The following is a 223979-nucleotide window of genomic DNA, read 5'->3' on the forward strand; positions in this document are numbered from 1 at the left end:
CGAGGTTCATGATCAACACTGAACTCCGTAATTTCTCGTCCATCATATTCCCAGCTTTCATCAGCTTCGCAATAAGACAAGTATAACTCCTTGAGATCATCAAAAAGTGTCCCTTCTGAGATGGTTCCCCATTCTTTAACGCTTTCCCTGTGAACCATGAAGTGTCGTATAGCCGCTTTTTTAGATGGGTATTCTTGCCTGCCAAACTTCACCTGAACTGCTCTTCCCATGATGACTACCTAATTCAGTTAACCCTAGTTTTAATGAGTGTATCAGGAATCAAATGAAGCAAAAAATTGAAGATGCCTTCGTCAGCTGAAAGGGTGGGGTGATACTGGTTCCACGGCACGCAGCACCGCCACGCAATCCATCAATAATTTATGCGCCACCAGCGCGATAAGGATCAGCCATGAAAAACGAACTTTTGGAAGTTGTCATCGCAATGCGCGACTACATCGATGCGTTGCCGTCTGATGTTGTGTCGTGTTTGCCTGCTATGCCAGGGTTCGACCGCGATTGGGCTGATGAAGTGATTGACTCGGCGCAGCGCGCTGAAAAGAATCAAACCACTCCAGTTCCCGGCGCTAAAGCATTTCGTGAACAGATCGTGAAATATGTCGGCGGTCTGGGTAGCTCGGTGATTGCACCGTCCGTGGTGGAAACCATTTTGAAAGCGGCACGGCTTTCTGAAGCCAGAGATGCAAACGTATGAAAGCCTTATCCATCCGTCAGCCGTGGGCATGGCTAATCACCAATGGTCACAAGGATATCGAAAACCGCAGCTGGAACACCCACCAGCGCGGGCCGGTTCTCATTCATGCGAGCGCTAAGCTGGCTAGCAAGGACGACATGGAAGCGGCAAGGGCTATTCTGCGCGCCAAATACGGTAACGCCACCATGCTACCTGAGCGCAAACACTTGTCCTACGGGGCTGTTGTCGGTACTGCCACCATCACAGGCTGCGTTGATGAGAGTTCTTCACCGTGGTTCTTCGGGCCTAAAGGCTTCACGCTGGTGGATGCTAAACCGCTGAAGCCGGTACCTTTGCGGGGCCGCCTGAGCTTCTTTGAGACGGGTCTTCGTGTTCATCGGGTGTTTAATCTATTGGTGCCTGAAGGTCATACAGATGACACCGAAACAAAGGCGGTGAGCTAATGAGTCGCTTTTTGACCGTCACACTCCTGGAAGATGCCAACGAAGAGCATGTTTATCTCCCTGCGGGTGAATTAGACGCTGGTGGATACACAACCTTGTGTGGCCTTGATGGCGGCCTGAGTGACACGGCGATGGAAACCAAGCCCACACCTCGTGGCGCAAAAGTTAACTGTCCGAATTGCTGGGCGATATTCAAGACTTGCCGTTCGTATCGGGCAACCGACTTCGACCCGGCTGTAAAACAGGAGTAATACCCGATGCGGGAAAAAGACATCGTTCATGAAAACGGTAAATTCTGGGTGTTGCGCGATAAAGACGCTTACTGCGTGATGAAGTCCGGTGTAACCCACTCGGTGGGGGATAGTGCTTATGCCCTGACTAAAGACGGTTTGAGCATTGCGATCGCGCGCTGCGACTATCTGGCGGGTCGCGCTGAATCCACTGAACTGGAGGGTTTCGCCAAAAATCTTCATTTCTACATGACTGAGGCCTCAGCCTGGCTGTTGAAAGAGCGCCGCGAATACATCCAGCGCGTGATCGTTAAAAAGCTGGTGGTCGGTCTGGCCGACATGGCGAAGTGGTCGCCTGAGTGCGCCGAAGAGCCGGATTCGGTCGAACTGAAGCAGATGTATACCGAAGGTCTGGCCTTCTTCACTGAAAAAGGGTTTACCGCTCATGGGCAGAATTGACAAATACCGGCTGGAAGAGCTGCGTCGTCTTCAGGACGAAAAAGGTGAGCTCGCGCGTTGGGTTATCCAGCTTCAGGCAGATCTGGACACTTCACGCCGTGAAAAGGCCTCTGTAGAGGCGAAGCTGTACCGGGCAACCGCTCCATCAGTACTGGCTATTCCTGTAGGGATGACGCTGGTGCCGAAAAAACCAACTGATGAACAGCTGCGGGCTATTTTGGCTGTCCAATGGCCTGTAACTTACCGCGAATGCCTGCGCCACCCGGATAATGGGCCTAATGCGGCGATGAAAACGGAGAAGGAAATTGATGTCGCCACCCGTCAGTACTCTGCCGCGATAAGTGCAGCGCCGGAAGTTGCTGGTGCTGTACCAGAAGGGGGGCGGAAGTGAAAAAGCTTCGCTACTGCGCCAAGAAATGGCGTGATCTGCAACCCGGTGATGTTGTGGTGCTCTATAGCTTTAAAGTGCCGTTTCATTACGTCATTCTGGGCCCCCCCCGCAAACATGCCTATGTGTGTGACAACATCGTCTACGACACACGCAAGGCGGAAGATGTCGTGATTGAGCGGGAAGTTGATGCTCATCCGGACGATGATGTCTTCGTCTTAGATCCGGCGCACCATGCTGGGATTGTTTCGAACATGACCAAAGAAGCGCGCTGGGCAGAAATTCATGCCGAGTACGAACAGGAAAGCCAGGCGGAGAATACCGACGATGAAATTAACTGAAACCAAGGTGCTGAGCCTCGAAATCAGCGAACTGCGAGACTTTGACCCAATCCGTGTCATGACTGAAAACTACGGGCCGGGGCGAGGTCGCATTACGGTTACCTGCGAGGGCAAGGCGTGGACCTCTGCCTGGTACGCCATGAGTGATCGCTCCGTGGAGCAGTTTTTTTGTGACTGTGGTAACGACTACCTGATCAGCAACATGGCCGGTAACGTGAGCAGTGAAATCGACAGTGACAATGAAGCGAACATGCGCTTCATGTTCAGCGAAGTGTTGCGCCTGCGCCGGGAAGGGGAATTATCCAAAGACCAAGCCCGTATGTGCTGGGAGGAAATCGACGGTTCTGACGATATCAAAAGCACGGTCTGTGGTTATGCTTCAGTGATCAGTGAGGTGCCATACTTCAGCACCGAGCCGTGGTACCTGCCGTGGCCGTCCGTACCGAACCCAGCCTTTATCCGTCTGAACAACATGTTTGATATTGTTCGGGCTGCACTGCAACAACACCTGGCTTCTGCCAGCCCAAAAGAGGAAGCGGTAGCATGACTGAGCGTGAACAGTTCGCGCAAGAAAATGGCATGTCGATGGACTTTGTGAATTGGTTCTTCGACCACAAGAAAGAGGGGTGTGGGAATGTTTGGTTCATGATGGCTGCGGCGATGTGGGAAGGGTGGAAGGGTTTGGCGAGCCAGGAACCGAAACCACTACAAGTCACGGACGGGATGGCACTCGATTTTCACCACGCGCTGACTGACGGCAGTATTGGCAACGACGAGCTGGAAGAAATCAAAGTGGGTCTGCGAGCCGCCCTGTGCAACATAACTACCTCTCCAGAACAAACCGTGCAAGAAGATGGAAAACAACTCGGCCCCAAGGCCTGGGAACAGCTGACGGAACTTATCAACGCTCCTGCTGCACCATCGGATACACTCAAGCAGCTAATGAGCAGGCCGCGCCACTCCAGCTGATCTGAATCGAGAGCCCGGCTTATGTCGGGTTTTTTTGTCCCCCACAACATCTACCGCATAATAAAAACACCTTTTTTATCTGCGAGACACTTCAATGACTACCTTCACTTGGAAGCCCAGCGACAGTAAGTGGAACCAAGGCGAGCAACTGTACCTCGGGAAATTCAAAGTTGCTTCGGTTTACTACGATGCAACTCAGGGCCGTGGCAAGGATCCCTATGCTACTCGTTGCAGTTTGCCGGGCATTAAAGGCAATCTCGGGCACTATCCGGATATGGTTTCTGCCAAGGACGCTGTGAGCAATGCCGTGAACTACTGGCTTAATCGGGCGGGATTGCAGGTAACCCAAGCAGAAGGCGCTAAGCCATAAAACATAGGCAGTGTATTGCTGCCAAAGCGGGAGTTTACAATGACCTCGAAATTATGCGCTAAGCCTCCCAAGGGGTTTGGCCTGGCAGTGTTGGTGTTGATCACCTGCATCACGATTTTCCTAACCATCGCATTTGGGTGGCTTATCATCGAAATGTTCGACTGGTTCAACATGTTTCCATATCAGCATCGCGGAATCGACTGTGTATGGATACCTGAGCCTGGCTGTTTAACGATTTTCAGTAAGCCTACAGCACTCATCCCATTATTCGTATTTGGGGTTCTGGGCTATCTGGCTTTGGTGCTCATAACCGGAATTATTTTTGCTGCGTTCGAATCAATGACCGCTCTATCAAAAACCATCTGTGGTCTGGCCGAAAAGCTGGACGAAGCAGGCGCACGCTTGCTGTCAACGTGGTTTAAAAAGTAGGTTCACAAACAATAATCAAGCCCGGCGATGTCCGGGCTTTTTTTTGTCAGCGGTCAAGCGGGGGGATAATAAGCGCAAGACCTATCATCACTGATATTTTCAGCCCCAGAGTAAGGAGCTCATTATGAACCAAGAACTTATCGAAAAGCTGAAGCGCCTGGCGGAGGCCTGCCCGGTTAAATCATTCCAAGCATCCTGGAGCAATAAGCCGTTTCCGGAAACTAGCTATCAAATGCTATTCAGCGGCGATGACGAAGATGACCGCTGCCTGATTGATGATCCCGGCTTTGAAAATACAGTGCTGAACCGCCACGAACGAAGCGCACTAATCCAATATCTGGGTGCGGTGGGGCCAAGCGTTATTCTTCAGCTTCTCCAGCTGGTGGAAGAGTCCGCCATTTCTCGTAATGATGACCTCTCTGAAATGGAGGGTCTGGCACGACAAGCGACCGAAGGGCCGTGGCGCTATGACCCGCGTGTAACCACAATCGAATTCGGCGAGCCGGATCGGGTTGACGACTATGACGCGGAAGATGCCGGAATCATCACCTGCATGGTGAGCGGGGAAATTAAAGGTGATGTTGAAGGCGTTCAGCGTAACAAAAATGGCAAGTATATCGCTGCCGTACACCCGCAAGCCGTTATTGGTCTCATCCAGCGAGTGCGCAAAGCTGAGGGCCGGAAATGACCACTCTCAATAGTGTCGAGCAGCTAATCACTGAAGCTGAAGCCTCTGTTTTATGTGAGGTCTATAACTTCCTGGAGAACCACCAGCGGTATCCGCTCGTTTCGGAACTGTCTGGTCAAAGCAACGATACGCAACCATCGGCTGAAATCCTGAAGTTAGAGCAGCGGGGGATCTTGTCGCTTTCGTACTCCCGCCGAGTACTCACCAAGAATAATCAGCGGTTTGTGTGCATCGCCAAGAATAACGGTTGCGCCCATTTGCGCTTCCCGTCACTGAAGTTCAAAAGCCGGAATCACTACAAGCCTCTTACTAAGAAGCAGGCAGAGCTACTCCAGTACGTCTACAACTACATCACGAAGTACGGCCACAGCCCATCACAACGCGAAATGTACAAGTCTTCTGGGGAATGGGCATTCGGTATCCTGCTCGATAAGGGGATTATCTACCAGACTGATACAAGCCTATATCAGTCCGATGTTTCTCGGCGGGGTATCCGCGTATCGCCAGGGTTCGGTATGGACCAGTTGTCCGGGCAACCGGATATTCTTCCACGCACCCTGATGCTGTACGAAGCGATTTGCGCAGAGCTAAAGACAACGACGCTGGGCTACGTTACCAAGAACAGTATGCTTAAGCTGGTGCTCCAAAAAGACATTTGGCGATCATTGAATGAGCTGCAAAGTATTGGGTATATCCGCATGGTCAAAAAATCTGGTCGTAGCGGCTACAGCCACATCTATCTGGGTCCGCAGAAACCTGAGTTAATCAGCGACCCTGAACATGCGCCGCTCATGACGCGCTGCGTGAACTGAAATTTCTTTACCCATTTTTTAAGGCAAAAATCATGCAAAAAGAGAACGCGGTTTCGAAATTGAAAGAAGCTATCGAGCTGGCACTCCCGATTTATCGCGCTGGTGGGACTACGCGAGCCTGGGCGAGCACTGCCACCCCTATGCAGGTAGCTGAAGCCTTAGCAGAATTGGAAGCAAAGGCGGAACGTTACAACGCCATGTTGACTGAGGCGCTGGAATCACTCAGAGGCGCAGAATCTCGGGCTGCGGTTATGGATGCAGGAGCTGCCACGCCGTTTATGTGGGGATTGATGACCGCTGAGGGCCTGCCGTTCTATGACGAATGCTGTGTCGGTGAAGAAGCTGTGGTGCAGGAAGTGGCAACAACCTACAACAGCATGGCCGATGACGCTGATCACGTCACGCCTGTGAAGTTGTTCCTCCGCCAAGCCGAACCAACTGCATTCATTTCCGAAAGCGGACTCAAACTTCTTGGGGCTGGTATAGGAGTGACAATCTACCCTGAGCCACAGTTAGCCGCTGAAGAACACCAGGAAACGTTGCCATTATTCCTCGGCCAGCCAGAGTAAATTCGTCCCCTGTCTCAACCGCTTGATAATTTATATTCCGATTACTGACAACAGAAGAGGGCAAGATGAATGTCAGCATACCCATGTTAAACCAGGTGATTGCCGAATATGGCAAAAGCCACGTAGCGCATCAGATGGCTACCCAGTTACTGGATATCCTTTGCGCTGAACCGTCCATGTTTAGTATTACCTGCAACGGCAAAGTCGAAGAGATCGGCGGGAACACTCAGGCCTTTACAGCTGAAGAGTGTGAGCGTGAGCTTAAACGCTGGTCTGAAGGCGTTGACGAAACGATGGACGATTACGCCGTCACTCCGCTTTTCGCTATCTGTGATAGCTCTGAGGCTGTATTTGGCGCTCTGCATAAGCAATTGCAAGAAGCGCTGACCAGTAGTGGCAACTGGAAACGGAATTACGAGAGCTCCCAGGCGCAGGTAAGCCAGTTACTTCAGCATGAAAGTGAAAAGGAAAACACGCTGGCAGAACGCGCCAAAGAGCTGGAGCGCCGGGAAAAAGCCGTTGAGCTCCAGGAGAAGTCCCTCTATCACGAGCGGGAGCTCATCCGAAACGAACGGAAAACCCATGAAAACACGATCCGCGACCTTCAAAATCGACTCGCCAAACAAGGTGGTGAAAATGCAGGAAATTAAGCCGGGGCAAATCTGGGAAGAGGTTGACCCTCGTTATACGCCGTTGCGCCAGATCGAGGTGCTGGAAGTCGTGTCTGTAACTGGGCCGAAAGGCATTCGCATCCGGAGCCCAAGCGGTAGGGTTGTTTGGGCAAGCGCCGAACGCTTCAGCGGTAAGCGCGGTGGTTATCGTCTGGCTGCGGACCAGCCTGCCAGTGAACTTCAATAGGGGACAAAAGAGCATGTCATCGAACGAGCTTAAAAAAGAAAAGCATATCTGGTTCGGCGTTATGGTGATCTGTGCAGTTTTCACTGTGCTGGAGACGGTCAGTGCGGTGCTTCACGACAGATCGGTTCTGGAGTATGTCCTATGCGGTGTGCCCGCTGGCGTCCTCTGTTTTTCAACCTATAAAAGACTGATGAAATTCGCCGTGGTCAGGCAATATCAAGGCATCGTTTTGCTTACCACGGTTCTCGCGAGCTTACCTATCGTTTTTATCTATTCCTATGTAGGGGAGCCAGTATCTTACTCCAACCGTTCTTACTTCCCGCTGATCATCTTCATCGCCGGGTTTGTCATGTGTGGCATATCGTCGCTCTATGTCAGTACCGGCAAGTCGATTCTCAATCCTGAATCGAACTAACCAGCCCACCAGCCCGATCGCTATTGTCGGGCTGGCTCAATCAACACGGCTTCCCTGTCTATCTGGCCGGGTTCGCACCTCGCTAAAACCACCAGCAAACTCTGGGGCTGAAATGCCCCTTTTTTTTCGCCCAAATTCTTCGTCAGTCGAAAGGGTAGGGTGATACTGAAAGTCCTGAGTAACACCTTCTCCAAAGACAATAACCACTGAGGATCTGTATATGCTAAAAAAAATGCTCGTTGGCTCTATCTTCATGCTCGCTGCAACTTCGGCAACTGCGTATGACGGCGTGATCCGTTTCGTGGGCGAAATCGTTGAACCGGCTCACCTGGTAACGGCAAAGGGCAAACCTGTCGAAAACGTGGCCGAACGACTGCAAAGTGTTGAAGAAGAGACCACCTACTCCAAGGTGGATAAAACGCAGGTCGTCGGTAAGACCATCATCTACACCTGGCGCTGATAATCTCAGCGAAAAAAACCGTTAAAGGCTCGACATTGTCGGGCTTTTTTTTCGTCACGGAAATGACCTGCCAGATAATGAAGACTCAATCCATCCATAGGGGGTAACAGTGGCAAGCGAAGAAATCCGAGAGGTTACACGCATTGGTCGCGCTGATGGGCAATGGGGCTGTAAGTGCCCTCATTGTGACCGGTCTATGTTTTTTTCTGAGGACACCATCGAAGAGGTGAGAGGGAGCCAGTACCAACATACTGCACGCTTATCCATCATCTCTGAGCAGCGTTGCAACGGCTGGCTGGAGGTTTCAACCACAGCCAAATATTCACGCATCATGTTTGATCAAGGGGAAGAGTGATGCTTTCAGTAGAACGCATGGATGAGATTGCCCGCCTGGCTATCCACCTCAATCAAATCAAAGGCTGTGCTGCTGTTACCAGTAGCGGTGAGACCATCATGCACCATACGCTGGTGGAACAAATCACCTCGGCCTTACACGACCTGACGTCTCAATTGCAGAATGCCACTGTGTATGCGCCTGGCCCAACTGACGAACGTAAAGCTTTCGAAGATTGGCTGGCTGTTGACTATTCCGCAGACCAAAGTGGAGCTATCTCTGATGAAGAAGAGAAGGCCTACATTGCTGGTATATGGCACGTATGGCAGGCGCGAGCCGCACTATCGAAAATCAGACCATCTTCACCTGTTTTGCATCCTGCGATCCCGGCGTTCGCAGTGCCGGAAGGTTTCTTGCTTGCCCCTAAGCAACTGACTGAAGAGATTGGGTTTGCCGTGATGGCAGGCGTCCATCCTGACGATTACGCGGCGATGATGGCGCAGGCTCCTCGTATTAACGTGGAATGTGAACACGTTGGCTATGTCACGAATGACCGACGTATGCTCATCTTCAAAGACAGCCCGAATATGCTGCCGGAAGATACCTCTGGCCTGGATAAGCTGGTGGTATTAAAAGCGGCTTTGCCTGCGCCACAATACAAAGCCATGCCCCGCGAAATGACAGACGATATCGGCGAAGCTATCGCGAAGGAAGCGCGTTGCTGCGGTGGGATCGCGTTATGCATCTACGAAGCTGCCCTGGGGGCGGAACCAGAAGGTAAACCCGATGAATCATGAAGTGATGGGTGAAGAACAGCTGATCGACATCTGTAAATACGAACCGGAAAACTCTCCGCTGCGTATCATTGCCGAAGAGGTGCTGGCTCGCCGCAAGGACGACAGAGAAACTTCGCCGGAAAGCGTCGTGTTGCTTTGGGACCGTGTCAATGACATGGATAAAGAGCAGGTGCTGGAAATGCTGAGTATGGTCTGTCGCAAATACACCAAACTGCATGGCCGGTATTGTGATGCTCTTCAGCGTGCTGGCGAACTGTCCGTTAAGCTGGTAGCTCTACAGGGGGAAACCGATGAGTGAAGCCAGTGATAAGGCCGAACTGCACCGGCAGCTAGTCCGTCTGGGTGACATGATGGGGGATGGTCTCCATCATGAGCCTGACGGTAAGTGGATCAGTAAGGAGTATCGCCGCGTAGCCAAAGCGCTAGGGTACAACATGCCAGCGGTGAAGCGACAACCTGCCCCTGCGCGTGAGCAGCGAGCAGAGGCTATTAACCAGCGAATGCAGGAACGAATCAGGGATGTACCATGCCAAAAATGCGGGGGACCACTGAAACAGGTTCGTTCCGGCTCAATGAAAGCTAATTGTGAGCCGTGTGGTTTGCGATACACATTGCTTACAATGCAGCGCAAGAAAAGGGCTTAAATCATGTGGGTAGTCTATACGCTATTTTGGGCTTTGCTGGGTATCGGCCTGGAGCGTGAGGGCTTCATCAGTGGCATCCGAGACAATATCTGGAGCTGGAAGCGCGTATTCTTGGGATCGGCATCGACAAGTGCTTACTTATTAGTGATGTTCAACTTCAATGATGACGTTGCCATACTGGAGCAGATTGGCATCTTCGCGGGTTGCTGTTTGTTTGGTGTGCTGCCTTGTGCGCTCGTCTTCAAGGTGTTTTTGTCAAAGAAAAAATAATAGAAGTTTTCATGCAGCCCCGAAATCCGGGGCTTTTATCTTCCATTTCGTCAATTCAAGGATCCGTCAGTTAGATGATTCCCCACTTACGAGTTAGCGCGTTGTAAGCTTCAGCGGTGGATTTAACTAATTTTGCATCTTTTTGTTCGTTCGCCTGCGCGTGTTCCTCTCGCAACCGGTCTGTCTCTCGCATAAACAGAACAAATTCAGCGGGTGTCTTTTTCCGGTTTTGTATCCATATCTTAGCTAACCGCAATATGTTATTTGGACGGCAGCACAGGCGTGCTTCCTCTTCAGTCATCTTCAAAATTAACTCGGAGCATATTACCTCTGCCCATTTAACTTGCTTGTGAGTACCGCTTATCCATATTTCGTCACCGCCGATAGAGCCTCTACAATCAAGGTATTCATTCCTGTCAAAATGGCATCAATATGCTTTTTCCCTTTTCATAAATGGCGTATCAGGCTTTATTTGCATGTGGATGTTCGCCATCTTGTTCATCATCTGGACCTGTCTATAAGGAACTACTATGCATGAAGCTATCAAGCAAGGTGCCGGAACCATAACGACCAGGGACCTGTACTTTCGCTATACCGCCTATACCGGACGTCGTCATACAGTCAAAGTGGCCGCATTCAACTTTGACGGTGGCGCATACGTTCAGGATTTCCCCAGCGTGACGATCCCCGCCGGGAAGATAAGAGTGCTCCGGTGTACATGCGGTGCCAATAACTGGACTGACGACGGTCGCTACGTCAATGACTACTGCTGCGGTTCGTGCGGGGCATACGTGACGATTTGCGTTGGGAAATGAGGCGCTTTCGGAGCCCTACATTGTTTTTGAAAATACCCAGCCGCTGAGCCTTCGTCAGCCGTTAGGAGCGATGGAAACTAGTTGTACAAGTTATGAAAACTAACACGCAATTAGGAGTCATCATGAAAGCTCAAGCTATTCGTAACCGTTCATTTGATGCCATTAAAGCCCGCGCAGCAAGCGTCATCAATGCAGTAATTATGCATGAGGCCACCAGCGCTGTTCTCTTCGCCCTGATGGTGTTCGGTCTCGTGTATTGTGGCGTGCTGTTCGGTATCCAGCCACTGAAGTAATCCAAATCCCAAGGGGTCGCTGATAATCACCCGACCATTACCGCCAGCATAGAGCACTGGCGGTGTTTAGCTCCCACTCAGGGGGCTTTTTTTTTGCGTTTAATTCCACCCTCAGGGTTAGGGTCAGGCTTGCGCAAAAATCGTACATGTGATTTCATTCGCTAACTATCCTTTTCGAATGACTGGCGCGATGACAGATACCACGTTTAAAAAAGCCCTCGCAGCCCTAGAAGAAAAGGGACTCATATTGAGCGAGAGTACTAACCGGATATTCCTCATCCTTCCTGGATATGGCCGCGTGAATGTTGCCGTGCGAAACGCCAAAGGGAAACCCGACACAGCCACGCTCACCGTCAGGTTTGATGGAAGCGTTAGCTGCCGCCTTTCCAATGAACTCCGAGATAACACACCACCTCGCAAGGAATGGTGATCGTACTTCGTTAAGCAGAAACTCCGGGGGATAATGAGTTCTCTATCTACAGGAGGTCATTATGCACAGCGAAGAATTCAAAGATCACGTTCGTAGCTCTCCCGACCCATGCGCCACAATTCAGGCGAATTGTCATCATCGCGTCACCTACAGAAACGCTAGCCAAACCGACGTTATGCATCAGGTTAATGCAGGGTTGGTACGATCGGCTCTGGGAGTTGGGGAAGGGGAGCCATTGACAGTAAAAGCTAACCCAATGGCAACAAAGCGCACCCACAAATAACCCTCAATACCATTCAATAGAACTAAGAGCTCTAACTCGATTGGAGCTCTTTTTATTAGTCAAAAAAGATGTTTTTCTGTTCATTTTGCTTCGTCAGATCTGCGGGTGTGAGATAATTAACTTAGTTAAAAAACACACTCAATCACAGATTTGGAGGGCACAAAATGGCAATCAGCATCAAAAACCTATTCGGTCGTAATCGCAAGGCAAAGGCACATTCAACTAGTTTTGTGTCCGATATCCAGGTCGATTTTGAAGAGGAACAACCGGAGTTCTTCACTCAGGAAGAGCTGGAAGAAATGGAATACGAGCGCCTGGGTATTCGTTTCACAGAGGAAGAAGACATCAGCGCCATTGCTCATCTAGCCGTTACAAACTACTACTACGATGAAGAAGAAGACGACTTCGAGACCGCTCCAGTGCGCCGCTATGGTTGCAGCAGCGAAGTCCAGAAGATGAATGACACTATGTTCCAAATGGTCTATGACCACACGGTAGGTGGTCAGTTGTCAGCTGGTGGCGTTTTCGGTTACGGCTCCATGTAATAACCGATTGTGAAATAAATCAGAGGGGAGCTCAGGCTCTCCTTTTTGTTTTCCTTTGAATCCTTTTCCTGCCAAGCCGCCTTTTCGAATATGCTCCCCAGCCATTGATGAGCGCCTCCGGCGCGATCTCAGCTGGTTACAGAAACCAGCCTATAGGGATGCCACAGCACCCAGGGGAGAGCGCACCGCGAAACCCACGCGTTCGCCGGATAAAATAGGGACTATTATCAGGCGACCAATAACGCCCAAGAAATGGGCTCTGAATAACAGAGGGAAGGGGTTTTAACACCCCATCCCTATGTGCGTTCGAAAATCACCCCCTCGGTATTTTTGGGGGGATTCGGGATAACGGAGCCGCGACCGCCACCAAACATGCCATCTATACGGGCAGAAAAGGCCTTCTGTTTGCTTGCCTTTTTCCTTTTAGTTGAGCCATGAATGAGTGGATATGCTTACGCCAAACTGGTATCCCCCTCAAGCTCGTCACTCACCAAAGAGACTCAAGTCAGCGATTGCTGGCTTTTTTTTGCCTTAAATTTGTTACCGGAAACGAGCCCGTTTTGCGGGGGTTTTTACTGTAATTGCATCCCCCTGATTTTTTATAATTCTCTAAGCGCAATATCGTGCTCAACAAAGGCTGAGAGGCCTTTTTACGTTAACTCTGTGGAGTAGATACATGTCAATCAGGTCTTGGTTGAAAGAGAATAGCAAAAGCAATGGTGCCATTAAAAGCCGCTCAAATCCGGGACGGTCTCATTCATCAAAGCTGGAGAATAAAGTCCTGGTTAATTAACAGCGTTTTTCGTAAGCCTACTTTAGGCCAGCATTCGTTGCTGGCCTTTTTATTGACTGAAATTTCGTCAACTGTTGCTCATGGGACAAACTAGATCTGTGCGGTGAATCCCGCTATGCGCAGGGGTCTTGTATCAAACAGTGATTAACGACAACTCGGTTGTCCCTTTTCAGCATGAAAAGCACTGGGGTTCGGTGAAGGCGAGTCGGCTTGATACACCGATTCACCGGGAGGCACCCGGCACCGCACATCACATTTCAATAACGATGAGGGCAATATGAGCCAGAAAGAATTTGCTGTTGGTGATGAAGTTATCTGGACAAGCCAGGCGCAAGGCTATGAGCGTGAAAAGACTGGAACGGTTGTTGCCGTACTCAAACCTCATGCGCGTTTCACCAACAAACATCAGGAAAGCTTCCCTGATCTGTTCAAGAGCTCTGGCGTGGGTTATCCCCGCGACGAAGTGAGTTATGTTGTCCGCGTCCCTCAAGGGAAAACGGGTAAGGCCAAACCAAAACATTACTGGCCGCGCACATCTGCACTAAAAGCAGCGAAATAAGCAACCATCATCTCTAAAGCAAAGGCCGGATTCACGGCCTTTTTTGTTCCTAATCATACCGGGTATGAATTGAGGGGAAGTATATGCGCCACAAAATTTCACTCAACAGAACCAACAAGGTAATCCTTGGCTTGTTTGTTTTGCTGTTAACAATAATAAATTCTGTTTTTATATATAATTACGCGTTCAAGCAGGTGCTGAAATTAGAGGGCAATGAACGCGAATTTAAGTCCCTGCACGGGGACCGTCTGGATAAAAAACCAGAGCGCGAAATTTGATATTAAATTGCTTTCTCATCGGCTGATTGGTTTAGACCGAGAGTTTACGGCCACCGATGAACGCACGGCAGGGCAGGCGATAGTCAACGTGAATGCCTACCTGTCTGCTGTTAAGGAGACATGTGTTACCAACGGAAGCGATGAGGGAAACGCCGAGTATGTGGCCTGTGCTGGGAACCTGATCGGCCAGCATTTTTATTATTTTTCCGGTGCAGAAACTGCCAGCAATTATGCGCGGCATCGTTCAGGAAGTGAAACCAGCACCTATCTGATGATCGACGCTACAAATCACCTCCCCATATCTGCCTCCGTCGTATTCTCGCCCGGCCATGCCTTCTTTGCCTGGAAAGACAGCTTCGGCGAGTACCAATATTGGGAAACCACGACCAATGATAACTTAGGGAAGTTTGCTGATCTGCGAGACCTCCTGTACGTGAAAAGTCCAGACAGGACCTATTACACGCTGCTTCAGGGGGCGACAATTGAGGACGTATATCAAGCAGAGATTTTTGAGTCCGCCGTCAATAAGCCCGACATTGAGCGACTGTATCAACAGAACTTTGAAAATATGCGCATAGCTGACGTTTACTTCGACCACAAGTCTCGGAATTTTGCGGTGCCGGGTAGCGATGTCAAAATGACGGAGCACGATGCTCGGTACCTACGTTCGCTACTTCAAACCGATATCTCAAGCGTAAATAAGCGTATTGCGTTGGCACGATATTACCTGCATGCCGGAGACCCAAAGGAGGCGCTGTCCATCGTGGGCAACATTAACCCATACGCTTGCTTAAGCGATTGTTATGCTATCTCGGTCGATGCGGGAAAAGCCGCCTATGTCGCGTTAGGGCCGCTGTATCGGTGGTTCGACAGGTATAACCAGGCGCGCGGGTACGCTCCCAGTGCTGGGGACTTACAAAGCACCGTTTTTCTCTCCATCATATTTGTCGTCATGCTTGTCGGTGGCACATTTATCTTGCAATACGCAATTAGAAAATAACGAATGCATGCCCCTAAAGCCTGCCCCGTGCGGGTTTTTCCTTGTGAGGGTATCAATATTTCGCATGCGAAATAGTTTCTATCCCTAGATAAAAATAGTCATAAAAAGATACTTTTTTTTGCGTTTGCCTATTTGTCAGCGGTTGGAGTGGGGTGATACTGGATTCACAAGCGGTAAACAAAACGAATAACACAAACGGAGATCCACCATGTCCCAGCAAATCAGCCAGTCCCGCATCACTCTGACTTCTTTGAAAGTTGCCGCGTTCGCAAGTGAAGAAACTTGGTGCTTTGAAGCTAAAGTTTGTCTTGATGGAAAAGTTATCGCTAATGCCCATAACAGCGGCACGGGTGGTTGTACCTTCATCCTCGCAATGGATGGTCAAGATAAGTTGTTAGAAGAGGCTGAAACCTTCGCTAAATCCTTACCTGATCTGGTGTCCGACTTTAACGACCCGCAAACAGGTACCAACATGCTGTTGAGCGTTGATCTGGAAATGCTGGTGGATTGCATCGTTTCTGATATGCAGGCTGAGAAAAAGCTGCGCACTCGCTTCAAACGTGAGTTCCCAAAAAAGTTGCTGTATGTACAAGGTGACGCCTTATATTCCGTGAAAGGTTTTGATTTAAGCAAAACCAAAGATAAGGCCGTGCTGTTCAAGTCTTGTCGCGATCACAACGGTAAAGACATCGTCATTCTGGCTGAATTGACTGAAGCCAAAGCATGGGAGTTGTATAAGAAAACCATGAGCGGCGAATAAAGCCTTCACAGCCCGCTTCGGCGGGCTTTCTTCGTTAGCTGACCTTTGCCCCAGATAATACCTAGACAACCATCCTCAGGAGCTTTCATGGCTATTACTATCACCTATGGCATTCTGCGTAACGCCACACACGAAGAGTTACTCAACAAGGCCTACTCGAACGCAAGCAACGCTCAGGAAGTTGATATCGACGTAGACAAACTGAGTGAAGAAGCTGTCAGCGACCTTCGACAAACCTGCGACCAAATGGGGCAAAAGAAAATTGTTCGCGTCATTGACTCGATCGTCGCAGCAAAGAAGGGGGATTTTTCTAAGCCTGTTGCGAGTTTTCAAGCTTTTGATAGCGTCTTGATTGAATACCTACGGCGTGATGCAAAAGACGGTTGGATCTACCGTCGTGGCAGTGATGGTAATCTGTATGCCGCGCTAGTGACATCCGTTAAACACAATACCAGTGGCAGCTATCGTAACCAGCCACCGTCTGTCGATATCAATATTTCATGGTATGGCTTCGGCGATAATTCGAATCGTGATAAGCCTTATGCCGTCCATACTGGCAGCATTAAGTTTTATGCCCAAGAAGTGGCTCGCCGTCATGTTTCAAAAATCCTGGCCGAGCAAAGTCTTTTCAAAGAAACACCGGAGCTGCGCGCAGAATACGATGAGCAATTAGAACGCTATCACGAGCTGGTTCAAGGCCAGTTCCCACACCAGTTCCGTGCTATCGGTGCGGCAAACAAAATGGATGGGTATGGTAGTTACGACCGTAATTTAAATATAGCGGGTCACAAACTGATCCACGATCTGCCCACCAGCGAGTGCGGGCCTATAAGTGAGGTGGTTGAAACCGACCTCTTGGGTACTGATGAGGTTGATGGTTTTGGTGTGTTGCCCGAAGCTACCGCAGTTCGCTTCTTCGACCTGTCACTCCATCAATATGTCTGGGTGCATTCGAATAATGTCGAGCCATATCTGTACGACAAAAATCTGCGTAACAAGATGATTCTGCCAGAGTCGCATAGCGATTTGCTGGATGTCCTGACCACCGATATTACCGCTTTTACCAGCGACATTATCGAAGGAAAAAGTGCGGGGAATATCATCATGTGCGTTGGCAAGCCGGGGCTTGGAAAAACACTGACCGCTGAAGTCTATTCAGAGCTCACTGAAAGGGCACTGTACTCCATTCATGCTGGCACTTTGGGCATTAACGCTGAAGAGATCGATAAGCACCTAAAAACCATACTAATGCGCGCGCGCCGTTGGGATTGTGTTCTGCTTCTGGACGAAGCCGACGTGTTCGTGATGGCTCGTGGTCTGGATATGGTACATAACGCCGTTGTGGCCGAATTCCTGCGCACGATGGAGTATTTCGACGGCCTGATGTTCATGACATCGAACCGTGAAAACGACCTGGATGAAGCCATCATCCCTCGTTGCGCGGCGATTATTCGCTATGACGTGCCTACGATTGATGACGCCAAGAAGATTTGGCAAGTGATGGCAGACAACTTTGGTGTCGAACTGAGCGCTGATCTGCTAAATCAGCTGGTGGACAGATTCCCAACTATGCCTCCACGCGATATCAAGATGCTGCTGCGCCTGACATTGCGTATGTGTCGAGCCAAACACGGTGATGGGGCTATCCCAGACATTGAGATGTTCCGCCGTTGTGCGATGTTCCGGGGGGTACAAATCCGCTCTAAAAACGAAAGGCAACAAGATGATGCAGCGTGATGAACAAAGCCCTGAGCAGATCAGGGCCGCTGAAATTTGTGATCAATTCGATGCACAGGTGTTTACTGGTGACGCCTTCCTGGGTAAGGAAGAGGCTGCAATCCTGCTGGAACATGCCATGCGATGGCAAAAAGCAGCGTTGGACTCGTTAAAAAGTAATGCCCGATGAAAGATAAAAGCCCCTGATTTAGGGGCTTTATTTGAACCTTAGACCACTAAAACTTCTGGGCCTTTGCTTTCAAGAATACGTAGCATCCTCAATGCAGGGCCGCTTGGTTTCTTTTCTCCTCGCTCCCATTTGGATATGCTCTCTTTCGACATTCCCAATGCACGAGCGAGCACAGATTGAGACATACAATATTTAGTCCGCAACATCTTGATCTCAGAGCCGCTCATCGCTGAAACTTCTTTTATTTTATCGTTAATTTCACGAGCACGGATGGTGCTTTCAATATCTTTAACCAGGCTTTCAGGTGATGCACCAGCTGCATTTAACTCTTTAGCCAATTCAAGCATGTTATTAAGTTTATTGTTCATCAGTAATTTCCTCCAGAATTCCTTTAGAAATTAAATTGTTAATGATTTCTCCATCAAAGTTCAGAAACTCAGCGGCTAATTTTTTATAGGTTTCCAACTCATCATCTTCAATCTCTTTTGTACCTTTGGCATTGACCGTGTTTTTGGTCCATCCATCTGCAAAAAAAAGATGATTGTTTATCTTAAAAAAGATAATAACCCTAACACTTCCACTTTTGCCTTGCCCTTTCATTGCAAGGCGTTTTTTTATCACTCCACCGCCTAAATCAGCTTCAAATTGTCCTTGTTGAACTTCATGAGCAGCATCAAGTAACTGTTTGTCTGTTATAGGTATTTTTTTGGTGCTTCGGACAAAAGATGAGATTTTATAGAACGCCACATTATCTCCTTAAATGGTACTGGTTACTATGGTAACGGGTACTACTTAAATGTGCAATATTTATTAGCCTGCTAACATTAAAAACTTCGTGGGTGTGAAGCATTAGTGAATAATTAGTGCTTTTACGAAAAAGGTAGTTTTCATGCATAACAACACAGAACTGAAAACGAGTTTCGTTATCAATCTACCTACAGACCTGCATAAGGACAGCCAGGCTCTGGTTTTGAAAACGGCTGAAGTTGTGGCTGAAAAAATGCGAGCTACCGAACTGAAGCGCGGGCTCTCGAATGAATGGACAAAACCCGATTGGGGATCGGCTTGCATCAACGATTTTCTCCGGCATGTCGATAAGGGTGACCCGAGAGACCTCGCAGTCTACGCCAGCATGATGATTCACCACGGCTGGACGACGAAAGACGTTGTAAAGAACGCTATCGGCCAAGTTTTCGAACAAGCCAGCCAGGAACTGCGTGAAGAGCTGGAAGCCTTAACACAGCTGCTTCGCGTTGTTTTTGTTGATGCAGGACTGAGTAAGCCTGAATTGCCTATGAATGGGGCTCAAATGTTGTTGCAAGCCGACGACCTCAACGCTGTACTGCGCCAGTCTGCTGTTCTGCCTGAGATGAATTTAGACCATGTTCAGGTGTTCCATCATGCATTTAATAACTTCAGCGACGAGCCGCTTGGGCCGGAAGAAGCGGATAATATTTTGACAGGCTTAAAAGCCGTCGTAAATTCGCTGCAACGCTAAAATAACCTCCGTCTCGGCTGGCAGAGGCCATGTAACTGGTGAAGGAATAAACTATGAGCCAAATCGTGACCGACGAACTACATTTGATGTTCAATGATCTAGGCATCAAAGATAACTTACGCAAAATTCTCCGTGCCATTGACGGTATTCCCAGCGTTCAATACCTTGTGAAAGACGGTAAGGTGTTTGTGTTTGAAAAGCTGGTTTCACTGATGGTCAGCGAAAAATCGACTGAACCGCAAAAAGCGTTAGAACTTCTCGCTCAGGCCTACATCACTCCGATGCAGGCGGTTACCGACTGGAAAATCGTACCGTATCCCTTTGAGGCGATCGGTAATGGCAATTACTGGGTGTTGCACCACACCAAATTCGATGCAGTGATCCCGAAAAAATTCGACACCATCGGCCAGGTACAAGAAGCAATGACAGAATTGCTTTTGGGCCGCTCTATCACACCAGACGCCTCAGAGTTGATGGAGCCGAATCTGTTTTATTTTGAAAGGCAGATTTACAAAAGCATCGTCAGCCTGGCTGATATCCCTTCCGACCCGCTGGCTGAATGGGATGACATGACGACGGACAGTGTCGAAATGTTGAGCGTTGAGCAATACATTCCCGGTCACCCTCTACTGACAGAAATCGTGTTTACGGGGATCGGGGAAGTTTCAGGTAAATGGCAAGGTAAACTTGACTGGATGAACTGTGCTGCTGAACACGACGATGAAGCCATCTCCAGCATCTCATTCCTGCCGCTTGAACGGCTCAACGCCGATTACGCAACGACCTGGGTGCCTGAAGAGGATGACAAACAAGTTATCGCTGCCTTGCAGGAGTATTACCCTGAACTGTCTGGTATTAGTGATGCCGCGCTCTATTTCCTGTACGACGAATTCCAGATGGTCTGTAACCAGGTTTCCGGGGAAGAGCCTATCCGCGATACCGATTTTCTGTTCTATGCGACGGGTACCGCACTGGGTGTCGATGATGACGGTCCGGCTGTTCGTGACGCTGGGAAGATCGCAGTGTATCTGCTCTCCGAAAATACGCCAGCTGAAGCACTGGCTAAAAAAATTCAAGATTACGTTACCCGCGACAAATCCATCCAGCAGTTGATGCTCTGGCGCTGGAATGTGTCGAAGTTTCTGGAGTCCTTTTCAGTAACTGAAAAAGGCGCTGGACAGCCTATTGCTGTATTTTCCGATCTGATGGAAGCCAGCCGAAAATATGGGCATACCTTTGTAACTGTAACGCAGTCCCAGTCTGACTTCGCCTAATTTCGTCGCCCGTTTGGGCTGTGTAACACTATCTCTGTGTTGATGAGCCTACACCTTCGGGTGCGGGTATTTTTAATAACAGAGGACTGCCAATGTCTCAGATTAAACCTTTCTCCTGGCTCATTCGTCTTGACGTCGCCCCGTTGTGGGTCGCTGACGGGTTCTGCATGAACAACCAAACCGCTCTGGATATGCTCGCCAACCAACTGCCATACGCCGATATGAGCTTTGAGCTCGGTGCGGCGGTCATTGCCGGTCCGGATCCGCGTCGCATCGTCAATGAAAACGGCTGGGAAAGTAATCAGGCGGAAGAGGTGAAAATTCGTGCCGAGTCTCCATTCGCCTACCCTGAAAACGAAAATCAAGGTACCGACCTCGTTTCTACGCTGACAGACGCCATTGCCTACATTGATAGTGTTGAGGCAGGTTCTGCTGGTCACACTGATAAATCTGCGGTCATTGCCCGCCTGCGCAGCGCACTGGCGCTGGTGGACAGCTCGGAGTCCATTGTCAATTTCGAATGGCAACCGGCTGAATAAGCCAATTCGCACCCTTCGGGGTGCGACTCTCCCGAGGTGGCACCATGAAACGTGAATCCGAACTTTTCGTTATCCACTACGACAGCCCGTTACTGTCTATCGAATTTCTGAGCAATTTAACATCCCAAGGTTGGACTGATATTCAGCTGGATGCGGATAAACGCCAAGTCGTTGTGTCCCGTTAATCTCGCCCGGCTAAATCAAAAACAGAGGTGATACATGCAATCTGAAAAATTCCTATGGGAAATCTGTGGCTGTTGCGAAGGGCACGGGAAAGTGGATAACCCAGCGTTCTCAGAAGGGTTCACTGGCAGTGAATGGAACGAGCTCGACGATGAGTTTCGCGAAGAGTACCGCAAGGGTACCTACGACGTGCAGTGCCGCAACTGCAAGGGTTCAGGGAAGGTAAAAGTGCCTGATGTCAGTCGCATGACTTTTGCTGAAAAGCGTGTTTTGGTGGCACAGCGAAGGGAAGCTCGTGAAGATGCCGAGTATCGTCGTCAGGCAGCTCATGAATTACGTATGGGGTATTGAACCATGACGCCACGCCAGACGATTGCAGCATATGTGCGTCAGAATCGCACGATTCCGCCAGGTTCAATACTCTGGCTCTATGCTTCAGGGATGGACGATCTCGTCAGTACCGACGAGGTGGATGGTTCTCTGGATGCTTGGCTTGAAAAGATTGGAGCTCCATCCGAACTGACCGTTTATCTGGACACCCCAGAAGGGGATTTTGAAGACGAATGGTGCATTGATACTTCCATACTGAGCCAACCCGTTCCGATAAGAAAGGCCACCGTTCCGGCCAAAGTCATTGCACGCCGCGAGCGAGTCGAGGCTTTCGGAGAAAAAGTGATTTCAACAGCTGAGCAGATCACGCAACTGTATACGGATTACCTTACAAACATGTATCGTCGCGATTTTGGCTATGTAGGGGGAAGTCCTTTAGTGCGTGTAAACTGGGCTGCTAAGCACTCCTGGGGCGGCCATCGGAATATTACGATCAGCCCTGGTTACCTTTATGAGCCTGATTTGGTCGAAATATACGGCCTGCACATGTTTGCATGCCACTTTCATGAATACGCGCATGTTTGCATGGATAAAGAGATTGGATCGTTCTACTCCAGCAACCGGCTTGACCACCTTAAGGCGCTTGTGGCGCATGAACTGGCTCATTTTCTGCAATCCAATACACACTCTCGAAACTTCACACAAGCAGCCACGCAACATCTTCCTCGCCTGGATTACAGAACACCACACGGGGAAGGGTGGCAATTTTTGTATCGCTATCTGAAAAAGCCCCTCAATTTGCGGTTGAATTAATTACAGTTTTAATCTCTAACATTATACCATTGCATCAAAGTATGAATTCCTGATTTTTGGAGAAAAAATGTATTTAATAATGACGATTCTATTTATGATCGCAGCAATATTTTCCTTCGCAAAAACAATGAAAGTTGTGCTAGAAGAGGCGAGCCATGACAAGGAAAAACGTATGGCGGCTATCAGACAAGTAAAATTTACTTGGCTATTTTATGTTCCGGCTTTCTTTCTGCTCCTTGCTCCATTCATCAAATCATTCATGGATGCAGGTTCCGAACAGATGGATCAATCTAGCTCCAATTTACCTGTTTGGCTTTACCTGGCTGGTGGCCTGTACTTGCTGTTTGGTGCCGCACTTTTATTACGCAACGCCGTGAAAGAAAAAACACTCGGACAGATAGGTACTATCCTTAATATCCAGATCCTTCTGTGGGTCGGCCTTTACAGCATATTTGCGGCCTATGACCACTTGAAGTTTGCAGATGAACACTTTGGGATAATGAGCACCCGCCTGATAGAGATCGGAGGTGTGAAAGATGTCACTTGTGAGCAAGACCTGATGTTGGTTAACTTCACAGAAGGTCAAGCCACCCCAATGCAATGGCGCTGCCCGACAGGTTTCTCTTTGCTGAACAAAACGAATCGACCTTTCGTTCCTTGGCCGAACTACTCGGAAGGGAAAAGTGAACAGCTTGCCGCAGCAATGAACAAAATCATGACTGAGGCGAAAGCCAACTCACAGTAACTTTCTCTATAGGCCAGCATTGCTGGCCTTTTTTATACTTTTCCCCTGCCCATAAAAAGTAATCTAAAAAAGATTATTTTTTTCCGCTTTTGCTATTCGTCACCGGTTCACCCCGTGTTTAACTGGATTCAGAAGTAAGCATAAACACGTAAACAACCAATAACAAATGCGGAGTAACTATCATGACTATCAACGTACAACAAATCTTCCAAGCTTCTCGCAACAGCCAACTGATGGGTGATCTGGGTGCTATTATGCGCCAGATGGACAAAGCTCCATCTACCCTGCGCGGTCTGAGTGACTTCGTTTCCAAAGAGCGCAAGTCAGCAACGAACAGCGCCCTGTTTGAAGAGCTGAATGTTGGCCGTAACAACGTGTACGCCGTCAGCGTGTCTTGGTTGTACGTTGAAGAGGGTCTGAACCTACGCGAGGTTGATGTAGAGCGCGCTGAGATGTTCAAGAACGCCTACCTGAACCATCCAAGCAGTGTGCCTGCTATCCGCGTTAAAGTGGTTGTTGTGGACGGTGTGACTCGCCTGAAAATCATCGATGGCCACCACCGCTACACCGGCCTGATGGCCGCAATCGCTGAAGGCGCAGTATTTGAAAAACTGATCATAGAAGAGTTCGAAGGCGGAAAAGACGAAGAAGTCTTCAACATGATCGAAAGCGCCAACACCAAGCACCTGAAAATGATTGAGCGTGCTGAAGGCTTCCGTCGTCTGGTTGAGTGGGGCCATGAAATCGACGTCATCGCTCGTCGTCTGGGCCTGTCTAGCGTCACCATTCGTCGTAGCCTGATACTGGCTAAAGCCGAAGAGCGCGTTAAGAAGCTGGTGCGTGAAGACAAGGTATCTGGTGATGTAGCGATCGACGTTCTCACCGATTGCCAAGGTACCGACCGTGATGCCTACGATATCCTGATTGCCTCTTTGGCAAAGGCTGAGCAAGCCGGTAAAACCAAGGTGACAGCACGTTACGTGTCTTCGCCGAAGAAAACCAAAGTAAAACCAAAGGTTGTACGCCAAACTTTCGAAAGCTTGCTGCCAACACTGGATCAACTGCGCTCTCAGATCCCACCAGCGCCAACAGCTGAACACGAAAACCAGATTGAAATCGCTGAGACCGTACCGGAAGAAGTGATACTGCGTCTGAGCCCAGAAGTAGCCCGCCAGCTGATGGCTGCACTGTCCGATGTGGAAGCGGCCAAGCTGGAAGAAGAAGCAGAGAAAGCGGCTCAGGAAGCCGCTGATGCGGAAGCTACCGAAGAAGCCACTGAGGCTGGTGAAAGTGAAGAAGATGGTGACACTGAAGCCACCGAGCAACAGTAATCACCATTGCGAACAAGGCCGGGAGACCGGCCTTTTTTATCTCGCTTCACGTTCTATCGCCTTGCCGTGCTCATTGAGGGATGACACCGCAAGCGACTTTGGGGGTAACCATGAACCAGACTCTGCCTATGCTGCAAAAAATCACTATCCGCATTATTGACGACGCTTCTCTGGAAAAGCTGGCCGTTGACCATTATGAATGCCGGGGTTGCAAGCCTCGCGCATTAGGCAAAACTCACGCTATTCGCCGTAAAGGTAAAAACGCGGACACGTTTCTGGCTCGCATTAAAGTGAACTACGTCCGTCAGGTGTTGAGCAACTACGATCACGACAAAGAAAACGCGTGCCGCGCTGACGGTCGTGAGCACGAGGCTCACTGCATGAATCAGCAATTGTACCTGGCAATCGCGCAGCACTATCCACAGCTGGCGAGTGAATGTGAACGTCAAATCGCCCAACGTTCCGCGCTGTGAGGCCTGCCATGAAAGACTTGAAAAAACGCTTTGATAGCCAATCAAATGAGCAGGATATGCGCATGGCTGGACTTCGAATGCCACCTCACTCACTTGAAGCGGAGCAGTCTGTCCTTGGTGGGTTGATGCTGGATAACGAGCGGTGGGATCTGGTCTGTGAACGAGTGGTGGAAAGCGACTTCTTTACCCGTGCTCACAAAAATATTTTCACCATGATGCAGCGACTGATGGAATCAAGCCGTCCGATTGATTTGATCACATTAGCAGAAGCGCTGGAACAACATAGCCAGCTTGAACAAGTAGGCGGTTTTGCCTATCTGGCTGAACTGTCAAAGAACACCCCTAGCGCGGCGAACATCTCCGCCTACGCAGACATTGTGCGTGAGCGAGCTGTTGTGCGTGAAATGATAGCTGCGGCCAATGATATTGCAGATGCGGGATACGACCCTCAAGGTCGCACAAGCGCGGATTTACTCGACCTGGCCGAAAGCCGTGTGTTTCAGATTGCAGAGGCTCGCACCAGCAAAGACAGCGGACCGATGAGCATTGATACCATTCTGGAGAAAACAGTGACTCGTATTGAGCAACTGTACCAGACACCACACGACGGGGTTACGGGCGTCGATACCGGCTACACCGATCTGAATAAGAAAACGGCAGGGCTTCAAAAGTCTGACCTCATTATCGTTGCCGCGCGCCCTTCAATGGGTAAGACGACGTTTGCGATGAACATGTGCGAAAACGCAGCCATGACACAGGATAAGCCCGTCATGATTTTTAGTCTGGAGATGCCTGGTGACCAAATCATGATGCGTATGCTGGCCTCCATGTCCCGCGTTGACCAGACAAAAATTCGTACCGGCCAACTGGATGATGAGGATTGGGCGCGTATTTCCAGCACGATGGGTATTTTGCTGGATAAGCGGAACATCTTTATCGACGACAGCAGCGGCCTAACACCGACTGAACTACGCTCGCGAGCACGGCGAGTGTACCGTGAAAATGGTGGACTGAGTATGATCATGGTGGACTACCTTCAGTTGATGCGTGTTCCCGCGTTGCAGGACAACCGAACACTAGAGATTGCAGAGATATCCCGCTCTCTGAAAGCGCTGGCAAAAGAGCTTCAGGTGCCTGTCGTTGCGTTGTCTCAGCTGAACCGCTCACTGGAGCAGCGCGCAGATAAGCGACCGGTGAACTCGGATCTTCGTGAATCGGGTTCGATTGAGCAGGATGCGGACCTTATCATGTTCATCTACCGTGACGAGGTCTACAACGAGAATAGCGAGCACAAAGGCGTGGCCGAAATCATCCTGGGTAAACAGCGTAACGGGCCTATCGGATCGGTGCGTCTGGCCTTCAACGGGCAGTGGTCGCGGTTTGATAACTACAGTGGACCTCAATACGAAGAATATTGATCTTCACTAAGCTAAGCCGGGCCATGCCTGGCTTATTCGTAAAATGCGAAATAATAAAAAATTATCATTAAAATACCTTCAACTTACTTGGCACATTAATACCTAATTTTTCTATTTCATTAAAATAAAATGTCAATTCATGTCTCATTGCTTTTAGACAATCCCCAAATATAATTGCGTTAGCTCCAGTTTTCGACGTCATATTCATTGCTCGGCCTATAGCTCCGGATATATCACTTAATATTTTCTTGATTGAACTATCGAAAATAACTTTCTTTTTTAAATCGGTTATAAAGTTTCTGGTTTCTTTCATTGATTCAATGCAGTGAGGAGGAAATTCGAAAGCTTCCGGCAGATAATAAACTCCTTTATCTTCCATGAAATCAATTAGATCTGAAAGTAATTTATAATTTTTCGTATACCTTAAAACTAATGGCATAGATGATTCGTGGCTTAGTATCATCCCAAAAAGCCGCTCTCTAAATTTTAATTTCCATTCAGCTAGTAACTCAGGCGGAAAATCAATGCCATTATTTTTATCAATTGCTGTGTGGCAGTTTGCACAAAGCCAAATACCGTTTTCTATTTCATTGCTGTTTTTGTTTCCATCTATATGGCGAGCTGATCCTTCCTTTTCACCTGCAATATGAGCACCTTCACCAGTCTTTATTTTTTTTATTTCCTCTACTAATGATGGGCCAATAGTCAGACAATAGCAGTCTGGGTTGTTGCATATATAGGCAGAATTCAATGCAAGTTGTTGTGATATTTTGGGGGGGAAAGCCATTAAGATCTCCAGTGTCAACAATATTAACAATTAAATAATTTATCCTTAATTTCGTCAGCTGTCACCCTCATGAGAAAATCACCTGTAAACAAAACAAATAACAGGTGACTTATGCAGCATTCCTTCAACTTTGACAATCCGGTACCACCTTCCATATCTGTCTTAAAAGCAGACAAGTGGCAGGCTGTCTGGCATACGCTGAAGGAGGATGCCGACCTGAATTATCGTGATGCCAGTCGCGGGGTTAGCCTGTCTGACCTCATCAATGATGGCACCGCTTCTATCTACCAAGCCCTTACTGATAATTGGACGATCTCTCTCGCCTAGAGTAGCGGTAAGGACTCCGAGGTTGTCCTACACTTATTCCTCATGGCGTTGGTGCGCGCAGTTCGCGCTGGCATTCCAATCAGTCAACACCATTACCTTTGGCATACCGATACGGGTATTGAAAACCCAGAAATTCGCTGGCTCGCCGATCAAAAGCTGGCCGCTCTGGAAAAATTCATAGAGCAAGAAGACCTGCCGCTGTCTATCGTTCTCGCTAAGCCGGGGCTCACCTCCAGCTGGACGGGCAGGATACTGACGGGGCGAGGCTTACCGACGTTCACCAACAGTTCGGTACGCCAGTGCTCTAATGATTTAAAAATTTTTGCGGCCAAACGAGCCAAAACGGCATACGTAAAAAACCTACCCAAATCCGTGCGTGAACGGGTTTGTTTGCTGCTGGGAAGCCGGGACGCAGAAGGTGCTATCCGTGCCAAAAACATCGCATTGAAAGGTGGTAGTGCAAGCCGGGTGAAAGTCACAAAAGAAGGGGGTGAACTGTACCCAATAAGGCACTGGTTACAGGGCGACGTGTGGGAATTTCTGCTGAGCGCAGGTAGCGCCCCAAAATACCTGCTACCCAGCTATCTGGAGAACAATAACGACACCGCTGAGCTCTACAAAGCCGCAACAGGGGAATGTGTCTGGTCTGGATCTGAGAAAAAATCCAGCGAGGCATGTGGAAGCCGGTTTGGTTGTTGGGCATGCCAGGCTGTCGGGCTCGACAAATCAATGGAGAACCTGCTGCGTTCGGATGACGATCGCCACGGCTACATGGCTGGCCTCAACCGTATTCAACGGTTTCTGTCCAAACGTCGCAATGCGTGGGAGGACAGGCACCCTGTAGGCCGCACCCTGTATGCAGGGGGATTCATCAAGGTTCAACCCGATGTCTATTCACCGCGTTTCCTGGAGCGTTTGCTGCATATCTGTTGCAGCATGGATTACGTCGAGCAACTGCGCGCCGATGAGATGGCCGAGAAGCTACGATCGGGTGAACTGGAAAACACGGCACATAACCGGCGCATGGCTTCACCTCAATTCCGCATTGTCAGTGAAACGGCGCTGATCCACATCGACTTTATGTGGTCGTTCCATCAATTTAACGATAAGCCGTTTCATGCTCTGGAAATCTATCGCCGTGTCTGGGTAAAAGGTGAGCTGGATCTGCTGGACGATGAGCCGGGTATGCCTGTCGCACCGAAAGCACCCATGCCCAAAGCGTTATGGGTCAAGGTCGGGCAATTTGGTGATGACTCTGGCATCGATGGTCTTGCCGATCCCATCGCTGAAATGGCCTACTTTGACGTTGGTGACGATGAGCGAGCCAGCCGCGTTATTAATACGCCGAACGGAAAGCGCCGGGTTGTTAGCTTCAGTGAAGACAGTGAAGTGACCATCGACTCGGATGCCGCTGAATTCATCATCTGGGAGGAATATCTTCGCTTGCGTAATGCCGTGCTGGCCGGGCAGTACACATCCGGCAGTGCCGCGCAATTCTACCTTCGCTTTGGCGCTGTTTCGTTGTGCAAAGGTAAGTCAGCACTGTACAACCGCATGATGCAACGCGGGCAAACTTATCGTGTGCTGGGCTTGAACGGCCACCAAACAATGGATGGGATAGCGTCTCGTAAAGACCTCCGCGTACTGACAACTGACCACTATCAGTCGTTGATTGCCAACAGGGTTAAGGCCAGTGTCATTCGCTTGCGCTGGTGGGCAAACTTGGCCTTTACGATACAGTATCACCTGGCTAATCGAACCTCTACAGGTCAGTGGATCCGCGCTGTTTTAGCTTGTGAGGATGAGCAGTCTGTACTGCAAGAGAAAAACAGAGCCAAGAACAATGTTTCGGTTTTCGTGATCGGTCATACCAGCGCCTGGTGTTCATTGAAGCTGAGTGCGCCTGGGACATCCACAGAGCGAGGGTTTAGGCGATACCACCAGCACACGCGTCGCAACGCATTTAAAAGCTGCCAGGGGCTCTCACCTAACTTTCGAGACATGATCATCAATCAGCTGAAGCTGGAATACCTCCGCATGCTTTGGCGACTGGATGATGGTTTAACTCTGGAACATGACTCCAATCCTATCACTAAAATGGCTGAACAGGACGCGGTTGCGTTGGGTAGGCATCTTCGCCTTATGGTCAGGACGATGGACCGCTTCGTTCAGGGGACTGCATGAGGCAGTTCATTTCGCCAGCGGTTCCGATTGAGTCAATATTGAGACAGGCTATTCATGCAGGATATGAATTATGAAAACGAATGTGACAAACGTGCTGCTAAATGGCGCGCTGATGATGATTTTAGGCAGTACTCTGGTCGCAGGGTTCGTGGTATCACCCGGTCAAGCGCATCGCCAGGAGAACGCCGATTCGGTCATAGCTGAATATTGGGTGGATATTGAAAGCCGTGACGGACTCAGTCTGTATAGCAACAAAAAAAACGTCCGCGTAGACGTGGTGGGTGAGGTGCCGGATGAAAAAGATTTGCCTCTGCCCGGCGAACGCGTCGCGTTGATGTTCTACGAGAATAGCCAAGCGCAGATGTGCCAAGACAACCGTTGTATGGACGCGGAAGTCATCGTGAAAAAACCTGCTTTTTTAGGAGGGGTGGATGAGTAATGCCAACGGCAAACAACTGATTAACTACCTGAAATTAATTAGAGTGGAAAAGTTTCCACCGGGGATCTGCGTTAAGGCACTCACTGTTTTTGAACGCGATACTTTGCGCGTAGCTTTAACCATGATGGCACACTGGAACAATTATCCTGAGTCGCCAGTGCATATGCGGCCCGAGTGGGCGGCTCAGGTGTCTCGTCTTCTGATCGAGGTGATGAAAGAGCGGGACGAACTGAAGGGCCACTTAAATAGACTAGGGTTAGAAATTCCTCAGAAAGCGCTTGAGGTATCTGAACTGACTTATCAGCAAATCTTGGTTAAGTGTCAGGTTGGCTGAACAACATAGAGGTTAACGATGAGCTACAGTAACCCAGAAATTGACGTGTTGGATAATCAGAATATCTGCGTTCCCGGAAGTGCGATATTGAATCCGAAGTGCCCGGTGCCAGCCTTTCATTGAATGAGCAACTGGCGCTGATTGATTTTCGCCTGGGGAACTTCAATGCGGAGGTCCTGCCGCAATTTATCAAAGAAGTGGCTGACGAACTGGGGTGTAAGCCGGATAATGAAGCAATGTTGCAGTCGATTGATGACCTGCGTGTTGCTGCGGGCGAGCGTGAGACTATGGCACGACGAGCAGGTGTGACTGTCAGTGAATTAAACCTGGAGTTGATCCGCTCGGAAAGTGTTGAAAAGGCCATTCCAGAAGCAGTGATCGACCAAGTCTGCCTCATTGCAGCAGAAATTCACAATCGTGGACAAGGCGTGGGGGATGAAAAAGCCCAAAGCACCATCGATCGAATTCGTGAAGTGTTAACCAAAGTCGGTCAGTAATTCCTTCGGGTGGGATCGCCCACCCATTTCCACATCCCTACATTGTTTTTCATTTCGGTTCCTTTTACCACTTTGTCAGCGGTTAGGGTGGCTTGATATTGGAAGCCTGATATGCAAAGGATAAACATCAATGAATTACTCGCATTTACCTATGCCTACCCGTGAGGCACATTACGCCTTCCTGAAGTCTCACTATTTGTCTGCGCGCTTTGAGGGCCGCAACAATGCTTCCTGGGGAGAAGATTATTCACGCCGTATTGCTGAGAGTGAGTATCTCGAATTAGAGAAAACGGGCTACACACTGATCTCAGATCACGAGTCTGCATCCCGACAAGCTGTGTTCTATCACCGTTCGCTGATCGGATATGCTTCAATGTCTGAAATGTGCGATAGCGCTTGTAATGCGCCAGAAGCTATTTGTGTGCAAATTTCTGTTCCTGCCCAATTAGCCCCAAAGATCTCAGAAAAATCGCTTAGTGAACTCTTGGCGAAGCTTAAGCGGGATATCATGGGTACGTTTCCGTTGTGCCGAGTTGAACTAACATCGGGCTCTAAAGAGCTTTATATCGAAGTATTTCAGACCGAAGAAATGATCTCAAAACAGATCGAGGGTTTTGTAAATACGATTGTGCTGCGTTGGTCTCAAGGATATTACCTATGAAGCTAAAGAAACTTTATGTGCGGGTTGAACTCCTGAATAATGGTAATATCCACATATCCACAGGATAGTTTCAATACAGTTCAAATAAGATTGAGAAGGTCAAAAGAGATCCTTGATCGCTGGATCTCTTTTGCTGCAACGCTTTGAATGATGATCGTGTTGACGCTAGACGATTTATTATCGACGCTGGACTATAAATTGTTAACGCTAGACGAATTATTGAAGATGCAAGACGATATTTTGATGTTGCTAGTCGATTTATTGTATTAGTTATTCACATCCTTTCCAATCATAACAACGCATTGTTTTAACAGCAAAATAATCCATCACTTTAAAAATCTATTTTTTTTATCCACAAATTTAAAGATTAAATGATCCTTTTCTCTTGAAAAAGTTATCCACATATCAACAGGATAGTTCCAATAATAAATTCAAATGAGATCATTTAAGGTCATAAAGAGATCCTCGATCTTGCAACTTACTAAATCTAAAGTGTTAATTTCATATTCATGTTGATGCTAGACGATTTATTATTGATGCTAGATGATATTTTGATGACGCTAGTCTATTAATTGTTGATGCTGGATGATATTTTGTTGACGCTGGGCTAGATTAGTCTAAACTTACGCACATTAGGATCCTTGCATTAACGTTATGATGTATAGTGCTAAGTTATGATCCTTTTTTAAGTTGCCTTTTTTAATTCACAGCCACTCAGCAATTAAGTTGTGTTGATGCTGGGCGATAACAATAAAACGTAATCCAATAAGGAAATCATGAGTAAACCAACTAAAACCGGTTACTTATCTGTCTCTGAGATAGAAAAAGAAAACGGGGAAGTCCATTACCTTAAACCAAATGGATCAAGTACAGTTCAGCCGATAGCATTATTAAGGCTTGGTTTATTCGTCCCTACTGCAAGAACGGGTTCCAGGGAAGCTACAGGAATGGATGCTTCGGATGATCTGACTTTGCATTTTGCAGAGAAGGAAGGTTACTCCGATATACAGATTACTGGTAGGCGATTGGATGTAGAAACTGATTTCAAAGTTTGGATGGGTATCGTTTCTTGTTTATTTGATTACAAGCCTAATTCCAAGGGATACGCAGTTATTCCTTTTGATGAATTCATAGAAAGATGTGGCTACCCGAAAAGTCGCCTATCAAAGCGTTTTAGAAAGCTGATTGAAGATTCTATATATCGACTAGCATCAACAACCATGAAATTTAGTCGCGCCACAGATAACGATAGAATCAACTCTCATATACTTCATCTTATAGAGGCAGGGAAGTTCAGCCATGAAGATGACATGGTTCATATCAAGCCTACACCTGAATTAGCGGAGCTTTACTCCGTTGATTATAAAAAAATTCTTAAAGTAAGAACCCTTGAAAAACTCGGAAGAAAAGAAACGGCTAAAGCTTTGTATCTTTTCTTAGAGGCCCTCCCAGAAAATCCTTATCCGATCAGTATGCAGCGCTTAAAGGACCGTCTAGCTCTAAAATCTGCAAGCAATGTTCAGAACTCTGTTATACGTAAAGCTATGAAGCAACTCGAAGAGATTGGATATCTTGAATATACAGAGAAGAAAACAGGGCACAAAATCGAATTCAAAATACACAAAAGAAATCCATAAGAATTGTATTGTTATAATTAACAAAAAGTTAGAAGTTAAGTATTGATGCAATATGATGTTTGTTGAAGCAAGACTATTTTGGTGTTGATGCTGGACGATATTCGTTGAAGCAAGACGATTTTTGGTGTTGATGCTGGACGATATTCGTTGAAGCAAGACGATTTTTGGTGTTGATGCTGGACGATATTCGTTGAAGTAAGACGATTTTTGGTGTTGATGCTGGACGATATTCGTTGAAGTAAGACGATTTTTAGTGTTGATGCTGGACGATATTCGTTGAAGTAAGACGATTCTCTGGTGTTGAAACTGGAAGGAACAGCTTGTTGGGCTAACGAATTAGGCTTAAACATTGAGCTAGCCGTGTAATTAAACAACCAGAATTCCAGCTTCATAAGCATCTCTTGCAACGCTTGGCCCCATTATACTTTCCTGGTTATTTGAATTCTCCAATAATGCCTCTGAAACGAAAAAATCGACCAACATCAACAAAAATAATTTTAAATCGATTAGCGTCAACAAATCCATTTGTTACATAAATAATCCAGCGTCAACAATATGAATATCGACCAGCGTCAACTATTTTTGCGGGTTTGAGAAAAGTGACAGGGTTTGCAAGTTTATAGTCCAGCGTCAGCAATTCTCAATGTGGATGATAATAATGCGCCCAAATAAAATGTTATAAGGTAACAAATTAAGGCTGAAAACTCCGCATTAAAAACGCGCGAAGACTTCGTCACCGGTAGTGGTCATGTCACTATGGTTCAAGAAAATGAATCATAACTGAGGGTAGAGCCATGACAGGTATCGTAGTTCGCGAGGACAAAGTAGAGCGCATTCAGCGCTTCAACTCCCTACAAAGCGGTCAGTACTGGCGAGCAAAACAAGATATGCCGGAAGAGGCTATCTTGGGCGATGAGGTGCTTCTCATTGAATCCCTGCGTTGGGTCGAAAACCAACTCCACACCGTCATTCTTCGGGCGCATCCGAAACACTATGACCAGTACGCTACCTTCGTAACGACCGATAAGGCAGGGGTGGAACATAAAGTAAAACGCACCCTGACCCAGCACCGCTTCCTGTTTAACGACTTCATTGAGCGTTTTGAATACGCTGATGATGCGCGACAGATCCGTGACGCTGAAGTGGCACTGTGCCAGCAACGTGTCACCGACCTTACTCAGTCACTGTCGAAGTCTCTCGCCAACCCTGAAGCCATGAAAGCCATTGTGGCCGAACGTATTGAGCAGAAAGCTGCGGCCAAAGGCCAAAGCCCGAATACGTTGCCTGTAATCAGCAATAACGCTATTCGCCTGGCTACGGGCTCAGTGGGTAATGCAATCGCAGCAGGCGTTACTGAAGCCGACATCAAGAGCATGCGTGATGCGGCTGAACAAAATCACCAAATTGCGACAATCCAATCCGAGTGGATCCAGGAGCGCAATACCGAAATTACTGCGGCGGTGCAGGCGGTAGTGCCCTATTTTTCAGAAATGGCAGCGGCGCAGCTGGCTGCAACGGAAGACGCTCGTTCTCAGGTAGATAAGCTGATGGACGGTATCCAGTCTTTAGATCTCTATATTGGTAAAGACGTCAATGTGAAGGTGATCCGCAAAGGGCAATCCGCCCCCAGCGACGAGCCCTTGACCTTTGTACAACAAAAATTAATGGTCGATGAAGAGTTGGCCATCTACCACGACCTGAGTGACTGGTTCGATTTTGGCGACCTGGACAAGTTCTACAATGCCCTGTGTAATACCCCTGCGCTGGTGGAACAGATCTTCCCGTCACCCCGTTGCGTACTGGTCATGGCAACCACTCGCCGTTACATCGACTACCAAGATCGATGGGAAAACGTCCTCAATAACAACGAAAATGCCAAAGTGTTTCTGATGGTGCGCGATGGTGAAAACCTGTATCGCATCGTGTCCCCAGTGGAATCCCACCTGGGTGCAAATATGTTGTTCCCGTCTCAGGACGAACAAGAGCGCCTGTTCCGAGGGATGGACGGGGAACAAATCAAATTCCAAGACGTGGCTTATTCCGATCGCCTGAAGGCGCACGAGCGCATGGCGCTGCACTACAAGCGTTTCCTGATCATGTGCTGTGGTCTTGACCATCGAGAACAACTGTTCGGGGATTTCTACGACCGGAGTCAGGGGCTGAATTTTGTTTCCATGAAATTCCAAGAGCTGCATTGCCGGTTTATTCATGATGCTGACGGCACTGGCATGCTGAGTAACCCAGAAAATAAAAAGTATCCATCCTTGGCTGGCTTTATCGAATGGGCAAACAGTCACCTGCGTAGCGGCTCATGCGTGATGTGCCAATGGCATTCACTGGCGAACCCAGAAACAGCACCAGGCGCGGCCAAAGAGAATGACGATCGTTCCTATGGCTCCTTCAGCTTCATCGTGGACTTTAAAGACGACCGTAACGTGACCGCAGCCTTTATCAAAGACGGCCTGTTGAATGTCAAAGCGCCGGTCAGCAAGACCAGCTATAGCAACAAAAGAGGAAGTGTGACACGCGACTATAACGTCAACGTCTGCATCGAAAAGTACAATAAACATTGGAAGGAAGACGACTCGCGCTTGCCTTACCTGTGCCTGGACGCGGTCACCGCTGAGCACCTGGAGCACTACATCTATTCGCGAGCTGTGCGCTCGAATCACTCCTATTACATCGCGCTGTTCAAATCGTTGGCAAAGTACCTGCGTGAAGAGCGTCAGATGGAGCAGAAGTCTCGTGACCTGCTGAAAGCTGCGCTGGTGGTGGGTCGCGTGGGGAATGAAGCAGATCACGATGCCGTTATCGACAAAACAGTAATGGCATGGCGTGCCGTGAACCGTGGGGCTCCTTTGGCGGAGGCGCTGGCCGACAATGCACAGTGGGAAAATCTGCTGGGCATGATGGATATGATCGCCTGTCGGGGCATGAATATGCTGCCTCAGATCGAAGATTTCGCATGCGAAAACAAGACCGCTCCTTTGCGTCTGATTGTGAACACGAACGGTAAATTGTCGCTGTACGTCGCCCCAAGGGATGATGAGCGGGACGACCGATTAGAGCCGCATATCTGGGTGCAACGCATTAACTTTAACCTGACGAAAACGGGCATCAAAGAAGCCTCTCGTAGCTGGGTAACGCTGATCGCCTCCAACGTGGCTGAAACCACGATCTATGAATGGCCGGAGGCGGATGCGTGGAAAAATCTGAATGCTGCCTTTGGTAATTTTGAAGAAAAACAGGAAGCATTTAGCTTTGTGGAAAGTGGGGCGGGTGACCTGCAACGTCTGAACCCAACCAACCAGAGACGCCTGGCGGAATTGTCTCACCTCTGGAAAGAGGCTTACTACGAGATGAACTACGTCCGTGATACGGGCGGGCAAGTCCAGGTTCCTGCGTTGCTGATCCCGATCGGTATCCGCATTGAAGGTAGCGAGTGGAACTATGTGTACGTGGGCTCTATCAGCCGATCAGCACACTGCATCTATCAGTTGCTGGAAAGTGAAAGCACCAATAACAGCCTGGCAGAGATGTATGCGTCGTTCTACAAAAACCCGGAAGGGCGTATCCACGAGCTGAGATCGAAGTCTGCTGACCTGTGGATGTTTGCCTCCAAGGAAATGCCGGACGTGAACATGTTCAGCACGAACAAGGATCTCAAATACAGCGGGCTGGACTATGCGATGAATACCAACTCCGTATCCGAAATTCACAGCTTTGATGTCCGCTGGCACTATGCAGAAGCCTATGTGTCGCACCCGCATCGCTCAAAAAGCATATTGTGGCTGGCTGATAGCCTGCGCGATGAAAGTGGCCGGGTCATGATAGATACACTGTTGGGCAGTCCTCACCTCCACCTTGACGAGCCTGTCGATGTGATTGAAGTGACGTTACCTCTTCGTTATGACGACGCCAATAAGGCGAAGATTGCGAAGACAAAAGCACCTTTCAATCACGCTCATTGGTTCGATATCTGCCCTGTCGGGTACAACGAAAATCAATGTCTGGAGGGCATTATTGCGCCGGTGAAAACCTTTGCCAGAATGACTTTTGCCAACAAAGAACTGGCGCTGCATTACATCTTTGCGCGTGATGCCGATGCGAGAAAGTATCAGAGCGGTTTCTTCACGGAAGTGGAAGTGCCGGTACCTGATGGTGTGACACGTTGGACAACGCGTAATTAATACTGGGTATGAATTATTGGAAATCTAAGTCGGTCCAGCTGGTGGGCCATAACCGAGGAAGAGAAATGTCAGACGAAAAAAACGTACACGTTCGTAACGTGGCATTTGATGAATTTGTTCAGCTGCTGGAAGAAGACGGCTTGCCGAGTGAACACTTGGAAACCGTGCGTAAGATCTTGGGTGAGATTTCGCAAAAAGTAACGGAATTCAGCCCCAAGCAAGGTACCCTTCTGGCGTTGGCAGAAGAATACTCTCCGCACTACCGTGACCTGGGTGAACAGCAAGGCTTCATCAATGGTGTACTCAATATGCCACTGTTCTTCACTAACTAAACCTGAATTTATCGACTCCCATAAAACCGCTTCGGCGGTTTTTTGTTATCAGGGATCTGCCCAGCAAAAATGTGCTGGTATGGGAATGGTTGAGTAATACTGGCATTGAGGTCTCTCCGCGCACGGACTGATAAAGCAAAAATGATGTTTTTCCCGCTATAGCACAACGAGTGCCCGTTACAGGATATTCCAAATATTCGTCACCGGTTGCCAGTGGGGGACAATAACCCGGTCAATCATTAAACCTAAGCGAGGAAACATGATCACGTTATTTTCGGCTGTAACGTCTACCCCAGGGTGGCTACTGTTTTTAATCTGTCTGGCGATAGTCTACACCGCGATAATCACGATGACCGCCAAAGGAGTAAAGTCAAAAGTCTCTACAATAGGGTTGTGTTTCCTAGCGGGGTATTTCCTGTCATTCATTGTGGCGAGTGCAGCAATGAAGACACAGCAGTCAGTAGTAACCTCCATCGTTAAGCGGGTGCCGTTACCTGCTTTCCCCATCGCAGACGGCGAGTCTGGCGAACTGAGGTCTGAGTACCTTGAGGCTATTGCAACGGCTTCGTTGTTCAACGAGCCGATGCCAACCAAGCGGATGATGGACGCACAGGAAAGGGCGGAAGCACTGGTGCAAGAGCAGAACGAAAGGCTGATTCGGATCATCAATGGTAAAGGCTAAGCCCTCTATTTTCAGACGCTCACTTCGGTGGGCATTTTTTTTTGCCTGAAGCAAAACCAATCACGAAAGAAATAATTCAAAATAATATAGTTTTCACTATTCGTCGGCGGTTGAGGTCATGGTTAACTAATTGCATAGAAACCAACAAGGTTGTATGAAATGAACAACGTGAAAACAGTAAAAATGTTGAAAGATAACGCCTTCTGTCACGCAGAGTGGATGGACTTTAAAAAAGTCTTAAACGAGTCACCTTTTGGTGTTTTCCTGGAGTTTATAGACCCACGCGATGGTGTGTTGGTTCAGCATCTTTTCCCGTTCTGGTGCAAGCCTCAGAAAACGTATAAGCCGATGGGTAACGTGTTCATGACCCAGTGGCAGGGATTAACACTGACAATTCCGTCCGACTTCGATTGGTGGATTCAGGCTCAATCCAGCGGCATTGGCATGCGTCGTATCGACCAGAAAGTACAGTTTGTAAAGCGCGGGGAATATGTGGAGGTAAATCTGAAAGTCGAAATGGCCGCTGTTATCCGCATAAACCCCGAGTTTTCACCCGAGTTCGACGCTGCCACACATGCTTAGCGTCTGATCCATGCCGTGGGCACCCCAAACCCACGAATACCCCTCAATGCCCATCACCCTCGATGGGCATTTTTTATGAGAAATATCATCAATTAAACCCTTCGTCAGTGGTCAACATCATGGTTGAATAGAGATGTCAACAAAACGAATAACCCAATAGGATTGAACATGAACCTGATCAACGCAAACGAGAAACGTGCCGACAACCACCTCGCATCAGCCATTCGCTATAACGGCAACGTCATGACTGTCCGTGAATGGATTGACGCGCTGATCGCGCAAGGATACAAGCCTAATGCCAAGGCTGTTCTGAAGGGTAAAGAAGCCAGCCGCATGCAGATGCACCGTTGGGATAACAGCCAGCAAACCGAGCACATGAAGAAGCGTGCGCAAGCAGGCACCAAAATCGAATGCACGATGTCTCATGACGAAAATGGCAGTTTCTACGACGTAAATAAGTTTGCGTATGATTATGCGGTGATGCAGTGCGGCACGCAATGCGCTGAGCCAGAAGACCGCTGCTTCATTATTTTTGCTATTCCTCAGTTACGGCGGGGTGCGGACTATCAACGCTGTGTGGCCGCGTACAAGCCAGAGATTGCAGAGAGCGAGCAACGCGCGCTGAGTGTGCTTCGTAGCGACTTTCCTCCCGCTCGGATCTTGTGGTTCGGTGTGGCAAAAACACAAGAGCAGGCACTGGCCTTGGCGGAGACTATTGCGGCCTGACAGAATAGAGTTGATCACCCAAGGTCTGTGCTGAAAGGTACAGGCCTTTTTTTCATCTGCAAAGTGTCGTCCTTTAATGTGGATTTAAAAAGTATCTTTTTTAAAATCATCGCCAGTGTACCCTCCTGGAAAATCAACATGAAAACTGCCTTAATCCTTTCGCTGTTTTTGCCCGTCTTTGCCTTTGCCAAGCCGCTGTTTATCGGTGATAGCTTGACCTATACCCTAGCCACCAGCGCTATGAAACACATTCCTGTAGACGGCCTTTACAAGGAGAGTACGGGACTGACCGATCGCAGTTCGGTGAAGTGGAACAATTACGTTCAAACGATGAGCTTTCATGACTATGAGACTGTGGTGATTTCGCTGGGGGCTAATGACGGCATTGGTGCGAGCCAAGTTACGAACTATCAGGACAAAGCGACCCAGTTTATCCGTCAGATCCAGCAGGACAACCCCAGCGCGTCGATTATCTGGATATTACCTCCCGTGATGAAGAACCCGGCCACTGAGGCCGCACTGGTGAATACCCGAAAAGCGATCCGGCAAGCGGTAGATGAAACGCAGGTCGCCTCATTCGACCCTGAGGTCGTTATTGGACGTGAGTTTGCGCTGATCGTGAACAACGTGCAGGTACGGACCAGTGATGGGATTCACTACACAAGCAAGGGTAGCGATTTGATAATCAGTCACCTGTTGAGCCAGTAGCTACAGGTCGAAACCGCCTCGAAAGTGGATTAAGTTTTTACCCCTTAAACGCTTTGTCAGTGCTGCACTTATGGGATGATCATTATATCGAACCAATACTGGTTTAAATGAGGGTTTGTCAATGGGTGCTAATCGCAGCAACCTTCACAAAGAAAGCATCCGCGCGCTGCATTACTACCACGGCAAAATGGCGGTAGAGTCCTTCAGGAAATAACATTTTAAACTCGGTACTTTGTTTTTCAAAATAATCTCCTTTTTGTTATTCGTCAGTGGCTTAGGTCGTGTTTTACTGGTTAGGTAAACAAAACAACGATACCAATAAAAAAGAGGTTCCTCATGTCAGCTTCTCCAGAATGCATACAGTGTTATTTCGTTTCCTACAAGCGTGATGCGCAGATCCCTTGGGTCATCAGTGAAGAACGTAAAAAAAAGACCTTTAGCTCTTTAGAACGCAGCATTACCTTTGGCCTGAATCGTACTGATGGCGTAAGTGAAGCAGGTAAGTTCCTCCGTAAGTTCAAGCCACAACATCCCTATATACAGCAATTAGATGCGCTGTTGGCATCTGAGGCACCGAATGAGCAGGAACTGACCGCATTGCGTGACGAAATCAACGCGATGGAGTGGACGCCTGAAGAGCTTCTGGCTGAGCTTGTGGAAGACGGTGCGGTTTCAATTGTCATGAACAGCGTGTTTTACCGTGAGAACGGATTCTTTCATACAGAAGTCTCTGCCGCAGTAAGCCTTCCTGACGGGATTGAGCCGATGGAATTGAGCGGTGAGATGGTGATTGAGCAGATCTACGACGAGAAGAACGTTCAATTTATGTATTAGTAATTAGCCGTTCGGTCTGATTGCAGGCCGAACTTTTATCACAACGAGGAAACCCGTTATGAACCAGCTGAAAATTGACAAGCAGAAAGGGCTGTACGTTTTGACCAAAGGCCTTGGCGTTTTCCCGGTCGGAATTGACCTGTTAGCAAAGCGTGCAAAAGCGGTAGCGCAGTGGATGGGTATTGCCGAACCGAAGAGCGAAGAAGGCACCCCTGAGCACTATACCGAGTGCATGGCAATGATGGATAAAGGGCAGTTGCATGCCAAGCGCACAGGGTTGAAATGTACCGGTAATCTCAATGCTCAGCTGGTGGGTTATGAAGGCGAGCGTGTCTCTGTGGTCGATAGTGCGGGACAACACCGCAGTTTCTGGGTTGCTCGCACGTTGGGCTGGATGCCGGGGCATTTAGAAATTGAGTTCGACAACGGAGAAGATGGCGCGCTGGCAAGTGAAATTTACCAATCCGTGACTTTGGTCGCTTAAGTATCTTCAGGCCGTCAGCGTGGGGCTGGTGGCTTTAATCAATTCAATATATTGGGGTAAGAAATGCAAGTATCGAACGATGTCCTCGCAGTCCTGTCACAAGCGCGTGTTGATGGGCATAAGCTGTTCTTGGAAGGTCAGCTGGATCGCAGTCTGTATACTCGCACCAACAAGGTGCTGGAAGCGGCTGGTGGTAAGTGGAACCGCAAGGAAAAAGCCCATATTTTTGACGGCAGTGCGGAAGGGCGTATCGACGACATTATTCTGAGTGGGTCGATTGTTGTACCGAAGGACGACTTTAACTTTTTCCCAACCCCGGAAAAAATCATCAATGCTATGGTCGCCAGTGCCGATATTCAGGATGGGGATCGTGTTTTGGAGCCGTCCTGCGGTGATGGGCGCATCGTTAAAGCGGTGGCTAAAGCTGCCAACAATCTCAACATTGTGGCCGTCGAGCTGGATGACAATCATGTTGCTGCATTGAAAGCGGATCCCAACTTTGTTGCTACCAGTGCAGAGCTGATTAATAGTGATTTTCTCGCCTATAAACCGGATGAGAAATTTGACGTCATCATCATGAACCCGCCGTTTAAAAACAAGGCCGATATCAAGCACACCAATCATGCGCTGGATATGTTGGCATCGGGTGGCGTTCATCATGCTGGTGGTCGCCTGCGTGGCATTCTGTCTGCGGGTGTGCTTTTCCGCGAAGATGCCCTGACTACAGCTTTTCGTAAACGCGTGAAGTTGCTTGGGGGTAATTTCACCGAGCTGGAAGACAAAGCCTTCAAGGAATCCGGCACGTTGGTGAAAACTGTGCTGCTGGAAATCGACCTCTGATAGCCAGAATCAAGCCGCCTACGGGCGGTTTTTTTTGTCAGTGACGTCAGCGGGGTGATACTAAGAAAACCCCAAAATTCGGGGGAATACGCCATCCAAAATAGGGTGCTGAAAATAGCGCAGGGGTAAAGATGAAGCCACAAAACATCATCATCGCGAAACCGAATTCAACCGTCTTTGGTGATCAGGGTAGTTGGGTTAAGGAACAGCTGCTGGAAGTGTTGATTAATCGTGGCATGTTCAGTTCGGCGCTGGAACGATATCGCCAGGGTGGTAAAGGAGTGGTGTCTGTTCCAGTTCATATCTGTATCCGGTTGTTTGGGGTTAGTGTGTCGGGGGCTCATATGCTCATCACGCCACATGGGCTGGTATGTAAATTCGACAATAAGGCATTGGGTGAAAGCTACTCTTTCGATGTGAGTGGTGATGCGCGCAAATTGTGGAAAAGCGTCTGCCATATTGGCTGACATAACGGGAAGGTAGGGGGTTATCATGTTGGCTATACTGATCGGTGTCGTGACGGTGATGACGTTATCTTTACTACTACTCTGTGGCCTGTATGCAAAGTACCAGTATCATGAAACGAACAAACTGCCAGGGCTTCGCAGTCCGGTGGTGGTGTGTTTGTCACTGGCTGTTAAGTATGTAGGCCTATTTGGTTTGATACTGACGGTATCAGCGGCGTTCCAGGGCTCGTTTCTGATCCCAGTCGCTGGGTTGTTTGTGTTGATAGCCTTCGGGCTGCATGCGGGTCTTGGTGCAGTCTGTACCTTCGAGAGAAACCGGCAATTAAGGTAAATGGCTTAAACGTAAAAACCCGCTACTGAAAGCGGGTTTTTTATGGGTTAAATGACGATCATCGAATAAATATTGAGGCTGGAATACCAAAGCGTTTGGACAGATTTTTGATGTGCTCCAAGGTTAATCCACGTTCCCCATTGAGGATACGGCTGACGTATGAACGAGAACCGAGCTCATTTCCAAAGTCTGTCGTATTGAGGTTGTATTGATCCATCAGCGTTCTTAACGCTGCCACACCATCATTACTTTCTGCTAAACGTTGGTTAAACTCTGCAAATTCAGGTGCGGCATTTTCATACGCATCTATTTTTGCGCAAATCATATCGATGAGCGGATTGTCAGGGTCGTTCTCGACAAGATGCTCCACCAACTGAACGGCCTTTTCATAATCCGGGCGTGAATGGCTGTCTCCCAGTAACGGGACTAGATTTACCAGGTTTTGTGCCGCTTTTACGGCGTCTTGAAACATCATGCTTTTGTTCTCCGGTAGTGATCTGTCAACTTATCGTACTCTGCGTGGGTCGTTATGTGTTTCACGAATATTTTTCCCCGGTCAAAGTCGGCGAAAAACATCATTCTTAACGCATTTCCACTGATATCGATAACCCACCATTTCTCTCTGTACTTCATTCGGTCAAGGCTGGGGAAAACCTTCTTAAGCTCATCGGGTGTCTGATAACTATCGCGCTTAAGTGTTCGATATACGTCAGATAACGCCTGAGCACTGTTAGGAAATCGCTTGGATGCCTGGTTAAAAGGATCTCTTGAAATTACGTGCATGGTATCTCTCATGCTTCCTATTTGGCAACATTGTAGCATCAAGATCTGCTGTTGCCAACTAGGCAACAAATAAAATAATTATATTGCTATATAACCTTCGTCAGCGGTTGAGGTCATGCTTCAATAGAAAGGTAAACAAAACAAACAATACCAATAAAAAGAGGCTCCCTATGTACTGCACAGTCAAAGAATTAATCGCTCACTTATCCACTAAAAATCAACACGCTGTTGTGCTCTCCAAGCTGTGGGACACGCAAGATATTCATGAAGTCTTATCTGACAATGAACTGAAGCCAATTTCTGAATATGAGGCGCACAAAGCGCTTCAGCTGGTGGATCGCACACATGATGCCAATATCGGCATTAACTGGGATACGTTGCTCTGTGCTGTTGAATCATCAGGAAGCCTCACTGCTGAGCAATATGCACAGGCCAACACCTGCTTCACTGTTCCTCGTGAACTGTACTCCGTCTGTAATGAAGTGACGATCCCAGCAGGGTCTATCACTGTTGAATTTGAGGCATTCGAGCTACGCTCTGCACTGGCAAGTTCAACGCTCTCCATCTCAAAATTTCATCAGTTGAGTGGTTTCATCAAGTCAGTGACTGAAGGCTGTGATACACCGATTTACCATTGGAGTGTTTACGCCGAATGCCGTAATGGGAAATGCACGATTTGTTTGCAGGACAATTTCCAAACCAAAGAATATCGCTGGGTTGAAAAGAGCCTGTCATAAATCGTTAGTAAAACGCGTGTAGTAATGCGATGAGATGTAAATCGAATCCTAACCTTAAAATAACGATAAAACTGCTGAGGATCGCTTTGAGAGAGCCTCAGCCTTAAAAAGAGGTGTGACCTATGCTGACGGAATTAAAACTCCAGGAGGATCTTCGACTCCTGAATGTGACGCTTAAGTTCGATAAATCGGCGCTGATTGACGCTTTTGCTGTGTTGGAAAGAAACCCGCAATTCCTCCATATCGTTATCTACAGTGAAGCGACATTTGAGGATTTTGATGACGCGGATGAGAGTGCTGAAAATTGCATGAGCGATCCTGTTCTGGAAGTGTGGCGCTCTGGTGCGTGTTTGACTTGGATAGACCGTGCGGATGATACGCAGTTCCAGTGTGACCTGCCAATTATCAGTGTGCTGAATTCGTCGGAGATGAACCAGTGACCAGTGAACAAGCCATCAAGGTGCTGAGACGCAGTATCTGGGATTTGAAAGGCCTCAAGGAAGCACAGGCAGAGCGCGTACTGGCTTACCTGAAGACGCGAGTAAACCGCGTCAAGGGGGCGGTATTGAAACCCGAAATTCCGAAGGATATGACCTTTCTGGAAGCTATAGAGATGGGATATATCCACCAACAAGGCAACTGGAAAGACGCGCCGTGGTGCTGTAATAACCGCATCATGTCTTCAGCCAGTGACGCGCTGAAAGAGGCCAATGAACAGCTGAAAGCGCATTGGGCAAATTGACATCAAAAAATCAGAACCAGACCCATACATTGGCGCTGGTTTTGGTCTTATCCACTTTTCCACAGCCCTGATCCTAATAATTAACCTAATTAGTTCCTAACAGATCCTAAAAGATCCCCGTCGCTCGCAGACCGCTGGTGGCGTGGCCTACAGAGGATTGCGGTGAGTTTGAAAGGGAAAAAAGTGAGTCTGAATGGGAAAAAAGTGAGTTTGGGTGGGATTTCGGTGTGTTACAGTGGGAATCTCGGTGAGTCTGAAAGGGGAAAGCCGAGATTCTATTCACAACCATGAGGGGTTATGGTTTGATGTTACAAAATTGCAGTAATAACATCCTGTTATTCAAGGATGCGATCCCTGTTGCGGAAAATTCTTCGCACAGGAAACTCACAGTCTCAACCAGTTCAAGTGTTCAGCCCGTTTCACTGTTAAGGCTCGGTGTGTTCACACCGAACATTCGGTCGAAAGGTAAGGCTGGGAAACCGTTGGACGCGAGCGAGTCGCTCAGCCGCCTGGAGTATGCCAGAAGTGAAGGCTACACCAACGTGGTGATCACCGGACCTCAGCTAAACTACTTCATTGATTTTCGTTGCTGGCTTGGCATTATCCATGCGTTTAGCGCATCACCTGATGCCTTGAACGGTAACAAAATTAAGGTGAAATTCAGCGAGTTCTCAAACTTTTGCGGGTATCCGTCAAAGCGGCTTGATTCGAAATTGCGTAAGGAGATAGCCGACTCATTGACGCGTATCAGGGCGAAGACGATCACTTTCACGACACCTGGTACCAAAAAGTTTATGGTAACCGGTCTGTTGATGAAGGCGGAGTTCAATGTTGTTGACGACCAGATCGTACTGGAAGCTGATGAGCGCCTTTGGGAGCTCTACAGCAATGACCATTTGAGTTTGTTAAGACGTAAACCGCTGTTGGCATTGCCACGAAATGAAACAGCTCAGGCGCTGTACACATATTTCGAGGCATTACCGCGACAACCTGCGCCGATCCATATGTCTCGGTTACGTGAGCGGTTGATGATGAACGGTCGGGTCGCAGACCAGAACCGAAAAATCAACGATGCGCTCAATGACCTGGAGAGTATTGGATACCTGAAGTACGAAGTGATGAAAGCCGGACGCGAGTCCGTCGTTCACATTCACAACAGGAATGCGACGCTGGAATAAAAGTGAGTTTGGTCGGGAAACCCGCTGTGATGGCGGGTTTTTTTTGCCTGTAAACGAAACGAACAGTAAAGTGGGTTTGAGCGGGCGATAAATTGGGTCATTAAATGGACTAAAGTGAGCCGAGGCTGGGGGAAGGATCGTTTAATGGTGCGTTCTGATGGGTAGCGAAGTTTTAAAAGTGAGTCTGAATGGGTGCCTGGTATTTTGTGAAGGCAGAGATGCGAGTGTTTTGGATGATTTATAGCCAAAGAGTGGTATTTCAAACCCCAGTTATGAGGGTGAAAATGGATAGTACCCATTGAAACACACTTTTGTGTGGTCATGTTGATAAGTAAACGTATATTTCCCGTTCAGACTCACTTTTCAATAGTATATATTTCCCATTGAAACCCACCGAAACGCAATCAGATATCCACCGCAAAATTGGATGGAAAATGAGGTCTTCCCGTTCAAACTCACTTTATTGATGGAGCTGTGCGATTTGTTGACTTAATTTCGGTAATGGTTGGGCTTGGGATATCATTTGGGTAGGAGGATTTTATGGGTCAATTTGGCGAGCAACTAAAGCTGTACTCTGATCGGCAACAGGATGAGAAGAAGCGAACGGCATTAGATGTACAATACGCAAAGTCAGAAGGGAAAGAGGGGTTTCTGACCTTGAATATCTCAATAGCTCCAATGTTTCCAGAAGGGCGTGACGTGAATTGGGAACAAAAAATAACTATCCAGTTGTCCCGGTATGAATTGACCGCATTTTGCGGCGCTTTATTCGCGCTGGAAAAAGAAATGCGTGCTAAGTTTCACGGCGAGAACAAAAACAAAGGGTTTGTCGCGAACAATAACGGGGCGCTGGGTTGCGGCCTGACGATATCGGAAGCGGGAACGACGATGACCTTCATGCTCGATCATGCTAGGCGTATCGAGCTGGGTGCATTCGTATTACGTCGGCAGGCCGAGGCCTGGAAGATGTCAGCGAGTGATGTACTGGCAATCATGCGCCAGTCCGTGAGTATTAAAAAGCAGTGAGTTTGCTGAGGGGCGAAGTCACTGTTTGAGCTCCGTGGGGGAGCGATAAAAAGGGGGTAAGTCTTGAAAAAGCCATTTCTTCTTCTGGCCGGATTGCTCATGTGCTCGGCAGAGCTCTACGCCTCGGTCGATACATCGAACCTGCAACAGGAAACTCGCACAAGACAGATCGGTCCGACACCATCTGATGCGCGTCCGTATTCTGAAATCAAACACCATGTACATGATGGTCCGGTTGAGCTTTTCTTGATTGAGGAAGTCACAGGCGCTGACCAGTCATTGCATTCGGTCGTTATATACGATGGCAATCGGTACGAGCTGAAAGGGGAAGTCGATTGGCTCAGGTCAGGGGAAGCGAACATGCCTTCTGGTGGATGGGCGTTCACTGTATTTGCGTCAGCAACGGAAACATACGCTTGCCCACCAAAGGTGGCGCAATCAGGTCAAGGCTCCTGCTTGTTGTTTGTGTTGAAAAGCGATGAAACGCCACTGTTAAATCATGAGCCTGATTAACGCGGATTGTACAGGCGATGATCAGGTGGGCGTTTCCACGGGCTGACAGGGAGGGAACCCAGAAGGCCAAAGAGTGAATGGTACCGGGTAAACTAGGTTATTTATCAACCTTTGGGACAACCTGCGTTGCGACCGCCACCCGTAAGGGTTTTACAAACGAGGTAATCAAAATGAACACTGCAATGAATTTTGCTCTGGCTGTATTAGCGCTGACAGTCTGTTCGCCAGCCATCTCCAACGAGACGGAAAAAGTAAATTTCCATGTTCCACGTTCGGTGTCAGATCAGGACCCTACAGGGGTGAAAAAACTGCGGATGAAATACAAGCAGTTCTACGTGAGTTATCTGGGTAATGGTGATAAGCAGGAATTGAAGCAACCGGTCTATTTCGAAGGGGCATATCGTTATTCGCTGATCAGGTCGTTCGACGGGAACAATACGGTGCTTTATCTCGGTGGCAGCAAACATGTTTTGTCTGGCAAGTCGGGTGCGTTGACCCCGATGGTAGCAGGTAAGAAGTTGGTCGCGTTGCGAGATAGTGACAACACTGTGTTGGTGTGCCAGGAACAGGTGTTGCGGCTGAAGTTTTCTAAATGCTGGGAAGTGGCTCACAGCGACCAACCTTTGGCGGTCATTCCTGACGAAGAAGAGTAAAACGGATGCTACAGCGATGATTTTGATCGCGCTACGTAAATTCTAAGGGGAATAGCGATGTTCTATGCGGAAGATGTGATGTTGGTGAGCCTTGTGGCGATCTGTATTTTCGTTTTCAGTTTGGTGGTGTTCGCCATGTGCTTGCTACGTGATTGGAACCAAAAACTGTACACGGCCAGTATCCTCGGTGGGGTAGTTTCATTTGCTTTTCTCATGGTCCTGATTGCGGTACCGACAGTGAAACAAGAAGGCGTTGCGAAGGGCGGGCATTCTCATTCAGAGTGCAAGGCTGTCGAACTTCGAACGTTAACGGACGTGTAACTAGACCGCAAAAATCAGGAAAGGTATAAACAAAAGATGCAATCGCTGATCGGTATGATATTCTGATTGCAACTGGAGTCGCGAGCGTGTCTGAGGGGACGCGCCGCACGCGGGGTTCCCCCAGAGCGGGGTCAAAATACAAGCCTACCCACCAGCTGAGAATGCCGCACTAATCCTGCGGCATTTTTGTTTTATTTAAACTTTTCTATGATAAACGTCAATGCCGTTTTAGAAAAATTAACGAATAGTAACGCGGTGGCGGAATCTAATAACTTGCCAGTAGCGTGGGATAAAGTTGAATGATTTCGAATTGTATTCAGTTGCGCAAAAAATGGTGAAAAAGACCTCATTAATTTGTATGCATCATCAGTATTGGAGAGATTATTTTTCTGCTTGTAGGCATCTAACAATAATTTGAACAGCTCATCAACTCTTGGATCTTTATCATATTGCAGACTTTGCTCATCGCACATCTCCTTCAAGTGACCGTGAAAAGCGGTATGAAAGCGGTCAACAGAATTTTCTGGGTGGCCATCCTGAATGGCGCGTTCTGCATCACGTAATGCTGCTAAAACTTTTACAGTAGATTTCTGTAATTCAGGGATTGGAATCTCATCAACCGTTTCATCTTCTTCATCTTCTTCATCTAAGAAACTTTCTACTTTGTTATGCAGAGAAGTACTTTGATTTCTAATGTTGTATTGTATGCTTCCAGCGTCCCAAATAGCGCGGAGGTTGCCAGCGGATAGGATTTCACCAATAATAATATTACAGGTTGACTGGAGATTATCATTTTGCCAAATGAAATCATTTAAAATACGGCCATTCTCCAATAAGTCTTCTCTGTCACAGTTAACAAGAAGCTCTTCAACCTGGCCGGAATTCATATTCATCATTGCTTTAGCAAATAGCATCTCTTCTTTTCTGTTAAACTCTATTTTATTTCTCATCTCTAATTCCTAAAAATTTTTGCTTATTTAAGCATGTTTGAATGTGTAAATATATTCCCTCCAAAACAAAACATCTAGACCAACATACAATAAGGGGTATAACCCTACGCCCCGGCGCTCCGCTTGGGGCAAAACCCAGTCCGAACTCTATCCCCACCAGCCGGTGATAATGTGAAAGCCCGCCTGAGTTCCGCGTAATTATTTGAAACTGGTACGTTGTTCCTGGATGACCCACTCGAGAAAAGAAGAGATAAAGAGAGAGAAAAAGAGAAAAAATAAGAGAGTGGGGGCGATGAGATTTCAACAATAAAAGAGTCAAAAAGGTCTCTAGGGTGGCAGCGGTGTTTTAAATATGCATTACTGTATGTTGGTCTAGATTTGTGGTGTATGTTGACTTTATTAATTCCAAATCTGCTATCACCTTTAACATTTCATCAAATTCTAATCCTCGGTTAAAGGTAAAAGGGGGCCGCTTTGTAGACTTTTATTCGTGCATGCCAAAATGATTAAGGTATTATCGCCATTAATTATTGTGGCATATTTGGAGTCTATTGGATGAAGTTGAATATAGATAAATGCTTATCTTTTATTGGAAGCCACGCTTGGTTCTTCATCTTTGGAGCCGTATCATTTCAGATTATTAGGGGTCAGTTTGGATATCGAAAATTATTGTACGTTAAGGTTATTTTTTGACCTGCCTAATTTAGCTGGCCTCAGCCGACGAAACTTACCGGCTGACGGTATCCGGTTGCTTTTCCATATATAATCGCCTGTCAGATTGATGTGTTCCCAGCCTAGCGGGGACAAATGCGACAGTAGTTGCTCGTTGATCTTCACTCCCTTACGCTTCAGAGCATCGACAGCTCTTTCCATATAGGGGTGTTTTGACTTAAAGAACGGTTTGTCCGACACCTCTCTGCAATCCCTTGTCACTCAAGGCTTTCGCTCAAAAAATCGATTTCAAAACTAGCAATAAGTTTATCTATAACTTCATGAATATTAATGCTTCTATCCTTTCGATAAAATTCATAATTTCCAATTAAGTTCACAAACCGCCATGCGACGGGTGACCAATGGATAATTTCGAGACTTTTTTCTGGATCTTTTGCCGTATAATATTCGTAGAGGGCAGATAAAATTTTCGCATTGTGATAAATAATCATGTTGGCGATTAATCGAATACACTCAGCGTTGATAATTAAGTTACGTTCTTTTTTTCCACTTAGCTGTTTTCCCCCATTCACTTTGGCAATACTCGCAGTCAGCTGATGATAGGACTCGCCACGATTTAAACTTCGTTGGACGGCAATACGTTGATCTTGATCGTCGATATAGCCCAATAAATAATCCGTCATAATGATTTCATCGAATGCGATTAACGCTTTTAATGTTGAGTTTGATGATTTAGTTGTGGACAATTTACGGACAATTGTCGCTTGCGTAGTCTTTTTTAGCGCTAAAGAAACCAGAATGCGTAATATTTTATCCCATTCACTGATTATTTGGTGCTTCGGTGCTTTCTTGCTGGGGCGGATAATATATTCATCATAATCCGATAAAGAGCCAAAACATACGAGTTGTTGAGATGTGGTATTGGCTAATTGGGTAAATCGAGGCATGAATCGATACCCAAACATATGCATTAAGGCAAAATTTACTCTATTGATGCTGTGCATATCACCGGAAACCGCTGTAACATTCACATCAGAGCGATTACTTTCGACTAAATCCAATAAATAGTGACTTTCGTGTTCATTTGCGCCGATCACCTTTAAGCAAATGGGCAACATGTTTGCGTTTAATGTCATCACCACGACACCTTTCTTTAAACCAAAATATTTTTTGGCATACCTTGATTTTATCGTATTAAACCGTGTCGTAAATTTTTGCCCATCCACACTCGCATGAACACCATAATCTGCGAGGTTATACTTTTCAAATATAGGTAATTTTTCCGTATGATTAATTATAATATCACTGGCTTCACTAAGTGTTTGTGGGCGAATGAAATTTTGCTGAGTATTTTTTAATGATTGACCATCGACATCACTGATCTCCATCATTTTTGCCATCTCAGTACCTGTTGCATTTGCGATTACACAAGCATTGATTAGCTCCATTTCAGGCGCTTCTTTTGCATAGTTCGGTTGTATATGTGTAAAGGCTTTACCATATCCAGTTGTATCATGAACAAATTCAGCGATGTCACTGATGTTTAAGGTGGGTAATTTTTTAAAAAAAGGATTATCTGTACCATCATCTAACGGTGTATACGGAAGAGTCCAAGATGTGGTATGGCGACGAGAGCTCTGTTTTAGTTTGATGCAGGTATTTTCGCCAGCGATAATTCGACGATTTACTTCTCGGTATTTTGTTTCTATGCTGTCTTCTAGCTGTGTCAGAATATCGACAATGTTACGCGAAAAAACAGGCATATTAAGCTCTTTAATGAACTGATTTTTATGAGTTTCCCAATATTCTATATCAATTAATTCATCTTCAAGTGCTCGATGGGAATAACTGTCCTTAATGTACACTGAGATATCACTTATCCCCTTTTGGAGCTGCCAATAAACCATAAATTCATAGCGATCGACATCGACTATTCTTTTACGATCAATGGGGGATTTTGTCATAATAAAACGTTTTAAGGTTTTAGGAAAAAAATCGAATGGGATCTCATCAATAGAGTAGTCATTAAATGACTTTTTTCCATCAATGTATTTTTGCAGAAATTTAAGGGCCTTATCTAATCCCTCAATTTCACATGAAAACTGAAGAGCTCGAAATAAAGGACGAAGATTACGTTTCATTTTTTGTGCCAATTGGCCATAATATTCCCAACGATAAAAGTCTCTGGCAAAATTCGGTTTTTTAAAATCAGACAAAAAACGCCGATATTTAAATTTAGGCACAATCTCAAACGCTTTTGCTCTCACTTGAGAATCCGGTATTTTTTCATTCACATTAATTAACATAATTTTATGTGCCTGATTTCGCAGTTTTTTATCGGCAGACTCAACGGCTTCAATTTGCTTTTGTTGATAATCATCACCAAGTTTCTGATACATCAACATCTTTTGGAGAAAACTGGCTACCAGTTGATCGTTAATTTGACGAAAGCGATGACTGATATAACAAAGCAAATAAAGACGTGCTTGATTTTTTACCTTGAAATTTTTCAATTTCTGGATGGTATAAAACTGGGCAAGCTCTGAATAATAGATAATGTTTTGCTCTGAAATACCCAATATTTTCACCAGTTGTTGAGATTCAATATAGACATCAGAAATCGATTTTTGCTTATCAATAGTTTGCTTTATTTCCGTTGTAGTAAAATTAAGCTGCTCCTTTTTCAATAACGTCAGTGAGTAAATAAAATCTTCTTTATTCAATAAGTTATCCAATTGATCACGGAATCCTTTTTTGATAGAGGTGTAGAGTTTGTTACTTAGTCGATTTTTTTCAGCTTTTAGAGCCTGAGAAATGACGTCTTGAAGTGTCGAATAAGCAGGTTTAATAAAACACTTTTGTTGACAAAAGGTGAGTAATCCCGTTAATACAAATTTGGGTAGCATATGAAGAGTTGTTAATCTTTTGGCTTCTTTTTCTAGCTGCAATAAAAACGTTTTTGTGGGCTCTTTTATTGCGAATCGTTGGCAAATTTGAAATCGATTTTTATAATGAATATGCTTTGAAATATTCTTTTTAGGAAAGCTATCTGTTGGAAAGTAGTGATGTAGTATAAATTGCACATCATTTTTAACTTGTTGGAAAGTAAAACGAAAGAAATAGCTTACTGTACGGTAATAGCCGAGTTGAAGAATATAGTTAATTTTTTGGGCGGTATCATTGAGTGTCTCTATATATGCCCGATCCTCATTATCCAATTCAAATACGTAAGTTTTTTCTTCATCATTCAGGCTGGGTAAATTGTATAATGCTTTTAGCTCATCATTGGATAATATGGAAAGCCGTGCCATAATTGTATCTCTATTAACGTTCGTTAAATGATTAACATTATGTATAGGCTATAGAACATATACATAATGTTAAATTTTACAGCACATTTTAGGTTAAGAGATAACATGTGTAAAATTTTAGCTTATTTGCGTGCTTCAACGGATAAACAAGATGTCACTCATCAAAAATATGAAATTTTAGAATATGCTCGCAAACATGCTTTGACTGTTGATGAATATATCGAAGTGACCGTGTCAGCAACGAAGAACAGTAAGCAGCGTCGAATAGATGAACTCACCAGTAAGCTCTCACCTCAAGATATATTAATAGTCACAGAATTAAGTCGATTAGGAAGAAGCACTTCTGAGGTTGTCGATTTAGTGAATCGATTAATTTCACGACAAATTAGAATTATCATTATTAAACAACATCTTGATTTTAATCGTCATGATTTAAACTCTAAAGTGATAGTGACATTATTTTCCTTGTTTGGAAAACTTGAGCGTGATTTCATTAGCTTAAGAACAAAAGAAGCCCTTGCGTCAAAAAAAGCCAAAGGCCATACGCTGGGTAAACCTAAGGGAACCATTCAAAAAAGTCAGTTTGATGCAGACCGCGATAGAATTGTGGAATTATTGAGCTTGGGTCTTTCTGTCAGAAAAATAGCGAATCTATTAAGTTATAAAAGCCATATATCTTTAAATACCTATATCAATAAACGTCAATTAAAAGTTGGATTAATACCGAAAAATAATGATATTAACCATTAAGTAAATAAATCATAAGGAAAAAGTATGATGATGGATGAAGAAGTCACTGTTGAGGATATTAACGAGTTAACCGTTCGTCTTGAGGCGTTATCAAATATTTTAACCATTGTCATGAATGCGTTAAGTCAAAGTGATCCGAGCTTGCATGCGAATATTATCAATAATATCGAAGAATTTGCAGAGAGCATGCGGAATAGCTTAGGTGAAGTCGATGAAGAAGATATTAGTGCTTATGCGCACAATGTAGCCGACAGCATGGAGGAATTTCTACCTTTAACAGAGGATGAAATTAATAGTATTGAATTTATGAAATAAAGAAACTAAAAATAAGCTTAATATTCAGTTAGTTACTGTATTAAATGTTAAGCTTTTAATCTCAATAAATCGTTGTAATGCTATGTTTTTAAAAGAATTTTAAGACGCAATCAGACAAACCGTTCTTTAAGTCAAAACACCCCGCAATGGAATGGCGCTGAAGAAGTGCAATCTTCATCAGGCATTATTGTATCAACAGGATTGGGATCAACGGGGTGGTTTCAATCTATTCTTGCTGGTGCGATGGCAATTACAGGAGAAGCTTCGCACCCTCTATTACAAGGCTTTAGCTGGAGTGATCGAAAGCTACAATTTAGTGTAAGAGAGCCATTTCCAAGTAGAACAACAGGTGTTGCACTGACTTTTGGCACTATTGAGCCTGACTCACCACTGCAATTAGGATCTTTGATGCCAGAGAATGGCGTAATTTTCTCTGATGGCATCGAAGATGACTATTTACAATTTAATGCAGGTTGTATTGCTCACATTGGTATCGCTGACATACAAGGGCAACTAATTAGCCAAAAAGGGCGTCAGCGAATTTAGATTTATTTAGCGCTCTTTAATACTGTTTCAAGTCCAGAGATCATCACATCAAGGACAAACAAAAATGCAGCATCACCATTATCACTATCCATAATTGCAACGGCTTGGGTTAATAATGGCGGATAGGCAACAGTATCCGTCTCTACTTTTTCACGCTCTTTTTGGCTTTCTTGATGCTCTTGAGTTTCCAGTACGGAGCCTAATGTAAAATGCGCAATAGAGCTTAATGCATACACGGCTTGAGATAGACTAAACCCAGCATCACACAAAAACTGTAGTTGCTGTTCTGATGTCTCAAATTGACTTTCAGAGGGGCGTGTTCCCGCATGAATTTTGCCACCATCACGATACATTAATAAGGCTTGGCGGAAGCTTTTCGCGTTATTTCGCAAAAAGTCCTGCCATGTTTCATTCGGCAATGGCAAAACATGATGATGGTGCTTTTGCAAAATAGTTTCTGCTAATGCATCTAACAAAGCGCGTTTATTTTTTACATGCCAATACAATGTGGGTTGTTCCACACCTATTTTTTGCGCCAGCTTACGCGTTGTTAATCCTTCAATACCAACTTCATTAAGTAAAATCAACGCATTATCAATAACTTGTTCTTTATCTAGCTTTGCCATTACCTACCTCAAAATAAAATAGCCTTGACAATCTATCACTGATAGAGATATTTTACACCCACTCTATCACTGATAGATTTTTAGGATCTCAATGAATAAATCAATTATTATTATACTGCTGATCACCGTATTAGATGCCATTGGTATCGGGCTTATCATGCCAGTACTCCCTACTCTATTAAATGAATTTGTCAGTGAAAATTCACTGGCAACCCATTACGGTGTGCTATTAGCGCTCTATGCTACCATGCAGGTTATTTTTGCTCCTATTCTAGGACGACTGTCTGATAAATACGGCAGAAAACCCATCTTGCTGTTTTCCCTTTTAGGCGCGGCACTCGACTATCTTTTAATGGCATTCTCAACCACACTTTGGATGCTCTATATTGGGCGCATCATTGCGGGGATCACAGGCGCAACAGGTGCCGTATGTGCATCAGCGATGAGTGATGTGACTCCCGCTAAAAATCGAACTCGCTATTTTGGTTTCTTAGGTGGTGCTTTTGGTGTTGGCCTTATTATCGGCCCAATGCTAGGGGGATTATTAGGTGATATCAGTGCTCATATGCCATTTATTTTTGCCGCTATTTCACACTCGATATTATTAATACTCTCTTTGCTCTTTTTCCGAGAAACACAAAAAAGAGAAGCGCTTGTTGCCAATAGGACACCTGAAAACCAAACTGCCTCAAATACAGTCACTGTTTTTTTTAAGAAAAGCCTCTACTTTTGGTTAGCAACCTATTTTATTATCCAGCTTATCGGGCAAATTCCTGCCACCATCTGGGTGCTGTTTACACAATATCGTTTTGATTGGAACACAACTTCTATCGGTATGTCTTTGGCGGTTCTGGGTGTATTACATATTTTCTTTCAGGCGATTGTCGCTGGGAAATTGGCACAAAAATGGGGCGAAAAAACCACCATTATGATCAGTATGTCTATTGATATGATGGGCTGTTTATTATTAGCGTGGATAGGCCACGTTTGGGTCATCTTACCAGCATTAATTTGCTTAGCGGCAGGAGGTATGGGGCAACCCGCATTACAAGGTTATTTATCAAAATCTGTCGATGATAATGCGCAAGGGAAATTACAAGGTACTCTGGTGAGCCTAACCAATATTACCGGGATCATTGGTCCCCTTTTATTTGCCTTTATTTATAGTTATAGCGTCGCTTATTGGGATGGTCTGTTATGGCTGATGGGGGCAATACTTTATGCTATGTTGCTTATTACCGCTTATTTTCACCAAAGAAAAACCACACCTAAAGCTGTTATTTCAACCCCTTAATACTAGAAATTATAAAGATCATAAAAGTCCTGTCCGCTCTTAATAACGTTGATAGGACTTTATTTTTATCGCAATTAATAAGCCTCTTTTACCCAAGGCTTACTGGCTGCAATCATAAACATCGGCGTTGAACGATAAAGCAGGTAAGGGAGTCGTTTAGTTACATAGTTACATAGTTATTTTATGATAGTTATTTTCAATCATATTCACCCTGAGTAAAAAAAAACAAATATTTCATTATTAATTTACTTTTTATTTACATTGTGAAATTATTATCCAACTAAAAATAAAAATAGAATTTCTATTAGTTTTAGCTCTATTTAATTAAGAATTATTTGTAGTAATAGCCATATATTAATTTAGATCAATACTCACTAATCATTTTTAGATACTCCCAATAATAAAGTTTATCTGTTAATTCTAAATCCATCACAAAACAAATAAAACACCAAGGTAAGTCCAAAAAAGACCAAGTTATTGAACTTATATTTCTAAAAATTACCTTACAAAATAAAAAAAAACAAAAAGAGAGTAAATAAAAATTTTTATATAGTGATAACTAATCATAAATACTTAAGTTATCTTTATTTAATAACGATAAAAACTCGATTTACGCGTATGAAAATCAATACAAAGTTTAAAAACACTAATATTTTTACTTTCCAGCATAAAATCCTATGGGATTAATCCTATCCACATAAAAAATTTAAATTGTAGAATTGACCTCGGAGAGCATAAAAATGTGTGGGGTATTTACGCAGCCATTGTATCTAACTTAGTGCTACTTAGTTTAGGATACCAACGGTAAAAGATGCCCTCTAATTCATCATTTAAAACGGCCACTCGGGTTTGTAAAAGATAATGTGCGCCTTCTTGGCTCCACTGCATTTGCTGTTTTTTTGCCATTCGTTTTGCAATAACTTCATTTACTGTTGATTCCACAAATGCCGTTGAAATGGGTTCACCATAGCGATACCGTTCCCCATAATTTGGGATCATAGCTTGGTTATTATCAATATAAGTTATCACTTCCCCTAAATACCGTACCATTTTTTTACTGTTTTTATAAACTTGGCTATCTTCTTCTTCATCACAAATATATAAACAACTATCTAGCTTATCTAACGCCTCATCGACATTACCATGCCATAAGTACCATTTTGTTTTTTCAAGTAAATCTCTTAATTCTATACCAATCCCTGAGGATTGTGAGCCAAGACCTTTAGCACACTGGTTAAGCACTGTTAGGCGCATACTAATATGAAACCAATCTAAAATATGCTCGGCCTCGGGATAAATACCGATTTGCATCATTCTCAAATTATCAGCCCCATCCGACAAAAATGATATCTGTTGGTTCGTTTGCATTCCTTGAGCATTAAGTACAGAAAGCAAGCGTTTTCTTGGGTTGTTTTCAAATGTGTGAACATAGCCAAACCGTTTTGCTTGAAGGTTTTCAGCGTAAGCTTTTCCTGTAATGATTTCAAAATTGTTTTTTCGGTTATGGCAATCTCGGACGTAACCACCATCAAACCCAATCACCATCGGTTTTCCTGGACGAGGCAACTGCTTATTGTCATAAGCGAATTTATCGAGAAAATCGGGTTGCTCGGCTAACTCAGCTTCTTGCCGTTTAGCGACGCTGATTAAGTGATTACGTACTGTGGAAGCATTTAGCGCGTTATTGATCGGTAAAATATCTTTTAATCTATCGACGGTAAGATCATAAGACATCAATGACGCCCATTTAGCTTCAATATATTTTAGTTCGGGATGGGTATTTTCGGGTAGCCATTCACTGAGCAAACTCACTGATTTTGTATTATTTGTCTCACAGCGACAGCGGTAAAGCCGAAGCCCTTTAATCGGAATGACGCCAAATAAAGTATGATAATGGCGGGTCTGATGATCTTTTATTTGACGACGTTGATGACAGAGTGGGCATTCTCGATGCGCTTGCATGTAGGATTGGCTTTGGGCCTGTATAATGGCTAATTGAGTACTATTGAGTAATATCTTTGATTCGTTAAGGGATAACCCCAAAGGTTCACCTTGTTCGGCGGTTTTCTGTAACGTCAATAAGGTTTCTTGATAGGCGGAACCATCATCGTGTATAACCTTTACTGTCACTACGATCTTCATCATACGACCTCCAAAGTTAATGGATTATTTTTTCCTTAACTTATAGTAAGTTGAAACACCTATTCCAACGTTATCGCAGGCTAATTTAAGACGAATGCCTTTCGCTTTTAATTCATCAACCATGACAACCTTACGCTTATCTGCAGGAGGGCGCCCCGTTTGTTCCCCTCGATGTTTTTTAGCCGCAATTCCTTCCGCTTGGCGTTCCCTAATTAGCGCTCGTTCAAATTGACTAAATGCGGACATCATATGCAATTGAAGCTCTTGTAATGGATTGTTTTCATTCGCTGAAAAGCAAATATTTTCTTTGAGAAAAATTAGTGAAACTCCTCGCTGTTTCAGATCTAACGTTAAATAACACATATCCATCATATTACGGCATAAACGATCAATAGAATGAACAATTAACATATCTCCAGATACGAGTAACGCTAATAATTGTTGTAAATTGGGTCGATGCGTATCTTTGCCGCTGGCAATATCAGTAAAAACGGTTTTGACTTTATAACCTGAATTTTGAATCGCAATTTCTTGTCGTGCGGAATTCTGCTCAGCAGAACTGATACGAATGTAAGCATAAATCATAGAATAATCCATAAAGGTTATAGAGGTTTTCATAATACTCTCTAAACCCCAATTTATACCACCTTTAGAGACAATTTAAGGACAGAGATCTCTATTTACGTAAAAGTATACCTTTAGAGAGTCCAATCTAAGCCTTGTGAATAGTTCGGAGTGTCAAAATCATAACGCTTTAATAACTGATTGAGGCGTTGGCGGTTAAATTTGACTCGGTTGTATTCATCGATAAACTCCTGAATATCTGCCCAGGTCGTGTAGTCATTACTTTCTGCTATGGCTTCTAAAAGTTTAATCGTGGCTTCGGTTTCATCATATGCGGTAGCATCGGGCATTCCTTCGCCACCAAGACAAAATGGCGTGGTTTTATTTCCTTTTGATTCAATTGCTTCAATACGGATATCTAATAACCAATGTCGGTAAAAATTATATTCATAAGTAAATTTATCGCGATTTTCAAACTGAAATGAGGCAAGCGAAATTGCCCAAGGATTATCATAAAAGCTCAATCCACCTTCATAGCTAATACCGTAGTCTTTGCCATGAATATGAAAGGAATGAAGGTGACCATTATCCCAACCAAATGCAAATTGCAGGAGAAAATGGAAAGCGCCAAGTGACATGTCACTGTGAACACGAAAACGTCGCCAAATCATCGGGCTAATATCTCGAATAGCCACTTTGACCTTATAGACAGACATGATTTTTCCTCTTAGTCACAATCAATACGAGAACGATCATATTAATTGATTAAAGGGATACCCCACACATTTTTATGCTCTCCTTTTAAGCCAAGATAGCGGTACAGTTCGGTTAAATGTTCGCGTCGCGTGGTTTCCCTGCCGGAAAGGTAAGCTGGCCAGAGATCCCCGGTAAGTTTTAGCCTGCTGGCGATATGCTTCAGCAGCGCATCAGAGGGAGGGATTTTTTTATCCGGGGTAAAGCCGACATTTTTCAGATAGCAAAGAAGGACGGCAAAACCAAAACGGCTGGCAGGTTTACGGTGGGCACTGATAAGTGCCAGATCATGTTCACTGAAATACGCCATCCGGGTCAGCGTTAACTCTTCGTCCGGTAATGCCAGTAATGATTCTCTTTCCGACAGAGAAAGAATCTGCCTCCTTGCCATATAGTTTCCCTCGTAAATTATCCGATGCGGTATTTTTAACAGAAATGCTTATCGCATAAGGGTACACCCTGACGCCATATTCAAAACGTGACGGCACACGATGAATGACATAACCTATATGCGATAGATTAAATGCAATAACTTAAATGCGATAACGTGGTGGAAAAATGTTCATCAGAGCTTATTTAAGGGCATCGACGGAAGATCAGTTCGCCGATCGGGCAAAAGAGATGCTGGAGCAGTTTGTTCAGGAGCGGGGACATAAAATAGCCAGTTACTACCGGGAGAACATCAGCGGTACAAAACTTGACCGCCCGGAACTGGGGCGCTTACTGATGGACAGTCACCGCAATGATATTTTACTGGTCGAGCAGATAGACCGTCTGACCCGTCTGAGCAACAGCGACTGGATGACGCTGAAAAAGCAAATCGAGCAACACGAGCTGCGGATTGTCAGCCTCGATGTACCCACCTCATGGCAGGCGCTGTCAGATAAAGATCCTTCGCAGGCTGACCCAATCACCCGCGCCGTGATAACCGCCATCAATAATATGCTTATCGACCTGATGGCCGCGATGTCGCATAAGGACTGGCTGAGCCGCCGCCATCGGCAGAAGCAGGGAATTGAACGGGCACATACGCTGGGAAAATACCGGGGCAAACAGGCCGATCAGGAACGACATAAGAAAGTTCTGTATTACCGACAGGTCAAGAAACTGAGCATAAGAGAAACTGCTGAAGCCACCGGTTACAGCACATCTCAGGTCTGCAGGATTCAGGCCCTGTTCAGGCCTGAAAATTAAGCACATTTTCTAAGGCTGGAAATCAACTCATGCTGACAGCCTGAGCCTGTTGGCATGGTAAGCAATGTGATCACCAATAAAGCTGGAAATGAAATAATAGCTGTGGTCGTAACCAGTATGATATCGGAATGATGTGTTGATGTTCATCTCGTTGCACACTCTTTCAAGACTTTTAGTGCGTAACTGATCTTCATAAAAGGCGTCACTTAATCCCTGGTCAATAAAAATTTCTGGTAATTTCGCACCCTGTAAAATGAGACTGACGGGATCGTAGTGCTCCCACGTTTTTTTATTTTCACCCAGGTACGCGGTGAATGCCTTTTGTCCCCATGGCACCTGAGAAGGTGACACTATCGGTGAAAATGCCGATACACTCACATATTCATCAGGATTTCGCAGCGACAGAACCAGCGCTCCCATCCCCCCCATGGAGTGACCGGATATTGATTTCCTTGATGTTACAGGTAAATGCTCCATGACAACATCCGGAAGCTCATGGAGAATATAGTCATACATCCTGTAATGCGTGTTCCACGGATGTTCCGTCGCGTTCAGATAAAATCCGGCACCCTGGCCCAGATCGTAGCTGTCAGCATCTGCGACATGCTCTCCACGGGGACTGGTATCAGGAACAACGACGATGATGTTGTTCCTGGCGGCATAATGCTGCATACCCGATTTGGTGATGAAATTCTGCTCCGTACAGGTCAGACCCGAGAGCCAGTACAGGACCGGCAGTTTTTCTGTTGCTGCTTTGGGGGGAAGATAAACCCCGAAATTCATCTCACAATTAAGTGTTTGTGAATTATGGCGGTATACGTTTTGCCAGCCGCCAGCGCTGGCATGCTGCTCGATGAGTTCCATTAGCCTCTGTCTCATGGTTATTTCCCCTGACAGGGAGTCAGGGGAAGTCTCTTTATAGCCGGACGTCAGATGAACGTATAAGCCGTGATTTTGTTACCCGCAGGGTCTCGCAGGTAGGCTGCATAGGCTCCAGGGAGATGGCTGCGCGGGCCAGGCTGACCTTCATCTTTCCCTCCGGCGGCAAGGCCCGCGGCGTGGAAAGCATCAACTTCTTCCGGACTTGCAGCTGCAAAGCCGACAGTAACGCCGTTGGCCAATGGCGCTTCACCGTTGCCCGGACGTGCAATAATAAAGGCTGGCTTTTCACGACCATAAAGTACCCAGCCATTGCCAAACGGGCCGAGGTTATTGATGCCAAGCGTACCGAGGACAGCATCGTAAAAATCAGCGGATTTTTCAACATCGGATGCACCGATGAAGACGTGGGAAAAAACGTCATTACCAGAAATTACAGGTGTTGCCATGATCCATTTCCTTCAGTTGGTTTGACTCAGTTAAAACGCTATCAGTAACGGATTACCGTACGGATTGATTTACCTTCATGCATAAGATCGAAGGCCTCATTGATTTCATCCAGCGTCATCGTGTGGGTAACAAATGGCTCCAGTTCAATTTTACCCTTCATGGCATCTTCTACCATGGCCGGAAGTTGCGTACGGCCTTTCACTCCGCCGAAAGCAGAACCTTTCCATACGCGCCCGGTAACGAGCTGGAATGGACGGGTGGATATCTCCTGCCCGGCGCCGGCCACGCCGATGACAATGGACTGGCCCCAGCCACGGTGAGCACTTTCCAGCGCCGCACGCATAACGTTGACGTTACCGATACATTCAAAAGTGTGGTCAATGCCCCATTTGTTGATTTCAAGCAGCACATCTTTAATCGGTTTGTCATGGTCGTTCGGGTTGATGCAGTCGGTTGCACCGAACTGACGGGCAAGTTCGAATTTGGCCGGGTTGGTGTCGATAGCGATAATGCGTCCTGCTTTTGCCTGGCGAGCCCCCTGAACGGCAGCCAGACCGATTGCGCCAAGACCAAAAATAGCGACAGAATCTCCAGGCTGTACTTTCGCTGTGTTGTGAACAGCGCCAATCCCGGTAGTCACGCCACAGCCCAGCAGGCAGACGTGTTCATGGTTTGCCTCCGGGTTAATTTTTGCCAGAGAAACCTCGGCCACTACCGTATACTCACTGAATGTGGAGCATCCCATGTAGTGGTAAAGAGGCTGGCCATTGTAAGAAAAGCGGGTGGTTCCGTCAGGCATCAGTCCTTTTCCCTGAGTTTCGCGAACCGATACACAGAGGTTCGTTTTCCCGGACTGACAGAATTCACACTCCCCGCATTCGGCGGTGTAAAGCGGAATCACATGGTCTCCCGGCTTCACGCTGGTCACGCCTTCACCGACCTCCACGACGACACCGGCCCCTTCGTGGCCGAGAACCACCGGGAAAACGCCCTCAGGATCGTTCCCGGAGAGGGTAAAGGCATCGGTGTGGCAGACACCGGTGTGGGTATTTTTAATCAGCACCTCGCCTTTTTTAGGTGGTGCAACATCAATTTCAACAATCTCCAGGGGCTTCCCTGGTGCAAATGCAACGGCAGCACGTGATTTCATATGTAAATTATCCTCAATGTGATGGCTTAGCTATTTAAGATAGGCGCGAACCAGTTCAATCGTATCGTCAACGGATTTACTGATTTCATGGCTGTAGCTGTCATTCTGGTCAAAGGTTTCCCGTATGTGGCTCTCGAGCACCTCTGCCATAAGACCGTTAGCTGCTCCGCGAACGGCAGCTATCTGCTGAAGAATGGAACGGCATTCAGTACCATTTTCCAGCGCTCTTTCCAGAGCATCAATCTGACCCCGAATACGGCGAACACGGGTAAGGACCTTTTTTTTCTCTTCAGGAGTACTGGGCATTATTTACCTCACCATTTTTGATTTTATATACTATAGTGGAGTATATAATTATTGTCAATGCATACTCCACTACAGTATAACTAAGAATAAACATAACTACCTTTATTTACGATATAAATCATATATTTATATTATTTTTGGCTGTGATACTGTCGGAAGGAAAGTTACTACAAAAATGATATCTACCGATACGGGATTTGGGGCATAGGCGGTTCTGTTAAATTTCGCCAGATATTGGCTCATCATTGATGGTCAAAAAATGAGCCTAACGTACAATAATTTTCGATATCCAAACTGACCCATATTAGTATGGTTGTACTGGCTCGAAGCTTCTTTGTCGATGCGTTCCTCGATACCGCTATAATCGCTGCGGCCATTCAAATGGTGGCTATTATTTTCATGGCTGTTTCCCGTCATGCAATAAAGATACGTATGTTAGATTCGGCTGGTGGTCCAGAGGCTTACCTTGCACAAAAAATTGAGTGGCCGGGCGACCCGTTCTACACCAGCATGGTCGATAACTGCGGAGTAAGGCAAGAATTTGATGCCTGGTACGAACGAGAGAAACCGCAAATGACTATTGGTGAGTTTGATCGCGCCCTGGGTAATATCCTTCAATCCACTTATTCCATCCCGCAAGAAACCGAAATTAGTGATACCCAATTCCTCAAGTTACTTGTGATCAGATATGCAGCACCTTTCTTTAAATGGTTAAGCATCGGATGCCTCTTGTTTGGAGGCGTCGCTATTGTGCTTCTATTTAATCCTGTAAATACTTTTAGGGAAGGGTATCCTTACATCGCTCTACCGTTTTCCCTAGCGGTCATGTTTCATTCTCTTCGTAGGGCTACGCAAGCAAAAGCACATTCAATGATAATGGACAAGCCTCTGACAACCAGCCAGATTGATGGATTAATGGATCTCGCAAAAAGCTTCGGTTTACATGCTGAATTTTGTGAATTATTACGCAGCGCTGAATGCCCTAATACGCTCAAAGGCGCACATGAATGGCTTCGCACTAAAGCCCATGCCCCTAACACCTTTCTTGGTTAATTCCCTTACGAATAACCATATCTTGCCTTTGCCCCTGAAAATTGTTTAAAGTATGGATAAATATACAGCCCCTATTTCGGCGGGGGGATTTGCAAGTTACCCTTTTTCGGGGATTGATTACGATGAACATCGCAGAAACCTTCCATCGCCTGGAAGACTCTCTGGCGTTGCTCAAGCGCGTGCTGGCACAAAAGTCGCCTCTTTATGCTCGTGTTTGTGTAATTCCGCCAGTTGCTGACGGCGATGAGACTTTACCCGTTAACCGCATCGAACCAGAATTACTGTACGGTGCCCAGGCTATTGAACAAACTCAGAAAGCCTTTACCGATCTGCATATCAAAGACGGGTTATCCCAAAAATCGACACGTCGTACCGCTGGCGTGCTTTGGTATGATGATGAAACGCCTGAGTTCGCGGCAGAAGTCATGGCGCTAATAACGAGCATTAACGCAATAAAGCTGTCGATTCAAGAGCACATTATTACTGGATTCAGTTCGCAGAATGCGCGCTTCTCCGCACTGCATAATGCCTGTCCGGGCGTAATGACGCTGCATCTATACCGGCAAATTAGAGCCTGGCATAAGGCCGATATTCAGTCCATTCGTTTCTCGTGGCAGAAGAAGTCTTTATTGCGGATCCCGGATAAGGCCAAACTACTCGCCAGCATGCAGGCCGATGTCATAGATAATAGTGAAGTGACTGTACCGGTCGGTAATTTGGCTCAGCGGATAGCTAATACCCCGCAAGACAAATTACGTCTGCGTCGTCCGGCCAAAATACAGCCGGTGGCAAACATTCAGTTTCGCGCAGATATCGAAGGTGAACCGCCAACGCTGAAAACTGTAACTGCATTAATGCCATACATCATCATCCAGAATCAGCGGTTAGAAGTGAAACCACTTCAGAACTATTCACCGCGCGATATTCAGCGAAGTAAAGACCGACTCGCAACCGAGGTGATCGGGACTTTCCACGGCGAGACTATTGAAATGCTATTAGGGAGATAATTCATACCGCATATGAATTACTATAAAATATACAATAAGGATGTCGATGCCTGGCTAAGACAAGATCAGTCAGGCTTTACCGATGAAGAACATGCAGGCTTCTGGCCGGAGCCTGCTATCATCAATATTGAACAGAGTGACGTTCAAAAACCTGTGTATTTCTCACCTTCAGCAACCACCTTGAAACTCATTGAGTTCGGGGTGTACGACTTTTGTGGTCGCTGGCCGGAGCGTCCATAGCTGGCCCAAAAACATCTTTTCTCTTGTCAGAACCTTGAATTTCGTCACCTGAAAGCGACGTATTACTATAAGGAAACCTTAGGTAATACGACCTGAGGCCTCTGGTGAGATAACAATGAAATATTATGAAAGTACGCTGCGCTTGAGGATCCCCTCAACCGATTTGTATGGAATACATCAGCATCTGGATTTTTTCATTCAAGAGCAAAGTAAAGCCAAGTTACCGTATTCATTCCTCGTACAACCGGGCACGGGCAACGATTCTCGTATCCTCTTACGTACAGCACAGCCTATCGGTGTTCCTGGTGAAAAGCACCTGAGCGCGACCTTTACTGAAGGCCAAAAAATCACCCTCTGTGGATCTATGGCCGTCGTGCGTCGTGAAACTGTCAACGGTCGGAAGCGAGAAGTTACCCCTCCACACCACGAACTGAACGAATTCATCCATTACCGCCTTGAGCGGGCAGGGTTTACTCCCCACCATGTCGGGGTATACGAAACGAAAAAGAATATTATTCAGAAGCCTGACCACCGCCATCAGAAAGGTCACCGGATCGTCGTGCCGACGACAGAATTCATTGCCACAGGTAATGTCGCGTCAGTAGAGGAATTCGAGCAAGCCTTTGTATTCGGAGTAGGCAGGAAACGAATTTTTGGCGTTGGTCAGATATCCCTCATCAGTTGAGCCGACGCGTAACCTCCACAAAGCCGGTCAATACCGGCTCTTTCCATTCTCTGCGACGACCCTTATCTATTGTGTACTGATCTGTAAAAAATAGTTATTGACTGACCAGTCAACAACTGGTTTACTTGCGTAAAATACAATGAGAGGAATAACCATGAGCGGAAGACCAAAAGAATATGACGACCAGAAAGTCATTGAAGCTGCGATGAATGTTTTCTGGGATCATGGTTACGAAGCCAGTGGTACCCAAGCTCTTTGTGAAGAAACGGGAATGGGTCGGGGCAGTCTTTACCATGCTTTTGGTAACAAACAAGGCCTGTATCAAAAAGCGCTACAGTATTACCAAGAAATGGGGATAAACCGACAGAAAGACATTCTTTCTAGCCAAGAAAGTCCCAAGCAGAAACTACTGAATTTGCTTAACTGGGGGATCGAGATTGACCAAGATCCTGAAAATCCGCGAGGGTGTCTTGCTCTACATTCGGTTCTCGAACGCAGCCATAAAGACCCGCAAATACAGTCCATCAATCAACAATATCTACTGCGCCTGGAATTATTGGTGAAAGCTGTCATTACCGAAGGTGTCAAACAGGCTGAATTCCCTGATAGCACGAATATCTCCACCAGCAGCAAGGCCTTCCTATCTGGGTACTATGGTCTACGGATCATGGGCGTTACCTTGACTGACCGTGATTTTTTGAACGAAGCAGCCTACGGAATTATTTCAAAAATTTAGGATCCCCACCCGGTGATTTGACGCGCTTAATAGTTTACTAAATGGTAAACAATGCTGTCTTTTTGTTTCCAAAATAATGGTGATCTATTTTGTACTAATCGATAAACAATGGAGTAATACCCCATGAGTACAGATGTTAAGGCTTTCCATATCGCGACAGGGAACGGTAATTCTGTCTGGATGAACGGTGACCTCTACTCGGTATTAGTGAGTCCATGCGTAGCGCAAGGGCAAATTTCAATTTTAGAAGCGTCCATTCCACCAGGGGTGGCCCGCCAAGACACAACCATCTTAATGAAGATGAAATTTTCTATGTGACGCACGGTCAGCTGGATATTTCTGCCGGTGATGATTCATTCATCGCAACGGCAGGGAGCCTCGTTTTTGTCCCTAGAGGCATGATGCATGGTTTTCGGAACAACACTAAAGATTTCGCCAAGCAATTACTCATTTTTACGCCTGGGGGATTCGAAAGGTTCTTTTTAGAAGTTGGCCTTACGGCTACAGCAGGGAGGCCCATTCCGGACGTCTTCAGTACCAATCAGGAACTCGCTCGCTTAATCGGGGCGCAGTACGGATCTTATCAAGAGGTGGAAATTTGAAACGTAATTTATACATTCTGATGGCAACCATTTTAGTGGTAACCATGAGCGAACTCCAGACAGCGGGTATGCTTCCAAATATCGCAGCAGACCTTCAGGCATCAACCGGACAAGTTGGTTTACTTGTCTCGGTGTATGCTCTCGGCATGGCGGTCGGTGGCCCAATCATTGCATATATGCTCCGACGCAAATCACCGCGATTGGTACTGACTTCTATTATTGCAGTTTATGCGGTGATAGAAATTCTAGCGCCAGTAGTTCATGAATATTGGTGGCTTGCGTTGGCGCGCTTACTTACCGGCTGTCTCTCAGGAGCGACTTTTGGCCTTGCACTGACGTTTGCTGCCCGTCTTGCCCCTTCGCCTGACCAAATTGGACGATCTGTTTCCATCGTACTAAGTGGCCTTATGGTCGGCACTGTCATCGGCTTGCCGTTAAGCCATTTCATCGCAACGCAGTGGGACTGGCAATCCTGTTTCTACCTGCTTGGTGTTGCCGCATTATTAGTAAGTTATATCGTCCTAAAATGGCTCCCCGATCTGGCTAAAGCGACGGAAGACGAATCAGTCGCTGACATTCAAAACCTTAAGTCACCTAAATTATGGTCACGATACTTGGTTAGTTTTCTGACGATCGGTGCAGCATACGGCTCTTTTTCCTTCTTTACACCTTTACTTCAACAGAATGCCGGTTTCAGTTCTGATGCGACAACCTTAATCTTGCTTGGTTATGGACTCTGTACAGTAATCGGCAACCTCATTGTTGGCCGATTCGCAGATGCACACCCCGTTGGTGTCTTACGAATTGGGCATAGCGCTTTATTGATTGCCTTGGTTGTCTTGTCATTATTCAGCGACGTTAAAGAATTGACGCTGGTTATGGTGCTGGTGGTTGGCTTGATCGGTATCTCCATGAATCCTGCCTTAATCACGCGAGTCACTGAGGCAGGCGGAACTGGGTACTTAGTCACTACAGTGCATACCGCTGTTATCACGATGGGCGTCACACTCGGTACCATGTTTAGTGCGTTCTCAATGAATATTTTCGGACAAGATCCCGTGATTGCGACCTGGACAGGTGCGGCATTAGTCGTGGTCGTATTAATCGTTCTAGCCATGCAAACAATGCGATTTAGTAATACCAAACAACCCCTTGCGCGGGTCAACTCATTGAACAAGTCCTAAGTAACGGAGAGAAAACAGAATGGTCAATTTAACCAAAACAGCATCAGAAAAAGTTGCCTTGGTAACGGGGGGTTCAAGAGGTATTGGCAGAGAAATTGTCTTGTCGCTGGCGAGGGATGGGGTCGGTTATATAGGGATCCACTGTGGTAAAAATCAGGAGGCTGCACGTCATGTCGTAACCGAACTGCGCGCGCTTAATGTTGAGGCCGACATTTTCACCGCAGATTTCGGGAACAACGCGGAACAAGCGGCACTCGGGCTATGGGAAGCATTCTATAACCGGCTGAAGGACAAAGGCTATAACGGTGTTGATATTCTGATTAACTGCGCTGGGATCGCACCATCTACGTCACTCATTGAGACAACATTGAATGACTACCAGGCAGTCATGTCTGTTAATGTTGAAGCTCCATTCTTTCTGTTGAAGGCCGCCGCACCTCATATCAATACGGGGGGCCGCGTTATCAACGTTTCAACTGTTTTAACCCGAGTCTCCGATCCGCAGCGAGCAATTTACGCCGCTTCAAAAGGCGCTATCAACACATTGACACTTTCGTTGGCAACTGAGTTCGAAAAAAGAAATATCACCGTCAATGCCATTGCACCTGGTGTAGTCGATACCGACATGAACAGTGGCTGGCTTCATGCTGAAGAGGCTCAAAAAATAGCGTCTGGTTTCTCTGTTTTTTCACGAGTTGGCAAAACCGAAGATATCGCTGACGTAGTTTCGTTTTTAGCGTCCGACCGTAGCCGATGGATAACAGGGCAGGTTATTGATACTTCCGGTGGTTCATGCATTTAGGGGTAGAGTGGTAGAAACCAGCTTTAACTGGTTTCTACCTGACTCATAGGCCTGGCAGCGGGCCTGTGTAGCCTTCGTCTTCCGCAGTGACTTCCTTAATAGGCTTCGCCACACCCACTGTAACAGGTGCCTTCACCAACGTAGGATCGGTTATGTCCAGGATCCCAATGGTGGAAACGGTATACGTGTCGATAGTCATCCACGGTTTCTTCATGTCGCACTGACTTTTAATGTCGCGCTCCGCTGAACACCAGGTGAGCTTCCCTTTGTTGAGATCCCGAACGCTCGGTTCACCGTACTTCTCCAGAGCCCCAGCCACCAGCGCTTCCGGGTTATTGAAGGAATAACGAATTGACTTCACCCGGCTAATCTCCGGCGTGTCACCCGTCCCTTCAATCAAGTTGACGATCGTCTCTTCGTTCACGTTCCCCCAGGTCAGTGACGCAACTTTCCCATTGCGTGATTGGGTTCGTACAGCCGCGATATCGCGTCGTTGGGCTTGCTTGTTCGCCGCTTCCAATGCGGCGTCAAGTTCCATGCCCAGGGAAATACCTGCCACATTGAACGCCGCTACATCAACACTGCTGATTGGAGGCAGTTCCACTTTGGGCTCTACGGGGAGGGTCGGTGCAAGGGCATTGTTACCTGTGCCGTACAACCCGCCATCATAGTTAGCGGCTTCTCGTGCATCTCTGTCTGACTCATTAAGCACGGTATAACTGGCTTGAGCAGACGTCGCGTAAGCTAATGCCACCAGCAGGCCTAATGCTATTTTGGTCATGAAAACATCCTCATTATGGGTTTCGTGAACGATAACACCCACCCCGAAAGCGATGAACGAAAAAGGCCAACAAAACGAGGGCGTTAAATTTTCCATCCTCGTCCGCCCCCGAATACTATGAGCCTCTATTCAAATGTCTGAGGAGTATGAGTGAAAGTGGAGACTGAAATTGGCCGGTATCGCAACGTGAGAAACTCCGCTGTTTTAGCCCGACCGCTACAGGGTCGTCAAACCAATGGTCCAATCCATCTCTGGGAGGAATGTCATGGGTAAGCAACAGGTTCCGCTTTGGGTTAGAGGTACCGCCTTTGTTCGTGAGTACCTATCGTTCATCACATTGGCAGTGCTCTTTGGATGGCCTTCACCTGACACCGCGACGGGTGCAACAAAAACGATTATTAACCTGTTAGATTTGGCCGTACCTCTGGCTGTAATTTGGTTGGTGGTCACCGCGTTTATGCGAACCGCATCATTCCACTATCTCCGTTACCTGGGTGGGGTCCTCTACGATATCGTGTTGTTGATCGTCACCTTTCAACTGGCCTGCCGATTTCTGGTGCAGATCCAAGGTGTGATTAACGACATTATTGACGGAGCCATTGAATCCCCTGAGTTGGCAATTAGCACCGTGGTCAGCGTTTATCTTGTCATCTTCCTGTGCCGGTTATGTATCGGTAAATCCAAGGTTCAATCGATGAGTGTGGCATACGGGCGTCCAACAGCCCCCATTCACCGAACGGAAGCCTCGTTGATGCTAACGGCAGTCCATGAGTGCGGTCATGCGCTGGTATATGCCCTTCAGAATACGCACCCCGAAATAATGCGGATGGGGCTCGCTCAAGAATCGCGCGGTAATGAACTACGACTGGGCTATATGGAAAGCAACGTGGCACTTGATGGCCGGGCAACGCGAGATCAGCTTTACTGGCGCATGCTGTTGGCGCTCGGTGGTTCGGCTGCTGAGTTGGCTGTTTATGGCAAGCAATATGAAGGAGCCCTGGAGGATATGCGCACCTGGCAGGAACAAGCAGGGCGCTACCTTCAGAACGGTTTCGGTCAGGTTCTGATGTGCGATGACGGCCATGACGTCTCTCTTCGTCACAATATAGCGGCGTTTAATGCCTTGCACGCCGAACAGGTCGCTATCGTGAATCGGTTTATGCGTGACAACGTCACGTTATTAACGGAAATGGCAACGGAATTACGTCACCTGGGAGCACTGGATAAACAGGCTATAACATCGTTTCTAGGCCGTGTCTCGATCAGTGTGGATGTCCCCACCTTTGTGATTACGGGCTGACAGGCCAAGAGGTCGCTTAACTGCGACCTTTTTGCTTTAAAATCACGACGCAGTTTTGAAAACTGATATTTCGCGGGGGCGATTATGGGTCTGAAAAAGTGAATCATTATGAAAAGTAACGTCATTTCGTCCCCAGAATGGGCCGTGCCACACTATGGGGGAATAACCATTAACAGGAATAACTTATGACTCAAACAACTCAACGAAAAAGCCGAGATATGCGGCGCTTACTGATTGAACCTGATCGCTACGAGCTGGTTGAATATGGTAAAGAAACCATCTTTGATCGTGTTAAGGCCGTAGTCGTCATCAATGAAGACGGTGTGATGTGCATTAACGCCAGTGACACGGCGCTCGGTATGTGTGGGTTAACCGACTGTATCGAATCGTTGGTCGCCCGATACAACGACGGTTTCCGTTTTATCTAATCGGGCCTCGAAATGAATAAAAAAGCTATTTTTTCAGTGTCGCTGGTCTTGCTGGTCGGGGCCAGTGTTTTAGGCTCCGACTTTGCGCATTGCAAAGCAAAGGATGTTCCGAACTACATCCAGATGAGTGAGTGCTGGGTCGAGTTGGATGGGTACCATTTTATGGCCGGGTGTTCATCCCGGCATTTCTTTTGAGGTCAGTATGAAAGGTCAGGCAAAGAAGGGCGGTGAAATCGGCATTAATGGAGAGTATTACAAAGGTGGACAGTTTATGCCGGGTAGCTCAAAGACAAAGAAAGGTGACCGGGCGTCGAGTGCTAGCCCCTCCGCCAAACCTAAACGACAACTCATTGAGCCAGGTGTGTTTGTCGAGGTTTCCGATGGAGAGAAGACTATCTATAGCGGAATTATGGCTTTTGTTATCGTGGAAAATGGCGTAATGCGGCAATCCGTCAGCGATAAAGCCATCGCCCATTATGAGCTCACCGACACCTTGCCTGGTCTTATCGAACGATTCAACGCAGGTGAACGATACCGGTGAGGGTAATTCCTCACCGATTTTGATTAATCAATCTTTCATAATTAGCATGGCATTAATTATTTTACATCAATTTTATAGATTTTCTTGAATTCTTTTCCTGCGTAGGAAGTCCCGTAGGTATTACCCGATATATATATCTGAATAGGATTCTTGATTAATGGAACTCCAGAAATAGTTATGGTATGAAAATCTTCGTTTTTTTGAGTCTCCCCTTGAAAAGTCAAATAGGATACCTCTGGACTCCAGGTTAGCCCAGAATCTGGGGGGGGTAATTATGATGTCGATACTCTTTCTACTTATGTACCCTCCTGATATATTAATTACTTCGTTATAAGAAGCACCATAGGTTGCTGTTGTTAATTTATCAGGAGTAACTTTAGGTGTTGGGTTGCCACAACCTGCTAATGCCAAAGTTAGAATTACTATAATGAGTGTTTTCATTTACAATACCGGCTTGAATACGAGAGCGCCAAACGTGTGATTTAACACATAACTAAGAGGTTTATTTTCCTTGACCCACGGTTTAACCTCCCCCCAGGAAAAACACTTCAAGTTCACTATTGTATCTAAATTCACTTGATCGGTAAGAGTTGTGCCATCTGTTCCAGTAATAGTACCATTCCAAACAATCCAATGGTTTTTATTTGAAGTATCAGTGTTAGGTAAGCCCGTAAGCATTCCCGCAGAGATAAGCGAAACAACTACATACCCTTTTTGTTGGTATTGATTTAGGGTAAGGATATCCTCTAACTTAGATGAAGATAAGCTAATATTGTCAAATACCTTTTCATACCCAACCTTCTCAAACCATTCTGATAACATTCCCCACATTGTGACACCTGCGGCTTCATCTTCTGCGGAGCCATAGCTGAAGATGATATTCTCAGAATCACGTAAGCTAGCAAGCGTGATCCAGTCTAACCCTGAAACTTTCAATCTTCCGCTATCTCGATAAAATGAACCTGAAGGCCTCTTGCAGCTTTCAGTTGGAACTATTTCTAGTTTGCCTATTTTTGTTTTACCATATAGCCATAATTCTCTTGCGGCTTGCTCATATATATCAGGCCTATCAACAAGAATGCTATAAAATAATGCAGCTGGACCGCAAAGGCTGGTTGTACCTTGGTTTGGATAATCAAAGTGGTTTAATCTTTGCACTAGTTCGAAGTCAAATGAGTCTTTTTTAAAAGGGTCTTTTGCGCTATTAGCTGGGTACTCTTTTGCAATAAACTGCCGTTCAGGAACAGTGATCTTCAGTTCAATAGTATTATCGCCATCGCTCACAGGCTTTGTTTGACCGTTGGATTCAAAGTAACACGCATTTTCTCGTTTGCTCTCAGAGCAAGCCTTGCCGGATATAAGGTCCTCTAATGTTGTAGTGGTCAATAAAATTTGGTCACAGTTTTAGAGCTTTTCCAATATAATCGTTCTGACTCATTGGGCGTTAAGCCACCGTTATATTGATGCGGTCTAATCTGACTATAATACCCAATGATATATCGGGTTTATTTCTTGCTGTGCTTCTATAAAATTACGGTAACCTAAAATAGGTACCCATTCTGTCTTTAAGCTTCGAAAAAATCGCTCCATCGGCGCATTATCCCAGCAATTACCTCGTCGAGATAAACTTTGCTTTATCTGATAACGCCATAGTAATTGGCGATATTGACGGCTTGTATAATGACTTCCTTGATCTGAATGAAACAGCATATTTCTTGGCTTACCTCTTGATTCAAAAGCCATTGATAATGCTTTTCCCGTTAGTTGGCTATCGGGTGAAAATGACACCGCCCAACCAACGGGCTTTCGAGCAAATAAATCCATCACAACCGCAAGATACATCCAGCGATTACCTGACCAAATATACGTTACGTCACCTACCCAAACTTGGTTTGGCTCCGTGACTGCAAATTGTCGCCCGAGATGATTCGGTATTTCAACGTGCTCTTGAGTTGATTTTGTATATCGATGCTTCCGCATTTGGCAACTCACCAAGCCAAGTGATTTCATAAGCTTAGTTGCACGATAGCGCGTTAAAGGAACCTGTTTTGTCTTCGATACAATATCAGCAATAGTACGAGCACCCGCAGAACCGCGACTGCTTTTATGAACTTCTCGAACCAGGGCCCGAAGCCGAATTTGCTCCGCTGATGGTGTTTTTGCACGGTGACGCCAGTATTGATAGCTACTGCGATGAACACTGAACACGTTACACAGTTGTTTTATACTAAAGCGCCGGCTGAGTTTCTCGATCAGCGAGAATTGTTCAGAGAGTCCGACATCACCAACGCTGTAGCCTTTTTTAAGATCTCATTATGCTCTTCAAGTTGCGCGATTTTCTTTTTTAATTCACGAATTTCAATCTGCTCAGGCGTCATGGGTGACGCTTTCGGTGAAATACCCTTGCGTTCTAGCTTGAGTTGCCGGACCCATTTGTCCATGGTTGATTTACCAACACCCATCGCGTTGGCGGCCTCGACCACGGAATAGTTTTGGTCAAGCACCAGTTGAGCCGCTTCAAGTTTGAATTCAGCACTGAAAAGCCGTCTTATTCGTTTTGCCATAATTGTCACCTATCTGTTTGTGAGGTGATGATATCACCTCTGAGTTGGTGACCAAATTAACTATGCCACTACAACCTGCGTGCTTCCTGTTTTCCATCCATACATCGTTAACTCCGCCAATAATATAGTATGCGCCTGAATGTTTTCCACAGGTCACCAAGTCACCTTCTCGCGCACCAGCAACACCGTACCACTGGAATGTATTATCACCTGTCAGAATATGACTTCCGCATGTAGTTGAGTCTCCTACACGTAAAAAATATCCAACTGCCATATATCACCTCTAATTTATTGAAGTAAATGAATTGAAATATTCTCTTTTTCCGATGTTGTATGGCTCATGGTGTACCCTTGATTGTCAGTTGTTCCATGATAAGAGTTGCCGTTTACGTTATGCATTATGTACTTGCAATCACACAAAGGGTTGCCAAAATCATCGGTACACAAATACCTTATATGATGCCTTGTTGTGTCTGAGATATTATTAATGCCTGATGTCGGCTTTTCTTTAATTAACTGAACACTTTTCAATGGTGAGGATTCAATGTCCGACTTATATACATCAACTGTATTACTTCCTGAAAGACAGCCGCAACTAACCATTGATCCGTGAACAGCTTGAAGTTTCCCATGATTTAGAAAGCCTTGCTGCCCAGAAACGACAGTGCCTGGCTGACCACACTTAGGACAGGGTGTTGTCGGATCGCCCACTCTTAAAGCTTGTTTATTAAAGCATGTGACCGTTTGTATAGTTGCAATGCAGGTGGCACCAGTGGTGGTTTTGTCTCCATTTAAGGCCATTGCCTTACCCATGATGATGGGCCTAGCTCCAGACATAACACCTCCAATGTGTGATATGTTAGTTTTATATAATGTATTAAATAGAATAATATATTAATATAATGTATTAATCTAACCATTAACAACCAAATCATTACAATTCACCATCTTTCCCTGTTCATTTCTACTAGGAATTTCGCCGTTCGCACACCTCATGTTTTACTGGTAAAGGTCACCATTCATAGCCGATCTACTTAATTATCAGAGAAACTCATGAGCACTAAAGAAAAAAACCTTGAATTGCTATACAACGCCTGGCTGTCGCGTTCTGTATCCTGGGAGTTTGGTTGTGAAGATGAGCGAAAAACCCAATGCCGTGATTGGGCTGAGTCATCTTTAGAAAGCATCACTGATGCCGAAGAGTTCGACCAGGATGAAGCCGATTACATCGTGGATGATGAGCTCACGCACTGGACGGAATAACTTCGCCTAACCCCTTCGTCACCGTAACATCTAATGTGACAATGAAGGGGTAAACAAATCAAACAGGCAAATTGTTATGAGCAACATGCCCCAAGACGAACTGAGCGCTATCGCACTGTTCAACGACATTGGCCGAAATGAAGTCACTGCTCGTTTTGATATGCTGAGCGCAACCGCACAAGTGCGTTTCGATGAGAGCTATCGTATACACGGCACCATGCCCGTCGGTTTTACCGCTCTCAATTTCATGACCGCTGATGAGCAGAAGCAGCGCCACCAGCTCTTGCTGGCGATACAGTTATGTACCGATCCCCAAGCTGAAGCCCACGACCGTATTAAAGCCAGGCGAGCAGAAATGAAAAGAAAAAACCATGTCGTTACCACTGGGTAAGCTTCAGCACGCGTTGCTGCACGATATCGTTATCCAGCAGGCTGGAAAATGGTGGCCGGGTTGCCAACTAACCGTGCAGACACTGAGCCGTAGCCGGATCATTCTGGACGCTTTGGTTGTCCGGAAACTCCTAACCCATGAAGGCAGTTGTCATTATCAGGTCACAAGTCTGGGTCTGAAAATTTTCTCTCAGACCGGACATGAGAAAGTGCGTTAAACCTCTGGATTTGGGCGCTGTTTTACAATAGAGTAAACATAACGAATAGGTGGAATATGTCTCATCTTACTGGTGTGATTTCGAGTGTAATTCAGGATCTAGATACAATCGGCGAAAGGATTAATTCAGCCATTAATAAAGCTTCTTCCGACGCAGAAATTCTATTGCTGGAGGATGCGTTAATATCACTGTCTGAAACCCGAACTCGCCTGCAAGGCAAAGCGCCGGTAAACCAGGTTAACGCCAGTGTGACCCGGATCCACCCATTACCATAACCAGCCTAATATTGCTTGAGGTGACCAAAGATCATGTCAGACCAACTACCTGCAAACGAAACTGAACCTCTGGTGCCGAAAGCTAAAGTCCCTTCAGCCCACCTGGAGACGCTATTTAACTACCTGGTTAAATGCATCAAAGAAGACGGGGCACCCCCAACTTACGATGAAATCGGCAAAGCGTTGGGTTATTCAAAAGGACTGGTCGCCCGGCGTGTGAAGCAGCTGCATGAGCAAGGCCGTATCGTTATAGATGGAGAGAAAACCACGGCCAGGACTATGCGCATTGCTATTGGGCAGGGCTATGATGAACTGGTTGATAAGGTGTACCTGACAGAAGATCGCAAAGCCATTATTAAAGCGGTAAAAAGCATGATGAAGCGCACCGGCATCGGTCCTTCTATCAATATGCTGGCGCATGAGCTCGGCTTTTCGAACAGCAAGACAAAACGCCACGTTGAGTACCTGGATAAAAACGAATTACTCCGATACAGCCCCGAACTGGGTGAAGTTATTGCCACTGAACCAGGTGACTACGAGCCAAAACCAAATGCGTAATGGTGGGCTCTACTTTCGCTTTTTCCACTATGCTCTGCTGATCTGTCTGTTGATTGGATGCATTCTTTTTGGCAGGGCGCTCATCTCTATCTACTGGCCGGGGTATTGGGTTCCAGCTGATGCCTGGTATGCCTTCGGGATAGTGCCGGGTGTTTGGCTCGCGCCTCTGATTGGGCTGATTATCTTCATATTCCTTTCTTCGCTTTATCGCTATTTCGGGGTATTGGTGATGACAACCTGCATCGCCTGCGCCGGGGTGGCTTTTTTCGTCCTCAAATCGTAGTGCTTTCCCTTCCTGCACCTTGAAAAAGACACTCTTCTTCTGAATCATAAGAGCCTCACAATCGATCGTTCGCGTATCGTGGGGGTGTGCGATTTACCAGATCGGTGCGCCTTATGCGGTTTGGCGCATGTCATCAAGAGGGTACACGATGAAACACAAGGTTCTTGCGCTGGTGGGCGCACTAGGTCTGTTGGCCGGTAGCGTAATGGCTGCACCACAGTTCAACCCGAATTCAGTCTATGCAGGCAAAAATGAGCAGCCTGCGGCACAGCCTGGAACACCAACCCAGAACGGTGAAAAGGGGAGCGTCACCGTTCTCCGCCTAAACAGCTACGCACACCTGGGGGAATTCACCGTGCCGGAGGGGATTCAAAAGGCAAGCGTTGAGCAATTCAACAACAAGGTTTACGTCCTGTCAGAGAAACCAGACAAGCGCCTGGCCGGATTGTGGATCGGCCGCGATACTAACGGAAAGGAGGGGCTCTGCGGGTATATCAACAACAGCATGCGCATACAAAAATGCTACTTTATTTTATATAGGGAAAAGTAGTATGCCAGCCCTTACTATTTGAGTGGGGGCTCTACTATTTCCCCCTGCCTGGTCCAAGCACTTTTCCGAAAATGTTCTCATCCTCTAATTCTGGAGGGTATACCAATGCTATAAACTCTTCCAAGGGATGGCCTGATATTGATTTTGTTGTATTGAGTGATAGTCCTTCATTTTCCTTCATGAATTCCATTAAGTGTTGGAAGGTTGTGTAGGCCAATACATCAGAAATAAAGGTAATTTCTGAAGTTTCAACACTCATTTCAACGTGAAATTTTCCGTTTTTAGGTCTGGGATCTGGTGATGCATTAACAACTTGCGTTTCGATATACTTTCCTTTCGAATAATAGCGCTTATTTGGGGCATTATTCATGTAATTAACTATATTTTCGCACTCTTTTTCCATGATCTTTAAAACACCAGCATCTATATTATCGCTTACTATTTTTAGATTCACATTAACGCGGAATTTCTCAATTAATGTTGTCAGCAATGTCAGGGCGCTTATTAAATTATTTTGTAGTAACTGCGAATGCAATAACTCTTTTTTATCGGAAGGGCCAACGAAATCTTTATATGATTCAGTGTATATTGCTGAGTATATAAAATTGAGACTAAACTCTCTAAATAAAGATGCAACCAAGTTAACGGCATTGGTTTTCTGTGTGTCATCTAATTCAGCCATGTGCAGTTTATTTGACTGGTTTAAATTGAGAGTGCTTAATCCTTCACTTATCCTGATTTTTAATTTGGGCAGATCCCAATCATCGATAAGGAAGCCAGCCATTACACCAAGCCCATCACGAGGCTTTGAGTTTGAATAACCTTTATCGCCTGACTCATCTATAAAAAAAAATTTCGTTGTATCGTTCATGTACACTCTCATGTAAATAAATATATTGTTAAAGATGCAATCCAATACGCTTACCATTCGGTAGCGTTACATCAATAGAAAGCTCGCCGCCTAAAGCTTTTATATAACGTTTCAACGTAGATAACTTTGGATCGTTATCAACATTCTCAAGCTTGGCAATAGAGGGTTGTGAAACGCCAAGGGACTTGGCTAATTCTGACTGGGAAAGATTGAGTTCCTCACGAATTTTAGCCAGCGTTATTTCCCTACGGATCTCTTCCGCACGCGCTTCAATTTTAGCCAACGCCTCTGGGGATTGTTTTGCAAGTAGTTCATTTAAAGTGGACATGTTATTTCTCCTGCTCTAATAGATGCGCTGAGTATTCAGCGTCGGCCATCTTGATTAACTTCTTATAGAAACGCGTTTCGTCTTTTCCTTTCTTATCACCAGCACATAACACAATGCCACGGCGGATAGGGTCAAATGCAAAACACGCTCTAATCGGATGACCACCAACCTGAATTCGCAGTTCCTTCATATTGGGAAACTGCGAACCTTTCAGTGTATCGACCTGGGGCCGACCAAGGTTTGGGCCATCTTCACGTAAAATCATGAGCACCGCCAACACTTCAATTTGAGTTTCCTCATTCTGTTCTTCGAACCATGAATCGAAGAGGTCTCTCGTTAATATTTCCCACATAAATAAATATAACCTCCGAGTTATAATGAATTTTATAGCCTTGAGGTTATATTGTCAAATATATGACAATCACATTGCTGTCTTTTATATTATAATATTCCGGACACTTGAAAAACATATCAAAATAGTGTCTATTAATTCGATATTTTAAATTAAAAGACACTTATTGTCCGATAATGATTTAGGAGACACGATTTGCGCCTATTTGGGTATGCTAGGGTGTCCACCAGCCAACAATCGCTTGACATTCAGAAAAAAGCATTGATGGAAGCTGGAGTGGTAAAGCACCGTTTATTTACTGATAAAGAATCAGGGAGCCATATTAATCGCGAAGGATTACAGTTACTCAAGGTGAAAGTTGAGTCGGGTGATATTATCCTTGTGAAAAAACTCGACCGACTTGGCCGTGATACGGCAGACATGATCCAGTTAATAAAAGAATTCGACTCAATGGGTGTTGCTGTTCGTTTTTTGGATGATGGTATAAGCACTGAAGGCTCAATGGGAAAAATGGTAGTCACCATTTTATCCGCAGTCGCTGAAGCGGAGAGACAAAGGATTCTGGAGCGAACAAATGAGGGTAGGCAAGAAGCGTTACTCAAAGGCGTGAAATTTGGCCGCAAGCGATCCGTTGATCGTGAGAGAATTTTAAAGCTGAGGGAAAGCGGATTAGGTGGTACTGCAATTGCCAAAGAAATGCAGATCGCGCGATCAACCGTTTATAAAATACTTGAAGAAGTTAACAATCCACCATAATTTTCCTACAAAGAACATTGATCAGACCTTTCAAGAGATACGTGCGCAAGTGCAGAATAAATCAGATATAGCAAAGAATGAGGTGATAAGATTACGGGAAAATATTCAGCAAGCATATACCTAATTCTATTTTTTTAACTACAGGGGCACTCGTAAGAAACCTTCTGTATTCAATTTACCACCAAGTGTAGGGCATAGTGTCTATGGGTTCAGGCAACTTTCGGTGTTATTACAAGTAGAGAGTTATCTTGCATTTTATAATTATAATCGACGAAGTAGTGGCTTAAATTATATTACCCTATACGAACAATATGTTCAGATAAAAAAGTGGATTAAGAAGCTTCCAGTATTAGTGGGTTATTACACACCTAGCTCAAGAGCTCAAGAGAAGTAAAAAATATTCAAATAATGTCAATCCAATTTAAATAGCCAATAAGACGACTTATTGATACCATGAGACCTAATAAAAAAAAGTAGGTTACTTGACTGCATTCAATCGATAGCTTTCTTCTTTTAAATGATTAGGGTTTGCTCCAGATAGATTGAGAGACTAACAGTGCAAAACAACAGCGAACTTGAAGAACTTAGCCAAGCACAAAGAGAACGGCTCGCTCATATTGATTTCACTTTGTTATTTAAAGGTGAGGCTGGGCGCAGTTATTTGACCGAGCGTTTTAACGTAGCGCCTTCTGTGGCGACGCAAGATTTTGCTCGCTACAAAGAGTTTGCTCCTAATAATGTCAAGTATGATGATAAGCGCAAAGTGCACTTGAAAACGAGAGCATTCCAGCCATTGTTTAATTATGACATTATTCGAACGCTTGCGACGATAAGTCAGGGGTTTAGTGATGGGTTCCTTGGCAAAGTGAAACCACCAATGGCTTGCGAAGCGCCATTTCATTTAAACAAACCTAAGCTGGAAGTGGTAGCTAGCATCAGTGAAGCCATACATAAACGTGCCGTGAGCAATATTGAATACACATCTTTGTCGAGTGGTCATGAGTGTAGGCAAATTGTTCCTCATACCCTGATAGATAATGGCCTGAGGTGGCATGTTCGAGCATTCGACAGAAATCGTCAGGAATTTAGAGATTTTGTTCTAACCAGAATAAGTAAAGTTGATTTGTTAGAGGATGAGGTTAACGACGAAATTGAAACCCTTCAGTGGGATAAGCAATGGAACCGAATCGTTGAATTAGAACTGATACCTCATCCAAAACTAGCACATCCAGAAGCTGTATCGATGGACTATGCAATGGAAAACAATACGTTGCGTGTAGAGATAAGAGCTGCGTTCGCTGGGTATTTACTGCGTTTATGGAATATCGATTGTTCAAAGAATAGTAAGAGCAATGGGCGAGAGTTCCATTTAGCACTTAAAAATCCAGAAGCACTATACGGCGTTGATAATGCTGCACTCGCTCCTGGATATAGCGAATCGTGAGATGAATTTATGAATATAAAAGAATATTTAGGTGATCTTATCGGAGGCAGTTTATTGATAACTGAATCTAGAATAATTGCAGAATCGCTACTGAAAAAACGTCCAGAAGATGAGTGGAAGTCGCTGATCGTTGAGCAAAATGTTCTTCAGAAAAAATCCAGTCAGACGGCTATTCGTTATGCCAGAACCATCCGTTGGCGTATTGAAGGTCTGGGTGATGAGTTTATGACTGATCTTTTAGTCGCGAGTGAACGCGCATACGTCCAAATGCTGATGATGTCATTACTCATTCATTCTCCGATTGTCGCTGATTTTATGCGACTTACCTTGGCCGAGGCTCGTCGCACTTATAAACCTTATTTAACTGCTGACGCATGGTCTGAGTTTTATGATACAAGAGTGCGGGCATATGCCGATCTTGGCATTTTTTCTGATTCTACCATCAAAAAGATGGGTAACAACGCAGTTAAGGCATTGGTTGACAGTGGCTACCTGAGTGATAGCAGGACAAAGAAAATACAACCTGTTTACCTAATGCCTGAAGTTCAAGACTGGTTAGTACGTCTGGGCAGGAAAGATTTGATTGATGTAATGGAGTGCACAATATGAAGTCTCTTCAGACCAGGCTTGACCTGATATTGGAACGAATTGAAAGCCCTAAGTTTTTGAAAAACGATGGCTTGGGCAATGAAATTGGATTTTGGGTATTTGACTATCCAGCCAAGTTTGAACTGCTCGTTCGAGAGCACCTTAAGCACGTTGACGAAAAGCTCAACAAACGTGGCTATCGCTTTATCCACCTCAATATTTTTGAAGTCTTGATAGCGATGCTTGAGGAGCGTGGTCTATTTGACCGAGCTTGCCAGCGTGAAATGCAAGTCGGTGTCGATGGTCTTCGAAAAACACTGGCTGGACCTCTGAGCCAAGAGAAAGTAGCAAGGTATATAGCGGACAAATATCAGCCATCAGACCTTGAGTTTCTATTGCTGTCAGGCTTAGGCAGTGCGTGGCCTCTTGTTAGGGGGCATGAGTTGCTCAGCGCTCTGCAAGACGTGATGGGTAGCACACCATTAGTGCTTTTATATCCAGGTGAATATAGCGGAAGGGATTTACATCCTTTTGGTATGATTGAATCTAAAAACTACTACCGCGCCTTCAAGCTTGTGCCTGAAGACGGTAAAAAACTTATTACTGCGAAGAAATAGAGCAGAGAGCCTACAGAATGAAAATTGAACAGATTTTTTCCAAGAAGTTGACGCGGGACATTAACGGCGTTGTTAAAGCGGAACAGAAAGACAATGACAGTGTGTATGTCGAACTTGATGAGTATGTGGTAACCCGAGAGCTAGACCGACACTTTCGAGCGTTCTTTGAAGCTTATGTGCCATCTGTGACACAAAGTGGCGCATCAATGTCAGGTAAAATTGGCGTGTGGATTTCTGGCTTCTTTGGCTCGGGTAAGTCTCATTTCCTGAAAATTTTATCTTACCTTCTTGAGAATAAATCTGTTGAAAAGGATGGCCAAGGCCGCGAAGCATTTGAATTTTTCAAAGACAAGATCAACGACGCCATGCTGTTGGCAGATATCCAAAATGCTGTTACCAAAGACACTGATGTCATTCTTTTTAACATCGATTCACGAGCAAATACGGATGATCGAGAAAATGCCATTCTTAAGGTTTTCCTCAAAGTATTTAATGAACGTGTAGGATACTGCGCTGATTTTCCTCATATTGCGCACTTGGAGCGCGAACTTGATAAGCGCAATCAATACGCGTCCTTCAAGGACAAGTTCGCAGAGTTAACCCAATCAACTTGGGAAAAAGAACGTGATGCCTATGACTTCTATCGAGACGAACTTTCAGAAGCACTCGCTCATTCCAGTGAGCAATCATTAGAGTCAGCCAAGGCGTGGGTTGAGCAGGTTGAAAACAATTTCCCGCTAGATATCCGTAACTTCTGTAAGTGGGTTAATGAATACCTAGACCATGCTGGGGATAGAAATCTTCTGTTTTTAGTCGATGAAGTCGGTCAGTTTATTGGTAAAAACACCCAAATGATGTTGAAGCTTCAGACCATTACTGAAGATCTTGGCACTTATTGTGGAGGCAGAGCTTGGGTCGTTGTTACCTCACAGGCTGACATTGATGCGGCCATTGGTGGTATGGATAAGCGTGATGGTGAGGATTTTTCTAAAATTCAGGGGCGTTTTAGCACCCGCTTACAGCTATCAAGTTCGAATACCTCGGAAGTCATTCAGAAGCGTCTGTTGTCTAAAAAGGAAGAAGCCCGTAAACACCTCATTGATGTTTTTGCTGAAAAAGGAGATATCCTTCGTAACCAACTGACATTTGATAACACTACAACGGCTTCTCTTAAAGGTTATACCGACACTCCATCTTTTGTGGATAACTATCCGTTCGTTCCTTACCACTACACATTGGTGCAAAAGGTGTTTGAGTCGATTCGAACAAAGGGCGCGACAGGTAAGCACTTAGCAATGGGTGAGCGTTCATTACTTGATGCCTTCCAATCAGCAGCAAAGCAAATGAAGGACTCAGGTCTTGATGTATTAATCCCGTTCTACAGTTTCTATGCACCGATTGAAAGCTTCTTGGAGCCAGCCGTTAAACGAACGATTGACCAAGCCTGTGAGTTGGATACTTTAACGGATTTTGACGGCAAAATTCTAAAAACTCTCTTTTTGATCCGTTATGTAGATATGGTCAAAAGCACATTGGACAACCTCGTTACGCTGTCGATTGATCGTATTGATGTGAATAAGATTGCACTGCGAAAACAAATTGAAGAGAGCTTAAATCGTCTTGAACGTCAATTGCTTATCGCCCGCAATGGTGACGAGTTTATCTTCCTGACCAATGAGGAAAAAGAGATTGAAAACGAGATCCGCCACACTGACGTTGAAATGTCAGAGGTCTCTAGCAAGCTTTCTGCTATCGTCTTTGACGGTATTTTGAAAGGTAATCGTGCCTATCGTTACCCAGTTAATAAGCAAGACTTTGCGGTAAGTCGTTTTTGTAATGGACATCCAAAAGATGGTACTACTCTAGAAGATCTCGTCATCAAAGTCATTTCACCTCTGGATCCGCACTATGAAAATTACTCGCATGATCAAGCGTGCATCAATCATACGCTTGAAGCCGATGGTTGCGTTTTGGTCAAATTGGGCGAGTACAAGCGTCTTTGGGATGACCTGACAACCTTTATTAAAACTGACAGATTCTTAAAGCAAAATTCGGGTCAGCGTCCAGAACAAGAACACCTTCTGCGAGAGAAGCAGATGGAAAATATTGAGCGAGAAAAACGCTTGAGAGTGGACTTTGAAGCCTTGTTTGCAGAGGCAGACGTTTACGCTATCGGCACAAAACTACCGAAGAAATCAGCAACGCCAAGTGCCATCGTCGAAGAAGCATACAAATACGTTATCGAAAACACATTCGCTAAATTGAACATGCTCAAGGCGACATCTGGTGAAGTTTTGCGTGAGCTACAGGCCGTACTTGTTGCTGATGATATTGCTCAGATTGGACAGGATCTTCAAGCGGATGAATGTAACCCAGAAGCTACGCGTGAGGTTGAGCAGTATGTAACGCTAAAAGTCGAGCGTAATGAGCCTGTGTACTTACGTGACATCGTTGCCCGTTTCGGCAAGCGCCCGTATGGCTGGCCAGACAATGAAATCTTATTGCTCACTGCAAGGCTGGGCTTGGCTGGAAAGTTATCTTTTAGTACCCAAGGCACAGATCTGGCGTTGAAAAAAGCTTACGAGCCGTTTACCAGTGTGCGTAAACGCGGCGAGATCCGTGTACATAAGATCAGGCAACATGACGAGCGCCAAATTAAAAAGGCTGCTGGTCTTGTTAAAGAGATTTTTTCTAAAACCTTTACCGGCTTCGGTGAGAAGGAGCTCTACGAATTAGTGCGGGATGAATTACTGGCTTGGAATGAAGAGCTTAAATCATTCAGAACCAAGTCACAGACAGGCCATTTCCCTGGTAAATCTCAAATTGACGATGGTCTTGCATTGGTCGCGGGTATTCTTGAGCAAACTTCAAGCTTCGCCCTTATCGCCCGATTCTTAGAAGACGCTGATGCCCTTGAAGAGTTTGTTGAGGACTTTGAGGATCTTGATGACTTCTACAATAGCCAATTTCAAACTTGGCAAGCCCTTGCTGGCGCATTAAACGAGAAGTTTAAGGCCAATAGACCCGCGTTAGAAAAAGACAGTGAAGCATTAAAAGCGCTCACTGAATTAGAACGCATTTACAATATGTCCTCACCGTATGAGCAGCTGCGCCACATTAATCCGCTTATCGAGCAGGTGGCAAAAGTTAACTCAACATTGGTTGAAGAAAAACGCACTCATGCCTTAGAGCGTGTTGATCTACGCATCGGACGTGTAAAAGAAGTGCTAGCTGAAGCTCATGCACCGTCTGAATTACAGAACCAAGCACTGCGCCCGTTACAAATGTGCAGACAGCGTATTGAAGCGACCTCTTCAATACCGCAAATTATCAGTGAGCAAACTGAAGCGGAAGGTTACGAAGACGAAGCCTATGAGTTGCTGAATGGCTTTATCGAAGATCAACGCAAAAAAGCTGAAGCTGAGCAAAGATGTCGTGAACTCGAACAGAAGAAACGCGAAGAGGAAGCAGCGAAAGCCGGTAAGGCAGCTCCAGCACCTGAGCCAGCCCCTGAACCAGTGCAGCCACAGCCGGTTGCAAAACGTACCGTAACGATTAACCCAATTGATGCCATGGCAAAGTCAGTAACAACCGGATTCATTGAAAGTGAAGACGAAGTTGATGCCTATCTTGCCGCTTTAAGAGAGCAGCTGATTGCTGCGGTCAAAGCTGGCGATCGGGTGCGAATTAAGTAGGGCTTATTATGATTAAAAGAATCAGCGTTAACGCATTCAAGTCTTTAGTTGATTTTGAGTTAAACCTTGACTCGAAGTTTAATTGCATTATTGGTTTAAACGGCGCAGGGAAAAGTTCGGTTTTACAATTATTTAGTTATGTATCTGCTCTTATAGAAGGAAAAATTGACCGTTGGTTAAGTGAAAGAGGTTGGGAAGAAAAAGATGTTGCTTCTCATTTCTTCCCCACACGAGAAACGTTTGATCTTGTACTCGATATAGAGCTTTCAGATAAGCAATTGCGTTGGGAAGCCACTTATAACTGGAAAAGAGGCTTATGTACAAGTGAGACCCTAACTGATTTAGCCAATGGTCAGCAGCTGTTACGTCTATATCAGGGAAGACTCAAAACTAAGCGTGACAGTTTTCCTGATCTAATTTTCAAATATTCAGGTTCCATATTATCCTCTTTAAATGATTCGGCTTTACCGCAAGAAGCCGTCATTTTCCGAAATTTTATGACTAATGTTGATAGTCATGACCTTTTATCGCCTAAGGTCATGCGTTCAGGTCGTTTTGCTTCAGCAGGAAAAATTGGTAGTGCTGGAGAGTATCTGATTAGTTATATCCATAACCTTGATAAGAATTCACAAGATATTTTATTAAAAAACCTATATGGCTATTTTCCTCAAGTAGTGAAAATTGAAACTAAAACTGAGTTAAATGGCACATTAAACCTTTTGTTAACAGAGCGGTTTTATAATGATGATGGCTCTCACTTCGATGTTGTAACCAATGCCAAGCATATCAACGATGGCATGTTGCGTATTTTAATCATACTGGCAAGTCAAAGATCTAGTTCGAAATTCCAGCAATTTGATGAAGTTGAGAATGGTGTTAACTCCGAAATAACCGAAAAACTTGTCGAGGCATTCATAAATTCACCTCAGCAGGTGTTGATTACAACACATAGCCCAATGGTATTAAATTATATAGAAGATGAATTAGCTAAGAGTTCAATAACACTTGTTTATAAAAATAAACAAGGGCATACCAAAGCAACTAAGTTGTTTACCTTACCATCTCTGACTAAGAAGCTGAATTCGTTGGCTCCTGGCGATGCCATGCTTGACGTGTACCTCAAAGATGCAGCCGAAGAAGCTGAGATTCTAGCAAGTTCATCTGAAGTAAGAGAGTAATTTAACTATGATAACGAGTATTTTAGTTACAGGTGAAGGTTGCTCGGATATGGGTGGTTCAAATAATGGGCAATCAATATCAACAGGTGAGTTTTACAATCTTGGTCCTATGGCATTGTTAGCGGTTCGCCTATTGCAGAAAATTATCCCTGATTGGAATGAAGATAATATAGATTTTCAATCCCCCAATAATTGGATGACTTGTATTTCAGGCAACGAGTTGGCACGCCAAGCTAAGGGTGTTCGTAAACATCGACCAAGTACAAAGTTAAAAAAAGGTTTCGTTGAGCATGCAAATAGAGCCACAACAATGGCTGGCTATGCAAAAGACAATGGACACCAGCTGGCTTTTTATTTTCATGATACCGATAGGTGTGATTTTGATGATTTACATCAATCTATCATGCTTGGCTTTAATGGAATTGAAGGCGTGCATGGGATACCGATGATACCCAAACCAACCTCAGAAGCTTGGTTGATATGTGGTCAAAAGCAGGATCCATATGCTCATTGCTCAGCTTTAGAAACCGAACTGTCAGGAAATGATGCTGCATCAGATGAAAATGCCCCTAAGAAAGTTTTAGCTCGATTGTTAGGGCAAGAAGCAACGACAGACCAGCAATATGAACTGGTAAATGGGATTGATGTCACACGTATCAACATGCCCAGCTACAACCAATTAAAAACAGATTTAACTACAGCCATTGAGGGTATTTGTGGTCACGGGACAGCGAGAACATTATGAATACTGCAAAACTAAAAAAATATGCACCACAAGCTAGACGCAAGTTTATCACTGCTGTTTCAAAACAATTAAATCAGCTAGGTATATACAGTGACAAACAGATATCTGAGGTAAAACAAGAAGGCTCAGTATTACTTATTGAAGGCAAAACCTTTGAGCCCAGCGTAAAAACAGCTAGAGAGCGATTGGTCAAAAAGGTTCAGGAAATGGGCTATAACCAGCTCGTGGAACAAGTAGCCTATACCTGGTTCAACCGCCTGTGTGCTATTCGCTATATGGAGATCCATGACTACTTAGATCATGGTTTCCGTGTCTTGTCGCATCCAGACAATCCTAAAGGCTTTGAAATTATAGACCATGCGCAAGACGCTGCGGATGAACTCGGGTTAGATAGAGCTCGCATTATCGAGTTAAAGCTCGCGGGCAACAAAGACGAAGAACTTTACCGTGAACTACTGTTAGGTCAGTGCCATAAGTTGCATGAAGCGATGCCTTTCTTATTTGACGCATTGGACGATGAAACAGAGCTTCTGCTACCAGACAACCTAACTCGTACAGACTCAATTCTGCGTGGATTGGTAGACGGCATTCCTGAGGAGGACTGGCTACAGGTAGAAGTCATTGGCTGGCTTTACCAGTTCTACATTTCAGAAAAGAAAGATCAGGTAATGGGCAAGGTGGTGAAGAGTGAAGACATTCCTGCCGCTACCCAGCTATTTACACCCAACTGGATTGTGAAATACCTAGTACAAAACTCAGTCGGTCGTCAATGGCTGCAAACCTACCCAGATTCTGCCATTAAAACGCAGATGGAATACTACATTGAGCCTGCTGAACAATCTGATGAAGTTAACCAACAGCTAAAGGCTATTACGCCAGAATCTATTGAACCTGAAACTATCAAAGTACTCGATCCGGCTTGTGGCTCGGGCCACATACTGATTGAAGCCTACAACGTGCTTAAAGCCATCTACGAAGAACGTGGTTTCCGTTCTCGTGACATTCCAAAGACGATTCTGGAGAACAACCTCTACGGCCTAGACATAGATGATCGTGCCGCGCAGTTGTCTGGATTTGCGCTGATGATGATGGCCAGAGATGACGATAAGCGTATTTTTACCCGCAACGTGCGACTCAATGTACTGTCATTACAGGAAAGTAACCATATTGACCTGCCGACCTTATGGAAAGCACTCAATCTATCGGGAAGTTGGCAAAGCGGCACGTCGCAGGGCTTGTTCGCTGACGAAGAGCAAGATTTAAGCTCGTTCAATGCAGACAACCGCTACCAACTCTTGAAACGGACTTTAGCTAGATTTGCTCAGGCCAAGACCTTTGGCTCTTTGATTGATGTACCTAGCGATGACCATGAACAGCTAAAAGAGCTGATGAGCACTTTAGTCGAACTGCAAGAATCAGGCGACTCAATGCAAAAGTCAGCAGCCAAGCAATTGATTGAATTTGTTCATCAGGCTTTGGTTCTGTCCATTCGTTACGATGCTGTTATCGCGAACCCTCCCTATATGGGAGGGAAAGGCATGAATGCAGATTTGAAAGAGTTCGCGAAGAAATACTATCCTAATAGTAAGTCTGATTTGTTTGCGATCTTTATGGAGCGAGCATTTAAATTGCTATCGCAATATGGGTTTAATGCTCAAATTAACATGCAATCTTGGATGTTTTTAAGTAGTTACCAACAGCTAAGATGCAAACTTTTGGAAGAACGTACAATAATTACTATGGCTCACTTAGGAGCTAGAGCCTTTAGTCAAATCAGCGGAGAAGTAGTGCAAACAACAGCCTGGATAATCAAAGGTAATTATATTCATGATTATCAGCCAACCTTTTATAGACTTGTTGAAGGTAATGAAAATGACAAGCGTGATACTCTTGGTTTGCGTGATAACGAATTCTCATCTACTGCGCAGAATGGTTTTTCTAAAATTCCGGGGTCACCAATAGCTTATTGGGCCACTGATAAAATAAGGGATTGTTTCCAAGCTATGCCTTTGTTGTCTGAAAAATTCTCAGCAAAACAAGGGCTAGCCACAACAAATAATGACCTCTTTACGCGAAGATGGTATGAAGTGTCATTATCTGGTATCTCTTTTTCCTCTTCAAGTCGCGATGATTCAAAAATTAGCCAAAAAAGATGGTTTCCTCTTGATAAAGGGGGAAGCTTCAGAAAATGGTATGGAAACAACGAGTTTGTTGTAGATTGGGAAAATGATGGTCAGAGAATAAAGGATAGTATTAATAGAAAGTATCCGTATTTGAATGGAAATCCTGATTTCGTCGCTAAGAATTCCAATGAGTATTTTAAGCCAGGTGTCACTTGGGGAAAAATTACTGGTGGGAGTTTCTCAAGTCGTTTTTCTCCTGAGGGGGCTATTTTTAGTGATGCAGGGATGAAAGTTGTTTGTACAGGGAGTGACGCTCTATATATTCAAGGATTACTATCCTCTAAAGTTTTCCCATATTTCCTCGCGAACCTCAGTGAAACTTTAAACTATGAGGCTGGTAATATTGGACGAGTACCATTAGGTGAAGTTCCATTTAGCAACAAGTGGGAAGAAATTATTACAATTTCAAAAATGGACTGGGATTTATCTGAAGTCTCGTATGATTTTAAAAAGAACCCTCTTGTTAATCTGTGTGGAAATTTATTATCTAAATCATATGATGATTACCGAAAGGCATGCAAATCAATTGTAGAAAACGTAAAGATTTTAGAAGAGGAAAATAATAAAATTTTTATTGAGTCTTATGGGTTAGTAAATGAGTTGGACGCAAAGATAGACTTGCAGGAAGTTACTTTAAATGCAAATCCAATATATCGCTATAATAACTCACTTGATTCAGAAATTAAGTTTCAATCTGATACCATTGCAGAATTGATATCATACACCATCGGATGCTCTTTAGGACGCTATTCGCTCGACCGAGAAGGTATTGTATTTGCGCATTCAAATCAAAATATTTTTAGTAAACTGCTCTCTGATGGAGTTTTTGAGAAATTTTCAGCCGATGAAGACGGTATCATTCCGTTAACAGATCAAGAATGGTTCAAAGACGACGCCACTAATCGTTTTCGCGAGTTTGTTCAGGTGGTTTGGGGCGAAGAGAACTTACAAGAAAACTTGGATTTTGTCGCCGAATCACTATGCTTGAACGCTATTAAACCAAAGAAATCTGAATTAGCGTTGGAGACGATCCGCCGTTACTTATCGACTCAGTTCTATAAAGACCATCTGAAGACTTACAAAAAACGTCCAATCTACTGGCTGTTTAGCTCGGGCAAACAGAAAGCGTTTGAGTGTCTGGTATATTTGCATCGTTACAACGAGAGTACGCTCTCTCGTATGCGTACCGAGTATGTCATCCCGCTACTAGGCAAATACGATGCTTATGCAGAGCAGCTTGAGAAGCAGATTGAAACGGCTGACTCAACCAGTGAAGCGAACCGCTTTAAGAAAGAATTCGATGCCTTAATTAAGAAGCAGGTCGAACTACGAGAGTTTGATGACAAGCTAAAACACTACGCCGATATGCGCATTTCATTGGATCTCGATGATGGGGTGAAAGTGAATTACGGCAAGTTTGGTGATCTGCTGGCTGATGTCAAAGCCATTACTGGATCGGCCCCGGAGGTTAACTAATGCAGATTAGTGAACTGGCGCAAGGCGTCGCTGCCAAACTCGAACAAAGCCGCATTGTGTTTTGGTATGACCCAGAGCAAAGCTTTACTGAAGAGCTTGAGCATTTAGCTAACGCGTTATCTATTGCGAAAGAAGTGCATTCAAAAGAAGAAGATGATAAAGCGGCAGATATAACTGCCAGGGTACTGCCAAATGATTTGACCATCCTCAATATGGGCAATGAGTCTGTATTGGCAGTGAAAAAACGCATTGAAGTAGATGAGCGTGAAGCTAAATTCCTTATCTATTTTCCAAGCGCTGAGCCAGAGCCTGATCGTGATTGGTTGCTAGACGTGCGTTTGTATAGCGAGCAGTTTTTTGCTGATCACAGCTCAATGCTGCTTAATGAATTAGGTATCCCGAAAATGGCGCTTCGCACGCACATTCGTAAGCACCAGAGCTTTTTTGCCAATAAACAGCGCATTTCCGGTTTAAAAAAGTGGGTGACTGAGAACGAAGACGAACTGTCGTTAGACAGGAAGATGATGGCAGTGGTTGTAAAAGCTGATTCTGCGTCTTTATCGGACATTCTGCTTGGGTTACTACGTGAGTATGCGGCTTATATCGAAGATGAAAGCCTTAGCCAACCTTTACTGAGCCAGTTAAATAAGTTTGATCTTGAGACCTCACTCTGGGCATATCTGAGTGAGGGTTTTGGCTATACAGTCGAAGAGCCAACCTTCTCAGACTTCGTGCTGAAATTGTTCTGTACTGAATTCTGGAGTCAAATTGAAGGCGTTGAACGCGATTGGTTGCTTAACAATGTTCTGAAAAGCGCGTCAGGCCGAGCGACAGCCTTGGCGTTTATGGTGAGCTGGCGCGACAGCCGCTCCTTCGCCGCCTTCTATGAAAGTATCTCTAAGGTGCTTAGCCAACAGCTAGAAATTTCGACCCGTGCTGGTCAGTACCATCCGGTTGAGCTTATCGAATGCGAAACGTTTGAAGCGGTGGAACAAGCCATTATCCGTGGTTTAGTTCGTGATTTGCTCGATAGCAGTGAAGCGCTAGACCGGGTTCAGTTTAATACAGTTCTATCAAGACGTCTTGCTAGCCACTGGACATTGTCACGCAAAGAATACTTCGCAATTTATGAAGCTATCCGCAACGCCGAAGAGTTAATGCACTTGCGAAATCGCTATGTGGACGGGTTCCACTTTGATAACGCAAAGGCAATGTACGACGCCTATACCACGGACATTTACCGTTTTGACCAGGCTTATCGTTTATTCAATGAGCATGTGCACTCAGTATTGAGTAAGGGTGCAGACATACTGCGTCAGCTCGACGACGAGGTCGAAAGCATTTATACCAACTGGTACTTGTATGAGCTTGGCCTTGCCTGGGATCGTCATTTGGCCAATGAGAAATTACTTGAAAAGTGGCAGATTTCTGGCGTACCGCGCCAGTATGACTTCTATGAAAAAGAAGTTCGCACACGACTGATTCTGAAGCAGACAAAACGCGTGTTTGTCATCATCTCTGATGCCCTACGATTTGAAATTGCGAATGAGCTTGGCGCTATTATTAACAACGAGAAGCGATTTAACGCTGAGGTGTCTACGCAGTTGGGCGTTTTGCCAAGTTATACCCAGCTTGGGATGGCGGCATTGCTGCCTCATAAGGTGCTCAGTTACCAGCCAGAGCAAGGCACGGCTGTTTATGTTGATGGTATTTCTTCACAGGGTTTAGACAACCGCAACTCCATCCTACAAAAAGTAGGTGGTATGGCGGTGAGTTCTAAGGAGCTGATGAGCTGGAGTAACCAGGAAGGTCGTGACAAGGTTAGAGACGTGGAAGTGGTTTATATCTATCACGATACCATTGATGCAATTGGTGATAAGGCAGCGACTGAAGAGAAAACGTTTGAAGCCTGTCGTAGTGCCATAGAAGAGCTAAAAGACCTTGTTGGTAGGGTAATCAACCGTCTAAACGGTAGCCGAGTTGTGATCACCGCTGACCATGGCTTCCTTTTCCAACAAAAAGCACTTGTAGCGGCTGATAAAACATCGTTGAAAACTAAACCTGCTGGCGCGATAGAAGCCAAAAAACGCTATATCGTTGGTAATAATTTGCCATCAGATGAAGCCTGTTGGAAAGGTTCAATTAACGATACGGCTCATGGCTCTAGTGGCTCTTCATATCAAGCAGAGTTCCTGCTTCCAAAAGCGGCTCAACGCTTCCACTTCGTTGGTGGTGCCAAGTTTGTGCACGGCGGAGCGATGCTACAGGAAGTCTGCGTCCCAGTACTGCATGTGCGAGAGCTGCAAAAAGAACAAGTAGCAAAATATGAGAAACAACCGGTAGGTGTTGTTGCAGCCACTCAGCCAATTAAGTTAGTAAACAATATCGACAAAGTCAGATTTATTCAGACAGACTCGGTAGGTGAGCGCTTTGTCACACGGCTTCTGGATGTTTATATCGTCGATGTACAAGGTAATGAAGTATCCAGTCGTGAAACCATTAACTTTGATAGCGTGAGTAAAGTAATGGATGAGCGTACTCGGGTAGCTAGGTTAAAGCTGATCGGCTCACAATTCAACCGAAACGCTCAATACACATTAGTCCTTGAGAATGCAGAAACGAGAACACGCTATAGCCAATATGCGGTGACCATTGATTTAGCATTCCAAGATGATTTTTTCTAAGGCGCTGAGGTGAAACATGACAACTGATTTTTCACAAGATCATAAAGACGAAAAAAATCAGATGCAAAGCGCCGATTTAGACGCATTGCTCAATCAGTATTTTAAAGGCCGCGTTGTTCGTAAAGATCTGACGAAGCAACTAAAAGAAGGTGCAAACGTCCCTATCTACGTGTTGGAGTATTTACTTGGCATGTATTGTGCGTCCGATGACGACGAAGTCGTAATGCAAGGCCTTGATAATGTGAAAAAAATCTTGGCTGAGAACTATGTCCGTCCAGATGAAGCGGAGAAAGTGAAGTCACTGATCCGTGAGCGCGGTACGTTTAAAATCATCGACAAAGTAAGCGTTAAGCTCAATCAGAAAAAAGATGTCTATGAGGCTGCGTTGTCGAATCTGGGTATCAAAGATGCCCTTGTACCGACCAAAATTGTACAAGACAACGAAAAGCTATTAACTGGCGGTATCTGGTGCATTATTACCGTGCAGTATTTCTTTGAGGAAGGTCAGAAGACATCACCTTTCTCCATTATGAATTTAAAACCGATCCAAATGCCGTCCATGAACATGGATGAGGTGTTTTCAACCAGAAGATATTTTAGTACCGAGCAGTGGATGGATGTTTTGCTTCGTTCCGTGGGTATGGAGCCGACTAACTTAGAGCATCGAGTGAAATGGCATCTCATCACTCGCATGATCCCATTCGTTGAAAACAACTACAACGTTTGTGAGCTTGGACCAAGAGGGACAGGTAAGAGCCATGTCTACAAAGAGTGCTCACCAAACTCATTGCTTGTCTCAGGCGGACAAACAACTGTGGCGAACTTGTTTTATAATATGAGCTCGCGCCAGGTTGGATTGGTTGGTATGTGGGATGTTGTCGCATTTGATGAAGTAGCGGGTATTACCTTTAAAGACAAAGACGGCGTTCAGATCATGAAAGACTATATGTCGTCTGGTTCATTTTCTCGTGGACGTGATTCAATCGAAGCGAAGGCTTCAATGGTATTCGTCGGTAACATTAATCAAAGCGTTGAAACACTGGTGAAGACCAGTCACCTGCTGGCACCATTTCCTGATGCCATGATCGACACTGCCTTTTTTGACCGTTTCCATTCTTATATACCTGGATGGGAAATACCAAAGATGCGTCCTGAGTTTTTCACCAATAGCTACGGATTAATCACAGACTATCTTGCTGAATATATGCGTGAAATGCGAAAACGTAGTTTTGCAGATGCTATCGATAAGTTCTTCAAACTCGGCAATAACCTTAATCAGCGTGATGTAATTGCTGTGCGAAGAACCGTTTCGGGCTTGTTAAAGCTATTACACCCCGACGCACAGTATTCAAAAGATGATGTGAGAGCCTGCCTGACCTATGCGCTGGAAACTCGACGTAGAGTCAAAGAGCAATTGAAAAAGCTTGGCGGTATGGAGTTTTTTGATGTGCACTTTAGCTACATCGATAACGAGTCATTAGAAGAATTCTTTGTCAATGTACCGGAACAAGGTGGTAGCAAGCTAATTCCTGAGGGCTTACCTCGCGCTGGTGTTGTGCATTTGGTTACTCAGGGAAGCACGGGGCAGCTAGGGTTATACCGTTACGAAACCCAGATGATGGCTGGTTCTGGTAAGCACTCAGTGTCGGGCCTTGGTTCTAATACCGCAGCGAAAGAAGCTGTGCGTGTTGGCTTTGATTATTTCAAAGGTAACCTGAATAGAATCAGTGCGTCGGCGAAGTTTTCTGATCATGAGTATCACCTGCATGTTGTTGAACTGCACAATACAGGGCCAAGTACAAAGTCATCGCTCGCAGCATTGATTGCGTTCTGTTCAATTTTGATGAACCGACCGATTCAAGAGCAGATGGTTGTTTTGGGTGAGATGACTTTAGGTGGTGTCATCAATCCTGTTCAAGATCTTGCAGGCAGTCTTCAGTTAGCCATGGATAGTGGAGCAAAACGAATTTTGTTGCCAATGGCCTCAGCCTCAGATATTCCAACAGTTCCTGCTGAGTTGTTCTCAAAATTCCAGATCAGCTTTTATGCAGACCCCGTCGATGCCGTGTTTAAGGCAATTGGGGTTAATTGAGCCAGTATGTAAAATGAATATTCTTTTAAGTTTTACAGGGTTTTTGATGACCATCACTGTTGGAGAATGCTCAGCTTAATCTCGTTTACGAGAAGAGTCATGTTGGCGGTGGGTACCTGAGTAACATAATATTTTGTAGTGTTCTTAACGACTATGGCTCTAACAAAACTTGAGAAACACGATTCCTTAACTTGTAGGCGTTTGGCTTAAAACATAGGAGGGCTTAAATCATTGAGCTTGAAAAACGTGAGCTTTGTCAATGAACTGGATTCAGATCGCTTGATAAATATTTGACATTCTTTGTTAGTGCAACGTTTTCCCATTTAAAATCTCCACTTTCCATTAAGTTGGACGGTTAATTTTATATATGCGCTGGGCGATTAGAAAGTGGGGTTAATGTTGCCCTTACGATGATTTTGACAGAAATGAACTCTATATATTCTTTAATTCTATTGGTATCAAAAACTCCTTTGAATTTACTGGAGGTAAATATTCTGCCATAGCGATTACCGAGTGTATTCAACAAATATGGAGGTAAACGACCTTCATCATCCAGCTCAGGCGGGGATGTTTGGTGCTCTATATCAACGAATATCAAGGGAAAGCCACAAGCCGCACCTGACCAGGATGATTAGGTATATCTAACCATTAAATATGAATGTTATTTTCGTGGCACATATTCTGGTGTGCCATTTTTCATTTGCGTACTTTTTACCTTCCGTTTTGTCCTCCTTTTTCCCTTCGTCAACAGTCCAACCGATCGTAACATCTCCCTACTGAGTACAAATATTCATCTATCCGTAGGAGTTGCTCTGATGGCACGCAGGAAGGTTTCATCGAACACCGTTGAACGCCTGGGTAAACAATGTTTGCCTGAGGCGGGTGCGGTCAAACTCGCGCTTGAACTCGAAGCAAAACAACTTTACTTGCGTGCGGCAAAGCAATGGGGCGTCGCCATGCAGGAGCAACCTGCTTTTGCTGAGTACATTGCAGCCCAGCGATACCGCTGTATTGAACTGTCCAACATACGCCATGAGCACCGCATTGAGCAATATGAGATACGCAGCGATATAAAATCCGCCAGTAGTGAAGTAGGGGTCGCTTACGAACGCCTGTGCCTTAAAGATAATGCGCGCTGGAACGTACTGTAATTTTTCGTCACCGGTATCCCTGGCCGTAAAATTTACCCATTGCCCTATGGCACAACCTAAAATCATACAGAGGTATTATGTCCACTTTGTTAAAAGACTTCGTTCTCATGGCGCTCCCGCACCGTGAGTGGTCCTGCGAGGCAATTCACTTTCGTGTAAAGCTATGCCCCGAGCCGGGCAAGCTGGGTAATAAAAACCACACTTACATCATCCTGGAAGACCTGTATGGATTTGACACCAACGAAACGTCACTCGTGATTTTCACAAAAATTCTTTTACTGCGTTTCCCACACCTGCCACCGAATCGCGTTCACATATTGATCCATTGCCGGGATATGTCCAAGTCCCTCGGCACCAAAGTGGTGCGGTACGATTTACTGCGCGACGAAGAACGCCAGGTCAAGTTGGATAAAAAACCAGAAGATGTATCGGAGAAATCGGGCTACGTCTCGATGTGTGCTTTCTAACTGTCAACGTAGTTATGGAGGGTTTACCTTGGCCGCACCTTATCATCGTTCTGTCGGTTCACCACTATTGGCCGGAGCAAGAACCATTCAATTCGGGTCGCATCAAAAAGTATTTTTCCCTGATTATGACCAGGCGCTAGTTGTTGCCACCAGCATGACCGCTGAGCACCGATTCCCAATGTGGATTTACAAGTCACTGCACAATAAGTGTGCCGGGTATTTAATCGCGGGTCATGGTTCGCATACGCTGGAAAAACCGGACTCCGCATTGCAGTCAAACCAAATTGATCAGGTCCAGTTCAAGGATAATCTCCCGACACTCCTGGAGAGTGATGCTGTTCAGCCAAGTGCGGTGGCGCGCGTTGCCATCCGGAATAACGAATTCATACAGTGCCATGCACGGGTCTCCGAAGCGGACATTGTCGCTTGGAGCATGATGCAATCGGATCCCGCACTCATTTTCAACGTTAACCCCACGAGCAGCCCCGCTGAAGCAAAGAAAGTCAGTAATCGCATAAAATCCATGCTTCAAAATGCATTGTACTGCCAGACCTCCATCCGTTGGCTTAACAGTTACAACTTCATTGTTGCTATGCGTTGGTCAGACGATGACGGGTTAAGCCCAAGACATAAAGTAGAAAATGGCTGGTGGATCCTGAGCGTACAAGAACAATGTTCGCATGGGGTTTCGCCAAAATGTGAAGACGTGCAGAAAAAAGCAAAAGACCGTTAACTGAAGAGGCAATCATGAAAACTGAACAGACTGACATCAAATTGTACCTGCAACGCCAAAGCGCATGCGGAATGCTAAAAATCACGCGTATTCTGGATGGTATCTTTACCCCACCATTTATCACATTCCTCCTGATTGGGGTGCTGTTTTCTGTCATCCAACTGACTATCATGCCAGTCGTTGTGGAAACCCTCCTTTTCATTCCGTTGTGCTTCGTTGTAGTTGGCTGTGTCGGTGTGCTCTTGTTTGCGCACTTGTATTATTCGTGTTCGTTTCCACGACTGAAGCCACTGTTGAGCGTTAATGAGATAGAAGCCCTCTGTTCCAGCACGTTCTGTGCATACCAAAAAATGGGCCATTTGTCCTCAAAACAGAAGTCCGGCATTGATTACATCGACACCTTAATTTGTGAAGGTATTCCAATGAATTATCACCACCGCGCCCGAGTAAAAGCATTGGTTGAGGCGGATGTGCGTGACCACGAGCTGAACACCTTAAGCCAGGAATTCGAAACCGTCATCGCACAAAGCAAAACGCTAGCATAAGCATTCCAAACTACTCGTACCCCCCCTGATCGTAGAACACGGACGATCAGGGCACAGAGAGAGCATCATGAAAATTGATAAAATGGACATTCAGTTGTACCTGCAACGACAGAGTAATAGCCGAATGCTGAAAGTCACGGTGTTTATTGAAAACACCCTCATGCCCACTGTGTTAACACCAATGTTGGTATTTGTCGTTTTCTATGCCGCTTTGTTTGCTTGGCGCTTTCTGGTGGGGTTCCACGACCCAGAATTGCTACACATAATAGATTTGGCAGGATACTACGCGCTGGGCTGCGTTTGCGTATTGGTTTTGATTGGGCTGTTCTTTCGTGGGTATTTGCCGAAGATCAAAGCCCAGTTAACCGTCCATGAAATTGAAATGCAGTACAAAGCAGCCGAAGAAACCTACACCCGCTTAAATTATGCCCCTGAGGACGAGCGCCCCGCGATTGATTACCTTAATGCTGTCGTCATGTCAGGTGTGCCCATGAACGGGGCGCATACCCGAACGGTGGATACCATGCTCGCCCTGGCACAGAAAGCCAGTGCGGACAAAGACGCTCTCCTCAAGGTGAAGCAAGAACTTTCAGCGCTAACTGACAGCATCGCAAAGACTTCGCTGACCGCCGAACATATCCAGAACGATAACCACATTGAATAATGAGGCTCTTATGAATATCGAAACGACAGATGTCGAACTCTACCTGAAAAGGCAAGAGTCATACTTGCGGATGAAATTCACCAAATTTATGGAGGGTTACATAGCATGTTGCTTCTACGGGCTCGCAATCGTTTTTCTTGCCGCTTTTGCCGTGATCCTGTTCCAGTATTATTCAGATAAAAATCCGTCTGAAGGCCTCGTGGAATTCGTCACCGTCGCTGGCTATCTTGCGGGTGTTTTCGGGGCATGCCTTATTTTTACTGTGTTATTTTTTGCTGGTAGGCTGTTCCGATTTAATGCCATGTTGTCGGTTGATGAAATCAAGCGGTTATACGAGTCAATGGGGCGTGAATATGACACTATGACTTACCTACCAACCGATGGACGTTCAGCTATCGAGTACCTCAACACTGTCATCGCAACGGGTATTCCGATCGATGTCACGCACGAGAGCCGGGCGCAAAAATTGCTTTACCGCGACACAAAGACGGATGACCTGAAGGCACGCACTGCCGGGGCAGAAAGTGCGCTTTTGAATGCATCGCGTTGTATTAGCGTTTCAGGTAAAATGCCTGATGTAAACAAAAACGAAAGTATAAGCAGCACGGATAGTCATGACTGAAATGAAAACCACCTTGAACCAAATGAGCGCACATCTTGCCTGGTGTGCGCTTGTCGCGTTGGCTATCGCCAAGCGCAATGGTCGGGCGAACGGTAACATACAAGAACATCTCTTTTTGTTCGAATGGTTGAAACAAGCCATGAGGCAAAAACGTTTTTCGAAAGATGTCGCCCCGGATCTGCGCTGGCTTATCAGTCAAGGAGAGAATCACCCCACGAGTGCCAAGCTGAAAGAAAAGCTGCAATACTTGTACGACAGTGGGACCGGTAAACTGACAACCAAAAATGACCTTTATCGACTGACGACTATTTTGGGGACATTAGCCCAAATGGGCTGGCCGTATTCACTTCTGAACGAAGTTGAATGGCTGAAGACGGATACCGCACGGCTCAATGCCAACACTGACTACCTCCGGATCCGAAAGTCAACCTTAGACCAGGGCTTTAGCAACGAGGGTGCCCAGGTAGCGCCCGTTGAAGTGCTGTTAACGGGCAGGGTGGAGAAGGTTCAATCTCTGCTGGCCTCTTGCAATTGGGCATTATCCCGCACAGAACCGCTACAGAAACCGCATTATTGTATGACCGCATTACCGGAATGACGGTCATGAATTGATGATTTAACAATAAAGAGAGCCGATTAAAAGGCTCTTTTTTTTATCTGGAAAATCCCATCAAACTGCTGACCTTTTCATTTCGTCAGCGGATCCCTCAGAGGTAACCTGTTCACAAGTCAAGAACAGGGGGCAGCATGTCAAAAAACATTGGCACACTTACGCCAGGCACTGAATACCAAGAATCGTTATCTCGCTTTTTGTCACAAGAGGCTAAGTCCGGTCATATCTCTATGTCCGGCATGCGCCGTATTTCGATGAAGCGCAATATCGCCGGTTTGACCGCGCTATTGGCAGGGATGGCGATGGTCAGCACGGGTGCTAGTTTTATCTCAACAGGTGGCACTCAACCTTTGTTTATGTTGGTTGGCACTGCGGCCACGGTTATGACAGCCATGACCGTATTAGCGCGAAGCCCTGGGGGGTTATTTTATCAGGTGGCTGAGATAGACAGCGCTTTTACACACGCATCCTTACTTCGGTTCGTGGCTTGTGGTGCTCCAGACGATGTCACTCGTGAGCTCATCACGCTGCTGAACACGCAAGGGGGTGTCTCCTATGCGCAGGTACATGATGTGGTCTGGTTCTGTAGTCGCCAGGCCAGTGGTATTGGTGAAAGTCACCTTTTCCATGACCGCTACGCGCTAATTCGCTCTCGTCTGGAACTTAAAACCCGGAGGGCAGGTTAATGCGCAACTTGTTCATCCTCCCGTTTTCGGAGCTCCAGCACATTGCATTATGTGCGCTGCATTACCCGCTACTCTCACGACGAAGCCTATTCTGCTGCTTGGGGGTGATTGGAATTTTTTGCCTCAGCTGGTTCTCACTGGCCGGGTTTGAGCAAGCATCATGGGAGCAGTCATCACTCCTTGGTGTGGCCTATATTTGCGGGGCAACGTCCATGATTGGTTGGGGGATGAAAACCTCGGAAATGTCACGAAATGCGCTGCGGATTGGCTTCGGTATTTTCACGCTCGTTATCATCACGTTGAATATTGAGGACAACGGATTCATTCGCGCCGTGAGGCTGATGGCTGATGGGCAATTTCATTCAGAGACAAATCGGGTTTCAGTGATGATGGCATTGAGGGATATGTTGCTCATCAACGCCGCTGCCAGCCTGTGCCCGTATGTGTTTTGGATCGGATTGATGTGGATTGAGTTTCGCAATTTCCGCCACAACCCATCCTTTCGCAAAAATGCGCTTCTACGCATGCTTGCCAATTACAAGTTGGTTCTATATCAGGCCTTTATTGTCATCGGTGCGTCATTCAGCCTGCTTCTACTGACCGTCTGGACTGTATTGCCGTTCATGCTATCACCACTCATGACCGTTTGGGTCGCACTGTTTGTTTTCTTGTCTATCTACCGAATTGAAAACGGGTCACCACCAGAGTTCATCTTACACGGCATTGCCACTGTAGGGAGGGTGGGGCGATGAAGCACCCATCGTTGTTCTACGCACGTATTCGCTCTCTCATTCAACTCGGCCAATTAATTTGCACGAAAGGAGTGTTAAGCATCATGTTTGAATCTCAATCTTTTTCACCAGCGGAAGTTATCGCTGATAACGCAACTGTCGCTGAAAAAAACATTATCTGGCATGTTGTAGACACAAAAGGACACGGTTTACCCACCGCTCCCGGCGTTTATCGCTTCCGTGTTCCTATGGAGTCCTAACCAGGTGAAACCGTGGAGTTTATGGCACAACTGCGGTGGCGTAAGCATGGTGTTCATCACATCCTAATGCCGACTTTTGAATACGTACTGGATGATGAGTTCATCACGTTGCCTGAAGGTACTTGCTGGCGTGACCGCTTGTCAGCTGATCCTGATGTGTTAGGTCCTACCGATTTTCCGATCGCCCCAGAAATGGCGCAGGGCGCTGCGGCCTGTCCGTTCTGCCACCAGCTTCCGGTCATCAACGGAGAAAAAATCAAAGAAGATGACGGGGATTTGTATTACACCCGTATCCCCTACAAATTTAATCGTTTCTGGTTCACCTGTTGTGAGTGGGTCGGTAAAGCCCCACGGTCAAGCATCGCCATCCTGAAAAACGACTGGAGCCACCGTTAAGATGAAATACGCCAACCAGTATCTGGAAAAGAGTGTGCGCCCTCATTGGGCTTGTGCCACGTTCGGGCAAAAAGCCTATCTGGTGCTCTTCATGTTGTGGTTCAAAGTCATGATGGCGCGCAGCGGAGCGAAACAGCAATACCGGAAGCGCTCATTGTTGTCAGTGGCGCTTTGGGCCAGTTCGGTCGGATTTATTGTGCGGATCATCACCACGGATGTAGACAGCTGGCACACGCTGGCCGCGCTGTTCATGTCATGCATGATGTTATGCCTGATTGCGTTCGCCACCCTCTGGACACTGTTCACTGCGTTAATCGTCCTGTTCAATGACGCGTTGAGCTGGTGGGCTGGTCGGGTCTATCCCACCAGCCACAAAGAAGCTATCACCACCGTTGCACTGGTCGAAGACGACACTGCCCGCTCCGCAGCGCAGGCTTATATCATGGCGTTTAGCCATCGCACTGTAACCCAAGTCACGATCGCGTTATCCATGATGTTCGCAGCTGAACAGGAGGCTAACGTGCGATGAGCCACTACGCTGACCATATGATCGAACATAACCGGCGATTCGGTACGCATGATGGCGTGGATGGCAGCTTTACCACGTACTTGCCTCACCAGCCGGAATTCTCTTCACCTGACAGCAACGATATGACAGAAGCGGAAATTGCCGCTTGTGTCCAGGCTTGGTTGAAGTGGTTGCATTGGGAGGTGTATCCCGAAGTCCATTTGAAGCACCACGGCAAACGGCCTGATTTTGTTGCTACCAAAGGCTCGATAGTGCAAGTCATCGAATGCAAAAAGGCAATCGGCCTACCGGTACTGGAACAAGCTATGTCCTGGTTTTAGCCGTACCGCAGAGACAAGGCTGGAATGCCTCACCATATTTATGTGGCTTGCAAGAAGTCTTCCGCTCGTCGCGACTTCCCTTTATTGCTCATGCGTCAGTGGGGCATCGGTTTTCTTGAAATTGAAAAGTCCCCTTCGAGAAAGCTGAGTTATGACGGCGTTACAGAAAAGATCAGCGACGCCCACTATTCCCCTAAGGGTTCAACTTGAACCTCGCAGGGTTCCTGGCTCCCGTCACTTGGGCAAAGTCTTGCGCGCTCAACTTCACGAAGATATGCGTATCGCCGTAGCCGGTACCACCGGTACGGGGCAATTCATGACCGACTGGAAACGGACCATGATCCGCATCGAGACCCTGATGAAGGATGGAAAGCAACGGCATGTGACAGACATCGTTGACTGGCTAAATTCCAACGGTGGCTATCACTGGGCGAACCGAGGAAGCGCCGTCAGCGGAATAGGTTCGTCCTTGATGCGTCAAGGCTATGTCTGTGAAACCTATGGCTTTGAAGGGCGCGCCCATCGTTGGAAATTCGTCGAGGGTGTGACGAAAAAAGTTTTGAAAATTTCGTCAGACGTCTGACTCGTGTTTCACTTAAGTCATTGGTGCATTCCATATAAGGAACCATTCATGGGCATAATCGCGGTCGGACTCTTGCTGGTTCAACTGGGTTGGTTATCGATTCACCCAGCCAGTTTTTACAGCTGGGGTTACATACCGATTTGTGGAGCCGTATTTTTCTTGCTGTGCAGTTACTTTTTTTCGTCATCAAAATGACAGCCTTTATTGATGAGCTAAGCACGTAAACGCCTTATCCTTGCTACTCATCCATTATTGGAGAATTGTGCGTGTTGACGTTATTAACCGTGTTCCTGTTCATTTTAAGCCTGATGCTGGTTGTGTTCGCTGCGCTTCCACTTCTGTGCTGTCGTGTGGATGGGGTGCTAATGACACGCGGTACCAAGGCCTGGTCTATAACTTGCGCGATGGTCGCGGTCATTCTTGGGTGTGTAGCCTATAAGTTAGCTGTTCTGATGCTAACGAGTTGTGTCGAGTAAACGCGAAGGAGGTCTCAATCGTGGTCTGGATTTGGGTCGGAATAGGGGCTGTGTGCGGCCTGATAGAGCTATTTACAATCACATTTTTTGGGTTGTGGATGGCATTAGCCGCGTTAATACCCGCAGTTGCCGTGCTGATGGTGCCCGAACTGAGTTTTACCGCACAGATCGGGATTTGGTGTATTTCAACACTGTGCTGTGCGCTGGCCTGGGTAAAGTGGTCACGCCTCAAGCCAGAGCGATACGTGGAAGAGCCGCTGGTGGGGCAGGTGGGGATTTTGGCCTCTGCCATCCAAGCTGGCGGACAAAGTGTGATTTTGCTGACGAAACCTGTGCAAGGTAATCAGCAGTGGCCGTGTCAGTCAGAAGTCGCGTTGCCGAAGGAAGCCCGTATTTGCATTGTTGGGGTTACTGAAGGTGTTGTTCAAGTCACCGCAGTGAATGCGGATAATCTTTAACTTAAAAAGGTAATTATTATGGTTGGTGTTATCGGGCTGGTTATTTTTCTTCTGTTTCTCGCGGTCACTTTATATCAGTGTGTTCGCATCGTACCGCAGGCAGATCAGTGGGTGGTTGAGCGCCTGGGGAAATACCACACTACGCTAAATCCCGGTCTGAACATCCTTATCCCGTTTCTGGATAACGTTGCCTATCGCATGTCAGCCAAAGACCAGATGATTGAAGTTAAGGGCATTGAGGCCATCACCAAAGACAACGCCATGACGAAAGTGAATGCGATTTGCTTCATCCGTGTGGCAGATCCGAAAAAAGCGGCCTACGGGGTCGATAACTTCAATACTGCCGTGCGCAATCTGGTCATGACCACCATCCGTAACGCCGTTGGCGGAATGGAGTTGGATGAGACCCTGACCAACCGTGATCAGCTTGCTGCAAAGCTGCGATCGAACATGGATGTGCAAATGGAAGACTGGGGTCTGATGCTACGAACCGTAGACATTCAGGACATCACGCCGTCAGATTCCATGCTGAAATCGATGGAGAAACAGGCCGCTGCGGTGCGTGAGCGAAAAGCCACGGAAGAGCTCGCTGCCGGGAATAAAAATGCAGCCATCATGGAAGCGGAGGGCAAGAAAGAATCCCTTATCTTGGATGCTGAAGCTAAGCAAGAATCTGCTATTCGTGAAGCGACCGCACTGGAAACGCTCGCAAATGGGCAGTTCAAAGCCTCGTCCAAGTTGGCTGAAGCGCTCACCATTGAGGGTGGCCGTGAGGCAATGAGTTTCCAGCTGGCGAACAATTATATCCAGACGCTTTCTAACCTGGCGACCAGTCCTAACGCGAAAGTGGTGGCAATGCCTGCTGATCTGGCGCAAAGCGTTGGCGGTCTCATCAATGCGGGTTCTCTGATGTCTGTCGGTTCTGCCGTTTCCAAATAGACTCAATCGGCCATCGTTCGGTGGCCTTTTTAGAAAACGAGAACAAGAGTCTGGCTCTGAAAATGGGCAAAACGAAATCCCTACTCTGGCTCTGAAAATGACGTAACCATATGAATAAATTAATTATTTTACCTCTTGTTATTTTTCTGGCAGGATGTTCAACAACGTTTGGTCTGTCGCTGGATGAGCGTTACCAATCTGCCTACGACGACGTAGTGTCTGAGCCCAGCCAGGACAACATGGCCCGCTACATGAAGCTGAGTAATGAGGTTGCTGAGCGCGATATGCGCAAGGCTAACGCCGCAGCAGAATCCGCCACTCGGGAGAGTGACAAGGGCTTCACTGAATACTTTAAACAATATGGAAGCGAAAGCTTCAAACGACAAAAAAGATAAGGAACCAATATGACTACTCTGACCTCTACTGAATTCAAACAAGGCGCTCTGTGGGCAATCAACGTCCTAATGAATACAACCCGTGACACAGACAGTGCCTATGAAATTCTGTCCGTCTTTCCTGACTTGCTTGAATTCGCAAAACAGGTGCCGGAAAAAGACCTTTCATCGATTCGTGAATTTGTTGTGAACGGTTTACCATTGGGAACTGATCACGGTTTCCTGCGTGTGGCATACGGTGCAATGGGTGTCGGTGAAACAATCATTGAATTGCCCGAAAGTGGGGATGTAGATGACTTAGCCGCTGCGCCGGGTGACGTGCTTTATTGGGTTGTGTATGGTGTGAAAGCGGATGGCGAGAAAGTTGCCCTCATTCAGGCTCTGAGTCTTCCGGAAGAGGCTGAAAAATTAGCAAGCAAATTGGCTGAGCAGCTGGCTTAAGTTTACGCCTCACCAGGGCGTTTCTATATTACGTTAGTCAGTACCACGTAAAGGCATCCATTGGGTGCCTTTTCTTTTACTTTCAATCCGCTACGTTGTTTTTCATAAAAGCACCTCATTTTGTCCCCCTTAAAGGTTTGTCAGTTGGCGTACATCCGTAAAATGGGTGATGTAACGCATTAAATTTTAAACAACAAAAGGTAAGCAACATGGCACAGCGTGGGGTTAACAAGGTCATTATTGTGGGAAAACTGGGTCAAGACCCTGAGGTACACGCAATGGCAAACGGTGGTTCGGTCGCTAATATTTCTGTCGCAACGTCTGAAACTTGGCGTGACAAGCAGACGGGGGAGCAACGGGAAAAAACGGAGTGGCACCGCGTTGTCTTCTTCGGGAAATTAGCCGACGTCGTCGGTGAGTACCTGCGTAAAGGTTCCCAGATCTATATTGAAGGGCAGCTGAGCACGCGTAAGTGGCAAGATCAAAGTGGTGCGGATCGCTACACTACTGAAGTCGTTGTTAACCCTGCCTCCGGTGGCACCATGCAGATGCTCGGTTCGGCATCGCAACAAAACCAACAAAATAATCGCCAGGGCAGTCAGCAGCCGAATAACGCCCAGAGCGGCCAGCAAGGTGGCTGGGGTGCGCCAAATTCCGACGATCCACCATTCTAATACCCGCCATCTGTCCGTTATGCAGCCTTCGTGGCTGCATTAATGTTTCTATCTCTCGGAGTCTGATATGAACGAAATACAGGCGTCTTTAAATGCCATTCTCAATAACGGCAGTATCGGCCAAGCGTTAAGTTACGCAGGGATCGCCGTAGTAGGATTCGCTGTAGTTTCATTGCTGTTTCGTAGCTTGATGATGGTCATGCTGGGTGCAGTTGCCACGTTCTATGTGTTCTTCCTGAATACGCCTGAAACAGCCCTGGACAAAGCCACCGCAGCATCGGCTCAACTGGTCACACAATTGGTTCAGGCCAGTGATTGTGCGGCAGGGAAAATTGAACACATCCGAAATATCGGAGTGGTGATCCGCAATGGTGACGTGCTGACTATCGCCGGAGAATGCGGCTTACTGCCGAAATAACACATTTCGTTAGCGGAAATAACAGTGGTAACATGCTCGTGTTACCACTTTTAACTCGCAGATATCACTGATTAAGAACAAAATTCTGCTGTAAATAGGAGAGGCCAAAATTGAACGCGTTCTTCAAAAAATTACTTTCTCAGTTATCCTGGGGAAACAAAAACAATAACACAATGGATGCTAAGCATCACCGCGATACCCTGTACACCATGCGTCATGGTCGCGCGCCAGTGCATACGCATCCCGCAGACTTAGAGAAGTAGTATGATAGATCCAAAAACCACCAAAGCCCTGAACGACCTCGCGATGGGTGCTGTTCACCATGAGCATACCCTCCTGTCTGAAAACCATCACTTGATGGAAATATTTACCCACCTGACCTACCTGAAATCGACCTCAGAAGGTATTTACCTCGGTGAGCAGCGGATCCCTTGGCGTGATGCGCTACCGAACTCCTTTGGCGTGCCAAGCATTGAGGCTACCCAAAAGGAAGGTGAGCGCTATTTGACTTGTGTAAGTGAGTCCTGGGCAGCAAGGTACAACGCCAAAGCCCAAGAAACGTTGGCAAAAAAAATCGCCGATAACAGTACGACTGAAAATGACAACCTGTATCTGCTGACGATGTTCTATGCGCTGAGCGGCCTGCTGGATAAGCTATTGCCGTTTATTGACCTGCATAACTACCAACAATTTGAGCCGGAAGGTGCGTTGGCACTGAATGAAGTCGTTAACGGATTTGCAGCCGTTACCAATGGCGTTATCACCACGGAAAAGGTGAAAGAAGACGTATTCAGTGCGGGTATAGAAAATGCCATCATGGCGTTGAATGAGCAAAAACATATCCTTGCCAGTAAGGGACAAGATGTCAGTGGTATTGAGCAATCCATTGAGATTATCAAAGCCTCTCAGCATGCGGACAGCCCGAACCCAACTCCCGGCCAACGCATCAACTAGCCCCTGGGCTCAATAGGTGGAGAATTAACGTGAAAAACGGACAGTCTACGCACTCAATGACGACTAAAAAGCTACGCCGGAAGCTGTCCGGATATGGCCTTCGCGGTCAGTCACTGACACAAAAAATATGGGACATCATCGCCGGACCTCTGATGGATGCCAGTCAATGTGGGAAGCCAGCATATGCGTTCGGGTGGACGCGTGACCTGATGGACAGGCACATGCGGCGAGCTCTGATTGGAAAGGGGGGTGATGTAAAGCCTCAGGGCGATACCGCCGACCATGTTATGGAGCCGCAAACCGTAACCTCCCCTGTTCGCCGTCGCAGTGTTATTTCAATTAACCGTCGCTACTTAGGGTGACTTATTTAAGAAACATTTCTATGAACACGGATGTTCCCCTGTGCCACATGAAATCTAATTTAGCATGCTCTGACAGGCTGTTCTGTGCCATGAGCGGACGTTAGCCATAGTGAATAATACACAATGCAGTGAATGGATACAGATATGGGAAACTATTACTTTTAAAGTCCGACATTCTTGATTCTTGATTACTTAATCTAAGTAACCGTGCATTTTTATCAAGCTACCACTATCCAATGTACCAGTATGTTCTGTAACATAAAAGCAGGCTATTCAGCCCACAATTAATTGATACTTAGGCACTTACATGAAACTAAAAAAAATGCTTGAAATGGATTTCATCAAAGAGTTTCAAGAGCACCTAGAAACCGACTTTGAGCATGAGCTCTTACATGCCAGTCTTCGCAACTATTGTTCTCATGGTAATCCGCTGCGCTTCAACAACTTTGCATTTGCAATACGTGAGCTAATAAATCATGTGCTGAAACGACTGGCACCAAATGACAGAGTTATGGCATCTCCATGGTTCACAAAAAATAAAAATAACGCCACTATTACCCGTAAACAGCAAGCAAAATACATCGCCCAAAAGCATATACCCGATCAACTACTTGATGATGTAGCTATCGAAAGACTAGATGATGGTATAGCATGGTTCAATAAAAACTATTCTTCGTTAAACGATTACACCCATATTAGCGAACATTCATTTGATAGTAACCCCAAACAGTTTTTTGAAAGTGCTAAACTGATAATAGAACTGTGTAACAGAATTTTCGATACCTTCGATGAACTTGAGCGTGTTATTACCGAATCAATAATCGAGGAAGTACAAAATGAAGTTACTGATATCACAATGAATAATATCCCTGACGAACTGGATATATTATCTTCACAAACAGCTGTTGATTGGTGCAATGTTGAGTCCATTGAGTTGCTGAACCTTGACGAAAATTATATTTATCTTTTGGTGCGCGGAATAGTTGAAATTACTAGACAATACGGGCGTGGGGAGGATTACTTTGCACAGGAAGATTCTTATCCATTCAAGTTTGCAGTCTCTATTCGCACTGATAATTTCAATGCAATAGCACCATTACTTAACACTGTAGTAGTGGATACAGGCTCATGGTATGACGATGGCGAAGGATCTGCTCATTATGACACAATTTATACAACCACCAGATTTTTGGAGATGATCTCATATATAAAAATTAAACCAAAAACAAAGAGAAGATTGTTTCCTGAGCTTAGTACAGTAGTAACACTAGAGATTCATGAAAGTGAAGACATATCAGAATCGGTCGTCCCAGAAATATGTCATCTAAATCAAGGAAGCTTCAATTTAACTGAATTTTAGGATTATCTATGGAGGGATGAAAAATGTCTAATAAGATCTATAGCCTAAAAAGAATGCCTGCTGAAGCATTTAAGATATTTGCAATGTCATTGCCACATGGCCCTAATTATGGTAATGCGGAATTCCTTTCCGCTTGGTCAAATGAAAAAGGGCTTGGATATGGTGCAGTCCTTCAATACAGCAAAAATTCATATGGCCTTGTCGTGCTTAGACGACGGGAAGATTATGTGCTGGTACCTATCGAGCATAAGATGTGTTTTACCGAGCAGGAGGCATTGGTGCATCTTGATAAGCACCTTTCAGCCGGGGGGGATTTATTACCGATTCCATCTGGGCAATCACGTAGAGCCCGACTGGATCAGGTTGGTGAGCGGAATGTTTGCCAGGCATTTGTACAATTATCGTCCACGATAAAGTACCGAGGAGCATTTCATTTAATTGCCGAGTTCTATCTGGCATTACCAAAACCTGATGATAACTTCATTACCGATCTCCAGACCCGAGGATTCAACTCTAGAATCTGGGAGCTATACCTTTTCGCATGTTTTAAAGAGCAGGGGATTAAAGTTTTTCAAGATTATCCATCTCCGGATTTTATGCTAATGAACGGTAATAAAAAAGCATATGTTGAGGCGGTCACCGCGAATCCAACTGGTCCGGGCAGCCTAAAGTTGCCTCAAACACAATTCCCCCCAGGAGATCGATTAGCTCGCACAGCAGGTGATATGGCAGCACGGTTCGCTAAGACCATCAGATCTAAACTCCAGAGAAGGTATGAAGAACTACCACATGTTAAAGGATTCCCATTTGCAATCGCTATAGCGGATTTTAGCGGTGGGGGCACTATGGTCTGGTCTCGCGAGTCACTTCCAACCTATTTGTATGGGCAAACCGCACATACAGTCAAAACATCCAAAGGTATGAAGGCTGCTGCATTATCAATTGAACGGCTTATAGGCCATGAAAATATTCCGGCAGGACTATTTAACCACCCAGAGATGGAGAATTTATCTGCTATCTTGTTTAGTAATGCTGGAACATTGCCAAAATTCCAGCGAATGGCAATCCAAGCTGAATTTTCCTCACCAATTGTGAAAGCCCGCAGGGTTGGGATTTTATTTGATAGGACTGAAGGAGCCTTGGAACCAATTGACTTCGATCTAGATATTCAATCGCCTGAATATATTAATCTTTGCGATGGCAAAGAATTTTGGTGTTTTGAACTTGAAGTATTTCATAACCCTAATGCTGCACATCCAATGCCCCATGATTTCCTGCCGGGGGCAACACATTGGTTTGAGCACAATGGAGAGATCATCTGTGAGACCCAATGGAAAAACCAGGTACTTGCATCAGTAACCGAGTTTAGTATTGTTCCAGATGTCGTCGACAAACTCGAAGGCAAGGAAAAGCCGTGATTGCTTGGTGCAAGGATATTCTTGAAAGAAGAAAATTGACAAGAGTTAAAAGTAATAATGAAGGGGGGAATGTTACGAGTTTGATGACCGCCTCTGCTTTACCCCGACATGACAGATATGCCCGTTCCTCGCTCACAGCGGATCTTCAACTTAGTTAGCTTGTCGCTTCGTACAGTGGGTTCAACCAATGGATGCAACACTTTTATTCAACAGTTGAGCTTACACTAGATCAGACAAGATAATCTCTCATCAACGACGCCAATTCGTCATCAGAAAGCTCAAGGCAATAATTGGTCATTTTGTTATATAAATTCCTTGCATACAGTGCAGTTTCAGAGAGTTGTCGATTCTTATCAAAAATTCTATGAAAATACTCAAGGCGAGTATATGCTTCCGGATGTGCACCTTTAGTCGATGAAATATTTATAAATGACCCAAACCTATGACGTATGATCTCCTCCATTTTTTCAATGAAATTCATATGTTCAAAAAGAAGCTCGACCGCCTCAATTGCGTCCGTATAAACAATGACTGAATGCTTACTTCGTGGTTCGTCATTTCTCTCAGTTATAATCGACGAAGCCATAAGTACATTTGCTAATGTATCGGCTTCGTATTCAAACTGCTTAATTTTGTTCTGACGTTCAACATAATCCTTTATCAAACTGACCCGTTTAGGGTGTTCAAGGATATGATGGGATATTTCATGTAGGATTATGAAATCAAGTTGATAATCAGTTAAAGTTTTTACTTTCCAACTCGATTTACCAAAAAGAAATTGTGGATAGAAATACCTTGGGCTACATGATGTTAAAAAATATAACACGATTGGAATTATCTCAGGTAACGCACGCTTCTCTCTATTCTCCAGGCTATAAATCTCTGTTGACAGGAAGTGATAAATAAATCGGTTAAGTTCATGAAGGATCCCATTGAGTCCGAAGTTGGCTGTAACATATTTTTGTCCGTTGATTGAACAACTTGTTGCATTGAGGCCTCTCCGATGAATAGGGAAAAAGAATATTTCGTCAAGCTGTGCTTCATTGATCAACTTATTTGGTCACGGCTAGCGCATTTTAATCCCAGATTCTAACAGGGTTGAGCGATAATCATCGTCTAGCCCTGCCATTTTCTTTTTTCTCGCCATACTGGCTGTTTTAGTTGTATCTTGTTTAAATAACGCCATGGCTATTTTTCTCATTACGTTAAAAACAAGGGGTCCTTGCTTCTTACGGATTCTTGATTCATCTTCCCTAAAGTTCATATCCAACATCCAATGCATACTTTCAACCTGCCAGTGGCTTCGTACCGCATTAAGTGCTTGCTCCGCACCTAACGCTAACGAACTAATATACCAACGCGTTTCTATCGTGTCTGTACCTGATGATTTATCGTGAACCTCAGCGGTTACTTGAATAACACTCTTTAAGCCAGACCATTGGTAGATTTTATCTAACCAGCTTTTATCAATAAGCAATTGCTGACAAACCCTTGTTTCAATGCGCCCATGCCCTGAGCTTATTTCGGTATGTTTATCATAGTTGCTATTGGTCAATCCTTCGCGCTCACTCTTGTGCCACCAAGCTTCTAATTCACTCTGCATACCTGAATGGTTACCTTTGAGCGCTAGGATATAATCAGCTTTTTGTTTAATTATTTGTTTCGCTATTTCTTGCTGGCAGCCCATAGCATCAAGTGTAATGATGCTATTTTCAATATCTAGCATGGTGAGTAACTCAGGTATGGCTGTGATTTCATTTGTTTTGCTATCAACGGCTGTTTGCCCTAAAACTAACTGGTGTTGGCAGCTCCATGCACTGACGGTATGTAAAGCACTTTTTCTATCTTTGGTTGTAAATGAACGACGTGCAGTTTTTCCATCCATAGCAATAATATCAGCACCCGTGGTTTCAATAAGTGAAGATATCCAAGATTGAAATGCATGCTCTATTTCATCTGATTTTAACCGACAAATGACACGGGCTATGGTGTCGTGTCTTGGAATACCCGCGTTGAAAGCGCCATATCTTTTTAACCAATCAAGTTTTAGATGCCCAAAGTCTTCAATATCCTCCCATCCTTGTGCACCGGAGATTACTGCACTAATGGCTAAAAGGAGAATATCGATAAGCTCATGCTTTTTACAGCGTTCAATGCGAGGATCGGTAATTGAATTAAAGTGTTTCAGAAAAGTAGCGCTCATATTTTACGTGACCAAGGTGATTATTATGCCTTGATCTGATCACTACATATTCTATAAGTTCAATTTATAATGATCTTGCCGTGCTTATTTGGTATATGACTCATAACTCTCAGTTGGCTGAGCCGCAACCAATAAGGCATATTGTATCTATTGCTTCCGAAATTAGATGCTAGAAAATTAGCTTTCCTGTAGATGAGATTATTGAAAGTGCTATTGTGATAACTAATGGATCTTATATCATCATTAGATTCTGGCTCCTTCCATCCAAGTGTGATTGTACATCTAAGTTCAAGAAAAAACATGTCTATTACCGAGTCTGTCTCACCCGATAACCTTTCTTCCATCAGAACTACTTGGTCTTTTGTTAGCTCTGGCAATTGACGATAGTCTAGTGTGCATAAACTTTCCAAATCCAGGATGGTTGCTTCCATGAAAAGGGAGGATTCACCACCTTGAATTGTTAAAGCAGCAGCTCTAACTACTATATCATCTATATCTTCTTTGCTTATAACTAGACTAATGATATCCCAGTCAGTGCTTATTTTGGCATAACTTATTGCGTTAAAATCTACGACTGGACGATCATCCATTCACTTATCTCCCAGCAGCTTGTCTTCCTGAAAATATTCATTAGCTTTCTTTATATCCATTGCCCGCTCAAAAAAATAATGTCAACTTGGAAGTGTTTTTAGTAAAAGATGTATCAAACTGAACATGCGCTGATATAGATATTCGATATGATCACTTTCCTGAATCTTGATCTGTTTAATTTCGGTATGGCGAATGAAATAACTATTTCCAATATCTGTAAGTGCTTTTGCCTCTATTTCTAAAACCGATCTGAATTCCGATGTATGAGCTGCCGCATCAAGTAACTTCTTCACAGACTCTCTTTTGTCAGTTGGATAAGATATGCTTTTGAGCCGCTCCCAAAAGTCCCAAAGCTCTTTAAGTGCATCATAACGAATGGTGACATCATAGTTGATTATTTTTTCATTCGCGCGCATGAGCATGCTGCGTAACTCTTTTTCTACAGGAATGCTTATGCTTGCCATCATTTGCTTCAGTTCCGGGCTTAGCATTCGGGTGATATCACCTGATACAAGAAGCTCGTAAGCAAGACCGTTTCTGGCAAATATTGTGTTTACCTTTGCCCTAAATTCTGCTTTACCAGCTTCAATTTGAAAATCGTCAAAGTGGTAATGCCTGAAAAAGCTGTGATAACCCCCTTTAACAGGTATGGCCACATGTTTATAGCAGAACTGGAGTAAATCCATTACATCCAGATAGTTTGGCACAAAGGGTACCATATCCCTAAACCAAGATGATGATTCCTCTGATTCAACTTCTGTTGCCAATGGCCAATCAAGATTTGGGATCTCAGCCTGTAACGCTGCTTTGAGGTCTTTGACTTCGGTGCCTACGCATCCCTGCCCATCGGGACATTCTTCAGGAAAGTCTTTACCGAAGTAACCGTTGTTTGCCAGAACATTAATGTATGAAACAAGCCCAGCCCAGACTTTAGTAGTTACTTCGTTATTTATCCGTTGAACGGGACCTCTTTCTTTGTCACTGAAATATTCCACATTCGCTCCTGTAGGTTTATTGACCTCACAAATTTATGTCTGAATGTGCTGTCGGGCAAGCATCAATCTATTGAAGTGTGAGGTTCTGGCTTAAAAAATGACTAGTGATGCTGAATTTCATGAAAACCATAGCTGTTCGTGATTGCACACATGATTCTTACAATAGAGAGCCTTTTGTTATGTTCCCGTTTACCTTGGCGCGGTGTTTCTTGTAGCTGTGTCGGACTCATTACGGGAAGTTCTGCAAGTGACCATATCATCCCATGATTCGTATGACTTAGCTCCTCTAACGATGATCACCTTCCATCTCTGAAGTCGACGGGGGAGGTTTTCAAATGACATATTCTCTCCTTGCATGCTTTTATCACTACAGATTAGTACGCTTGGATCCGATGTCTGGTTGGCTGACCAACTCCCATTTGATACAACGGCCAGTTAGTTGTATCTGAATTATTCCTTGGCCACCTCCCAGTTGATCCCCAAATGAAAATGTTAGTGATACTACTATGAGCAGAACTTCTGCTCCTCGCTCTCAGCGGACTTTCAGAGTTAATTTGCACTATCTACAAAATCTGTCAGCTTAAGCCTGAGCAGATTCAATTAACATAACTATCTGGCACGCATTGTGCCGATTATCTTTACTCTTCTTCTCGCCCTTTGCGGATAGTCTCTGCCAATTCCTTTCCGGTATCACTTAACGTATACGCCACCGTCAGAGTGCGTTGGTCACGGTATTTAAGTAAAAGCCTGCGCTCCACCAGCGTGCGACACGAGATTCGCAAATTAGGCCGTTCAATCTCACGCGAACGACCTTTGTTGAGGATCGTGAAAATTGCCGTAAACGGAATTGGGTTTCTGTTGCGTGCCCTTATTTTTAGCAACACGTACAGTACATCCTGTTGTAGCGATGAGTTCCGGTGTTGAGTGGTGTTTTCCATATTAATACCTAATCATATGCGATATGAATAAGCTATCCTGTCCTTGGTTACACGTCATCGTTTTTTGCCCTCGTTTTGCTAGCCTTTTCGGGCGAGTGGAAATCCCGTCCGTAGTAGGATCGATCTACCCGTCGGGGTGAAAATCAACAAGGTGAAAAACATGTTTAAACGTATCCGTAACGTACCTTTACTGGCTGGAGCCATTGCCGCATTGTGCGTCTCCAGTGCCTTCGCAGAAATCCCAACGAATGCCAGTGGGCGACCCGTTGCAGGGAAATCCGTAGAAGAATTCCAGTCCTACAAAGCCAACTGCCCTGAGTGTTTGCAGGTCGCACAGGACATCATCAAGATGCGTACCCAGTATTGTCAGCAAGCCGGTGATGTGGATCAGACCATTTTACAGGACCCGATTTATCCATACCTCAATGGTATCCGTGTCGTACTGGCTAACCGAGGTGGCTATAACAGCCCCATGTACACGTCCGCACGCCAGGTGTTCGAAGCCAACGTCAACTGTGAAAACAGCAGCGATTGGGTCGAACGAAGCCAGAAGATCATCGAAAACACCTTTACCGGGCCAAAATAATTCCGATTGATACCAACCCGCTTAACGGCGGGTTTTCTTTGCCTAAAATTTCGTGGCCCGTATCACCCGCGTTACGCTACCTGAAATTATCTACAAGGATATCTCATGAAAGACCCATGCTTGTTAAACCTGCGTCAGCTGTTCCTGGAAGATCTCCAGTCGCGCCTTGGTATCAACCACGTTGAAGCAGCAGAGCACATCGAAGCAGGCTATATCGAAGACGACGATGAGCATATCGATCTGAACGTTGAATGGAATGCCTGGGTTCGCTGCCACTATGCGCGCTTGAAACAACCAGCATCACAATTACTCACACCTGAAACGCATTCAGCTATCGCCACGATGCGCGCGCTGACTGACGAATTTCGAGAACACTTCCAAGAGCACGGCGAACATCATCATGCTGTTATTAGCCTGTATGACCGGGCTGACAGTGAGTTTGGATACGAAAACGTCACTCACCTGATTGCGGCATTGGATCGTTTGACTGAGCACGTTAATCAGCCCGTGAATCTGTCTTCTGACATGGTCTATACCGCTCAGGTTGCGGGGGCTATTGCTGCCTATCGTCAAGCCGTTATTACCGCATTGGATGCCGTAGGGAAACCCTGGGTAGCTTAATGATCGCGTTACTGAATGCCCTTTAATTCAACATCAGTAATAGGAGAGACCTACCATGAACCTGAAGTCGATTTTGAACCAAACCCGTGAAACACTGAAAGAGAAAGGAATTAGTGCTGATAATCTACGAAAAGTCACGGCTCCCTCTGAGCTCATTACGCAGTTGGTCTCAACGCTGGCTACTATGTCCGGGGATTATAAGGGAAGCTATTCCCCGGCACCTGACTATCAAGGCTTGTTACGCCAGTTCAATGCCCTTCAGCAACTAAATGTCTCATTTGGTAAGCAGCTGACTTTCTACCGTGAAAAAGCAAAGCAAGAAGATGACGGTCCGGCTGAACTTAAGCGCCTTCAAGATGAAGTTAACTCAGAGCGTGGGGCCAACGAGCAGCTGACCGTTGAGAATGACCGCCTGCGTACTGAGCGCCTTGAAGCTGATGTGGAAACAGAAAGACTCAAGGCGTTGGTGCTGAAACTGGGGGGTAACCCGGAGTGTAACGATGATCTGGGTTAATTGTCTCGGCCAGTTACTTCAGTCGGTATTGCTGAACATTAAAGCCAGGCGGAGAGCGCACCGTCTGGAAAATCAATACAGCGTTCGCTCGGCACTCCGCCTGCGCAAGGAGATGCATCGGGTCAACCATTCAACGGTAAGCCTCAGTGCAGATGACCAAAATACCGCACGGGCAACCAGTCAGCGGCTGGTGGATGGCGTATTTGACAACCTGCATGAGAAAGGAGAGCGTCATGACAATTAAGGCTGTGGCCGGATTGGCAAGCTCGCTGGGGGTAAGTGAAGCTGAAGCCACTGAGTTTGCGGTCACCACTTGCAACTTGATGTTGCAACACCCTGAACTATTGGCCGGGGACATCCTGCATTTCGCACAGCACAGAACCTGGCTGGAAAACACCGATAAGCCGCTGGTCAAGGGAGAACCTGAGACGGAGAGCGTGTTAATGGGAATGCGCGTCCTGATCTACAAATTGGGTAAGCACGAAGGGCCTGACGGTAAAGCCCGCCAGATGTACGACATGATGCGGCGGCTCGGTTATTTTAGCGTGGCGGATTGTTTGCGCTAACAGCGAGTGATGGGGTCAAGTGACCCCATTCGTTTTACTGACTTCTGTAATCTTTCCTTATCCTAAATATTTCGTGGTTTTGCTATTCGTCAGCGGTTTGGGTCAAGTTAGTCTAATTACGACTACTTACTCAACTTTAGGGACACGTCATGACCACTACTCTGAATCAGCAAGCGGCACCTAAGAAGCGTACCTTTAAAGATCTGCCTGGCTTCGATATCTCTGCAAATGACATGCTGAGCATCATTGATGCCCCTTGCATGATCATCAAGCGTGGTAACGTACAGTTCAAAGTATTGGAAATGTTGACCCTGACGCTGGTGGGAGACAACCTGAGCGCGCTCGGCGTTGACTACAATACTGGGCAGGTGATCTCCCGAGGTGTAGTCCATAAAGCCAACGGTGACATGGTAGCCTCTGTGCCAGCAACCCACATCAGCACCTTATTCCGTAATATGAAAGGTGAAGAAACCGTTAATGTGCGATGCGACCAAGAGCGCAATCGTCTCATCATTCGAACCGGCAAGAACGCCTACAATATCCCGCTGTGCATGGACGCCATCCCGGTTGTGGACGAGTCCGACCTGACAGCCAAATACAGCATTACTTTCCCGGCGAACATGCTGCATCGTACCTTGCAACGTGTCATGCATTCCGCTGGCAAGAACGACGTGCGGCATTACATGAACGGTGTCTTCCTGAGCCTGGACAAGAATGTCTTCAACGCTGTTGCTACCGATGGGCACCGTATGTCGGTGATGACCGAAGATGTCCTGTTTACCGATGAGCCACAGGAAGATATCACCTCACCAGTTGCACCAGTTTCACTTTCCGGTACTTCGTCCGGCGTAATTTTGCCAATCGAAGTGTGTCCTATCCTGATGAAACTGCTAGCCGCGAACAAAGGCAGCTTCCGTATGGACTACAGCGAAAGCTACCTGACCTTTAATCTGGGTGACGTGACAGTGGTGTCCAACTTGATCAATGGCCGCTATCCCGACTGGCGTCGTGTAGCAGGTGTCGTTAAGCATAACACTGAGAAGTTCAGCGTGAATGCTCTGGTCCTGCGTGAAGCATTGAGTCGTGCTCTTCCGCTCATCAACGCAGGGGCGGTCAATAAGAATTCGAACAGCACTGGCGTATTCGTATTCAAAAGCAATGCCCTGATGATCAAGTCGCCAAGCCAAAACCTGATTGAGTGCAAAGAAGTCCTGGACATTGAGAAAGTGGCCGGGGAGCAAGAAGACAAAATTGAAATCGGTATGAACTGTGAATATCTGCTGCGCTCGCTGAATAGCTTAGTCTCCCATTCAGGTGAAGAAGCCGACATCACCTTTGCGCTGAAAGATACGCTAACAGGGATGGAAATCGGGTTCGGTGATGACTGCTGTGACATCATCATGCCGGTTCGCTTCTAAGTCTTTACTGTAACCGTTTGTTTTGTTGACCAAAAGCAATGGCGTGTCGAGCGCACGCCTACGATGACATTTCCCACTGAAAAACAACGACAAATTGACCTCCTTTTTGAAGGGAATGCAACACATCAACGGTTATTATGGGCTCACTTTACCCCTGCATAGGTCATGTTTGGTTTTGACCAAAATGCCCCTTTGCACCACCAGCAACAACGAACATGAGGATTTAACGTGGAACTGAAGCAATATCATGAAGAAGCCCTGCGCACCGAATCGGTGCTCCCGCAAATTAGCGGCGTGAGTGCGCCTCACCTGTATCTGTTGCTGTCTGCCGCTCATTCGCTGGGTGAAATGCTGGACCAGTTTAAAAAAGGTATTTTTTACCGCAAACCTATCGACATCAATCGCTTTAAAAAAGGTCTGACCGACCTGCAAGACCTGATTGGCACGCTTTCGCCTGAATCCATCACCGCAAAAGAGTTGCACGATGATACCAAAATCCTGCTGATGAACGGCTTTGACGGTAAAACTCACAATATCGGCCTGGGGTCGTTGGCTGCAATCGACACGCGTATTTTACACGCCTCTCTGGGGGTGTTCACTGAGTCTGCCGAAATCTGTAAGGCGTTGGTGAACACCATTGAAGGTCAATCGCTCGATCTGGTGAACCTGTCCGAAGAGTTCGGTGACCTGAACTGGTACGCTCTGGGCGTTTTCCCGTCTGCTTCAGGCATTCATTATGGCCGTATTCTGGAAACGAACATCGTCAAGCTGGCCGTTCGTTATCCAGAGAAGTTCGAAACCTTCTTGGCGCACGATGTGAACCGCAATCTGGTGGAAGAACGTAAAGCGCTAGCGAACGGCATCAAGTAAGCCTTATCCATACATGCGGGCAACGTGGGGTTGTCCGCTTTCTACGGTGGAATCATGAATACAGTTCTCAAGTGGGTGGGGGGTAAGCAGGGGGTCATGGCTCAGCTGAAGTTGGCGCTGCCAAAAGGTACCCGTCTGATCGAACCTTTCTGTGGTTCGGGTGCGGTGATGATGAACACCGCGTATTCAAACTACGTGCTGGCCGACATCAATGCCGACGTTATCAACACCTACGACACCATCCGTAACGCGGCTGAAAGCGTTATTGCTGCACTGACTGAGCTCTACGAAACGTGCCGTACTCGTGAACACTACGATGCGATCCGTAAAGAATTTAACGCGCGCACCGCTGACCCTGTCCGCATGGCCGCCATGTTCATTTACATGAATCGCCACGGGTATCGCGGCCTATGCCGCTACAACAAGCGTAAAGGGGAGTTTAACGTTCCCTGGGGCGATTACCGTAAACCCTATCTGCCTGAGAAAGAGATCCGTTACATGGCAGACCGTCTTGAAAATGCGGACTTGCTGTGCGCAGGCTTTGAAGAAATGCTGAAGCTAGCGGGTAAAGGTGATGTGGTCTACTGCGACCCGCCTTATGTCAATCCTGGCAAGTTTACGGGTTATCACTCCAGTGGTTTCTCTGAAGCCCAGCAACGCGCGCTGGTGGACATTCTGAATACTCTGCCTGAGAAAGGGGTGCATGTGGTGGCCTCCAGTCATGATGCCGAGAACATCCGTCAGATGTATGCCGGATTCACGGTTAAGGGCTTCTCTGCCCCGCGCAGTGTGTACAACGGGACAGGTGAGGGGAAGAAGGCGAAAGAAATCATCGCTATCCGTCAAGCTGTCTTTTCCGGCAAGACCGCAGCATGACCGTGCCAGTGTTTGAGGTTCCGCCGCTGAAGAATCCGCTGACCGAGCGTTTTTGCGGTGAAATAGCCGCCATTCACCAACGTGACCCTGCTAAAGCCAGTCGTCAGTATTTGGAATTTATCAAAAAGAATAATTTGGTGTATTGGGAGCAATTGGCTATTCGAGATCGCATCCGGTACCTGTCAAAGCAAAAATCATAGTGAGGGAGCTATGCCTCTTTTTCGCCCTAAAAGTGTCGTGGTGTACCGCATCACCCGTCAAATTGATTTCAGTAACATCGCAGAGCAGCTGAAAACCTTCGTATTTCAGCCGTGTGGACCGCAGGATATGGCGCGCACCGGTTGGGTAAGTCCGTTGGGTGAGGAGTACGAAGAGCTCACCCACCAGGCGAATGGTCTCATCCTGCTGACTCAGCGTAACGAAAGCAAAATCATTCCTCCGGCCACGGTGAAGGAGCTCGTTCGCCAGCGCGTGACCAAACTTGAAAAAGAACAGCATCGTCGCCTGAAGCGCACAGAAATTTCAGCGCTTAACGATCTGGTGCTGGGGGAGTTGCTGCCCAAAGCCCTGAGTAAGTACGCCAACATGAACATGTGGATTGACCCAAAATCCCGTCTGATCATTGTGGATACCACCAGCTTTAAACGCGCTGAAGACGCCGCTGCGCTCCTACGTAAAACGCTGGGCTCTCTGCCTATCATTCCGTTCACGCTGGAAACTCCGGTGGAGCTCAAACTAACGGAGTGGGTTCGCTCTTCCGAGCTGCCTCCTGGGTTGGCGTTGTGCGATGAGGCGACCCTTGAAGCCATCCTGGAAGACGGTGGCGTGGTAACGACGAAACGCCAAGATCTGGTTTGCGATGAGATTGCCAATCACATCGAGGCGGGCAAGTTAGTTACTAAGCTGTCGATGAGCTGGATGGAGCAACTCAACTTCGTCATCAACGACAGCTTTGTCATTTCCCGGTTGAACTTTGCCGACGCCCTTATTGAGCAAAATGACGATATCGATCGCGAAGATGAAGTCCAGCGGTTTGATGCGGACTTCGTTTTGTTTACCGGAGTTATTATGGAACTGCTGGATCAGTTAATTGCTGCGTTCGGCGGGGAAGCAAAGTCATCGGCTGAAGGAGCGGAAGGTACCGAGGATTCTGGTGAAGGCGGTGCAGGTGGTGAGTCTGATGATGAAGACGCCCAGGGCGGTGACGAGTAGAGCTTAACCATACCGAGTATGAATAAGGTAATCACAACCGAGGGTGACGCTTAATGCTTCGTTGGACTGAAGATCAGCAACGCGAATACGAGCAAAGAATGGGGCGCAGCGCGAGCCCCAAATCGGTACCAAAGAATGACACGCAGCCTGTTACGGTCCACCAGCAAACTCTTGATACAGCGCCTGCTGAGTTGACGGCAAAGCAACGAACCCAAGCACTGGGACGGTTACGCACGGGCACGATGAATAAAACTGAAGCGCGCTACGCTGAACATCTTAAATGGCTTATGCATGCTGGTGAAGTCGTCTGGTTCAAGTTTGAATCCATCAAGCTACGACTCGCCGACAAGACGACGTATACAGCGGACTTCTTCGTCATGCTGGCCTCAGGTGATCTGGAGGTGCATGAAGTGAAGGGGCATTGGGAAGAGGACGCGCGAGTCAAGATCAAGCTGGCCGCTGAACACTATCCCTTCCGTTTTCTGGCCGTGAAATGGCTCAAAGATGAGGGAGGTTGGAATTTTGAAGACTTCTCCCCGTGGTACAACAAGGAAAACCCATGAGCGTGACTGACAGCCTGGTAAAGCAATTTTTCGAAACATGGTTCATCTCTTTGGAGCGCAAAAAGCGGAATAACGATACTTGGCAACCGCCTGTTGAAGGGCAGGAGGAATACCCGCTGTATAAAGCACGTAAGGATGGAGCCTATGAAGCTTGGTTTGCTCGGAGCGATTATCCGTTGTTGAGTGCCAAGGCCATGACCTTACCGGAAGAGATGTACCGTTATTTGCAAAACGTTCGCAAAGCACGTGAAGCTGAAATCAATAAAGAGCGCCCGCCTGCGGGATTTGGGCGTTTCTTCATTAAGGGACCTGGCAGACTACCTGATCCGCAACGATATTGCGGATAGGCCGGTATAACAGGAAATACAAACTAAGACAGGCACGGGGGTGCGTCATGTCTTTCAAGATGATTGGATTGGCAGTATTTATTGCAGGTGTGCTAGGGTTGGCCTACTTACTGTTTTTTACCGGGAAGTCAAGTAAGAAACCAGTTGGCGAAAAGGGGGATCGGAAACCAACGCTGGATGAGTTGTTTCCCATTGATGAAGTGACTGGGGAGCGAATTTACCAGCAGGATGATCCCGATAGCGTGATTGTCAGTGACAATGAACTGACACCCGCAATCTATGTTGGCTACAAGCGGCATAAGTTTCTTCTCCCCCGCGATGCCAGCAACCTGTACTCGCGCCTGATTGAGATGTTTGCCGACCAGTATGCCGTTGCACCACGCGTTCGGGTAACAGACATCATTCAAGCAGAAGAAAAGGATTTTGAGAGCCAGAGTCTGGACGTGAAAAGTGCCATGCAGTTTATGTCACGCATGAACTTCAACTTTGTCCTCAGCGACGTACACAGCGGCGAAATTGTGTTGGTAATGCTGACGGAAGAACGCCTGGCCGACTCCGGGAACAGCGCGTTTCTGATTGGCTTACTCAGTCAGCTGAACATCCCGCTTTACCGCTACGAGCGCCTAGCTGATATCAGTGATAACGACCTGGCGATCGATATAGCGGAAACCATCTCCGGTGGTCAATTCGAGTAAACAAAACAAAAGCCCGACCTGATCGGGCTTTGTCGATTCTGAACGACTGATATGATGAATTTGTGAGATCAATTAAAGGGGGATGAAATGTCTCAATCCAACGGGTATTGGACCGGTAATTTGCACGCTGGTTCCACAGTGTTCCTTCAGCGCCAGGACGGTCATCTTACCAAGGGTGAGGTTGTTTACGTTGCCGATCAACAGTTCAATGTTGCAGGCATTTCCTCTTCCTTTGATAAATTCACGGCGACCAGCATAGAAGGTGTTGTGGCGCTGCCTGATGAGTATGATGTCCGGGAGCGTTATAGCATTCAGCAGCAGCGGGATTACCTGGACCATCTGGACATCGCAACACTTTCTTCTCACCAATCTATGCCGGTTTACATCTAGCGAAGCGTGCGGGGGGAGGAGCATTGCCAGGTATGCCGGTCACTGAAACCCCGGAAGGGATACACAGATATATACAAGAACTCAATCTTAATGCCTTGAGTGAGCTTCAGGTCATGTATATGTTAACTGGTTTAAAAATAGCAAAGAACGATTAAAAAGAGGTTTTCTATGTCCACGACAGAGCGAACTAAAAAAGGGGCCCCGCGCCGGAAAAAACGTGCACGCAAAAAGCACAGGCACTGGTCGTATTCGATTTCATCAAGGGAGTACCTGATTGCGTTCCTTCTGGTGTTAATTGTTGCTGCATTATCGGTAATTTATTACTGGCGTTCGACAACCTTGGTCACTACCTGGGATGTTGGTGCGGTCACTCAGCCAGTTATTCGGACATATAATGAAACCGGCACTGGCATGAAAACAGATTTTCAGACCACTAAGGGCCAATTTACCGTTCAGCTACAAATTTTCCCCAATCCGGGCCTGCCGCTTGAACTGCGCCAGTACCATCGTGGGAATTTCAAGCTTTGCTATTTGATGGGGGACTACGAATATCAGTCTGGAAATGCCCTGTGCTTTGACATCCCGACAAGTGATGGCCTAACCATCAGCAGCAAATTGTAGCACCTGTAAATTCGGTCAGCGGCACTACCCGAAGTAAAATCAGCATTATATACATTCCTAAGGAAGTGCAAATGAGCCAACCATCGATAGCGCAACGCATTCACACCAAATTACCACCGAACTCGGTTGAGGGAGCTATTCAGGCGCTTGAGAATACAGCCTTGCTTTCAGGAGCTGACGTGTTATCTATTACCGTCATGCGCAACACGATCTACGCGAAGTTGGAAGAATACAGCGATGTGTTATCTCTTTCGCCGGAGCGGGTCCTCCAGTCACTAGAGGATATTCGGGGTCATGAGTCGCCAGTTCAGTTCTACAGCGATCAGCGCCTGCCGGAAATTTGCGATGCTTACACTTGGCCGACCGCTGAAGAATTTCGCGAGTGCCTCAGTGAAAGCGGTTCAGCGCCCGTATTCCTTTGCCCGAACTGCAATCAGGATTCGAACCACGAAAGTGAATGCACCGCGCAAATCACAGATAGACACGGTGTTCAAGTAAATTGTGGCTGGATCTTGAGCCCAACCTCGGATATTCTACGAAACAGTATAAAAATACTCATACAAGCTGAGTTTTTGAATAATCTCCAGATCCATCATCTTTTTCGCCCTAAAGGAGTCGCTCTCCCAACGCGAGTTTGTTTTGATGAATTTGGTGAAGACCTTGAAGACGACGTGTGTTGAGAGATAAGAAAGTAGTACCTTATTTAATAGATGCCTCGTTTAGGACGAGGCTTTTTTTTTGCCGATTCACTTCGTCAGCAGTTACCCCCACAGGATAATAATTCTATTTCCCGTGAGGTACTCCATGACCACTTTAGCCATCTACGATCCCAATCGCGCCGTTGAATTTCAGCCTATGTTACCCCTGTATCAAACTGAAGACAGTCATCATGCTGGTATCAATCCGCATGAAGGGTTTCGTATGTTTAATTCACTGACTCAGTTGCTCGCGGAGTACCGTGAGGCTCGTAGCGAAATCGAATCCCTGCATCTCGCTGTGATGGGCAAGCGCCACAGCCAGGCATTTCGCTATTTCACAGACGGATGTAACAACTCGATGGGGACTACGTTGGCCGTTGATTGCCTGTTTGATCTCCAGCGCGCCACATGCGCACTGGATGAGTCTTTCTGGCAACAGGTATTAGATCTGACTGGGGTACGAAACTTTATGCCGACCGCCCGAAAAGATGAATGGTACAACACGCTTCGACAGTGGCGCAAAGCTTCACCAGATCGACTTACCACCCTGCGGCCCGTTGCCTTCACGGAAGAGAACGTGCTTGCCACAGCCAAAGGCTTGACCACCGAGAAAAAAGATTATTTCGCAGAAATGGTCGAAGGCGTATTCAAAAACCTGTCCGTATTTCACAAAACCAACAAGGCGCAAGGATTTAGTCCGAAAATGGTAATCACTAATTGCCTGCCTTGCCGTGACTATAAGCGGGGTTATGACAATATGGATTACCTCAGCGATCTACGTAAAATTATCGGCCTCATGCAAGGCCGTCCCGGCGCAGAGATCGTGAATAAATGGGCGTTAGAGCAATCCCTCAGTAATAATGTTGGGGAGTGGATATCGGTAGACGGTGGCACTCTGACATGCAAAGGCTTCCTGAATGGCAATGTACATATTCAGGTCTCAGAGGCTGTGTGCGATGACCTCAATACGGTATTAGCTTACCGAATGCCTGGCCTCATCCCACAGTTCAAAGAGCGAGGAAAAACCAACAAGGCACCGCACAACACGCAATACACAGGCGATTTAATTGACTACCGGATTGCGTTCCCAACATGCACTGAACTCGCTGAAATGGCGCGAAACAACCAACACAGTGCGAAACAATATGGCACAGGACCATTCACTATTGTAATGCCTCGCCTATACCATTATGCCGACCTGGTGAGGAAGGAGCTTGATAGCATCTTCCGCATTCTGGGCGCTGTAGAGCTTAAACCTGAAGTCTACGAATTTGAATTTTGGCCGATGGAAGCATTTAAAGCGATCGCCATCAGTGGCACGCTGCCCGACCAGAAAACGCATCAGTTCTATCCAACAACAGGCGAGCTTCAGAAAGCTGCAATGGATGAATGTGACCCGCAAGAAGGGGACTCACTATTAGAACCGAGTATCGGTTTTGGCACACTTCTCCGCAACTTGCCGGAGGGCATCAAGGTAACTGGGGTAGAGACAAACAGCGTTGCTGCTGCGTGCTCGCGCCTACGCTGGGATACCTACCAGCAAAATTTCCTAAATGCCACAGTTAAACAACTCGGATTATTCGAACGAGTGTTAATGAATCCTCCCTATTCTCAAAACCGATGGAAATTGCACGTTAAGCATGCTCAGCAATTCGTTAAGAGTGAAGGTAGGATAGTTGCCATCCTGCCAGGCAGCGCTACGCAAGACAATGTTAAGGCGTTAATTGAGAGGGAATGCTCAGTCAATCAAGTAGGTTCCTACGAAAACGCATTTGATAAGACAAACATTAACGTTAAACTATTCGTTATTGATTTTTATTAAAATTATTTGCCGAAGCATACTCTATATACTACGGCATTAACGGTAATCTCATGAGCAAAACAGACTACATACTCCGTGCGTTGTCAAAGATTTCGCATAAACGCTGGGAGCACTACATTATCAATCGGGTCGTCCATACGCTGGATGATCCAGATATTGAGTTCGTTTGCCAACAGTGCATTCGAAAAGAAGGGCACTTAGGCAAAATATACCTTGCTGATCTGCTTTTTCCACAGCTGAACCTCTATCTTGAGATTGATGAGGCTCATCATGATAGTAACGACGCTAGAAAAGCTGACGCCGTGCGTCGTTTAGATATCGTAGAGGCAACAGGGTTCCAGGAGGAACGGATCCCTGCCAGTAACATAACTCTCAGCGAGGTAAATAAGCTGGTTGATGAGTTTGTCCGTTTAGTTAAAGACAAAAAAGAAGAGCTCGAAAATCAAGGCCTGTTTTTCCGCTGGGACTATGACGAACGATACTCTGCAAAAAAGCATATAAATACTGGCTACATGGCCGTGGGCCCTAACTCGGTTTTCCGCTATCACAGAGATGCTTTGCAATGTTTTGGGTACCGAAGAGAGGGACATCATCAGTCAGGCAGCTGGGCTCTGCCTGCTGAAGTCGTTCAGTCCATCGGATTGACAGGCCGCGTAATGGTCTGGTTTCCTCGTTTGTATGAGGCTGGAGAGTGGAAAAATGCACTCTTGGCAGACGGCAACAAGATCACTGAACAAAGCCTTAATGCAACAAGAAACTATCAGGAAACGTGGGATTACCGCATTGTTATGGCGCATTCCCGTGATGAATTAAACCGTACCTTGTACCGTTTTTTAGGCGTCTTCGCTATCGACGTTGATAAGTCCTCAGACGAAGTAAAAGTGTTCAGTCGTGTTCATAGCCAAGTCAACGTTTACCGCTCCCAAAATTAGCCGACATTTTGTCGGCCATTATCCTTCGTCACCGTTCCCCATCATCGTAAAATAACGGCCTCATAGGTTAGCTATGCCATCTTTGCTGCTTTTTCTACACCTATATGGCTCGCGTTATCAGTGATTATCTAAACCCAGGACAACAGTGTGACTCAGTTTGTTAATTTGCGCGGTAAGCGATTGGCTTTTTCCGCCAAAGATTCATCTTCTATCCCTCCCGGTGCTTCAGGTCTTATTTATCCTAAAGACTCAGGGTTTATCATTACCGATGAGACAGGCATTGAACGCCTTTTTATTGAGCACGACAGGGCCACAGGGGTCTCCTGGTTTTTAAAAGTTAGCCGTCGTGGCGTCCGCCGTTGGTTTGAGCCAACTAACGATGACACGCTCAAAGAATTCGGGTTAGACACCCTTGACTATACCGCCTCAATCATCCTTGCCGGGCGTGTCCACCAGCAATGTAAAAAATACCTTTCAACGATACAGGCACGATAAAACATCAGGTAAACAGCCCAGAACAAGCAAAAAATGAAGGCGTTTCGATCTCCTTTACGTTCTTTGTCAGCGGTAGTTGCATGAGACAATTAACGCATTCGAAACTGCTTAGGAAGAGTCATGGGTAAATTTAAACATTGGTTAAAGCTGGTGGTCTACCGCTTTACATTGAGCAACGACGAACTTTCGAAGTGCCTGGCTGATCGCCGGAGCATGGATGAGTTTCGCCGCAAGGCCTCTGATGTGAAACAGCGCATGAAACTCCATGAGCTCGCTGGTGGTCGTTGCAATGAAGATGGCGGAGAGGGAATCCCGTTAACATTCCAAGGTATCCGTCTGAAAGCTTATCAACCTGCCGAGGTGACTATTCTTGCCTCACGATCTACAGGCTCCAACGTTGTAGACCTTAGCACGCGCCGAAAGCGTCGTGACCTGGTCAATGTCATTTCACACTCGTCGCACCAAAAGCGTTGCGGTCAATAGTCCATATTTAAATGGCGGATTCAAGTCCGAAGTGCAACGCTAAGCCGCCTTTCTTAGCTCCGCAAACACCACCGAAGGTTGTCTGAACCCCAGACACTTGCGTGGCCTGCTGTTCAACGCTCCCTGATAGCGTTGTAAGTCTTCTTCTGTCACTGTCCGCAGGTCTGTTCCTTTCGGGATAAACTGTCTTAACAACCCATTCGTATTCTCGTTCAGCCCACGCTCATGCGAGGCATACGGATGGGCAAAGTACGTATCTGCGTTCAGTGCTTCTGCTATCGCCTTGTGCTCACTAAACTCTAGACCGTTATCGAACGTTATTGTGTGACATACATCCTGATACTCACTCAGCAGTGAGATAATGGCCTTACTGACTTCCACCGCATCCTTTGAAAACACCTTTTTTGTCAGGTAAATACGGCTTTTGCGTTCTGCCAGTGTCACGATAGCACCAGTGCCCTGTTTACCCTGCACCAAATCGGCCTCCCAGTCCCCCAGACGGCTACGGTCATCGACGACTGACGGCCGTAGCTCAATGGATACCGCGTCAGGGATGCGCCCTCGTTTCTGCCCGTAGCCCTTACGATATCGCCGTTTGCCCTGCCTAAGATGCCTGTACAACTCGCCACCGCTACGCTTATCCGCATAGATATACTGGTAAATCCATTCATGGCTGACGCTAAGACCAATAATGCTGCCAATTGCACTTATTTGCTCAGGACTCCACTTCCACTCCAGAGCAAATATCACGAAATCTATGGTCTGCTGAGGAATTGTCCTTTTGGCAGATGACAGCCGCCTATCACAGCACTTCTGGTGTGCCTGTTGTGGGTTATAACCAGTATCTGAAGTGTTACGCCTCAGTTCACGGGAGACCGTGGACTTGCTTACACCGATACGGATACCTATCTCATGGCAGGATAAATTATCCTCACGCAGTATCGATATCTGGTATCGTTGTCCTTCGGTTAGTTGCTGATACTTCATACTTACTCGCTCATCTTTGGTCGGAAGAGCAGGATAGCTTATCAGTAGCTAACCGTCCTTCCATCTAACATGACCGAGCGTTGCACTTATTATCTGAATTCGCGTAAAAGCTAAAGCAAAGGCGTTAATAGGATAGATATAATACTTATAAGGGTTATGGGATAGAATGGAAAATGAGACACTACACACAGCAACAGGTAATCAAACTCCTTTAGATAATGCCGTATCGTCATTAAACTCTATTTTAGATGTTATTTTCACAGTAAATGATTATGTTTTATTTTTTATAATTTTAATAATAATTTTCGCTAAATCGAAGTCAAGACTATTCAAATTGGCTTTTGGTTATTCTGGTATATCAGTTGTATTTTTACTCTCTAGTTATTTTCTCAGGGATGATTTACTGTTTGATATTAATAATACACCGCGATTCGGATTATTGATGATCAATATCGGCATGATTACAACAGCATTATATTTAATATACTGGCTTATCTATCTATTCAACGAAAGTGGTATGATTGATAGCAAAAAGAGTGAGCCATAGCTAACCGAAAAAGGGTGCTTGTATCACCAACCCATCGTAATCTGTAAAAGAGAAAATGTGGGGGTTTCCCCCCACAAAAGCAACACTACTAATTACATGATAGTGTTGCCTGAACCACCGTACCTCCGCTTGTAAAATTGAGTGAACATAAACGATCACGCATTAACAAAGAGAAGCACAGAACTGTGATACACACAGTAATCAGCCCTATCAGGGCAAATTTGCTCATTTCTCTTGACTCCTTGAGTAAAAGGAGACAGAATCAAATTGCAACGTTTGTAGACTGCCTCGAGTTAAGGAATATTCCTAATTCGGGGCTTTCGTCTTTTTGGCTCTTGGCTATGCTCGAACCAAAACGATTCAAGCACCCAAGGCAATATTAGCAGATTATTATTAAGAGACATACTGTTAATTGAAAATTATAATACTATATTTTAATTATGTTTTTTGCTTTCTTAATAAAGAATTTATCCAATAAAACGGTTATTAATATCAATATAACAAACAAATCAACCTATAATTAACAACAGCCTCTAAGGAAAAATATTTTATTGAATTACCACATTATCTAAAAAAACAGCCAAATGTAGATATTCGATTTCATCAAGGTTAGTAAGACTTAATTTTGAATTTAATAATTCAATTTTAATTTCATTTGAAAGATGGTCTAACAGAATCCTATCAACATTAGATAATCGACCTATTTTGTCCTCTGCCGGAAAATTTAAAATAATATATCCTGCATCAGTGATTTTAGATATTATCTCGTAATCTTTCCTTGATATTTTAATCTTTTCAGGTTTGATTTTCGGTTTTGTTTTTATTCCTTCCCTTTCATTATCAAGGCGTTTCTGCCATTCCCTTTTATAAATCCCCCCATTTTGGATAACTCTGACTCGCCACTCTACTGACTCAAAATCTGAAAGTCGATTAAAATCGTTTTTATCTATATTTTTCAAAGGGATAAATCTATCCCCAATTATAAACCGAAAGATTTGTTTAATCATGTATATCTATCTCTCTTTGAATTTCAAATATATTTCAGAATTAAACTAAAAAAACGAAATACATTAAATTTAGTTACTTATGACAAACTTGTAGAAATTTAAAGAACGAATATCAAAGCAAAAATCAGGATTAACAACAAAATTGAAGCTACTAAGTAGGCAATAACTTTGCTTGTTGCTCCATTTTGGTTATAGGTAATCAAAAAGATATTTGCACCAGATAGAATATATAATAGAACAAAGAAGAATCCATTTAATCGAATTGAACCTTCAAATAGAAACATACCAAATAAAATAAAAACCATTATTGAAAATACAAGACTGATTACCATTTCTAGTTTTTTTAAATTCATCACAACCTCTTTAATTAATTGTAGAGTTTACAAGAATATCACTTCATCGACTGATTATATCTATCAATAGCCGCATCGTAATAATCCTTATCTACTTCAATACTGTAACTTTCATCACCTAGTACGTAGAGAATTTTATAATCTCGCTCGATGGTTCGATAAATTTTTAACTGGCTATATCGCTTTCCATCTTTCACGGCTTTCTTATTAAAATCGGATTTGAATATGTAAACTAATAACATGACGAATGCTAGACAGATCCAAAATGTAATAACCAAACCAAAGCCCAAGTCATTTACCGCTGACATTATCCCTCTCCGAAACAGTTAGGTAATTAGTAATGTAAAAATCATTATTAGTTTTATGAACTTACAACGTAATTTCATTATACAACAATTTAAAGATTGCAAGCCTTTTAATGCGTACTAATACCGATATTTTAGCTATTCGATGATAAATACCTGTGCTACCCTTTACTCGGTTAAATATGCATTTAATGTAGTAACCTTTATTCTTTTCTGATTTGTGGTTAGTAATGCTGATTGACGCACCAGAATCAACGATAATTTTTACACCAATTTTCTACACCAAAGAGGGCGGTAATGGGGGAGTTAATATTACGTGACACTGTAACAAATATTGTTGATGTAAATAACATGACGAAAAACACCAACAATCCAGCAACCAGCTATTTGCTACGGCTACGTTCCAAACAAAGTCAAAAGACAATGCGATCCTGCCTCGTGTCGGTGGTCAAGTTGTTTCGTTCTACGGACCCATTCACGTTTGACTGGTCCATTATGGATCGGGATTCTGTCCAATTGGTACTTCAGAAGTTAATACTGGAGAAAAAGACCCCAAATAGTATCAACCTAGTCCTGAGCGCGATTAAAGGGGTTGCTGAAGAAGCCAGAGCATCACGAACCATAGATAGCGATACATATCAGGACATTAGAAGCATACGTCGCATTCGTGGGAACCGTATTGGTAGAGGGCGTTCACTGAGTAGTAGTGAAATAACGCAAATTTATCAGCATCTTGATAGCCTAAATACCGCAGTCTCTATACGTGATGCAGCGATTGTTTCACTGATGCTCGGCTGCGGTTTGCGCCGTGCTGAAGTCACTTTGTTAGATATGGAAGATATCAATTTTGATAACTACGCCGTTAAAATAATGGGGAAGGGTAACAAAGAAAGAACTAATTTTATGCCAAGTGATACCCTCCGTCGCACTCGCTTATGGATTGAAACTGTTAGGGGAGATCATTCCGGTGCAGTTTTCACCCGTATTCGTAAAAATGATGATGTGACTTGCGATAGAATAACAACCGATGGTTTACGGTATATTATTGATAAATTGGTGAAAGATTCAGCCTCTGATTCATTTACCCCCCATGACTGCCGACGAACCTATGCTACTAAGCTGTTAGAACTCGGTGAGGACCTACTTACTGTCAGAGAAGCTATGGGGCACAGTAGTGTCGCTACTACACAGCGATATGATAAACGAGGTGTAACACGCTTAGAAGCTGCTGCTCGTAATCTTCAATATTAAAAATAGGAAAGAATCATGAGGATTTTAGCTCATTCAATAGATTCAAGTGCAATTGCACAAATTAATGTCAAAGTTCCGGCAAGAGATTGGGTAGTCCATTCAATAGGTGAGCGTGACTATGGGATTGATTTGATGATTCAAGTATTTAAGGACAAACAGCCCACTGGTAATTGTTTTTTCGTTCAAGCAAAAGGTACACAGACTAAATTTACCAATAAGGTTAAAATGGCAAATTTTCCTGTCGATACGATAAAATATGCATTGCTTTTTAATGTTCCATTTTTTGTTTTCTACATATCAACAACAAGTAAAGTAATTAAATATATTTGGCTTCAAAAATATGTGGAATTAGAATTAAACGAGAATAAACCAAAATGGCGTGATCAAAAAAGTGTAACGCTATATTTTCCTGATGAAAACGATTTGGACACTAACACGGCTAAAATCGATAATATCTTGATAGAACATAGGGTTGAGATAGAAAGCCTTGAGTTTTTAAAATTATATGAGGAACTTGTATTACATACAGGGTCTGTCCTTACAGGGCAATATGGAGTTAGTCAATACTGCGAAGATATTTGTATTGGACTTATCAAAATTCAGTGGTTAATTAATCACCTTGGTATAAACACAGAATCGCAGGTCGTGTATTCAATATAGAGATCATCATAATAGATAGTGTTCACGTTCAATGAATGTCCCGATAATTTTGTCATGCATTTCAGGTGACTTCGAGTAACCTAACGTCTTACGGTTAAGGCGCTTCAAGCGGTTTCTCAGATTCAAATTCTCTCTTTCTATTCGTTGCGTATAAAACTTACTTGCTACATGTTTCTGCTTGGGCAATATCTCATAAGCACTGAACTTATCCGTGCACCAAAAAGCGACATTAAACCTAGACAGTAAAGCCAGTAACTGGCGAAGAGTCCTTTTGTTTCGACGACCAAACGTATGAGCAATAATCCGTTTTAGGCGGGGCTCCCACGCATACCAAAGCCAGCGTTGTTGCTTCTTATTAGTCACAAAAGACCACTGTTCATCGACCTCGCAAAGGAGTTCAATGTGCAGATTATCAAGAGGTAAAGAGGTTACCTGTCTAGGCGAGAGTTTTTTAAAGTACGAACAACCGCATTAATGCTGATATGAAGGGCCCTAGCAGTATCACGAATACCGGCATTATTCATAGTGAGGTCGATAATTTTATCTTTAGTTCCGGGTTGGCAAGCACGATATTTATAATCGAGTTGGAAGCTTCGGCAGCAATCTTGGCAACGATAACGTTGATGACCAGTGCTACCTAATCCATGTTTTTTCACTGGGGGCGTTTGTTGACAAAATGGGCACCTTACATCGACTTTAGCCATGAATATTCTCCGATAAATTACCCTATATTACAGGTTAATCACCGGATTGAATACATGACCGAATCGCACGGAAGTAATATTAATATATTTAACCTTAAAGACGCATTTTATAATATTCATACAAATAATCATATTAGCTCAGATGAGTGTACTGTGATTGATGAACAACTGGAAATATTAGAATGTATTAAAACTGAAATAATATCCAAAGATGCTTTAAATGAAATGGCATATGACTATGCCAATATTATACCATTTTAAATTATGTGAATTATATATTTATGCGAAATCTAACCACATGGACCTATTCAGAAATAACGAAGCTAATTGGGGTAATTGACGAACCTTTTTTCATTGAAAAGATATGCAAATTTACTGGTCGTAGTGTAAATGATGTCCTCGCTAAATTATTGAACATGGGGTTGTGTGAAATAAACCATAAGGATAATAAGATATCTACGGCTAGGAATACTAATTTAAACTACCTCATTCCTCATTCATCATTTATTCCTAAATTATTAGAACTTGGTTGGATATATGAGTTATCAAACAGGGAGGAATCTCTTAAAGCCCCCAAGTGGTGGGTGAGTAATGATCAGTTCCCTATGAGCAACACTATCGAATTGAATCGTAATGAAACAGTATGGGTTAATGAGGAAATTCATACAGTTATCTCCATGATACAAAAAAAGATGAACCTAAGCTCAATCGCAGATAAAATACATAGAAATCAATCATCTATTACCGCAATGTTAATAGATCTTGGTATTTTAGAATGCATTGATAAACAAGCAATCTTTTTGTCTGAAGTTAATGAATTGAAACTTTCAAAGCGCGAATTCAGATAATAAGTGCAACGCTCGGTCATGTTAGATGGAAGGACGGTTAGCTACTGATAAGCTATCCTGCTCTTCCGACCAAAGATGAGCGAGTAAGTATGAAGTATCAGCAACTAACCGAAGGACAACGATACCAGATATCGATACTGCGTGAGGATAATTTATCCTGCCATGAGATAGGTATCCGTATCGGTGTAAGCAAGTCCACGGTCTCCCGTGAACTGAGGCGTAACACTTCAGATACTGGTTATAACCCACAACAGGCACACCAGAAGTGCTGTGATAGGCGGCTGTCATCTGCCAAAAGGACAATTCCTCAGCAGACCATAGATTTCGTGATATTTGCTCTGGAGTGGAAGTGGAGTCCTGAGCAAATAAGTGCAATTGGCAGCATTATTGGTCTTAGCGTCAGCCATGAATGGATTTACCAGTATATCTATGCGGATAAGCGTAGCGGTGGCGAGTTGTACAGGCATCTTAGGCAGGGCAAACGGCGATATCGTAAGGGCTACGGGCAGAAACGAGGGCGCATCCCTGACGCGGTATCCATTGAGCTACGGCCGTCAGTCGTCGATGACCGTAGCCGTCTGGGGGACTGGGAGGCCGATTTGGTGCAGGGTAAACAGGGCACTGGTGCTATCGTGACACTGGCAGAACGCAAAAGCCGTATTTACCTGACAAAAAAGGTGTTTTCAAAGGATGCGGTGGAAGTCAGTAAGGCCATTATCTCACTGCTGAGTGAGTATCAGGATGTATGTCACACAATAACGTTCGATAACGGTCTAGAGTTTAGTGAGCACAAGGCGATAGCAGAAGCACTGAACGCAGATACGTACTTTGCCCATCCGTATGCCTCGCATGAGCGTGGGCTGAACGAGAATACGAATGGGTTGTTAAGACAGTTTATCCCGAAAGGAACAGACCTGCGGACAGTGACAGAAGAAGACTTACAACGCTATCAGGGAGCGTTGAACAGCAGGCCACGCAAGTGTCTGGGGTTCAGACAACCTTCGGTGGTGTTTGCGGAGCTAAGAAAGGCGGCTTAGCGTTGCACTTCGGACTTGAATCCGCCTTATCTCTGCCAGTTCTGATGCCTCCACTTTGCCCTTTTTAGTAACTTTACGAGCTCTCCAGTCAACACATGTAACTTGATCCGCTAATGCGTAGCTGTCTCTTTCGTTCGAGAGTTCGCATTCAAATGGATAGCCTTTGCCTTTAGTTGTACATGGTACGCATAGTAAGAGCCCTACTTTATTATTGTATGCAAAAGGGCTAAGGACAACTGCTGGACGATGACCGCCCTGCTCATGTCCTTCAACTGGATCAAAGTCAATCCAAATCAAATCGCCAGAATCAGGTACGTATCGAGATACCATTAAATTAATTCCTTACCTGTTCGAGCTCCGAAGTCTACTTTCTCATGGATATTCTCCGGTGTGATACCGGCTAACAAATTATCTAATGAGTATTCTACCGCTTTAACTGGCGTAATGATGATACGACCTTCTTCTACCGCTATTTCAACCGTATCATCAACGCTAAGTGCCGCTTTTTGCATGATTGCAACAGGAAGCCGTACAGACGGGCTATTGCCCCATTTTTTTACTGTGACCTGAGCCATTTATCACCTCTACAATTCAACGTCCGAGTTTTAATAGTAGCACCCCTATTTAAATGTATCAACATTGTTGATTACAATAAACACATAAACACATAAACACATAAACACATAAACACATAAACGCATAAACATATTAGCGCATGTGTAACTAACTGATTTCACAAGTTAGGTATGTTTTTCTTATGATTTAATGTGTTTTTGCTTAAATACACATTAACACAAATACACATTGATTATTTTTTGGCTTCCTTAGATAATGAAAAAAACACAAACAAACATATGAGGTTTTCCAGTGAAAGTAATTTCTTTTTTAAATCCGAAAGGCGGCTCTGGAAAAACAACCACCGTCATAAATGTTGCTACTGCTATGCAGAAAGCAGGTTATTCATTAGCAGTTGTAGATACAGATCCTCAAATGAGCCTATCTAACTGGTCTAAAGAAGGGAACTGTGATTATGATGTTTTCACCGCCGCCAGTGAGAAAGACGTTTATAGTATCCGTAAAGATCTAAGTGATTATGATTTTGTCATCGTAGATGGAGCTGGTTCACTTTCTGTCATTACATCAGCAGCGGTTATGGTTAGTGATCTAGTTATAATTCCAGTCTCGCCAAGCCCTCTTGATTTTTCCGCAGCCGGTAGTGTTACATCGGTCCTCGAAGCTCAAGCATACAGCCGTAAAGTAGAAGCTAGATTTCTGATTACTCGTAAAATTGACCAAACAACTATGTTGCAAGTATTAAAAGACAACCTCAAAGATACTGGCTTGCCTTCTTTCAAAACAGCTATTTCTCAACGGCAGAGCTATATCAAATCTATTCTAGATGGTAAGAGTATTTTTGAAACTAATGATGGAAATGCAAAAGGCGAGATAGAAATACTAACCAGAGAAATTTTGACTATTTTTGAGTCATAATGTGTATTAACACATTAACACATTAACACATTAACACGAATATATATTTACACAAATGCGCAAAAACACATAAGCGTATTTGTGTTTTGAAATTAAAAGAGATACTTTATGGCACTTAAAAAAGTAAACGAATCAGCAAATTCACAGAAAATGAAATTCGGTAAAAACAGAGACTTAGATAAAATTCTTGATAAAAGTACAAAAACCAAACGCATTAATGTAGATCTTGACGAAGATACTCAAATTCGATTCAAAGCTGCATGTGTCAAACGAAACACCACAATGAAAGAAGTAATATCAGATTATGTTCATCAGTGGCTAAAGGAAAATGAATAGGTAGTGGTTTTATAGGGATGATATTTCATCCCTTTTTATTGCACTTTTATCTCAATTTCACTAGGTAACATTCAAAATAAAAGTGCCTCATGCTCAATTATTCGAGCCAATCTGGTAGTTTTGGCAATGGTTGTTTTTTCCACGGCTCTTGCTCTCCAAGATCCCAAATTTCAGTGTTGTATGTCCCTGTTCCACCAAAATCAAAGCATGGTCGTAACTGCGATATGTAGCAGTATGCGAGAAAGCCGTTCTCTCTCTTGCGTACCAATTCAGTCCAACCGACCGCGTATATATCTTGCAGATATCCTTCCCAAGCAAACAGTACACCGGTATTGCTCCAATGTTCTAACTCAGGATAAAACTTTCTTATTTCCTTTATAAAATCAATCACGTCACTATTGAATTCATTATCTGGACATGGATTATTGGGGTTCCGTTGGAACGTATCTTCTTTAAAAACAAACATGATCCGGTCCTCTACTCTAACTGGCAGTGTTTTTGCCTTTCATTATTGTTTGTGTAATTTAATCTTCACCTAGATATTAGGCTAATGGTCTATAAAAACCTAAAACATCCTCACTCGTGTAAATACACATAAACACATACGTGTTTTTGTGATTAACTCCACACAAACACACATTATACACATACACACATAGGTGTGTATGTGTATAATTGTTTTTGCCATACGTTATATGATTATAATAAGTACCAACACTAGGGTTATAACGCCACATTGTGGCGTTTTTTTTATTGGTGTGGTAGAGGGATTTTTGATTTAGATGTAGTGAGATTGTATTCACTTTTGTATTTTAAAACTAAAAGTGTAATCCAGTATGTATGCAATGATAGGAATTACAAAAACGAAGTGTAAGATATAAGACGTAAATAAAAAATCAGATATCATTACTGAATTATTTCTGTAATTAATAGCTTGATATCCATTAAAATACCAAACAATAATATTAATTATGTAGGGTATTACAAAGTATAAGATAAAACGGTGTTTTTTGTTAAATTTAACATTTTTAATGAAAAATGTCGTTGCCAATGTAAGAAGAATTAGATAACAAAAAAATGAATATGATAGCAATTTCTGTATTTCAATAACTATTTTAGAATTTACAGAATGGGGGTAAAGTTTAAAAAAGTATTCATGCACCGTTTCTAAGTAAAAAAGAACAATACTTATAAACAGTGATATTAACGGGATAAAAAAATTAGATTTAATAAGCACCTGATATGACCCCCCCGCGTTTTGGGTAATGTAGGTCAATTAATTTCTCTCTGAAATTCCAAGGATCTTCGCGGAAGAAAATCTTTTTATCCAAAGAGTTAAATATACCGCCACTGTCTTTAAGTATATAAAACACTGTTTCTGAACACATAGCCCATCCAGCTCCGCCATGTTCAAATATTAACTCTTTTATTTTTTCTGCTTGAACTCTAGGCACTACAAATTCAATTATCTGAACGTCTGGACCATCCCACAACTGAAAAGAAAGGTAATCATCCCAATTAAACTCAGGATATTGGAAAAATTCACCTGAACTACGTGGCGCTCGTAATTCTTCAATATTATTATAGCACTCTCTGGAAGGGCACTCAGAGTATCCCCCTGATGGGTCATACAAAAGAGCATCTTCACCTTCTCCAACCACTATACCTGTATGCCCAATCCCCCAATTGTAATTAACAACTATAAAGATTTTAACTGGATCATCTATTAATGAATCACGGTAAGGGTCTGGTGAACTTACGATGGGAACGTTGAATCGATTAAAGTACACATCATTTATTTTCATTGTCATACCTACATGACTGATTCATTTCTGATGCTATATCCTGAAGTGTTAGCAGTATTATGTGTGCAAGTAATGCTTTCATATATTATTGAAACTTTTTCAAATGGTTGCATTTCATTTTCAGTTAATGAGTTCGGCGACTCATTTGTAAGACGGATGATTGATGCTTTAGTAAGCAAAATCTTTTTGTAAGGAATCATTACCCCGCTTTTATCTACGCGATAATATTCAAAAAGGCACTCTAAAATCTCATTGTTTGACATTGCAGTTAACAGAAGGGGGGAGGATTTGTCATCGGCTTTTATCAAGATGAATGGCGCGTGAGATACATTTTGTTTTCGTGCTAGATCATAGGTTGTTGAGTAGACAAGTATCTGATCTTTATGACCATCTTGATATTTATTACCAATTGAATCATAGCTCGAACAACCCGCAGAGATAAGCCCTTGCTTGTTTCCCTTTAGCGTTAAGTAAATCATTTCTGACATAGATATTCCTTTCCATATGTTAAATTTACCTTGATTAATGCATTTTTTCCTAAAATTTGCAATAGGGATAGCTGTCACGTTGAATCAAAATCGACTACTTTTTGTTCTTAACTAAATTGTTGTTGAGATGTTATCTGATATATACAATAAATTCATATTTTGGTGATAACGCCGCTATACGGCGTTATTTGTTACGAAAAGGTTCGTAAATAATGCTTATGAAGAAAAATAGCGACTGTTTAACGATATTGTACCGCTGGGAGTTATGGGCTTACACTTACTAAATTGGCTTATTTACCAATGATTCAATTTTTAAGTTGGCTCGTTCAAGCCAATTTAAGCTATCAATACAGTCCTTCTCATTAATAACGATAGACAATACTTGATTATACAAATCATTATTTAGCATAAATTTCATACTATTCAAATAGCCATATAATGGGTCCCTAATTATCACATCATCTGTCGTGACTGATTGTGCACATGCCCGATAGCGGATATCTTTAATGTTTTGTACAACACTCATACAAGCTGGACAGTTGGCTTTGTATTTCTCTAAATCAGAATATCGCTGTCCTTCAATCCCTTCCATTGCAGAATAACTATTACCCAACGCTGGCACTGAGATCAGCGTAGTTATCAGAATGAAAGGCAAGGATATTGTCAGTTTCATTTTGGATTCTTAGTTTAGGTTGTTCTGCTGTTCACATAGCAGTTGCAACTCAGTCCATACCTCATTTTCCGAGGCTTTTAAAACCTCATCCAACTGATCTGGTGTCGTTGCTTCTAATACGGCTTGTCTATTCTCACCACTTAACTTACCGGACATGATTTGTACACCAGACATGATCATAGAGTGATATAAGTTCTGACGTTCCTTTTCATCTGATGAAAATATGCTATCCAGCATCTCCAAAACCCCGTTATAGCGCAAAATTTCACTTTCACTGCACTGTGACGTATTCATTAGGTGTTTGAGCTCGTGTAGCTTCTCACGCGCTTTAAATAGGGCATAGTTTAGAACTGTTTGATCTCGTTTCATTTCTGCCATCACATAATTAGGATTTTGAACGTTACAATTTGAAATTTGGTCTGCCTTAGCCATTCTGCTCTCCTGCATTTGTATTTTTACTATTAGGTAATACTCTAAACACACCTGTCTGGTAATTCATTATTATAGAACAGGAATTATTAGTCGGTTGTAGCCTTGCTTCGATGTAAACAAGTTGTCCTTTCTGACCAAAATTAGCTGCTATTTCTGCTATTTTTCCGTATGCACTAATGTTAAACCAATCTGTTATCGGGTTTCCTTTAGAGTCATGCCGGTTAATTGCAACAGAGAAGTAGGTCATTGCCTCACCGTTACGTTCTGAATACTTCAGATTATCTTTCGGGGACGAACCTAATCGTGCGATCAGTTGCACCTTGTTAAGTAATTCCATAGTTAAGCCTGAATAGCTTCAGTGTTGGATTCGGTTTTGCTCGGTTCGTTCTCATCATCATTAGATGCGGCGGATTCATCATTCGCAAACTTCTGAAGAACATCATTAAGCAGGGTCACAATTGTTACCGGCATTTCGACAGTCACTGTTTCATCATTTTCTTGAATATCAGCAACTTTGTCGTGAATTGTTGTGCGGATTTCACTTAATTGTGAAAACACGGAATGTATTTCTTTTTTTGAAAAAGGTACTTTCTTCGCTGAAGGTACAAATTTCCGTGTGACTTTATTTTTGCCGCTGTCAGTCGCCTTCTGCAATCCTGCAATGATCACATCATATGCCTCTTGATTAGTTTCTTCACACTCAAGCAGTATTTCTATGGCTAAATCTGAAGTAATCAGGTTCTTTCTGACAAGATCAGTGATTCTGTAATCTGCTCGGAACAAGCGTAATAATCTGTTGATCGTAACAACACTTGTGTTCGTATATCGTGCAATTTCCTTTTTTTCCCATCCCATACTAAGTAAACGATGGAAACCATCAGCTTTTTCTAACGGAGCTAAAGGTTTTCCTTCTGAAGATGTCAGCATATTGACGATCTCAAGTTGCTGACTGCCTGAGAACTCCGTGACGTATACGCCTTTAATCGTGCATCCTTCTTCCATTGCCATGCGTAGAGCGCAATATCTGTGGTGTCCATCAATAATCTGTAAGCGTGGCAGATTATCAACCGTTATAACTTTCACAACGATAGGTGGAACATAAACACCTGATACATACGAATTCTTGATTCGTCCAGCATGTTCAGTATCAATCTCCCGAAGATTGAAACCTTCCTGTACGTACAGTAACTCAACGTTAACGCGATAAATATCACCACGCGAACACACCTTTTCCTCAAAGGCATCAGACATTTTGCGTAATGTTGAGATATTGTGCGCTTCAGTATTTTTCTTCAGAGTAGGGTAGGGTAGGTCATTGAGAAGTACCTTGCTCATATTCGAATTTTGTTGACTGCTATTCGTTGAAATTGCTGCGTTAGTATTCATAGTCCTCGCCTTGTCATTGTGTAACTAGGTATTATTTTTATTCGACGTAAGGCTATCACACAGGATTTTCTATTTTCCTTAGTTACATAAGGAAAACGGCATCATTTCGATTTATGTGCATTGCTATCAATTAGTTAAAGGCGAACAACTCCAGAGGGTAAAAGTGTTAAAGATAATCATATCAATGACATATCGCAACAATCATAAATTGATAATGATTGTTTCATTATCTTAATAATGTTCAGAAATATGAATATAATTCTAAACGAAAGACGTTCTCAATTTAGGTATACTGGTTGAAGCAATTGTAGGAAATGCGTAAATTGCTCTTATAACCTCATTTTCAACATTTGCACCTAGATGAGTTAGCATCTCCTGATAGAATCCTAACAATCCTTTCTCTTCATGGGATTCTAGATCAGCCCATCGGTAATCTTGAGGTATTTGCTTTTCTGAACCATTTTCCTGCGCAATCTTGAGAAACAGTAGATAACTAAGCTCATAAACATACTAGTAATAGGTGATCCCATCACCTCTCAAGATGTTACATAAACTCCAAATTTTTTGAACAATTGTTTCTTGCTTCATATTTTATCAACTCAAATTTTAAATCAATCTTAGAATGAGAAAAAGCACTCTAAAAAACACTCATGGTTTATAATGCCCTCAATTCTTTTATTCAATTTATTAGCGGGCCACTCAGAAACTTACGACTCCTTCTAGTCTAACGCTGCGGACTGCACGAAGATCTCGGAACTAACTCTAGCTAAGCAACGGCAAAAGCTACTAGGGTTTTAGAAAGTCTCAGGGTAACTCGAAGCATCCGCACAGTCGATGTTAGGTCACCCGCTGTTATAGATCCAAGCAATGGCTCTAAGCTGAACCTCACCAAGACTGCTAAATAGCTTTTGTGGGGGGATTACCGTAGCCAGTCAACATGGACGGCAGCAAACGACCCGAAACGGACATTTATTCGACTAAACAGCTTCAGCTATTGCAGCTTCGTCGTCACGCTAGACCGGATGTAGTTCAGAAGTTCCGCCCGCTCTTGTGGATAGGCTGCCAGATCGACTGTTCCCAGTCCAAGATACCCATCTCTTGCGGCAATAACGATGTGCTTATTCTCGCTGGGCAGACGCTGAAGAGCCCAATCAGCAGCGGCATCCTTAGACGCAATATCTCCGGTCATCGCAGTGTACCAAATACGTACTAAGGCAAGAACTATGTTTCTTTCATCTCCCTCCCAATCTGCCTCTGTAGTCCAGAGCGCCAACGTTTCCAGCAGTGAACGTTGCACATCAATAGCAGGAATCTCATCGAAAAACTCTTGAGCTGCTGGACCATACAAAGCTAGGCTATGCAGCCTCACCTTCGTCAACAAGATAGCTAGGTCGTGGTCCGTCATTGCCGGCTCAAAAATACCTGCATTGATATCGTGACGCAACCATTCACCAAATTGCATTTGCCGTCTCGCCGGATATCGCCACGGCACCACGTCTTTTTGTGCCAATATAGTCACCTCAAGTGCACGGCGCTTAGCATCGGTGCCTGGAAAAGCTGATACCAACAGCAGGTCGGACATCAATGCCACCCTAGTTGATTCGCCTAAAGGAGTACTCACAGTGATCAACAGGTCTATATCACTAAATGGTTTTAAACCGCCATCAACTGCAGAACCAAACAGATGAACCGCCTGAATAGTTTCACCAAGATGGTTTTCTAAAATTGATAGCGTATCGGATAATTGGTCTGCTATCGATTCTGGAAGTTTAGTAGTCATGGTTAATATGGTATCTAGTTTAGTAGTCATGGTTAATATGGTATCTACTTTTATTTCGAATGACTACCCTTGGTCGATAGCCGGAGTAGCAGGATGCTTAATGCCACTATCTATTGCAATCTGCTTGGTGTCACTAGGTAATAAGGGAAAATGCTCACGTATACCCAACACGCCGCTCTCCCATTCAAGACTGAGAAAAACAGCAAGTTCTAAATCAGAGAGCAAATGGTGAACTAGTCCCATTTTATGAGAGTAAATACGGTGGGAACGACCTGCTGAAGAGACTTCTTGTACTGTTAACCATGGAATATAGTCCTTACCATGCCCTTGACCACGCCCCTCTTTAATACAACGGGCAATTTGTACTTCTGAGAATGAAGATTTTGCTTTAGCCATAATAAAAGTCCAGTATGCTTTTTCACAGCATAACTAGACCTCTAAAAGTTCTCAACTATTTTGTCTGTTTCTCAACTTAATTGCTCGTCCACACATGATTTATTTCTATAATTTTCTTCCATGTTTATTGAAAAAAATACTCAAGAGTAGATCTTTATTTTGTAAAGTAGTGTTAATTACTAGAATTGACAGATGGATCAGAAAAATCAGTGAGCATGATGCCAGCTTTGTGATATTTAACTCCCGATTTCCAGATGGTCTTTAACAGACGCACTGCTGCATTGATAATGTCTCTTGTATCAGCACTTGGATATTCTAACCGTTCAGAACGGTGGTTGTAGTATTGAGGTCCGCTGGCGTAATGGCTGGTTTGGATAAAAACAGAAACAAAGGAACAGACTCGTTTTTCAGCTCGAAGTTTCTCTGCTGCTCTCTCTGAATACTCGCAGATAGCCTGATGCATATGCTCATAGAGCTCAATTTTTTTTCCAAATGAACGTGAACAAATGATTTGCTCTTTAGTTTTTGCTACTTCTTCAAGCTCGATGCAAGATTCACCGTTCAGCTCTCTCACAGTGCGTTCTACAACCACACCGAATGTTTTACGGATCATGGTTGTTTCAGCCCTAGCCAAATCAAGCGCTGTAACTATCCCCATAGCATTTAGCCGGTTACTTATTTTTCTACCCACACCCCATACTTCATTAACAGGCACAAGGGACATGAGCCGTTTCTGGCGTGAAGTAGCACTCAAATCGACTACACCGCCTGTTTTGGTCCATGTTTTAGCAGCATGGTTTGCCAGTTTAGCCAGTGTTTTAGTTTGAGCAAAACCAACACCGACCGGTACATGAGCTATCTGCAAAATTCGTTGTTGTATCTTGCGACCGTAATCTTCTAATGGAAAGTATCTAGACATGCCGGTCATATCTAGATACTGCTCGTCGATACTATACGTTTCTACTCTTGGGGCAAAATCAGATAGTGTGTCCATGACTCGGTTGCTGATGTCAGCATAAAGGGCGTAGTTACTACTAAACACCTGAATATCATGCTTTTTAATCAGAGACTGAATCTCAAAGTATAGAGCCCCCATTTTGATCCCAAGCAACTTCACTTCCTTTGAACGTGCAATAACACAACCATCGTTGTTTGATAAAACAATAACTGGCTTATTGGCAATATCAGGGCGAAAAATGCGCTCACAACTGGCGTAGAAACTGTTTACATCAACTAAGGCAAACATTATCTCGCCTTGTGAATAATGTAGGTCACAGTGCCGAATATACTTAATTCTTCACCATCACTGATGTATATCGGTGAGTAGCTGCTGTTCATGGGTATAAGAGCAGTAACAGGGCTGGTTTGTAGCCGTTTTATCGTAAACTCTCCATCGAGTGAAGCAATAACGATATCTCCGTGTTTTGCATCAATCGAACTATCTACTATGACGATATCTCCATCTAGAATTTGTGCATCCATCATAGAAGTACCAGATACTCGTAAAAAGTATGTGCCTGAAGGGTGCTTGATTAGCAAAGAGTTTAAATCAATGCGGTCCTCTAAGTAGTCACTCGCCGGTGACGGGAAACCGGCTTGTACTTGATCAGCGAATAAAGGAAGCGGAAGTGTTTTCTCAACGTTGCATAAGGTTAATTTCATGAAAGCCTCAATACTGTACGGATATACAGCATTGTATGCAACAGAGTTAGGAAATTGCAAGCTAAGGATTATGTTGTTTGTCTACGCCATACCCGATGAAATTTCCTAAACACCCCTCATATTGCTCATTGTTCATAATACTTTATTTATCGAAAACAGAGGTTTAACGTAAAAAATATATTTTTTTGAGCGGCAAACCTCTCATTGGATGAATCTATATCTGTTATTCTTTTACTTGATGTAAGCAATATGAGTTTTCTAATGCCAGCATATTCGGTTTAAAAGAGAGCTTATTGGTTTCAGGGTCCAATAGGTTATATAATGTTGATGCATGACTATAAGCGTAAATTACATGTTGGTTCAGTAATTCAATTATATATCCGCTTGGTTTATCCCAATTTTTCATTATTATATCAGTGATATATGCGTGACCTTTATCCTCTATGCTAAGATGTTTTGTTTGTCCATTGAAAAATAGCTCCATATTATTAACCGCTTTAACATAATCAACAGCAAAGGCTGAGAAATTTGAGTAGTTCAATATTTGCCTATTCATTTCATCACTAAAAATTACTGTGTTGTGACTAAGTTGGTGTTTTTCGGCACCTATTTTCAGTGTGTTTTTACTGGAAATCCCTATTGCAAAAGTTGCATAATCACCTTTTCCTTTTGACCAGTAGCTATTTCTAAACAATTGTTGTCCATTTTTACCTTCTATTTCACCTAAAAAACCATAGGTATGATTTTTTCCATCAGAAACAATAAGTAGCAAGTCAGAATATGGAAAATTTTCAAAAGCTGTATGAATAGGAAAGGTAAACGCCTGATAATTTGTTTTTGAGCAAGCTAGAAGATTAGGATTTTTAGGTGTTATGACCTTTATATCAAATGAATTTTTTAATTGTAATTTATGGTGAATACTATCCTTACCCATTTTATATATATTAAGATACTTGTATTCAAAATCAGTTATGCCATACAGAGATAAAAGTCTGGTAACTAAAATATCTCGTGTAATATCTCCATATTCTGACCGCAACAAATCCATCATTAAATATTCAAATGCATGATTCCTTAAATGATCACTAATCCCTGCCAAGTAGTTTGACGGTGTAGAGAGATTCCCTCTGTGAGACTGAGGGGACTGTTCTCCAAGTGGGTGTTGCATATTGGTTTGATAAGATAGAGCTTTAAAAATAGCCGCATAGAACATAGCCCAATAGGAGGTAGTATTATTGGTCGTGTATTCAATATAGAGATCATCATAATAGATAGTGTTCACGTTCAATGAATGTCCCGATAATTTTGTCATGCATTTCAGGTGACTTCGAGTAACCTAACGTCTTACGGTTAAGGCGCTTCAAGCGGTTTCTCAGATTCAAATTCTCTCTTTCTATTCGTTGCGTATAAAACTTACTTGCTACATGTTTCTGCTTGGGCAATATCTCATAAGCACTGAACTTATCCGTGCACCAAAAAGCGACATTAAACCTAGACAGTAAAGCCAGTAACTGGCGAAGAGTCCTTTTGTTTCGACGACCAAACGTATGAGCAATAATCCGTTTTAGGCGGGGCTCCCACGCATACCAAAGCCAGCGTTGTTGCTTCTTATTAGTCACAAAAGACCACTGTTCATCGACCTCGCAAAGGAGTTCAATGTGCAGATTATCAAGAGGTAAAGAGGTTACCTGTCTAGGCGAGAGTTTTTTAAAGTACGAACAACCGCATTAATGCTGATATGAAGGGCCCTAGCAGTATCACGAATACCGGCATTATTCATAGTGAGGTCGATAATTTTATCTTTAGTTCCGGGTTGGCAAGCACGATATTTATAATCGAGTTGGAAGCTTCGGCAGCAATCTTGGCAACGATAACGTTGATGACCAGTGCTACCTAATCCATGTTTTTTCACTGGGGGCGTTTGTTGACAAAATGGGCACCTTACATCGACTTTAGCCATGAATATTCTCCGATAAATTACCCTATATTACAGGTTAATCACCGGATTGAATACATGACCGGAGTTTTTAAGGATTATTTAGGGAAGAGTGACAAAATAGATGGGAACTGGGTGTAGCGTCGTAAGCTAATACGAAAATTAAAAATGACAAAATAGTTTGGAACTAGATTTCACTTATCTGGTTAACTAATCTAGCTAACCTGCCGCTCAGCTTAGTACGATCCTATATCCAACTGATCATAATCCTTTCATCAGTATCCCAAATTAAATCCCCCTCCTAGACTGCCTCACCAACACTTTACAGTGATCCCGTATTTCCGGACAGGTGATTGATTTTTTTCGCTTGTACAGGTGTTAAGCCACAGTTATCTTGATGTGGACATTATGCATTGTAATAGCCCATTAACATGCGCTAAGAGCATAAATTAATATACAGTAACAAGCATTACGAGGTGCTAATGTTTGGAAAGCAGCCTCTTCCAACTACAATAATAAGTTAACTATCCTCCACCCACAAATAATTACAAATGACCCCTTTCCGCTATAACTCCGATCTCACCAGCGGCTCGCTACAAACCCGAGAGTGTCGCATTATTACTGGCTTGTTACTCCAAGAGCTTGATGAAGCTGCCTGGGATAAAGCCATGTATAAGGAAAATGTGCTTCAGAAACGCACGCAATCTACGGTAAGACGTATTTCTTCAGCGCTTAGAAAACGCCTAGAACACCTAAGCTCTGACTTTTGGGCTTTTGCGTTTTTATGTTAGGCATTGTCTGGCAACTGGAGGAAGTGTAATGACCATGAATGGTCACTGTGATTGACAGTATCTTGCTTAAACTTATCTGAACAATGGTAGAACTGGCTCATATTTATCCCCTCTATGATTGTTTATCTTTTTCACCATAAAAAGTATCAGGGGCTACTCAGGGCTACATAAAGATATTTATCTACTTTTACTGATTGATAAGTAGCATCAGTCCATCCGCAGGACTGGTGGTGCCGGCAAAATGCTGACCCAACACATGCGTATAGATTTGCGTGGTCTTAACATCGTTATGCCCTAAGAGTTCTTGCACAGTGCGAATATCACGCCCCGCTTGTAATAGATGCGTAGCAAACGAGTGACGAAATGTATGACAAGTGACACGCTTGCTAACGATGCCTGCTTTTTGTACGGCTGCCTTCAATGCCTTTCGCGCAACGGAGTCATGCAGATGATGGCGGCATAATTTGCCGTTATACGGGTGGTTGCAGAGCGTGCTGGAGGGAAAGACAAACATCCACGCCGCTTGTCGATAAGCAGAAGGGTATTTGTGATCTAAAGCAAAAGGCAGCGATGGCCCTACGCCTTGTAAGTTGTCGTCTTGCTGAATAAGCCGCGCTTGCTCAATGAGTTATTTTATTGCTGGGATTAGGCGCGTGGGCAGTAGGCTGTTTCTGCTTTTCCCACCCTTACCGTCATGCACAGTGATGCAGCCATTATCAAAATCAAAATCTTTAACCCGCAAACGCAAGCATTCATTAATGCGCAAACCTGCACCATACAGCAGCGTAAAAATAACTTGGTTGCGAGTATCCATAACCTGCAAAATGCGTTGCACTTCATTTGCAGAGATAACAGAGGGTAGCCGTCTAGGCTTGCTTGCAGGGATATAATCAATATCGCCCAACGGCTGTTGTAAAAACCTGTTGTACAAAAAAGCTAGGGCATTTAAAGCGATTTTCTGCGTGTTTATGGCTACATGTCTGCTGTTTGCTAAGCTGGATAAAAACAGCCTGACCTCTTCACTGCCCATGGTCTGAGGATGACGTTTTTTGTGAAACAGAATAAAACGCTTAATCCAGTGCAGGTAAGTTTTTTCAGTTTTCAGCGCATAACCTTTTTGTCGCATATCCGTGCGTATAGAATTTAAAAATGGACTGTTAGACATAAAACGCTCCTTGTCTTGCAACTGTCTGCCTATACAGCCTATTCTAGCTGGGATTTAAAAAAGTGCCTGTTTTTTACGCCTAGAGATGCTTGTTTACCGGTAGAGTTTTAATTTAATGCTAAATAAATTAAAATGTTATGAGTTCTTTGGGTGAGATAATGTGCATCGTGCAAGCAGGATAGACGGCATGCACGATTTGTAATAACAGAGTGTCTTGTATTTTTAAAGAAAGTCTATTTAATACAAGTGATTATATTAATTAACGGTAAGCATCAGCGGGTGACAAAACGAGCATGCTTACTAATAAAATGTTAACCTCTGAGGAAGAATTGTGAAACTATCACTAATGGTAGCTATATCGAAGAATGGAGTTATCGGGAATGGCCCTGATATTCCATGGAGTGCCAAAGGTGAACAGCTCCTGTTTAAAGCTATTACCTATAACCAATGGCTGTTGGTTGGACGCAAGACTTTTGAATCAATGGGAGCATTACCCAACCGAAAGTATGCGGTCGTAACACGTTCAAGTTTTACATCTGACAATGAGAACGTATTGATCTTTCCATCAATTAAAGATGCTTTAACCAACCTAAAGAAAATAACGGATCATGTCATTGTTTCAGGTGGTGGGGAGATATACAAAAGCCTGATCGATCAAGTAGATACACTACATATATCTACAATAGACATCGAGCCGGAAGGTGATGTTTACTTTCCTGAAATCCCCAGCAATTTTAGGCCAGTTTTTACCCAAGACTTCGCCTCTAACATAAATTATAGTTACCAAATCTGGCAAAAGGGTTAACAAGTGGCAGCAACGGATTCGCAAACCTGTCACGCCTTTTGTACCAAAAGCCGCGCCAGGTTTGCGATCCGCTGTGCCAGGCGTTAGGCGTCATATGAAGATTTCGGTGATCCCTGAGCAGGTGGCGGAAACATTGGATGCTGAGAACCATTTCATTGTTCGTGAAGTGTTCGATGTGCACCTATCCGACCAAGGCTTTGAACTATCTACCAGAAGTGTGAGCCCCTACCGGAAGGATTACATCTCGGATGATGACTCTGATGAAGACTCTGCTTGCTATGGCGCATTCATCGACCAAGAGCTTGTCGGGAAGATTGAACTCAACTCAACATGGAACGATCTAGCCTCTATCGAACACATTGTTGTGTCGCACACGCACCGAGGCAAAGGAGTCGCGCACAGTCTCATCGAATTTGCGAAAAAGTGGGCACTAAGCAGACAGCTCCTTGGCATACGATTAGAGACACAAACGAACAATGTACCTGCCTGCAATTTGTACGCAAAATGTGGCTTTACTCTCGGCGGCATTGACCTGTTCACGTATAAAACTAGACCTCAAGTCTCGAACGAAACAGCGATGTACTGGTACTGGTTCTCGGGAGCACAGGATGACGCCTAACAATTCATTCAAGCCGACACCGCTTCGCGGCGCGGCTTAATTCAGGAGTTAAACATCATGAGGGAAGCGGTGATCGCCGAAGTATCGACTCAACTATCAGAGGTAGTTGGCGTCATCGAGCGCCATCTCGAACCGACGTTGCTGGCCGTACATTTGTACGGCTCCGCAGTGGATGGCGGCCTGAAGCCACACAGTGATATTGATTTGCTGGTTACGGTGACCGTAAGGCTTGATGAAACAACGCGGCGAGCTTTGATCAACGACCTTTTGGAAACTTCGGCTTCCCCTGGAGAGAGCGAGATTCTCCGCGCTGTAGAAGTCACCATTGTTGTGCACGACGACATCATTCCGTGGCGTTATCCAGCTAAGCGCGAACTGCAATTTGGAGAATGGCAGCGCAATGACATTCTTGCAGGTATCTTCGAGCCAGCCACGATCGACATTGATCTGGCTATCTTGCTGACAAAAGCAAGAGAACATAGCGTTGCCTTGGTAGGTCCAGCGGCGGAGGAACTCTTTGATCCGGTTCCTGAACAGGATCTATTTGAGGCGCTAAATGAAACCTTAACGCTATGGAACTCGCCGCCCGACTGGGCTGGCGATGAGCGAAATGTAGTGCTTACGTTGTCCCGCATTTGGTACAGCGCAGTAACCGGCAAAATCGCGCCGAAGGATGTCGCTGCCGACTGGGCAATGGAGCGCCTGCCGGCCCAGTATCAGCCCGTCATACTTGAAGCTAGACAGGCTTATCTTGGACAAGAAGAAGATCGCTTGGCCTCCCGCGCAGATCAGTTGGAAGAATTTGTTCACTACGTGAAAGGCGAGATCACCAAGGTAGTCGGCAAATAATGTCTAACAATTCGTTCAAGCCGACGCCGCTTCGCGGCGCGGCTTAACTCAAGCGTTAGATGCCAGATTTGGCGTTGCGTATGCTCACAGAAAATCGACAGCCGCAAGACTGTTTTTGGCAACTCATAGCCACCACTATTTATCCTTCATACCGTAGAGGAGATTGCACGTGAAGAACTGGCTCTTTCTGGCTATTGCAATATTTGGTGAGGTCGTCGCAACTTCCGCACTGAAGTCCAGCCATGGATTCACCAAGTTAGTTCCTTCTGTTGTAGTTGTGGCTGGCTACGGGCTTGCGTTCTATTTCCTCTCTCTCGCACTCAAGTCCATCCCGGTCGGCATTGCTTATGCTGTTTGGGCTGGCCTCGGCATCGTACTTGTGGCAGCTATCGCTTGGATCTTCCATGGCCAGAAACTAGACTTGTGGGCGTTCGTTGGCATGGGACTTATCGTTAGTGGCGTCGCCGTTCTAAATCTGCTATCCAAGGTCAGCGCACATTGATCGGGCTGGCATCTAACAGTTCATTCAAGCCGACGCCGCTTCGCGGCGCGGCTTAATTCAGGTGTTAGTCGGACGCCTACGGCGCCGAGGAAAAAAGAAACCAAACCATTCTTGCTGCCAAAGAGAAAAACCCCTTACGGTGGCGTACTGGGAAAGTGCGTATCTACGACGCCTTGCCGGTCTCAATGTCATGCCGTCCTCTTTCGAAGGCTGCTTGATGCAAACCTCTCAAAAATCTGGCATAAACTATCTTGACATATTCCGATTGAACACCTTCCGAATATCAGCGGCTATCAGCGGGATCTCATCTTTTTTCGTGACGTAGGAGTGGGCATTCTGCTGCAGATGAAACTGGCAGCGTTGCCACAGAATTCCAGGGAAGACAGCATCGATTGCCGCGCGCAGTCCTGAGTGGTCATCACTGGTGATCATTCGCAGGCCGTGCATCCCTCGTCGTACGAGACCCTCGAGAAAGGAACGCCAGTTTACCTCTGCCTCACTGTTCGCGACTTCGGCGTCAAGAATATGCCGATTCCCGCTGTAATCAACGCCAATAGCCACTAGAAGCGCCTGCTTGACCACATGGGAACCGACGCGAACCGATTCATAGGTCGCATCAAGTACCAAGTATTGAATCTGTCCGACAGGCTGCGCCTTCCAAGACGTAATCTCTTCATCGAGCTCCTTTGCCAGCCTGCTGACCTGGGACGAGCTGACTTCGGTGCCACAAAGAATTTCGACGATATCCGAGACCCTGCGGGTACTTACTCCTTTGACATACATTTCGGCGATGGCGAGCTTGAGAGCACGCTCACTGCGCATGCCTTTCTCGATGCAGCTGGGATAAAACTCCATCCCGCGAACTTGTGGTACTTTCAAGAGGACTTTCCCGGTCGCAAGATTGAATATTGGATTATTTGGATTTACCAACAAACACTACTATTTAGCTACGAAAACTCAAGAGAAGTACACAAAACCTTTTGGAAGTGATGGAAGTTTAAGTCCTCTTGATTATAGTGTAGGTATTGGAACAGGTTTAGAATTAGGACATTTCCAGTTTATGTTTGGCTATGATTACCCTCTTAGTAACAGTTCGAAAGATCCAGACCTAAGTCAAGTACGCCAACACAACTTCAGAGCAAGTATAGCATATTCATTTAGAAAGCTAAAAAAATAAAACTAACCTAGGGCTTTGGATATTTTCAAGGCATCTGATAAAGACTTAACATCATGGGTGCGGAGATAATCTGCACCTTTTTTGTATGCATACATTTCTGCTGCAAGAGTTGGTGCTAAACGAGATTTCACATCGGTTCCAGTTATTTTACCTAAGAATGATTTCCGTGACACTGCAATCATTACTTGCAAATTAAAAGCTTCTTGAATTTCAGGGAAACGCTTCAAAACAAGAATAGATGTTTCTGGATTAGAGCCTAAAAAGAAGCCCATACCCGGATCAAGAATAATTCGTTCACGCTTTACACCAGCCTCAACTAAAGCAGCAATTCTTTCTTTAAAAAATTCCATCATGGAAGTAAAAACCTCTTCCGGATTCGTTTCAACTTTAGTAGCTGCACCAATTCGCTGAACGGAGTGCATCAACACAAGTTTGCAATCTGACTTTGCCAAGCCTGAATAAATCTCAGGATAAGGAAAACCTTGAATATCATTAATAAAATCAACCTTTTGTTCTATGCAAAAACTCTGAACCTCAGGTTTAAATGTATCAACAGAAATAGAAATGCCTTTTTCTTTTAAAGCCTTAATGACAGGTTTGAGTCTTTTGATTTCTTCCACAACGCCCACTTCAGTTGTATCAGGATTACTGGAAGCGGCTCCCAAATCAATCACATCTGCTCCATCTTCAACCAAATGCAGAGCATGCTCAATTGCCTTATCTGTATCTAAATAAAGTCCTCCATCGGAAAAACTATCGGTGGTTATATTTACGATTCCAAAAATCTTGCTCATATCATTTTGCTTTGATTACAAAAGTAGCATTTATCTTAATTGACTAATTATCACTTACGCAAATTGACACATTTTCCCTATCTTTGCAGCCTAATTTTTTTGTTTTAATTCATTATGAAAACTGATAGGAACTGTCATTTCGAGTTTTTCGCGGTTTTGGGTCAAAATTCGGTTTTTTCCCCGAACTACGACTGTTTTCGCACCCCGAACAACTAATCCAATCAGAATTTTCCGGCAACGCCGACTCCAAGAAGTGTAATTCCAGTCTATTTCTGCCGTCAACCCCTGATTCGCGTTAATGCGACAAAGCTCAAACACATAACTCCCCCACGAAGCCATATAAACTCCGATTTCGAGGTGTTATCCTGTTCCGCATAAACTTCGTTTTTGGGTATTATACCTACACCAAAGCAAGAAGATTATGGGTCCAAACTTCATTTGTATATTTTGCAAACAAATATCTGCCTGTCATATCTGTCGGAGTGTGGTGATACTCCTTTGCATTAAAAATGCGCTGATAAAAGGTAGTTCAGCAAAAGGCGAAACGCCAATAAATATATCTATAACCGGTTTCGCCCGTTGATTGGGTATCGCCGTGCTTCCGATATGTTCAATGGCTACGGCATGAGAACCGAAAAAATGGAGCAATTTTATTTTCTCTTCTTCAAAATTCTTTGTCCAATCCGGGTTATATTCCATAATTTCAATTTTCATGATAGTTTCGTCCTTGCCTCAAAAACCATGTTTGGTATTATACTCCATATCTCTCCGGTGCAGGAATAGCCTTTTCTGATGCACGGCTAACAGCTTCCCATTCTTCCCAGGTAGCCATCCGTGCTTTTAAGGTATCCATCGCCAAATCGTATACCATGCTGCCAAGGATAAGCCTCAAAGGCGGATTATTGCTGGCTACTAATTTCATAAGGGCTTCCGCTGCCAAGGAAGGATCACTATCGACCGAATCTTCGGAATACTGTTTCGCCAGCTCATCGCGCAGTGTACCGTATGAATCTAATGGATTGCTGTAACTCATCGAAGTGTATAAATCTGTCCAATATCCTCCTGGTTCCACCATAGTGAGTTTCACTCCGAAATGTTCCGCTTCTTTTGCTAAGGCTTCACTCATTCCTTCCAGCGCAAATTTACTTGCACTGTAAATACCAGACATCGGACCCGAGATAATAGCGCCAATGCTTGTAATCTGTATGATATGTCCAGAACGCTGCGACCTCAAATAGGGCATCACTGCCTGACAAACCCAAAGAGCTCCAAAAAAGTTTGTGTCCATTAGTTTCCGAGCATCGGATTCGTTTAGTTCTTCAATCATACCCATAGTCATGATACCCGCATTATTAACAACAATATCAAGCCTACCGAAATGTTTAACTGCTGTTTCAACCGTAGAAAAAACAGCCTCCCTATCTGTAACATCGAGGTTTAATGGCAGTAAGCTCTCTTGATATGTTTCTTCTAGCTTCGCCAAATTATCGATAGTCCTTGCAACTGCAACAACTTTATCCCCGGCTTTCAAGGCGGCGCATGTAAAAGCATAGCCAAGCCCCTTGCTTGCTCCGGTAATAAACCATACTCTTTTATTTTCGCTATTAGGTATCATAGATATTCTCCTTTAGGCTATTATAGAAAGATTATTATAAGCGAAATTAATACCGTTAAACGCCATGAGCCCGACAATTTTGAGCACTTTGTTTTGTACTCCCAGAAGCTCACCACTACAAATTATCATCAACCCGGTCCTTTTTTCAGTCCACTTGCGGTTTCATTGTTACTTTGTCATAGCGTCGTGTCAGAATGCGGCAGAGAACAGCGTTTACTATCAACGCAACACCAGACCAGAAAAACCATGTATTAACACCTATAACCTCAACAACCGGACCTGCAACAAGTAAGCCTATCGGCATAGAAAGAGTCATGGCGGTCATCAAAAGGGAAAACACCTTGCCCATCATTTCAGGGGCAATGCTTTCTTGAACATAAGCCATAACAGGAACATTCATAAATGGGCACTGTTGCAAAGTTAGCGATGAGGCAGCCTTTTGTCTTATTCAAAGGCCTTACATTTCAAAAACTCTGCTTACCAGGCGCATTTCGCCCAGGGGATCACCATAATAAAATGCTGAGGCCTGGCCTTTGCGTAGTGCACGCATCACCTCAATACCTTTGATGGTGGCGTAAGCCGTCTTCATGGATTTAAATCCCAGCGTGGCGCCGATTATCCGTTTCAGTTTGCCATGATCGCATTCAATCACGTTGTTCCGGTACTTAATCTGTCGGTGTTCAACGTCAGACGGGCACCGGCCTTCGCGTTTGAGCAGAGCAAGCGCGCGACCATAGGCGGGCGCTTTATCCGTGTTGATGAATCGCGGGATCTGCCACTTCTTCACGTTGTTGAGGATTTTACCCAGAAACCGGTATGCAGCTTTGCTGTTACGACGGGAGGAGAGATAAAAATCGACAGTGCGGCCCCGGCTGTCGACGGCCCGGTACAGATACGCCCAGCGGCCATTGACCTTCACGTAGGTTTCATCCATGTGCCACGGGCAAAGATCGGAAGGGTTACGCCAGTACCAGCGCAGCCGTTTTTCCATTTCAGGCGCATAACGCTGAACCCAGCGGTAAATCGTGGAGTGATCGACATTCACTCCGCGTTCAGCCAGCATCTCCTGCAGCTCACGGTAACTGATGCCGTATTTGCAGTACCAGCGTACGGCCCACAGAATGATGTCACGCTGAAAATGCCGGCCTTTGAATGGGTTCATGTGCAGCTCCATCAGCAAAAGGGGATGATAAGTTTATCACCACCGACTATTTGCAACAGTGCCGGTATAATAAGAATATCATCAATAAAATTGAGTGTTGCTCTGTGGATAACTTGCAGAGTTTATTAAGTATCATTGCAGCAAAGATGAAATCAATGATTTATCAAAAATGATTGAAAGGTGGTTGTAAATAATGTTACAATGTGTGAGAAGCAGTCTAAATTCTTCGTGAAATAGTGATTTTTGAAGCTAATAAAAAACACACGTGGAATTTAGGTTAGACTATAAATAGAAAAAGGCGTTTTGACAGACTATTCATGTTGTTGTTAATTCGTCTCTTCCAGAATAAGGAATCCCATGGTTAAAAAATCACTGCGTCAGTTCACGCTGATGGCGACGGCAACCGTCACGCTGTTGTTAGGAAGTGTGCCGCTGTATGCGCAAACGGCGGACGTACAGCAAAAACTTGCCGAATTAGAGCGGCAGTCGGGAGGAAGACTGGGTGTGGCATTGATTAACACAGCAGATAATTCGCAAATACTTTATCGTGCTGATGAGCGCTTTGCGATGTGCAGCACCAGTAAAGTGATGGCCGTGGCCGCGGTGCTGAAGAAAAGTGAAAGCGAACCGAATCTGTTAAATCAGCGAGTTGAGATCAAAAAATCTGACTTGGTTAACTATAATCCGATTGCGGAAAAGCACGTCGATGGGACGATGTCACTGGCTGAGCTTAGCGCGGCCGCGCTACAGTACAGCGATAACGTGGCGATGAATAAGCTGATTTCTCACGTTGGCGGCCCGGCTAGCGTCACCGCGTTCGCCCGACAGCTGGGAGACGAAACGTTCCGTCTCGACCGTACCGAGCCGACGTTAAACACCGCCATTCCGGGCGATCCGCGTGATACCACTTCACCTCGGGCAATGGCGCAAACTCTGCGTAATCTGACGCTGGGTAAAGCATTGGGTGACAGCCAACGGGCGCAGCTGGTGACATGGATGAAAGGCAATACCACCGGTGCAGCGAGCATTCAGGCTGGACTGCCTGCTTCCTGGGTTGTGGGGGATAAAACCGGCAGCGGTGACTATGGCACCACCAACGATATCGCGGTGATCTGGCCAAAAGATCGTGCGCCGCTGATTCTGGTCACTTACTTCACCCAGCCTCAACCTAAGGCAGAAAGCCGTCGCGATGTATTAGCGTCGGCGGCTAAAATCGTCACCAACGGTTTGTAATAGCGGAAACGGAATGGGGAAACTCATTCCGTTTTTGTTTATCGCCTTAGACGGCAAAAGCGCTGTCGCCCACCTGCGCTTGCGCATACCAGGCCATAAGCTCCGTGGTTCCTGGTTCTCCTTCCGCTGGCGCCCAGTGCGCATAGTCATCGGCAGCCACGGGTTGATAGCCACCGTGTTTTACTTCAAAAATTATGCCACCGGTATCCAGCGACAGCACGGCATGCCAGGTTCCTGCGGCCATCTCCAGCACCGTACAGGTTTCCCCCAATATCGCCCGATGGGTGACGGTACCCCGATCGTCAAAATTCAGCACCACGAAACGACCCCTTAATGGCAACAGTAGTTCGAAGGTGTGAGGGTGTCGGTGCGGGCGCACGTAGGTTCCTGGTAGCAAATTGAAGACGGAGCGAGAGTAGAGCCACGAGCCCCGCAAACACGGCCGATACAACGAGGCCAGGGAGCGGACCAGCAAGGTCGACAAACGCGCCGGCCGCAAGCATAACCATGGGCGAGGCTGACAGCATCACCGCCGAGACCGTGCCGAGTACCCGGCCGAGAAGTTCTGGCGGCGTGCGGTTGTAGATGGCAGCGTTGAGAATGGGAGAGACTGAGCCGGTCAGCAGTCCCACGAGCGCGCCCAACAACATCAGCACCGGCACGCCTGGCAACTGTGAAAGCAGAAGCGAGCCCACCGCAGAGCCACAAAATGCCACCGCCAGCCAGTTCTGCGCTGATATCCGGGCGCCGACCGACGCATGAATGGCAATGCCAAGGAGACCACCAGCCCCCATCATTGAGGAGAACAGCCCGAGCTCTGCTACTTGGCGTCCTGCATCTACAAACAGCGCAGGCATGATGACGCTGCCGTTGGCGCCAACGATGCCCACGAAGATCATCACTATACCAAAGAGAGGGCGCAGCAGGGGTTCGCTCCAGAGAAAAGCGACGCCGGCGCGCATGGAGAGAGTCGCCGTCGTGGTCATCGTCCGAGCGGCACGCGCGGGAAGCACCCACGCGCCGAGCAGACCTGCAAGGACGGAGCAGAACGCCGTCAGCCCGAGCGTTGGCGCAGCGCCAAGCAGGCCGATTGCGGCCCCCCCAAGGGCCGGGCCACCTAGAATCGCGACGTTCCCGATCACCGCTTTCAGTGACGAGACGCGCTCAACGGAGAGCCCGGCGACGTGGCCGAGTTTGGGCAGCTCACTGTCCTGCGCGGCCATACCGGGTGCGTCGAACGCGGCACCGAGCACCACGCAAGCGATCAGCCCAGTGTTCGAGAGGGCGCCAACGGCATCGAGCAGTGGGATGCTCGCCATGGCCACGCCGCCCACCACACCCGAGATCAATGCGACGGGCGCGCGCCCGAACCGATCGACGAGGCCACCACCAACCCACGCGCCGATGATGGTCGCGATGACGCTGCTAGCGGCCGTGGCGCCCGCCCAGGCCGCGCTCTTTGTATGAGACAGGACGAACCATGGAAGCGCGAGGGCCGCCACCGCGTTGCCGATCCGGAAGAGAAAGGTCGCCGCGAACAGCGTCGCGAGCGGGCTATATCGACGTTCGCTCATTCCGCTGCGGCGAGCTGCGCCTTCGCCGCAGCGAGGTACTCTTCGTTACCCGAGTCGAGGGCGAAGAGTGCGTAGGTGACCGCCCCGAACGCAAGGCGCTCCGCGATGTGGTGGGCGAGCCGCGGCCACACCCGGCCACCGGCCGCTTCATACGTGAGGAGGAGCTTCGCGAGCCCCTCTTCACCAAAGACCATAAGGTGCGCGGCCATGTCGATGGCAGGGTCATCAACGCGGGCCTCGCTCCAGTCGATCATCCCGCTGACGCGCTCCGTGTTGTCGATGAGCACATGGCCCACGTAGAGATCGCCATGCACCACCACGGAGAAATCTGGCCACGACGAATCGTCGTCGAGCCAGCGCTGCCACCGGTGGAGGCGCTTGTCGTTCACCACGAACTCGCGTCGGACGCGGTCAACGTCGTCGGCCACCTTCTGACGGGCCTGCGTCGGTGTACGGATGAGCATCCCCGCATCCACGGCGGCGGAAATGGGGACGGCATGCAGGGCGGCGAGCGCGGTCGCGAAGCTCTCCGCGAAGACCTCCGAGTCCTGCGGCACGACCCAGTCGGGCGTGGACGAACCAGGCTGGATGACCATCGCAGTCGAGTCTTCGAGCATGGGATAGGCAACGAGCTCGGCGTTGGCCACGCGCCAGTCCGGCACCGCGAACGGCAGGCGATTCTTGAGCATTGCCAGCACCCGCGCCTCTGGTTCGACCTTCGCGCTTACCTCGGCTCGGCGCGGGATGCGCAGCACCCACCGACGTCCATCGTCGACGGTGGCGATCACGATCCTATAGTCGAGCCCAAGCTCATTGACAGTCAGCGGGCCATGGAGCTTGAGCCCATGTCGGGCTGCAAGTGCGTACAGTTGGGAGGTATCGGCGGTCGTGACTACGGTCATGATTCACTCCTGAGGGCTTGACGGGTTTAGCCACCTAAATGTAACGGCACTGTTGCAAAGTTAGCGATGAGGCAGCCTTTTGTCTTATTCAAAGGCCTTACATTTCAAAAACTCTGCTTACCAGGCGCATTTCGCCCAGGGGATCACCATAATAAAATGCTGAGGCCTGGCCTTTGCGTAGTGCACGCATCACCTCAATACCTTTGATGGTGGCGTAAGCCGTCTTCATGGATTTAAATCCCAGCGTGGCGCCGATTATCCGTTTCAGTTTGCCATGATCGCATTCAATCACGTTGTTCCGGTACTTAATCTGTCGGTGTTCAACGTCAGACGGGCACCGGCCTTCGCGTTTGAGCAGAGCAAGCGCGCGACCATAGGCGGGCGCTTTATCCGTGTTGATGAATCGCGGGATCTGCCACTTCTTCACGTTGTTGAGGATTTTACCCAGAAACCGGTATGCAGCTTTGCTGTTACGACGGGAGGAGAGATAAAAATCGACAGTGCGGCCCCGGCTGTCGACGGCCCGGTACAGATACGCCCAGCGGCCATTGACCTTCACGTAGGTTTCATCCATGTGCCACGGGCAAAGATCGGAAGGGTTACGCCAGTACCAGCGCAGCCGTTTTTCCATTTCAGGCGCATAACGCTGAACCCAGCGGTAAATCGTGGAGTGATCGACATTCACTCCGCGTTCAGCCAGCATCTCCTGCAGCTCACGGTAACTGATGCCGTATTTGCAGTACCAGCGTACGGCCCACAGAATGATGTCACGCTGAAAATGCCGGCCTTTGAATGGGTTCATGTGCAGCTCCATCAGCAAAAGGGGATGATAAGTTTATCACCACCGACTATTTGCAACAGTGCCCTCTGATGTTACATTGCACAAGATAAAAATATATCATCATGAACAATAAAACTGTCTGCTTACATAAACAGTAATACAAGGGGTGTTATGAGCCATATTCAACGGGAAACGTCTTGCTCGAGGCCGCGATTAAATTCCAACATGGATGCTGATTTATATGGGTATAAATGGGCTCGCGATAATGTCGGGCAATCAGGTGCGACAATCTATCGATTGTATGGGAAGCCCGATGCGCCAGAGTTGTTTCTGAAACATGGCAAAGGTAGCGTTGCCAATGATGTTACAGATGAGATGGTCAGACTAAACTGGCTGACGGAATTTATGCCTCTTCCGACCATCAAGCATTTTATCCGTACTCCTGATGATGCATGGTTACTCACCACTGCGATCCCCGGGAAAACAGCATTCCAGGTATTAGAAGAATATCCTGATTCAGGTGAAAATATTGTTGATGCGCTGGCAGTGTTCCTGCGCCGGTTGCATTCGATTCCTGTTTGTAATTGTCCTTTTAACAGCGATCGCGTATTTCGTCTCGCTCAGGCGCAATCACGAATGAATAACGGTTTGGTTGATGCGAGTGATTTTGATGACGAGCGTAATGGCTGGCCTGTTGAACAAGTCTGGAAAGAAATGCATAAGCTTTTGCCATTCTCACCGGATTCAGTCGTCACTCATGGTGATTTCTCACTTGATAACCTTATTTTTGACGAGGGGAAATTAATAGGTTGTATTGATGTTGGACGAGTCGGAATCGCAGACCGATACCAGGATCTTGCCATCCTATGGAACTGCCTCGGTGAGTTTTCTCCTTCATTACAGAAACGGCTTTTTCAAAAATATGGTATTGATAATCCTGATATGAATAAATTGCAGTTTCATTTGATGCTCGATGAGTTTTTCTAATCAGAATTGGTTAATTGGTTGTAACACTGGCAGAGCATTACGCTGACTTGACGGGACGGCGCTTCCCTACCCTCATGGCCGCCTCCCAGGAATCGACCCAGGTGCTTATCGTGGACATAATCCTTTACTCATAAATTGGCACTGTTGCAAAGTTAGCGATGAGGCAGCCTTTTGTCTTATTCAAAGGCCTTACATTTCAAAAACTCTGCTTACCAGGCGCATTTCGCCCAGGGGATCACCATAATAAAATGCTGAGGCCTGGCCTTTGCGTAGTGCACGCATCACCTCAATACCTTTGATGGTGGCGTAAGCCGTCTTCATGGATTTAAATCCCAGCGTGGCGCCGATTATCCGTTTCAGTTTGCCATGATCGCATTCAATCACGTTGTTCCGGTACTTAATCTGTCGGTGTTCAACGTCAGACGGGCACCGGCCTTCGCGTTTGAGCAGAGCAAGCGCGCGACCATAGGCGGGCGCTTTATCCGTGTTGATGAATCGCGGGATCTGCCACTTCTTCACGTTGTTGAGGATTTTACCCAGAAACCGGTATGCAGCTTTGCTGTTACGACGGGAGGAGAGATAAAAATCGACAGTGCGGCCCCGGCTGTCGACGGCCCGGTACAGATACGCCCAGCGGCCATTGACCTTCACGTAGGTTTCATCCATGTGCCACGGGCAAAGATCGGAAGGGTTACGCCAGTACCAGCGCAGCCGTTTTTCCATTTCAGGCGCATAACGCTGAACCCAGCGGTAAATCGTGGAGTGATCGACATTCACTCCGCGTTCAGCCAGCATCTCCTGCAGCTCACGGTAACTGATGCCGTATTTGCAGTACCAGCGTACGGCCCACAGAATGATGTCACGCTGAAAATGCCGGCCTTTGAATGGGTTCATGTGCAGCTCCATCAGCAAAAGGGGATGATAAGTTTATCACCACCGACTATTTGCAACAGTGCCCCAAAAGATGCCAATATTCTTTCGACTACCTCCCCTCAAAGCCATATCACGTACGTTAATCCTGACTTCATTAAAATCAGTGGTTTCACTGAGGAAGAACTATTAGGCCAGCCTCACAACATCGTAAGACACCCAGATATGCCGCCTGCTGCATTTGAGCATATGTGGAGTACATTAAAATCTGGCCGCTCATGGATGGGGCTAGTAAAAAATCGCTGTAAAAATGGCGACCACTATTGGGTAAGTGCTTATGTAACGCCAATAGCTAAGAATGGTTCGATTGTTGAATACCAGTCTGTAAGGACCAAGCCTGAACCTGAGCAGGTTTTGGCTGCGGAAAAATTATATGCTCAATTGAGAAGCGGGAAGGCCGCGAGGCCGAAATTGGCTGCTAGCTTTTCCGTGAAAATACTCTTGCTCATATGGGGTAGTATTATATCAAGCGCAATGGCTGCCGGCATGCTTACTGATACATCAATAAGCAGCTTATTGTTAGCCACTTTAATGTCAGGAAGCTTAAGCTCTGTTAGTGTTTTGGCTATTCTCTCTCCTCTTGGAAGACTGGTTGAAAGAGCCAGGAATATTTCCAATAACCCATTAAGTCAATCCCTCTACACTGGGCGCACCGATGAGTTTGGCCAAATAGAGTTTGCTTTACGAATGATGCAAGCTGAAACAGGCGCCATAGTAGGTCGCATAGGTGATGCATCAAATCGGCTTAGCGAACACACCCGAGGCCTACTAAAGGATATTGAGTCAAGCAATGTACTTACAGTTGAGCAGCAGGCAGAGACAGATCAAATAGCAACGGCAGTAAACCAAATGGTGGCAAGCATTCAAGAGGTTGCGAGCAATGCACAGCATGCTGCAGATGCGGCCGGAAGAGCAGACACTGAGACGGCATCTGGCCAGCGTCTGGTAGCCCACACAAGCCAGTCAATCACTGCCCTTGAAGGTGAAATTAGGCAAGCCACTCAGGTTATTCATGAGCTTGAAGGTCAAAGTAACGAGATATCAAAAGTTCTTGACGTTATACGAGGGATCGCCGAGCAAACGAATTTGTTGGCACTCAACGCAGCAATTGAGGCCGCGCGTGCTGGTGAGCAGGGGCGTGGTTTTGCTGTTGTCGCCGATGAGGTTCGCAGTCTTGCTGCTCGCACACAGCAATCGACAACGGATATTCAAAGCATGATCAGCGCTCTACAAGAGCGAGCGCAATCCGCTGTTACAGTCATGGAGCAAAGTAGTCGGCAAGCGCACACGAGTGTAGCTCACGCAGAGGAAGCAGCTACAGCTCTTGATGGAATTGGCCAACGCGTTAACGAAATTACCGACATGAACGCGCAAATAGCGACTGCGGTCGAGCAGCAGGGAGCAGTAAGTGAAGACATAAACCGCAGTATTATCAATATACGCGATGCTGCTGATACCAATGTACAGACCGGGCAGAATAATTTGCAAAGTGCGAAATCTGTCGCTCAGTTAACTAGCGCTCTGAGCGAACTGGCAAAACAGTTTTGGGAAAAACGAGGATAACGCTTTTCAGTATCTCGACAGGGATAACTTACTTTACCATCGGTTATCCCTTTTAGCCGCACAAATTTTAGCCATGGCTTTTCAGGAAGTCAGGGCTATCAGAATGGCCTTAGAAAGCCTAGTCAAAGAGCTGTCACGAGAACACCGTTAGCTTAGCGTACGATTTTTTCCGAATTCTGCGGTTCCCCCTCTAACAGAGGGGCTATATAAGCAGCTAGTGCTGTTAATTGAGATAGGGAGTCTTTGGGGTAGTCTGAAAGCAGCTCAGTATGACCCAAAGCCCAAAATTGATGTCGGTGATCATCTACAGCTCTATCAAAGAAGACTAAAGCACCGTGTTTTGGACAATATGGCAAAGCGGGCAAATACCAATCTCGTTGCCAAAAGGCTTCCCCATACCTATTTAGCTGAAGAGCAACGCAATCAGGGCAGTATCTAAAGCGGTTATCGCTCTTAACTCTAGAAGCAGCGACTCCTAGCATTAAATGCACCGCACCTTGCGCTTGGTACTCCATTAACCGAATAGCTTCGTCTCGGCGCTCCTTGCCTACAAACGGAGCATATAAAGGGAATAAGGTATGCTCATAAATAAGCTGCTGAACAGCGTAACGTCCTGTTTGATGTAGATGTCTTGCTATCACACCTAAATGCGAGGGCAGACCTAAGGTAGCGACCACCTTGCGGTTGCCATACACCTCATCCAACAGCTGCTTAGGACTAACAATCCCTTGATAAACGCCTGCCCGTGCAATAGTGCTATAAATCAGCTCATTCGAGTACGGAACAGGAAAGTTTCTCATGGCTAACCTGCTTGTTTAAATAAGCTCGCCATATCCACTATTACCCCTTTCCCTTTTAACCGTTCATGCATGGTTTTTTCAGGTTGGCGTTGTGAATAGATATAACGTAAATCCGTATCAGGCAAGCTATCCCAGTCGCTGGGCTTGACTACCTTTATAGCCGAAACCTTTTTACTCTTGGAGGGCTTTTCTAGTTCTGACACTACCGTTTCGCCTTCCATCAACCACTGCAAAACAAGAGGCAGTAACTTTTGTCTTGTCATCGTTGGATTCTGGCTAAACGCTTTTTTAATAGTGGGAATTAACAGGCTTGAATCGTAATCCTCTTTCAGCATCAGATATAAATGACGCTGATCTTCGGTATCTAACTCTTGAAGGGCTTTTTCTTCTGGTGTTTGTTCTTGTATCGCTGCGATATCTAGCTGAAGTTGGATTAACCGTTTATCAATCTCGGGAACGACTAGATCAGAATAACGAGCAATGCGTTCTGGGATACCCGAGCGTAATGCCTCTAGCATGGGGTGCACAGGCTTTAACTCATCTTGATACACTTGCCGCAATAAACCAGCGGTAATACGCTCATTGCCTAAAGCTAGCGCACGGAGCTGAGCGAGTACAAAAAGTTTTACTACAATGTCCATCACTCCTTGGCTTAGCTCATACCACACATCACGGACCTCATCCGATAACAGCGCATCTTTGCGTTGTAAAAGCTGTAATTGCCAAAGATTATCCGTAAAAGCGATCCACTCTTGATTGGGCTTTCCACGTTGCGTTTGTTGTATAGGATCCCAGAATATAGCTCCAAACCCTGCCCCTCTACGTGCAGACCGCAAATCAGCCTCAAAAATCTCTCGTGCTTTAGGGGTACCAATCAACATCACTGGTACGCCAATAATATTCACCATCGTCACAAAAAAGTTCAGCATCTCTTGAGATCCACCCGAACGAGAGCGGCTTAAATGCTGAATTTCATCAATAACCAACAACCCTAAAGCATGTGCATTGGCTATTTGCGACATCAAAGCCAACATGGTTTCTATACCATGACGTTTTAAGCCATAACGACGCTCATAGTTCGAGCCCAAGGCTCGATCCAACGCTCTGAAAAAATTCAAGCAGATTTCTTTTAGCGAACCATTATGCGAGCAGTCTATTTTCAAATACACCACCTGCTCTACATTGAGTTCACGATGGTAAATCACCTGAGGATACGTGGCTAGAATACGATGAAGAGAGGTCGTCTTCCCACTACCAGAACAACCAATTAACAATAAGCTTTGTGCCGTAGATCGTGCCTCCTCAAAGCGAAATGTCTCCAACTCTCCCGTTTGAACACGCTCATAACCATTTTGTAAATGCTTTTGTAAATCTCCTGTTTTAGGATTTCTGCCTACGTAGCCACCTCGAATCATGACCGAAATACGCTCACTTAGTAGCAAATGCGTACCTAATGGCTGAAAATAGTCATCTGGAATACGACAAATGGTATGAGCTCTGATAACACGGGACTTTTGCAAGTCAGAGGAAGTAAGCTGTAAAGAGGATTTCAGTGATGCAGCACTATTCACTGACTCTTGTAATGGTGGTAAGGCCTCGATAAAAGGATTATCACGATAAGCCTCTACCCCCGTATCACGATAAACTGCTTGAATCCGGGTAGCACTCATGACTCATCCTTTTCTGGTGGATCCTGAAATAATTCAGGCACGTATGTGGGTAGGCTGTAATCTTCTTGATCATCCGCTTCCACTGCGTTGAAAGGAATAACTTTAGCCTCATCACCTGAAGAGCTTGGCTTCAAATGCTCCGCACGTTTTTTACGCTCCGAGGTCACGGCTTCTTTTTTATTAGTTTTAATCTGCTTAATGCGTGTTGATTTGGGCTCAGTAGTACTGGGCGTTAACTTATTCGCTTTCTGAATGGTTTGCTGAATAAACGCCTCAAGCTCCCTGCGTTTAGTTAACTCATCCTGCTTCGCATTGGCTTTATTGTGTTTTTCTTGTGCTTGTATATCCCAAACCTCCCAAAATGAGAGACCTTTAAACTGCCGACTACGTTCCGTCAGATTACAGCGCCAAAATACACGGCTGCCAACTTGCGGAAACAAATAAATCGTATCAACCAGCACTGGGTCATAAGCCGCTTCTAAATGTTGAGGTCTAGCTATATCAGTGCTCCGCTGCAACCAACCCTCACGCAGAATCTCTGACCCCGAGTAATACAAACCCCACAAATTAACGCCAAATGAAGAAATAGAGACCTTTCGGCGAGGCAGTAACGCTACTCGCAACTGCTCTTGCTCCACAGCCCTTAAACTACCTGTACGATGCTGCATACCCCATTGCCATAGCTGGACAGGAATAGACGGTAAATCTGTAGGAAAATCAGCATCTCGATCGTATTTATCCATCACCAGATGGTTATTTCTGAATAAGATCGTACGCAAAATAATTTGTGTGAACTCAAATACCGACAGAGATGCATCTAACCTATAGTCTGTTTCACCATGGCTTTTGATCCGACTGCCCTCTACAATGCCAGGTGCAAAGGACTTAAACTCGGCTTGTAGTGTTCTAAAAGTGCTTTCCACTATGCCTTTAGCATCGCCACGTCTAGGTGGAGCACTTTCCACTCGCACATTAAAACTAGAAACTAAGGCTTCGACCTGATGACTCATTAATTCGCCACGGTCCGCTAGCAACACATCTGGCAAACCTACACACGGCCAGTCTGAGCTACTAATCTCAATATCATGCTGGGCACAAATGGCCGTTTTGTCAGAGCAAGCATTTACAAAAGCCTGCATCGCCACCACATAAGACGGATTTTCAAAGCCGATATAAAAGCCCGTGATCATCCGACTAAACACATCAATCACAATGTAAAGCGTTGGTCTTCCTATGATTTTTTGGCGATCATGATGATCCACTAAATAAATATCAGCAATCGTGGCATCAATCTCATAACGACTCCCAGGGCCTAACGCCTGAGAAGTGGCTGTACTACTTAAGGGTCGTACGTCTTTTTTATATACCCCTGCTTTAACTCTAGACTTTAAGCGCTGAGCTTTAGGGTATTCTCGATCATAAAAATAACGAAACTGACGTAGTGTTGGGTAATCCTCTTGGGGAATGCGAGGAAAATACTGAGCAAACAAGTCCACAAATCGTCTATAGGCAACGGTGGTCTTTGTACCTTTTTGATTTAACAGGTGCTTTTCTATGGTCAACCTAAAAAGGCGTTCAATCTCGGGCGTTACCTTGGTTCCTTCACCCTTACCATATTCTCTGGCTCGGCCAATCTTTGCTGTTCCTGTCGCTGAACGTCTTTCCCCTGGTGCACCGCTGTTTTTGTAGTCAGGAATTAATGCATTAGGCGTTTGACCACGCTGCCAGTAACGGCGTAACAACTTATAAACTGTAGCCTTAGTAACCTTATGTTCTTGGACCACATGCTCAACGAGTTCGCTTCTGACTTTAGGGTCGAAACGATCCTTACTATTAATAATAGGAAGAATTTTTCGATAATCCTCCTCGCGCTTCTGGAAGCTGACAGAATCTACAGACGGCTCTTCTAAATCAAGATGTACATAAGGGTCATCAGTTCTAACTAAGCGGCCTTCATCTAAATACTGCATTAGCAACAACTCAGCCCTAGCTTGTGGAACTCCTTTATCAGCGCTTATTTGCATCCAGACAACTTGGCCATCCTCTATAGCCAAAATGCGATACGGATCATTATCAAATAGCACAACCTCATTAATTTGCCACATAGCGCAACTCCTCCATATTCACTACTTGGCTAATACAGAGATCTGCACACTTATTTGCCCTGAAAGACTTATAAATATTGAACTTAATAAAACCATTTGCGGTTAAGGCTCGTATCTCACTCAATGTTTTGCCTAACTCCAAATCATAAGCAATATCAACCTGCTTACAGACATTGATAATGTTTTCATCTCCTTTTTCTTGCAGGATATGGGCCAATGGGGATAGTTGTGCTAAAAGCTCCGCAGAAACTTCTTCTGTTTTCACTGAATAAAGCCATTCAATATTTTCTTTTACTACGGGATTTATTTCTTTATCAGTAAAAATGAACCAAGGAATTTGCTTTTGCTGCCAATAGCGACGCTCTAGTTCTAGTTTTTCTAAGGTACGCTCGTCTTGTAAGGCTGCTGCAGGTTTGACTTGAATAGCAAACTGCTCAAAAGGACCATCTTTGCAGTCCACTAAAAAATCAGTAGACATAACCTGATCTACACCACGAATAACAGGATGCTTAATACCACTATCTATTGCAATCTGCCTGGTATCACTAGGTAATAAGGGGAACTGCTCGCGTATATCTAGCACGCTGCTCTCCCACTCAAGACTGAGAAAAACAGCAAGCTCTAAGTCAGATAGCAAATGATGGACTCGTCCCGTCTTATGAGAATAAATACGGTGGGAACGACCTGAAGAAGGAACTTCTTGTACTGTTAGCCATGGAATATAGTCTTTACCATGCCCTTGGCCACGCCCCTCTTTAATACGACGGGCAATTTGCACTTCAGAAAATGAAGAGTTTGCTTTAGCCATAACAAAAGTCCAGTATGCTTTTTCACAGCATAACTGGACTGATTTCAGTTTACAACTATTCTGTCTAGTTTAAGACTTTATTGTCATAGTTTAGATCTATTTTGTTCAGTTTAAGACTTTATTGTCCGCCCACAATGAAGTCTGTCCCATAGTCACGTTCATCAATTGAACGTAACACCCACTTATCGCTAGGTATCTGGTTATTAACAATTTTTTTTGCTTCTGTTTCGGTAATGTGCGTTTCAGATCTCATTTTTCCATCCTATCATTAGTATATAAGATTCCTTGCAGCAGCTTCTAAGCGTGTTACACCTCGTTTGTCATACCGCTGTGTGGTTGCTACGCTACTGTGCCCCATAGCCTCCCTGACAGTAAGTAGGTCCTCACCGAGTTCTAACAGCTTAGTAGCATAGGTTCGTCGGCAGTCATGGGGGGTAAATGAATCAGAGGCTGAATCTTTCACCAGTTTATCAATAATATACCGTAAACCATCGGTTGTTATTCTATCGCAAGTCACATCATCATTTTTACGTATGCGGGTAAAAACTGCACCGGTATGATCCCCTCTTACAGTTTCTATCCATAAACGAATACGACGGAGCGTGTCACTTGGCATGAAGTTAGTTCTTTCTTTGTTTCCTTTACCCATGATTTTAATGGAGTAATTATCAAAATTGATATCTTCCATATCCAATAAAGTGACTTCAGCACGGCGCAAACCACAGCCAAGCATTAATGATACAATCGCCGCATCACGTACCGAGACTGCGGTATTTAGGCTATCAAGGTGTTGATAAATAGCAGTTATTTCACTACTACTCAGTGAACGCCCTCGACCGATACGGTTCCCACGAATCCGGCGTATGCTTCTAATATCTTGATATGTATCACTGTCTATAATTCGTGATGCTCTGGCTTCTTCAGCCACCCCTTTAATAGCACTCAGAATTAGGTTTATACTATTAGGTGTCTTTTTCTCCAGTATTAATTTCTGAAGTACCAATTGAACGGCATCTCGATCTATGATTGACCAATCGAAAGTAAACGGGTCCATAGCACGAAACAATTTAACCACTGACACTAGGCAGGAGCGCATTGTCTTTTGGCTTTGTTTGGAACGCAGCCGTAGCAAGTAGCTGGTTGCTGGATTGTTGGTGTTTTTCGTCATGTTATTTACATCAACAATTTCTGTTACGTTGTCACGTAAAATTAACTCTCCCATCGGTGCCTCCTTGGTGCTGAAAATCGGTGTGAAAATTGTGGTGAATTCTGGTGCATCAAATAGCATCACTAACCATAAATCATAAAATAAAAAAAGTTACTACATTAAACGTATATTTAACCGAGTAAAGCGTAGCACAGGTATTTATCATCGAAAAGTGAAAATATCGGTATTTGTACGCATTAAAAGGCTTGCAATCTTTAAATTGTTGTATAATGAAATTACGTTGTAAGTTCATAAAACTAATAATGATTTTTACATTACTAATTACCTAACTGTTTCGGAAAGGGATAATGTCAGCGGTAAACGACTTGGGCTTTGGTTTGGTTATTACATTTTGGATCTGTCTAGCATTCGTAATGTTATTAGTTTACATATTCAAATCCGATTTTAATAAGAAAGCCGTGAAAGATGGAAAGCGATATAGCCAGTTAAAAATTTATCGAACCATCGAGCGAGATTATAAAATTCTCTACGTACTAGGTGATGAGAGTTACAGTATTGAAGTAGATAAGGATTATTACGATGCGGATATTGAGGCAATGCAAACCATCGACATGCCTAGCGAGCGTGCGATACAAGATTATCGCTCAACCTACAACGATACCCGCGACTGGCTACGCCGTGATAAAGAAGGGCAGGACAAAGATAAGTCAACAGTAGACTGGGGCGATGTCGTCTTTGAAGTTGATTTGCTTAAATCTCAAGAAATCAATCTCGATTACATTCTTGAACTGATTTTTGATCATAATAAGAAGAACAAGAGTAAAGAAGGTTTGATTGAAGAAGTCCGCCGTATGATCCGCGGTAGCCTGGGCAATAGAGCGAAAGAGAGCTTAGTGGTTGATTTTATTCATCAGACAAATCTAGATGAGTTCAATGACAAAGCCAGCATCATCGACGCCTTCTTTAAGTTCGCTCAGGCGGAACAGAAGCGCGAAGCCGATGCCATTATTGTCTCTGAAAAGCTCAATGAAGAAGCAGCCAAACGCTATATGGCCTCATCACTCAAGCGAGAGTATGCCTCTGAAAATGGCACTGCGCTTAATGAAGCATTACCTAAGCTCAGCCCTTTGAATCCACAGTACCGAACGCAGAAGCAAACAGTTTTTCAGAAAATCGCCGCTTTTGTTGAAAAATTCAAAGGTGTGGGTGGTCAATTATAAGCTGAACTCCATGGTATAATTAGTGCCAATTATCAGTAAGCGTTGATGATTTCAATGTGATTGTTTGTAGATAATCAACAGCGACTTCCGCTTTCGCAACAACGGACACTAAACCTGTATCGCAATGGAAGTGTGAAGATTTTTTGGTCATCGATGATAACTTTTATCCAACCGCCATTGGTGCAGCAGAGATTGTGACACAAAAAGGAAAAGTAGAAGTTTGTCGTGGAAAAGGAAAATAAAATGCGAAATGAATTTTTTGAGGCTTTTATCGATGAATTTGGAGATGCTACAACATCAAGGTATGCTTCTGCTGAAGAAATAAAAAAGTGGGAAGAAAAATTACCAGAGCTACTATTGATGTATTGGCATGATGAAGGGTGGAGTAGCTACTATAACGGATTATTTACCATAGTAAATCCAGCGGACTATGAAGATGTTGTAGATGAATGGCTGGAAGATACGTACTTAGAAGACATCGATATTTTTCATGCAATAGCTATTAATGGTTTTGGTAATCTATATTTATGTGGTGAAAGAACAGGGCAGTCTGTTGTTATATCACCTATGTTTAATACTATATTTATTCAAAAAAAAGAAATCAAAAGAGAACATACAAATAAAAGTAGAAATATTAGTATACAGACACTTTTTGGGTTTGCTGAAGTTGAGGGGCATAATAAAAAGGGCCTTTTTGAAAAATCAGTAAAAAAACTTGGACCTCTCGGTGATAATGAAATATTCGGATTTGAACCGGCATTAACTTTAGGTGGTGAATTGGATATAAAATATATTCAAAAAGTAGATGCACGTATTCATTTGTCTATTCTTTCTCAGCTTGCAGACCCTGAAATTGATGAGATACATATTTGATATAATGGTGTTAAAATGCGTGATGAAGCTTTTAGTCTTTTTATTGATGAAGTTGGTGAAGCCACTACATCTCGGTATGTTCCTGAAACAGAGATAGAAAAGTGGAAGGCAAAGTTACCGCCATTGTTGTTGAATTATTGGCGTGATGAAGGCTGGAGTAGTTATCATAACGGGCTGTTAACAATAGTAAATCCGGAAGAATATGAAGATGTTGTTGATGAATGGTTGGAAGATACATATTTAGAAGAAGTTGATATCTTTCATGCTATTGCTATTAACGGATTTGGTAATTTATATTTATGCGGCGAAAAAACAGGTCGTTGTGTTACTATTTCATCATCATATAATACTCTTATTGTTAATAAAAAGTCATTAAGAAATAAACAGAATGATGTGAATTTAGATTTTGGGATTGAATCATTTTTTATTAGCTTTGATATTGGGTATCAAAATAAAAAAGGGTTATTTGAAAAGGCAGTAAAAAAATTCGGACCTCTCGGTGATAATGAAATATTCGGATTTGAACCGGCATTAACTTTAGGTGGTGAATTGGATATAAAATATATTCAAAAAGTAGATGCACGTATTCATTTGTCTATTCTTTCTCAGCTTGCAGACCCTGAAATTGATGAGATAAATGTTTGATTTTTTAAGGAGTAGTGTGATGAGGGATCACTATTTCGATTCACTGATTAAAGAGCTCGGCTTTCTATGAAAAAAGAAGAATTGATAGATCTTTTTAACGAGCATGCGGATTTAATCAACATGGGAACGTCCGTTGATGCTCCAGGTCAAGAATGGATTGAATCTGCGGAAAAAGCGTTATCCGTAAATTTTCCCGATGATTATAAATGGTTCTTAAATAATTATGGTGGTGGGGATATTTGTGGGGAAGAGATATATAGTATTTATTGCTTGTCATTTGATGAAGCAATAGGTGGAAAGTTTGATTACCTGTTGCTGTGTGTAGTGTCTCATTTTCCATTCTATTCCATAACCCTTATAAGTATTATATCTATCCTATTAACGCCTTTGCTTTAGCTTTTATCTCTGCCAGTTCTGATGCCTCCACTTTGCCCTTTTTAGTAACTTTACGAGCTCTCCAGTCAACACATGTAACTTGATCCGCTAATGCGTAGCTGTCTCTTTCGTTCGAGAGTTCGCATTCAAATGGATAGCCTTTGCCTTTAGTTGTACATGGTACGCATAGTAAGAGCCCTACTTTATTATTGTATGCAAAAGGGCTAAGGACAACTGCTGGACGATGACCGCCCTGCTCATGTCCTTCAACTGGATCAAAGTCAATCCAAATCAAATCGCCAGAATCAGGTACGTATCGAGATACCATTAAATTAATTCCTTACCTGTTCGAGCTCCGAAGTCTACTTTCTCATGGATATTCTCCGGTGTGATACCGGCTAACAAATTATCTAATGAGTATTCTACCGCTTTAACTGGCGTAATGATGATACGACCTTCTTCTACCGCTATTTCAACCGTATCATCAACGCTAAGTGCCGCTTTTTGCATGATAGCAACAGGAAGCCGTACAGACGGGCTATTGCCCCATTTTTTTACTGTGACCTGAGCCATTTATCACCTCTACAATTCAACGTCCGAGTTTTAATAGTAGCACCCCAATTTAAATGTATCAACATTGTTGATTATAATAGAGATACAAACACATAAACATATAAACACATAAGTGTATGTATGAGTTTGATAAGGTCCGTATGTGTCTATGTGTTTAAGCTCAAACCCACATAAACACAAATACACATTGATTATTTTTAGGCTTACTTAGATAATGAACAAAACACAAACACACATATGAGGGTTTCCAGTGAAGGTTATTTCTTTTTTAAATCCGAAAGGCGGGTCTGGAAAAACAACCACCGTCATAAATGTTGCTACTGCTATGCAGAAAGCAGGTTATTCATTAGCAGTTGTAGATACAGATCCTCAAATGAGCCTATCTAACTGGTCTAAAGAAGGGAACTGTGATTATGATGTTTTCACCGCCGCCAGTGAGAAAGACGTTTATAGTATCCGTAAAGATCTAAGTGATTATGATTTTGTCATCGTAGATGGAGCTGGTTCACTTTCTGTCATTACATCAGCAGCGGTTATGGTTAGTGATCTAGTTATAATTCCAGTCTCGCCAAGCCCTCTTGATTTTTCCGCAGCCGGTAGTGTTACATCGGTCCTCGAAGCTCAAGCATACAGCCGTAAAGTAGAAGCTAGATTTCTGATTACTCGTAAAATTGACCAAACAACTATGTTGCAAGTATTAAAAGACAACCTCAAAGATACTGGCTTGCCTTCTTTCAAAACAGCTATTTCTCAACGGCAGAGCTATATCAAATCTATTCTAGATGGTAAGAGTATTTTTGAAACTAATGATGGAAATGCAAAAGGCGAGATAGAAATACTAACCAGAGAAATTTTGACTATTTTTGAGTCATAATGTGTATTAACACATTAACACATTGACACATTAACACATTGACACGAATATATATTTACACAAATGCGCTAAAACACATAAGCGTATTTGTGTTTTGAAATTAAAAGAGATACTTTATGGCACTTAAAAAAGTAAACGAATCAGCAAATTCACAGAAAATGAAATTCGGTAAAAACAGAGACTTAGATAAAATTCTTGATAAAAGTACAAAAACCAAACGCATTAATGTAGATCTTGACGAAGATACTCAAATTCGATTCAAAGCTGCATGTGTCAAACGAAACACCACAATGAAAGAAGTAATATCAGATTATGTTCATCAGTGGCTAAAGGAAAATGAATAGGTAGTGGTTTTATAGGGATGATATTTCATCCCTTTTTATTGCACTTTTATCTCAATTTCACTAGAGCGTGTTTATCTTTGTAGTGCATATTTCAATCGACCCACATTGGGAGCCACATGATTGAAAATGCTAAAGCAACAACACTTTCATAATTTCGGGCTAATTTGTCATACCGAGTCGCCACTGCTCGGTATTTCTTTATTTTTAGGAAGGCATTTTCAACTAAATGACGATATCGATATAAGCACCAATCAATATCTTTATTCCCTTGTTTACTATTCCCTTTTCTTGGGATGACATGCTGACCCCGACGGCTTTTTATCAACTGTCGTAAGGCTTCACAGTCATAGCCTTTATCTGCAATAACAACTTCGGCTTCCGGTGAAGAGGTAACCAATGTTTCTGCATAACTCACATCATGGGCTTGCCCACCTGACAACTCAAAATGAACCGGAAGACCACTGCTATCTACCGCTAAATGTATTTTAGTTGAGTTGCCGCCTCGACTTTTGCCTATAGCCTGCTTTGAAGCATCTTTAACGTTGGCTCCATCTTGATGCGTTTTCACGATACTGGCATCAATAAATAGCCACTGAGGATCATTGAAGCGAGATAGAAATTGGAAAATTTCCATCATCACGCCTTTCTTTGACCAAAGGTTAAAACGTCTAAATACCGTATTCCATTCACCAAATTGACGAGGTAAATCGCGCCATGGAATGCCTGTTCTTATTCGGAATAAAATACCTTCAAGGGTCATTCTATGTGCTGGTTTGTTATAAATACGTCCGGTTAGGTGCATGATTTTTGATAGTAACTTCCAGCTATCATCTGTTAACATAAGTCTCGGCATTTGGGGGTGTTTTTTTGATTTTTGGCGAAACCATTATAACAGCCCCATTTGCTGTCTGCTTTTTATACCGAAAAGATCAACACGCTCTAGTCATTAATTACGATTTTAAGGATAGACATGAAGTATTTTCCTAAGTCATTATTTGATTTTTTTGCATGGTGTTTAATTGTAATTATACTTGCTAGTATTGCATTTGAGTTCTTTAATAAATCTTTCAACGAGGAGAAAACTAATGAAGTTAAAACTCAGCAGAGGACAGATAAAGAACAATTAGAAAAGCAACAAAAACTAGAAATTTTAGCTAAAAAAGACAAAGAAAAGCAAGATCTTGTAATTTTAGCAAATTCTGGAGATCAAAATGCTCAATTAAAGTTAGGCATTATTGCTATGGATGGAGGGTATACTTCAGAGGCCATAAAATGGCTAAGTAAAGCAGATGAAAACGGCAGTCAAGAGGCTGAAAATAGGCTTGTATCTATTTATTATTCATACTTAATGGCAGAAATAAATCAAGATGGGTACGGGCTAAATAAATATTGGGTTGATTACTTATCTAATGCTGCCAATAAAGGCAATCCATCTGCTAAAATCAATTTGTCTAATTATTACTTTAAGGTTTCTCATCAAATAATGTCTAAAGCTCAAGCATGGAATGCGGAGTCCATTTCTTATCTTCAAAAAGCGAAGAATTTACTCTTAGGGGTTGATTCTAATGAAGCAAAATGGGGATTGAGTCGCATTAATTACTCTATGTTTTTTGCTAGCTCAAGATATTATCCTGACGGTAGTTTTAGTGGTGGAAATAAAAACTATCTAGAGGAATCTGCTTATCTCACCGCTCAATTAGCATTATTGGATTACGATACCAGTAATTCTAAGTTTAGTAATAGCCCTCCAGCTCTTTTCTTAGAGGTTTTACATTTTTATTTGTATGGAAAAAAGCCATCTGTTTTTAAATAAAATGTCAATAATGAGCTAATATCTTTATGTGATACCCTGAAAGAGAACATAACCACCAGCTAGATCATAACGTCTAGCTGGTCATAAAAAACTTGAAAAATGGTACAAAACAGTGGTACATTGCTCCTCGAAGCGAAAACGTAATCGACTGTTAATCAATAAAAAGTTGGTATAGAACGCGTATCCTTGGTTCGATTCCGAGTCCGGGCACCACCTTATTATCAACAGACGTCAACCGACGTCTGTTTTTGTTTGTAAAGCCCGCTAAAATCAACACTCTCCCAAAGTTTCAACTCCACTGAATTCTACTCGATTCTACCCACATCAACCCCATTGTGCGGGTACAATTGCGGGTATACACTAGTTCGATAGAATTTTGTACCCACTTTATCTCTCAGGAAGCTCACTATGGCACTGACTGACGCTAAAATTCGGGCGGCCAAACCCGATGTGAAATCCTATAAATTAACCGATGGTGCAGGTCTGCACTTATTGGTTCACACTAATGGTTCTAAGTACTGGCGATTACGCTATCGCCACTTAGGTAAAGAGAAAACCTTAGCCTTGGGTTTATACCCTGATGTTTCTTTATCAGAGGCGCGTTTAAAACGTGATGAAGCAAGAAAATTGATTGCTGACGGTATTGACCCGTGCGAACAAAAACGTGTGGCTAAAGCAGCTTCTGATGCTAATCTCTCTTTTGAAACCATCGCAAGACAATGGCATGCCAGCAATAAAAAATGGTCTGAATCACACAGTGAAAAGGTTTTAAAGAGTTTGGAGTCGCATGTCTTTCCTTATATTGGATTACGCGATATCACTACCCTCAAAACCCCTGACCTGCTTATTCCTATCCGTGCAGCAGAAAGTAAAAAGATTTATGAGATCGCTGCGCGTTTACAGCAACGTATCGCTGCTGTCATGCGTTATGCGGTGCAATCCGGTATTATTGGCTATAACCCTGCTATTGATACCGCAGGGGCTGTAACGACGGTACAACGCCAACACCGTCCAGCTCTTAACCTTGACCGTCTACCTGAACTCATTGCCCGTATCGATGCTTATAAAGGGCAACCCGTCACTCGCCTAGCTGTGATGTTAAATTTATTAGTGTTTATTAGGTCAAGCGAACTTCGCTATGCGCGTTGGTCTGAAATTGACTTCGATAAAGCCTTATGGACGATTCCTGCTCAGCGAAAGCCTATACCCGGCGTTAAATTCTCATACAGAGGCGCAAAGATGCGCACTCCGCATTTAGTTCCCCTTAGCCACCAAGCCATCACTATACTGAAAGAGATTTGGACATGGACGGGTGAACATGAATTGATCCTAACGGGCGCTCATAATCCCTTTAAGCCTATGAGTGAAAATACCGTCAATAAAGCCTTACGCGTCATGGGTTATGATACCAAAACTGAAATTTGTGGGCATGGTTTTAGAACAATGGCGTGCAGTTCACTTATTGAGTCCGGATTGTGGTCTAAGGACGCCGTAGAAAGGCAAATGAGCCACCAAGAACGTAACTCAGTGAGGGCTGCTTATATTCATAAGGCAGAACATATTGATGAACGTCGATTAATGGTGCAATGGTGGGCTGATTATTTGGATGCTAATCGGGAACAAACTATTTCGCCATTCGACTTTGCAAAGTTGAATAATCCAATGAGTCACTAAAACTTTAGCCATGTCATATAGGAGATCCATTTTCAATACGAGGAGTCGAATACTACGGTAGTATGCCGACTATATCGATTCATTGAGAAATGGTGGCAATATTGTTCATGGGAATTTTCATCGTCAAAACGCATGATAACTAACCACGATTTATCGTAATACATCTCATTCAATAAAAAAGCTTTATCACTGAAAGCCTCTGTCCTCACGGACAGGGGCTTTTTTGCTTTTAAATCAACCTAAAAGGAAATTATCATGGAAAATTACATTCGTTGCCCGGCCTGCGATTCAACTCGCATTCGTGAACGTCATATCGGGAAAAAGACCGGAGCTGTTGCTGGTGGCGTATCAGGCGCACTAGCTGGAGCGTCTATCGGCTCTGCTATTCCTGTTGTAGGGACGATTGCTGGTGCTGCGGTAGGCGCTCTATTTGGACGTTTAGTCGCTGGAGCTACTGCTGGGGCTGTGAGTGGTTCAGCTTTAGATGGCGTGGTATTTGATCGTTATGAATGTATCGAGTGTGAATACACGTTTGATTGATAGCCATAAATTAACGGAAACCCCTGATGGGGTTTCTTTAAAGGATGGTACTTATCTGATGATTACTTTTGTATTAACCTGCTTCCATATCAAGATATTCTTTTATAAGTTTGCATAGATCAGTATACCCTTTTTCATAGGATGTATATTTCCAGCCGTACCACCATTCAGAGCGTCTAAAACTACCCATTAACGGATTTACAAGCGAAATAACATTTTCATTAAGCTTGTCTTGTCCAGTAAAATGCTTTCCAATACCAAAATAAACCGATGAGTTATTTTTCTCAATTAGAATAGAAAAAGGATCTGATCCATTTTCGATCAAAACACCAGTCTTAGTTAATTCACCTTCCTTTCCTTCTTGGACATTCAATAGTGGAAAATCTTCTCTTAACGCAGAAGTCCATTTTTTAAAAACATCTTCTTTTTGCTGGGAAAGAATAGTATTTATTCGAGACTGAAGCTCGTTTACCTGCTTTAATTCACTTTCTAATTTTTCCACATTTTCAACAGAACAACCTTCTTTAAGATCAAATTGCTGATAAATAAACTCATTGATTTCATTATTCATTTTTTCGTCTCGAGGTCTTTTACAAAAACGGCCGTTAAGATGATCAATATACTGGCTATTGAAGCAGTAAAAATCATTGTCTTTATGCTTAATATTAGGAAGTACTGATGACTCTAACCATTCAATCAGCGTTGGATGATATGGAGCCACTTTGGTTTTCTCTTTGAAACTTTCAGCATAGGTTGAAAGGGTCGCATTTAAGTCTTTTTCAGCGTTCATACTCACTAGATAAAGTAGATGTATGTTCTCATCTATGTATCCTTTACCTTTACACTTATCAATATACCGCTTCAGTTGCTCTTGCTGGTCTACTGCATCATTGATTTTATTTTCTATGATGAGGCAGTTTTTTCCATCCTGAATCAAAATATCTATTCGATCTTCTTCTGGCTTAATTGATGTTTTTTCATGATTGAAAACAACATCATAATCAAGGAATGTGTTAATAAATGATTCCAGAAAGATATACTTTCCCTGCTCTTTAAAATTTAATATTTCAGAGAGAATAGCACTATGCCCATTTTCATTGATCCCAAGTACATCAATAAGATTAGCTGTACGTCGCTCAGGTTTATGATGTGACTTGATTTCATCAATACTCTTTATTATCGATAAAAAGCATTGGTATTTTTCGAATTTTCGCTGAAAAATAAATGCTGTAATAGCATTCTTTTTCTGTATCAAATCTAAAAAACGCTGACAATCACTATTCATACATCAACCTATCATCCTAACTGTTATTTATTCTCGGTTGAGACTAAACGCCACCACCAACGCCTTTGAATTTCTCAATAAACGTACTTATCTTTTGAAATACGGTTTGTTTCTTGGTTTTGTACTGAGGATTGAGTGGACTTAGCTTAGGTAGTACTTCATTTAACTCCGTACCATTCTCTGTAGCGTACTCTCGTTTCAATGAGTTTTTGATATAGCGTTTTGCCGCCTCTACATTCAGGTTTTCTTCTGCAATCAGTTTCTCTGCTTCTTGCTGTTGCTCTTTTTGTGCAAAGGTAAAGAAGGCATCAATGATACTGGCTTTATCTGGCATCTCATCGAGATTGGTTTGGTTGATAAAATCGACCACCAGCTCTTCTTTGGCACGATTTCCTTAGCTCGAACGAATCAAACGTCTTACATCTTCTGTGAGTGATTCCTTGCTCTTCTTCTGCTTATTGTGCTCAAAGATAAGACCGAGGATATAATCGAGGTTAATCTCTTGGGATTTCAGGAGGTCAACTTCAAAAACGACATCATCCCATTCTACCGTTGCGTTATTTTTTTGATTCACTGCTCGCTCTTTTCGCTGCCAATCACGAATATCGTTATAGGCTGAACGATAATCCTGAATTTTACGGTCGTCTGGATGTAGTGGTCAACAAAAATTGGTCACAGTTTTAGAGCTTTCCCAATATAATCGTTCTGATTCATTGGGCGTTAAGCCACCGTTATATTGATGCGGTCTAATCTGACTATAATACCCAATTGTTCCATAAAGTCTAAATCATGCCAAAAACATTTCATCATTTTGCTGAAAATAGCCTCATAGCGTGATGATTGAACTGACCCTAGTTTATTGGGCAGGGGCTTTTTTCGTTTTAACCCACACAAAAATAAATCATGGTAAAAAGCATAACATATTATCGGGATTGTAAGGCAACTCATTATCCTGCTCTAAAACGTCATTAATCATTTTTAAAGCGAGTTGCCTGTTTTTCAGCTGATTGGCTGCGTATTTTCATGAATGGAGATCACCCAATAACGGCGTTTTTCATGGTAATACGCAATTGGCTTTTTATATCAATATCATCTTCTAAAGGGAAATAGCTCCCTTTATCAAAATATCGCCATTAATTAAATCACAATACATCAATAATAGGACACGAATATGCGTATAACTGCGACGGCTTCCCCATGCCTAAAATCGGGGATGATTTCTGTTTTTATTACGAATTTAGGTAAATATAACGAAGGTGAACTGGTTGGTGAGTGGCTTGAACTTCCAGCAACCTCAAAAGAGATCGAACACTGTTTAATGCGGATTGGCATTGATGGCATTCACTATGAAGAGTATTTCTTGACCGACTATGAATCCTCCATTGATGGCCTTTCTTCCCACATTTCAGAATACAGCCTTTTAGATGAGTTGAACGAGTTAGCCTCGCGATTAGCCATGTTATCGCCTGATGAAATTGACCTTTATCAGGCGGCAATTGAAATCGGTTCTTCAACGAGTTCAATCCATGATTTAATTCATTTAGCGGATAATTTAGATTCTTTCCAGCAATTAGCGGGGGTCTATAATGAATATGATTTAGGTTATTACTGGATAGAAGAAAGTGGTTGTTATGATTTAGCACAACTGGGTCATTTATCCCATTACTTTGACTATGAACGCTATGGACGTGATGTTTGTCTTGAACAAGGGGGGATTTTTCACAGTGGAGGATATGTTTATCATACGGGTGGGTAGATAAGACAACAAAATGAGAGTCAAACCGCTTTAACCCCATAGGGTGGAGAATAAATAATGTAATAGTATCCCAATAACATCTATAAGCTAGAGTACCAATCAAACTAAACTCTATTTTAAGCCATCTTTACGGATATCCGTAAAGATGGCTATTATAGTGTTCTTTTTTTATTTAATTCAAACCATTAAATGGATACTTATCTTCCTGTGATGACAAATGCACTAGTAGAAGCAAGATAGCCACATGTTGGCTTTCAACATAACATCCTGTGCACCATACTCCTTGGCGTAAGTAGAATGGACGAGTGTTAATCAGGAATAGTAAGCGGTACGACTGATACCAACCACATGACAGCACTTCACTACGCTTGCGTTATACTGCACCTGTAACTCGTGTGCCCAGACTTTCCGTTCTGCCACAGGCGCTAGAGCTTTTTTATGATGTCTGCTGCATCTGTGACTTGAGGCTCAACTCAGCATACATCTGCTTAATTCGACGGTTCTCTTCTTCAAGCTCTTTCAAGCGGCGCATATCAGACGCTTCCATACCACCGTATTTTTCGCGTCATTTATAAAACATTGAATTACCGATGCCGTACTTACGACAAATATCTTTCACCGGAATACCGGCTTCGGCTTCTTTTAAAATCGCCACAATCTGGCTTTCAGTCATGCGTTTGCTCATCGTAAAACTCCTTTGTTTTAGTTTACAAGAAATTCTACGAGTGAGCTGTATTATTTTACGGGATAGTTACAATTGCATATTTTCAGCATTTTTAACACAAAAGAGATCTTGCAAGTTCTCATCTGTAATTTCGGTAAAGCGCTGAACACTCAACTCATGTACACGTAACAGCGCTACCTAAGGATTTTTTCTGGCCATCCATTTATAAACACTGAACCATCTGCCCTCAGGCGAATTTCAAGATTACGTTCAACGTTTCCACTACTCTCAATCCTCATATCGTAACGCCCTGTCAGGTAATTAAATTGCTGGTTCAAGGAACCTGCCCATCGGCGACTATTGTCAGGCAAATCTGAGTCATAAGGCCCATCGACCAAAACATCCGTATATCTAAGTAGCCTATCCGTCCCTGGTAAACACAACTCATCTAGTTCTTTTAGGGTATATCCACTAAATACCATCACCGAAAGTCCCAGCGACTGGGCTCCTTGTGCAACGACAGCCAAACCTTGTGCTTGCAATATGGGCTCGCCACCGAGAAAGGTCACCCCTTCAAGATCATATGTTTGGTACGCATTCTCCAACCATTCGAGAACAGATTCTGCCGAAACAAGATCACGTTCAACTAGCTGCAGATATCCAGGGTTACAGCAACCAAGGCAACGCTTGTTGCAACCTTGCACCCACAAGGCTGCTCTGCGCCCTGGCCCTTCAGCCTCGGTGCAAGCTAAGCGAGATGCTATATTCAGGTAATGCATAATTTCACTCCAACTCAAATATCAAGTTGCCACCTGCGATATGAACCTCAATCACTTTGCTTCGAATCTGATTAGAACCACCTATTTGTTCAAATAGAAAATCGGCTAATGGATCAATCAGTTTATTAGTTAGCGCGTTGGGGACGCCGCGACCACCCGTCCCGCGATCCACATCTTTAACCAGCAAGGCCAGTATCTCGGCCTCCTTAACAAACTTCAATTCCGAAACGCCCCATTTGTCCTTCAACCCTTTGCGCAATGGCTCCAGCTTGGAGCGAGCGATGTCAATCAAGAAGCTATCGTCACGTATAAAGTTAAATGGAATAATGTTAGCCTCGCCTATTCGTCCCAACAATTCTGGGCGCTTTAGCTCTTGCACGAAATGTTGCCGCACCTTTTGGATGAATTCATTCCGCACATACTGGCTTTCATAACTAACCTCGGCTGCGCCAATATTTGAAGTGAATACGATGACGGTATCTGAAAACATTACCGTTTCACCCTTGCCATCCGTTAAGCGCCCATCTTCAAGAATCTGTAAAAACTTGTCGAGAATGCGCGGGTGCGCCTTCTCGATTTCATCAAACAGCAACAGGGAAAATGGCCTTTGTTTGACCGCATTGGTCAACTGTCCACCTGCTTCGTAACCCACATATCCTGGAGGAGCGCCTACTAACCTCTGATCGGCATGTTCGTGATTAAACTCTGACATGTCGAAGCGAAGGCAGGCTTCTTCGTCACCAAAAAGGAATTCGGCAATGGACTTTGCCAGTTCGGTTTTACCGACACCAGTTGGGCCAACAAAAAACAACACGCCCTTTGGAGTGCGTTGCCTGTAGGAGTGTTGGAGCCCCGATAGCCCCGTGAAGGCACGCACGAGGATGCGCCTTACCGATTCAATGGCTTCCACTTGACCTTTGACCCGACGCCCTAGTGTTTCGACAATGGTCTGAAGTTTTTTATGATCCAGTTGTTCCCAAGGACTGTGTCTGCGTCCGTGACGATAAAGATTGAGCAAAGATAAGGCACTAGAGACTTCAGTTTCCTGTCGTGACAATCGTGCCAGATTGTGAATGTCGCGGATACTCTGGCCTTCCAAACCGTCCACGAAGTCAGCCAATTCACGCCCTCCTTGCTGCAAAGGGGGCTGCAACCGAAACACTTCTTTCAAACCCAATACAGCAGACTCGCGAACCTGTCTTGTCGGCAAGGGAATTGCTATTTCCCTAAATAATGGATTATTCAGATAGAGCGATGGTGGCAACACATTCAAGCCACCGCAAAGAAGCACCAGCAGTGATTGAGGTTGGCCAATGCTTTCAGCATTGCGAACCACGGCAGCATCACGAGTCGCCTGACCCAGACGCAGCAGCCAGCCGCGCTCGTTTTCACTCAAAGAGTTGACGCTACCAAACAAGTATTGCGTCCAGTCCAGAACAAAAGCTACCGGTTTTTCCCCACTCGGTTGTCGCAGCCATTGCGCAGCAACAGCCAGCAAGTCATCCGCACTTGCCGAAATGCCGCTGGATGCGGGGCTCGGCACCGATGTAGTCGGCAATTCGCCCATATCATAGGCGCTCCCCTCGGAGGTGCTGGCTTTCACGGCATGTGGTGCAACTGAGCTTTGCAATTCCCCCCAGGTCCTCGCATCAACGCCGCTGACACCATTTACGCGGTTCCAGAAAACTACATGCTGATACCCTCGCTGACGGAGCAGGTGCATTAACGCGGCAGGCAAAGAAATCCATTGCCCGGGCGCTTCGGGATCGGAGGTCAAATCACCCGTGTTGCCATGCAATATTATACCGCGCCGTATGCCACATTCGCGGCGAAAATCTTCCTGCCAAGTCAACAGAGCTGAACTCATTTGTTTCTCTCCTGTGTAGCATCAGGGTAAGGGCGAGCATCCTGATCTTGATCATCGGGATTGACCCAAATCACGCGCTTGTCGCTCAGACTAATCCCGTAAGCATCTTGCAACGTTGCCATGACGGGGGCGACATCCTTCTCGCACGTTTTGCCTTTGTATTGATGAAATTTGTAGCTGAGGTGCCCGCTCAGGTTGACACGGAAATCTGCTTTCGCGCCAGCAGGACGACGGGCGCGAATCAGCACTTCGTCTTGCCCTTGTGATGTGAGATGTTCGGGGCCATCCACGACAAAGCCAGCTTGTTGCAGTGACAGATAAACCGCCCGCACGACTTCACGACGCTGACTTTCGTCTACGGCAACTTCATCCTGCTCTTGCGCCAGTTGCTGCAAGGCTTCAGCCTGCTCTTCAGGAGCAAGTCCCGTCGCATGAGCCAACGCCTCGCGCAACTTGGCGGCGCGCTCGCCGCCGTTCTTTTTCGCTTCCTGCTCCAACTGCTCTCTTTGCAGCGTAAGTACATCGGTAACCGCTTCACGCTGGGCCCGATTTTTCATTTCCTGCAACTGACGTTCAGCATCCGCTTCATAGCGCAGCCGAACTTCGCGCAAGGCGGCTGAAATTTGCGCTGAGGTCATGTTGCTGGTGAGATCGCCAAGTAGTCGCGCACGTAATTGCTGCAACTCAGCAAACGCTGCGTTGATTGCGACAGGAGTGCTCCAGCCGCTCAAGCCCTCGCGCCATGCCGCCTCAAGTTCAGACCTCATCTGCAACTGTCGTTCTGCTTCAGCTTGCTGCGCTTTGCGGAATGCTTCGGCGGCGGCTAGCTCCGCATCTTGACGGGAACGGCGCTGCTCACGTGCAAATCTTGGTAATCCATGAAATCGCCCCCCTAGGGAACGGCTCATATCTCTGGCAGCAAACGGGTCGGAGTCCAACAAAGTCTCCATTCGGTCAAGAGCGATGCTCAACTCACGAAACTCTTCCGGAACTACGGCATCTAGTTCTTGACCGATGACATCATTCAATACGCTGCGGTAGCGTTCAAGGAATGGACGCGTTGTTTCGCGCACACGCTGTCGATCAAGCTCTTGCTTACGTTGCCGTTGAATTTGGTAGCGATATTCGTCTGCCCGACTCATGTTTTCATCTCCTTTTGTTTTTTCTGTTGTCTTGCTTCTGTGTATGCATACTTGGCGAGGCAGCGGGTACAAGTCGCGAAGACGCATATGTCTTGGAGTCTTGTGTGTGAATGCCAAGCGACTGCGCCTTGTTGCGTAGGTTGATGTCATTACTTACAAACAAAACTTCATTCAGTCGGAAGAACAATGCAGTTGAAAGAATTGCATGGTCAGGCTGCTTGGCATTCCACTCTGCAGGCAGCAAGGCCGTATATTCTGTTTCATGGCGGATGCGAGATGAGGTCGCATCTAACTGGCGAATGGCTGCGCGCGCCTTGACCGCACGAGTATCATCTTCACTGGCTTTCAAACCATCCAATTCGCTCAGGACCCGATAGGGAACAACCGGAATATCATCTAAACGAAGATCCTGCAAAAGCTCAGGTCTTTCCATCAGAGCGCTGGTGTCGAACACTACGAAGCGGTGCCCATTCTCAACCGGTGCCAGCTTGTCCTGTGCCAGAAGATTCCAGCTTTCCACTGTTTTATTCAACGCATCCCAGAGGGGCGATGATGTATTTAAAGCGTGGAAATGCACAGCTGCTTTGCGCCAAGCGCACACGGAAGTCAATGCACTTGGGGTCAGAGTGCGCACATCTATTTGGCCATTACCCGCCGCCTTCAACGCCTGATCGCCAATACTCCGGTAAATATCCTGGACTGCTTTCTCAATAATTTGCATTGGTTTCTGTATGGCGTGTGGGCCATACAGCTTCAACTCTTTGCGCTGCAATGCGTGCTCCAGCCACACTTGCCGTAATTCAATGGAAAGCAATTCTTCTGGAATTTCAGTGGATGAAGGCAAAGCCGATCGTAACTTTGCCAATGAGTCCAAGGCGATAATGGGCGCTACATGATGCAGCAGCGCGGCTTGCAGCGGGGCCGCCTTGTCGGCAGACAAGACCTGAGCTATCTGAATTAATAGGGAAACGACATTTTCAGGATCAAGCTGATAGTGCGTATGTTTCAGCGACATTTCAATAGCTTTCGACAGAGATTCTTCCCAAGCAGCTTTCCAATCTTTCCTACCTGAGCACCACAAACCAATTGCTTGTTTCGCAGGTTCCATCAGCGCCATCAGCTCATCCAATGGCCTATCAGCGCGCATAGCAAGCCATGGCCAAACTGTTTCTCCGAGTTCATCGGAACTACGCCATGCAACGGGCATCAACGCAATTAGCGGATCATCGGATGGCTTACAAGAGAGCTCTAATTCTTTGCGTAGCGTTGCCCAAAACGCAGTTGCTGATTGGTCTTTCAATGTAACCGTCAAGCCGCATAAGCGCGGTTGTCCGGCCCAGTAGAGGCGGAAGATACCGGCCACTTCTACTTGCACGCTCAATGCGTCGTTCTGTGGCAGAGACAAGCTACGAAATCCTGGCATAATCCCTGCTGGGGTGGGCACGAGCAATGTTAACATGGTCGGTTGTTTGCCATTGGCAACCAGTTCTGGTGCGTTCACTTCGGACGATAAAACGATAGTGGGTGTTGTTGCATCCGCTGCTACAACCCCTTGCGCAACGATGCTGAACCGCGCCCTGGCTGCTACCGCTTTAGTTGCGGTAATGGGGCAAGCAGCGCGGGCCTCTTGTAAAACAGAAGAGTTAACGTTGGGCAGCAAGGAATCTGTCTCGCTTGTCAGAACATCAGCAAGCAAAATTTCCCATACCAGTTCTGGTTGCGCTTGCTGCAGCCAACCCTGCAATGCTGCATCACGCGGAGCACTCACAGACAAGGCGCCATCCTCGCTGCACGATAACTCGAGTCGGCGCTCTCCCCATGCCGCAAGCTGCACCACGGGCGCGATGCGGTCTATAACTGTCGCAGGGTTTTTCCAGTCATACGTTTCCTGTGCTATGGCGCGCTCAACCTGCGGCAGTGGATTTTGCGGCCTTAAAGCCTGATCCGCGACACTGACGCGACTGAAATCACGCTGACTGAGACGAGCTACATCATTTTGTGTGGGTTTAATCTCGTCGCTGATGGGGTCATAGAGGTGCCAGACCTTAACCGTGCGCGAGCGAACCGGCAGGCTGTCGCTACGCAAAAACTGCAAGCCGTCGGCAGTCAATTCAAGCTCAGTTAAAGGCATCTCAAGCCTATCCTGAGCGTAACGTTTGGGCAGTGCTCCCAAAGCGGAAAGTTCAGATACGCAGCCTTCCAGCAGTTCACGCACATCACCTGCACCCAGTTGATCGCGGAAAACACCCAACAAAGACAAGTTCTGTTTGTCGGGCAAATGGAGTCCAGGATCACACAGTCGCAACACCATCCGTTCAAATACTGTGGGCTTGCGCTCAGTGTGATAGGTCACATCGGATTCAATGCGATACAAGGGCAAAGGAACGGAAATTCCAACTAACTTCATACTCGGCCTCCCCGGCTACCATGCTTGTTGTTTTTTGGCGTAACTGTCCGATTAGTCGGAGCACTAGACCAGTTGGGCTGTTGTTTCTGTTGGGGTAGCATATCAGGCGACATCAAGTGCCTTGCTGGAACTAGACGTGCATCGCGCTCCAGTTGATCCAGGATGTCTTTGTAAACGGTTCGCTTGACACTGCCTGCGCTGTCCATGCGCGGCAAGTTCACCTCGTAAGAGGCATACATACTTTTTGCACCAAATACGATTAGTAGCTCCTGCGCACGCGAAAATGCCACATTAATAAATTCAAAACGAGCAACATTGGCTTTGCTAGAACGACGTCGGGGCTGATTGCCTGAACGCAAAGGGTCGTATCCATCATGCCGCACCATGCTAACCAGCACGATGGACTTTTCTTTGCCCTGATATCGAATCACAGTATTGACTTCCACATCCAGACAATCAAATCGCCCATTTGACTCTTTGGGTCTGCGGCGGCGGATAGCGGCACGAATTTCTCGGCATTGGTTGGCATAGAAAGACACTACACCGACTTTGCGTTTGTTTGTTCGTGAGTAGCCTTGTGCAGCGGATTGTAGTTCAATCTGTTCTAGCGTTTCGGCGATCAACTCCGCTTCCAGCTTGTTGGTGCGCCGTGGCTGGTTGCCGTCCATGTCCTCACGGTGAATCTGATTTTTCAGGTTGTAGGTAGTGTCCACCCACAACGCGTGGTCTCCCGGAGTGAGTAAATCTGAGCCACCGTCAATATTCTTTAATGTCAGTCCGTGAACGCGGCGAAGCTTAGGGTTTGGGTCATCATCAGGCCGAAGGAGGCCGCATTCCAACTGCCCTTCGTAAAAATGGTTCACCATCGCCATGATTTGCGGATGCATGCGGAACTGCACATTGAGTCGTGCACGGTTGGCATCGTCCGCCATCTCGAAATGTGATTTGAACAACGAGGCTGTAACCATCTTCTCGAAGCGACGCAAGTTGTCGCGGGTCAGCAAAGTTTGCACTTCTGCAACATTGCCTGTTCCGCTCTCCTCAGTGTTGGCTTCGTTTTCCTCTACTTCATCCATGAAGCTACGAGCTTCGTCGCCTTCCTGAAACAACGGAGGCAACTGACGGTGGTCGCCGACCAGCACAGCGCGACGCGCACGCATCAAGGGCATCAGTAATTCCAGCGGCGTAGCTTTGCTCACTTCATCAATGATTGCGACATCAAAACTCGTCTGCCCGGTATCATCCAAGGTGCGTTCGTTCTCGTTGCAAGTAATGGCTACCACATTGCAGCTCGCGAGAAAATCTGAACCCAGATGTTGCCAGTCTTCTTCTGCGGAGTTGTTGCGACTCAAATCGCGCATCCAATCTTCCAGTAACGGACCCCATATCATGCGCTCATGTTGCTGGCTGGCTTGACGTTGCTCCAAGGCCTTGATTACTTGGGTCACAGTGTCGATGCACTGCGACAAAGTTGCGGCAGGTTCTGCCGGCAAACGGTTGCCTTGCGTGATCGCATCATCCTGTAACAGAGACTTAACCTTCTGCTCATGCTGCCAATGCTGTTCTTCCCAGCTGTCCACGTTACTTTGAGCGCTGCGCTCTTGGTTCCTCGCTGCTTGCACAAGGCCATTGTTCGGTGCTTCAGGCACTGGCTGCGCCAGCTGTGTCCGTAAGGATTGGTTCAGGCTTTCCGTCGCCTGTTCGATAACCGGCTGCATACTCTCTAGCGCACGCAGGCTCGCATCTATGTCGTCAGCCAGTTGAGTGGCGCTTTTAATCGGGGCGCACCATTCAGAAGCTTGGCGAAATAGGCCGTCATAACGGCTGAGCTCCAAGCCAACGCCAGCCTGCTCCAACTCTTTAAGCTCATTGCGCTTAGCTCTCCAAGATCCTACGTAAGCATCGTCCTTCGCCATCTGCTCCATTAAAGCGCTAACCTCTTTTCGGAGCGATTCAATGCGTAGCCGGGTGTTTGCATCCTGAATGGTGCCATCCGCTGCTTCACGCAGGCGTCGAATATCCGCAGCAATGGCTTCTCGCACATTCGTGAAACGCCGCCACCGGGTGAGCATATGCGCTAGCATCCCGCCCCGACTGCCCTCGTGAGCCAGCCAATCATCCATAGAAAATTGCACTAGCAATCCTGCCTCCTCGCAAGAGGCAAGGCCTTGCACAAGATTTCTGGCGGGTATCTCTACATCGCGTAAGTCGCCATGCAGAGTATCTGCTTCACCGCGCAGGAAGAGCTGAACACTTTGCAGGCGCAGACGCTTGGCTTTGTCTTCATCCAGCATCGCGCAAGCAGCGTCATACACCTGCTGAGCCTGCTTTGTCTGACTGCGAGCTGATTCCAAATCCATTTCAAGTTGCTCGCGTTTGGCGTACAACTCCTTCTCGTCGTGCAGCACAAAGGCTGCGCGGTCATGCCACTCTCGCAAGAGGCGCAAGTCTTCATCAACACGCTTCCACGCTGTGAGGCGAACTTCTGTTTGTGCTGCCAATGCCTTGTAGTAACGCTGCAAGGATGCATACCCCGTGAAGGCAGCGCCATCTTCGGTCACTTTGCGTTCGTTCCGTGCCAAACGCACTACGCGCAATGAACCGTCATGGCTCAGCCTGTCCAGTGCGTTGTCTACGGCGGTATGCGCCTGCGATGCCAGCAACACCCGCTGCCCGCGCCGAGCTAGTTGGACGATGGCCTCGGCAATCACCGTGGTCTTGCCCGTGCCCGGCGGCCCTTGAACCAAACACAAATCCGGCGCAGAAAGAATTTTAACCACGGCTTCTTTCTGTGCTGGGTTGAGCTTGTCGTTAGCCCACTGCGCCACTGGCTCCAGACGCTGTGGCACGGAAACCTGAGCAGCTTCGAACAGATAATCAGTCAGGTATGGCGCATAACCACCTTGTTCCTGCAACTGTCGCAGCGCCTGCTGATGGCGTTTGATCAGGCTCATGTCGCCTGCGGTTGAAATGGACAGAAAGCCGGACTCCGGAATTTGATTCAGAATGCGCTCGCGCACAACTTCTGGTTCTTCTGCATTAGCAAGATCGTTCGCGTATTCTTCAGTCAGCGAGACAATCAGCTCGGCAAGCACGGGCGTAGGCCAAGGGCATTCCGGCAAGTTTTCATCCTTGGGTAATTTGCTATCTTTCGGCAACGTTGTGGGCTCCGAGAGTTTGCCTGCCTGCCCCAGTCGAGGAAGGCGACGCTCCTCCCTTTCAGGCAATCCGAACACCCAGGGATCTTTAGATTGTCCAATCTGAAAAGCCACCAGGTCGTCCCGCCCCAAGGCCTTGCGGTCTTTTTGCATGGTTTGAGTGCTTTGCGAAATCAAGGAAAAAACCAGCTGTTCGTCACGCCATTTACGGCTGATGTAGCGCAAACCGCGCGACTTGTGGCGAATTAGACTTTCTTTCCATCGAAGAAATTCGGTCCACTCGGTCAACTGCTTTTCGGTTTGCTGCGTGATTGGCGGCAAGTCGGCCAGCAATTGCGGTGTGAGTAGGTTATTGACGCGCTGAATGCGTTGCTGGTCCGGCGCCGATTGCAAGCTGTCATGCACCGCAAATGCAGTGAATTCACGTTCGAAAGAGCGCGCAGGCAGGTCAGCCGTCTCAATAAAACCGTTGATTAGGAAGAGTGGCGAAGGTGATTCGGTTGGCCAACTTCCCGTGGCGATGAAGGAGCATCCCTCCCGAAAGGGCCATTCTTTCCCTGCTGCGTTAACCCGAATTGCCATCTGCGAGTATCGTGGGTTCGATTTGTCTCTCTGCCTATTAGAAACATAACCCGTAATAGGCATGTTATTTGGGAAAAGCAACTCGTATAGTAATTCTTCTGGGTTACGACCAGAACACAAATCTCTAAACTCCTGGTGCCTCCTCAAGATATCAGACAAAGCTCGCTCAATTTTTTTTATATTAGAGTGATCGAGGGAAACATAAAGATTCATTGTTTAGATCATCCATTACAAATTTTGACAAAATCCAATAGTGTGGCACCACCAACTAATATTGTAAATACCCCATTTATAACACAGTCATCTCGTAGAATATTTATGCCGCACTTCGGTACTCAAATGGCGTCATGTCATTGAGTGAATCGTGCGGCCGTTCGTTGTTGTATAGCTCAATCCAGTTTTCGGTTATTTGCTTCACTTCGTTCAGGCTGTTGAAAATGTAGCAATTGAGTACATCATCGCGATAAGTTCGGTTAAATCGTTCAATGTATGCGTTTTGATATGGGCAACCGAGTTTAATGTAATCAATCATAATGTCCCAGTCCACATTTTCTTTTTCTGTGGCTTGAATGAGAATTTGCGTATTCGCAATCTCTTCCTTATCAAGCAAAATACCCCCGATACTATGGGCGGCACAAAGCATTGTGAGCTCTTTAAGCGTCTCATCCCCAGTGATTTCGGCAGCAACTAAATAGCCAACATTGGCCCATGACGAATTAGATAGAGTTTGAAAGAACACCTCTCTGACATTACTCATATTAATTCTTTTTTTGACTTCAAAAGACCATAAGTGTGTTCGCGGTTCACTGTATTCATTCACACAGGCTTTTAATCGTTTTTTGACCTTATTGGACTCTTACTGCTATAAAATAAAAGGATTAAGCCTAAAACAAAGCTCAATCCTTGAAAAATAATTCACTTATATCATCTAATTTATTGGCTAGTAGGCGGCCCGTTAACTTGTTATTAATTCGTTTTATGATTTTTAAGTTAGGCAATACCTACTTGATGACAGAGAGGAATATTATAGAGCAAAAAAATATCATCGGGTTACGCAACTTATCAATTTGAATTTTTGCATTAGCTAATTCCTGAGTATGTTTTGTATCGAGTTGATGGAGGGATTGGACGCGTTCTTGATAATCTGCATTGATTTTGACTTGTTCGGTCAGCTCAACAAGTAATTCGGCATTCTTAGTGTTTAGCTCACCTATCCTTTCGTGTTGTTTCCACATTCCCCATATGGCTAGGCTATAGTCAGTACTAGAAGCTGCTTAGGCAGGTAGTGGGCGCTATCTGCCTTTTAAAAGGGTTCCACTGATAGCCGCCATCTTCGTCTATTAGGGACTAGTCTGATACGGGCTAATATCATGGAACAAAACGCCGAAGGCCGCTGCAACACGCCACCTTGGTTCAAGCTCTTTTTTCTCAACAGGTCTGCCACTGAAAGCCTCTGTCCTCACGGACAGGGGCTTTTTTGCTTTTAAATCAACCTAAAAGTCAGCCTCTTATAGCCTAAAGTCTTTGAGTGACTAGATGATATATCGTGTAAGCTACTGATAGATTTTCAGTTTTCTGCTCCTAGGTCTGCATATTGTACTTTTCCTCTTACTCGACCTAACCAGTACCAACCTAGCTTCTCAACGGATTTATACCATGGCACTTTAAAGCCAGCATCACTGACAATGAGCGGTGTGGTGTTACTCGGTAGAATGCTCGCAAGGTCGGCTAGAAATTGGTCATGAGCTTTCTTTGAACATTGCTCTGAAAGCGGGAACGCTTTCTCATAAAGAGTAACAGAACGACCGTGTAGTGCGACTGAAGCTCGCAATACCATAAGTCGTTTTTGCTCACGAATATCAGACCAGTCAACAAGTACAATGGGCATCGTATTGCCCGAACAGATAAAGCTAGCATGCCAACGGTATACAGCGAGTCGCTCTTTGTGGAGGTGACGATTACCTAACAATCGGTCGATTCGTTTGATGTTATGTTTTGTTCTCGCTTTGGTTGGTAGGTTACGGCCAAGTTCGGTAAGAGTGAGAGTTTTACAGTCAAGTAAGGCGTGGCAAGCCAACGTTAAGCTGTTGAGTCGTTTTAAGTGTAATTCGGGGCAGAATTGGTAAAGAGAGTCGTGTAAAATATCGAGTTCGCACATTTTGTTGTCCGATTATTGATTTTTCGCGAAACCATTTGAACATATGACAAGATGTGTATCTACCTTAACTTAATGATTTTGATAAAAATCATTAGGGGATTCATCAGCACTTAGTGTGGCTTTTTTTACGTAAAAATAAATTAGCACAATAGGTGCCTTAAATTAATGATTAATCATTCAATGGTAACAACTAAGTGAAAATAATAAATGTAGTTTCTTTATTTCTTATATCCATAATATCTATAACTACCTGGGCTAACTCGGATAATGAACCAATATCTTTAAAAAAGATAGCCCAAAAAAATACTCTCAGTGATCTAAACTCTGCACCATTCGGATTTAGATGGGGTGATGATTTAGATGAGGTTAAAAGCAAACTAGCAGAGCCATATGAAATAATTAATGATCCCAAAAGATGCCCATTCGTAGTCGTAAAAGCCAATAACTTAGATGAAACAATAAAAAATACTGGAGAATATGAACTGCTGATTATGCCCAAATATAATAGATTTACTTTCAATGGGTTACTTGCTATCAGCTATAAAAGTCAACCGGCCAATGTGAAGGACTATCATAATCTTCTTGGTAAAATTATTAATAGTTTAAAAAGAAATTATGGTGTGCTAAAGCAGGCGAGAAGTATGAATGGAATGGAACGTTATTACTCTTTTGAAGGTGATAATTTTGTGATTAGCCTTACAGGGGAGCAATATAAAGATTCTTTTTATATTGATTTAGAGTACGCTTTTATTGGCTATGAATATAATCAAGATACAGAGCTTGGTTATTCCATCGCAATGGAAGAGTGTAAAAAGCAAAGAAGCCAGCATTAAAATTTTCTGCTTTTAGGTATTCACCAAAAAGCTTGGCAAATTCTTTTTTATCTTGTTCTTTTTCAATATCTTATGGATTTGGAAAGCGTTCTTGCAACTCTTTTACGATATCGATAAAACCTCGACGCGCTTGACCAGTAACTATATCGTTAAAGCCTTCCATATACTCCTTATAGCTCTTCTCCAGTACAACATTTTTGGTGTTTTTGTCTCCAAACAAGGTGATGGCATCAATGGTTGCCTGCTCTAAGTCCCGGAAGGTAACAATATTGCCAAAGGTTTTAGTTGCATCATTTAATTACTGTAGTTAAGTGTTGCAACGTTCTTCATAAGTGGCAGAATAAGCGAATTATTCAAAGTGTGGAGTACAAGGCCAATGATTGAAGGAGTCAGCTCCTCGACATTAGTGACCTTATCGGATTTGGTGACCATTCAAGCGGGCTACCCGTTTCGGGGGGCCATACGCGATATTCCTAGTGGTTCAGTGAAAGCGGTACAAGCTAAAGATATCTCTGAACTTGGCGAGTTAATCTACAGCGATTTAATCGTCACCGATCTAACAGGTAAACGTGAACCTGATTGGCTCAAAAAAGGCGATATTTTGTTTAGTGCCAAAGGGGCAAAGCATATTGCCAGCTATGTTGATTACGACTTAGAAAACACGACCTGCGCACCTAGTCTGTTTCTTTTACACCTTAAATCGAAATGGCAAGGTTTAGTGAACACTCAATTTTTAACCTGGCAGCTTAATCAATCCCCTGCGCAGCAATATTTTAAACGCAGTGCCGAAGGCAGTTTTCAAATTAGCATTCGTAAGTCGGTCGTGTATTCAATATAGAGATCATCATAATAGGTAGTATTCGCGTTCAATGAATGTACCGATGATTTTGTCATGCATTTCAGGTGACTTCGAGTAACCTAACGTCTTACGGTTAAGGCGCTTCAAGCGGTTTCTCAGGTTCAAATTCTCTCTTTCTATTCGTTGGGTATAAAACTTACTTACCACATGTTTCTGCTTGGGCAATATCTCATAAGCACTGAACTTATCCGTGCACCAAAAAGCCACATTAAACCTAGACAGTAAAGCCAGTAACTGGTGAAGAGTCCTTTTGTTTCGACGACCAAACGTATGAGCAATTATCCGTTTTAGGCGGGGCTCCCACGCATACCAAAGCCAGCGTTGTTGCTTCTTATTACCCACAAAAGACCACTGTTCATCGACTTCGCAAAGGAGTTCAATGTGCAGATTATCAAGGGGTAAAGAGGTTACCTGCCTCGGCGAGAGTTTTTTAAAGTGCGAACAACCGCATTAATGCTGATATGAAGGGCTCTAGCGGTATCACGAATACCGGCATTATTCATCGTTAGGTCGATAATTTTATCTTTGGTACCGGGCTGGCAGGCACGATATTCATAGTCGAGTTGGAAGCTTCGGCAGCAGTCTTGACAACGATAACGTTGATGACCTGTACTCCCTAGGCCATGTTTTTTCACTGAGGGAGTTTGTTGACAAAATGGGCACCTTACATCAACTTTAGCCATGAATATTCTCCGATAAATTACCCTATATTACAGATTAATCACCAGATTGAATACATGACCCAAAGACACTTATCAGCTCACGCCACTGCGCTTCATTGCGATGCTTACGACTCATAGCTCACCTCATTTATTAAAACGGGTAATCTACGTTATTAAATATGGGCTAAATAGGTGCGGATGCAGTGACGCTTACGAAGAAATCCTTAGCAGACCGCTGGCACTCATGCGAATATGGTTGTGAGAAGCCCCGCGATGTAGCCAGTGCGCAAGTTAACTTAAACTGGGCGTTAGGTATTCAGGCTGGGAACCAGCCTAAAAAGGTAGCTTAGGCTTTCTTTTTGAAACTCCTTCAAAACGCGCAGCGTTTAGTGGGAGTTGTTCATTTAGACATTTTTTTGAAAAAAATTATGAGAGTTGAAAATAAATTTACAAGACATTAATATCAGAAGAGAGATAAGCTGATAATGATTTATGTAAATTTTCATTTGAAGTAAATAAATGTACTTTCATGCCAATTTTTTTAGCAGATTCAATATTTTCTTTATTGTCATCAACAAAAAATATATTTTGAGCTAATACCTGTTCAGCTGTAATCACTTGATTAAAAAAGTCATAATTAGGCTTCACCACTCCCAAAGAATGCGAAGAGTAAATGGAGTCAAAGACATCATAATTACCACGTTGAAGATGTACGTCAAAGTGACTTTTTATTGTGTTTGTTCCACAAATAATTCTATATTTTTCTTTAAGTTTTTTTATTTGTAAAAGTACGGAATTGTTAATTATTGGATTATAGAAATTTTTAAAATAATCTTGTGTGATTTTTTTTTTGTAATTTATTGAAAAGTTTTTCCAATAATCTTCGTTAGTAATTGAGCCTACGCTGAGCTGTTTGTAAGTATTACGACCTGATGAGTCTAACTGAAATGTACGATATTCAAATTCATTGATACCTAGCTCATTACAAATATTATTCATGCTGGAAGAATTAGCAACAACTCCACCCATATCAAACATAAAAATCATTTTCTTTCCTAGTTAGTTCATAAAAAATGTTAAATGAATACTTTTTGGATTGATATTTCTTGCTGTCCACTCCCCTTTAATTGAGACACGTTAAATTAGAGTTTTCTAACTGTTGACGATAGGCCTCCGGTGGGAGGTGATTTAAACTTTCATGGGTTCGATTTTGGTTATAATCTTGCAGCCAAAACGACGCTAATTCTCGCACTTGGCTTAATGATTCAAATAAATACGCATTTAAAAACTCTCGACGGAACGAACCATTAAAACGTTCGATAAACCCATTTTGCTGCGGTTTTCCCGGTTGAATATGGCACAGTAAAATTTGGTTATCTTCACAATAATTCAATAAGTTAACTGAAATGAGTTCAGGGCCATTATCGACTCGGATCTGTTTCGGTAACCCTCTTTCGGCTTTTAAACGTTCAAGCACCCTGATGACGCGTTCAGCCGGTAATGACGTATCAACCTCAATCGCCAAGCATTCACGCGTTCCTTCATCAATAATGTTGAGAGTTCTGAAGCGCTTACCGCAATATAAACTGTCGTGCATAAAATCCAATGCCCATTGAATATTCGGGACTTTTTCTATCACTAATGGTCTTTTTTCACGCTTCGGAAGCACTTTTTTAACCCGTCGTTTCAGGTTCAATCCTAATCGACAATAAACGCGATAAACTCGTTTATGATTAAAAGGATAGCCTTGAAATCTCAGTCGGAAATAGCATTTCCAGAATCCCGATTGTGGTGATTTCGCTAACACAGATTGTATGGCATCGATCACTACTTGGTCTTTTTTACGCCAATCTATTTGCTGATGGTAAAACGTGGCTCGTGACAACGACGTTAGCTTACAAGCCTTAATGACTGATAAGCCTGCCTCTTTTAATGATTGAGCACAGGATCTCTTTTCAGCCACTACCAACCCTTTTTTGCGAAAAGCTCCTTCATCGCGTGGTTTTCAAGGCTAACTTCCGCAAAGAGCTTTTTCAGTTTCGCATTTTCATCTTCAAGCTCTTTTAATCGTTTAACATCATTCGCTTCCATGCCACCATACTTTGATTTCCAATTATAATAAGTGGCGTTGCTGATCCCATTTTGGCGGCAAATATCTTCCACTTTCATACCAGAATCAGCGAGTTTTAAAATATTAACGATTTGAGTTTCAGTAAAACGAGCTTTTTTCATCATGACCTCTGCAAATTTTAGGGCAGAAAATCTAATTATAGCTGTCTTATTTTAGGGGAAGTGGACATTGCCTTAACTATAAGAGCCTATCAATTTTAATTAATATCTCAATGTTAATAAGCAATTACAAAACCTTCTAAAAAGGGAACCCATTCACTTTTTTCAGTGTCATAATCTAGCAGCCCTAAGGCATAGCCTAGGGCTGCAACAGTACCTGATTGAGAGACAAGTAAAGATATTTTATTTTCAGTAGGAATTTTTTTTAGAAATTCTACCAATTCATTTTGAAGCTCTTCTGGTGTTCTTAAAATATTGTAATGTTGACCTACTTTCCACTGGCTATAGATTTTACGTGCATCAGATCTATTAAAAATATCTAAATAATTATCATTGTTTTTTATATGAACTCCAGGGTCACCAAGGAACGAGGTCAAGACGATATCATCATTTCCTGATGATATTTCCTGATTGAGAATTTTGGCAGTTTCTACACAGCGTAACTCTGGACTAGAATATATTTTGATAGGGACGTTTAAACCACTGAATCTAAGACCCATAGCTTTCACATTAATCTTGGCTTTGTCGGTTATCAAAACAAGACCAGATTCTGATGTGTCTTTTTCTCCATGTCTTATAAACACAGCAAGTCTGTGAGATGGGTCATCAATTAATTTCTGTATTACTTTATGTACAATCACATCAAATACCTTTATTTGAGCAATTCAAAACATACGTTATCAAGTGGTTAAAAAGTAGATGTACATCTTCTGAAATTTGCATATTATCTATAGGGACATGAAGATTGAAATCGGCTAACTCTTTAAGCTTGCCACCATCATAACCAGTCATGGCAACGATATTTGCCTGCATTGATTTTGCATACTCAGCAGCCTCTATAATATTTTGAGAATTTCCGCTTCCAGAAACAGCAATCACAAGATCCCCTTGCTTTAGCCTTCCCTCTAGCTGTTTCTTATAGATCAACTCATATGAGTAATCATTTGCAATTGCTGTTATCGTTGCAATACTGTCAGACAAACAAGAAACATTAACTCTCACTCCTTTTAAGTGGCCAACGGTATTGCTTAGATCACTCTTAATATGAGAGGCAGTGGAGGCAGAACCTCCATTACCCATAACATAAATAATTTTATTATTTTGTACAGTTGATTCAATTATTTTAATGGATTTTATCAATTCATCTTGGTCAATACTTCTCAAGGTATCAATCACCATCTCAAAGTATTTTTTTATTTTGTTTTTGTAATTAATCATTGTTTTGTATAAATAGTCCTGAGAGTGTTTTTGTATAGCTCTTTATAGAAGCCAGACTGATAGTGTGAGGGGGATGCTCCACCTGTTATTGGTGAGTTTACATCACTAATCCAACTCGTAGATCTCATATCAATATATTGGGCATTTTTGAAATTATCTAAGAAGATAGCATCATAAATATCCCAATTGCGATTAGTATTTTTTATCCAGTCCATTTTAGACTCCCATCGCTCAGACGGAGCTCTAAACTCTGACAATCTACCTCCTACAAGAATTACTCTTTTATCCAAATTCAAATCTTGCAAGAGAAGGAAAAACTTTTTTAATGCTGCACGATATGTTTCTATATGTTTTTTTTCGCCAGGCACAAGTATTTCTTTACCAGAAAAATTTTTCTTATATATAGATTCTGAAAAATATTTGTTATAGGTAAGTGCAGTGAACTCATTAAGCATAATGACTTCCAGTGCTGCATCGGAATAGTTGTCGATAATAATGTATTCAACACCAGCCGATCTTATCCGCTCCTTAATGTTTTTAAGAAACTCAACTTCAATATAACGCAATACATCATAACTCAATAAGTCAGGAATCTGTAAGTAATCGTTATTCTCAACTCTTTTGCTCATTAAAGAAATTAATGAGCTATGAAAAAAAGTTAATGGAACAGTACAAAATTCTTTATAGTCTGGGTTGAAATAATCTTCAGATCTAAAGATGCTTCTTGAAAAGCAGCTGCCTATAACGCCTACTTTCACTGGCCCAGAAAGACATTCAACTTTCTCAAACTTATTGCTAGAGGAATGATGCAAGCTGGCCAAATCAAGTTTTTTTGACCAGAAAAGCTCATTTTTATTCCTAATAAGCATAGTGAGAAAACCTTTGCTATCTCTTAACGTAAAAGAAAGATTGTTAACAACAACATGTTCCAAATATTCATCTGATAGCAGGTAATTGAGTCTTTCAGTTTCATTACTAACAGAAAGTCTCAAAGAGGTTTGCGTAAAAGTCTCGGGTAATAGACTATATTTAAAGCTAAAAACACCTTCAGATTCTTTCTTTAAATCATAAATTTCTGGAATATGTTTATTTGTATTTTCTAGCCAAGCATCAAATTTTCCATGATTAAAGTGAATTAGGATAACATCATCTTCGAATTTAATATGTTGGAGAATTATTAAATTTTCTAAATCAGCGATACCCTTTTTTTCAAACAGCATTACTTAGACTCTTTTTTTAAAATATCCAATCCTTCTTGGATGCTTAGTACAAATTTGTTTCTTGCCTCAACAACCATACCAATATCAGTTGAACTCCCCCAATCCTCAGCCAATAACTCATTCATAGATATTAAGGTAAACTCATCATAACAACGTGTGCTTAGTGGAATATCGCGCTTATTTAAAGAAATTTCAATTCTATTGAAGAAAAACATAAACTCAGTGAAAGTTTTTTGAAGCTGCGATACATACTCCTCACCAAATACAGAAAGAATAATATTGTTAGTCCATAACTGTGATATGTCCATAGAATACGCACTATTGAAACCGATTTTTTTCCTAAGCATTGATATGAATATATAGAACTCAACGATCCCTTTGATCTTCAGTAATTTCTTGATTTCTGAGACTTGAAACTGTTTCTTTAGAATATATGGTGATAAGTCAAACACATACCCATCGCATATGTCGTACTGTTCCTCAAGTGCAGCCAAATCACCGATGAAGTCATGCTCAGTTGTATTTTCTAGAATTACTTTTGAGTACAAACAATCTATATCGCATTTGTACTTATATTTTTCTTCATAGCCAGTAATCATAGAGTGATAATCTCTAACATTTTTTATATGCATAAGATTTTCATTCAATGTTTCTGGCCCACATTTGTAGTCAATGGCACCATCATCAAAGATTAGCCTATAATTATTGTCCTCTTCAGTGTAAGAATACACCTCTGGCATGTCAGGATAATGCTGAAATTTGCCATGAATCTTATCTATGCTGTAGCCAAAAATAGATGCCAAGGAAAAATCAATCAACTCCTCAGCCACTTCATATTGCTTTGTTTTTGGTTTGTCATAGCAAATGGTAAAATCAAAATCACTAAATATCCGTTCCGTTCTCTTAGCAAAACTTCCAAATTCAACAATCAGACATTTCTCAGGCAGAAAGTGCCTATATTTAGCTATTACATTGATTAATATGCTGTGAACCAGGTTATTGTACTCATCCCTAAACTTTTGGTAGTTATCTATATCACCAGTCCAAGCTCTTTTATCAAGAATCTCATACTTGAGGAACAAGCTATCTTTTTTTTCCTCTAAAAACTGTTTTTGATCATTTACAAAAGAGTCAAACTCTTTTTTAGTAGTTATTTTTGTTGCATTAAATATGAACATTGCTTTACTTTTTAGATATTAAAATATTTTCAATCACAAGAAAATCGAAGTCAGCTTGTAGGAAGCTATCTATAGCATCCTCAGGGGAGTTGACCAATGGTATCCCCCTCAAATTGAATGAGGTATTGCAAACAGCTGGAATACCAGTTATTTCATAGAAAGCTTTTAGCAATTTATAATATTTCTTGTTTTCTTGCGTAACAACTTGAGGCCTTGCTGTTCCATCGACATGAACAACAGCTGGAATCAATTTTTGCTTATCCTTATGCACTAGAGCGGCAAAATTCATGAAGTATTTATTATCTGGAGAGCCTGTAAAGAACTCAGAGTAATGCTCATAGAGAACACTTGGCGCTATTGGTCGCCACATTTCACGGTCCTTTATATTATTTAATCGAATAAGACTCTTTCGTTGCCTAGGATCAGCAAGAATGCTTCTGTTTCCTAATGCTCTGGGTCCAGCTTCAAATGCACCTTGCATCCAACATATGACTTTTCCATTAGAAATCAACTCGGCTACACTAAAAACTAACTCATTATCATCCAATGTTTTCCAAATTAGCTTGTTTTTATTTTTTTCAAGAGCACGGATTGCATCCTCATCTGTATAGAAAGCTCCCAGTGAAGCTGTAGTCAATGGTTTTAGCGAGATGTCTCTATTATGTAATTTGTAATCTAACTCCAGAGCGGCTCCTATTGCTGTCCCCCCATCCGAGGCAAAAGGTGGAACATATATATTTTTGAATAAACCGGTGCGTTCAATCTTGCCATTAGCGGAGCAGTTCAACGCAACCCCACCAGCAATGACAAGATTATTAACGTTACTTTTTTCTTTGAGATCTCTTGTGAAATTAAGAATAGCAAGCTCTAATGAGTTTTGAACCGATGCTGCAAAATTCGCATAACTCATAATTTCTTCTTTATTTCCGGCCTCATATGGATAGCAGTTGTTTTTAAAAAAGTCATCTAACTGCCTTTTACGAATCTCTATTGAGTTAAAAATGGACTCATTTTCTAAATCTTCAAAATCTGAATACAATTTTCCACTATGCCTCCAAGTAATAGGCATTTTGATTGTAGGAGTCCCGTAAGAAGCTAAGCCCATAAGCTTGCCGACTTCTCTATGCTTACCGTAAAGTCCGGTATATCTACAAGCGCTGTTATAGAAAATACCTAAAGAGTTCGCTATATCAATAGTCTTAAAGAAATCAATTTTTCCATCGCTAGCAAATCCAAGTGATGACGATGCATCCTCTCCTCTATTATCAATTACAAGCACTGCTGCTTCTTTAAAACCACTCAAACGATAAGCGCTTGATGCGTGTGCTAAATGGTGAGAAATATAATGAACAGGTGGGCGAAACTCACCAAAAATAGATTGTGGCAAATACCATTCAACATCGTCTATTTTTTGATATTTTTCTAGCTCATAGCTAGGTTCTTCGTAGATCTTATTTCTATACGCCCAGTCCATGCCAATAGCAATTGCCTCAACATCTTCGAGTGTAATGTTATTAATATTCAGGCAGTATAGAAGAGCATCAATAGGGGCTTCGCCAAGAGCCATTTTATTCCGACTAAAACGCTCCTGCTCTGCATAAGATAGCAGAACACCATCTTTTATAAGACAAGCTGCGGAATCATGATTTCCAATATTTAAACCAACAATATATTTACTCATTATTTAATATATTTACTCATTATTTTTTAAATGATTTATAGCCTATTGAGTATTTAAACGCACGGCTAGCGCATTTTAATCCCAGATTCTAACAGGGTTGAGCGATAATCATCGTCTAGCCCTGCCATTTTCTTTTTTCTCGCCATACTGGCTGTTTTAGTTGTATCTTGTTTAAATAACGCCATGGCTATTTTTCTCATTACGTTAAAAACAAGGGGTCCTTGCTTCTTACGGATTCTTGATTCATCTTCCCTAAAGTTCATATCCAACATCCAATGCATACTTTCAACCTGCCAGTGGCTTCGTACCGCATTAAGTGCTTGCTCCGCACCTAACGCTAACGAACTAATATACCAACGCGTTTCTATCGTGTCTGTACCTGATGATTTATCGTGAACCTCAGCGGTTACTTGAATAACACTCTTTAAGCCAGACCATTGGTAGATTTTATCTAACCAGCTTTTATCAATAAGCAATTGCTGACAAACCCTTGTTTCAATGCGCCCATGCCCTGAGCTTATTTCGGTATGTTTATCATAGTTGCTATTGGTCAATCCTTCGCGCTCACTCTTGTGCCACCAAGCTTCTAATTCACTCTGCATACCTGAATGGTTACCTTTGAGCGCTAGGATATAATCAGCTTTTTGTTTAATTATTTGTTTCGCTATTTCTTGCTGGCAGCCCATAGCATCAAGTGTAATGATGCTATTTTCAATATCTAGCATGGTGAGTAACTCAGGTATGGCTGTGATTTCATTTGTTTTGCTATCAACGGCTGTTTGCCCTAAAACTAACTGGTGTTGGCAGCTCCATGCACTGACGGTATGTAAAGCACTTTTTCTATCTTTGGTTGTAAATGAACGACGTGCAGTTTTTCCATCCATAGCAATAATATCAGCACCCGTGGTTTCAATAAGTGAAGATATCCAAGATTGAAATGCATGCTCTATTTCATCTGATTTTAACCGACAAATGACACGGGCTATGGTGTCGTGTCTTGGAATACCCGCGTTGAAAGCGCCATATCTTTTTAACCAATCAAGTTTTAGATGCCCAAAGTCTTCAATATCCTCCCATCCTTGTGCACCGGAGATTACTGCACTAATGGCTAAAAGGAGAATATCGATAAGCTCATGCTTTTTACAGCGTTCAATGCGAGGATCGGTAATTGAATTAAAGTGTTTCAGAAAAGTAGCGCTCATATTTTACGTGACCAAGGTGATTATTATGCCTTGATCTGATCACTACATATTCTATAAGTTCAATTTATAATGATCTTGCCGTGTATTTAAACGCCTCGATAGAGGAAATAACTATAAATTTAGTTGCGTTTATTATTCACTAGACACATCATAGAGCATTTATCCATAATCGGCAAGTACGATAAGGAACGCACGATAATGGTGTCAAAAGGCTTGATGACATCACTTTGGTCGAGTATTCAATGAGTTGATAATGGGGTAAACTGAGCTTTTCTGTTGAGGTTTAGTATGGCTACCATTTCAGTAAAATGCCGATTCTGTGGGTTAACCGACCCTGTTAAAAAACATGGCACCGGCAATGGAGGTCATCCCCGTTATCGCTGTCAGGCCTGTTGCCGCACTTTTCAACTCGATTATACCTACAACGCTTGTCAGCCCGGCATCAAAGAGCAAGTGGTTGAGCTTGCCATGAATAATGCGGGTATTCGTGACACCGCTAGGGCATTACATATCAGTATCAATGCCGTCGTCCGCACTTTAAAAGACTCTCGCCACGGAATGTAACAACACTGCCCCTAGATAACCTACAAATTCAGCTCATTTGTGAGGTCGATGAGATGTGGTCATTTATCGGTAACAAAAAACGTCAGCGTTGGTTGTGGTATGCATGGGAGCCTCGCTTAAAGCGGATTATCGCTCATGTATTTGGTTCCCGAAGCAAGAAAACATTGGGGAAATTGTTAAAACTGCTGTCTGGGTTCCGTATCGCTTTTTGGTGTACGGATGGTTACAGGGCGTACAAAGAGACACTCCCTAGCGAAAAACATATTTTAGGAAAGCTATATACACAGCGAATTGAGCGTGAAAATCTGACGTTGCGTAACCGATTGAAACGACTTAATCGCAAGACGTTAGGGTATTCAAAATCATCCGGCATGCATGACAAGATCATTGGGACTTTCATTGAGCGAGAGTATTACGTTTGAAATGCCATTAACCCTTTGGATACGTGACCCATCACTTTGGCGTTATCGTAACGGCAAAGAGCATCAAGATAGATTAGCTAAGTGGCAGCTTGAACATGGTAACTGTGATGATGCTCCTCTGTTTCTTAATCGCTCTGGGCAACTCTCCGTTACTGGCTCGGGACGGGGCATACACAAAAAATCTCTTTCCCGCCACGCACACAAATTTATCTGCACCACAACCACCCCCCCTTGTCAGATGAACTCATCAGAAAAAATGAACACATCAGCATGCAGCGATTCGTCAACCAGAGGAACATTTTTGCCAAAAAACAGCCGTAACATACAGATGGAAAGACTCTATTTTTAGGTCGCATCCGGGGGCAAGCCAGTGAATTAAATTCCAGCCATGAACAGTACCTTTGAACTGACGGCAACTATTCATCAGCGATATACGTCCCATTTATCGAACAACTTCTTTTGTAGCGACTTGCAGCCACCAAGCAGTGAGCCGGCCTGAGAAAAATCAACAGAGGTTCACCAGACGGTTACCACAAAGCTTATCAATTGCTTCCAGCTCAATTCTTATCCGACATTAAGTGCCAAAACAATACAAAGTCTCCCCAGAGCTTCTGACGCCACTTAAAGAAGTTAAATAGCTTATTTAGGTATGAGTCAAGAACGCCCTAGAATGAACGCTTACGAACATCCAACCTAAGAACTGAGCTTGCACCAGGACCGAGGCATGCCGATGACGACGCACTGCTAGCTTGGCCTGCTTGGTGAACTGGCCATTACCGCCAGTCAAAGCGGGGCCGACCCAGAGTGAGCAACCATAATTCCATGAGTGAGTCGCAGTTCAAGACGATAAAGTACCGTAAGCGTCACAGCATCCGCACCTGTTTAGCCCCCAGTTAGTGCCGTAGATTACCCGTTTTAATGAACGAGGTGATCTAATGAGTCGTAAACATCGTAGCCAGGCGCAGTGGCTTGAGCTAATCAACGCCTTCGAGATGAGTGGACAGAGCCAAGTCGACTTCTGTGCTGAGCACAATGTAAGTTCGGCCTATTTTAGTCAACGTCGTCGCGCGTTACGCAATCCCGAGCAGTCTGTTTTCATTGAGGCAAAGGCTCAGGGTGCTCATACATTTCTAGCTCCGGTAAGCCCGACGCTTATGCTACGTTTTCAGCAAACGGAACTGGCATTACCGCTCTCGGTAGAGCCGCGTTGGTTGGCCGGTTTGATAAAGGCGCTGTCGGCATGAAGATGTTTGTTGAGCCGCCCGCCATTGATCTGCTTTAATCAAACAGGACACTTTAATAATGGAATATAATCCAATTATTGAGGTGTTAAATGAAAAAACGAACAAACAGATTTTATACTACTGAGTTTAAGCAAGAAGCGGTCGCATTAGTCACCGAACAAGGTTATAGCGTCCCAAAAGCGGCAGCTTCATTAGGGATCACCGATAAATTACTTTATAACTGGAAAGCAAAATTCGACGCTGAACAATCCGGTAGCAGCTTGAATGCCGATGAGAGAGCTGAGCTATTAAGGCTCCGAAAAGAAAATAAAGAACTTAGGATGGAGAAAGAGATCCTAAAAAAAGCCAGCGCCCTCCTGCTAAAGGAAACCAAGTAGCGTTTAAAACGATTAAGCAATTATCTTCACAGTTTCCCGTGCTGAAGCTCTGCAAGTTAATGAAAATAAGTCGTTCTGCCTACTATGCTTGGCTTAAACGCCCAGCAAAATTGATCACCGCAGAACAACTTAGCCTGTACCGCAGAGCAAAAGCTATCTTTGAACAGAGTCGAAATAGCTTAGGTTATAGAACGTTACGTAAACGGTTATGCAAAGAGGGCTTTAGCGTGAGTGCTTATGGCGTTCAAAAGCTAATGGCTCAGCTTGGCCTAGTCGTCACTCAGCGAGTTGCTTACAAAGTCACCACAAAACGCAAACACAGTGATGCCGTAGCCGATAATTTGCTCAATCAAAATTTTAATCCTCACGCACCTAACGAAGTGTGGGCGGGTGATGTGACCTATTTAAAAACAGGGGAAGGCTGGATGTATTTAGCCATCGTGATGGACTTATACTCACGCCGTATTGTGGGTTGGCACATAGATAAACGAATGACGGCAGATTTAGTCAGTAAAGCCTTGATGAAAGCGTATAACTTACGCCAGCCCGAAAAAGGCTTAGTCTTTCATAGTGATAGAGGCTCTCAATATACGAGTAAGCGATATCGCCGCTTGCTAACAAGCTATGGTATTAGGGCAAGCATGGGTGATGTCGGAGCTTGTTGGGATAACGCCGTTGTAGAACGATTTTTTGGCAGTTTAAAACACGATTGGGTACTGAAAATCCCACAGCCGACTCGGAAACAGATGAAAGAAGATGTTATCGCGTATATGCGCTATTACAACCTAGAAAGGCTTCATACTGCCAACGGTGATCTGCCCCCCATTGAGTATGAACAAAATTCCTTAAGAAAAGTGTCCTGATTTAGTTGCGCAGAACAGTTTGCCTTATAAATCAATTTTTATTGCGCTAACGCCCAAGCCAACTCTTCTTTTGACATGCCATGTTTCCACGGTGTAATAAGTCCCTCTCCCCACCAAAGAAGTACTTCATTATTGGGTAAAAAGAATACATGTAGATTATTTTCGCCTCGCTTTCTTATGGGAAGAGGTAAGGTTTTTTTATGTATTTCAGTACGCAATCCCTCACCATATTGTTTTTGGGTATAATCCACTGTCCAAATAATTTCGGCAGTATCACCACTGATTGAACCACAGCAGGTCGTTGCACCACTACCGCCCGCATAAATATTACTAGGGTCATAAGCAAAAGCATTTCCTCCTGCTACACCGTTAACACTGAATCCACGTATAGGTCTATCTATTTGAGTATGAATAACCAATGACACCCCACCTTGAGGTGGCCCCCATAAAACTAACCAGGCAAACCAGCCTATCCAACTGAATAAAGAGACAATAATTAAGGTATATAGGTATTTTTTATATTTTTTTAATACATTTAGTCTGTTCATTTCATAAATTACCCATTGCAAGGATCATTTAATGGGGTTGTGCGCCCATTTCATCGAAAAGTCCAAAGTTTTCTCATAGCCCTTTGATACCAAGGGCTACAGACGATGTGCATTTTAATATTATTGATAGACTATGCCGCTAAGCTTAATGATTCTTCTGAAATGAGAGGATCTAAATTTTCCAGTAATCTTTCCAGCACAATATTATCTTTTTTAAGGCCAAAGGTGTAATTACCGGCCAACTGTATATGCTGCCATGCGACAGGCGATAACTCAGCTATCATATTTACTGCTTCTTGATTATTTTCACGCGCAAATTTTTCAATCAAACTGGATAATAATGCGGAATTATAATAAATAATGCAGTTAGCAATGATACGAGCGCAATCATTCCATTGTTCTATCTGGTAATCATCGCCGCCTCTAAATTGATTACCATTAATTGATGCGATTGCACGCCGTAATTGATGGTAAGCCTCACCCCGATTAAGTGCTTGCTGGACAAACTGCCTGAGTATTTTGTCATCAACATAATCGAGAACGTATAAGCACTTAATTAATCTGTCATATTCACGAAGAGCCGCTAAGGTGCGATTGTTTTTCTTACTGTTAGAAAGCTTAGTAATCACCGTGCTTTGTGGAGGCATGCTATTTGAAAGGATTACCTCGGTACGTTGCCTCTCATTAGCTAAAACCGTGGTAATTATATTTTGTAAAGTGGAATAGCCAACCAGTCCTATTCTGTTTTGACCTAAAAAAGCGAGGCATTCATCAAAAATATATTTGGGATATGTGCAGATTGTTGCGACATCATTTAAGCGCTCTATCAAAGCTTGTTTATCTCGCTTTAATAGCCGCGAAAAACCGAGTGTTTCATACATTTTCGCGATCAATGTTGCACGAGTACTTTTAGCAATAAAGGGGTATTTCGGTTTTCTATTTGGAAAATGAGTCGCATAAATGTAGTCAACATCGTGTTTAACCTCTCGTAGCTTAAATTGAGCAACAACAGGCTTAGCGCGAAAATAACCGATCAGAAGAATTAAATATATTTTCGTTTCAATTTTGCCCATTTTAGTGAGGATTTTTTTCATACTCGGATCTAATGAAAAGTATTCTTCACGCTCAATTTGATTAAATATTGGACGTGAATAGAGCTCATGAATTTCCTGTTCAGTCAAAATTTGAATACGGCCTGATTTAATTTCTTTCATTGTAGTCATGTTTTATCCAGTAAAAATAGATGACATCATATAATGGGGTGACGTGCTCAATCGACATAAAGGTGCAATTTAAGTCTACCTTAACTACACTAGGTAAACTCTAGTGTAATAAGTATAAAAAATAGATGTATAATGCACTACTATAACAACACCAATGTATAGTGCACCGATGAAGACAAATATACGAATTTATGGATATCTACGTGCTTCTACGCATGAACAGGATGCGTCAAGAGCAAAAAATGAACTGTTGAAATTTGCTGAAGGAATGGGGCTACAAATTGCCTGCTGGTTTGAAGAAAATGAGTCAGGCGCTCAGCTTCACAGACCTGAACTCTTTCGCTTACTCAATGTGGCCATGCCCGGTGATATTATTTTAGTTGAACAGGTAGATAGAATTAGCCGCTTGAATGCCGATGACTGGGAAAAATTAAAATATCTCATTGGACACAAAGGGTTAAAGGTCGTTTCTTTAGACCTCCCAACCAGTTACCAGTTTATGAGTCGCACCGATGAATTTACAGAACGAATGCTTGCTGCCCTTAACAGTATGATGTTAGACATGCTGGCAGCGGTTGCAAGAAAGGATTACGAAGATAGACGGCGTCGTCAAGCGCAAGGAGTGCAAAAAGCCAAACAAGAAGGGAAGTATAAAGGCCGTCCGATCAACAAAATATTACACCAAAAAATTGAAGGCCTTCTGATGGAGAAAAAAAGCTATAGCCAAATAGAAAACCTGATAGGTTGTTCGCGGCATACTATTTCGAAAGTATCAAAATCGATGAAAATAGCGCAATAAATGTCCCTCTATTCGTTTATCAAGTTTATGTTACTCAACAATGAGTCATACCGCGTGGAATGACATGAGAGAGATATTTAAGTATAAACAAGTGATTGGATACTTTTTAATTAAATAACTTATATTTATCACAATAAACCGAGCTTCATGACAATCATGAGCACGCATTAAAAGGGAGATTGAATGTCATTATCACCACAAAAGTCTCAAACGTGGGGGAAGATAAATCCGCCCGTTTTCTTTGTTTCCGCTTTTATTATTATATGTGTCGTTGCAATAGCCGCTATTTTTCCTCAACGTTCTGAAATTTTGCTCAAAGCTCTACAGGCACAACTTTTTGAGAATGCCAGCTGGTTTTATATTCTGGCTGTTGCCTTAATTTTATTGACTGTCGCCTATTTAGGCCTCTCTCGATTTGGTGAAATTAAATTGGGTCCTGACCATTCCCAGCCCCAATTCAGTTATCTTTCCTGGTTTGCTATGTTGTTTTCTGCTGGAATGGGAATTGGGCTTATGTTTTTTGGGGTCGCAGAACCCGTGATGCATTATCTTGCTCCTCCCATTGGAGACCCACAGACAGTTCAAGCTGCAAGAGAAGCGATGGAAATTACGTTTTTCCATTGGGGACTACATGCTTGGGCGATTTATGCGATTGTCGCCTTAATTCTCGCTTTTTTTAGTTATCGACATGGCTTACCGCTCACCTTACGTTCAGCACTTTACCCGATCATTGGTGAACGGATTTATGGACCTATTGGTCATGCTGTCGATATTTTTGCTGTTGTCGGCACCGTTTTCGGGGTGGCGACATCATTAGGCTTTGGTGTTTTGCAAGTGAATGCAGGATTAGCACACCTCTTTGGTTTTCCCGTTAGTCCAACGATGCAAGTGATTTTGATTGTGGTGATCACGGGATTAGCCACGTTATCGGTGGTCAGTGGTTTAGATAAAGGGATACGAATTCTCTCTGAGATCAATCTCAGTTTAGCCGGATTGTTACTGCTATTGATTGGGATTTTAGGCCCGACCGTATTGTTACTCAAATCTTTTGTCCAAAATACAGGCGCTTATCTTTCAGATATTATCAATAAAACCTTCAATCTTTATGCTTATGAACCGCAATCCAGTGAATGGTTGGGGGGATGGACATTATTGTATTGGGGATGGTGGCTTTCATGGTCGCCTTTTGTCGGGATGTTTATCGCCAGAATTTCTCGAGGGCGTACCATTCGCGAGTTTGTCACTGGCGTTCTGTTTGTCCCTGCCGGGTTTACGCTACTTTGGATGACTTTTTTTGGCAATAGTGCCATCCATCTGATCCGCGATAATGGGGCAGAAATGTTGGCGCAAGTGGTTCAAAAAGACGTTGCTCTCGCTTTATTTGAATTTTTAAATTACTTTCCGTTTTCATCTGCCCTTTCTTTTGTCGCGATGCTGATGGTCATTGTTTTTTTTGTGACATCCGCGGATTCCGGTGCGATGGTTGTCGATACGTTAGCCTCCGGTGGTGAAATTCACACGCCAGTATGGCAACGTATTTTTTGGGCCTTTTTGATGGGGGCCGTTGCAATCACACTTTTACTGGCCGGAGGATTAACGGCATTACAAACCATGACAATTGCTACCGCGCTACCCTTTGCGATTATTTTATTGACTGCTATCGTCGGATTGCTAAAAGCCTTACGTATTGATGTTTACAAAAAAGACAGTCAACAGCTTGCCACTTTAGCACCGAATACAGGACGTGGGGGGTTATCATGGGAGCGTCGATTACGTAAAATAGCCTTCTTCCCTAAACGTAATCAGGTTAAACGTTTCATGACAGAAGTGATTGAGCCCGCTATGCAATCTGTCATCACTGAGTTGGAAAAGCAGAGCACAGAGGCCGCTATCCATAATAAGGACGATAGGGTGACTCTGGAAGTGCAATTTGGTGAGAGTCTCAATTTTCTCTATGAAATACGATTACGGGACTACCTGACGCCGTCTTTTGCATTAGTGGGGATGGATGATGATGAAAATAATGAACCTCAGAAATATTACCGCGCTGAAGTCTATTTAAAGGAAGGTGGGCAGGACTACGATATTATGGGATGGAGTGAAGCGCAGATTATTCATGATATCCTCGATCAATATGAAAAACACATTCACTTTATTCATATTGTGGATAAATCGTAGCCACTTATTATGATAGAGAGGTGACGAAAGTGAGTCACCTCTCTTGGTAATAATGACAATAGACGAAAAAACTAACGAATGATGAGTAATGACACGGGCGTTTTATGTATCATCTCTGTCGTATGACTTCCGGTAAAAAATTGCTTCACTCGCGAATGACCAAAAGCCCCCATGATGATCAAATCAATATGGTGTTGTACTGCAAAGTTACACAATTCATCAACGATGCTATCGGCACCCTCAAGTAAATTGGCTTTCACCTTAATGTCGGCTTGATGAAGTCGGTTTTGTGCTTTTTTGAGTTGACTGTCTTGGTTACCGTGCATTACCAGATAGCAATCACTACCGGCTAATAATTTCACTTGTGTTAACCGATGAATGACGCGTTCACCTTCCTCACTTCCATCAAACGCAATCATCATCTTTTTTGGTGGGGTAAAATTTTGCTTACAGATAAGCACTGAGTTTTTTTGAAGACGAATAATGCCTTCGAGTTGACGGCCAATATGCCCCGTTAATTCAGATTGCTCGCCTCGACGACCGAGTACAACAATATGCGTATCATCTTGATTTAGCACTTCGGCTAAAGCTCCTTGCCGCTGAAGTGTATTAACATCAAGAAGACCTAAATCTTGAGTGATTTCTTTTGCACTCATCAATAATTGTCGGCCTTCCTCACGGGTTAAACGCGCCCGCTTTTCCTCAATATCCACGAGTTCATTCAATAAAGTTTCTCGGGTATCAAATCCAATGACCCCACTTAAATCATGGTGTGCTGATGTCGAGATTTTTTCATTCATGTGTAACAGTGTCAGCGGAAGTTTGAGTGTTTGAGCTATCCAAGTACTTGCGTGACAAACGGCAATCGCCGAGGGCGAACGGTCAATACACCCAATTACGCAAGTTTTTTGAATGATATCTGCTGTCATAATTAATGACCTCCCATGAATTTTTCAATTTTTTCCGGGTCGTCATGAATACCAAACTTATCAACCAACGTTGCAGTGGCTTCATTCATCCCCTTAATTTCAATATCAATGCCTTCACGTCGAAACTTAATCACCACTTTATCTAACGCGCTGACGGAAGTGATATCCCAAAAATGAGCATGATTCACATCAATAATCGCTTTATCAATGTCTTCTTTAAAATCAAAGACATTAACAAAGCGTTCCGATGTGGCAAAGAAAATTTGTCCCCGAACTTCATAATGACGTACCTTTCTGTCTAGTCTTGATGTAACTGTCATGTATCTCGCGACTTTATTGGCAAAATTAAGCGCTGCGATGAGCACCCCGACAAGTACCCCGTAAGCCAGATTATGGGTCCAAACGACAACAATGACGGTGGCTATC

The 223979-nt window shown here is 44.5% G+C and carries 262 protein-coding genes and 20 pseudogenes (2 of these 282 only partly in view); 177 read left to right on the forward strand and 105 right to left on the reverse strand.

Features of this window, described 5'->3' with window-relative positions:
* Positions 1-230: the 5' portion of a hypothetical protein gene (locus MNY66_RS16450; protein WP_137022526.1), read on the reverse strand. It extends 142 nt beyond the left edge of the window; only the first 230 of its 372 coding nucleotides appear in the window; the start codon lies at positions 228-230; the stop codon falls past the left edge of the window.
* Positions 231-409: 179 nt separating this feature from the next.
* On the opposite strand from MNY66_RS16450, the gene MNY66_RS16455 reads away from it, so the two are divergent.
* From MNY66_RS16455 to MNY66_RS16560, 22 genes are all read left to right on the forward strand, one after another.
* The gene (locus MNY66_RS16455) at positions 410-712 is read left to right on the forward strand and encodes a hypothetical protein (RefSeq protein ID WP_137022527.1); all 303 of its coding nucleotides are present in this window, start codon (positions 410-412) and stop codon (positions 710-712) included.
* Positions 709-1155 carry an ASCH domain-containing protein gene (locus MNY66_RS16460; RefSeq protein WP_241502014.1) on the forward strand — a complete coding sequence of 149 codons (447 nt, stop codon included), beginning with the start codon at positions 709-711 and terminating at the stop codon, positions 1153-1155. The genes MNY66_RS16455 and MNY66_RS16460 overlap by 4 nt, the downstream gene beginning before the upstream one ends.
* The gene (locus tag MNY66_RS16465; protein ID WP_137022529.1) at positions 1155-1406 is read left to right on the forward strand and encodes a hypothetical protein; all 252 of its coding nucleotides are present in this window, start codon (positions 1155-1157) and stop codon (positions 1404-1406) included. Before MNY66_RS16460 ends, MNY66_RS16465 begins: the two co-directional genes overlap by 1 nt.
* A gap of 6 nt (positions 1407-1412) precedes the next feature.
* Positions 1413-1844: a hypothetical protein gene (locus tag MNY66_RS16470; protein WP_137022530.1), complete on the forward strand. Its 432-nt coding sequence runs from the start codon at positions 1413-1415 to the stop codon at positions 1842-1844.
* A complete protein-coding gene (locus tag MNY66_RS16475) occupies positions 1831-2235 on the forward strand; it encodes a hypothetical protein (protein WP_137022531.1) in 405 nt (134 codons plus the stop codon). Before MNY66_RS16470 ends, MNY66_RS16475 begins: the two co-directional genes overlap by 14 nt.
* A complete protein-coding gene (locus MNY66_RS16480) occupies positions 2232-2573 on the forward strand; it encodes a hypothetical protein (protein WP_241502015.1) in 342 nt (113 codons plus the stop codon). Before MNY66_RS16475 ends, MNY66_RS16480 begins: the two co-directional genes overlap by 4 nt.
* Positions 2560-3120 (forward strand): phiTE_072 family protein, encoded by a 561-nt coding sequence (locus tag MNY66_RS16485; protein WP_137022532.1) that lies wholly within the window; start codon positions 2560-2562, stop codon positions 3118-3120. The genes MNY66_RS16480 and MNY66_RS16485 overlap by 14 nt, the downstream gene beginning before the upstream one ends.
* Positions 3117-3542: a hypothetical protein gene (locus MNY66_RS16490; RefSeq protein ID WP_241502016.1), complete on the forward strand. Its 426-nt coding sequence runs from the start codon at positions 3117-3119 to the stop codon at positions 3540-3542. Before MNY66_RS16485 ends, MNY66_RS16490 begins: the two co-directional genes overlap by 4 nt.
* A 94-nt stretch (positions 3543-3636) precedes the next feature.
* The gene (locus tag MNY66_RS16495) at positions 3637-3912 is read left to right on the forward strand and encodes a hypothetical protein (RefSeq protein ID WP_137022534.1); all 276 of its coding nucleotides are present in this window, start codon (positions 3637-3639) and stop codon (positions 3910-3912) included.
* Between the two features lie 39 nt (positions 3913-3951).
* The gene (locus MNY66_RS16500) at positions 3952-4341 is read left to right on the forward strand and encodes a hypothetical protein (protein WP_137022535.1); all 390 of its coding nucleotides are present in this window, start codon (positions 3952-3954) and stop codon (positions 4339-4341) included.
* A gap of 124 nt (positions 4342-4465) precedes the next feature.
* Positions 4466-5029 carry a hypothetical protein gene (locus MNY66_RS16505; RefSeq protein ID WP_137022536.1) on the forward strand — a complete coding sequence of 188 codons (564 nt, stop codon included), beginning with the start codon at positions 4466-4468 and terminating at the stop codon, positions 5027-5029.
* Positions 5026-5841, forward strand: coding sequence for a LexA family protein (locus tag MNY66_RS16510; RefSeq protein ID WP_137022537.1), 816 nt, complete (start codon positions 5026-5028; stop codon positions 5839-5841). Before MNY66_RS16505 ends, MNY66_RS16510 begins: the two co-directional genes overlap by 4 nt.
* 32 nt (positions 5842-5873) lie before the next feature.
* Positions 5874-6410, forward strand: coding sequence for a hypothetical protein (locus tag MNY66_RS16515; protein ID WP_241502017.1), 537 nt, complete (start codon positions 5874-5876; stop codon positions 6408-6410).
* A gap of 65 nt (positions 6411-6475) precedes the next feature.
* Entirely contained in the window at positions 6476-7060 is a 585-nt protein-coding gene (locus MNY66_RS16520) for a hypothetical protein (protein WP_241502018.1), read from the forward strand.
* Positions 7047-7268, forward strand: coding sequence for a hypothetical protein (locus tag MNY66_RS16525; protein WP_241502019.1), 222 nt, complete (start codon positions 7047-7049; stop codon positions 7266-7268). Before MNY66_RS16520 ends, MNY66_RS16525 begins: the two co-directional genes overlap by 14 nt.
* A 13-nt stretch (positions 7269-7281) precedes the next feature.
* Positions 7282-7683: a hypothetical protein gene (locus MNY66_RS16530; RefSeq protein WP_137022540.1), complete on the forward strand. Its 402-nt coding sequence runs from the start codon at positions 7282-7284 to the stop codon at positions 7681-7683.
* Positions 7684-7903: 220 nt separating this feature from the next.
* Entirely contained in the window at positions 7904-8143 is a 240-nt protein-coding gene (locus MNY66_RS16535) for a hypothetical protein (RefSeq protein WP_137022541.1), read from the forward strand.
* 109 nt (positions 8144-8252) lie between these two features.
* A complete protein-coding gene (locus MNY66_RS16540) occupies positions 8253-8498 on the forward strand; it encodes a hypothetical protein (protein ID WP_137022542.1) in 246 nt (81 codons plus the stop codon).
* Positions 8498-9274 carry a hypothetical protein gene (locus tag MNY66_RS16545; protein WP_137022543.1) on the forward strand — a complete coding sequence of 259 codons (777 nt, stop codon included), beginning with the start codon at positions 8498-8500 and terminating at the stop codon, positions 9272-9274. The genes MNY66_RS16540 and MNY66_RS16545 overlap by 1 nt, the downstream gene beginning before the upstream one ends.
* Positions 9264-9572, forward strand: coding sequence for a hypothetical protein (locus tag MNY66_RS16550; RefSeq protein ID WP_137022544.1), 309 nt, complete (start codon positions 9264-9266; stop codon positions 9570-9572). The genes MNY66_RS16545 and MNY66_RS16550 overlap by 11 nt, the downstream gene beginning before the upstream one ends.
* The gene (locus tag MNY66_RS16555) at positions 9565-9918 is read left to right on the forward strand and encodes a hypothetical protein (protein ID WP_137022545.1); all 354 of its coding nucleotides are present in this window, start codon (positions 9565-9567) and stop codon (positions 9916-9918) included. The genes MNY66_RS16550 and MNY66_RS16555 overlap by 8 nt, the downstream gene beginning before the upstream one ends.
* Before the next feature lie 3 nt (positions 9919-9921).
* Entirely contained in the window at positions 9922-10188 is a 267-nt protein-coding gene (locus MNY66_RS16560) for a hypothetical protein (RefSeq protein ID WP_137022546.1), read from the forward strand.
* 70 nt (positions 10189-10258) lie between these two features.
* On the opposite strand, the gene MNY66_RS16565 is transcribed toward MNY66_RS16560, so the two are convergent.
* Complete coding sequence (locus tag MNY66_RS16565) at positions 10259-10495, reverse strand: hypothetical protein (protein ID WP_241502020.1); 237 nt, start codon at positions 10493-10495, stop codon at positions 10259-10261.
* A 630-nt stretch (positions 10496-11125) separates the two neighbouring features.
* Between MNY66_RS16565 and MNY66_RS16570 the strand changes: the two genes are divergently transcribed.
* From MNY66_RS16570 to MNY66_RS16600, 7 genes are all read left to right on the forward strand, one after another.
* Complete coding sequence (locus MNY66_RS16570) at positions 11126-11296, forward strand: hypothetical protein (RefSeq protein ID WP_175403205.1); 171 nt, start codon at positions 11126-11128, stop codon at positions 11294-11296.
* 877 nt (positions 11297-12173) lie between these two features.
* Positions 12174-12554 (forward strand): hypothetical protein, encoded by a 381-nt coding sequence (locus tag MNY66_RS16575; RefSeq protein WP_241502021.1) that lies wholly within the window; start codon positions 12174-12176, stop codon positions 12552-12554.
* A gap of 1070 nt (positions 12555-13624) precedes the next feature.
* Entirely contained in the window at positions 13625-13906 is a 282-nt protein-coding gene (locus tag MNY66_RS16580) for a hypothetical protein (protein WP_137022554.1), read from the forward strand.
* A gap of 213 nt (positions 13907-14119) precedes the next feature.
* On the forward strand, positions 14120-15184 hold the full coding sequence (locus tag MNY66_RS16585) for a hypothetical protein (RefSeq protein WP_241502022.1): 1065 nt from the start codon (positions 14120-14122) through the stop codon (positions 15182-15184).
* A gap of 208 nt (positions 15185-15392) precedes the next feature.
* Complete coding sequence (locus tag MNY66_RS16590; protein ID WP_137022556.1) at positions 15393-15944, forward strand: hypothetical protein; 552 nt, start codon at positions 15393-15395, stop codon at positions 15942-15944.
* An 87-nt stretch (positions 15945-16031) separates the two neighbouring features.
* Positions 16032-17681 carry an AAA family ATPase gene (locus MNY66_RS16595; protein ID WP_241502023.1) on the forward strand — a complete coding sequence of 550 codons (1650 nt, stop codon included), beginning with the start codon at positions 16032-16034 and terminating at the stop codon, positions 17679-17681.
* Complete coding sequence (locus tag MNY66_RS16600; protein ID WP_137022558.1) at positions 17668-17850, forward strand: hypothetical protein; 183 nt, start codon at positions 17668-17670, stop codon at positions 17848-17850. The genes MNY66_RS16595 and MNY66_RS16600 overlap by 14 nt, the downstream gene beginning before the upstream one ends.
* Positions 17851-17888: 38 nt before the next feature.
* Here the strand turns inward: MNY66_RS16600 and MNY66_RS16605 are convergent, their stop codons facing one another.
* On the reverse strand, positions 17889-18218 hold the full coding sequence (locus MNY66_RS16605) for a helix-turn-helix domain-containing protein (protein WP_067421833.1): 330 nt from the start codon (positions 18216-18218) through the stop codon (positions 17889-17891).
* Positions 18208-18597: a type II toxin-antitoxin system RelE/ParE family toxin gene (locus tag MNY66_RS16610; RefSeq protein ID WP_241502024.1), complete on the reverse strand. Its 390-nt coding sequence runs from the start codon at positions 18595-18597 to the stop codon at positions 18208-18210. Before MNY66_RS16610 ends, MNY66_RS16605 begins: the two co-directional genes overlap by 11 nt.
* A gap of 142 nt (positions 18598-18739) precedes the next feature.
* Here MNY66_RS16610 and MNY66_RS16615 point away from each other — a divergent pair, with 142 nt between their 5' ends.
* The 10 genes from MNY66_RS16615 (at position 18740) to dnaB (ending at position 26454) form a co-directional block, all read left to right on the forward strand.
* A complete protein-coding gene (locus MNY66_RS16615; RefSeq protein WP_137022560.1) occupies positions 18740-19348 on the forward strand; it encodes a hypothetical protein in 609 nt (202 codons plus the stop codon).
* A 53-nt stretch (positions 19349-19401) separates the two neighbouring features.
* Positions 19402-20622 carry a hypothetical protein gene (locus MNY66_RS16620; protein ID WP_137022561.1) on the forward strand — a complete coding sequence of 407 codons (1221 nt, stop codon included), beginning with the start codon at positions 19402-19404 and terminating at the stop codon, positions 20620-20622.
* A 92-nt stretch (positions 20623-20714) separates the two neighbouring features.
* A complete protein-coding gene (locus MNY66_RS16625) occupies positions 20715-21161 on the forward strand; it encodes a hypothetical protein (protein ID WP_137022562.1) in 447 nt (148 codons plus the stop codon).
* A gap of 44 nt (positions 21162-21205) precedes the next feature.
* Positions 21206-21346: a hypothetical protein gene (locus MNY66_RS16630; protein WP_175403207.1), complete on the forward strand. Its 141-nt coding sequence runs from the start codon at positions 21206-21208 to the stop codon at positions 21344-21346.
* Between the two features lie 34 nt (positions 21347-21380).
* Positions 21381-21695, forward strand: coding sequence for a hypothetical protein (locus tag MNY66_RS16635; RefSeq protein WP_241502025.1), 315 nt, complete (start codon positions 21381-21383; stop codon positions 21693-21695).
* A 3-nt stretch (positions 21696-21698) separates the two neighbouring features.
* Positions 21699-22487 carry a M48 family metalloprotease gene (locus MNY66_RS16640; protein ID WP_137022564.1) on the forward strand — a complete coding sequence of 263 codons (789 nt, stop codon included), beginning with the start codon at positions 21699-21701 and terminating at the stop codon, positions 22485-22487.
* A 67-nt stretch (positions 22488-22554) separates the two neighbouring features.
* Positions 22555-23232, forward strand: coding sequence for a hypothetical protein (locus MNY66_RS16645; RefSeq protein ID WP_137022565.1), 678 nt, complete (start codon positions 22555-22557; stop codon positions 23230-23232).
* 182 nt (positions 23233-23414) lie between these two features.
* The gene (locus MNY66_RS16650; RefSeq protein ID WP_137022566.1) at positions 23415-24563 is read left to right on the forward strand and encodes a ParB/RepB/Spo0J family partition protein; all 1149 of its coding nucleotides are present in this window, start codon (positions 23415-23417) and stop codon (positions 24561-24563) included.
* Between the two features lie 110 nt (positions 24564-24673).
* Positions 24674-25036 carry a hypothetical protein gene (locus MNY66_RS16655; protein ID WP_067421845.1) on the forward strand — a complete coding sequence of 121 codons (363 nt, stop codon included), beginning with the start codon at positions 24674-24676 and terminating at the stop codon, positions 25034-25036.
* 8 nt (positions 25037-25044) lie between these two features.
* Complete coding sequence (dnaB, locus tag MNY66_RS16660) at positions 25045-26454, forward strand: replicative DNA helicase (protein WP_137022567.1); 1410 nt, start codon at positions 25045-25047, stop codon at positions 26452-26454.
* Positions 26455-26521: 67 nt separating this feature from the next.
* Here dnaB and MNY66_RS16665 read toward each other — a convergent pair whose 3' ends face one another.
* Complete coding sequence (locus MNY66_RS16665; protein WP_067421849.1) at positions 26522-27241, reverse strand: HNH endonuclease; 720 nt, start codon at positions 27239-27241, stop codon at positions 26522-26524.
* A 111-nt stretch (positions 27242-27352) separates the two neighbouring features.
* On the opposite strand from MNY66_RS16665, the gene MNY66_RS16670 reads away from it, so the two are divergent.
* The 7 genes from MNY66_RS16670 (at position 27353) to MNY66_RS16700 (ending at position 33320) form a co-directional block, all read left to right on the forward strand.
* Entirely contained in the window at positions 27353-27568 is a 216-nt protein-coding gene (locus tag MNY66_RS16670; RefSeq protein WP_241502026.1) for a hypothetical protein, read from the forward strand.
* Between the two features lie 51 nt (positions 27569-27619).
* On the forward strand, positions 27620-29752 hold the full coding sequence (locus tag MNY66_RS16675; RefSeq protein ID WP_241502027.1) for an adenine nucleotide alpha hydrolase family protein: 2133 nt from the start codon (positions 27620-27622) through the stop codon (positions 29750-29752).
* Positions 29753-29822: 70 nt separating this feature from the next.
* On the forward strand, positions 29823-30191 hold the full coding sequence (locus tag MNY66_RS16680) for a hypothetical protein (protein ID WP_067421857.1): 369 nt from the start codon (positions 29823-29825) through the stop codon (positions 30189-30191).
* On the forward strand, positions 30184-30525 hold the full coding sequence (locus tag MNY66_RS16685) for a hypothetical protein (protein ID WP_067421859.1): 342 nt from the start codon (positions 30184-30186) through the stop codon (positions 30523-30525). The genes MNY66_RS16680 and MNY66_RS16685 overlap by 8 nt, the downstream gene beginning before the upstream one ends.
* Positions 30526-30761: 236 nt before the next feature.
* On the forward strand, positions 30762-31022 hold the full coding sequence (locus tag MNY66_RS16690) for a hypothetical protein (RefSeq protein ID WP_241502028.1): 261 nt from the start codon (positions 30762-30764) through the stop codon (positions 31020-31022).
* Positions 31023-31152: 130 nt separating this feature from the next.
* On the forward strand, positions 31153-31683 hold the full coding sequence (locus MNY66_RS16695; RefSeq protein ID WP_067421863.1) for a hypothetical protein: 531 nt from the start codon (positions 31153-31155) through the stop codon (positions 31681-31683).
* 776 nt (positions 31684-32459) lie between these two features.
* Positions 32460-33320 (forward strand): replication initiation protein, encoded by an 861-nt coding sequence (locus MNY66_RS16700; RefSeq protein ID WP_137022569.1) that lies wholly within the window; start codon positions 32460-32462, stop codon positions 33318-33320.
* Positions 33321-33355: 35 nt separating this feature from the next.
* On the opposite strand, the gene MNY66_RS16705 is transcribed toward MNY66_RS16700, so the two are convergent.
* Entirely contained in the window at positions 33356-33712 is a 357-nt protein-coding gene (locus MNY66_RS16705) for a hypothetical protein (RefSeq protein ID WP_241502029.1), read from the reverse strand.
* 402 nt (positions 33713-34114) lie between these two features.
* Here MNY66_RS16705 and MNY66_RS16710 point away from each other — a divergent pair, with 402 nt between their 5' ends.
* The 11 genes from MNY66_RS16710 to MNY66_RS16760 all read left to right on the forward strand — a co-directional run bounded on the left by MNY66_RS16710 (position 34115) and on the right by MNY66_RS16760 (position 43496).
* Positions 34115-37510, forward strand: coding sequence for a hypothetical protein (locus tag MNY66_RS16710; RefSeq protein ID WP_137022571.1), 3396 nt, complete (start codon positions 34115-34117; stop codon positions 37508-37510).
* 65 nt (positions 37511-37575) lie between these two features.
* The gene (locus MNY66_RS16715; protein ID WP_241502030.1) at positions 37576-37842 is read left to right on the forward strand and encodes a hypothetical protein; all 267 of its coding nucleotides are present in this window, start codon (positions 37576-37578) and stop codon (positions 37840-37842) included.
* Between the two features lie 442 nt (positions 37843-38284).
* Entirely contained in the window at positions 38285-38524 is a 240-nt protein-coding gene (locus MNY66_RS16720) for a hypothetical protein (protein ID WP_137022572.1), read from the forward strand.
* A 159-nt stretch (positions 38525-38683) separates the two neighbouring features.
* Positions 38684-39106, forward strand: coding sequence for a hypothetical protein (locus tag MNY66_RS16725; protein WP_137022573.1), 423 nt, complete (start codon positions 38684-38686; stop codon positions 39104-39106).
* Between the two features lie 168 nt (positions 39107-39274).
* Positions 39275-39832 (forward strand): hypothetical protein, encoded by a 558-nt coding sequence (locus tag MNY66_RS16730; protein WP_137022574.1) that lies wholly within the window; start codon positions 39275-39277, stop codon positions 39830-39832.
* A 138-nt stretch (positions 39833-39970) separates the two neighbouring features.
* Entirely contained in the window at positions 39971-40540 is a 570-nt protein-coding gene (locus MNY66_RS16735) for a DUF459 domain-containing protein (RefSeq protein ID WP_241502031.1), read from the forward strand.
* 336 nt (positions 40541-40876) lie between these two features.
* A complete protein-coding gene (locus MNY66_RS16740) occupies positions 40877-41374 on the forward strand; it encodes a hypothetical protein (protein ID WP_137022577.1) in 498 nt (165 codons plus the stop codon).
* 58 nt (positions 41375-41432) lie between these two features.
* Positions 41433-41858, forward strand: coding sequence for a hypothetical protein (locus MNY66_RS16745; protein WP_067421875.1), 426 nt, complete (start codon positions 41433-41435; stop codon positions 41856-41858).
* A 63-nt stretch (positions 41859-41921) separates the two neighbouring features.
* Positions 41922-42698, forward strand: a complete 777-nt coding sequence (locus MNY66_RS16750) for a methyltransferase (protein WP_067421877.1) — start codon at positions 41922-41924, stop codon at positions 42696-42698.
* A gap of 131 nt (positions 42699-42829) precedes the next feature.
* Positions 42830-43165, forward strand: a complete 336-nt coding sequence (locus MNY66_RS16755) for a hypothetical protein (protein WP_137022579.1) — start codon at positions 42830-42832, stop codon at positions 43163-43165.
* 25 nt (positions 43166-43190) lie between these two features.
* Entirely contained in the window at positions 43191-43496 is a 306-nt protein-coding gene (locus MNY66_RS16760; protein ID WP_137022580.1) for a hypothetical protein, read from the forward strand.
* A gap of 58 nt (positions 43497-43554) precedes the next feature.
* Here MNY66_RS16760 and MNY66_RS16765 read toward each other — a convergent pair whose 3' ends face one another.
* Together MNY66_RS16765 and MNY66_RS16770 are read right to left on the reverse strand one after the other, a co-directional pair.
* The gene (locus MNY66_RS16765) at positions 43555-43971 is read right to left on the reverse strand and encodes a helix-turn-helix domain-containing protein (protein ID WP_067423690.1); all 417 of its coding nucleotides are present in this window, start codon (positions 43969-43971) and stop codon (positions 43555-43557) included.
* Entirely contained in the window at positions 43968-44279 is a 312-nt protein-coding gene (locus MNY66_RS16770) for a type II toxin-antitoxin system HigB family toxin (protein WP_067423691.1), read from the reverse strand. The genes MNY66_RS16765 and MNY66_RS16770 overlap by 4 nt, the downstream gene beginning before the upstream one ends.
* 170 nt (positions 44280-44449) lie before the next feature.
* On the opposite strand from MNY66_RS16770, the gene MNY66_RS16775 reads away from it, so the two are divergent.
* The 8 genes from MNY66_RS16775 to MNY66_RS16810 all read left to right on the forward strand — a co-directional run bounded on the left by MNY66_RS16775 (position 44450) and on the right by MNY66_RS16810 (position 49449).
* Positions 44450-45016 carry a hypothetical protein gene (locus tag MNY66_RS16775; RefSeq protein ID WP_067423693.1) on the forward strand — a complete coding sequence of 189 codons (567 nt, stop codon included), beginning with the start codon at positions 44450-44452 and terminating at the stop codon, positions 45014-45016.
* Positions 45017-45138: 122 nt separating this feature from the next.
* The gene (locus tag MNY66_RS16780) at positions 45139-45456 is read left to right on the forward strand and encodes a hypothetical protein (RefSeq protein ID WP_067423694.1); all 318 of its coding nucleotides are present in this window, start codon (positions 45139-45141) and stop codon (positions 45454-45456) included.
* A complete protein-coding gene (locus tag MNY66_RS16785) occupies positions 45453-45758 on the forward strand; it encodes a hypothetical protein (protein ID WP_067423696.1) in 306 nt (101 codons plus the stop codon). The genes MNY66_RS16780 and MNY66_RS16785 overlap by 4 nt, the downstream gene beginning before the upstream one ends.
* A gap of 305 nt (positions 45759-46063) precedes the next feature.
* Positions 46064-46936 (forward strand): RepB family plasmid replication initiator protein, encoded by an 873-nt coding sequence (locus MNY66_RS16790; RefSeq protein WP_235845366.1) that lies wholly within the window; start codon positions 46064-46066, stop codon positions 46934-46936.
* 540 nt (positions 46937-47476) lie between these two features.
* Positions 47477-47962 carry a hypothetical protein gene (locus tag MNY66_RS16795; RefSeq protein ID WP_067423698.1) on the forward strand — a complete coding sequence of 162 codons (486 nt, stop codon included), beginning with the start codon at positions 47477-47479 and terminating at the stop codon, positions 47960-47962.
* A 63-nt stretch (positions 47963-48025) separates the two neighbouring features.
* Entirely contained in the window at positions 48026-48475 is a 450-nt protein-coding gene (locus tag MNY66_RS16800) for a hypothetical protein (RefSeq protein WP_137022583.1), read from the forward strand.
* 170 nt (positions 48476-48645) lie between these two features.
* Positions 48646-49128 (forward strand): hypothetical protein, encoded by a 483-nt coding sequence (locus tag MNY66_RS16805; RefSeq protein ID WP_137022584.1) that lies wholly within the window; start codon positions 48646-48648, stop codon positions 49126-49128.
* Positions 49129-49263: 135 nt separating this feature from the next.
* Positions 49264-49449, forward strand: coding sequence for a hypothetical protein (locus MNY66_RS16810; protein WP_137022585.1), 186 nt, complete (start codon positions 49264-49266; stop codon positions 49447-49449).
* Positions 49450-49640: 191 nt separating this feature from the next.
* On the opposite strand, the gene MNY66_RS16815 is transcribed toward MNY66_RS16810, so the two are convergent.
* The 3 genes and pseudogenes from MNY66_RS16815 to MNY66_RS16820 all read right to left on the reverse strand — a co-directional run bounded on the left by MNY66_RS16815 (position 49641) and on the right by MNY66_RS16820 (position 54382).
* On the reverse strand, positions 49641-50399 hold the full coding sequence (locus tag MNY66_RS16815) for an abortive infection family protein (RefSeq protein ID WP_241502032.1): 759 nt from the start codon (positions 50397-50399) through the stop codon (positions 49641-49643).
* A 666-nt stretch (positions 50400-51065) separates the two neighbouring features.
* A pseudogene (locus MNY66_RS18120) lies at positions 51066-51275 on the reverse strand (Tn3 family transposase); the annotation flags it as partial.
* Between the two features lie 53 nt (positions 51276-51328).
* Positions 51329-54382, reverse strand: coding sequence for a Tn3 family transposase (locus MNY66_RS16820; protein ID WP_241502033.1), 3054 nt, complete (start codon positions 54380-54382; stop codon positions 51329-51331).
* 105 nt (positions 54383-54487) lie between these two features.
* Between MNY66_RS16820 and MNY66_RS16825 the strand changes: the two genes are divergently transcribed.
* The 3 genes and pseudogenes from MNY66_RS16825 to MNY66_RS16835 form a co-directional block, all read left to right on the forward strand.
* Positions 54488-55132 carry a recombinase family protein gene (locus MNY66_RS16825; protein WP_241502034.1) on the forward strand — a complete coding sequence of 215 codons (645 nt, stop codon included), beginning with the start codon at positions 54488-54490 and terminating at the stop codon, positions 55130-55132.
* Between the two features lie 24 nt (positions 55133-55156).
* Entirely contained in the window at positions 55157-55447 is a 291-nt protein-coding gene (locus tag MNY66_RS16830; protein WP_241502035.1) for a hypothetical protein, read from the forward strand.
* Positions 55448-55591: 144 nt separating this feature from the next.
* Positions 55592-55993: pseudogene (locus tag MNY66_RS16835) on the forward strand (sugar kinase); the annotation flags it as partial.
* A gap of 2 nt (positions 55994-55995) precedes the next feature.
* Here the strand turns inward: MNY66_RS16835 and tetR(H) are convergent.
* Complete coding sequence (gene tetR(H) / locus MNY66_RS16840) at positions 55996-56619, reverse strand: tetracycline resistance transcriptional repressor TetR(H) (protein WP_006248868.1); 624 nt, start codon at positions 56617-56619, stop codon at positions 55996-55998.
* Positions 56620-56710: 91 nt separating this feature from the next.
* On the opposite strand from tetR(H), the gene tet(H) reads away from it, so the two are divergent.
* Positions 56711-57913 (forward strand): tetracycline efflux MFS transporter Tet(H), encoded by a 1203-nt coding sequence (tet(H), locus tag MNY66_RS16845; protein ID WP_006248867.1) that lies wholly within the window; start codon positions 56711-56713, stop codon positions 57911-57913.
* Positions 57914-58666: 753 nt separating this feature from the next.
* Here tet(H) and MNY66_RS16850 read toward each other — a convergent pair.
* The 4 genes and pseudogenes from MNY66_RS16850 to MNY66_RS16865 all read right to left on the reverse strand — a co-directional run.
* Positions 58667-60055 carry an ISKra4 family transposase gene (locus tag MNY66_RS16850; protein WP_172688761.1) on the reverse strand — a complete coding sequence of 463 codons (1389 nt, stop codon included), beginning with the start codon at positions 60053-60055 and terminating at the stop codon, positions 58667-58669.
* Positions 60056-60079: 24 nt separating this feature from the next.
* Positions 60080-60673 carry a recombinase family protein gene (locus MNY66_RS16855; RefSeq protein ID WP_233618463.1) on the reverse strand — a complete coding sequence of 198 codons (594 nt, stop codon included), beginning with the start codon at positions 60671-60673 and terminating at the stop codon, positions 60080-60082.
* A gap of 80 nt (positions 60674-60753) precedes the next feature.
* A complete protein-coding gene (locus MNY66_RS16860; RefSeq protein WP_172688752.1) occupies positions 60754-61335 on the reverse strand; it encodes a plasmid pRiA4b ORF-3 family protein in 582 nt (193 codons plus the stop codon).
* A gap of 83 nt (positions 61336-61418) precedes the next feature.
* A pseudogene (locus MNY66_RS16865) lies at positions 61419-61763 on the reverse strand (DUF4158 domain-containing protein); the annotation flags it as partial.
* A 167-nt stretch (positions 61764-61930) separates the two neighbouring features.
* On the opposite strand from MNY66_RS16865, the gene MNY66_RS16870 reads away from it, so the two are divergent.
* Positions 61931-62566 carry a recombinase family protein gene (locus tag MNY66_RS16870; RefSeq protein ID WP_000470623.1) on the forward strand — a complete coding sequence of 212 codons (636 nt, stop codon included), beginning with the start codon at positions 61931-61933 and terminating at the stop codon, positions 62564-62566.
* A 27-nt stretch (positions 62567-62593) separates the two neighbouring features.
* Here the strand turns inward: MNY66_RS16870 and fghA are convergent, their stop codons facing one another.
* The 4 genes from fghA to frmR form a co-directional block, all read right to left on the reverse strand.
* Positions 62594-63430 carry an S-formylglutathione hydrolase gene (gene fghA / locus MNY66_RS16875; protein ID WP_094962952.1) on the reverse strand — a complete coding sequence of 279 codons (837 nt, stop codon included), beginning with the start codon at positions 63428-63430 and terminating at the stop codon, positions 62594-62596.
* A 65-nt stretch (positions 63431-63495) separates the two neighbouring features.
* Entirely contained in the window at positions 63496-63894 is a 399-nt protein-coding gene (locus MNY66_RS16880; protein ID WP_006814898.1) for a VOC family protein, read from the reverse strand.
* A gap of 41 nt (positions 63895-63935) precedes the next feature.
* Positions 63936-65045 (reverse strand): S-(hydroxymethyl)glutathione dehydrogenase, encoded by a 1110-nt coding sequence (frmA, locus tag MNY66_RS16885; RefSeq protein WP_241501897.1) that lies wholly within the window; start codon positions 65043-65045, stop codon positions 63936-63938.
* A gap of 30 nt (positions 65046-65075) precedes the next feature.
* Positions 65076-65351: a formaldehyde-responsive transcriptional repressor FrmR gene (gene frmR / locus MNY66_RS16890; RefSeq protein WP_109910753.1), complete on the reverse strand. Its 276-nt coding sequence runs from the start codon at positions 65349-65351 to the stop codon at positions 65076-65078.
* Positions 65352-65660: 309 nt separating this feature from the next.
* On the opposite strand from frmR, the gene MNY66_RS16895 reads away from it, so the two are divergent.
* The 8 genes from MNY66_RS16895 (at position 65661) to MNY66_RS16930 (ending at position 71660) form a co-directional block, all read left to right on the forward strand.
* Positions 65661-66404, forward strand: coding sequence for a hypothetical protein (locus MNY66_RS16895; protein WP_241501898.1), 744 nt, complete (start codon positions 65661-65663; stop codon positions 66402-66404).
* Between the two features lie 122 nt (positions 66405-66526).
* Complete coding sequence (locus tag MNY66_RS16900; RefSeq protein WP_011039617.1) at positions 66527-67411, forward strand: DNA replication terminus site-binding protein; 885 nt, start codon at positions 66527-66529, stop codon at positions 67409-67411.
* Between the two features lie 12 nt (positions 67412-67423).
* Entirely contained in the window at positions 67424-67651 is a 228-nt protein-coding gene (locus MNY66_RS16905) for a hypothetical protein (protein WP_241501899.1), read from the forward strand.
* A 115-nt stretch (positions 67652-67766) separates the two neighbouring features.
* On the forward strand, positions 67767-68336 hold the full coding sequence (locus MNY66_RS16910; protein ID WP_082981373.1) for a type I-E CRISPR-associated protein Cas6/Cse3/CasE: 570 nt from the start codon (positions 67767-67769) through the stop codon (positions 68334-68336).
* Positions 68337-68490: 154 nt separating this feature from the next.
* Positions 68491-69072 (forward strand): TetR/AcrR family transcriptional regulator, encoded by a 582-nt coding sequence (locus tag MNY66_RS16915; RefSeq protein WP_047781151.1) that lies wholly within the window; start codon positions 68491-68493, stop codon positions 69070-69072.
* Positions 69073-69287: 215 nt separating this feature from the next.
* Positions 69288-69674, forward strand: coding sequence for a cupin domain-containing protein (locus MNY66_RS16920; protein ID WP_241501900.1), 387 nt, complete (start codon positions 69288-69290; stop codon positions 69672-69674).
* A complete protein-coding gene (locus MNY66_RS16925; RefSeq protein ID WP_241501901.1) occupies positions 69671-70858 on the forward strand; it encodes an MFS transporter in 1188 nt (395 codons plus the stop codon). The genes MNY66_RS16920 and MNY66_RS16925 overlap by 4 nt, the downstream gene beginning before the upstream one ends.
* A gap of 100 nt (positions 70859-70958) precedes the next feature.
* A complete protein-coding gene (locus MNY66_RS16930) occupies positions 70959-71660 on the forward strand; it encodes an SDR family NAD(P)-dependent oxidoreductase (RefSeq protein WP_241501902.1) in 702 nt (233 codons plus the stop codon).
* A 43-nt stretch (positions 71661-71703) separates the two neighbouring features.
* Here the strand turns inward: MNY66_RS16930 and MNY66_RS16935 are convergent, their stop codons facing one another.
* Complete coding sequence (locus tag MNY66_RS16935; RefSeq protein ID WP_241501903.1) at positions 71704-72537, reverse strand: hypothetical protein; 834 nt, start codon at positions 72535-72537, stop codon at positions 71704-71706.
* A gap of 54 nt (positions 72538-72591) precedes the next feature.
* On the opposite strand from MNY66_RS16935, the gene MNY66_RS17955 reads away from it, so the two are divergent.
* The 4 genes from MNY66_RS17955 to MNY66_RS16950 all read left to right on the forward strand — a co-directional run bounded on the left by MNY66_RS17955 (position 72592) and on the right by MNY66_RS16950 (position 74710).
* Positions 72592-72714 (forward strand): hypothetical protein, encoded by a 123-nt coding sequence (locus tag MNY66_RS17955; protein WP_277627826.1) that lies wholly within the window; start codon positions 72592-72594, stop codon positions 72712-72714.
* Positions 72707-73741: a hypothetical protein gene (locus tag MNY66_RS16940; RefSeq protein WP_241501904.1), complete on the forward strand. Its 1035-nt coding sequence runs from the start codon at positions 72707-72709 to the stop codon at positions 73739-73741. The genes MNY66_RS17955 and MNY66_RS16940 overlap by 8 nt, the downstream gene beginning before the upstream one ends.
* Before the next feature lie 185 nt (positions 73742-73926).
* Positions 73927-74169: a hypothetical protein gene (locus MNY66_RS16945; protein WP_067423722.1), complete on the forward strand. Its 243-nt coding sequence runs from the start codon at positions 73927-73929 to the stop codon at positions 74167-74169.
* Positions 74170-74317: 148 nt separating this feature from the next.
* Positions 74318-74710, forward strand: a complete 393-nt coding sequence (locus tag MNY66_RS16950; protein WP_235845365.1) for a hypothetical protein — start codon at positions 74318-74320, stop codon at positions 74708-74710.
* Between the two features lie 441 nt (positions 74711-75151).
* Here the strand turns inward: MNY66_RS16950 and MNY66_RS16955 are convergent, their stop codons facing one another.
* The 4 genes and pseudogenes from MNY66_RS16955 to MNY66_RS16970 form a co-directional block, all read right to left on the reverse strand.
* Positions 75152-76096 (reverse strand): hypothetical protein, encoded by a 945-nt coding sequence (locus MNY66_RS16955; RefSeq protein ID WP_082981375.1) that lies wholly within the window; start codon positions 76094-76096, stop codon positions 75152-75154.
* Positions 76093-77274 (reverse strand): annotated as a pseudogene (locus MNY66_RS16960) (IS3 family transposase). Before MNY66_RS16960 ends, MNY66_RS16955 begins: the two are co-directional and overlap by 4 nt.
* A complete protein-coding gene (locus tag MNY66_RS16965) occupies positions 77240-77548 on the reverse strand; it encodes a PAAR domain-containing protein (RefSeq protein ID WP_241545130.1) in 309 nt (102 codons plus the stop codon). Before MNY66_RS16965 ends, MNY66_RS16960 begins: the two are co-directional and overlap by 35 nt.
* A gap of 14 nt (positions 77549-77562) precedes the next feature.
* Positions 77563-78111, reverse strand: coding sequence for a PAAR domain-containing protein (locus MNY66_RS16970; protein ID WP_241501905.1), 549 nt, complete (start codon positions 78109-78111; stop codon positions 77563-77565).
* A gap of 216 nt (positions 78112-78327) precedes the next feature.
* Here MNY66_RS16970 and MNY66_RS16975 point away from each other — a divergent pair, with 216 nt between their 5' ends.
* From MNY66_RS16975 to MNY66_RS16995, 5 genes are all read left to right on the forward strand, one after another.
* Positions 78328-78537 (forward strand): hypothetical protein, encoded by a 210-nt coding sequence (locus tag MNY66_RS16975; RefSeq protein ID WP_109910748.1) that lies wholly within the window; start codon positions 78328-78330, stop codon positions 78535-78537.
* Positions 78538-78613: 76 nt separating this feature from the next.
* Positions 78614-78928, forward strand: a complete 315-nt coding sequence (locus MNY66_RS16980) for a hypothetical protein (protein WP_082981384.1) — start codon at positions 78614-78616, stop codon at positions 78926-78928.
* Positions 78909-79145: a hypothetical protein gene (locus tag MNY66_RS16985; protein WP_067423943.1), complete on the forward strand. Its 237-nt coding sequence runs from the start codon at positions 78909-78911 to the stop codon at positions 79143-79145. The genes MNY66_RS16980 and MNY66_RS16985 overlap by 20 nt, the downstream gene beginning before the upstream one ends.
* Before the next feature lie 56 nt (positions 79146-79201).
* On the forward strand, positions 79202-79420 hold the full coding sequence (locus tag MNY66_RS16990; protein ID WP_109910747.1) for a hypothetical protein: 219 nt from the start codon (positions 79202-79204) through the stop codon (positions 79418-79420).
* A 33-nt stretch (positions 79421-79453) separates the two neighbouring features.
* On the forward strand, positions 79454-79978 hold the full coding sequence (locus MNY66_RS16995) for a LexA family protein (protein ID WP_067423945.1): 525 nt from the start codon (positions 79454-79456) through the stop codon (positions 79976-79978).
* Here MNY66_RS16995 and MNY66_RS17000 read toward each other — a convergent pair.
* Positions 79932-80309 (reverse strand): hypothetical protein, encoded by a 378-nt coding sequence (locus MNY66_RS17000; RefSeq protein WP_109910745.1) that lies wholly within the window; start codon positions 80307-80309, stop codon positions 79932-79934. The genes MNY66_RS16995 and MNY66_RS17000 overlap by 47 nt on opposite strands.
* A gap of 100 nt (positions 80310-80409) precedes the next feature.
* Here MNY66_RS17000 and MNY66_RS17005 point away from each other — a divergent pair, with 100 nt between their 5' ends.
* A complete protein-coding gene (locus MNY66_RS17005) occupies positions 80410-80811 on the forward strand; it encodes a hypothetical protein (protein WP_067423949.1) in 402 nt (133 codons plus the stop codon).
* A 34-nt stretch (positions 80812-80845) separates the two neighbouring features.
* Here the strand turns inward: MNY66_RS17005 and MNY66_RS17010 are convergent, their stop codons facing one another.
* The 3 genes from MNY66_RS17010 to MNY66_RS17020 are packed head-to-tail and all read right to left on the reverse strand — an operon-like array spanning position 80846 to position 82362.
* Positions 80846-81682, reverse strand: coding sequence for a hypothetical protein (locus tag MNY66_RS17010; RefSeq protein WP_109910744.1), 837 nt, complete (start codon positions 81680-81682; stop codon positions 80846-80848).
* Between the two features lie 28 nt (positions 81683-81710).
* Positions 81711-82010 carry a helix-turn-helix domain-containing protein gene (locus MNY66_RS17015; RefSeq protein WP_067423953.1) on the reverse strand — a complete coding sequence of 100 codons (300 nt, stop codon included), beginning with the start codon at positions 82008-82010 and terminating at the stop codon, positions 81711-81713.
* Position 82011: 1 nt separating this feature from the next.
* Positions 82012-82362: a type II toxin-antitoxin system RelE/ParE family toxin gene (locus MNY66_RS17020; protein ID WP_067423956.1), complete on the reverse strand. Its 351-nt coding sequence runs from the start codon at positions 82360-82362 to the stop codon at positions 82012-82014.
* 195 nt (positions 82363-82557) lie between these two features.
* On the opposite strand from MNY66_RS17020, the gene MNY66_RS17025 reads away from it, so the two are divergent.
* The 10 genes from MNY66_RS17025 to brxL all read left to right on the forward strand — a co-directional run bounded on the left by MNY66_RS17025 (position 82558) and on the right by brxL (position 99820).
* The gene (locus MNY66_RS17025; RefSeq protein WP_213914584.1) at positions 82558-83118 is read left to right on the forward strand and encodes a recombinase family protein; all 561 of its coding nucleotides are present in this window, start codon (positions 82558-82560) and stop codon (positions 83116-83118) included.
* Between the two features lie 556 nt (positions 83119-83674).
* Positions 83675-84562 (forward strand): WYL domain-containing protein, encoded by an 888-nt coding sequence (locus tag MNY66_RS17030; protein WP_321146199.1) that lies wholly within the window; start codon positions 83675-83677, stop codon positions 84560-84562.
* 9 nt (positions 84563-84571) lie between these two features.
* Entirely contained in the window at positions 84572-85171 is a 600-nt protein-coding gene (locus tag MNY66_RS17035; protein ID WP_241501906.1) for a DUF1819 family protein, read from the forward strand.
* The gene (locus MNY66_RS17040; protein ID WP_213914587.1) at positions 85168-85767 is read left to right on the forward strand and encodes a DUF1788 domain-containing protein; all 600 of its coding nucleotides are present in this window, start codon (positions 85168-85170) and stop codon (positions 85765-85767) included. The genes MNY66_RS17035 and MNY66_RS17040 overlap by 4 nt, the downstream gene beginning before the upstream one ends.
* Before the next feature lie 17 nt (positions 85768-85784).
* Positions 85785-89462 (forward strand): BREX system P-loop protein BrxC, encoded by a 3678-nt coding sequence (brxC, locus tag MNY66_RS17045; RefSeq protein WP_241501907.1) that lies wholly within the window; start codon positions 85785-85787, stop codon positions 89460-89462.
* Positions 89463-89470: 8 nt separating this feature from the next.
* Positions 89471-90640 (forward strand): AAA family ATPase, encoded by a 1170-nt coding sequence (locus MNY66_RS17050; RefSeq protein WP_241501908.1) that lies wholly within the window; start codon positions 89471-89473, stop codon positions 90638-90640.
* Between the two features lie 7 nt (positions 90641-90647).
* Entirely contained in the window at positions 90648-91385 is a 738-nt protein-coding gene (locus tag MNY66_RS17055; protein ID WP_241501909.1) for a hypothetical protein, read from the forward strand.
* Positions 91382-95044, forward strand: a complete 3663-nt coding sequence (gene pglX / locus MNY66_RS17060; protein WP_241501910.1) for a BREX-1 system adenine-specific DNA-methyltransferase PglX — start codon at positions 91382-91384, stop codon at positions 95042-95044. The genes MNY66_RS17055 and pglX overlap by 4 nt, the downstream gene beginning before the upstream one ends.
* Entirely contained in the window at positions 95044-97728 is a 2685-nt protein-coding gene (pglZ, locus tag MNY66_RS17065; RefSeq protein WP_241501911.1) for a BREX-1 system phosphatase PglZ type A, read from the forward strand. The genes pglX and pglZ overlap by 1 nt, the downstream gene beginning before the upstream one ends.
* Before the next feature lie 16 nt (positions 97729-97744).
* Entirely contained in the window at positions 97745-99820 is a 2076-nt protein-coding gene (brxL, locus tag MNY66_RS17070; protein ID WP_241501912.1) for a protease Lon-related BREX system protein BrxL, read from the forward strand.
* A gap of 361 nt (positions 99821-100181) precedes the next feature.
* On the opposite strand, the gene MNY66_RS17075 is transcribed toward brxL, so the two are convergent.
* On the reverse strand, positions 100182-100418 hold the full coding sequence (locus MNY66_RS17075; protein WP_241501913.1) for a hypothetical protein: 237 nt from the start codon (positions 100416-100418) through the stop codon (positions 100182-100184).
* A 217-nt stretch (positions 100419-100635) separates the two neighbouring features.
* On the opposite strand from MNY66_RS17075, the gene MNY66_RS17080 reads away from it, so the two are divergent.
* The 24 genes from MNY66_RS17080 (at position 100636) to MNY66_RS17195 (ending at position 116015) form a co-directional block, all read left to right on the forward strand.
* Positions 100636-100971: a PerC family transcriptional regulator gene (locus MNY66_RS17080; protein WP_213914212.1), complete on the forward strand. Its 336-nt coding sequence runs from the start codon at positions 100636-100638 to the stop codon at positions 100969-100971.
* Between the two features lie 77 nt (positions 100972-101048).
* Positions 101049-101438: a hypothetical protein gene (locus MNY66_RS17085; RefSeq protein ID WP_213914211.1), complete on the forward strand. Its 390-nt coding sequence runs from the start codon at positions 101049-101051 to the stop codon at positions 101436-101438.
* 28 nt (positions 101439-101466) lie between these two features.
* Positions 101467-102171: a hypothetical protein gene (locus MNY66_RS17090; protein ID WP_241501914.1), complete on the forward strand. Its 705-nt coding sequence runs from the start codon at positions 101467-101469 to the stop codon at positions 102169-102171.
* A gap of 14 nt (positions 102172-102185) precedes the next feature.
* A complete protein-coding gene (locus tag MNY66_RS17095) occupies positions 102186-102716 on the forward strand; it encodes a hypothetical protein (RefSeq protein ID WP_067423968.1) in 531 nt (176 codons plus the stop codon).
* Between the two features lie 67 nt (positions 102717-102783).
* Entirely contained in the window at positions 102784-103380 is a 597-nt protein-coding gene (locus MNY66_RS17100) for a hypothetical protein (RefSeq protein ID WP_067423966.1), read from the forward strand.
* Positions 103381-103390: 10 nt separating this feature from the next.
* Positions 103391-104002: a hypothetical protein gene (locus MNY66_RS17105; RefSeq protein WP_067423964.1), complete on the forward strand. Its 612-nt coding sequence runs from the start codon at positions 103391-103393 to the stop codon at positions 104000-104002.
* Entirely contained in the window at positions 103995-104600 is a 606-nt protein-coding gene (locus tag MNY66_RS17110; RefSeq protein ID WP_082981385.1) for a DUF2913 family protein, read from the forward strand. Before MNY66_RS17105 ends, MNY66_RS17110 begins: the two co-directional genes overlap by 8 nt.
* 149 nt (positions 104601-104749) lie before the next feature.
* Positions 104750-105301 carry a hypothetical protein gene (locus tag MNY66_RS17115; RefSeq protein WP_067423732.1) on the forward strand — a complete coding sequence of 184 codons (552 nt, stop codon included), beginning with the start codon at positions 104750-104752 and terminating at the stop codon, positions 105299-105301.
* Positions 105301-106053 (forward strand): hypothetical protein, encoded by a 753-nt coding sequence (locus MNY66_RS17120; protein ID WP_011039624.1) that lies wholly within the window; start codon positions 105301-105303, stop codon positions 106051-106053. Before MNY66_RS17115 ends, MNY66_RS17120 begins: the two co-directional genes overlap by 1 nt.
* The gene (locus MNY66_RS17125) at positions 106050-106292 is read left to right on the forward strand and encodes a hypothetical protein (protein WP_213914209.1); all 243 of its coding nucleotides are present in this window, start codon (positions 106050-106052) and stop codon (positions 106290-106292) included. Before MNY66_RS17120 ends, MNY66_RS17125 begins: the two co-directional genes overlap by 4 nt.
* 21 nt (positions 106293-106313) lie before the next feature.
* A complete protein-coding gene (locus MNY66_RS17130; RefSeq protein ID WP_241501915.1) occupies positions 106314-106688 on the forward strand; it encodes a hypothetical protein in 375 nt (124 codons plus the stop codon).
* Position 106689: 1 nt separating this feature from the next.
* Positions 106690-107217 carry a hypothetical protein gene (locus tag MNY66_RS17135; RefSeq protein ID WP_213914207.1) on the forward strand — a complete coding sequence of 176 codons (528 nt, stop codon included), beginning with the start codon at positions 106690-106692 and terminating at the stop codon, positions 107215-107217.
* Entirely contained in the window at positions 107214-107537 is a 324-nt protein-coding gene (locus MNY66_RS17140) for a hypothetical protein (RefSeq protein WP_241501916.1), read from the forward strand. The genes MNY66_RS17135 and MNY66_RS17140 overlap by 4 nt, the downstream gene beginning before the upstream one ends.
* A gap of 316 nt (positions 107538-107853) precedes the next feature.
* A complete protein-coding gene (locus MNY66_RS17145) occupies positions 107854-108120 on the forward strand; it encodes a hypothetical protein (protein ID WP_241501917.1) in 267 nt (88 codons plus the stop codon).
* 496 nt (positions 108121-108616) lie between these two features.
* A complete protein-coding gene (locus MNY66_RS17150; RefSeq protein ID WP_011039629.1) occupies positions 108617-109054 on the forward strand; it encodes an NfeD family protein in 438 nt (145 codons plus the stop codon).
* Between the two features lie 18 nt (positions 109055-109072).
* The gene (locus MNY66_RS17155) at positions 109073-109993 is read left to right on the forward strand and encodes an SPFH domain-containing protein (RefSeq protein WP_011039630.1); all 921 of its coding nucleotides are present in this window, start codon (positions 109073-109075) and stop codon (positions 109991-109993) included.
* 110 nt (positions 109994-110103) lie between these two features.
* Positions 110104-110388 (forward strand): hypothetical protein, encoded by a 285-nt coding sequence (locus MNY66_RS17160; protein ID WP_011039631.1) that lies wholly within the window; start codon positions 110104-110106, stop codon positions 110386-110388.
* Positions 110389-110397: 9 nt separating this feature from the next.
* Positions 110398-110829 (forward strand): hypothetical protein, encoded by a 432-nt coding sequence (locus MNY66_RS17165; RefSeq protein WP_241501918.1) that lies wholly within the window; start codon positions 110398-110400, stop codon positions 110827-110829.
* Between the two features lie 209 nt (positions 110830-111038).
* Positions 111039-111503: a single-stranded DNA-binding protein gene (ssb, locus tag MNY66_RS17170; RefSeq protein ID WP_011039633.1), complete on the forward strand. Its 465-nt coding sequence runs from the start codon at positions 111039-111041 to the stop codon at positions 111501-111503.
* A 67-nt stretch (positions 111504-111570) separates the two neighbouring features.
* Positions 111571-111921, forward strand: a complete 351-nt coding sequence (locus MNY66_RS17175) for a hypothetical protein (protein WP_011039634.1) — start codon at positions 111571-111573, stop codon at positions 111919-111921.
* Positions 111922-112031: 110 nt separating this feature from the next.
* The gene (locus MNY66_RS17180) at positions 112032-112184 is read left to right on the forward strand and encodes a hypothetical protein (RefSeq protein WP_011039635.1); all 153 of its coding nucleotides are present in this window, start codon (positions 112032-112034) and stop codon (positions 112182-112184) included.
* A gap of 1 nt (position 112185) precedes the next feature.
* Positions 112186-112875: a hypothetical protein gene (locus MNY66_RS17185; protein ID WP_011039636.1), complete on the forward strand. Its 690-nt coding sequence runs from the start codon at positions 112186-112188 to the stop codon at positions 112873-112875.
* 669 nt (positions 112876-113544) lie between these two features.
* A complete protein-coding gene (locus tag MNY66_RS17190) occupies positions 113545-114597 on the forward strand; it encodes a pPIWI-associating nuclease domain-containing protein (protein ID WP_011039638.1) in 1053 nt (350 codons plus the stop codon).
* A gap of 23 nt (positions 114598-114620) precedes the next feature.
* On the forward strand, positions 114621-116015 hold the full coding sequence (locus tag MNY66_RS17195; RefSeq protein ID WP_011039639.1) for a hypothetical protein: 1395 nt from the start codon (positions 114621-114623) through the stop codon (positions 116013-116015).
* Between the two features lie 229 nt (positions 116016-116244).
* On the opposite strand, the gene MNY66_RS17200 is transcribed toward MNY66_RS17195, so the two are convergent.
* The 5 genes from MNY66_RS17200 to MNY66_RS17220 all read right to left on the reverse strand — a co-directional run bounded on the left by MNY66_RS17200 (position 116245) and on the right by MNY66_RS17220 (position 120742).
* Positions 116245-117066, reverse strand: coding sequence for a hypothetical protein (locus MNY66_RS17200; protein ID WP_241501919.1), 822 nt, complete (start codon positions 117064-117066; stop codon positions 116245-116247).
* 15 nt (positions 117067-117081) lie between these two features.
* Positions 117082-118218: an ISAs1 family transposase gene (locus MNY66_RS17205; RefSeq protein ID WP_024602346.1), complete on the reverse strand. Its 1137-nt coding sequence runs from the start codon at positions 118216-118218 to the stop codon at positions 117082-117084.
* Between the two features lie 59 nt (positions 118219-118277).
* Positions 118278-118808: a hypothetical protein gene (locus MNY66_RS17210; protein WP_241501920.1), complete on the reverse strand. Its 531-nt coding sequence runs from the start codon at positions 118806-118808 to the stop codon at positions 118278-118280.
* An 81-nt stretch (positions 118809-118889) separates the two neighbouring features.
* Positions 118890-119804, reverse strand: coding sequence for an AbiJ-NTD4 domain-containing protein (locus MNY66_RS17215; protein WP_241501921.1), 915 nt, complete (start codon positions 119802-119804; stop codon positions 118890-118892).
* A gap of 638 nt (positions 119805-120442) precedes the next feature.
* On the reverse strand, positions 120443-120742 hold the full coding sequence (locus tag MNY66_RS17220) for a hypothetical protein (RefSeq protein ID WP_011039646.1): 300 nt from the start codon (positions 120740-120742) through the stop codon (positions 120443-120445).
* A 160-nt stretch (positions 120743-120902) separates the two neighbouring features.
* On the opposite strand from MNY66_RS17220, the gene MNY66_RS17225 reads away from it, so the two are divergent.
* From MNY66_RS17225 to MNY66_RS17320, 20 genes are all read left to right on the forward strand, one after another.
* Positions 120903-121328 carry a hypothetical protein gene (locus MNY66_RS17225; protein WP_011039647.1) on the forward strand — a complete coding sequence of 142 codons (426 nt, stop codon included), beginning with the start codon at positions 120903-120905 and terminating at the stop codon, positions 121326-121328.
* A 105-nt stretch (positions 121329-121433) separates the two neighbouring features.
* Positions 121434-121949, forward strand: coding sequence for a hypothetical protein (locus MNY66_RS17230; protein WP_011039648.1), 516 nt, complete (start codon positions 121434-121436; stop codon positions 121947-121949).
* 55 nt (positions 121950-122004) lie between these two features.
* Positions 122005-122463: a hypothetical protein gene (locus MNY66_RS17235; RefSeq protein WP_011039649.1), complete on the forward strand. Its 459-nt coding sequence runs from the start codon at positions 122005-122007 to the stop codon at positions 122461-122463.
* Positions 122450-122707: a hypothetical protein gene (locus MNY66_RS17240; RefSeq protein ID WP_241501922.1), complete on the forward strand. Its 258-nt coding sequence runs from the start codon at positions 122450-122452 to the stop codon at positions 122705-122707. The genes MNY66_RS17235 and MNY66_RS17240 overlap by 14 nt, the downstream gene beginning before the upstream one ends.
* The gene (locus MNY66_RS17245; RefSeq protein ID WP_067423751.1) at positions 122697-123029 is read left to right on the forward strand and encodes a hypothetical protein; all 333 of its coding nucleotides are present in this window, start codon (positions 122697-122699) and stop codon (positions 123027-123029) included. Before MNY66_RS17240 ends, MNY66_RS17245 begins: the two co-directional genes overlap by 11 nt.
* Positions 123030-123178: 149 nt before the next feature.
* Entirely contained in the window at positions 123179-124447 is a 1269-nt protein-coding gene (locus MNY66_RS17250; protein ID WP_011039651.1) for a DNA polymerase III subunit beta, read from the forward strand.
* Positions 124448-124675: 228 nt separating this feature from the next.
* On the forward strand, positions 124676-125317 hold the full coding sequence (locus MNY66_RS17255) for a nucleoside triphosphate pyrophosphohydrolase family protein (RefSeq protein WP_137022597.1): 642 nt from the start codon (positions 124676-124678) through the stop codon (positions 125315-125317).
* A 54-nt stretch (positions 125318-125371) separates the two neighbouring features.
* Positions 125372-126193, forward strand: coding sequence for a DNA adenine methylase (locus MNY66_RS17260; protein WP_241501923.1), 822 nt, complete (start codon positions 125372-125374; stop codon positions 126191-126193).
* A complete protein-coding gene (locus tag MNY66_RS17265) occupies positions 126190-126393 on the forward strand; it encodes a hypothetical protein (protein WP_011039655.1) in 204 nt (67 codons plus the stop codon). Before MNY66_RS17260 ends, MNY66_RS17265 begins: the two co-directional genes overlap by 4 nt.
* Positions 126394-126403: 10 nt before the next feature.
* Entirely contained in the window at positions 126404-127405 is a 1002-nt protein-coding gene (gene rdgC / locus MNY66_RS17270) for a recombination-associated protein RdgC (protein ID WP_011039656.1), read from the forward strand.
* 242 nt (positions 127406-127647) lie between these two features.
* Complete coding sequence (locus MNY66_RS17275; RefSeq protein ID WP_067423798.1) at positions 127648-127968, forward strand: DUF1064 domain-containing protein; 321 nt, start codon at positions 127648-127650, stop codon at positions 127966-127968.
* Positions 127965-128315 carry a hypothetical protein gene (locus MNY66_RS17280; RefSeq protein WP_067423757.1) on the forward strand — a complete coding sequence of 117 codons (351 nt, stop codon included), beginning with the start codon at positions 127965-127967 and terminating at the stop codon, positions 128313-128315. The genes MNY66_RS17275 and MNY66_RS17280 overlap by 4 nt, the downstream gene beginning before the upstream one ends.
* A 47-nt stretch (positions 128316-128362) precedes the next feature.
* A complete protein-coding gene (locus MNY66_RS17285; protein WP_067423759.1) occupies positions 128363-129010 on the forward strand; it encodes a DUF2726 domain-containing protein in 648 nt (215 codons plus the stop codon).
* Positions 129011-129097: 87 nt separating this feature from the next.
* A complete protein-coding gene (locus tag MNY66_RS17290) occupies positions 129098-129400 on the forward strand; it encodes a hypothetical protein (protein WP_241501924.1) in 303 nt (100 codons plus the stop codon).
* Between the two features lie 168 nt (positions 129401-129568).
* Complete coding sequence (locus MNY66_RS17295; protein ID WP_241501925.1) at positions 129569-130021, forward strand: hypothetical protein; 453 nt, start codon at positions 129569-129571, stop codon at positions 130019-130021.
* 71 nt (positions 130022-130092) lie between these two features.
* Complete coding sequence (locus MNY66_RS17300) at positions 130093-130701, forward strand: hypothetical protein (protein WP_011039662.1); 609 nt, start codon at positions 130093-130095, stop codon at positions 130699-130701.
* A 124-nt stretch (positions 130702-130825) separates the two neighbouring features.
* The gene (locus tag MNY66_RS17305) at positions 130826-132541 is read left to right on the forward strand and encodes a DUF4942 domain-containing protein (protein ID WP_067423765.1); all 1716 of its coding nucleotides are present in this window, start codon (positions 130826-130828) and stop codon (positions 132539-132541) included.
* A 50-nt stretch (positions 132542-132591) separates the two neighbouring features.
* Positions 132592-133473 carry an AbaSI family restriction endonuclease gene (locus MNY66_RS17310; RefSeq protein WP_067423767.1) on the forward strand — a complete coding sequence of 294 codons (882 nt, stop codon included), beginning with the start codon at positions 132592-132594 and terminating at the stop codon, positions 133471-133473.
* 147 nt (positions 133474-133620) lie between these two features.
* Entirely contained in the window at positions 133621-133968 is a 348-nt protein-coding gene (locus MNY66_RS17315; RefSeq protein WP_067423769.1) for a hypothetical protein, read from the forward strand.
* 120 nt (positions 133969-134088) lie between these two features.
* Complete coding sequence (locus MNY66_RS17320) at positions 134089-134451, forward strand: hypothetical protein (protein ID WP_011039666.1); 363 nt, start codon at positions 134089-134091, stop codon at positions 134449-134451.
* Between the two features lie 39 nt (positions 134452-134490).
* Here the strand turns inward: MNY66_RS17320 and MNY66_RS17325 are convergent, their stop codons facing one another.
* Positions 134491-135438, reverse strand: a complete 948-nt coding sequence (locus MNY66_RS17325; RefSeq protein ID WP_140035165.1) for an IS30 family transposase — start codon at positions 135436-135438, stop codon at positions 134491-134493.
* A gap of 166 nt (positions 135439-135604) precedes the next feature.
* Between MNY66_RS17325 and MNY66_RS17330 the strand changes: the two genes are divergently transcribed.
* On the forward strand, positions 135605-135985 hold the full coding sequence (locus MNY66_RS17330) for a hypothetical protein (protein ID WP_048821763.1): 381 nt from the start codon (positions 135605-135607) through the stop codon (positions 135983-135985).
* An 88-nt stretch (positions 135986-136073) separates the two neighbouring features.
* Here MNY66_RS17330 and MNY66_RS17335 read toward each other — a convergent pair whose 3' ends face one another.
* The 4 genes from MNY66_RS17335 to MNY66_RS17350 all read right to left on the reverse strand — a co-directional run bounded on the left by MNY66_RS17335 (position 136074) and on the right by MNY66_RS17350 (position 137653).
* Positions 136074-136214: a Hok/Gef family protein gene (locus MNY66_RS17335; protein WP_072022937.1), complete on the reverse strand. Its 141-nt coding sequence runs from the start codon at positions 136212-136214 to the stop codon at positions 136074-136076.
* A 319-nt stretch (positions 136215-136533) separates the two neighbouring features.
* Complete coding sequence (locus MNY66_RS17340) at positions 136534-136992, reverse strand: hypothetical protein (RefSeq protein ID WP_094962568.1); 459 nt, start codon at positions 136990-136992, stop codon at positions 136534-136536.
* A 98-nt stretch (positions 136993-137090) separates the two neighbouring features.
* Positions 137091-137345 (reverse strand): hypothetical protein, encoded by a 255-nt coding sequence (locus tag MNY66_RS17345; RefSeq protein ID WP_048821760.1) that lies wholly within the window; start codon positions 137343-137345, stop codon positions 137091-137093.
* Between the two features lie 38 nt (positions 137346-137383).
* Positions 137384-137653 (reverse strand): hypothetical protein, encoded by a 270-nt coding sequence (locus tag MNY66_RS17350; RefSeq protein WP_048821758.1) that lies wholly within the window; start codon positions 137651-137653, stop codon positions 137384-137386.
* A 294-nt stretch (positions 137654-137947) separates the two neighbouring features.
* Here MNY66_RS17350 and MNY66_RS17355 point away from each other — a divergent pair, with 294 nt between their 5' ends.
* Positions 137948-138901, forward strand: coding sequence for a tyrosine-type recombinase/integrase (locus MNY66_RS17355; protein WP_166268230.1), 954 nt, complete (start codon positions 137948-137950; stop codon positions 138899-138901).
* Between the two features lie 15 nt (positions 138902-138916).
* Positions 138917-139561: a DUF4365 domain-containing protein gene (locus MNY66_RS17360; protein WP_241501926.1), complete on the forward strand. Its 645-nt coding sequence runs from the start codon at positions 138917-138919 to the stop codon at positions 139559-139561.
* Between the two features lie 6 nt (positions 139562-139567).
* On the opposite strand, the gene MNY66_RS17365 is transcribed toward MNY66_RS17360, so the two are convergent.
* Positions 139568-140265 (reverse strand): IS1 family transposase gene (locus tag MNY66_RS17365; protein WP_104872948.1). Its coding sequence is split into 2 segments (ribosomal slippage): positions 139568-140016 and positions 140016-140265, totalling 699 coding nucleotides; the frame shifts between segments, so codons are not numbered across the junction.
* A gap of 54 nt (positions 140266-140319) precedes the next feature.
* Here MNY66_RS17365 and MNY66_RS17370 point away from each other — a divergent pair.
* The 3 genes from MNY66_RS17370 to MNY66_RS17380 all read left to right on the forward strand — a co-directional run bounded on the left by MNY66_RS17370 (position 140320) and on the right by MNY66_RS17380 (position 142150).
* The gene (locus tag MNY66_RS17370; protein WP_241501927.1) at positions 140320-140526 is read left to right on the forward strand and encodes a hypothetical protein; all 207 of its coding nucleotides are present in this window, start codon (positions 140320-140322) and stop codon (positions 140524-140526) included.
* 20 nt (positions 140527-140546) lie between these two features.
* Positions 140547-141113, forward strand: coding sequence for a hypothetical protein (locus MNY66_RS17375; RefSeq protein ID WP_241501928.1), 567 nt, complete (start codon positions 140547-140549; stop codon positions 141111-141113).
* Positions 141114-141202: 89 nt separating this feature from the next.
* Positions 141203-142150, forward strand: a complete 948-nt coding sequence (locus MNY66_RS17380) for an IS30 family transposase (protein ID WP_140035165.1) — start codon at positions 141203-141205, stop codon at positions 142148-142150.
* Here MNY66_RS17380 and mazF (MNY66_RS17385) read toward each other — a convergent pair.
* Both mazF (MNY66_RS17385) and MNY66_RS17390 read right to left on the reverse strand, forming a co-directional pair.
* Positions 142133-142480, reverse strand: coding sequence for an endoribonuclease MazF (gene mazF / locus MNY66_RS17385; protein ID WP_241501929.1), 348 nt, complete (start codon positions 142478-142480; stop codon positions 142133-142135). The two genes, MNY66_RS17380 and mazF (MNY66_RS17385), sit on opposite strands and share 18 nt — an antisense overlap.
* Positions 142480-142725 (reverse strand): AbrB/MazE/SpoVT family DNA-binding domain-containing protein, encoded by a 246-nt coding sequence (locus tag MNY66_RS17390; RefSeq protein WP_023159984.1) that lies wholly within the window; start codon positions 142723-142725, stop codon positions 142480-142482. Before MNY66_RS17390 ends, mazF (MNY66_RS17385) begins: the two co-directional genes overlap by 1 nt.
* Positions 142726-143017: 292 nt before the next feature.
* On the opposite strand from MNY66_RS17390, the gene MNY66_RS17395 reads away from it, so the two are divergent.
* The gene (locus MNY66_RS17395; RefSeq protein ID WP_023159958.1) at positions 143018-143641 is read left to right on the forward strand and encodes an AAA family ATPase; all 624 of its coding nucleotides are present in this window, start codon (positions 143018-143020) and stop codon (positions 143639-143641) included.
* A 108-nt stretch (positions 143642-143749) separates the two neighbouring features.
* Positions 143750-143977 (forward strand): plasmid partition protein ParG, encoded by a 228-nt coding sequence (locus MNY66_RS17400; RefSeq protein ID WP_048821767.1) that lies wholly within the window; start codon positions 143750-143752, stop codon positions 143975-143977.
* A gap of 97 nt (positions 143978-144074) precedes the next feature.
* On the opposite strand, the gene MNY66_RS17405 is transcribed toward MNY66_RS17400, so the two are convergent.
* From MNY66_RS17405 to MNY66_RS17470, 14 genes and pseudogenes are all read right to left on the reverse strand, one after another.
* A complete protein-coding gene (locus tag MNY66_RS17405) occupies positions 144075-144443 on the reverse strand; it encodes a hypothetical protein (protein ID WP_048821769.1) in 369 nt (122 codons plus the stop codon).
* Between the two features lie 760 nt (positions 144444-145203).
* Positions 145204-145782 carry a hypothetical protein gene (locus tag MNY66_RS17410; RefSeq protein ID WP_048822182.1) on the reverse strand — a complete coding sequence of 193 codons (579 nt, stop codon included), beginning with the start codon at positions 145780-145782 and terminating at the stop codon, positions 145204-145206.
* A gap of 8 nt (positions 145783-145790) precedes the next feature.
* Positions 145791-146270, reverse strand: a complete 480-nt coding sequence (locus MNY66_RS17415; protein ID WP_048821772.1) for an Hcp family type VI secretion system effector — start codon at positions 146268-146270, stop codon at positions 145791-145793.
* A 280-nt stretch (positions 146271-146550) separates the two neighbouring features.
* Positions 146551-146943 (reverse strand): hypothetical protein, encoded by a 393-nt coding sequence (locus MNY66_RS17420; protein WP_048821774.1) that lies wholly within the window; start codon positions 146941-146943, stop codon positions 146551-146553.
* A gap of 9 nt (positions 146944-146952) precedes the next feature.
* Positions 146953-147375 (reverse strand): hypothetical protein, encoded by a 423-nt coding sequence (locus MNY66_RS17425; RefSeq protein ID WP_048821775.1) that lies wholly within the window; start codon positions 147373-147375, stop codon positions 146953-146955.
* Entirely contained in the window at positions 147368-147712 is a 345-nt protein-coding gene (locus MNY66_RS17430) for a single-stranded DNA-binding protein (RefSeq protein WP_023159966.1), read from the reverse strand. Before MNY66_RS17430 ends, MNY66_RS17425 begins: the two co-directional genes overlap by 8 nt.
* 2 nt (positions 147713-147714) lie before the next feature.
* Complete coding sequence (locus tag MNY66_RS17435) at positions 147715-148761, reverse strand: ParB/RepB/Spo0J family partition protein (protein WP_072070749.1); 1047 nt, start codon at positions 148759-148761, stop codon at positions 147715-147717.
* 306 nt (positions 148762-149067) lie between these two features.
* A pseudogene (locus tag MNY66_RS17440) lies at positions 149068-149349 on the reverse strand (type I restriction-modification system subunit M N-terminal domain-containing protein); the annotation flags it as partial.
* Between the two features lie 403 nt (positions 149350-149752).
* Positions 149753-150541: an AadA family aminoglycoside 3''-O-nucleotidyltransferase gene (locus MNY66_RS17445; protein ID WP_094963268.1), complete on the reverse strand. Its 789-nt coding sequence runs from the start codon at positions 150539-150541 to the stop codon at positions 149753-149755.
* Between the two features lie 69 nt (positions 150542-150610).
* Positions 150611-150937 (reverse strand): annotated as a pseudogene (locus tag MNY66_RS17450) (heteromeric transposase endonuclease subunit TnsA); the annotation flags it as partial.
* A gap of 172 nt (positions 150938-151109) precedes the next feature.
* Positions 151110-152183, reverse strand: coding sequence for a translesion error-prone DNA polymerase V subunit UmuC (umuC, locus tag MNY66_RS17455; RefSeq protein WP_094963265.1), 1074 nt, complete (start codon positions 152181-152183; stop codon positions 151110-151112).
* On the reverse strand, positions 152183-152599 hold the full coding sequence (umuD, locus tag MNY66_RS17460; RefSeq protein WP_072070751.1) for a translesion error-prone DNA polymerase V autoproteolytic subunit: 417 nt from the start codon (positions 152597-152599) through the stop codon (positions 152183-152185). Before umuD ends, umuC begins: the two co-directional genes overlap by 1 nt.
* A 223-nt stretch (positions 152600-152822) precedes the next feature.
* Positions 152823-153881: a hypothetical protein gene (locus MNY66_RS17465; protein ID WP_241501930.1), complete on the reverse strand. Its 1059-nt coding sequence runs from the start codon at positions 153879-153881 to the stop codon at positions 152823-152825.
* Positions 153862-154559 (reverse strand): IS1 family transposase gene (locus tag MNY66_RS17470; protein ID WP_104872948.1). Its coding sequence is split into 2 segments (ribosomal slippage): positions 153862-154310 and positions 154310-154559, totalling 699 coding nucleotides; the frame shifts between segments, so codons are not numbered across the junction. The genes MNY66_RS17465 and MNY66_RS17470 overlap by 20 nt, the downstream gene beginning before the upstream one ends.
* A gap of 527 nt (positions 154560-155086) precedes the next feature.
* On the opposite strand from MNY66_RS17470, the gene MNY66_RS17475 reads away from it, so the two are divergent.
* The gene (locus MNY66_RS17475; protein WP_001353740.1) at positions 155087-155326 is read left to right on the forward strand and encodes a BrxA family protein; all 240 of its coding nucleotides are present in this window, start codon (positions 155087-155089) and stop codon (positions 155324-155326) included.
* Positions 155327-155513: 187 nt separating this feature from the next.
* Here the strand turns inward: MNY66_RS17475 and intI2 are convergent.
* Positions 155514-156491: pseudogene (gene intI2, locus MNY66_RS17480) on the reverse strand (class 2 integron integrase IntI2).
* Positions 156492-156822: 331 nt separating this feature from the next.
* Here intI2 and dfrA1 point away from each other — a divergent pair.
* The 4 genes from dfrA1 to qac all read left to right on the forward strand — a co-directional run bounded on the left by dfrA1 (position 156823) and on the right by qac (position 159266).
* Positions 156823-157296, forward strand: coding sequence for a trimethoprim-resistant dihydrofolate reductase DfrA1 (gene dfrA1, locus MNY66_RS17485; RefSeq protein ID WP_000777554.1), 474 nt, complete (start codon positions 156823-156825; stop codon positions 157294-157296).
* Between the two features lie 94 nt (positions 157297-157390).
* Complete coding sequence (sat2, locus tag MNY66_RS17490) at positions 157391-157915, forward strand: streptothricin N-acetyltransferase Sat2 (RefSeq protein ID WP_000704156.1); 525 nt, start codon at positions 157391-157393, stop codon at positions 157913-157915.
* A gap of 57 nt (positions 157916-157972) precedes the next feature.
* Positions 157973-158764 (forward strand): ANT(3'')-Ia family aminoglycoside nucleotidyltransferase AadA1, encoded by a 792-nt coding sequence (aadA1, locus tag MNY66_RS17495; protein ID WP_001206316.1) that lies wholly within the window; start codon positions 157973-157975, stop codon positions 158762-158764.
* A 169-nt stretch (positions 158765-158933) separates the two neighbouring features.
* A complete protein-coding gene (gene qac, locus MNY66_RS17500; RefSeq protein ID WP_000800531.1) occupies positions 158934-159266 on the forward strand; it encodes a quaternary ammonium compound efflux SMR transporter QacL in 333 nt (110 codons plus the stop codon).
* Between the two features lie 264 nt (positions 159267-159530).
* Here qac and MNY66_RS17505 read toward each other — a convergent pair.
* A pseudogene (locus MNY66_RS17505) lies at positions 159531-160169 on the reverse strand (IS256 family transposase); the annotation flags it as partial.
* Here MNY66_RS17505 and MNY66_RS17510 point away from each other — a divergent pair.
* Complete coding sequence (locus tag MNY66_RS17510) at positions 160168-160443, forward strand: hypothetical protein (RefSeq protein WP_109023896.1); 276 nt, start codon at positions 160168-160170, stop codon at positions 160441-160443. The pseudogene MNY66_RS17505 and the gene MNY66_RS17510 sit on opposite strands and share 2 nt — an antisense overlap.
* Positions 160444-160445: 2 nt before the next feature.
* On the opposite strand, the gene sul3 is transcribed toward MNY66_RS17510, so the two are convergent.
* The 6 genes and pseudogenes from sul3 to MNY66_RS17540 form a co-directional block, all read right to left on the reverse strand.
* Positions 160446-161237, reverse strand: a complete 792-nt coding sequence (sul3, locus tag MNY66_RS17515; RefSeq protein WP_000034420.1) for a sulfonamide-resistant dihydropteroate synthase Sul3 — start codon at positions 161235-161237, stop codon at positions 160446-160448.
* A 90-nt stretch (positions 161238-161327) separates the two neighbouring features.
* Positions 161328-161576, reverse strand: a complete 249-nt coding sequence (locus tag MNY66_RS17520; protein WP_015058183.1) for a hypothetical protein — start codon at positions 161574-161576, stop codon at positions 161328-161330.
* Between the two features lie 129 nt (positions 161577-161705).
* Entirely contained in the window at positions 161706-161951 is a 246-nt protein-coding gene (locus MNY66_RS17525) for a GrpB family protein (protein ID WP_001354008.1), read from the reverse strand.
* A 37-nt stretch (positions 161952-161988) separates the two neighbouring features.
* Positions 161989-162852, reverse strand: coding sequence for an SDR family oxidoreductase (locus MNY66_RS17530; RefSeq protein ID WP_000612791.1), 864 nt, complete (start codon positions 162850-162852; stop codon positions 161989-161991).
* 145 nt (positions 162853-162997) lie between these two features.
* Positions 162998-163255, reverse strand: a pseudogene (locus tag MNY66_RS17535) (hypothetical protein); the annotation flags it as partial.
* A gap of 54 nt (positions 163256-163309) precedes the next feature.
* Positions 163310-164014, reverse strand: a complete 705-nt coding sequence (locus tag MNY66_RS17540; protein WP_001067855.1) for an IS6-like element IS26 family transposase — start codon at positions 164012-164014, stop codon at positions 163310-163312.
* A gap of 357 nt (positions 164015-164371) precedes the next feature.
* On the opposite strand from MNY66_RS17540, the gene MNY66_RS17545 reads away from it, so the two are divergent.
* Positions 164372-165247, forward strand: coding sequence for an extended-spectrum class A beta-lactamase CTX-M-1 (locus MNY66_RS17545; protein WP_013188473.1), 876 nt, complete (start codon positions 164372-164374; stop codon positions 165245-165247).
* Positions 165248-165293: 46 nt separating this feature from the next.
* Here the strand turns inward: MNY66_RS17545 and MNY66_RS17550 are convergent.
* The 4 genes and pseudogenes from MNY66_RS17550 to MNY66_RS17565 all read right to left on the reverse strand — a co-directional run.
* A pseudogene (locus MNY66_RS17550) lies at positions 165294-165638 on the reverse strand (WbuC family cupin fold metalloprotein); the annotation flags it as partial.
* A complete protein-coding gene (gene mrx(A), locus MNY66_RS17555; RefSeq protein WP_013188472.1) occupies positions 165550-166821 on the reverse strand; it encodes a phosphorylated macrolide efflux MFS transporter Mrx(A) in 1272 nt (423 codons plus the stop codon). The gene mrx(A) and the pseudogene MNY66_RS17550, both read right to left, overlap by 89 nt.
* Positions 166818-167723: an Mph(A) family macrolide 2'-phosphotransferase gene (locus MNY66_RS17560; protein ID WP_000219391.1), complete on the reverse strand. Its 906-nt coding sequence runs from the start codon at positions 167721-167723 to the stop codon at positions 166818-166820. Before MNY66_RS17560 ends, mrx(A) begins: the two co-directional genes overlap by 4 nt.
* A 97-nt stretch (positions 167724-167820) precedes the next feature.
* Positions 167821-168525 (reverse strand): IS6-like element IS26 family transposase, encoded by a 705-nt coding sequence (locus tag MNY66_RS17565; RefSeq protein ID WP_001067855.1) that lies wholly within the window; start codon positions 168523-168525, stop codon positions 167821-167823.
* Positions 168526-168675: 150 nt separating this feature from the next.
* Here MNY66_RS17565 and aph(3')-Ia point away from each other — a divergent pair, with 150 nt between their 5' ends.
* Positions 168676-169491 (forward strand): aminoglycoside O-phosphotransferase APH(3')-Ia, encoded by an 816-nt coding sequence (gene aph(3')-Ia, locus MNY66_RS17570; RefSeq protein WP_000018329.1) that lies wholly within the window; start codon positions 168676-168678, stop codon positions 169489-169491.
* Positions 169492-169680: 189 nt separating this feature from the next.
* Here aph(3')-Ia and MNY66_RS17575 read toward each other — a convergent pair whose 3' ends face one another.
* Complete coding sequence (locus tag MNY66_RS17575; protein ID WP_001067855.1) at positions 169681-170385, reverse strand: IS6-like element IS26 family transposase; 705 nt, start codon at positions 170383-170385, stop codon at positions 169681-169683.
* Positions 170386-170409: 24 nt separating this feature from the next.
* Between MNY66_RS17575 and MNY66_RS17580 the strand changes: the two genes are divergently transcribed.
* A complete protein-coding gene (locus MNY66_RS17580) occupies positions 170410-171984 on the forward strand; it encodes a methyl-accepting chemotaxis protein (protein WP_071538080.1) in 1575 nt (524 codons plus the stop codon).
* Positions 171985-172172: 188 nt separating this feature from the next.
* On the opposite strand, the pseudogene MNY66_RS17585 reads toward MNY66_RS17580, so the two are convergent.
* From MNY66_RS17585 to MNY66_RS17605, 6 genes and pseudogenes are all read right to left on the reverse strand, one after another.
* A pseudogene (locus tag MNY66_RS17585) lies at positions 172173-172784 on the reverse strand (TniQ family protein); the annotation flags it as partial.
* A 2-nt stretch (positions 172785-172786) separates the two neighbouring features.
* Complete coding sequence (locus MNY66_RS17590) at positions 172787-174454, reverse strand: AAA family ATPase (RefSeq protein ID WP_001276994.1); 1668 nt, start codon at positions 174452-174454, stop codon at positions 172787-172789.
* The gene (locus tag MNY66_RS17595) at positions 174451-176559 is read right to left on the reverse strand and encodes a DDE-type integrase/transposase/recombinase (protein WP_000267723.1); all 2109 of its coding nucleotides are present in this window, start codon (positions 176557-176559) and stop codon (positions 174451-174453) included. The genes MNY66_RS17590 and MNY66_RS17595 overlap by 4 nt, the downstream gene beginning before the upstream one ends.
* Positions 176546-177367, reverse strand: coding sequence for a TnsA endonuclease N-terminal domain-containing protein (locus MNY66_RS17600; protein WP_001029679.1), 822 nt, complete (start codon positions 177365-177367; stop codon positions 176546-176548). The genes MNY66_RS17595 and MNY66_RS17600 overlap by 14 nt, the downstream gene beginning before the upstream one ends.
* A 118-nt stretch (positions 177368-177485) precedes the next feature.
* Positions 177486-177620 (reverse strand): hypothetical protein, encoded by a 135-nt coding sequence (locus tag MNY66_RS17960; protein ID WP_256326490.1) that lies wholly within the window; start codon positions 177618-177620, stop codon positions 177486-177488.
* A gap of 15 nt (positions 177621-177635) precedes the next feature.
* Positions 177636-178589 (reverse strand): tyrosine-type recombinase/integrase, encoded by a 954-nt coding sequence (locus MNY66_RS17605; RefSeq protein WP_048821757.1) that lies wholly within the window; start codon positions 178587-178589, stop codon positions 177636-177638.
* 518 nt (positions 178590-179107) lie between these two features.
* On the opposite strand from MNY66_RS17605, the pseudogene MNY66_RS17610 reads away from it, so the two are divergent.
* The 5 genes and pseudogenes from MNY66_RS17610 to MNY66_RS17630 form a co-directional block, all read left to right on the forward strand.
* Positions 179108-179755 (forward strand): annotated as a pseudogene (locus MNY66_RS17610) (type I restriction endonuclease subunit R, EcoR124 family); the annotation flags it as partial.
* Between the two features lie 80 nt (positions 179756-179835).
* Positions 179836-179973, forward strand: a pseudogene (locus tag MNY66_RS17615) (HdeA/HdeB family chaperone); the annotation flags it as partial.
* A 7-nt stretch (positions 179974-179980) separates the two neighbouring features.
* On the forward strand, positions 179981-180628 hold the full coding sequence (locus tag MNY66_RS17620; protein ID WP_241501931.1) for a GAD-like domain-containing protein: 648 nt from the start codon (positions 179981-179983) through the stop codon (positions 180626-180628).
* Positions 180629-180643: 15 nt separating this feature from the next.
* The gene (locus tag MNY66_RS17625; RefSeq protein ID WP_241501932.1) at positions 180644-181273 is read left to right on the forward strand and encodes a GAD-like domain-containing protein; all 630 of its coding nucleotides are present in this window, start codon (positions 180644-180646) and stop codon (positions 181271-181273) included.
* Positions 181274-181339: 66 nt separating this feature from the next.
* Positions 181340-181669: an SMI1/KNR4 family protein gene (locus MNY66_RS17630; protein WP_241501933.1), complete on the forward strand. Its 330-nt coding sequence runs from the start codon at positions 181340-181342 to the stop codon at positions 181667-181669.
* On the opposite strand, the gene mazF (MNY66_RS17635) is transcribed toward MNY66_RS17630, so the two are convergent.
* On the reverse strand, positions 181644-181976 hold the full coding sequence (gene mazF / locus MNY66_RS17635; RefSeq protein WP_023159957.1) for an endoribonuclease MazF: 333 nt from the start codon (positions 181974-181976) through the stop codon (positions 181644-181646). The genes MNY66_RS17630 and mazF (MNY66_RS17635) overlap by 26 nt on opposite strands.
* Entirely contained in the window at positions 181976-182221 is a 246-nt protein-coding gene (locus MNY66_RS17640) for an AbrB/MazE/SpoVT family DNA-binding domain-containing protein (protein ID WP_023159984.1), read from the reverse strand. Before MNY66_RS17640 ends, mazF (MNY66_RS17635) begins: the two co-directional genes overlap by 1 nt.
* 250 nt (positions 182222-182471) lie before the next feature.
* Between MNY66_RS17640 and MNY66_RS17645 the strand changes: the two genes are divergently transcribed.
* Positions 182472-183095: an AAA family ATPase gene (locus MNY66_RS17645; protein ID WP_023159958.1), complete on the forward strand. Its 624-nt coding sequence runs from the start codon at positions 182472-182474 to the stop codon at positions 183093-183095.
* A gap of 116 nt (positions 183096-183211) precedes the next feature.
* Positions 183212-183439 carry a plasmid partition protein ParG gene (locus MNY66_RS17650; protein ID WP_048821767.1) on the forward strand — a complete coding sequence of 76 codons (228 nt, stop codon included), beginning with the start codon at positions 183212-183214 and terminating at the stop codon, positions 183437-183439.
* Positions 183440-183530: 91 nt separating this feature from the next.
* Here the strand turns inward: MNY66_RS17650 and MNY66_RS17655 are convergent, their stop codons facing one another.
* Positions 183531-184292, reverse strand: a complete 762-nt coding sequence (locus MNY66_RS17655) for an IS5 family transposase (protein ID WP_241501934.1) — start codon at positions 184290-184292, stop codon at positions 183531-183533.
* Positions 184293-184409: 117 nt separating this feature from the next.
* Between MNY66_RS17655 and MNY66_RS17660 the strand changes: the two genes are divergently transcribed.
* The 3 genes from MNY66_RS17660 (at position 184410) to MNY66_RS17670 (ending at position 187466) form a co-directional block, all read left to right on the forward strand.
* Positions 184410-185252 (forward strand): SEL1-like repeat protein, encoded by an 843-nt coding sequence (locus MNY66_RS17660; RefSeq protein ID WP_241501935.1) that lies wholly within the window; start codon positions 184410-184412, stop codon positions 185250-185252.
* A gap of 408 nt (positions 185253-185660) precedes the next feature.
* Entirely contained in the window at positions 185661-186926 is a 1266-nt protein-coding gene (locus tag MNY66_RS17665) for a tyrosine-type recombinase/integrase (protein ID WP_241501936.1), read from the forward strand.
* 255 nt (positions 186927-187181) lie between these two features.
* Complete coding sequence (locus MNY66_RS17670) at positions 187182-187466, forward strand: membrane protein (protein ID WP_004917096.1); 285 nt, start codon at positions 187182-187184, stop codon at positions 187464-187466.
* A gap of 73 nt (positions 187467-187539) precedes the next feature.
* Here the strand turns inward: MNY66_RS17670 and MNY66_RS17675 are convergent, their stop codons facing one another.
* Positions 187540-188751 carry a PD-(D/E)XK nuclease family protein gene (locus MNY66_RS17675; protein ID WP_121874852.1) on the reverse strand — a complete coding sequence of 404 codons (1212 nt, stop codon included), beginning with the start codon at positions 188749-188751 and terminating at the stop codon, positions 187540-187542.
* A 43-nt stretch (positions 188752-188794) separates the two neighbouring features.
* Positions 188795-189400: pseudogene (locus tag MNY66_RS17680) on the reverse strand (type I restriction endonuclease subunit R, EcoR124 family); the annotation flags it as partial.
* A gap of 522 nt (positions 189401-189922) precedes the next feature.
* Here MNY66_RS17680 and MNY66_RS17685 point away from each other — a divergent pair.
* Entirely contained in the window at positions 189923-190507 is a 585-nt protein-coding gene (locus MNY66_RS17685; RefSeq protein ID WP_143970443.1) for an antirestriction protein ArdA, read from the forward strand.
* 455 nt (positions 190508-190962) lie between these two features.
* Here MNY66_RS17685 and MNY66_RS17690 read toward each other — a convergent pair.
* The 9 genes and pseudogenes from MNY66_RS17690 to MNY66_RS17730 all read right to left on the reverse strand — a co-directional run.
* Positions 190963-191192: pseudogene (locus tag MNY66_RS17690) on the reverse strand (transposase); the annotation flags it as partial.
* A 173-nt stretch (positions 191193-191365) separates the two neighbouring features.
* Positions 191366-191950: a 4Fe-4S single cluster domain-containing protein gene (locus tag MNY66_RS17695; RefSeq protein ID WP_241501937.1), complete on the reverse strand. Its 585-nt coding sequence runs from the start codon at positions 191948-191950 to the stop codon at positions 191366-191368.
* Between the two features lie 4 nt (positions 191951-191954).
* Positions 191955-193817, reverse strand: coding sequence for an AAA family ATPase (locus MNY66_RS17700; protein ID WP_241501938.1), 1863 nt, complete (start codon positions 193815-193817; stop codon positions 191955-191957).
* A complete protein-coding gene (locus tag MNY66_RS17705; protein WP_241501939.1) occupies positions 193814-194959 on the reverse strand; it encodes a hypothetical protein in 1146 nt (381 codons plus the stop codon). Before MNY66_RS17705 ends, MNY66_RS17700 begins: the two co-directional genes overlap by 4 nt.
* Positions 194960-194963: 4 nt before the next feature.
* A complete protein-coding gene (locus MNY66_RS17710) occupies positions 194964-197366 on the reverse strand; it encodes a PIN domain-containing protein (RefSeq protein WP_241501940.1) in 2403 nt (800 codons plus the stop codon).
* Entirely contained in the window at positions 197363-201226 is a 3864-nt protein-coding gene (locus tag MNY66_RS17715) for a DEAD/DEAH box helicase (RefSeq protein ID WP_241501941.1), read from the reverse strand. Before MNY66_RS17715 ends, MNY66_RS17710 begins: the two co-directional genes overlap by 4 nt.
* A 196-nt stretch (positions 201227-201422) precedes the next feature.
* Positions 201423-201944, reverse strand: a pseudogene (locus MNY66_RS18125) (integrase core domain-containing protein); the annotation flags it as partial.
* 163 nt (positions 201945-202107) lie between these two features.
* A complete protein-coding gene (locus MNY66_RS17725) occupies positions 202108-202341 on the reverse strand; it encodes a lysis system i-spanin subunit Rz (protein ID WP_006814825.1) in 234 nt (77 codons plus the stop codon).
* A gap of 263 nt (positions 202342-202604) precedes the next feature.
* Positions 202605-203264: pseudogene (locus MNY66_RS17730) on the reverse strand (IS4 family transposase); the annotation flags it as partial.
* Positions 203265-203458: 194 nt separating this feature from the next.
* On the opposite strand from MNY66_RS17730, the gene MNY66_RS17735 reads away from it, so the two are divergent.
* Positions 203459-204097: a hypothetical protein gene (locus tag MNY66_RS17735; protein WP_140179321.1), complete on the forward strand. Its 639-nt coding sequence runs from the start codon at positions 203459-203461 to the stop codon at positions 204095-204097.
* On the opposite strand, the pseudogene MNY66_RS17740 reads toward MNY66_RS17735, so the two are convergent.
* A pseudogene (locus tag MNY66_RS17740) lies at positions 204075-204389 on the reverse strand (type I restriction endonuclease subunit R, EcoR124 family); the annotation flags it as partial. The gene MNY66_RS17735 and the pseudogene MNY66_RS17740 overlap by 23 nt on opposite strands.
* An 84-nt stretch (positions 204390-204473) precedes the next feature.
* Here MNY66_RS17740 and MNY66_RS17745 point away from each other — a divergent pair.
* Positions 204474-204935 carry a restriction endonuclease subunit S domain-containing protein gene (locus tag MNY66_RS17745; RefSeq protein ID WP_241501942.1) on the forward strand — a complete coding sequence of 154 codons (462 nt, stop codon included), beginning with the start codon at positions 204474-204476 and terminating at the stop codon, positions 204933-204935.
* Between the two features lie 6 nt (positions 204936-204941).
* Here MNY66_RS17745 and MNY66_RS17750 read toward each other — a convergent pair.
* From MNY66_RS17750 to MNY66_RS17790, 9 genes are all read right to left on the reverse strand, one after another.
* Positions 204942-205639, reverse strand: a protein-coding gene (locus MNY66_RS17750; RefSeq protein ID WP_172685452.1) for an IS1 family transposase whose coding sequence is annotated in 2 segments (ribosomal slippage) — positions 204942-205390 and positions 205390-205639 — 699 coding nt in all. Because the reading frame shifts where the segments join, the coding sequence is not laid out codon by codon here.
* Between the two features lie 426 nt (positions 205640-206065).
* The gene (locus MNY66_RS17755; protein ID WP_241501943.1) at positions 206066-206665 is read right to left on the reverse strand and encodes an HAD-IA family hydrolase; all 600 of its coding nucleotides are present in this window, start codon (positions 206663-206665) and stop codon (positions 206066-206068) included.
* Positions 206666-206741: 76 nt separating this feature from the next.
* A protein-coding gene (locus MNY66_RS17760) for an IS3 family transposase (protein WP_420915528.1) occupies positions 206742-207850 on the reverse strand; the annotation gives its coding sequence in 2 pieces (ribosomal slippage) (positions 206742-207598 and positions 207598-207850; 1110 coding nt in all).
* A 113-nt stretch (positions 207851-207963) separates the two neighbouring features.
* On the reverse strand, positions 207964-208548 hold the full coding sequence (locus MNY66_RS17765) for a histidine phosphatase family protein (protein ID WP_241501945.1): 585 nt from the start codon (positions 208546-208548) through the stop codon (positions 207964-207966).
* 1 nt (position 208549) lies between these two features.
* A complete protein-coding gene (locus MNY66_RS17770; RefSeq protein WP_241501946.1) occupies positions 208550-209125 on the reverse strand; it encodes a D-sedoheptulose-7-phosphate isomerase in 576 nt (191 codons plus the stop codon).
* Complete coding sequence (locus MNY66_RS17775; RefSeq protein WP_241501947.1) at positions 209122-210345, reverse strand: DUF6270 domain-containing protein; 1224 nt, start codon at positions 210343-210345, stop codon at positions 209122-209124. Before MNY66_RS17775 ends, MNY66_RS17770 begins: the two co-directional genes overlap by 4 nt.
* Positions 210345-211523: a hypothetical protein gene (locus MNY66_RS17780; RefSeq protein ID WP_241501948.1), complete on the reverse strand. Its 1179-nt coding sequence runs from the start codon at positions 211521-211523 to the stop codon at positions 210345-210347. The genes MNY66_RS17775 and MNY66_RS17780 overlap by 1 nt, the downstream gene beginning before the upstream one ends.
* A gap of 4 nt (positions 211524-211527) precedes the next feature.
* Positions 211528-213204, reverse strand: coding sequence for a carbamoyltransferase family protein (locus MNY66_RS17785; RefSeq protein WP_241501949.1), 1677 nt, complete (start codon positions 213202-213204; stop codon positions 211528-211530).
* A gap of 65 nt (positions 213205-213269) precedes the next feature.
* A complete protein-coding gene (locus MNY66_RS17790; protein WP_024602346.1) occupies positions 213270-214406 on the reverse strand; it encodes an ISAs1 family transposase in 1137 nt (378 codons plus the stop codon).
* A 288-nt stretch (positions 214407-214694) separates the two neighbouring features.
* Between MNY66_RS17790 and MNY66_RS17795 the strand changes: the two genes are divergently transcribed.
* The 3 genes from MNY66_RS17795 (at position 214695) to MNY66_RS17805 (ending at position 217876) form a co-directional block, all read left to right on the forward strand.
* A protein-coding gene (locus MNY66_RS17795) for an IS1 family transposase (RefSeq protein ID WP_241501950.1) occupies positions 214695-215392 on the forward strand; the annotation gives its coding sequence in 2 pieces (ribosomal slippage) (positions 214695-214950 and positions 214950-215392; 699 coding nt in all).
* 935 nt (positions 215393-216327) lie between these two features.
* Positions 216328-216636 carry an IS66 family insertion sequence element accessory protein TnpA gene (gene tnpA, locus MNY66_RS17800; protein WP_241501951.1) on the forward strand — a complete coding sequence of 103 codons (309 nt, stop codon included), beginning with the start codon at positions 216328-216330 and terminating at the stop codon, positions 216634-216636.
* An 89-nt stretch (positions 216637-216725) separates the two neighbouring features.
* Positions 216726-217876 (forward strand): IS3 family transposase gene (locus tag MNY66_RS17805; RefSeq protein ID WP_241501952.1). Its coding sequence is split into 2 segments (ribosomal slippage): positions 216726-217002 and positions 217002-217876, totalling 1152 coding nucleotides; the frame shifts between segments, so codons are not numbered across the junction.
* A gap of 38 nt (positions 217877-217914) precedes the next feature.
* Here the strand turns inward: MNY66_RS17805 and MNY66_RS17810 are convergent.
* From MNY66_RS17810 to MNY66_RS18135, 3 genes and pseudogenes are all read right to left on the reverse strand, one after another.
* Positions 217915-218424, reverse strand: coding sequence for a DUF3304 domain-containing protein (locus MNY66_RS17810; protein WP_241501953.1), 510 nt, complete (start codon positions 218422-218424; stop codon positions 217915-217917).
* Between the two features lie 131 nt (positions 218425-218555).
* Positions 218556-219065 (reverse strand): annotated as a pseudogene (locus MNY66_RS18130) (Tn3 family transposase); the annotation flags it as partial.
* A gap of 114 nt (positions 219066-219179) precedes the next feature.
* Positions 219180-219647 (reverse strand): annotated as a pseudogene (locus MNY66_RS18135) (DUF4158 domain-containing protein); the annotation flags it as partial.
* A gap of 169 nt (positions 219648-219816) precedes the next feature.
* Here MNY66_RS18135 and MNY66_RS17820 point away from each other — a divergent pair.
* Entirely contained in the window at positions 219817-220446 is a 630-nt protein-coding gene (locus tag MNY66_RS17820; protein WP_172412315.1) for a recombinase family protein, read from the forward strand.
* Positions 220447-220629: 183 nt separating this feature from the next.
* Positions 220630-222624 carry a BCCT family transporter gene (locus MNY66_RS17825; RefSeq protein WP_042849111.1) on the forward strand — a complete coding sequence of 665 codons (1995 nt, stop codon included), beginning with the start codon at positions 220630-220632 and terminating at the stop codon, positions 222622-222624.
* 71 nt (positions 222625-222695) lie between these two features.
* On the opposite strand, the gene MNY66_RS17830 is transcribed toward MNY66_RS17825, so the two are convergent.
* Together MNY66_RS17830 and MNY66_RS17835 are read right to left on the reverse strand one after the other, a co-directional pair.
* Positions 222696-223553: a universal stress protein gene (locus MNY66_RS17830; protein ID WP_052219461.1), complete on the reverse strand. Its 858-nt coding sequence runs from the start codon at positions 223551-223553 to the stop codon at positions 222696-222698.
* Positions 223554-223555: 2 nt separating this feature from the next.
* Positions 223556-223979: the 3' end of a SulP family inorganic anion transporter gene (locus tag MNY66_RS17835; protein WP_042849112.1), read on the reverse strand. Its footprint extends 1055 nt past the window's final position; the window shows 424 of its 1479 coding nt (coding positions 1056-1479); the start codon falls outside the window, past its right edge; it ends in the stop codon at positions 223556-223558.

Source organism: Moellerella wisconsensis (genome assembly GCF_022592395.1).
GTDB classification, from domain to species: Bacteria; Pseudomonadota; Gammaproteobacteria; order Enterobacterales; family Enterobacteriaceae; genus Moellerella; species Moellerella wisconsensis.

Bases quoted from the DNA above. Each gene is read 5' to 3' on its own strand.
- MNY66_RS16680 (WP_067421857.1), top strand. From the start codon at position 29,823: ATGAAAACGAATGTGACAAACGTGCTGCTAAATGGCGCGCTGATGATG.
- MNY66_RS16920 (WP_241501900.1), top strand. From the start codon at position 69,288: ATGCGTAGCGCAAGGGCAAATTTCAATTTTAGAAGCGTCCATTCCACC.
- MNY66_RS16825 (WP_241502034.1), top strand. From the start codon at position 54,488: ATGTGTAAAATTTTAGCTTATTTGCGTGCTTCAACGGATAAACAAGAT.
- MNY66_RS17380 (WP_140035165.1), top strand. From the start codon at position 141,203: ATGAAGTATCAGCAACTAACCGAAGGACAACGATACCAGATATCGATA.
- MNY66_RS17055 (WP_241501909.1), top strand. From the start codon at position 90,648: ATGATAACGAGTATTTTAGTTACAGGTGAAGGTTGCTCGGATATGGGT.
- MNY66_RS16965 (WP_241545130.1), bottom strand. From the start codon at position 77,548: ATGGCAGTTGGATATTTTTTACGTGTAGGAGACTCAACTACATGCGGA.
- MNY66_RS17195 (WP_011039639.1), top strand. From the start codon at position 114,621: ATGTCTAATAAGATCTATAGCCTAAAAAGAATGCCTGCTGAAGCATTT.
- MNY66_RS16560 (WP_137022546.1), top strand. From the start codon at position 9,922: ATGTGGGTAGTCTATACGCTATTTTGGGCTTTGCTGGGTATCGGCCTG.
- MNY66_RS16855 (WP_233618463.1), bottom strand. From the start codon at position 60,673: ATGAAAACCTCTATAACCTTTATGGATTATTCTATGATTTATGCTTAC.
- MNY66_RS17325 (WP_140035165.1), bottom strand. From the start codon at position 135,438: ATGAAGTATCAGCAACTAACCGAAGGACAACGATACCAGATATCGATA.
- MNY66_RS17780 (WP_241501948.1), bottom strand. From the start codon at position 211,523: ATGTTCATATTTAATGCAACAAAAATAACTACTAAAAAAGAGTTTGAC.
- MNY66_RS16670 (WP_241502026.1), top strand. From the start codon at position 27,353: ATGCAGCATTCCTTCAACTTTGACAATCCGGTACCACCTTCCATATCT.
- MNY66_RS17210 (WP_241501920.1), bottom strand. From the start codon at position 118,808: ATGGATGATCGTCCAGTCGTAGATTTTAACGCAATAAGTTATGCCAAA.
- MNY66_RS17825 (WP_042849111.1), top strand. From the start codon at position 220,630: ATGTCATTATCACCACAAAAGTCTCAAACGTGGGGGAAGATAAATCCG.
- MNY66_RS17340 (WP_094962568.1), bottom strand. From the start codon at position 136,992: ATGATTAAACAAATCTTTCGGTTTATAATTGGGGATAGATTTATCCCT.
- MNY66_RS16700 (WP_137022569.1), top strand. From the start codon at position 32,460: ATGAGTAAACCAACTAAAACCGGTTACTTATCTGTCTCTGAGATAGAA.
- MNY66_RS17010 (WP_109910744.1), bottom strand. From the start codon at position 81,682: ATGAACGATACAACGAAATTTTTTTTTATAGATGAGTCAGGCGATAAA.
- MNY66_RS16690 (WP_241502028.1), top strand. From the start codon at position 30,762: ATGTTGCAGTCGATTGATGACCTGCGTGTTGCTGCGGGCGAGCGTGAG.
- MNY66_RS17080 (WP_213914212.1), top strand. From the start codon at position 100,636: ATGGCACGCAGGAAGGTTTCATCGAACACCGTTGAACGCCTGGGTAAA.
- MNY66_RS17175 (WP_011039634.1), top strand. From the start codon at position 111,571: ATGAACGAAATACAGGCGTCTTTAAATGCCATTCTCAATAACGGCAGT.
- MNY66_RS16645 (WP_137022565.1), top strand. From the start codon at position 22,555: ATGTATTTAATAATGACGATTCTATTTATGATCGCAGCAATATTTTCC.
- sat2 (WP_000704156.1), top strand. From the start codon at position 157,391: ATGAAGATTTCGGTGATCCCTGAGCAGGTGGCGGAAACATTGGATGCT.
- MNY66_RS16550 (WP_137022544.1), top strand. From the start codon at position 9,264: ATGAATCATGAAGTGATGGGTGAAGAACAGCTGATCGACATCTGTAAA.
- MNY66_RS17775 (WP_241501947.1), bottom strand. From the start codon at position 210,345: ATGCTGTTTGAAAAAAAGGGTATCGCTGATTTAGAAAATTTAATAATT.
- MNY66_RS16995 (WP_067423945.1), top strand. From the start codon at position 79,454: ATGTCAGACCAACTACCTGCAAACGAAACTGAACCTCTGGTGCCGAAA.
- frmR (WP_109910753.1), bottom strand. From the start codon at position 65,351: ATGCCCAGTACTCCTGAAGAGAAAAAAAAGGTCCTTACCCGTGTTCGC.
- MNY66_RS16515 (WP_241502017.1), top strand. From the start codon at position 5,874: ATGCAAAAAGAGAACGCGGTTTCGAAATTGAAAGAAGCTATCGAGCTG.
- MNY66_RS17790 (WP_024602346.1), bottom strand. From the start codon at position 214,406: ATGAGCGCTACTTTTCTGAAACACTTTAATTCAATTACCGATCCTCGC.
- MNY66_RS17435 (WP_072070749.1), bottom strand. From the start codon at position 148,761: ATGAATACTAACGCAGCAATTTCAACGAATAGCAGTCAACAAAATTCG.
- MNY66_RS16880 (WP_006814898.1), bottom strand. From the start codon at position 63,894: ATGGCAACACCTGTAATTTCTGGTAATGACGTTTTTTCCCACGTCTTC.
- MNY66_RS16950 (WP_235845365.1), top strand. From the start codon at position 74,318: ATGGGTACCATTTTATGGCCGGGTGTTCATCCCGGCATTTCTTTTGAG.
- tnpA (WP_241501951.1), top strand. From the start codon at position 216,328: ATGAGTCGTAAACATCGTAGCCAGGCGCAGTGGCTTGAGCTAATCAAC.
- MNY66_RS17110 (WP_082981385.1), top strand. From the start codon at position 103,995: ATGACTGAAATGAAAACCACCTTGAACCAAATGAGCGCACATCTTGCC.
- MNY66_RS16500 (WP_137022535.1), top strand. From the start codon at position 3,952: ATGACCTCGAAATTATGCGCTAAGCCTCCCAAGGGGTTTGGCCTGGCA.
- fghA (WP_094962952.1), bottom strand. From the start codon at position 63,430: ATGGAACTCATCGAGCAGCATGCCAGCGCTGGCGGCTGGCAAAACGTA.
- MNY66_RS17700 (WP_241501938.1), bottom strand. From the start codon at position 193,817: ATGAGTTCAGCTCTGTTGACTTGGCAGGAAGATTTTCGCCGCGAATGT.
- MNY66_RS17420 (WP_048821774.1), bottom strand. From the start codon at position 146,943: ATGAAACTGACAATATCCTTGCCTTTCATTCTGATAACTACGCTGATC.
- MNY66_RS16975 (WP_109910748.1), top strand. From the start codon at position 78,328: ATGAGCACTAAAGAAAAAAACCTTGAATTGCTATACAACGCCTGGCTG.
- MNY66_RS17330 (WP_048821763.1), top strand. From the start codon at position 135,605: ATGGAAAATGAGACACTACACACAGCAACAGGTAATCAAACTCCTTTA.
- MNY66_RS17155 (WP_011039630.1), top strand. From the start codon at position 109,073: ATGGTTGGTGTTATCGGGCTGGTTATTTTTCTTCTGTTTCTCGCGGTC.
- MNY66_RS16465 (WP_137022529.1), top strand. From the start codon at position 1,155: ATGAGTCGCTTTTTGACCGTCACACTCCTGGAAGATGCCAACGAAGAG.
- MNY66_RS17185 (WP_011039636.1), top strand. From the start codon at position 112,186: ATGATAGATCCAAAAACCACCAAAGCCCTGAACGACCTCGCGATGGGT.
- MNY66_RS17105 (WP_067423964.1), top strand. From the start codon at position 103,391: ATGAATATCGAAACGACAGATGTCGAACTCTACCTGAAAAGGCAAGAG.
- MNY66_RS17785 (WP_241501949.1), bottom strand. From the start codon at position 213,204: ATGAGTAAATATATTGTTGGTTTAAATATTGGAAATCATGATTCCGCA.
- MNY66_RS17580 (WP_071538080.1), top strand. From the start codon at position 170,410: ATGATAAGTTTATCACCACCGACTATTTGCAACAGTGCCCCAAAAGAT.
- MNY66_RS16470 (WP_137022530.1), top strand. From the start codon at position 1,413: ATGCGGGAAAAAGACATCGTTCATGAAAACGGTAAATTCTGGGTGTTG.
- MNY66_RS17130 (WP_241501915.1), top strand. From the start codon at position 106,314: ATGGCACAACTGCGGTGGCGTAAGCATGGTGTTCATCACATCCTAATG.
- MNY66_RS17595 (WP_000267723.1), bottom strand. From the start codon at position 176,559: ATGTGGCAAATTAATGAGGTTGTGCTATTTGATAATGATCCGTATCGC.
- MNY66_RS16495 (WP_137022534.1), top strand. From the start codon at position 3,637: ATGACTACCTTCACTTGGAAGCCCAGCGACAGTAAGTGGAACCAAGGC.
- umuC (WP_094963265.1), bottom strand. From the start codon at position 152,183: ATGTTTGCCTTAGTTGATGTAAACAGTTTCTACGCCAGTTGTGAGCGC.
- MNY66_RS17605 (WP_048821757.1), bottom strand. From the start codon at position 178,589: ATGGGAGAGTTAATTTTACGTGACAACGTAACAGAAATTGTTGATGTA.
- MNY66_RS17350 (WP_048821758.1), bottom strand. From the start codon at position 137,653: ATGTCAGCGGTAAATGACTTGGGCTTTGGTTTGGTTATTACATTTTGG.
- MNY66_RS17370 (WP_241501927.1), top strand. From the start codon at position 140,320: ATGACCGAATCGCACGGAAGTAATATTAATATATTTAACCTTAAAGAC.
- MNY66_RS17540 (WP_001067855.1), bottom strand. From the start codon at position 164,014: ATGAACCCATTCAAAGGCCGGCATTTTCAGCGTGACATCATTCTGTGG.
- MNY66_RS17590 (WP_001276994.1), bottom strand. From the start codon at position 174,454: ATGAGTGCTACCCGGATTCAAGCAGTTTATCGTGATACGGGGGTAGAG.
- MNY66_RS16775 (WP_067423693.1), top strand. From the start codon at position 44,450: ATGTACTGCACAGTCAAAGAATTAATCGCTCACTTATCCACTAAAAAT.
- MNY66_RS17345 (WP_048821760.1), bottom strand. From the start codon at position 137,345: ATGAATTTAAAAAAACTAGAAATGGTAATCAGTCTTGTATTTTCAATA.
- MNY66_RS17810 (WP_241501953.1), bottom strand. From the start codon at position 218,424: ATGAACAGACTAAATGTATTAAAAAAATATAAAAAATACCTATATACC.
- MNY66_RS17430 (WP_023159966.1), bottom strand. From the start codon at position 147,712: ATGGAATTACTTAACAAGGTGCAACTGATCGCACGATTAGGTTCGTCC.
- MNY66_RS17290 (WP_241501924.1), top strand. From the start codon at position 129,098: ATGTCTCAATCCAACGGGTATTGGACCGGTAATTTGCACGCTGGTTCC.
- MNY66_RS17145 (WP_241501917.1), top strand. From the start codon at position 107,854: ATGACCGACTGGAAACGGACCATGATCCGCATCGAGACCCTGATGAAG.
- MNY66_RS17710 (WP_241501940.1), bottom strand. From the start codon at position 197,366: ATGAAGTTAGTTGGAATTTCCGTTCCTTTGCCCTTGTATCGCATTGAA.
- MNY66_RS17640 (WP_023159984.1), bottom strand. From the start codon at position 182,221: ATGGCTCAGGTCACAGTAAAAAAATGGGGCAATAGCCCGTCTGTACGG.
- MNY66_RS16600 (WP_137022558.1), top strand. From the start codon at position 17,668: ATGATGCAGCGTGATGAACAAAGCCCTGAGCAGATCAGGGCCGCTGAA.
- MNY66_RS17705 (WP_241501939.1), bottom strand. From the start codon at position 194,959: ATGAGTCGGGCAGACGAATATCGCTACCAAATTCAACGGCAACGTAAG.
- MNY66_RS17530 (WP_000612791.1), bottom strand. From the start codon at position 162,852: ATGATACCTAATAGCGAAAATAAAAGAGTATGGTTTATTACCGGAGCA.
- frmA (WP_241501897.1), bottom strand. From the start codon at position 65,045: ATGAAATCACGTGCTGCCGTTGCATTTGCACCAGGGAAGCCCCTGGAG.
- MNY66_RS17445 (WP_094963268.1), bottom strand. From the start codon at position 150,541: ATGACTACTAAACTTCCAGAATCGATAGCAGACCAATTATCCGATACG.
- MNY66_RS17100 (WP_067423966.1), top strand. From the start codon at position 102,784: ATGAAAATTGATAAAATGGACATTCAGTTGTACCTGCAACGACAGAGT.
- MNY66_RS16615 (WP_137022560.1), top strand. From the start codon at position 18,740: ATGCATAACAACACAGAACTGAAAACGAGTTTCGTTATCAATCTACCT.
- MNY66_RS17600 (WP_001029679.1), bottom strand. From the start codon at position 177,367: ATGGCTAAAGCAAACTCTTCATTTTCTGAAGTGCAAATTGCCCGTCGT.
- aadA1 (WP_001206316.1), top strand. From the start codon at position 157,973: ATGAGGGAAGCGGTGATCGCCGAAGTATCGACTCAACTATCAGAGGTA.
- MNY66_RS17400 (WP_048821767.1), top strand. From the start codon at position 143,750: ATGGCACTTAAAAAAGTAAACGAATCAGCAAATTCACAGAAAATGAAA.
- pglZ (WP_241501911.1), top strand. From the start codon at position 95,044: ATGCAGATTAGTGAACTGGCGCAAGGCGTCGCTGCCAAACTCGAACAA.
- MNY66_RS16740 (WP_137022577.1), top strand. From the start codon at position 40,877: ATGTCAGCTTCTCCAGAATGCATACAGTGTTATTTCGTTTCCTACAAG.
- MNY66_RS17685 (WP_143970443.1), top strand. From the start codon at position 189,923: ATGCGTATAACTGCGACGGCTTCCCCATGCCTAAAATCGGGGATGATT.
- MNY66_RS17745 (WP_241501942.1), top strand. From the start codon at position 204,474: ATGATTGAAGGAGTCAGCTCCTCGACATTAGTGACCTTATCGGATTTG.
- MNY66_RS16780 (WP_067423694.1), top strand. From the start codon at position 45,139: ATGCTGACGGAATTAAAACTCCAGGAGGATCTTCGACTCCTGAATGTG.
- MNY66_RS17675 (WP_121874852.1), bottom strand. From the start codon at position 188,751: ATGAATAGTGATTGTCAGCGTTTTTTAGATTTGATACAGAAAAAGAAT.
- MNY66_RS16635 (WP_241502025.1), top strand. From the start codon at position 21,381: ATGCAATCTGAAAAATTCCTATGGGAAATCTGTGGCTGTTGCGAAGGG.
- MNY66_RS16815 (WP_241502032.1), bottom strand. From the start codon at position 50,399: ATGAGAAATAAAATAGAGTTTAACAGAAAAGAAGAGATGCTATTTGCT.
- MNY66_RS17300 (WP_011039662.1), top strand. From the start codon at position 130,093: ATGAGCCAACCATCGATAGCGCAACGCATTCACACCAAATTACCACCG.
- MNY66_RS17960 (WP_256326490.1), bottom strand. From the start codon at position 177,620: ATGAGATCTGAAACGCACATTACCGAAACAGAAGCAAAAAAAATTGTT.
- MNY66_RS17140 (WP_241501916.1), top strand. From the start codon at position 107,214: ATGAGCCACTACGCTGACCATATGATCGAACATAACCGGCGATTCGGT.
- MNY66_RS16870 (WP_000470623.1), top strand. From the start codon at position 61,931: ATGTTCATCAGAGCTTATTTAAGGGCATCGACGGAAGATCAGTTCGCC.
- MNY66_RS16625 (WP_137022562.1), top strand. From the start codon at position 20,715: ATGTCTCAGATTAAACCTTTCTCCTGGCTCATTCGTCTTGACGTCGCC.
- MNY66_RS16970 (WP_241501905.1), bottom strand. From the start codon at position 78,111: ATGTCTGGAGCTAGGCCCATCATCATGGGTAAGGCAATGGCCTTAAAT.
- MNY66_RS17660 (WP_241501935.1), top strand. From the start codon at position 184,410: ATGAAGTATTTTCCTAAGTCATTATTTGATTTTTTTGCATGGTGTTTA.
- MNY66_RS16640 (WP_137022564.1), top strand. From the start codon at position 21,699: ATGACGCCACGCCAGACGATTGCAGCATATGTGCGTCAGAATCGCACG.
- MNY66_RS16575 (WP_241502021.1), top strand. From the start codon at position 12,174: ATGGCAATCAGCATCAAAAACCTATTCGGTCGTAATCGCAAGGCAAAG.
- MNY66_RS16665 (WP_067421849.1), bottom strand. From the start codon at position 27,241: ATGGCTTTCCCCCCCAAAATATCACAACAACTTGCATTGAATTCTGCC.
- MNY66_RS16810 (WP_137022585.1), top strand. From the start codon at position 49,264: ATGTGCTTGCTACGTGATTGGAACCAAAAACTGTACACGGCCAGTATC.
- MNY66_RS17670 (WP_004917096.1), top strand. From the start codon at position 187,182: ATGGAAAATTACATTCGTTGCCCGGCCTGCGATTCAACTCGCATTCGT.
- MNY66_RS17520 (WP_015058183.1), bottom strand. From the start codon at position 161,576: ATGGCTTCGTGGGGGAGTTATGTGTTTGAGCTTTGTCGCATTAACGCG.
- MNY66_RS17005 (WP_067423949.1), top strand. From the start codon at position 80,410: ATGAAACACAAGGTTCTTGCGCTGGTGGGCGCACTAGGTCTGTTGGCC.
- MNY66_RS17020 (WP_067423956.1), bottom strand. From the start codon at position 82,362: ATGTGGGAAATATTAACGAGAGACCTCTTCGATTCATGGTTCGAAGAA.
- MNY66_RS16590 (WP_137022556.1), top strand. From the start codon at position 15,393: ATGTCCCAGCAAATCAGCCAGTCCCGCATCACTCTGACTTCTTTGAAA.
- MNY66_RS16735 (WP_241502031.1), top strand. From the start codon at position 39,971: ATGAAAACTGCCTTAATCCTTTCGCTGTTTTTGCCCGTCTTTGCCTTT.
- MNY66_RS17160 (WP_011039631.1), top strand. From the start codon at position 110,104: ATGAATAAATTAATTATTTTACCTCTTGTTATTTTTCTGGCAGGATGT.
- MNY66_RS17650 (WP_048821767.1), top strand. From the start codon at position 183,212: ATGGCACTTAAAAAAGTAAACGAATCAGCAAATTCACAGAAAATGAAA.
- MNY66_RS17000 (WP_109910745.1), bottom strand. From the start codon at position 80,309: ATGATTCAGAAGAAGAGTGTCTTTTTCAAGGTGCAGGAAGGGAAAGCA.
- MNY66_RS16900 (WP_011039617.1), top strand. From the start codon at position 66,527: ATGAACATCGCAGAAACCTTCCATCGCCTGGAAGACTCTCTGGCGTTG.
- MNY66_RS16695 (WP_067421863.1), top strand. From the start codon at position 31,153: ATGAATTACTCGCATTTACCTATGCCTACCCGTGAGGCACATTACGCC.
- MNY66_RS17260 (WP_241501923.1), top strand. From the start codon at position 125,372: ATGAATACAGTTCTCAAGTGGGTGGGGGGTAAGCAGGGGGTCATGGCT.
- MNY66_RS16980 (WP_082981384.1), top strand. From the start codon at position 78,614: ATGAGCAACATGCCCCAAGACGAACTGAGCGCTATCGCACTGTTCAAC.
- MNY66_RS16490 (WP_241502016.1), top strand. From the start codon at position 3,117: ATGACTGAGCGTGAACAGTTCGCGCAAGAAAATGGCATGTCGATGGAC.
- MNY66_RS16545 (WP_137022543.1), top strand. From the start codon at position 8,498: ATGCTTTCAGTAGAACGCATGGATGAGATTGCCCGCCTGGCTATCCAC.
- dnaB (WP_137022567.1), top strand. From the start codon at position 25,045: ATGAAAGACTTGAAAAAACGCTTTGATAGCCAATCAAATGAGCAGGAT.
- MNY66_RS16725 (WP_137022573.1), top strand. From the start codon at position 38,684: ATGAACAACGTGAAAACAGTAAAAATGTTGAAAGATAACGCCTTCTGT.
- MNY66_RS17125 (WP_213914209.1), top strand. From the start codon at position 106,050: ATGAAGCACCCATCGTTGTTCTACGCACGTATTCGCTCTCTCATTCAA.
- MNY66_RS17230 (WP_011039648.1), top strand. From the start codon at position 121,434: ATGAAAGACCCATGCTTGTTAAACCTGCGTCAGCTGTTCCTGGAAGAT.
- MNY66_RS17375 (WP_241501928.1), top strand. From the start codon at position 140,547: ATGCGAAATCTAACCACATGGACCTATTCAGAAATAACGAAGCTAATT.
- umuD (WP_072070751.1), bottom strand. From the start codon at position 152,599: ATGAAATTAACCTTATGCAACGTTGAGAAAACACTTCCGCTTCCTTTA.
- MNY66_RS16650 (WP_137022566.1), top strand. From the start codon at position 23,415: ATGACTATCAACGTACAACAAATCTTCCAAGCTTCTCGCAACAGCCAA.
- MNY66_RS16905 (WP_241501899.1), top strand. From the start codon at position 67,424: ATGAATTACTATAAAATATACAATAAGGATGTCGATGCCTGGCTAAGA.
- MNY66_RS16505 (WP_137022536.1), top strand. From the start codon at position 4,466: ATGAACCAAGAACTTATCGAAAAGCTGAAGCGCCTGGCGGAGGCCTGC.
- MNY66_RS16820 (WP_241502033.1), bottom strand. From the start codon at position 54,382: ATGGCACGGCTTTCCATATTATCCAATGATGAGCTAAAAGCATTATAC.
- MNY66_RS17355 (WP_166268230.1), top strand. From the start codon at position 137,948: ATGGGGGAGTTAATATTACGTGACACTGTAACAAATATTGTTGATGTA.
- MNY66_RS16705 (WP_241502029.1), bottom strand. From the start codon at position 33,712: ATGAAGCTGGAATTCTGGTTGTTTAATTACACGGCTAGCTCAATGTTT.
- MNY66_RS16770 (WP_067423691.1), bottom strand. From the start codon at position 44,279: ATGCACGTAATTTCAAGAGATCCTTTTAACCAGGCATCCAAGCGATTT.
- MNY66_RS16745 (WP_067421875.1), top strand. From the start codon at position 41,433: ATGAACCAGCTGAAAATTGACAAGCAGAAAGGGCTGTACGTTTTGACC.
- MNY66_RS16850 (WP_172688761.1), bottom strand. From the start codon at position 60,055: ATGAAGATCGTAGTGACAGTAAAGGTTATACACGATGATGGTTCCGCC.
- MNY66_RS17120 (WP_011039624.1), top strand. From the start codon at position 105,301: ATGCGCAACTTGTTCATCCTCCCGTTTTCGGAGCTCCAGCACATTGCA.
- MNY66_RS16805 (WP_137022584.1), top strand. From the start codon at position 48,646: ATGAACACTGCAATGAATTTTGCTCTGGCTGTATTAGCGCTGACAGTC.
- MNY66_RS17630 (WP_241501933.1), top strand. From the start codon at position 181,340: ATGAAAAAAGAAGAATTGATAGATCTTTTTAACGAGCATGCGGATTTA.
- MNY66_RS16460 (WP_241502014.1), top strand. From the start codon at position 709: ATGAAAGCCTTATCCATCCGTCAGCCGTGGGCATGGCTAATCACCAAT.
- MNY66_RS17525 (WP_001354008.1), bottom strand. From the start codon at position 161,951: ATGAAAATTGAAATTATGGAATATAACCCGGATTGGACAAAGAATTTT.
- MNY66_RS17410 (WP_048822182.1), bottom strand. From the start codon at position 145,782: ATGAAAATAAATGATGTGTACTTTAATCGATTCAACGTTCCCATCGTA.
- MNY66_RS17695 (WP_241501937.1), bottom strand. From the start codon at position 191,950: ATGCATTACCTGAATATAGCATCTCGCTTAGCTTGCACCGAGGCTGAA.
- MNY66_RS17165 (WP_241501918.1), top strand. From the start codon at position 110,398: ATGACTACTCTGACCTCTACTGAATTCAAACAAGGCGCTCTGTGGGCA.
- MNY66_RS16525 (WP_241502019.1), top strand. From the start codon at position 7,047: ATGCAGGAAATTAAGCCGGGGCAAATCTGGGAAGAGGTTGACCCTCGT.
- MNY66_RS17250 (WP_011039651.1), top strand. From the start codon at position 123,179: ATGACCACTACTCTGAATCAGCAAGCGGCACCTAAGAAGCGTACCTTT.
- MNY66_RS16585 (WP_241502022.1), top strand. From the start codon at position 14,120: ATGAACGCGAATTTAAGTCCCTGCACGGGGACCGTCTGGATAAAAAAC.
- MNY66_RS17285 (WP_067423759.1), top strand. From the start codon at position 128,363: ATGTCTTTCAAGATGATTGGATTGGCAGTATTTATTGCAGGTGTGCTA.
- MNY66_RS17240 (WP_241501922.1), top strand. From the start codon at position 122,450: ATGATCTGGGTTAATTGTCTCGGCCAGTTACTTCAGTCGGTATTGCTG.
- MNY66_RS17305 (WP_067423765.1), top strand. From the start codon at position 130,826: ATGACCACTTTAGCCATCTACGATCCCAATCGCGCCGTTGAATTTCAG.
- MNY66_RS17040 (WP_213914587.1), top strand. From the start codon at position 85,168: ATGAAGTCTCTTCAGACCAGGCTTGACCTGATATTGGAACGAATTGAA.
- MNY66_RS17575 (WP_001067855.1), bottom strand. From the start codon at position 170,385: ATGAACCCATTCAAAGGCCGGCATTTTCAGCGTGACATCATTCTGTGG.
- MNY66_RS17310 (WP_067423767.1), top strand. From the start codon at position 132,592: ATGAGCAAAACAGACTACATACTCCGTGCGTTGTCAAAGATTTCGCAT.
- MNY66_RS16475 (WP_137022531.1), top strand. From the start codon at position 1,831: ATGGGCAGAATTGACAAATACCGGCTGGAAGAGCTGCGTCGTCTTCAG.
- MNY66_RS16760 (WP_137022580.1), top strand. From the start codon at position 43,191: ATGTTGGCTATACTGATCGGTGTCGTGACGGTGATGACGTTATCTTTA.
- MNY66_RS17265 (WP_011039655.1), top strand. From the start codon at position 126,190: ATGACCGTGCCAGTGTTTGAGGTTCCGCCGCTGAAGAATCCGCTGACC.
- MNY66_RS16520 (WP_241502018.1), top strand. From the start codon at position 6,476: ATGAATGTCAGCATACCCATGTTAAACCAGGTGATTGCCGAATATGGC.
- MNY66_RS17220 (WP_011039646.1), bottom strand. From the start codon at position 120,742: ATGGAAAACACCACTCAACACCGGAACTCATCGCTACAACAGGATGTA.
- MNY66_RS16895 (WP_241501898.1), top strand. From the start codon at position 65,661: ATGGTTGTACTGGCTCGAAGCTTCTTTGTCGATGCGTTCCTCGATACC.
- MNY66_RS17335 (WP_072022937.1), bottom strand. From the start codon at position 136,214: ATGAGCAAATTTGCCCTGATAGGGCTGATTACTGTGTGTATCACAGTT.
- MNY66_RS16510 (WP_137022537.1), top strand. From the start codon at position 5,026: ATGACCACTCTCAATAGTGTCGAGCAGCTAATCACTGAAGCTGAAGCC.
- MNY66_RS17820 (WP_172412315.1), top strand. From the start codon at position 219,817: ATGAAGACAAATATACGAATTTATGGATATCTACGTGCTTCTACGCAT.
- MNY66_RS17405 (WP_048821769.1), bottom strand. From the start codon at position 144,443: ATGTTTGTTTTTAAAGAAGATACGTTCCAACGGAACCCCAATAATCCA.
- MNY66_RS16940 (WP_241501904.1), top strand. From the start codon at position 72,707: ATGGGTAAGCAACAGGTTCCGCTTTGGGTTAGAGGTACCGCCTTTGTT.
- MNY66_RS17135 (WP_213914207.1), top strand. From the start codon at position 106,690: ATGAAATACGCCAACCAGTATCTGGAAAAGAGTGTGCGCCCTCATTGG.
- MNY66_RS16655 (WP_067421845.1), top strand. From the start codon at position 24,674: ATGAACCAGACTCTGCCTATGCTGCAAAAAATCACTATCCGCATTATT.
- MNY66_RS16570 (WP_175403205.1), top strand. From the start codon at position 11,126: ATGAAAGCTCAAGCTATTCGTAACCGTTCATTTGATGCCATTAAAGCC.
- MNY66_RS17320 (WP_011039666.1), top strand. From the start codon at position 134,089: ATGGGTAAATTTAAACATTGGTTAAAGCTGGTGGTCTACCGCTTTACA.
- MNY66_RS16605 (WP_067421833.1), bottom strand. From the start codon at position 18,218: ATGAACAATAAACTTAATAACATGCTTGAATTGGCTAAAGAGTTAAAT.
- MNY66_RS17755 (WP_241501943.1), bottom strand. From the start codon at position 206,665: ATGATTTTTATGTTTGATATGGGTGGAGTTGTTGCTAATTCTTCCAGC.
- MNY66_RS17390 (WP_023159984.1), bottom strand. From the start codon at position 142,725: ATGGCTCAGGTCACAGTAAAAAAATGGGGCAATAGCCCGTCTGTACGG.
- MNY66_RS17295 (WP_241501925.1), top strand. From the start codon at position 129,569: ATGTCCACGACAGAGCGAACTAAAAAAGGGGCCCCGCGCCGGAAAAAA.
- MNY66_RS17085 (WP_213914211.1), top strand. From the start codon at position 101,049: ATGTCCACTTTGTTAAAAGACTTCGTTCTCATGGCGCTCCCGCACCGT.
- MNY66_RS17190 (WP_011039638.1), top strand. From the start codon at position 113,545: ATGAAACTAAAAAAAATGCTTGAAATGGATTTCATCAAAGAGTTTCAA.
- MNY66_RS17275 (WP_067423798.1), top strand. From the start codon at position 127,648: ATGAATAAAACTGAAGCGCGCTACGCTGAACATCTTAAATGGCTTATG.
- MNY66_RS16945 (WP_067423722.1), top strand. From the start codon at position 73,927: ATGACTCAAACAACTCAACGAAAAAGCCGAGATATGCGGCGCTTACTG.
- MNY66_RS16910 (WP_082981373.1), top strand. From the start codon at position 67,767: ATGAAATATTATGAAAGTACGCTGCGCTTGAGGATCCCCTCAACCGAT.
- MNY66_RS16685 (WP_067421859.1), top strand. From the start codon at position 30,184: ATGAGTAATGCCAACGGCAAACAACTGATTAACTACCTGAAATTAATT.
- MNY66_RS16485 (WP_137022532.1), top strand. From the start codon at position 2,560: ATGAAATTAACTGAAACCAAGGTGCTGAGCCTCGAAATCAGCGAACTG.
- MNY66_RS17235 (WP_011039649.1), top strand. From the start codon at position 122,005: ATGAACCTGAAGTCGATTTTGAACCAAACCCGTGAAACACTGAAAGAG.
- MNY66_RS17205 (WP_024602346.1), bottom strand. From the start codon at position 118,218: ATGAGCGCTACTTTTCTGAAACACTTTAATTCAATTACCGATCCTCGC.
- MNY66_RS16915 (WP_047781151.1), top strand. From the start codon at position 68,491: ATGAGCGGAAGACCAAAAGAATATGACGACCAGAAAGTCATTGAAGCT.
- MNY66_RS16710 (WP_137022571.1), top strand. From the start codon at position 34,115: ATGACAGGTATCGTAGTTCGCGAGGACAAAGTAGAGCGCATTCAGCGC.
- MNY66_RS17560 (WP_000219391.1), bottom strand. From the start codon at position 167,723: ATGACCGTAGTCACGACCGCCGATACCTCCCAACTGTACGCACTTGCA.
- MNY66_RS16535 (WP_137022541.1), top strand. From the start codon at position 7,904: ATGCTAAAAAAAATGCTCGTTGGCTCTATCTTCATGCTCGCTGCAACT.
- MNY66_RS17015 (WP_067423953.1), bottom strand. From the start codon at position 82,010: ATGTCCACTTTAAATGAACTACTTGCAAAACAATCCCCAGAGGCGTTG.
- MNY66_RS16720 (WP_137022572.1), top strand. From the start codon at position 38,285: ATGAAGACACAGCAGTCAGTAGTAACCTCCATCGTTAAGCGGGTGCCG.
- MNY66_RS17770 (WP_241501946.1), bottom strand. From the start codon at position 209,125: ATGATTAATTACAAAAACAAAATAAAAAAATACTTTGAGATGGTGATT.
- MNY66_RS16985 (WP_067423943.1), top strand. From the start codon at position 78,909: ATGTCGTTACCACTGGGTAAGCTTCAGCACGCGTTGCTGCACGATATC.
- MNY66_RS16455 (WP_137022527.1), top strand. From the start codon at position 410: ATGAAAAACGAACTTTTGGAAGTTGTCATCGCAATGCGCGACTACATC.
- MNY66_RS16830 (WP_241502035.1), top strand. From the start codon at position 55,157: ATGATGATGGATGAAGAAGTCACTGTTGAGGATATTAACGAGTTAACC.
- MNY66_RS17035 (WP_241501906.1), top strand. From the start codon at position 84,572: ATGAATATAAAAGAATATTTAGGTGATCTTATCGGAGGCAGTTTATTG.
- MNY66_RS17050 (WP_241501908.1), top strand. From the start codon at position 89,471: ATGATTAAAAGAATCAGCGTTAACGCATTCAAGTCTTTAGTTGATTTT.
- rdgC (WP_011039656.1), top strand. From the start codon at position 126,404: ATGCCTCTTTTTCGCCCTAAAAGTGTCGTGGTGTACCGCATCACCCGT.
- MNY66_RS17425 (WP_048821775.1), bottom strand. From the start codon at position 147,375: ATGGCTAAGGCAGACCAAATTTCAAATTGTAACGTTCAAAATCCTAAT.
- MNY66_RS16530 (WP_137022540.1), top strand. From the start codon at position 7,282: ATGTCATCGAACGAGCTTAAAAAAGAAAAGCATATCTGGTTCGGCGTT.
- MNY66_RS17625 (WP_241501932.1), top strand. From the start codon at position 180,644: ATGCGTGATGAAGCTTTTAGTCTTTTTATTGATGAAGTTGGTGAAGCC.
- ssb (WP_011039633.1), top strand. From the start codon at position 111,039: ATGGCACAGCGTGGGGTTAACAAGGTCATTATTGTGGGAAAACTGGGT.
- MNY66_RS17115 (WP_067423732.1), top strand. From the start codon at position 104,750: ATGTCAAAAAACATTGGCACACTTACGCCAGGCACTGAATACCAAGAA.
- MNY66_RS17565 (WP_001067855.1), bottom strand. From the start codon at position 168,525: ATGAACCCATTCAAAGGCCGGCATTTTCAGCGTGACATCATTCTGTGG.
- brxC (WP_241501907.1), top strand. From the start codon at position 85,785: ATGAAAATTGAACAGATTTTTTCCAAGAAGTTGACGCGGGACATTAAC.
- MNY66_RS16620 (WP_137022561.1), top strand. From the start codon at position 19,402: ATGAGCCAAATCGTGACCGACGAACTACATTTGATGTTCAATGATCTA.
- brxL (WP_241501912.1), top strand. From the start codon at position 97,745: ATGACAACTGATTTTTCACAAGATCATAAAGACGAAAAAAATCAGATG.
- pglX (WP_241501910.1), top strand. From the start codon at position 91,382: ATGAATACTGCAAAACTAAAAAAATATGCACCACAAGCTAGACGCAAG.
- MNY66_RS17475 (WP_001353740.1), top strand. From the start codon at position 155,087: ATGACCCCTTTCCGCTATAACTCCGATCTCACCAGCGGCTCGCTACAA.
- MNY66_RS16730 (WP_137022574.1), top strand. From the start codon at position 39,275: ATGAACCTGATCAACGCAAACGAGAAACGTGCCGACAACCACCTCGCA.
- MNY66_RS16860 (WP_172688752.1), bottom strand. From the start codon at position 61,335: ATGTCTGTCTATAAGGTCAAAGTGGCTATTCGAGATATTAGCCCGATG.
- MNY66_RS17095 (WP_067423968.1), top strand. From the start codon at position 102,186: ATGAAAACTGAACAGACTGACATCAAATTGTACCTGCAACGCCAAAGC.
- MNY66_RS16795 (WP_067423698.1), top strand. From the start codon at position 47,477: ATGGGTCAATTTGGCGAGCAACTAAAGCTGTACTCTGATCGGCAACAG.
- mazF (WP_023159957.1), bottom strand. From the start codon at position 181,976: ATGGTATCTCGATACGTACCTGATTCTGGCGATTTGATTTGGATTGAC.
- MNY66_RS17415 (WP_048821772.1), bottom strand. From the start codon at position 146,270: ATGTCAGAAATGATTTACTTAACGCTAAAGGGAAACAAGCAAGGGCTT.
- MNY66_RS16755 (WP_137022579.1), top strand. From the start codon at position 42,830: ATGAAGCCACAAAACATCATCATCGCGAAACCGAATTCAACCGTCTTT.
- MNY66_RS16715 (WP_241502030.1), top strand. From the start codon at position 37,576: ATGTCAGACGAAAAAAACGTACACGTTCGTAACGTGGCATTTGATGAA.
- MNY66_RS16935 (WP_241501903.1), bottom strand. From the start codon at position 72,537: ATGGAAAATTTAACGCCCTCGTTTTGTTGGCCTTTTTCGTTCATCGCT.
- MNY66_RS17545 (WP_013188473.1), top strand. From the start codon at position 164,372: ATGGTTAAAAAATCACTGCGTCAGTTCACGCTGATGGCGACGGCAACC.
- MNY66_RS17280 (WP_067423757.1), top strand. From the start codon at position 127,965: ATGAGCGTGACTGACAGCCTGGTAAAGCAATTTTTCGAAACATGGTTC.
- MNY66_RS17360 (WP_241501926.1), top strand. From the start codon at position 138,917: ATGAGGATTTTAGCTCATTCAATAGATTCAAGTGCAATTGCACAAATT.
- MNY66_RS16765 (WP_067423690.1), bottom strand. From the start codon at position 43,971: ATGATGTTTCAAGACGCCGTAAAAGCGGCACAAAACCTGGTAAATCTA.
- MNY66_RS17245 (WP_067423751.1), top strand. From the start codon at position 122,697: ATGACAATTAAGGCTGTGGCCGGATTGGCAAGCTCGCTGGGGGTAAGT.
- MNY66_RS16990 (WP_109910747.1), top strand. From the start codon at position 79,202: ATGTCTCATCTTACTGGTGTGATTTCGAGTGTAATTCAGGATCTAGAT.
- MNY66_RS16555 (WP_137022545.1), top strand. From the start codon at position 9,565: ATGAGTGAAGCCAGTGATAAGGCCGAACTGCACCGGCAGCTAGTCCGT.
- mazF (WP_241501929.1), bottom strand. From the start codon at position 142,480: ATGGTATCTCGATACGTACCTGATTCTGGCGATTTGATTTGGATTGAC.
- MNY66_RS17665 (WP_241501936.1), top strand. From the start codon at position 185,661: ATGGCACTGACTGACGCTAAAATTCGGGCGGCCAAACCCGATGTGAAA.
- MNY66_RS16790 (WP_235845366.1), top strand. From the start codon at position 46,064: ATGTTACAAAATTGCAGTAATAACATCCTGTTATTCAAGGATGCGATC.
- MNY66_RS16580 (WP_137022554.1), top strand. From the start codon at position 13,625: ATGAGCCAGAAAGAATTTGCTGTTGGTGATGAAGTTATCTGGACAAGC.
- MNY66_RS16630 (WP_175403207.1), top strand. From the start codon at position 21,206: ATGAAACGTGAATCCGAACTTTTCGTTATCCACTACGACAGCCCGTTA.
- MNY66_RS16750 (WP_067421877.1), top strand. From the start codon at position 41,922: ATGCAAGTATCGAACGATGTCCTCGCAGTCCTGTCACAAGCGCGTGTT.
- sul3 (WP_000034420.1), bottom strand. From the start codon at position 161,237: ATGAGCAAGATTTTTGGAATCGTAAATATAACCACCGATAGTTTTTCC.
- MNY66_RS17655 (WP_241501934.1), bottom strand. From the start codon at position 184,292: ATGCCGAGACTTATGTTAACAGATGATAGCTGGAAGTTACTATCAAAA.
- MNY66_RS17725 (WP_006814825.1), bottom strand. From the start codon at position 202,341: ATGTGGAAACAACACGAAAGGATAGGTGAGCTAAACACTAAGAATGCC.
- MNY66_RS17225 (WP_011039647.1), top strand. From the start codon at position 120,903: ATGTTTAAACGTATCCGTAACGTACCTTTACTGGCTGGAGCCATTGCC.
- MNY66_RS16595 (WP_241502023.1), top strand. From the start codon at position 16,032: ATGGCTATTACTATCACCTATGGCATTCTGCGTAACGCCACACACGAA.
- MNY66_RS17830 (WP_052219461.1), bottom strand. From the start codon at position 223,553: ATGACAGCAGATATCATTCAAAAAACTTGCGTAATTGGGTGTATTGAC.